Raw genomic sequence first — 230,686 nt, forward strand, 5'->3', positions numbered from 1 at the left:
TTTTCGACGAAGGGTTGGCCGGCGTTGGTCGGCACGACCAGATCGCCGGTCTCGAGCATGTGCTGGACGATGCCGAACGTGTAGGTCTCGTCCTGCTTCCACGGCTCGTGTCCCAAGGTGCCCGGCAAAAGCCATGTGCAGAGGATCGCGAGGGCGGCGAGCCACATCAGCGGACGGACGGCGGCGAGCGCGCGCATGCGCCTGATGCCACGGGTGGAGCGGTCGGCTGGATGTGCCGGATCGGCGGGCGTGACGGCGTTCGCCGGCGCGGACGGGTTTTCTCGCATGGAAGTCTCTGGTCGCCGCACGCGGCGGCATGGGCCGCGTACTTATGTTCTCGCTCCGCGTCGCGTGCGGTTGCAGGCGATTCGCGGAGATTCGCTGCGATTGTAGTCTCCGATCCTTACGACCGATTACAGCAAGACCGAGGGATTGGGCGAAGTGGACGCATCGTGCCGCGTCCCTGCCGGATCAAGGGAAAGGGGCGCGTGGAGAGAAAGGCGGCCGCGTGCGATCGCGTGCCGCGCGAGGAAAAAAAGCGCGCCGCGCTCAGCGTCCGCCGGAGACGTCGAGCAACGCGCCGGTTACGTAGGAGGCGGCGTCGCTCAGCAACCAGACGATGGTCTCGGCCACTTCATCAGCCGTGCCGGGGCGACCCAAGGGTGTCGTGGCGCCGAGCTGCGCGGCGCGCTCGGGCTTGCCGCCGCTCGCGTGAATCTCGGTGTCGATCAGGCCTGGGCGCACCGCGTTCACGCGCACGCCTTGCGGGCCGAGTTCCTTGGCGAGGCCGATCGTCATCGTGTCGACGGCGCCTTTTGAACCGGCGTAATCGACGTATTCGTTCGGCGAGCCCAAACGCGACGCCGCCGACGACACATTGACGATCACGCCGCCCGCGCCGCCGCGATTCTTCGACATGCGCCGCGCGGCTTCGCGCGCGCAAAGATACGCGCCGAGCACGTTGACGTCGAACATGCGCTTCAGGCGCGCGAGGTCCATGTCCGCGAGCGGCATCGAAGGCGCGACGATGCCCGCGTTGTTGACGAGCGCGTCGAGCCGGCCGAACTTCTGCTGGAGCGCGTCGAACATCGCGATCACGTCGGCTTCGTTGGCGACGTCGCCGGCGATCGCCAACGCGCGACCGCCGGCGCGTTCGACTTCGGCGACGGTTTCCCGCGCGGCCGCGAGATTTTGCGCGTAGTTCACGCCAACGGACCAGCCGCGCGCACCCAGCAAGCGCGCGCTCGCGCGGCCAATGCCGCGGCTGCCACCGGTGATCAGGACGGCTTTCGTCATTGCAACCTCATCGTTCTCGGGTCTGCGCGGAAAGCGCGGTGAAGATTCCGTGCGCCCGCGCTCGAAGAGCGCAGCGCGCGCGCCTCAAACCGCGTCGCGGTTGATCGCCCATTTGTCGCTGGCGGGCGGCTGATAGCGTTGCAGCTTGCCGATCAGCGCGGCGGGATCGGCATCCATTTGCAGGATGTCGAAGTAGGTCTGCCGCATGAAGCCCTCGTCGACCGTGTGCTGGAGCAGATTGATCAACGGATCGTAGAAGCCGTCGATATTCAGCAGCGCGACCGGCTTCTGGTGATAGCCGAGCTGCGCCCACGTATAGACCTCGAACAGTTCTTCGAGCGTGCCCGCGCCGCCCGGCATCGCGACGAACGCATCGGACAGGTCGGCCATCATCTTCTTGCGCTGATGCATGTCCGGCACGACATGCAGTTCGGTCAGGCCGTCATGGCCGACTTCCTTGTTGACCAGCAGTTCGGGAATCACGCCGATCGCGCGGCCGCCTTCGGCCATCACCGTGTCGGCGATCACGCCCATCAGGCCGACCTTGCCGCCGCCGTAGACCAGCGCCAGATCGGCCTGCACCAGCGCGCGGCCGAATGCGCGCGCGGCCTGGGCATACAACGGTTTGGCTCCATTGGCGGAGCCGCAATACACACACACCGACTTCATGCTTAAACGTCCTTCGGTTCGTTGCGGGGCGCGGCGCCTTCCTTGGGCGGCAGGTAGTCGTAAAACTCGCGCTTGGGCAGCTTGCCCGACACGAGGTCGTCGAAAATCTGCCGCGAGCGGCCACGCAGGTAAGGCGCCATCAGCGACACGATCTGCACGCTCACCTGATGCAGTTCCGCGCGAATCGTTTCCTGCTCGTTGTATTTGCGCGGGTTCATCACGAACTGGTACGACAGCCAGTACGTGGCGATCACGCCGATGTTCGTGGCGATGACGTGCAGCTCTTGCGGCGTGGCGACCATTTCGCCGTCGGCCACGAGCTGCTCGCAGAACTGGCTCGCAAAGCGCACCTTGTGGCTGATGATCTGCTTGAAGTGCGTTTCGAGCGTGCGGTTGCGCGCCAGCAGGTCGTTCAGATCGCGATACAAAAAGCGGTAGCGCCACGTGAAATCGACCATGTACTGCAAGTACGACCACATCTCGTCGATGGTCGCGCGATGGTCTTCGGGAAAACGCAGACGCTTTTCGATCTCCTGCTCGAACTGGCTGAAGATGCTGTTGATGATGTCGTCTTTGTTGCGGAAGTGGTAGTACAGGTTGCCTGGGCTGATCTCCATTTCCTCGGCGATCGTCGTTGTCGTGACGTTCGGTTCGCCGATTTCGTTGAACAGCTTCAACGACAGTTCGAGAATCCGTTCGCGGGTGCGGCGGGGAGGTTTGGCTTCCATATCGTCCGGCCCTGGTAACGCCGGGCTAGGCGCGCGGCGGCATGTCGCCGCTGCGTGATCCACCCGGACGCGGTTGGTATCGTTGAGCGCCCCGAAACCCGTCGCAGCGCGGCAGGTTCCCCGAAGGGGCAAGAAAACCAGGGAGCGGCCCAGCGTTTTCTTGTGGGACTGTCGGACGATTATAAACCGACCGTTCTTATCTCGAACGGACACTCAGGGTTTTCATTCCCTCGGGCGTTTTCAGCGCGCATTCACGAGGGATGCCGCGGTTTTCACGGCGATGCCGCCAGCCACGCCTTGACCCACGCGACGACGAGCGGCCCGACGATCAGCAGCCAGGTCATCAGACACATGCCGAGCGCGACCATCACCGCGGCGCTGCCGAGATCCTTCGCGCGCCGCGACAGTTCGTGGCGCTCCAGCGAGATGCGGTCGATGGCCGCCTCGACGCTCGAATTCAGCAACTCGACGATCAGCATCAGCAGCACCGAGCCGAGCAGCAGGACGCGCGCCACCGGCTCCACCGGAACCAGCACGCCGCATGGAATCAGGATCGCGGCAAGCGTGAGTTCCTGGCGAAACGCGCTTTCCTCGCGGATGGCGACGCGAAACCCGGCCAGCGAGTTTTTCATCGCGTGCCAGGCGCGGGTGAGTCCGCGATTGCCCTTGTACGGGTTGAACGGTAGCGGCGCGAGCGGATCGTCGGGGCTGAGGGGTTCGTGGCGAGGGTCGCCGTGGTTGTCATTCGACGAGTTCATCCCATTGATGCCATGCGCATGGTTCGCATCGCCCGCATGATGCGGCATCTCGCGCTCGCGCACGTCGTCGAACGGTTCGACGCTGGCGGCGTCGGCCTCGGTGGCGCGAACGGAGCGGGTTGTGCGCGAGGTGCGCGGGGTGCGCGCCGCGCCGTTCGTCGCGTGCGTCACGGTAGCGTTTCTTTCTCGCATGAGCGGCTCGGCGCGCCGCGTCACGCGGCGGCGCTTTCCTCGCGATACGACGCGTGCGGCAGCGGTTTGAGATGCGCCGCGAATTGCTCGGACGCCGCCGCCCACGAGAAGCGCTCGGCCCACGCGCGCGCATGGTTGCGGTCGATCCTCAACGCTTCGAGGCAGGCTTCGCGCAGGTCTTGATGCATCGCGCCTGCGCCGCCGTCGCCGAGCACGTCGATCGGACCGGTCACCGGATAGGCCGCGACCGGCGTGCCGCATGCAAGCGCTTCGAGCAGCACGAGCCCGAAGGTGTCGGTGCGGCTCGGGAACACGAACACGTCGGCGGCCGCGTACACCTTGGCCAGTTCGGCTTGCGTCAGCACGCCCAGATAATTCGCTTGCGGATAGCGCGACTTCAGTTCGGCGAGCGCGGGACCTTCGCCGGCGACCCACTTCGAGCCGGGCAGATCGAGCTTCAGAAACGCCTCGACGTTTTTCTCGACCGCCACGCGTCCCACATACAGAAAGATCGGCCGCGCGGTGTTGAGCACTTTCGAGTCCATCGGGTGGAAGATGTCGAGATCGACGCCGCGCGTCCACAGCACGACATTCGTGAAGCCGAATTTCTCGAGGTCCTGCTTCACGACGGGCGTGGGCGCCATCACGGCGAGCGAGGGCTTGTGAAACCAGTGCAGGAACTTGTAGGTCGCGGCGAGCGGAATGCCGAAGCGCGCCTGCACGTACTCCGGAAAGCGCGTGTGATAAGCGGTCGTGAACGGCAGCTTGTGCTGGATCGCATACGCGCGTGCGGCCATGCCGAGCGGACCTTCGGTGGCGATGTGCAGCGCGTCGGGCGCGAATTCGTCGATACGCTGGCGAACCTTGCGGCGCGGCAGCAGCGAGAGGCGAATCTCAGGATAGGTCGGACACGGAATCGTCCGGAATTCGAGCGGCGTGAGCAGATCGACGCGGTGCCCGAGCGCGCTGAGTTCGCGCGTGGTGTTCTTCAGCGTGCGCACGACGCCATTGACCTGCGGTTCCCATGCGTCGGTGACGATCATGATCTTCATCGGTTTGCGCCCTTGGAAGTTAAGAGGGACTACGCGGTCGCCTGGGCCTTTTGCGCGCGCACTTCCGGCGCGCGCATCACGGTCCAGTAGATCACCTTGAGTTCGCCTTCATACGTCTCGACGAGCGCCGACAGACTTTCGACCCAGTCGCCGTCGTTGCAATACAGCACGCCGTCGATGTCGCGTATCTCGGCCTTGTGAATGTGTCCGCAGACCACGCCGTCGCAGCCGCGGCGGCGTGCTTCGTCGGTCATGACCCGCTCGAACGACGAGATGAAATTCACCGCGTTCTTCACCTGATGCTTCAGGTACTGCGACAGCGACCAGTACGGAAAACCGAGCCGGCTGCGGATCCGGTTGAACCAGCGGTTCAGGATCAGGATCATCGTGTAGAGCGTGTCGCCGAGATACGCGAGCCACTTGGCGTGCTGGATCACGCCGTCGAACAGATCGCCGTGCACGATCCACAGGCGCTTGCCGGCGAGCGTCGTGTGAAACGCCTCGCCGCGCACGTGGATGTCGCCGAACGCGAGGTCGCAGAACTGGCGCGCGGCTTCGTCGTGATTGCCGGGCACGTAGATGACCTGGGTGCCCTTGCGCGCCTTGCGCAGCACCTTCTGCACGACGTCGTTGTGCGCCTGCGGCCAGTACCAGCCTTTCTTCAACTGCCAGCCGTCGATGATGTCGCCGACGAGGTACAGGTACTCCGACTCGTTATGGCGCAGAAAGTCGAGCAGATAGGGCGCCTGGCAGCCGCTCGAGCCGAGGTGGATGTCGGAGAGCCAGATGGTGCGGTAACGATGCGGCTCGGCGTGCTCTTCATCGTGATGGCCGGCATGCGCGTCGTGCGGCAGCGACGCCACGGGCAGCGGCAAGCCGTGACCGGGATTGGGTTCCGGGCGGAACGCGACGGGGTCGACGCTCGGGCCGGTCTGGCGGAACAGGGACGTCGCGGACGTTTTGGGGTCCATGGCTCACGCGTCGAGTTGCGGTGCCCGTATTGCGCCAGTTGCGCGTGACCCTGCCGTGACAGTCACGAGAAGTTCTTATTACCGCGCTGAGAGCGGGGAGGTGGTGTGAGTGGCGGAGCGAGGCGAGGCGCGTGCTCAGCGCACGACGCTGATCACACGCGTGCCGGCGAGGCGGTCGTGCAGGAATTGACGCTGCGCACCGAAGCGGCCGGTGGCGGCCCACAGGACGAACCACACCGCGGCGACCGCCAGCGTTTGCGGCACGCGGAGCCCGAGCAGCGGATGCAGCGCGAGCGGCGGCAGGAACCACAGCCACGCCAGCAGGTAGCGGACGATCGCGCGTGCGGTGGAAAGCGGTGCGCCGTTAGCGGCGACGACGCGCAGGCGCCAGGTTTTCATCGGCAGCGTCTGGCCGCTGTGGGTCCAGAACCAGACGAAGTACAGCCCGACCACGAGGCCGATCCATGCCGCGAGAAGATTGTGGTGGGCCAGGCCGTTGCGCTGCTGCGTCAGCGTGCTGAACAGATAGCCGGCGATGAATACGACGCCGAACAGGAGCATCGCTTCGTAGAGGAGCGCCGCGAGGCGCCGGCGAACGGTGGGAACGGGGCCGGACGACCCGGCGGGCAAGGACGAACTCGCGAGCGGCTGCGACACGGTCGGGCGCGGCTCAGGAGCCGTTGAAGATCGACGGCGCTTCGGCCGGCGAAACCGGCAGCGGCGTGGCGGGCACGAAACTGCCCGCGGCCGGAATCGCCGGCGTGAGGGTGGGACTCGGCAACGACGCGGCGGCCGCGGCGCTCGCTGCCGCCGCGCCGCTCGCGCCGTGCTCGCGGGCGATCACGAGCCGGTCGAGCCCCTTGATCTCGCTCTTGCCCGAAGGCGGCGCGCTGACCACGCTGGGCCGGCGCCTGCGCTCGCTGGCGGCGAGGCGGGCCTTCTGGTCCTCGGACAGTTCCTGATAGGTCTTCCACGCGTTCTGACGAGCTTCGCGCGGCAATTCCTTCGACACCTGGTAATTCTCGCGAGCGACGCGCCGCTGATCGGGCGTCATGCGGACCCATTCGGCCATGCGCTCATGCAGGCGTTTTTGCGCTTCCGGCGACATTTTTGGGTAACGCGACGCGATCTTGAGCCATTTGCGCTTGCGTTCGTCGCTGAAGGAATCCCATTGGGACTCGAACGGCGCCAGTGCGATATGTTCGGCGGAACTGAGGCGCGTCCACGCCATCGGGCTATTGCTGCCCGGCAGGCTGGGCAATTCGACGGCGAGCGTGGGCGCGCGAGTCTTGGCGGTGGCGTTGCCGCCGGCGGCGGCAGGCGCGCTCGCGGTCGACGGGGCCGGGTAAAAGCGCGGATACGTCGCGGCAAACGACACCAGGGCCGCGATCGCGCATCCGAAAACAACGGCCAGGCCGCGCTTGTAACTCACCCGAAAAATCTCCCGCTCAGTGGGCGCGTGAAAGGTACGCGTTGAAGCCGTGGTCGAGATAGGCATTGAGCGGCAGGTCGTCGCTAAGCATGGCGGCATCGATATCGGCGAGCTCGGCGGTGCGCTGCTGGTCTTCCCAGTAGGCGATGCCGATGAGACTCGCCACCAGCGCGGCGAGCGGCCACGCGAGCGCGAAGCGGCGCAGCGGCGAACGGCGGCGCTGCGGGGTGTCGAGCTGCGGCATGCCCGCGCCGGCGAACGCGGGCACGAGCACCGGCGCGCTCACGGTTTCGGGCTTCTTGCGGGCGAGCGCGGCATGGCGCGCCGCGGCGAGTCGATCGACGGTGGCGGACGGAATGCGGGCGGCGTTTTCGTCGAGCGCGCGGCGCACCTGGCGGGCGAACTCGAGTTCTTTGGTTTCGAGGGAGCTCATAGCGTGATTCCTTTGGCCTTGAGCGCTTGCGCCAGCGTGTGGGTGGCCCGCGAGCAGTGCGTTTTCACACTGCCTTCGGAGCAGCCCATCGCGGCGGCAGTCTCGGCGACATCCATATCTTCCCAATAACGCATGAGAAACGCCTCCCGTTGACGTGCCGGTAACTTTTGGATCTCGTCGTCGATCGACTGCAAGACCTGTTCGCGTTCGAGTTTCTGTTCGTTGCTCTCGGCGCCCGCCGAACCTTGCTGGGCCTCGAAGGTTTCGAGCGGGTCGAATTCGTCGTCGTCGGCGTTGCCGAGCGAGGAAAACAGACTAACCCAAGTATTGCGCACTTTGGCACGACGGAAATAGTCGTGCATCGCATTCTGCAGAATACGCTGAAACAGAAGCGGCAATTCGGCGGCCGGGCGGTCGCCGTATTTTTCGGCGAGCTTGATCATCGCGTCTTGCACGATATCGAGCGAGGCGTCGTCGTCCCGCACGGCGTAGACCGTCTGCTTGAATGCGCGCCTTTCGACGCCCGCCAGAAAATCGGCGAGTTCCTTGTCTGATGCCATCCGTTGGGGGTCGGCGCAGCGAGCGTGCGCGTAATCGGTCGAAAAATGTCGTAAAACTCGCGGATGCTAACAAATTTTTGCGCCGGCCGGGGCGAAACGTGATCGACCTTGCATCTCTATAACAGCGCGCCGGTCAATATCGGGACTGGGGACAGGACGCTGCGGCAATATTTGCTTGACCGCGCGGGCGTCAGCAGATATCTTCGCTGGTTCGCAACATAAGTGACTTGTCTCAATTGAGGTGTGGCCCAAGAAGCTCGCCTGTCAACTGGACGCGCCGCTTGAACCCGAGCCACAAGCCCGGCAGAGAGCACCCGATCAATTTTTTGCCGAAAATTCGAAAGGTGAATAAATGAATATGCCCAGCGCGGAATTCTCCACGTCGGATACGACCCCCCATCCCGAAGCCGACTCTATCGGCGCCACCGTGCTCATGAAGGCACTGGCCGACGAAGACGTCGAATTCATCTGGGGCTATCCCGGCGGCTCGGTACTCTACATTTACGACGAGCTCTACAAGCAGGACAAGTTCCAGCATGTTCTCGTGCGTCACGAGCAGGCCGCGGTTCACGCCGCCGACGCTTATGCGCGTTCCACCGGCAAGGTCGGTGTGTGCCTCGTGACCTCCGGCCCCGGCGTCACCAATGCGGTGACCGGCATCGCCACCGCCTACATGGATTCGATCCCGATGGTCGTGATCAGCGGCCAGGTGCCGACTGGGGCGATCGGCCAGGACGCGTTCCAGGAGTGCGATACGGTTGGCATCACGCGTCCCTGCGTGAAGCACAACTTCCTCGTGAAGGACGTGCGCGATCTCGCGGCCACCGTCAAGAAAGCTTTCTTCATTGCCCGTACCGGCCGGCCCGGCCCGGTGCTGATCGACATTCCGAAAGACGTGTCGAAAACGCCTTGCCAGTACGAGCCGCTCAAGAGCGTGTCGCTGCGTTCCTACAATCCGGTCACGAAGGGCCACTCCGGCCAGATCCGCAAGGCGGTCGCCTTGCTGCTGTCGGCGAAGCGCCCGTACATCTACACCGGCGGCGGCATCATCCTCGCGGACGCGTCGCGTGAGCTGAACCAGTTCGCCGATCTGCTCGGCTACCCCGTCACGAACACGCTGATGGGCTTGGGCGGCTACCGTGCGAGCGACAAGAAGTTCCTCGGCATGCTCGGCATGCACGGCACCTACGAAGCCAACATGGCGATGCAGCACTGCGACGTGCTGATCGCGATCGGCGCGCGCTTCGACGACCGCGTGATCGGCGACCCGGCGCACTTCGCGTCGCGTCCGCGCAAGATCATCCATATCGACATCGATCCTTCCTCCATCTCCAAGCGCGTCAAGGTCGACATTCCGATCGTCGGCGACGTGAAGGAAGTGCTGAAGGAGCTGATCGAGCAGTTGCAAACGGCCGAGCACGGCCCCGACACCGCGGCGCTCGCCGACTGGTGGAAGGACATCGAAGCCTGGCGCGCAAAAGACTGCCTGAAGTTCGACCGCAAGAGCGACATCATCAAGCCGCAGTACGTGGTGGAAAAGGCTTGGGAGCTGACCGACGGCAATGCCTTCGTGTGTTCCGACGTCGGCCAGCACCAGATGTGGGCCGCGCAGTTCTATCGCTTCAACAAGCCGCGCCGCTGGATCAATTCCGGTGGTCTCGGCACGATGGGCTTCGGCCTGCCGGCGGCGATGGGCGTGAAGATGGCGCACCCGGACGACGACGTGCTCTGCATCACGGGCGAAGGCTCGATCCAGATGTGCATTCAGGAGCTCTCGACCTGCAAGCAGTACGAGACGCCTGTGAAGATCATTTCGCTGAACAACCGCTATCTGGGCATGGTGCGCCAGTGGCAGCAGATCGAATACAGCAAGCGCTACTCGCATTCGTACATGGATGCGCTGCCGGATTTCGTCAAGCTCGCCGAGGCTTACGGCCACGTCGGCATGCGTGTCGAACGCACGGCGGACGTGGAACCGGCGCTGAAGGAAGCGCTGCGCCTGAAAGATCGCACGGTGTTTCTCGACTTCCAGACCGATCCGACCGAAAACGTCTGGCCGATGGTTCAGGCCGGCAAGGGCATCACCGAGATGCTCATGGGTTCGGAAGATCTATAACGAGCGTTTCCGACGCCGGCTTCGTCATGCTCGCCTTCACGAAAGGCAAACGCGGACGAAGCGGCGCGAACGGCTCGCATACATCGACAAAACATCTGGAAGAAGCGAAACATGAGACACATCATTTCCGTCCTGCTGGAAAACGAACCGGGCGCGTTGTCACGCGTGGTCGGTCTCTTCTCGGCACGCGGCTACAACATTGAAACCTTGACGGTGGCTCCGACTGAAGACCATTCGCTGTCGCGCATGACCATCGTCTCCATTGGCTCGGACGACGTGATCGAACAGATCACGAAGCATCTGAACCGCCTGATCGAGGTGGTGAAAGTGGTCGACCTTACCGAGGGCGCCCACATCGAGCGCGAGCTGATGTTGATCAAGGTGAGGGCGGTCGGCAAGGAGCGTGAGGAGATGAAGCGGATGTCGGATATTTTCCGCGGCCGCATTATCGACGTCACCGAAAAGACCTACACGATCGAACTGACGGGCGCGAGCGACAAGCTCGATGCCTTCATCGAAGGGCTCGACTCCACGGCGATTCTCGAAACGGTCCGCACGGGCAGTTCGGGCATTGGCCGCGGCGAGCGCATTCTGAAGGTATGACGCGCGAGCGTTCATACCGTCTCGATCCACAGGCCGGGCCGTGCCTGCATGAACCCGGCCAAAGCAACACAACATTCGCGGTATTTGAATTTCACTGAATCATCGAATCTAGCCAAGGAACCGACATGAAAGTTTTCTACGACAAGGACGCCGACCTCTCCCTCATCAAGGGCAAGCAAGTCACCATCATCGGCTATGGCTCGCAAGGCCATGCGCACGCGCTGAACCTGAGCGAAAGCGGCGTCAAGGTGACGGTCGGTCTGCGCAAGGGCGGCGCATCGTGGAGCAAGGCGGAGAACGCCGGCCTGCAAGTGAAGGAAGTGGCGGAAGCCGTCAAGGGCGCGGACGTCGTCATGATGCTGCTGCCGGACGAGCAGATCGCCGAAGTCTATGCGAAGGAAGTGCACGCCAACATCAAGCAGGGCGCTGCGCTGGCTTTCGCGCACGGCTTCAACGTGCACTACGGTCAAGTGATTCCGCGTGCCGACCTCGACGTGATCATGATCGCGCCGAAGGCGCCGGGCCACACGGTTCGCGGCACCTACTCGCAAGGCGGCGGCGTGCCCCACCTGATCGCGGTTGCGCAAGACAAGTCGGGCGCGGCACGTGACATCGCATTGTCGTACGCAGCGGCGAACGGCGGCGGCCGTGCCGGCATCATCGAAACGAATTTCCGCGAAGAAACGGAAACCGATCTGTTCGGCGAGCAAGCCGTGCTGTGCGGCGGTACGGTCGACCTGATCAAGGCCGGCTTCGAAACGCTGGTTGAAGCGGGCTATGCGCCGGAAATGGCGTACTTCGAGTGCCTGCACGAACTGAAGCTGATCGTCGACCTGATCTACGAAGGCGGCATCGCCAACATGAACTACTCGATCTCGAACAACGCCGAATATGGCGAATACGTGACGGGTCCGCGTATCGTGACGGCTGAAACGAAGAAGGCGATGAAGGCCGTGCTGACCGACATCCAGACCGGCGAATATGCCAAGAGCTTCATCCTCGAAAACAAGGCCGGCGCGCCGACGCTGCAATCGCGCCGCCGTCTGACGGCCGAGCATCAGATCGAGCAGGTCGGTTCGAAGCTGCGCGCGATGATGCCGTGGATCGCGAAGAACAAGCTGGTCGATCAGTCGAAGAACTAAGCCGGTTGTCGCTTTTGTCCGCTGCGGCGCACCGCCGCAAGCCGGACACATCAAAAAGCCGTCCAAGGGTGCTGAACCCTGGACGGCTTTTGCTATCCTACGGTTTTACAAAAACACAGAAGCCATCCATGAATTACCCTCATCCGATCATCGCGCGAGAAGGCTGGCCGTTCATCGCCATCGCGGCCGTTGTCGCCTTACTGGTTCACGCGTTCGCGGGGTTCGGCATTGCGTGGCTCTTCTGGCTGATTCTGATCTTCGTCGTGCAGTTCTTCCGCGATCCGGCGCGTCCGATCCCCACCCAGGCGAATGCCGTGCTGTGCCCGGCGGACGGCCGCATCGTCGCGGTGGAAACCGCGCACGATCCCTATGCGAACCGCGAAGCGCTGAAGATCAGCGTGTTCATGAACGTTTTCAACGTTCACTCGCAACGCTCGCCGGTGGACGGCGCGATCTCCAAGGTCGAATATTTCCCCGGCGCGTATCTGAATGCCGCGGTAGATAAGGCGTCGGTCGAAAACGAGCGCAATGCGGTGGTGATCGAAATGGCCGGCGGCCAGACGGTTACATCGGTGCAGATCGCCGGGTTGATCGCGCGGCGCATTCTTTGCTACGTACGGGCGGGTGAGCCGCTCACGCGTGGTCAACGGTACGGGTTCATCCGTTTCGGTTCGCGTGTCGACGTGTATCTGCCGGTCGGCAGCCGCCCGCGAGTGTCGATCGGCGAGAAGGTTTCGGCGTCGTCCACGATTCTCGCTGAACTCTAAGCGGCACCCAGGAGGTTTCCGAATGGCCGCATTCAAACCGCGTCGCCCGCGCAGCAGTGGACCGCTGCCGCGCCCGTTTCGCCGCAACAAGCCGATCGTGGCGGAGTCGCCGGTGGTCGAAAGCCGGCGCGCGCAGCGTCAGCAGTTCCTGAGAAAGCGCGGCATTTATCTGCTGCCGAACGCGTTTACCACGGCGGCGCTTTTCTGCGGTTTCTTTGCCGTGGTGCAGGCAATGAACGTGCGCTTCGAAGTCGCGGCCATCGCGATCTTCGTGGCGATGGTGCTCGACGGCATGGACGGGCGCGTTGCCCGCATGACGCATACGCAAAGCGCCTTTGGCGAGCAGTTCGACAGCCTGTCGGACATGGTGTCGTTCGGCGTCGCGCCCGCGCTCGTGATGTACGAGTGGGTGCTGAAGGATCTGGGCCGCTGGGGCTGGCTCGCGGCGTTCGTTTATTGCGCGGGCGCGGCGCTGCGTCTCGCGCGCTTCAACACGAACATCGGCGTGGTCGACAAGCGTTTCTTCCAGGGCATGCCGAGCCCGGCGGCGGCGGCGTTGATCGCCGGTTTCGTGTGGCTCGCCACCGATAACCGCGTGCCGCTCAAGCTCGTGTGGCTGCCGTGGGTGGCGTTCGTGCTCACCATTTATGCCGGCGTGACGATGGTGTCGAACGCGCCGTTCTACAGCGGCAAGGCGCTCGACGTGCGACATCGCGTGCCGTTCGGCGTGATCCTGCTGGTGGTGGTCGCGTTCGTGCTGGTGTCGTCCGACCCGCCGCTGATGCTGTTCGGCCTGTTCGTGCTGTACGGTCTGTCGGGCTATGTGTTTTGGGGCTATCAGGCGCTGCGCGGCAGAGGGAATCCCGCCCGCTCGGTAACGGGGGATTAGGAGAGGTCAGGTCGGCGCGCGCGGTCTTGCGCGTGTCGGCAAGCTGATCGGCAGATGAAACAACGGCGGCCTTCCAGCCGCCGTTTTCGTTGGTTCGAGCGTGCCTCCGAGTCCGCCTCCAGCGCCGTCTGGACGCGGGTATGACGCCAATTGCACGGTGGTTGGAATGCCGCTATAGTCGTTGGATGATGCGTTCACGCTCCCCGCTCGATCGAAACGCGAGTCCTGCAATGCCAACCGCACCGAACGGCGGCGGCGAACCCCGGCGAGGCGTGCTAAAGCCGGTGCGTTTTTCACGCTGATCGTTTTTCGCCTTCCGTCCGCCTCGTCCGCGATACAAGCGTCGCCAGCGGTGGCGCAAACGCCAGATTCCACTCTTCCATTCCCACAATTGAACGACTCCCGAGGAGCCCAGAGATGTCCGACAAACTGATCATATTCGACACGACCTTGCGCGACGGCGAACAATCGCCCGGCGCGTCGATGACGAAGGAAGAAAAAATCCGGATCGCGAAGCAACTGGAACGGATGAAAGTGGACGTGATCGAAGCGGGCTTCGCGGCCAGTTCGAACGGCGACTTCGATTCGATTCACACGATCGCCGGCCTCATCAAGGACAGCACGATCTGTTCGCTCGCACGGGCGAACGACAAGGACATTCAGCGCGCCGCCGACGCGCTCAAGCCCGCGGATCGTTTCCGCATCCACACGTTCATCGCAACGTCGCCTCTGCACATGGAAAAGAAGCTGCGCATGACGCCGGACCAGGTGTTCGAACAGGCGAAGCTGGCGGTGCGTTTCGCCCGCAAGTTCACGGACGACGTCGAGTTCTCGCCGGAAGACGGCAGCCGCTCCGACATGGACTTCCTGTGCCGGGTGCTCGAAGCGGTGATCGCCGAAGGCGCGACCACCATCAACATCGCGGATACAGTCGGTTATGGCGTGCCGGAACTCTACGGCCAGCTCGTCAAGACGCTGCGCGAACGCATTCCGAACTCGCATAAGGCTGTGTTCTCGGTGCATTGCCATAACGACCTCGGCATGGCGGTGGCGAACTCGCTGGCCGGCGTGAAGATCGGCGGCGCGCGTCAGGTGGAATGCACGATCAACGGTCTCGGCGAGCGCGCGGGCAACACGTCGCTCGAGGAAATCGTGATGGCGGTGAAAACGCGCAAGGATTACTTCGGCCTCGAACTCGGTCTCGATACGACGCAGATCGTGCCGGCCTCGAAGCTGGTGTCGCAGATCACGGGTTTCGTCGTGCAGCCGAACAAGGCCGTGGTCGGAGCGAATGCGTTCGCGCATGCATCGGGCATCCATCAGGACGGCGTGCTGAAGGCGCGCGACACGTACGAAATCATGCGTGCCGAAGACGTGGGCTGGAGCGCGAACAAGATCGTGCTCGGCAAGCTGTCGGGCCGCAATGCGTTCAAGCAGCGCTTGCAGGAACTGGGCATCGCGCTCGACAGCGAAGGCGAATTGAACACGGCGTTCGCGCGTTTCAAGGAACTGGCCGACCGCAAGTCGGAAATCTTCGACGAGGACATCATCGCGATCGTGACCGAAGAGTCCGCCGAAGCGCAGGAGAAGGAGCACTACAAGTTCCTGTCGCTGTCGCAGCATTCGGAAACCGGTGAGCAGCCGCACGCGAAGATCGTCTTTTCGGTGGAAGGCAAGGAAGTCACCGGCGAGGCGCGCGGCAACGGTCCGGTGGACGCCACGCTCAATGCGATCGAAACGGAAGTGGGCAGCGGTTCCGAGTTGCTGCTGTACTCGGTGAACGCGATCACCACCGGCACGCAGGCGCAAGGCGAAGTGACCGTGCGCCTGTCGAAGAGCGGACGCATCGTCAACGGCGTGGGTACGGATCCGGATATCGTCGCGGCTTCGGCGAAGGCGTATATCTCGGCGCTCAACAAGCTGTATTCGAACGTGGATAAACTGAATCCGCAACGCTCGGAGTGATCTGAGCGCCGCGTGTGGATCGCGTGGTTTCCGATCCGTATTAGACAAGGTCGGACAAAGCCCCGCGCCGTCAAACAGGCGCGGGGCTTTTTCACTTGAAGGCGGACGTCGCGCGCGCGTTACTCCGTCGCTGCTCGCCGCATCGACCACCCGCGCGCCGCGCGTGCCTGCGTCCGCACCTGATGCCGCACTTCCACGGCGATTCCGCGCGGCGGCGCTTCTTCAGCGAACGTGTCGAGCAACTCGCGCACATCGTGATCGACGAAGTCAGCGCGCGTCGCGTCGACGATCAGGGTTGCGCCATCGGGAATCTGCTGCAGATAGTGCTTGAGCGGCACCTTGGCGAGAAACGACACGTCCTTGCGGAAGGTCAGCAAATAGTGATCGCCGTGCTGCGCGAGCACGATCGGGCTGCGCAGATTCGCATACAGCGCGAGCAGCACGCTGCACAGCACGCCGAGCACGATACCGATCAGCAGATCGGTCATGAGCACGCCGGCCAGCGTCACGATGAACGGCACGAACGGCGCAAAGCCTTGCTTCGCGATGGCGACGAACAGCGACGGCTTGGCGAGCTTCAGTCCCGTGAAAATCAGGATCGCCGCGAGGCAGGCCAGCGGAATCAGGTTGATGACGCTGGTGAGCGCAAACACGCTGACGAGCAGCAACACACCGTGGATGATCGCCGAAAGCCGGCTTTGCGCACCCGCATACACGTTGGCCGAACTGCGCACGATCACCGCGGTGATCGGCAAGCCGCCGATTGCGCCGGCGATCAGATTGCCCACGCCTTGCGCCTTCAGTTCGCGATCCGGCGCGGCCGGCTGTCGCTCGGGATCGATCTGTTCGACGGCTTCGAGGCTCAACAGGGTTTCGAGACTCGCGACGATCGCCAACGTGATGGCGACACGCCAAACATCGGGATTGACGAGTTGCGCGAAATGCGGGCCGAAGTCCGCCCATTCGAGCGCGACCTGCAATGCGGCGAACGATTCCAGCGGCGGCAGCGCGACGCGATGTTCGGCGGGCGGCGCGAGCGACGGCGCCAGCAGGCCGAGCAGCAAGGTCGCGCCGATGCCGAGCAGCACCACCGCGAGCGGCGCGGGCACGAGGCGCACCACGGCGAAGCGGCGCATTGCACGCGTTTCCCAGCCGACCAGAATCGCCAGCGACAGCAACGTGATGAAGCACGCCGCGAGCGAGATCGTGCCGAACGGCGTCATCATCGTGCCGGGGGCCACCGCTGCCGCCGCTGGGGAGCCGGCAGCAGCGGAGGTGCCGAAGAGGCCGAGCGCAAGCGGAAACTGCTTGATGATCAGCAATATGCCGATCGCCGCGAGCATGCCCTTGATGACCGGCGACGGCACATACGCGGCAAACCGGCCGGCCTTGAGCATGCCGAAGCCGAACTGGATCATGCCGGAGAGCAGCACCGCGGCGAGGAAAGCGGGGAAGCTGCCGAGCTGCGCGATGCCGTCGACGACGATCACGACGAGGCCCGCAGCCGGTCCGCTCACGCTCAGGCGCGAGCCGCTCAGTACGGCGACCACCAGCCCGCCGACGATGCCCGATACGAGCCCGGCGAACGGCTCGACGCCCGACGCATTGGCGATGCCGAGGCACAGCGGCAGCGCCACGAAAAATACGACGATGCCCGCAAGCAGGTCGCGCTGAAACGTAGAGAAGAAAGCTCGAAGGTTCATGGTGTCCGTGCGGTAATGGGGTAGAGCCCGGCGCGCCCCTTGGATCGGGGGCGGCACCGGTGCGGAAAAGGCGGTGAACTCCGCGGATTACGCGGCGCTATGCGCGGCTGTCGTGCAGGTCATCGCATCGTCGGCTTCGTAGCCGGATGTGAGCACCTTGATGCGGCCGTCCTCCAGCGCGAAGATCCAGCCGTGCACGAGCGGCGCGGGGTCGGCTTGCTGCACGATCGGGCTCGCGCGCAACTGGCGTACCTGTTCGAGCACGTTCAGTTCCGCGAGGCGGTCGACACGCTCGCGCTCGCTGGGGTGCGCATCCAGTTCCTCGCGATGCGTCCTCGCGAGCGCGCACAGCGGCGCGATGCGCCGGTTCACATGCGGCAGGCTCGGCTCCGGCGGCAGCAGCGAGGCGCGCACGCCGCCGCATCCGTAGTGTCCGCAGACGATCACGTGGCCGACCTTGAGGACGCGCACGGCGTATTCGAGGACGCTTCCGGAGTTGTCGTCGTCGGGATCGAAGAGATTGGCGATGTTGCGGTGGACGAACAGGTCGCCCGGTTCGCAGTGGGTGATGGTTTCGGCGGGCACGCGGCTGTCCGAGCAGCCGATCCACAGCACGTGCGGATTCTGGCCTTGCACCAGATCACGGAAAAACTGAGGGTTGCGCGCGGCGGTTTCATGCGCCCATGCGACGTTGGCGACCAGCAGGCGTTTGGGACGGTTCATCGGTTAGCGGCTCCGTAAGTGGGGCGCATCGATTCGAGGGCGAGTCCGCGGTTGCGCCCGGGCAATGCCGGGACTGGACTGCCACCGATTCAATGCTTACGAAAGCCTTTCTATCAAAAAAATAATCCTCTGTGCGCGAAAAAAATTCGTTGCGATGCGCGGCGAATAAAAAAATGCCGCCTGGGGAGGCGGCATTCGCACAAAGATGCGCAGCGCGTCAAAGTGGCTTGAAACGCAGGTTCAAAAAAGATTGCGGCGATTAGGATCGTGCAACGGATCCGGCGTTTTCTGCGTGAGCCGCACGATGCCCTGGTCGTCGAAATAAAAGCTGTACATCATGTACCAGACATTGTCTTCCAGATAGCGGTAGGTCCAGACCTCGCGCTTCATGAGCGGGAAGTAGGCGGTTTCGACCGGGCGGCCGAAGTTCACCAGCACGTCGCTCTTGGTCCACTTGCCGATTTCCGCGCGATAGAACTCGTTGGGCTGCAGCACCTGGCGCACGCTGACGATCTTGCCCGTGGCGTCGATGTCGGCGGCGGTGGTGGTTTCGCCCATCGGCTGCGTGGGCCACATGAGCCGTTTGCCGCCGTTCGGCAAGTCGTAGCTCTCGCGCGGCGGACCGAGACGGGCGACGATGGTCGATGCGTCCGCTCCTTGCTGAAATTGCTGCCACGGCTGCGCGCAGCCCGCGAGCGCCAGCGCGCTCAGGCAGACGAGCGCCGCGCGGCGCACGCGTGCGGCGGCCGTCGCTCCGATCGAGTCCGCCGTGAAGTGGTGGCGGTTGAACATGGATTCCTCCGATGGCGTGTTAGTGGCGGTTTTTATCATCGAGACGCATTATTTTGACACGCGCCGCGGCGAAAGACCGGCACGTCATTCGCCGCCGGCGGGTAGGCACGATAACGGATTCGCCGGCTTGCTTATTCCATCTTGCCCGCCCTATGATCCGCGCTTCGACGTTTTCGAGCGGGGCAATCACGATGGCGAAGTGGCAACGGGCGGCAGCAACGCTGGCGGCGATGATGGTGGCTGCCGCGGCTTATGCAGCGGGCGAAACCGCGGTCAATCCGGCAGGCAAGCCGGTGGGCAACCCGGCGAGCAAGGCCACGGGGGCGCCGATCCAGTTGGCGCTGATCGAAGGCATGTCCGGCCCGTTCGCGAACGCGGGCGCCGCGGTGGAGCGCAACCTGCGATACGGCGTCGAACAGGTGAACGCGCGTGGCGGCGTGACGCTCGCCGACGGCGCGCATCCGTTCGAACTGGTGGTGTTCGACAGCAAGGGCAGCGCCGAAGAGGCGCTCACGCAACTGCGCGCGGCCGCCGACCGCCGCATCGGCTACGTCATGCAAGGCAACAGTTCGGCTGTCGCCGCCGCGCTGATCGGCGCGATCGACAAGCACAACAGCCGCGAGCCGGGCAACCGCGAACTGTTCCTCAATTATTCCGCCGACGACCCCGCGTTGACCAACGCCAATTGCAGTTTCTGGCACTTTCGCTTCGACGCGCATGCGGGCATGCGCATGGACGCGCTGGCCGACGTGATCCAGCGCGACAAGGCGGTGAAGAAGGTTTATCTGCTGAACCAGGATTACAGCTTCGGTCACGACGTGAGCAGCCTCGCGCGTTCGACGCTGGCGGTGAAGCGTCCGGACATCGCGGTGGTCGGCGACGAATTCCATCCGATCGGACGCGTGAAGGACTTCGCGCCGTACATCGCCAAGATCCGCGCGAGCGGGGCGGACGCGGTCGTCACGGGCAATTGGGGCAACGATCTCACGCTGCTCGTCAAGGCGGCGAGGGAGCAGGGGCTCGATACGAAGTTCTACACGTTCTACGGCAATAGTCTCGGCGCGCCCGCCGCGCTGGGCGACGCCGGGGTCGGGCACGTGATCGCGGTCGCCGACTGGCATCCGAACGCTGGCGGCGCGGCCTCGGACGCCTGGTACGCCGCGTTTCGAACCCGTTTCCCGGCGGCGCAGGACGATTACCCGGTGCTGCGCATGGCGTCGATGATCGAAACCCTGGCCGCCGCCATGAAGCGCGCCGGGAGTGCCGACCCGACGGCCGTCGCTCGCGCGCTCGAAGGGATCAGGTTCGACAACGGCTTCCATCCATCGTGGATGCGCGCGGACGACCATCAACTCATCCAGCCCCTTTACGTGATGGAAATGGACAAGGCCGGCAAGCCGGGGGTGCGTTTCGATAACGAAGGGTCCGGTTATGGCTTCCGCACGGTGCTCGCGTTGTCCTCCGAGCGCACCGTGCCGCCGACCGTTTGCAGGATGAAACGTCCGTGAAACCCCTCGTCGGCAACGGCGAAAAGTTCATGATCCGGCCCGGCACAGCGGGGTTCGCGGCCTGATGGGGCTGTGCTACAATACGCGTCCCGTTGTGATAGCGGCTTCAATGCACACGGGTAACCCACGGCACGGCCTTTCTTCCGTGACCGCCTGTCTAGTTCTCAAGGAAATCGATATGTCCGCAGTTGAAACAAGCAAGAAGTCCGAAGTCGTCGCGCAATTCGCACGCGCAGCTAACGACACCGGCTCCCCCGAAGTTCAGGTCGCGCTGCTCACGACCCGCATCAACGAACTGACCGTTCACTTCAAGGCACACGCGAAAGATCACCACAGCCGCCGCGGTCTGCTGCGCATGGTGAGCCGCCGTCGCAAGCTGCTCGACTACCTGAAAGGTAAGGACGCGGATCGTTACCGCGCACTGATCGAAAAGCTGGGTCTGCGTAAGTAATCGGCCGGTCGTTCAGCAAGATGCCTGTGTCAGTTCCACTGATGCAGGCATTTTGTTTTTGCACGGTGCGCTTCATGTGACGCGCGCCCTCCGTTTTCCGCGGCAGCGTGTTGATTCATGCGGCGGGGAGCGGAAAAAAGTAGTAAAAAAAGCAGCAAAAGAGAAACATGGCCGGGCTTCAGGGCGGAGCTTTGTGTCATTCCAGCGGTTCGCGCGCGTACTCGAAGTAGGGCGTGGTTCTCTGGAATGGCATAACACTACTCTTCCCATGCGGCGCCGGTCCTGGCGTTGCCGCGCCGCTTCTGGTCCGCGCGGCGTAACGATGAGGAAAAGCAATGACTATGTTCAATAAGATCGTCAAAGAGTTTAAGTGGGGACAACATAACGTTCGCCTCGAGACGGGCGAAATCGCTCGCCAGGCGAGCGGTGCGGTGATCGTCGATGTCGAGGACACCGTCGTGCTGGCCACCGTGGTCGGTGCCAAGACCGCCAAGCCGGGCCAGGACTTCTTCCCGCTGACCGTCGACTACCTCGAAAAGACCTACGCCGCCGGCAAGATCCCGGGCGGCTTCTTCCGCCGCGAAGGCCGTCCGTCGGAAGGCGAAACGCTGATTTCGCGCCTGATCGACCGCCCGCTGCGTCCGCTGTTCCCGGAAGGCTTCTACAACGAAGTCCAGGTCGTGATCCACGTCCTGTCGCTGAACCCCGAAATTCCCGCCGACATCCCCGCGCTGATCGGCGCGTCGGCGGCGCTCGCCGTCTCCGGTCTGCCGTTCAACGGCCCGGTCGGCGCGGCACGCGTGGCCTACATCAACAACGAATACGTGTTGAATCCGACGCGTCCGCAAATGAAGGAATCGGCGCTCGACCTGATCGTCGCCGGTACGGAACGCGCGGTGCTGATGGTGGAGTCGGAAGCGCAGCAGCTGACCGAAGAAGTGATGCTCGGCGCCGTGGTGTTCGGCCATGAGCAAATGCAGATCGCGATCGACGCGATTCATGACCTGGTCCGTGAAGGCGGCAAGCCGGAATGGGATTGGCAACCGGCGGCAAAGAACGAACCGCTGATCGCACGCGTGACGGAACTGGCGCAAGCCGATCTGCTCGCCGCTTATCAGATCCGCGACAAACAGGCCCGTTCGGCCAAGCTGAAGGAAATCTACGCGGCGACGTCGGCCCGGCTGGAAGAAGAAGCCTCGGCAAGCGGCATCGTGGTAGCCGACAAGGCGAGCGTCGGCAACGTGCTGTTCGACATCGAAGCGAAGATCGTCCGTACGCAGATCCTGAACGGCGAGCCGCGTATCGACGGCCGCGACACGCGCACGGTGCGCCCGATCGAAATCCGTACCGGCGTGCTGCCGCGTACGCACGGTTCGGCCCTGTTCACGCGCGGCGAAACGCAGGCACTGGTGGTCGCGACGCTCGGCACGAAGGGCGACGAGCAGAACATCGACGCGCTCGAAGGCGAGTACCGCGAACGCTTCATGCTTCACTACAACATGCCTCCGTTCGCGACCGGCGAAACGGGCCGCGTCGGTTCGCCGAAACGCCGCGAAATCGGTCACGGCCGTCTCGCCAAGCGCGCGCTGGCCGCGTGCCTGCCGAGCGCCGACGAATTCGGCTACTCGATTCGCGTGGTGTCGGAAATCACGGAATCGAACGGTTCCTCGTCGATGGCTTCGGTGTGCGGCGGCTGCCTCGCGCTGATGGACGCCGGCGTGCCGATGAAGGCGCACGTCGCGGGCATCGCGATGGGTCTGATCCTCGAAGGCAACAAGTTTGCCGTGCTGACCGACATCCTCGGCGACGAAGACCATCTCGGTGACATGGACTTCAAGGTGGCGGGTACCGAGCAAGGCGTCACCGCGCTGCAGATGGACATCAAGATCCAGGGCATCACCAAGGAAATCATGCAGGTCGCCCTCGCGCAAGCGAAGGAAGGCCGCATGCACATTCTCGGCAAGATGACCTCGGCTGTCTCGGGCGCGAACACGCAACTGTCGGAGTTCGCACCGCGCATGATCACCATCAAGATCAATCCGGAAAAAATCCGCGACGTGATCGGCAAGGGTGGTTCGGTGATCCGCGCGCTGACCGAGGAAACCGGCACGACGATCGACATTTCGGACGACGGCGTCGTCACCATCGCCAGCACGAGCAGCGAAGGCATGGCCGAAGCGAAGAAGCGTATCGAGAACATCACGCTGGAAGTCGAAGTGGGCCAGGTGTACGAAGGCACTGTGCTCAAGCTGCTCGATTTCGGCGCGATCGTGAACATCCTGCCGGGCAAGGACGGTCTGCTGCACATCTCCGAGATCGCCAACGAGCGTATCAAGGACATCAACGACTACCTGAAGGACGGCCAGCAAGTGAAGGTCAAGGTCATCCAGACGGACGAAAAGGGCCGCGTGCGTTTGTCGGCCAAGGCGTTGCTGAACGACCCCGCATCGGGTGCGCCGCAAGGCGAGCCGACACCGCAGTAATGCGGTAGCGGGACGACGGCCGGCGGCGCGAAATGCGCGCCGGCCGTTTTTCATGCAGGGTGCAGGGTGGATCGCGTTGCGCGCTGGTGCGAGCGTATGCGAAGGGGCATAAGCGGGTACTCTGTTTGCTCCGGTCGGTTCGTCGCAGGTCGGACGATTGGTCGGTAGCGCGGGCAGTTGGCACGCAGCGGGTGTGCAACGCAATCCAATCTTGGAGTTGACGCAGATGAAAGCGATCGAAATCACCGAATTCGGTGCGCCGGAAGTCCTGAAGCTGGCAGAGCGGCCGACGCCGCAGCTCAAGGCGGGCGAGGTGCTGATCAAGGTGGCGGCTTCGGGCATCAACCGGCCGGACGTGTTTCAGCGCAAGGGCGGTTATGCGCCGCCGCCGGGCGCCTCGGATCTGCCGGGGCTGGAGGTGGCGGGCGAGATCGTCGGCGGCGTGATCGATGAGAAGAACAACCCGTTCGGTCTGAAAATCGGCGATCGCGTGTGTGCGTTGCTCGCGGGCGGCGGCTATGCGGAATATGCCGCGGCTCCGTTGCCCCAGTGTCTGCCGGTGCCCGCGGGCTTGTCGGATGTCGAGGCGGCGTCGCTGCCGGAGACGTTTTTCACCGTGTGGAGCAATGTTTTCGATCGCGCCCAGCTCGGCAACGGCGAGGGCGGCGCGAACGAAACGCTGCTGGTGCAGGGCGGCTCGAGCGGCATCGGCGTGACGGCGATCCAGATCGCGCATGCGCTCGGTTTTCGCGTGTTCGCCACCGCCGGCTCGGACGAGAAGTGCCGCGCGTGTGAAGCGCTCGGCGCCGAGCGCGCGATCAACTACAAGATCGAGGATTTCGTCGAGGTCATCAAGTCGCTCACGAACGACCGCGGCGTCGACGTGATTCTCGACATGGTGGCGGGCAGTTACGTGTCGCGCGAGCTGACGGCATTGGCCGACGGCGGGCGCATCGTGCTGATCGCATTGCTGGGCGGCGCGAAGGCGGAGTTGAATCTGAACGAGGTGCTGCGCCGCCGTTTGACGGTGACCGGGTCGACACTACGTCCGCGGCCGATCGAATTCAAGGCGCGGATCGCCGCGCAACTCAAGGAGCGCGTGTGGCCGCACCTCGAGGAAGGACGCATCAAGCCCGTGGTGCATCGGGTGTTTCCGGCGGCCCAGGCGGCCGAGGCGCATGCGTTGATGGAGAGCAGCACGCACGTCGGCAAGATCATGCTGACGTGGGGTCAGGACGCTTGACGCGGTCGGTTTGACCCGATCCACCCCACGCAGTAAAATTGCGCGTTTTGCGCACGCCGCATGAAACCGGAAGGCGGACTGTAAGCGCAATATGACGCAAGCAAAGTTCGCCGCCAAGCCAGGACGAGACGATGTCGAAACAACGAGCCAAGCTGGTAGTCGGTAACTGGAAGATGCACGGGCGCCTTGCCGACAACGCAACGCTGTTGCAGGCGGTGGCTCAGGGCGCCGGCGAATTGACGGCTGGCGTGCGTGTTGGCGTTTGCGTGCCGTGTCCGTATCTTTCGCAGACTCAATCGTTGCTGGAAGGCAGCCGGGTCGTGTGGGGCGTGCAGGACGTTTCCGCGTTCACGCACGGCGCCTATACCGGCGAAGTCGCCGCGACAATGGTGACGGATTTCGGCGCGACGCTCGCGATCGTCGGGCACTCGGAGCGCCGTGCCTATCATCAGGAAAGCGCCGAACTCGTTGCGGTGAAAACGCAGCGCGCGCTGGAAGCAGGCTTGACGCCGATCGTCTGCGTCGGTGAAACGCTGGAACAGCGCGAAGCCGGTGCGACCGAGCAGGTGGTCGGCGAGCAGTTGGATCAAGTGCTGGCGAAACTGTCGGAGCAGGAGGCGTCGCGTATTGTCGTCGCCTACGAGCCGGTCTGGGCGATCGGCACCGGCAAGAGCGCCACCTCGGAACAGGCGCAAGCGGTTCATGCGTTCCTGCGCTCGCGTCTCGCGGCCAAGGGCGCGGCGGTGGCGGACGTGCCGCTGTTGTACGGCGGCAGCGTGAAGCCGGAGAACGCGGAGGAATTGTTCCGTCAATCGGATATCGACGGCGGCCTGATCGGCGGCGCGTCGTTGAAAGACGAGGATTTCCTGGCGATCTGCAAGGCGGCGGCTGCAACGAGCACCGCTGATTAAGCAGGGCGCCTCGGCGAGGATGACCCATCCCGCGCGGCATACTTTGTGTGGCGCGGTTAAATAAAGACTCAGGTGAGTGTGATGCTGTATTTGAAAACATTGATTATCGTCGTTCAGCTGTTGTCGGCACTCGGGGTCATCGGCCTCGTCTTGCTGCAGCACGGCAAAGGCGCCGATATGGGCGCTGCTTTTGGTAGCGGCGCGTCAGGCAGCCTGTTCGGCGCGACCGGTTCGGCGAACTTTTTATCGCGTACAACCGCGGTGCTCGCAGCGGTGTTTTTTGTCACCACATTGACGCTCACCTACCTCGGTGCATATCGCGCGAAACCTTCCGCAGGCGTGCTGGGTGCGGCTGTGACCGCGCCGATCGCGGCTTCCGCCGCGTCGGCTCCGGCAGTTGGTTCGGCTACATTGCCGGCCTCGGCTGCGTCCGCTCCGGCCACGGAAGTGCCGAAATAATTTTTTCGTTCGAAGTGCTTTTGTGCGTTGAACAAACTGTTTAGACACGTTACAATTCAAGTCTTGAAGCGATTCGCGGGTTTTATAAGTTGTTTTCCCGGATTGCAGTTAGTGCCGACGTGGTGAAATTGGTAGACACGCTATCTTGAGGGGGTAGTGGCGAAAGCTGTGCGAGTTCGAGTCTCGCCGTCGGCACCAAATGTTATCTAAATGCCAGCCGCTTGCTTCGCTTCGGCTGGCATTTTCACTTCTGGCGCGCAGCTTGTATTGGGCTTACGGTGTGCGCGTTTGAGAAGTGATTTCGCGTCAGGAGTGCTATGCTCCTGACGGCATTCAGAACCAACCGATTGAGGATAGTCTTGAACCTCGCAGCCTATTTCCCCGTCTTGTTGTTCCTCATTGTGGGCACCGGTTTAGGCGTAGCACTGGTCAGTATCGGCAAGATCCTCGGTCCCAACAAGCCCGATACCGAGAAGAACGCACCGTACGAGTGCGGCTTCGAGGCATTCGAAGATGCGCGCATGAAGTTCGACGTGCGCTATTACCTCGTCGCCATTCTCTTCATCATTTTCGATCTTGAAACCGCGTTTCTGTTCCCGTGGGGCGTGGCCCTGCGCGACATCGGCTGGCCGGGCTTCATGGCGATGATGATTTTCCTGCTCGAATTCCTGCTGGGCTTCGCCTATATCTGGAAGAAGGGCGGCCTCGACTGGGAATGATGGATTAATCGCCGGTTTGCGTGGGTGGCCAAGGCTTGCCGCCCCGTCTGGAGTGGAAAGCAAATGAGTATCGAAGGGGTCTTGAAGGAAGGGTTTGTCACCACCACGGCAGACAAACTGATCAACTGGACGCGCACCGGCTCCTTGTGGCCAATGACGTTCGGTCTCGCATGCTGCGCGGTCGAAATGATGCATGCGGGCGCCGCCCGTTATGACCTGGACCGTTTCGGCGTGGTGTTTCGTCCGAGTCCGCGTCAGTCGGACGTAATGATCGTCGCGGGCACGTTGTGCAACAAGATGGCGCCGGCCCTGCGCAAGGTCTATGACCAGATGGCCGAGCCACGCTGGGTGATTTCGATGGGCTCGTGCGCGAACGGTGGCGGCTATTACCACTACTCGTATTCGGTAGTGCGCGGCTGCGACCGGATCGTGCCGGTCGACGTCTATGTGCCGGGTTGCCCGCCAACGGCGGAAGCGCTGGTGTACGGCGTGATCCAGTTGCAAGCCAAGATTCGCCGCACCAATACAATCGCCCGTCAATAAGGCCAACGCCTCCCCACAATATGGCAAGCAAACTCGAGACTCTGAAAGCGAACCTCGAGGCGGCCTTTGGCGGCCTCCTGTTGAGCACCACCGAGGCAATCGGTGAGTTGACGATCGTCGTAAAGGCGAGCGATTACCTCAATGTGGCAACGCGTCTGCGCGACGACCGCTCGCTCGGCTTCGAGCAATTGATCGATCTGTGCGGCGTCGACTATCAGACCTACGCCGATGGCGCTTACGACGGTCCGCGTTTCGCGGCCGTTCTGCATTTGTTGTCGGTGCAGAACAACTGGCGTCTGCGTTTGCGCGTGTTCGCGCCGGACGACGAAGTGCCGATCATCCCTTCGGTCGTCGAAATCTGGAATTCGGCCAACTGGTACGAGCGTGAAGCGTTCGACCTGTACGGCATCGTCTTCGAGGGCCATCCGGACCTGCGCCGCATCCTGACCGATTACGGTTTCATCGGTCACCCGTTCCGTAAGGATTTCCCTGTCTCCGGCTACGTCGAAATGCGTTACGACCCGGAAGAGAAGCGCGTCGTCTATCAGCCTGTGACGATCGAGCCGCGGGAAATCACGCCGCGCGTGATCCGTGAGGATCGCTATGGCGGTCTGAAACATTAAGAGAACGCCATGGCAGAGATCAAGAATTACACGCTCAACTTCGGTCCGCAGCATCCGGCAGCGCACGGTGTGCTGCGTCTCGTGCTCGAGCTCGACGGCGAAGTCATCCAGCGCGCCGATCCGCACATCGGCCTGCTGCATCGCGCGACCGAAAAGCTCGCCGAAACCAAAACGTTCATCCAGTCAGTGCCGTACATGGACCGTCTCGACTATGTGTCGATGATGGTCAACGAGCACGGCTACGTGATGGCGATCGAAAAACTGCTCGGCGTCGAGGTGCCGGTGCGCGCGCAATACATCCGCGTGATGTTCGACGAGATCACGCGCGTGCTGAACCACCTGATGTGGATCGGCGCGCACGCGCTCGACGTCGGCGCGATGGCGGTGTTTCTCTATGCGTTCCGCGAACGCGAAGACCTGATGGACGTGTACGAAGCCGTGTCCGGCGCGCGCATGCACGCGGCGTATTACCGTCCGGGCGGCGTGTATCGCGACCTGCCTGACGCAATGCCGCAATACAAGGCGTCGAAGATTCGCAATGCAAAAGCATTGTCGAAGATGAACGAAAACCGCCAAGGCTCGCTGCTCGACTTTATCGACGATTTCTTCACGCGTTTCCCGCATTGCGTCGACGAGTACGAAACGCTGCTCACCGACAACCGGATCTGGAAGCAGCGCCTCGTCGGTATCGGCGTGGTCAGCCCGGAGCGCGCGCTGCAACTCGGCATGACCGGCGCGATGCTGCGCGGCTCGGGCATCGAGTGGGATTTGCGCAAGAAGCAGCCGTACGAAGTTTATGACAAGCTCGATTTCGACATTCCGGTCGGCGTGAATGGCGATTGTTATGACCGGTATCTGGTTCGCGTCGAAGAAATGCGCCAGTCCACGCGGATCGTGAAACAGTGCATTGAGTGGCTGCGTAAGAATCCGGGCCCGGTGATGATCGACAATCACAAGGTTGCGCCGCCGTCGCGCGTCGGCATGAAGTCGAACATGGAAGAGTTGATTCACCACTTCAAGCTCTTCACGGAAGGCTTCCACGTACCGGAAGGCGAAGCGTACGCCGCCGTCGAGCATCCGAAAGGCGAGTTCGGCATCTATCTGATCTCGGATGGTGCAAACAAGCCGTACCGCCTGAAAATCCGCGCGCCGGGTTACGCGCATCTGTCCGCGCTCGATGAAATGGCGCGCGGTCACATGATCGCCGACGCCGTGACGATCATCGGCACGCAGGACATCGTGTTCGGCGAAGTGGATCGCTAGGACGTATTCATCGGCGCGCGTCTTCCGGTTGCAGCGAAGCGCGCGTCAAGCAAAGGAACGCCGGGTCTGTCGCAGCATGACGTAAGCGACAGGTTTTCGTTCGGTAGGAATTGAAAGAGTCGTGTCTGAAAATGATCTCAGCTGAAGGCCTGAAAGAAATCGATCGTGCGATCGCGAAGTACCCCGCCGATCAGAAACAGTCCGCCGTGATGTCGGCGTTGGCCACTGCTCAGGAAGAGCATGGCTGGCTGTCGCCCGAACTCATGCAGTTCGTCGCGGACTATCTCGGCATGCCGGCAGTCGCCGTGCAGGAGGTCGCTACCTTCTACACGATGTACGAGACCTCGCCGGTCGGCAAATACAAGATCACGCTCTGTACGAACCTGCCGTGCCAGCTCGGCCCGGATGGCGGCTCCGACAGCGCCGCTGAATATCTGAAGCAGAAGCTCGGCATCGACTTCGGCGAAACCACGGCAGACGGCAAATTCACCTTGAAAGAAGGTGAGTGCATGGGGTCGTGCGGCGACGCGCCGGTGATGCTGGTGAACAACCATCGCATGTGCAGCTTCATGAGCCGCGAGAAGATCGACCAGCTGCTCGAGGAACTTTCGAAATGACGTCTTTACACGATCGTCACATCAAACCGCTGATTCTCGCCGGCCTGAACGGCGACAACTGGCATCTCGAAGACTATGTGGCGCGCGGCGGTTACGCCCAGCTGCGCCGCATTCTGGAAGAAAAGATTCCGCCCGAGCAGGTGATCGCCGACGTCAAGGCGTCGGGTCTGCGCGGCCGTGGCGGTGCGGGCTTTCCGACCGGCTTGAAGTGGAGCTTCATGCCGCGCCAGTTTCCCGGCCAGAAGTATCTCGTCTGCAACTCGGACGAAGGCGAACCGGGCACATTCAAGGACCGCGACATCCTGCGTTTCAATCCGCACTCGCTGATCGAAGGCATGGCGATCGGCGCGTACGCGATGGGCATCACGGTCGGCTATAACTATATTCACGGCGAAATCTGGGAAGTCTACAAACGCTTTGAAGAAGCGTTAGAAGAAGCGCGCCGCGCCGGGTTCCTCGGCGAGAACATCATGGGTTCGGGCTTCTCTTTCGAACTGCATGCGCACCACGGTTACGGCGCCTACATCTGCGGCGAGGAAACCGCGCTGCTCGAATCGCTGGAAGGCAAGAAAGGCCAGCCGCGTTTCAAGCCGCCGTTCCCGGCGAGCTTCGGCGTGTACGGCAAGCCGACCACGATCAACAACACCGAGACGTTCGCGGCGGTGCCGTTCCTGCTCGCAATCGGCCCGCAGAATTACCTCGAGATCGGCAAGCCGAACAACGGCGGCACGAAGATTTTCTCGGTGGCAGGCGACGTCGAGCGTCCGGGCAACTATGAGATTCCGCTCGGCACGCCGTTCTCCACGCTGATGGAACTCGCCGGCGGCATGCGCGGCGGCAAGAAGATCAAGGCCGTGATTCCTGGCGGTTCGTCGGCACCGGTAATTCCGGGCGACATCATGATGCAGACCGACATGGACTACGACTCGATCGCCAAGGCCGGTTCGATGCTGGGTTCGGGCGCGGTCATCGTGATGGACGAGACGCGCTGCATGGTGCGCTCGCTGCTGCGTCTGTCGTACTTCTATTACGAAGAGTCGTGCGGTCAGTGCACGCCGTGCCGCGAAGGCACCGGCTGGCTGTACCGCGTCGTGCATCGTATCGAGCACGGGCTCGGCCGTCCGGAAGATCTGGATCTGCTGAACTCGGTCGCTGAAAACATCATGGGCCGCACGATTTGCGCGCTCGGCGATGCGGCGGCCATGCCGGTGCGCGGCATGCTCAAGCACTACTGGGACGAATTCGAATATCACGTCGCTCACAAGCATTGTCTCGTCGGCAGTCATGCCGGCGCGGCATCGGCGTCGGAAACAGTGGCTGCCTGAGTACGCTGAACAACAGGTACGCATCAGAGCACGTCATCCGCGGAATTCATCGCCTGACACGGCGATGAACAGGGCGAACGATTGAGCGGTAACAGGTTAAGGAAGATTGACCATCATGGTTGAACTTGAAATAGACGGCAAGAAAGTAGAGGTGCCTGAAGGCAGCATGGTGATCCAGGCTGCGCATAAGGTCGACACGTACATTCCTCACTTCTGCTATCACAAGAAGCTGTCGATTGCGGCCAACTGCCGGATGTGTCTGGTCGATGTCGAAAAAATGCCGAAGGCCGTGCCCGCATGCGCCACGCCGGTGTCGGCGGGCATGATCGTGCGCACCAAGTCCGAGAAGGCGGTGAAGGGCCAGCAAGCCGTGATGGAATTCCTGCTGATCAATCACCCGCTGGATTGCCCGATCTGCGATCAGGGCGGCGAGTGTCAGTTGCAGGATCTGGCGGTGGGCTACGGCAAGTCGTCGTCGCGTTATAGCGAAGAAAAGCGTGTCGTGTTCCACAAGAACGTCGGCCCGCTGATCTCGATGGAAGAAATGACGCGTTGCATTCACTGCACGCGGTGCGTGCGTTTCGGTCAGGAAGTGGCCGGCGTGATGGAACTCGGCATGCTAGGCCGCGGCGAGCACGCTGAGATCACTTCGTTCGTCGGCAAGACGGTCGACTCCGAACTGTCGGGCAACATGATCGATCTGTGCCCGGTTGGCGCGCTGACCAGCAAGCCGTTCCGCTACAGCGCCCGCACGTGGGAACTGTCGCGCCGCAAGTCGGTGAGCCCGCACGATTCCGTCGGCGCGAACCTCGTGGTGCAAGTGAAGAACAACCGCGTGATGCGTGTTCTGCCGTTCGAAAACGAAGCCATCAACGAATGCTGGATTTCGGACAAGGACCGCTTCTCGTATGAAGGCCTGAATAGCCCGGAACGTCTCACGCAGCCTATGCTCAAGCAGGGCGGCAAGTGGGTCGAGACCGACTGGCAAACCGCGCTCGAGTACGTGGTCAAGGGGCTGAAGGGCATCAAGGGCGACCACGGCGCGGATGCGCTGGCCGCGCTCGGCAGCGCCCACAGCACCGTCGAGGAGCTGTTCCTTCTGAAGCAACTGGCGCAAGCGATCGGCACGCCCAACGTCGACTTCCGTCTGCGTCAGTCTGATTTCTCCGCGCCGCTCAACGGTACGCCGTGGCTCGGCACCGCAATCGCCGATCTGTCCAACGTCGACGCGGCGCTGGTAATCGGCTCCGATCTGCGTCGCGATCACCCGCTGTTTGCAGCGCGTCTGCGTCAGGCCGCGAAGGGCGGCGCGAAGCTCACGCTCGTGCAAGCCACTCGCGACGACGCACTGATTCCGCAAGCGCAACGCGTGGTCGCAGCGCCGTCGGCATGGCTCGACGCGCTGGCCGGTATCGCCGGCGCGGTCTCCGAGGCCAACGGCGCGACCCTGCCGGAAGCCCTCGCCGGCACGCAGCCGACGGACGCCGACAAGCAGGTCGCGAAGTCGCTCGCCTCTGGCGAACGCCGTCTGGTGCTGCTCGGCAACGGCGCGGTCCGTCATCCGGATTTCGCGGCCATTCACGCGGCGGCCCAATGGATCGCGGACGCAACCGGCGCGACGCTGGGCTTCCTCACGGAAGCCGCGAACACGGTCGGCGCGCATCTCGTGAACGCGCTGCCGGGCGAGGGCGGTTTGAACGCTCGTGAAGCGTTCGAGCAACCGCGCAAGGGTTACGTGCTGCTGAACGTCGAGCCGGAATTCGATACGGCCAATCCGGCGCAGGCATTGGCCGCGCTGAAGCAGGCGGAAATGGTCGTCGTGATGTCGCCGTTCCAGACGGGCGCCGAATACGCCGACGTGCTGCTGCCGATCGCTCCGTTCACGGAAACGGCCGGTACGTTCGTCAACGCGGAAGGCACGGTGCAGACGTTCAACGGCGTCGTGCGGCCGCTGGGCGACACGCGTCCCGCATGGAAGGTGTTGCGCGTGCTGGGCAGCCTGCTCGGCGCGTCGGGTTTCGAATTCGATACCGCGGAAGAAGTACGCGCCGCAGCCCTCGGCGACGGCGAATTGAAGTCGCGTCTGTCGAACAAGACGGGTGCTGCGGTTGCACGCGGCAAGTCGGCGAAGGCAGGGGAAGGCAAGTTCGAGCGCATCGCCGACGTGCCGATCTACCACGCCGACGCGCTGGTGCGTCGCGCCGAATCGCTGCATCTGACGGCGGCCGCGCGCACGGCGAACTCGGTCGGTTTGCCGGCCGCGCTGTTCGACAAGCTGGGTTTGAAGGAAGGCGACGCAGTGCGCGTGCGCCAGGGCGAGCAATCGGTGCAGTTGCCGGCCGTGCGCGACGCGAATCTTGCGGAGACGGTCGTCCGCGTATCGGCGGCTACGCCTGCCGGTGCGGCGCTGGGCAGCCTGTTCGGTGAACTGGTGGTGGAGAAGGCGTAAATGAGCTTGTTCGATACGATCAACTCGGGCGGCACCCAGCTTCTCGGTGTGGCATGGCCCACGGTGTGGGCACTGGTGCGCATCCTGGTGGTGGCCGTCGTGATCCTGCTGTGCGTGGCTTACCTGATTCTGTGGGAGCGTAAGCTGATCGGCTGGATGCACGTGCGTCTCGGCCCGAACCGCGTCGGCCCCGCAGGTTTGCTGCAGCCGATCGCCGACGTGCTGAAGCTGCTGCTGAAAGAAGTCATTCAGCCGGCGCAGGCGAGCCGCTGGATCTACCTGATCGCGCCGATCATGGTGGTGGTGCCGGCGTTCGCGGTGTGGGCGGTGATTCCGTTCCAGGCGGGCGCGGTGCTCGGCGACATCAACGCGGGTCTGTTGTACGCGATGGCGATTTCGTCGATCGGCGTGTACGGCGTGATCCTGGCCGGCTGGGCGTCGAACTCGAAGTACGCGTTCCTCGGCGCCATGCGCGCCGCCGCCCAGATGGTCTCGTACGAAATCTCGATGGGCTTCGCGCTCGTGGTCGTGCTGATGACGGCCGGCACGCTGAACCTGTCGGGCATCGTCAATTCGCAGGAGCACGGCTTCTTCGCTTCGCACGGCTTGAACTTCCTGTCGTGGAACTGGCTGCCGCTGCTGCCGATGTTCGTCGTGTATTTCATCTCGGGCATCGCCGAAACGAACCGTCACCCGTTCGACGTGGTGGAAGGTGAGTCGGAAATCGTCGCGGGCCACATGATTGATTACTCGGGCATGGCGTTCGCGCTGTTCTTCCTCGCCGAGTACATCAACATGATCGTGATCTCGGCATTGGCTGCAACACTGTTCCTCGGCGGCTGGAGCGCACCGTTCGGTTTCCTGTCGTTTATCCCGGGCATCGTTTGGCTCGTCGCCAAGGTTTTCTTCCTGTTGTCGGTGTTCATCTGGGCGCGCGCCACGTTTCCGCGCTATCGCTATGACCAGATCATGCGTCTGGGCTGGAAGATTTTCATTCCGGTCTGCGTGGTGTGGCTGGTGGTGGTCGGCTTCTGGATCATGTCGCCGTTGAACATCTGGAAATAAAGGGCGGATGAACCCATGACCGCAATCCAAAACTTTTTCAAGACCTTTTTCCTCACGGAATTGCTCAAAGGCCTCGCGCTGACCGGACGTTATACGTTCCAGCGCAAGGTGACCGTGCAGTTCCCGGAAGAGAAGACCCCGATCTCGCCGCGTTTTCGCGGCCTGCATGCGCTGCGCCGCTATGAAAACGGCGAAGAGCGCTGCATCGCCTGCAAGCTGTGCGAAGCGGTGTGCCCGGCGCTCGCCATCACGATCGAATCGGAAACCCGTGCGGACAACACCCGCCGCACCACGCGCTACGACATCGACCTGACCAAGTGCATCTTCTGCGGTTTCTGTGAAGAGAGCTGCCCGGTCGACTCGATCGTCGAAACGCACATCCTCGAATATCACGGCGAAAAGCGCGGCGATCTGTACTTCACGAAAGACATGCTGCTGGCCGTGGGCGATCGCTACGAAGCGGAGATCGCCGCGAACAAGGCGGCCGACGCACCGTATCGTTGAAGCGGCTTCGCTTGAAGCAGTAAATGCAGCAGTAACACGGCCTGTTGTCGGGCCGAGCGTCGCGGCTTGAACGCCGCGGCACGGCGCACCTGTGCGGCTGTACTGGCGGCTTGTCCGCTTTGCCAGCCCTACGTGCCAAAGAACAATGCCTGACGATGGCCTAACGATGAACCGGTAATCATGGAATTCACGACCGTACTGTTCTACATCTTCGCGCTGCTCCTGGTTGTCTCAGGGCTGAAGGTGATCACTTCGCGCAACCCGGTGTCGTCCGCACTGTTTCTCGTGCTGGCGTTCTTCAACGCAGCCGCGATCTGGATGCTGCTCGAGGCCGAGTTCCTCGCGATCCTGCTGGTGCTGGTCTACGTCGGGGCGGTGATGGTGCTGTTCCTGTTCGTCGTGATGATGCTGGACATCAATATCGACGTGCTGCGGCGCGACTTCAAGCGCTTCGTCCCGATGGCCACGCTGGTGGGCGCGATCATCGTGATCGAAACCGCGCTGATCCTGTGGCACGGCTATGGCGCTACCGCCACGGCGTTGCGCGACACCACCGCTGCCGCCAACGGCATGGCCGACTGGTCGAACACGCGCCTCATCGGCAAGGTCATCTACACCGACTACATCTTCGCGTTCGAAGTCGCCGGCCTCGTGCTGCTGGTGGCGATCATCGCGGCCGTCGCGCTTACCACGAGCCATAAGAAGGACAGCAAGCGCCAGAAGATCAGCGATCAGGTCAAGGTGCGTGCCCAGGATCGCGTGCGCGTCGTGAAAATGCCATCAGAAAAGACCGCGGCGACCGTCGCGGCGGAAGAAGCCGCCGCAGCCGCGGCAGCGGCCGACTCGGCCCCGGCGAAAAACGGCTGAGCGGACAGGAGATAGAAATCATGTTGACCCTTGCCCATTACCTCGTTCTCGGCGCGATCCTGTTTGCGATCAGCGTCGTCGGCATTTTCCTGAACCGTCGCAACGTCATCATCATCCTGATGGCGATCGAATTGATGCTGCTCGCGGTGAACACCAATTTCGTCGCGTTCTCGCACTACCTCGGCGACGTGCATGGCCAGATCTTCGTCTTCTTCGTGCTGACCGTCGCGGCGGCGGAAGCGGCGATCGGCCTCGCGATTCTGGTGACCCTGTTCCGTAGTCTCGACACGATCAATGTCGAGGATCTCGATCAGCTCAAAGGTTAATTTCAGGAAAAGCGGTTATGTCCACGATACTCAATGAAAACCTGCTGCTGGCGATTCCGCTGGCACCGCTGGCCGGTTGCCTGATTGCCGGGCTGTTCGGGAAGGCGGTAGGGCGAGCCGGCGCGCACTCGGTCACGATCCTCGGCGTCGCGATCTCGTTTGTTCTCTCGGCCATCGTCTTCTTCCAGGTCATGGAGGGCGCGAGCTTCAACGCGACCGTTTATGAATGGATGACGATCGGCAAGACGAAGTTCGAAATCGGCTTCCTCGTCGACTCGCTCACGGCGATGATGATGTGCGTGGTGACTTTCGTGTCGCTGATGGTGCACATCTACACGATCGGCTACATGGCCGACGACGACGGCTACCAGCGCTTCTTCTCGTACATCTCGCTGTTCACGTTCTCGATGCTGATGCTCGTCATGAGCAACAACTTCCTGCAACTGTTCTTCGGCTGGGAAGCGGTGGGCCTGGTGTCGTACCTGCTGATCGGCTTCTACTTCACGCGTGAGTCGGCGATCTACGCGAACATGAAGGCGTTCCTCGTGAACCGCGTGGGCGACTTCGGTTTTCTGCTCGGCATTGGCCTGCTGTTCGCGTTCGCCGGTTCGATGAACTACGGCGACGTGTTCGCGAAGCGCACCGAACTGGCGGCGTTGTCGTTCCCCGGCACGGACTGGGGTCTGCTGACGGTTGCCTGCATTTGCCTCTTCATCGGCGCAATGGGTAAGTCGGCGCAATTCCCGCTGCACGTGTGGCTGCCGGATTCGATGGAAGGCCCGACGCCGATTTCCGCACTGATTCACGCGGCAACCATGGTGACGGCCGGTATCTTCATGGTCACGCGCATGTCGCCGCTGTTCGAACTGTCGGATAGCGCGCTGTCGTTCGTGACGGTCATCGGCGCGATTACCGCGCTGTTCATGGGCTTCCTCGGGATCGTCCAGAACGACATCAAGCGCGTGGTGGCGTATTCCACGCTGTCACAGCTCGGCTACATGACGGTCGCGCTCGGTGTGTCGGCCTATCCGGTCGCCGTCTTCCACCTGATGACGCACGCGTTCTTCAAGGCGCTGCTGTTCCTCGGCGCGGGTTCGGTGATCATCGGCATGCACCACGATCAGGACATGCGCAACATGGGCGGCCTGCGCAAGTACATGCCGATCACGTGGATCACGTCGCTGGTCGGTTCGCTGGCGCTGATCGGTACGCCGTTCTTCTCGGGCTTCTACTCGAAAGACTCGATCATCGACGCGGTGAAGCTGTCGCATCTGCCGGGGTCGGGCTTCGCGTACTTCGCGGTAGTGGCGAGCGTGTTCGTTACCGCGCTCTATTCGTTCCGTATGTACTTCATGGTGTTCCACGGCGAGGAGCGCTTCCGCGATCCGAAGCATCCCGATTCGCCGATGGGCGCGGAAGCCGCGGCGCACGGTCATGGCAATGGTCATCACGAACACGAACACGGCCACGCTCACGAGCCGCATGAAACGCCGTGGGTGGTGTGGGTGCCGCTGGTGCTGCTGGCGATTCCGTCGGTGGTGATCGGTGCAATCGCGGTCGGCCCGATGCTGTTCGGCGACTTCTTCCAGCACGGCGTGGCGTTCGAGAAGGTGATCTTCATCGGCGAAAACCATCCGGCGCTGCATGAGATGGCTGAGGAGTTCCACGGCTGGGTGGCGATGGGCTTGCACTCCGTTTCGGGCCTGCCGGTCTGGCTGGCGCTCGCGGGTGTGGTGGTCGCGTGGTTCCTGTATCTGGTCCGCCCCGAACTGCCGGCTTCGATCAAGCGCGCGTTCGGCCCGGTCTACACGTTGCTCGACAACAAGTACTACATGGACAAGATCAACGAAGTCGTGTTCGCGCGGGGCGCCGTGGCAATTGGCCGTGGTCTCTGGAAGGAAGGCGACGTCGTGGTCATCGACGGCATCGTCAACGGCAGCGCACGCTTTATCGGCTGGTTCGCCGGCGTGATCCGCTTCCTCCAATCCGGCTACATCTATCACTACGCGTTCGCCATGATTATCGGCATGCTGGGGCTCCTGACCCTGTTTGTAACGCTCGGCGGCAAATAAGGCGAGGGACACTAATGCACGCTTATCCGATTCTCAGTATTGCGATCTGGTTGCCGATCCTCGTCGGTCTCCTGGTCCTGGCTATCGGTTCCGACCGGAACCCGGCTCCCGCGCGCTGGATTGCGCTGATCGGTTCGATCGTCAGCTTCATCGTGACGATCCCGCTGATCACCGGTTTTGATTCGAGCACCGCCGATCTGCAGTTCGTCGAAAAGGCGAACTGGATCGAGCGCTTCAACATCACCTACCACCTGGGTGTCGACGGCATCTCCATGTGGTTCGTCGTATTGACCGCCTTGATTACGGTGATCGTGGTGATTTCCGCGTGGGAAGTCATCACGAAGAACGTCGCGCAGTATCTCGCCGCATTCCTGATCCTGTCGGGCATCATGGTCGGCGTGTTCAGTTCGGCCGACGGCATGCTGTTCTACGTGTTCTTCGAAGCCACGCTGATTCCGATGTACATCATCATCGGCGTGTGGGGTGGGGCGAACCGCGTGTACGCGGCGTTCAAGTTCTTCCTGTACACGCTGATGGGCTCGCTGCTGATGCTGGTCGCGTTGCTGTATCTGTACATTCAAACCGGCACGTTCGATCTCGCCACGTGGCAGCACGCGCAGATCGCGATGACGCCGCAAGTGTTGCTGTTCATCGCGTTCTTCCTGGCGTTCGCCGTGAAGGTGCCGATGTGGCCGGTGCACACATGGCTGCCCGACGCGCACGTGGAAGCGCCGACCGGCGGCTCGGTCGTGCTGGCCGCGATCATGCTGAAGCTGGGCGCGTACGGTTTCCTGCGCTTCTCGCTGCCGATCACGCCGGACGCGAGCCACTCCTTGGCGCCGGTCGTTATCGCGCTGTCGCTGATCGCCGTGATCTATATCGGTCTGGTCGCGATGGTGCAGACGGACATGAAGAAGCTGGTCGCCTATTCGTCGATCGCGCACATGGGCTTCGTCACGCTCGGCTTCTTTATCTTCAACCAGCTCGGCGTGGAAGGCGCGATCGTGCAGATGATCTCGCACGGTTTTGTCTCCGGCGCGATGTTCCTGAGCATCGGCGTGCTGTACGACCGCATGCACTCGCGTCAGATCGCGGACTACGGCGGTGTCGTCAACGTCATGCCGAAGTTCGCCGCGTTCGTGATGCTGTTCTCGATGGCCAATTGCGGCTTGCCGGGCACCTCGGGTTTCGTCGGCGAATTCATGGTGATTCTGGCGGCGGTCCAGTACAACTTCTGGATCGCGGGTGGTGCGGCGGTCACGCTGATTCTCGGCGCGGCCTACACGCTGTGGATGTACAAGCGCGTGTACTTCGGCGCGATCGCCAACGATCACGTGAAGAGCCTCATCGACATCAACCGTCGCGAGTTTTTCATGCTGGCAGTGCTCGCCGCACTGACGCTGTTCATGGGCCTGTACCCGAAGCCCTTCACCGAAGTGATGCACGTATCCGTGGAAAACCTCCTCTCCCACGTTGCGCAGTCAAAGCTGCCGTTGTCCCAGTAACGCAGAGCGGAGGAATTTAAAGACCATGCAAAACGCCCCTATGACTGCTCTGTTGCCCGACGCGCTGGTGATGCTCGCCGTTGTCGTCGCGTGGCTCAACGACACGTTCGTCGGCCAGGCCGGTCGCCGCACCACGTATTTCATCGCGTTCTTCTCGACGCTGGTCGGCGGGATCTGGTTCGCGGTGAACGCGTTCGACCCGCAAGTGCATTACTTCTTCGGCCACATGTACGTGGTGGACTCGTTCGCCAACGTGATGAAAGCCGTCGTGACGCTCGGCTATGCGGTGTCGATCGTGTATTCGCGCCGCTACCTCGAGGATCGCGGCCTGTTCCGCGGCGAGTTTTTCCTGCTGGGCATGTTCTCCTTGCTCGGCCAACTCGTGATGATCTCCGGCAACAACTTCCTGACGCTGTATCTCGGTCTGGAACTGATGTCGCTGTCGTTGTACGGCGTGATCGCATTGCGTCGCGACGCGGCGCAGTCGAACGAAGCCGCGATGAAGTACTACGTGCTCGGCGCACTGGCGTCCGGTTTCCTGCTGTACGGCATCTCCATGCTGTACGGCGCGACCGGCTCGCTCGACCTGAACGAAGTGTTCAAGGCGATCGGCACGAGCCACTACGATCCTAGCGTGCTGTTGTTCGGCGTGATCTTCATCGTGGCCGGCGTGGCGTTCAAGATGGGTGCGGTGCCGTTCCATATGTGGGTGCCCGACGTGTATCAGGGCGCGCCGACGGCGATGACGTTGCTGGTAGGCGGCGGTCCGAAGGTCGCCGCGTTCGCCTGGGGCTTGCGCTTCCTCGTGATGGGTCTGCTGCCGCTGGCTGTCGAATGGCAGCAAATGCTGGTGATCCTGGCGGCGTTGTCGCTGATCGTCGGCAACATTACCGGTATCGTGCAACGCAACGTCAAGCGGATGCTCGCGTATTCGGCGATCTCGAACATGGGCTTCGTGCTGCTCGGTCTGCTGGCCGGCGTGGTCGATCAAAAGACCACGGGCGCGGCCAACGCGTACGGCTCGGCGATGTACTACAGCATCGTCTACCTGATCACGACGATGGGCACCTTCGGCGTCATCATGCTGCTGGCGCGCCGCGACTTCGAAGCGGATACGCTCGAAGACTTCAAGGGTCTGAATCAGCGCAGTCCGGTGTTCGCGTTCGTGATGATGGTGATGATGTTCTCGCTCGCCGGCATCCCGCCCGCGGTCGGCTTCTACGCCAAGCTTGCGGTGCTGCAGGCAACGATGAACGCCGGTTTGACCTGGCTGACGGTGCTGGCCGTGATCACGTCGCTGTTCGGCGCGTTCTACTACCTGCGTATCGTCAAGCTGATGTATTTCGACGAACCGCAAGACAAGTCGCCGATCGTCGCCGATGCCAGCACGCGCGCGTTGCTCGCGTTCAACGGCGTTGCCGTGCTGGTGCTCGGCATCGTGCCGGATCCGTTGCTGAAGGCCTGCTTGCAGGCGATCCAGCACACGCTGCTGCTCTGATGTCGGCTGCGGGTTGGTTCATCGTGTTGTTGGCGCTGGTCGGCGCCAACCTGCCGTTCCTGAATCAGCGCCTCTTCGCCGCCGTGCCGTTGAAAGCGGCGAGGAAGAGCGCCTGGATCAGGATTGCCGAGTTGATCGTGCTGTACTTCGTGGTCGGCGCGCTCGGTTTCCTGCTTGAGGCACGCGCGGGTAACCGCTTCGAGCAGGGCTGGCAGTTCTACGCCATCACGTTCGCCTTGTTCGTCGTGTTCGCATTCCCCGGCTTTACCTTTCAGTATCTCGTCAAACGCCGCTGACGGCGCCTCGCCGTCGCGCTCCAAGCTGTCCCGAGGTCCGCCATGGCTGAACTTCCTGATCACGACGCCGTGCTCACCGAGACGTGTCTCGAGAGCAAAACGATGCATCAAGGGCCGTTTCTGACGCTCAAGTGCGACACGGTTCGCTTGCCGGATGGCAAGCACGCCACGCGCGAATATGTTCAGCATCCGGGCGCCGTCATGGTCATTCCGTTATTCGACGACGGCCGCGTGTTGCTGGAAAGCCAGTATCGCTATCCGATGGGCAAGGTCATGGTCGAGTATCCGGCCGGCAAGCTCGACCCGAACGAAGGCGCACTCGCTTGTGCGATTCGTGAGTTGCGGGAAGAAACCGGCTACACGGCGCGCGAATATGTTTATCTGACGCGCATTCACCCGATCATTTCCTACTCGACGGAGTTCATCGACATTTACCTCGCTCGCGGCCTGAGCGCCGGCGAGCGTAAGCTCGACGACGGGGAATTCCTCGAACTGTTCACGGCAAGCGTTGCCGATGTGTCCGAGTGGGTACGCACCGGCAAGATTACCGACGTGAAGACGGTGATCGGCACGTTCTGGCTGGAGAAAATTTTGTCGGGCGCCTGGCCGATGGCGGAGCCGCAATAGCGCTATGGGTTCATGAGGCGCGCCAGGCGCGCCGGCTGAAGAATTGCGAGAAGCCCCTGTTGGTCGATGACTAGCAGGGGCTTTTTCATTACGACCACGGTCTCGTGCCTGAGAAACGTGCATTCGTCTTATGCCATTCGACAGTCTCGCTTCACGACCGTTGCCGCTCTAGTATCGAACACTGAGCGCCAGTTGTTATCCCATTTACCTGGTATGACGAAGGGCTCTCGTCGGTTCGGTCATGACTGCGCTGACGTATGGTTGTCGCTTGACAACCATACGTCAGCGCATTAAATTGGAGGGCATGGATGGTTCGTGGAACCCACTCTAAGAAGGAAATCGAGGCCGCATTGGCCTACGCGGAAAGAAACGGTTGGCGCGTTCGGGGCGGTGGCAGAGGTCACGCTTGGGGAAAGATGTACTGTCCGTACAACGCCGCGGAGTGTCGCTGCGGAGAGTTCTGCATATCGAGCGTGTGGAGTACGCCAAAGAACCCTGGCAATCACGCAAGGCATCTGCGGCGTATCGTCGACAACTGCACGGCATCACCGCCAATGCAAGGCGCTCCAAGGATCAAGTTTGACGCTGAATAAAGGCAGGAGGTAATTTATGGAATATGTGTTCACCTTGAAGTACCGCCTCACCACGGAAGATTGCGATCTCGACGCGATCGTCGAGCGTCTCGGGGAAGCAGGATGTGACGACGCCACCATCGGCGTGGGACAACCGGGGCGCATTGCGCTGGTTTTTTCTCGCGAAGGCGCGTCTGCGTTCGAGGCGCTCGTCAGCGCACTGAAAGATGTCAAGCAGGCGGTGCCATCCGCGCGCCTTGTCGAGGCGGGCCCTGATTTCGTTGGTCTCACCGACGTAGCCGAGCTCGCCGGCGTATCACGGCAGAACATGCGCAAGCTGATGTTGAGTCACGCGATTGACTTTCCGCCGCCGGTGCACGAGGGCAGCGCATCGGTGTGGCATCTGTCGGACATTCTTCACTGGCTAACCGCACGCGGCGGGTACGACATCAAGGCAGATGTGCTTGATGTCGCCAAATCGGCCAAGCAGATCAACCTCGCCAAAGAGGCGCGTGAACTCGAGCCACGGCTTAACCGCCAACTCGAATGCCTGGTGGCTTAGAAGCTGGGCATTGGCCAGTGACTAGACATAAATTTCATGCAATCCGCGGAGCCGTCGCGAGCTTCCGATTCGTGTGCCGTTCATGCCGGCTTGGCCGATTTCGGCAGCCCTTTGCGCAAGGCGTTAAAATCGCGCACCGCGTCCAATTAATAGCGACGCCACGCGTAAACGCATCGCCCCGTCATAGTTTGCGAACGACCGTTCACAAAATACCATTTTGCGCTAAACTGGCACTCAAGCCCTGATTCCACATGAAGGTCCTCGATTTACAGTGTCCGCATGGCCATCGGTTCGAAGGCTGGTTTGCTTCGGCTGATGACTTCGAATCGCAGCAAGCCCGCAAACTGATCGAATGTCCGATCTGTGGTGCGAACGAAGTGAGCCGTTTGCCTTCGGCGCCGCGATTGAATCTGTCGGGCGCGACGGAGGCGAAAAACCCTGCGGGCTTGGAGCAAGCGCAAATGCAGGCGCGTGTGATGCGTGCGTTGCGCGAGGTACTGGAAAAGACCGAGAACGTGGGCGACCGCTTCGCCGAGGAAGCACGGCGCATTCACTACAACGAAGCGCCTGCGCGCAATATTCGCGGTGTCACGACACCCGAAGACGCGCGAGCCTTGGTCGACGAAGGCATCCAAGTGATGCCGCTGCCGGTCCCGGCTGCCTTGAAGGAACCGCTGCAATAGTGCAGTGGCTCACTGGCGGCGGGCGGTTGCGGCCAGGAGACACTGCGCATGAATCTGGACTATTCCCCTGCTGACGACGCATTCCGCGCCGACATCCGCGCCTGGCTCGAAGCGAATCTGCCTCGCGAGCTAAGCGACAAAGTACTGAACCATAAACGTCTCTCGCGCGAAGATTTCGCCGGCTGGCACAAGCTGCTCGGCACGCGCGGCTGGTCGGCGGTCGCATGGCCGAAGGAATACGGCGGCCCTGGCTGGGACGCAACGCAGCGGCACATCTGGGACGAAGAGTGCGCGCGCGTCGGCGCGCCGACCGTGCTGCCTTTCGGCGTCTCGATGGTGGCGCCGGTGCTGATGAAGTATGGCAACGAGGCGCAGAAGCGTCGCTATTTGCCGCGCATTCTCGACGGCACGCACTGGTGGTGCCAAGGCTATTCCGAGCCGGGTTCAGGCTCAGATCTGGCTTCGCTGCGCACACGCGCCGAGCGCGTCGGCGACCATTACGTCGTCAACGGTCAGAAAACGTGGACCACCCTCGGTCAGTATGCCGACATGATGTTCTGCCTCGTGCGCACCGACAGCGGCGCGAAAAAGCAGGAGGGCATCTCATTCCTGCTGATCGACATGAAAACGCCCGGCATCACGGTGCGTCCGATCATCACGCTCGACGAAGACCACGAAGTCAACGAAGTGTTTTTCGAAGACGTCGAAGTACCGGCCGCGAATCTGGTCGGTGAGGAGAACCGCGGCTGGACTTACGCGAAGTATCTGCTCGGCCACGAGCGCACCGGCATCGCGCGCGTCGGTCAATCGAAACGCGAACTCGTGTTCCTCAAGCGTCTTGCGCTGAATCAGAAAAAGAACGGCAAGCCGCTGCTGCACGATCCGGTGTTCGCCGCGAAAGTCGCGAGCCTCGAGATCGAACTGATGGCGCTCGAAGTCACCGTGCAACGCGTGGTCGCCAATGAAACCGGCGGGCGCGGGCCGGGCCCGGAAGCGTCGATGCTGAAGATCAAGGGCACGGAGGTGCAGCAGGCGCTGACCGAGTTGATGTTCGAAGCCATCGGGCCGCTCGCCGCACCGTTCGACGTGCCGTTCCTCGAAGGCGAACGCGAACATAGCGTGGCGGGCGACGATGACGCCGCGCCGCTGGCCGCGTACTACTTCAACTTCCGCAAGACGTCGATCTACGGCGGCTCGAACGAAATTCAAAAGAACATCATCGCGCAGATGATTCTCGGACTTTGAGGAGCGGCGCATGGACTTCAACTTCAACGACGAACAGCAGCAATTCGCCGACGCGCTGCGCCGCTATCTGGACAAAAACTACGGCTTCGAGGCGCGTCAGGCGATCGTGCGATCGGAGTGCGGCGTGTCGGAGGCACATTGGGCAGCCTTTACCGAACTGGGCCTGACCGCCTTGCCGGTACCTGAAGCCCAGGGCGGTTTCAACGGCGGCCCGATCGACATGCTGGTGGTCATGCAGGAGCTGGGCCGCGCGTTGGTGGTCGAGCCGTATTGGGCGACGGCGGTCGGCGTCGAGGCGTTGCGCCTCGCGGGCACGGGCGGGGGCGAAGACGCGTCGCTGCTCGCGCGCGTGGCCCAGGGCGAGATCAAGCTGGCAGTCGCCTTTCATGAACCGCACGCACGCTACGATCTGTGCGAGATCGGAACGGTTGCAACGGCCGCAAGCGGGCAAGGCGGGCAAGGCGAGCAATACACGCTGAGCGGCACGAAGTCGGTCGTGCTGCATGGCGCACAAGCCGATTACTGGATCGTGCCGGCGCGCCTGAATGGCGAAATCGCGCTCTTCGTCGTGGCGCGCGAGGCGGCCGGCGTCACGCTGACCGACTACCGCACGATCGACGGCCAACGCGCCGCGACGCTCGAGTTCAACGGCACGCCCGCGCGCCGGCTCGCCGGCAAGCACGCCGGCGCGGCGGCGCTGGAACATATCGCTGACTACGGCACAGTGCTGCTGTGCGCGGAGGCTATCGGCGCGCTCGACGCGCTGAACCTCGCCACCGTCGACTACACGAAAACGCGCCAGCAGTTCGGCCAGCCGATCGCGCGTTTTCAGGCCTTGCAACACCGCATGGTCGAGATGCTGATTCACGCCGAGCAGGCGCGCTCGATCACGTACCTCGCCGCCATGCGTTACACCAGCGAACACGCCGACGAACGCCGCCGCGCCGTCTCCGCGGCAAAGGTGCGGGTCGGCCAGGCCGCGCGTTTCGTCGGCCAGCAGGCGGTTCAGTTGCACGGCGGCATGGGCGTCACGAACGAGGTGGCCGCGGCGCATCTGTTCAAGCGTCTTGCTATCATCGAAACCACATTGGGCGATGTCGATCACCATCTCGCGCGGTTCGCCGCGCTGCCCGGGTTTGTCACCGCCGAAGCCTGATCAGCCGGTCGAATCGGATAAGAAAGAGGTGCGACGATGGGTTTGAGTTTCGAGGACATGGTTGTCGGCACGACCACGGAGATCGGCAAGCACACGTTCACGCGTGAAGAGATCATCGCGTTCGCGGAGAAGTTCGATCCGCAGCCGTTTCACCTGGACGACGCCGCGGCCGCCGAGTCGCCATTCGGCGGATTGGTGGCAAGCGGCTGGCATACCTGCTCGGTCATGATGGGCATGCTGGTGCGCAACGCGATAGCGGGGTCCACGTCGATGGGCTCGCCCGGCATCGACGAGATCCGCTGGTTAAAGCCGGTGCGCGTCGGCGACACCATCACGATGATGAACGCCGTGCTCGACAAGCGCGTCTCGGCGAGCAAGCCGGATCGCGGCATCGTGTCGACGCAGTGGGAAGGGATCAACCAGCATGGCGAAACGGTGATAACCGTGCGCTCGAAGGCGTTGTTCGGGCTGCGCAATCCGGGCGCCGCGTCGTGACGGGCAGCGCGGCGTCCGCCGCGACGTTCGGCACGGCAGCGGCCTTACGCGCGCTGGTAGGCGCCGAGCCGCTCGTGAGCGAATGGTTGACGGTCGATCAGGCGAGCGTCGATCGTTTCGCCGACGCTACCGGCGATCATCAGTGGATTCACGTCGACTCCGAACGGGCGCGGCGCGAGTCGCCATTCGGCGGTCCGGTCGCGCATGGATTCCTGACGCTCTCGCTGATTCCGGTCCTGCTCGAAAAGACGGTGGCGCTCGAGCAGCGCATGGGCGTCAATTGTGGATTGAACCGCGTGCGATTCACGTCGCCGGTGCCGGTCGGCTCGCAGTTGCGCGCTCACTTCGCCGTGGCATCGGTCACGGATATCGACAGCGACGGCGTGCAAGTCGTGTGGAATGTGACGTTGGAACGGCAGGGCAGCGAGCGGCCGGTCTGCGTCGCGGAATTCATCACGCGGCATTACTTCTAGCCGGCGTTCGGCTCGCCGCACAGATTCGCAAAAAAGCGCGAGCGGCACGAATGCCGGCTCGCGCTTTTCACTGACGCTGTCAGCGGACTGACGAGCCGCCAGCACCGCGCACGAAACTAATGTTTCGCGTATTGCGTCGCGCCGAACAGAATCTCTTTGGCCTTGTCGTCCATCAGCGCCTTGCGGGCGGACGCCAGTACTTCGACGCCGCGCACCACTGCCGGACGCGCGGCGATCGCTTCATGCCAGCGCTTCACATTCGGAAAGGCATCCAGTTCGATGCCCTGGTTTTGCCACGAGCGTGTCCACGGAAACGCGGCGATATCCGCGATCGTATAGTCGTTGCCGGCGAGGTACTGCGTCTTGCCGAGTTGCGTATCCATCACGCCGTACAGGCGCCGCGTCTCGTTCGTGTAGCGATTGATCGCGTATTCGATCGGCTCCGGCGCGTAGACGCGGAAGTGGTGCGTTTGTCCGAGCATCGGGCCGAGCCCGCCCATCTGAAACATCAGCCATTGCAGCACCGAATAGCGCGCAGCGGGGTCGGTCGGCAGAAACTTGCCGGTTTTCTCGGCGAGATAAATCAGAATCGCGCCCGATTCGAACAGCGCGAACGGCTTGCCGTCGGCGCCTCTGGGCCCTTCGGAGTCGGTGATCGCCGGGATCTTGTTGTTGGGGCTGATCGCGAGAAACTCGGGATTGAACTGATCGCCCGCGCCGATATTCACGCCGTGCACGGTGTACGCGAGGCCCGTCTCCTCGAGCATGATGTGAACCTTGTGGCCGTTCGGGGTCGCCCAGCTATAGACGTCGATCATCGTGGCTCCTTTCTATCGTGAAAGCGGCGCCGCAAAGGGCGCCGCTGGTGACGAAAATTAGAGCATAGATCACACGATGCTGCTGGCCGCGCCGCGAGCACAGCCTAGCCGCCGATGCGAGACTTCAACCTCAAACGCGCGTGACCGGCGTCTCCACGGCAGCCGTTGCGCCGGCATCCAGGTAGCGCGCCAGTTCGAGCTTGGCGATCGCGTTGCGGTGAACTTCGTCCGGACCATCGGCGAAGCGCAGCGTTCGTGCCGATGCGTACGCATACGCGAGCGGAAAGTCATCGCTGACGCCGCCGCCGCCGTGCGCCTGAATCGCCCAGTCGATCACCTGGCACGCCATGTTCGGCGCGACCACCTTGATCATCGCGATCTCGCCGCGCGCGCCCTTGTTGCCGACGGTGTCCATCATGTACGCGGTCTTCAGCGTCAGGAGGCGCGCCTGTTCGATCATGCAACGTGCCTCGGCGATGCGCTCCTGCGTGACGCCTTGCGCCGCGACCGGCTTGCCGAATGCGACGCGTTGCAGCGAGCGTTTCGACATCAGTTCGAGCGCCCGCTCGGCAAGACCGATCAAACGCATGCAGTGATGGATGCGTCCCGGTCCGAGGCGGCCTTGCGCGATCTCGAAGCCGCGGCCCTCGCCGAGCAGCAGGTTGGTGGCCGGCACGCGCACGTTTTCGAGCGTGATTTCCATGTGGCCGTGCGGCGCGTCGTCGTAGCCGAACACGCTGAGAGGGCGGTGCACGGTGACGCCGGTGGCGTCGGCGGGTACGAGAATCATTGACTGCTGCTGATGGCGCGGCGCCTCGGGGTCGGTTTTTCCCATCACGATGTAGATCTTGCAGCGCGGATCGCCCGCACCGGACGACCACCACTTGTGGCCGTTGATCACGTAGTAATCGCCGTCGCGCACGATGCTCGTCTGGATATTGGTCGCGTCCGACGATGCCACCTCGGGCTCCGTCATCAGGAACGCCGAACGGATCTGGCCTTGCAGCAGCGGTTCGAGCCATTCGCGCTTGTTGTCCTCGCTGCCGTAGCGCTCGATCGTTTCCATGTTGCCGGTGTCGGGCGCGTTGCAGTTGAACACTTCCGGCGCCCAGGGCACGCGGCCCATGATCTCGCATAGCGGCGCGTATTCGAGATTCGTGAGACCGGCGCCGCGCACCGATTCCGGCAGGAACAGGTTCCACAAACCGGCGTCGCGCGCCTTCTGTTTGAGTTGCTCGATCAGTTCGGTCGGCAGCCATGCGTTGCCGTTCTCGCGATTACGCGCGATCTCCGCGTAGAACGCCTGCTCGTTCGGATAAATGTGCTCCTCGAAGAAAGCGAGCAGTTTCTCGCGCAGCGCCTGAACCTTCGGGGTGTAATCGAAATTCATGTATGACCTCGCGGATAACGGATGACAGTGTTCGGCAGCAGATGCAGTGCAACCGGTACGCGGATACGCTTAGCGCACCTTCTGCGCATAGCGCCAGGCGAGTTCGGCCATCGGCTTCGCGCGACGGCCGGCGTCGAGCGCCTGCGCGCTGGCCGCCGTGCCGTCGACGACGCGCTTCATGATCCCCTGCAGGATCGCGGCGATGCGGAACATGTTGTACGCCAGATAGAAATTCCAGTCGCCGTGAATCTCGAAGCCGGTGCGCTGGCAATAGCGCTCGACATACCGTGCTTCGTCGGGAATGCCGAGAGCGGCCCAGTCGAGGCCCGCAATGCCGCGGAATTGCGCCGGATCGACGTGCCACGCCATGCAGTGATAGGCGAAGTCGGCGAGCGGATCGCCGAGCGTCGACAATTCCCAGTCGAGCACGGCGAGCACGCGCGGTTCATGAGGATGGAAGATCAGATTGTCGAGCCGGTAGTCGCCATGCACGATCGACGCGCGCTCGCCGGTTTCGGCCGGCATATGCTGCGGCAGCCATTCGATCAGGCGCTGCATCGCGTCGATGGGCTCGGTTTCCGACGCGACGTACTGCTTGCTCCAGCGGCCGATCTGGCGCGCGAAGTAGTTGCCGGGTTTGCCGTAATCGGCGAGACCCACGGCCGCGACGTCGACGCTGTGCAGCGCGGCGATCACGCGATTCATTTCGTCGTAAATGGCCCCGCGCTCCGCCGGCGTCATGCCGGGCAAGGACTGATCCCACAACACGCGGCCTGCGACGAACTCCATCACGTAGAACGCGCGGCCGATCACGCTTTCGTCCTCGCACAAGGCGAGCATTGCCGCGACCGGCACGTCGCTGCCGGCGAGCGCATGCATCACGCGGTATTCACGCTCGACGGCGTGCGCGGACGGCAACAGCTTCGCAGCGGGGCCGGGCTTCGCACGCATCACGTAGGAACGGGACGGCGTGACCAGCTTGAACGTGGGATTGGACTGGCCGCCGGCGAATTGCTCGACGGTGAGCGGCCCGGCAAAGCCGTCCACATGCTTCGACAGCCACGCTGCGAGCGCGTCGCTGTCGAAGCGTTGCCGCTCATTGACCGGGCGCGTGCCCTCGAAGGCGGAGTAATCCGGTTTGCGCTCTGGTTCGCCGCTCTGTGTGGCTTGCACCATGTGTCTCCTCCGGTTCGGATTCAGCTACGCTTGTATTGAATGAATTGTGCGTAGAGGATTTCCATCGTCGTATTGCGGATGTCGCGATGCAGCGGCGACGGCGGTGAATAGTTGATCGTGCGCAGCACCCAGTCGCGCGGCGCGGCGCCGACGTCGAGCGCGTTGATGCAGCCGGTGGCCTGCGCGAGATGGCCGAAAAACGTCCGGCCGCCCGCAGTGATCGCATGCGACAGGATCGCGCGATTCACGCCGCCATGCAGCACGAGCAGCACGGTATCCCACGACGTGTCCTCGCGCAGCGCGGCCACCGCGGGCAAGACGCGATCGAACAGCGCGCCGATCGTCTCGCCTTCGAGAAAGCGCGTGCTTTCCGGCACGATGCCGTCGAACACGCCGAGAAAAGCCGCTTCGATATCCTGTAATGGAACGCTGCCGAGCTTGCCGCCGCGAATCTCCTGCCATGCGGGCTCGACTTCGAGTTCGATCTGCTGGCCCGTCTCGGCCAATACGCGCTGGGCGGTTTCGATGGTACGCGGCAAACCGCTGACGATCACCCGATCGAACCGGACCTGCTGCTCCGCGAACACGCGGCCCGCGGCGCTCGCCTGCTCGCGGCCGTTCGCATTCAACGGTACGGTTTCAGGATCGATGGTGCGGCCGGAATCGTCGAAGTAGGTGACGTCGCCATGACGCATCAGAAAGATGCGGCGGCGTTTGGGCAGTTGATAGTCAGGCATTGTCTTCGTTCACCCTTGGTTCACACTTCGTTCACTTGTACACGGGCGCGCGCTTTTCCAGGAACGCGGAAATTCCTTCAAGGCCATCCCGGTGATGCAGTGACGCGACAAAACTGTCGCGCTCCGCGACCAGATGTTCGGCGAGCGGCTGCGCGCCGGCCGCGCCGATCAGCCCTTTGATGCGCGCAATCGAATTCGGCGAAATCTTGCCGAGTTCGTCGGCCCATGCGACGGCGGCGTCGCGCACGGCGCCGGTCTTCGCCAGCTTGTTGACCACGCCGAGCTCGTGCAGGCGCGCGGCGCCGATCGGCTTGCCTTCGATCAGCACCTCGGTTGCCAACTGACGCGGCAAGGCTCGGGCGAGAAACCACGAGCCGCCGCCATCGGGTGTGAGGCCGACGCGCGCATACGACATCACGAATTTGGCGTCGTCCGCGGCAACGATCAGGTCGCACGCGAGCGCAAGCGAGAATCCCGCTCCGGCGGCGGCGCCGTCGACCGCGGCGATCACCGGCTTGGACGACAGGCGCAGCGCCGAAATCCATTCGCCCAGAAGATCGATGCTTTGCGCTTGCACGGACGGATCTTTCGCGCGGTTTTCCAGCAAGCGGTTCAGATTGCCGCCCGCGCAAAAAAAGTTGTCGGCGCCGGTAATCACGACGGCGCGAATCGACGGATCGCGCTCCACGGATTCGAGCGCCTCGATGCCCGCCGCGTACATGTCGGGATGCAGCGCGTTGCGCGCGCCGGGATTCGACAGCGTGAGAACGAGCGTCGATTCGCTTTCGGTCGGGCGCGAGGTCAGCAGTTCGGCGCTCATTGTTGCGCCTCCGTTGGGCTGTCGGCGGCGTCGCGTTGTGTCAGCGGCATGCCGAGTTGCGCGCGCCGTGCGAGCCAGGGCGACGGCCGGTAGCGCGGCTCGCCGAGCACGCTGAAGATGTTGCGCAGGATCGTGAGGATGGTTGGTGCGCCGAGTGCGTCGCCGAGAGCGAGCGGTCCGCGCGGATAGCCGAGGCCGAGCATCACGGCGAGGTCGATATCTTCGGGCGTGGCGATCTGTTTTTGCGCGATGTCGCAGCCGATATTGACGATCGTCGCCACCACGCGTTGCGTGACGAAGCCGGTCGAGTCGCGGATCACGGTGACGGGAATGCCGTCGGCGGCGAACAGCGCATGGGCGGTGTCACGCGCGGCGCGGCGGGTGGCGGGCGTGGTCATCAGCGTGCGGCGTTGCGCGCCGACGAGCGGGAAGAGGGCGTCGATCGCGACGACGCGGGTGGCGTCGAGCGCTTCGTCGACCGCGGCGGTGGTTGCGTCGTGACCGAACGGCGTGACGACGATCAGGGAATCCGCCGCCGGCGTGGCGCCGTCGTCGAGCTTCACGCCGGCATGATTCACGAGTTGCGCGACGGCTTCATAAGCTTGCGGATAGCGCTTGCTGATCCACACGCTTTGGGGCAGTTCAGTTGGCGCGGGCGCTTCGGCGGGGACTTGCTGCTTGCCGTCTTCGTAGCGGTAAAAACCTTCGCCGGTCTTGCGGCCGATCAGCCCGCCCGCGAGCCGCGTGCCGGTGATCGGCGACGGCGTGAAGCGCGGCTCTTCATAGAACTGGTGATAGATCGACTCCATCACCGGATGCGACACGTCGAGCGCGGTCAGATCGAGCAGTTCGAACGGTCCGAGGCGAAAGCCCGCCTGTTCGCGCATGATGCGGTCGATGTCGGCAAAGCTCGCCACCCCTTCGCCGGCCACGCGCAGGCCCTCGGTGTTCATGCCGCGGCCCGCATGATTCACGATGAAGCCGGGCATGTCTTTCGCGCGCACCGGCGTGTGGCCCATGCGGCGCGCGAGATCCATCAGCGCGTCGCCTGCCGCCGGGTCGCCGCGCAGACCGTCGATCACTTCGACGACCTTCATCAACGGCACCGGATTGAAGAAGTGATAACCGACCACGCGCGACGGGTCGATGCAGCCCGCCGCAATCGCCGTGATCGACAGCGACGAGGTATTGGACGCGAGCACGCAACGGCCGCTCACCACGGTTTCGAGTTCGCGGAACAAGGCCTGCTTCACGTCGAGCTTTTCAACGATCGCCTCGATCACGAGATCGCAACCGGCCAGATCGCCGACGGCCTGCGCGCCGCTGACCTTCGCCAGCGCGGCGGCCGAGCGTGCCTGATCGAGCTTGCCTTTGGCCGTCAATCTGGCGAAAGTCTCGGCGAGATAATCGCGCGCGGCGCCGGCCGCGACGGGGTTCGCGTCGTAGAGACGCACTGACAGGCCGGCCAGCGCGGCAATCTGCGCAATGCCGCGGCCCATTGCGCCGGTTCCGACAATGCCGATGGTTTCGATGCTGAAATTGCGAGAGGTCATTGTGATGCTCGACTCCATGGTTATTTTAGATTAGCACGCTCGTGCAATTTACCGGATGATTGGTCGACGGTCGCCGCTTTCACTTTGACGAGCGGCTTCAAACCACCCGAAGAACAGGAGACACCCGATGATCAAGCTGTGCGGTTTCGCGCTTTCCAACTACTACAACAAAGTGAAGTTCGTGTTGCTCGAATACGGCATTCCGTTCGAGGAGGTCTTCGTGCTGCCCAGCCAGGAAGAGACCATGCTCGAACATTCGCCGCTCGGCAAGGTGCCTTATCTTCAGACCGAAGACGGCGATCTGTGCGAGTCGCAATGCATCGTCGAATATCTGGCGGCGCGTTTTCCCGACAAGGCGATTTTCTCCGCGGATCCATGGGAAGCGGCCAAGGAACGCGAGTTGATTACGTTCGTCGACGTGCATCTCGAACTTACCGCGCGCAATCTCTACAAGGAAGCGTTCTTCGGCGGCACGGTGACGGAGGCGACCAAAGGGCGCGTGGAAAAACTGCTCGTGCATCACCTCGCGGGCTTCAAGCGGATTGCGAAGTTCGGACCGTATTTGCGCGGCGAGCGGTTCAGTGTCGCCGATGCGGCGGGCTATGTGAGTTTGCCGCTGGTGGGTATGGCGACGCAGACTGTCTACGGCCGCGATTTCCTGCTCGACGCCGGCGTGGACTGGAAAAGCTACGTGAAGGCGATCAACCCGAGGCCGGCCGCGCAGCGTGTGACCGAGGACCGCAAGGCGTACATCGCGGCGTCGCGTCCCGGCTGACGCATGAGCCTGCTGATGTAATGAGCGCCGATCAAACGAGCCACGGCATGCAGCGCACGCCTTGGCCGTTGCGCGCGATGGCGAGGAACGCAGGTTCGTTCGCGGCATCGCGCGGGGCATCCTAGAGCCGCGCCAGCCGGTCGAGCGCGGTGGCGAGGGTGCTCTCCTGCTTGGCAAAGCAGAAGCGCACCACGCCCGATTCATGCGCCTCGTGATAGAACGCCGAGACCGGGATCGCCGCGACGCCGATCTCGCCGGTCAGCCATTGGGCGAATTCGGCTTCGGGCTGATCGCTGATCGCCGAATAATCGACGCACTGAAAGTACGTGCCCGTGCACGGCAGCAGCTTGAAGCGCGAATTCGCGAGACCGCCGCGGAAGAAGTCGCGCTTCTTCTGATAGAACGCGGGTAGCTCCAGATAGGGCGCCGGATCTCTCATGTAATCGGCGAGGCCGATCTGCATCGGCGTGTTGACCGTGAACACGTTGAACTGATGCACCTTGCGGAACTCCGCGGTGAGGGCGGCCGGCGCGGCCACGTAGCCGACCTTCCAGCCCGTCACGTGATACGTCTTGCCGAAACTCGACACCACGAAGCTGCGCTGCGCCAGTTCAGGGTAGCGCGCGACGCTCTCGTGCGGCGCGCCGTCGTAGACCATGTGTTCATACACTTCGTCTGAGAGGATCAGCACGTTGGTGCCGCGCACGATCTCTTCGAGCTTGCGCATGTCCTCGGCGCGCCACACCGTGCCGGTCGGATTGTGCGGCGTGTTGATCAGCAGGAGCCGCGTTTTCGGCGTGATCGCGGCGGCGAGCTTGTCGAACGGAATCGTGTAATCGGGCGCCTCGAGCGTGACGAAAACCGGCTTGCCGCCGGCCAGTTCGATCGACGGCAGATAGCTGTCGTAAGTCGGCTCGATCACGACGACTTCGTCGCCGGGGTGCACCGTGCAGAGAATCGCGGTGAGCAACGCTTGCGTGGCGCCCGCGGTGACGGTGATTTCCGTGGTGGCGTCATAGCGGCGGCCGTACAGGTTCGCGATCTTGTCGGCGATTGCCTGACGCAGCGGCGCGACACCGGCCATCGGCGGGTACTGATTGTGGCCGTCGCGCATTGCGTTCGCGACCGCGTCGACGATGCGCGGATCGCAGCCGAAGTCAGGAAAGCCCTGGCCGAGATTCACCGCGCCCTTTTCGGCGGCGAGCGCGCTCATCACGGTGAAAATCGTCGTGCCGACGTCGGGCAGGCGAGACGGAAACGTGGGACTCGTGGGCGTGTCGTGCGGTGCATTCATGGCGCTGTCCGAAGCGTGGGCGAGTGGGTGGGCGAATCGAGCGAAAGGCGTCGTATGAAGCGGACGAAGCCTGATTGTAGGGAATCGCGGCGCGCTGTGCGCGCCAGGCGATCCATGTTGGCCATTCGGCCAAGGCTCATGCGGGTGCAGCCTCGCCGACGGCGTCCGCTGACACGCAGACCGAGGCCACGAACGGCGCCGGCTGAGCGATCTGAAAGCCGAAGTCGCGCGCGATCCGCCTCGCGAGCCTCAACACCGCGCGATCTTTCGAAACCAGCCAGTCGGCCTGCGCGGCATGCGCGAGTTCGAGGAACTTCTGGTCGTCGCGGTCCTTGCATTTGGGCAAGGGCTTCGCGTTCTCCGCGGGCGCGGCGGGCTCGACCAGTTGCGCGAGCCGCGCCACCACCGCGAGCGCGGCGGCCTTGTCCACATTCCGATGCACGAATTGCGGATAGTCGAGCACGTAGGTGAGTTCGGCGAGGCAGCGCGCATCGATCAGCGCGGCCAGCGCACCGTTTTCGAGCGCGGCGCGAATCGGCCGCGTGTGCGGGTCGTCGAACACGAGAATATCGATCCACACGTTGGAATCGAGGACGACGCGCAAGGCGCCGCGTGAGGCATGGGAACCGGGCATTCGTTACAATCTGGCTTTCGTCTTTGACCGCCAGGCACGGCGTGCCTGCAAGCCTCTATGATAATCGTTCTGTCGCCGGCGAAATCTCTCGACTACGACACCCCGCCGCACGTCAAGAAGCACACCATCCCCGATTTCGTCGACGAGGCAGCCGAATTGATCGGCGGATTGCGCCGTTTGTCGCCGCAGCAGATCGCATCGCTGATGGACATTTCCGATCAGCTCGCGCACCTCAATTTCCAGCGCTACGCGCAATGGTCGCCCACGTTCGGCACGCACAACGCCAAGCAGGCGGTGCTCGCATTCAACGGCGACGTGTATGAGGGCTTCAATGCGAAGACCTTGTCGTCGGCCGATCTGGATTACGCGCAGAAGCACGTGCGCGTGCTGTCCGGCCTGTATGGCTTGCTGCGTCCGCTCGATCTGCTGCAGCCGTACCGGCTCGAAATGGGCACGCGCTTCGCCAACCCGCGCGGTAAGGACCTATACGCGTTCTGGGGCGAACGGATCACGCAGGCTTTGAATGCGCAGCTAAGAAAGAAGGCCGCGGCGTCGCGCGTGCTGGTGAATTGCGCATCGGGCGAGTACTTCAAGTCGGTCAAGCCGAAGCTGCTGGAAGCACCTGTCATCACGCCGGTGTTCGAGGACTGGAAGGGCGGCCGCTACAAGATCATCAGCTTTCACGCGAAGCGCGCGCGCGGTCTGATGGCGCGCTACGCGGTCGAGAATCGCCTGAACACGCCGGAACAGCTGAAGGATTTCGACGCCGAGGGCTACGCATTCGACGCCGAAGCCTCGAACGATTCCACTTATGTATTCCGCCGCCGCGTCGCCGACCAGGCGCGACTAGGCGACTGCCTCGCACACATGCAGGGAAGAACATCATGACGTTATCGATTACGAGCAATTTGGACGCGGGCGCGATCGAAGTGCTGTCCTGCGAAGACGCAGGCAATATACGGCTGCGCGTGCGGCCGGATAGCCACGCGGAGTTTGCGCAGTGGTTTTATTTCCGCTTGTCCGGCGCGGCGGGCGAGCGCTGCGTGATGAGTTTCGAGAATGCCGCCGCGTGCGCCTTTGCCGAAGGCTGGCGCGATTATCAGGCGGTCGCGAGCTATGACCGGGTGAACTGGTTTCGCGTGCCGACCTCGTATGACGGCCGTGTGCTGAGGATCGACCATACGCCGGATTTCGACCGCATCTATTACGCGTATTTCGAGCCGTACAGCGAGGAACGTCATTTGGAGTTTCTCGGCGCGGTGCAGCAGATGCCGCAGGCAACGCTCACGGAGCTGGGCGCGACCGTCGAAGGTCGGCCAATGTCGCTGCTTACGCTCGGCACGCCGCAGACCGGTGATGTGCCCAAGAAGAAAGTCTGGCTGATCGCACGCCAGCACCCAGGCGAGACGATGGCCGAATGGTTTATCGAGGGTCTCGTGAAGCGCCTCGTGGGCTGGGGCGATTGGGCGGGCGACCCGGTCGCGCGCAAGCTTTACGATCATGCTGTGTTCTACATCGTGCCGAACATGAACCCGGACGGCAGTGTGCACGGCAATCTGCGCACCAATGCGGCCGGCGCGAATCTGAATCGCGAGTGGATGGAACCGGACGCCGCGCGCAGCCCCGAAGTGCTGGTGGTGCGCGACGCGATTCACGCAACCGGCTGCGACCTGTTCTTCGATATTCACGGCGACGAGGCGCTGCCCTATGTGTTCGTGGCAGGCTCCGAAATGCTGCCCGGTTTCACCGAGCGGCAGGGACAGGAGCAGAAGGCGTTCATCGAGGCGTTCAAGCAGGCGAGTCCTGATTTCCAGGACAAATATGGCTATGCCGCGAGCAAATATCGCGAGGATGCGCTAAAGCTGGCTTCGAAATATATCGGCAACGAATTCGGTTGCCTGTCGTTGACGCTGGAGATGCCGTTCAAGGACAACGCCAATTTGCCCGACGAACGGGTGGGCTGGAACGGCGCGCGCAGTGCCTCGCTCGGCGCCGCGATGTTGCAGGCGATCCTGCGGCATGTGGAGACGTTCGTTTAAGCCGCGCGTTGCAAGAAAAAGAGGCACGCACTGCAGAGTGTGTGCCTCTTTTTTATTGCGGTGCCTGAACGACCGGTGGAGCGGGGCCGTTGATTCCGTCGCGTTTCTTTGCCTCGTTACTGAGACTTTTTCGCCGGCGTTTTCTTCGCCGTGGATTTGCTGGGCGACTTGTTCGATGTCGTTCGCGATGACTTGCTCGCGTTCGCCTTGGAGGACTTCGAACTCGCTTTCTTCGCAGTCTTGCCGCTTGCCGTGTGCTTGCCCTTCACGCTCTTCTGCTTGCCCGACGAGACCTGGGAGCCCGATGGCCCGGCGCTGCGCGCACGGGCCGGCGGCACAGGATCGTTCCAGCTGAACGCCAGCATCTGCGCGCCCACATAGCCGCAGCGAAACTTCAGATCGGCCGGATCGCCGCCGCCCCCCGAACGGATGCCGAGCCCTTCGACGGTGACGATGTTGTCCACCTTGACACGCTGCTTGCCTTCGTCGAACGAATCGTTCCAGGGCGTCACCGAAGCGTGCGCGCTGTCAAAGGAACTGGGTGAAAATTCGACATGATCGAAGGCAGTGGATGTGCTTGCGACAAAGTTGCCATGAGCGGCGCAGTCCGCGACTAGCGGATCGGCATGCATTTCATTGACAAATCTGTTGACGAGCTCGTTGCGCTGTTCGAGCTGATCGGCGAATGCGGGAGCAATGCATGAGAGCGAGAGACCCGCTGCAAATGTTGCCAACCGGCCGACCACCCGCAGCAACCGGCGCGGTACGTTGGTGCGATCCATCTAGTTCGTTAGGCGCTTATGAGATCAGAGGCACGTAAGATGCTCCGCGCCGGGGATGAGTTCAATCGTGACATAAATATTTTGTTCTATCGTGTCACGCGTTCGCCGGCTTCATGTGTTCGGCTGAGGTATTGCGGCGCGCACGTTCAGGCAGGTTGCCTGTGCCGGACTTGTCAGATGCGTGGCCCACCCAATCGGTATCGGCGTACATCATAAGTAGTAACCCATGCGGGACGGTAAACCGCGATCAGTGCCGTCGACATGCCGGTGAACCAGGCTTCGCCGGTCGCGAGCAAGAGCACGCTGAACGCATAGCCGGCCGGCACCACGAGCATTGAACCATCGGCCAGCACGATGTGAATGCCGAGCGCCGCGGCTGCCGTGAGCGACACCGCGATGGCTGGCGAGACAAAACCCTGACCGAGGATGAACATGAAGAGGTTGCGCGGCAGCCAGGCGATGCTGGCGCGCTGGACCAAGGTCGAAATGCCGACAGGCAACGCGCCGAACACGAGGAAGGTCAGCGCGATGCCTTGCCAGGGCGCGTCGAAGACAACGGCGGCGAGACCAACGACCACGGCCATCGCGATGAGCGCGAGCGCCCAGTCGAACAGCGTGACGACGAGGGTTGCGCCGAGCAGATGCATGACGGTGCCGTCATCGAGCCAGGCGTTACTTGCCCACAGCACGGACACCGCGACGATGATCGCGAGCCAGACATGCTGCAATGTGCCGTCCTGAAGTCGTTTGAAAGGATTTTTCCACAGCGCGAGCGCGACCACTATCGCAGTGGCGATCCAGCCACCGACAGCGACCCAGAACGGAAGCGGTGTGTAGAGGAAACCCATGTCTTCATATTACTCGTTGGATAAGAAAAGGTGTGAGCGGATTCCATGCCAGCCGGCGCAACGCCGCCAGAAATGCGCGTGCCGGTTGAAGGCGCGAGCGCCGGCTGGCGTCATGCCGGGCCCTGGCCCATCGGTTCGAGTTCCGGTGCCGGCGCTCCAGCCGCCGTGTTGCCATACGGCAGGGCCGGTTCGGCCGCCATCGGCAACGAACTGGGCGTGTCGTTAGCGGGCAACGGATAGCGGAAGCGCCGCTGCGTACGGCGCCGTAACGGCACGACACCGGTTTGCCCCATGACCGGACGAGTAGAAGCTTCTCCACAGTTGCGCAGTACTTGCAATTGGGCGGACAGCCAGCCGTTGTACAACGCGACCGCGGCGGCGCGGTTGGGAGCGCCGAGTTGCTGGAAGATGCTCGTCAGATGGATCTTGACCGTGCCCTCGCTGATGCCGAGCGTGCGCGCGATCATCTTATTGGTGCTGCCCATGTGGACACAGCGCATGATTTGTTGCTGACGGGGCGATAGTCCGTTGGAAAGTTTGGTGCGACGGGTGGCGGTTTTTTTTCGTCGAACGGCCGGATCGTGGCGTCCGGCGGCAGCGGCGGATTCAATGCCAGCGCGCCGGGCGGCACATAGTGGCCGCCAAGCAAAACCATTTCAAACGCGCGCACGATCAGGCAAGGGTCGGTTTCGCGGGGCACGACGCCGAGCACGCCTTCGTCCATGAGTTCCCGCACGACGTCCGGTGAGATATGGTCGGTCAGTACTGCAACCCGCAGGTCCGGATAGTGGCTGAGTAGATGGCGGGTGTCCGCGACCGACATCCAGTCCTGCCAGTCGATCACTAGCAAATCGGGCCGCTGACGTTTGAACGCGCGTACGACCTGGCGCCAATCTTGTGCTTCGTGAAAGCGCGCCAGCCGGTCGATTTGCCGCAGTAGCGCTTTGAGCCCATCGCGGCGTTCCGCGTCTGAGTTGAGTATCGAGAATCGCATGCCATGTCTCCAGGTGATTCGGGCGAAGTGGCGCGATGCATGCGCCCGGCCAAGGAGCCGGACGCATGCGATGCGTCGCCGTCCCTATGATGACAAATTCCCTTCAACTTGACGGCCTGTCCAAAAGGCATAAGAGGAATGACGTAAAAAAGCCCCGCGCGCGGCGGGGCTTTCTGACTCGACGGCTGCCCGGTCAGGCGCCGACGCCGATGCTCAATGAAAATGCGGCTGCGCGGGTTCCGCGTCTTCCGGCATTTCGGCGTGGACGATTTCGCCGAGCGGGTCCGCGTAGAGCGGCACACCGCAATCATCGCAATATTCAGGCTCGAAGCGGCCGGCATGGCGGCGCACGTCGGTCACGCCGGTCTCCTTGAGCAGCGCGACGATTTCCTCGAGGGGATCGTCCGATGCGGCGCTTTCTTGCGGCTCTTCGTCAATGCCCGGCTCGCCGTTTTCGCGGCCGTACAGCGGCCATACGACGCCGTAGATCACATCATTGCTGCCGCGGCGCGTGAAGCCGACGCGATATTCGTCGATGCGGCGTTCGCCGAAGCCCGCGACAACCGCGCGCAGGTCCTGCGGCGCGGCGCCGATGGTGTCGAACAGATAGCGCACGGCGGTGCGCACCGTGTGGGGGCGCACGCGCTCGTCGGCGTCGCGGCAGGCCGAATAATAGGCGTCCGGCAGCAGGCATTCGAATTCGCAGCCCGGCAACACCAGCGACAGATTGGCGCCGCCTTGCGTGGCCCATTGCTCGAGACATTGCCCACGCTCGATCCGGCTGCCGTGCTCTTCCTCCTGCCAGCGAAACGTCGGCTCGCCCACAGGTGCCGCAACCACGGCCAGCAGGAAGCGCGGGTCGGCCAGAATCGGCGACGTTTCCGGCAGTTCGCCGAAATTGAGCTTGATGCTGCCGCCGGCCATGGCGGCTTGAGCAAGTTGCTGCGCCATGCGCCAGGTTTCCACGTGATGGCGCGGCAACTGATCGATGCTGTACAGAAACGGCGCCATGGCCACGCGCGTATTGGCCGCGAGCACGTGTGCTTGCAGGTGCGCGCGCAGGGCGTCGGCCGCATCGGTCTTGAGCGGGCCGGATGGAATCATGTAACGGGTCCAGGCGAGCACCGGCGCGGCGATCAGCAGCGCTTCATAAGACACGCCTTCATGTTCGACGATGAACGACTCGCTGTGGGTTTCCGCCATGTCGGCGAGCGCGCCGTACGCATCCGGATGATTTTGCTGCAGATGGTCGAGCGCGGCGTCCAGCGTGGTCTGATTGGCGTTACGGACGATCTTGGTCAGCAACGCATCGAGCTTCGCTTCCCAGAAGCGGTCCTCGGTGCGGCTGCCCGACGCGAAAAGCGCGAGCGAGAGACCGACGAGTTTGTCGGCATCGGGGGGGAGACGTTTGGCGATTCGCGAGCGCATAAATCCAGAAGTTGGGAGGCACAGAACCTTATATTCTATTCTTTTCCATGCCGCCATATTGTTTGACCGGCGATGCCGGGTGGATCAGGGCGTTTTCACATGAAAGAATCGGCCCGTCGGGAGTGTTTCCACATGCGTTGTGCGGCGGCCTGGCCGGATGATATAAGACCGTCCCGAGGGGGGCGACCCGCTTCTATACTGGCACGCTTTAGCGGGCGCCTGACAAGGCGCATGTTCATTCGTCGCCGTGGTCTGGCACAACCGGAGGTGTTCATTGTGAAATCGGACCAACTGATCGAGCGTCTCGCCGCTGTCTTCGCGCTCATCATTCTGGTGGGCGGCTCGCTCCTGGTGCTGGCGCCTTTTACCACCGCGCTGCTGTGGGGCGCCATCCTCAGTTATAGCTCCTGGGGCTTATACCGGCGGCTGACCGTGGCGGTCGGCGGGCGGCGCAGGTGGGCCGCCACGTTGATCGTGCTGATCATTCTGGTCGTTGTGCTGGGGCCGTTCGTTTATGCGGGCTTTGCATTCGGCGCGCATGTTCATGACATCGTCGCGCTGGTGCAACGGCTCTTTGAAGCCGGCTTGCCGGATTTGCCGCCATGGGTGGGCCGAATCCCCGTGGTCGGTTCGAGCCTCGAGACCTTCTGGGAGCGCCTGACAAGTAGCAATTCGGAACTGATCGCGCAATTGCGTACCCTGGCGGCGCCGGCCGGCAAATGGATCCTGGCGGCCGCGATTGCTGTCACGCACGGGTTGGGGCTGTTGGCGCTGAGTATCGTGCTCGCTTTCTTCTTTTATACCGGAGGAGAGGGCGCGGCGGCCTGGCTGAATGCCGGCATGCAGCGTATCGCCGGCGAGCGTGCCGATTATCTGCTGGCGCTCGCTGGCAGCACAGTGAAAGGCGTGGTCTATGGGATTCTCGGCACCGCACTCGTGCAAGGGGTTCTGGCTGGATTCGGTTGCTGGATTGCCGGCGTGCCGGCCCCGGCGCTGCTTGGCCTGGCAACATTTTTCCTGTCGGTGATACCGGGCGGCCCGGTGGTCGTGTGGTTGCCTGCGGCGATCTGGCTGTATCACGGCGGCGCCACGGGGTGGGCGATCTTTCTGGTCGTTTGGGGCGTGCTGGTCGTCGGCATGTCCGACAATGTCATCAAGCCGATCCTGATTGGCAAGAACAGCGATATGCCGCTGATCCTTGTGATGCTCGGCATCCTTGGCGGGGCGTTCGCTTTCGGCTTTCTCGGCGTTTTCATCGGCCCGACCTTGCTGGCGGTCGCATATACCGTCCTGCACGATTGGACGATCGGCGCACAGGTTGCACGGCCTTTGACGTCAGATTTAAAAGCACCGGTTGCAGAGGAGGCGGGCCGCATAGAAAAGGCGCCTTGAAGAAATTCCAGATAACGCTTGCAAGGCCCGTTCGGGGTCGCTAGAATCTCGCTCTTTCGTGCCCCGGACAGCGGGGCGCGGGAAGCGGGAGAGCCAGCAATGGCGGGGGTTTGCGGCAGGTCGGACGGGTTAGAAAGTTGGAAAAACCTGTTGACGGCGTGACGGAAGTTCTCCATAATCTCATTTCTCTGCTGCAGATGCAGCGACGCAGAACGAAGCGGTGCCGGGTGGTTGAAGTGGGCGTCGTGACGGTGGTGAATGCGTAACCGATCTTTAAAAACTAACAGCCGATAAGTGTGGGCGCTTGGTGCGCGGCGCGCGGTGGACTCTTCGGAGTCTGCCGGAAGCGAAAGTATCAAGTCTCACACAGTAATGAAAGGAAGGTTTTCCTGTTGAAAGACAGGATGATCATTCGTCAGTACGTTGAGTGAGCGACCGGTTGGTAAAACAACCGAAAAACAGTAACAGGCATTGAACTGAAGAGTTTGATCCTGGCTCAGATTGAACGCTGGCGGCATGCCTTACACATGCAAGTCGAACGGCAGCACGGGGGCAACCCTGGTGGCGAGTGGCGAACGGGTGAGTAATACATCGGAACGTGTCCTGTAGTGGGGGATAGCCCGGCGAAAGCCGGATTAATACCGCATACGCTCTGCGGAGGAAAGCGGGGGCTCCTTCGGGACCTCGCGCTACAGGGGCGGCCGATGGCAGATTAGCTAGTTGGTGGGGTAAAGGCCTACCAAGGCGACGATCTGTAGCTGGTCTGAGAGGACGACCAGCCACACTGGGACTGAGACACGGCCCAGACTCCTACGGGAGGCAGCAGTGGGGAATTTTGGACAATGGGCGCAAGCCTGATCCAGCAATGCCGCGTGTGTGAAGAAGGCCTTCGGGTTGTAAAGCACTTTTGTCCGGAAAGAAAACCTCTGCCCTAATACGGCGGGGGGATGACGGTACCGGAAGAATAAGCACCGGCTAACTACGTGCCAGCAGCCGCGGTAATACGTAGGGTGCAAGCGTTAATCGGAATTACTGGGCGTAAAGCGTGCGCAGGCGGTCCGCTAAGACAGATGTGAAATCCCCGGGCTTAACCTGGGAACTGCATTTGTGACTGGCGGGCTAGAGTATGGCAGAGGGGGGTAGAATTCCACGTGTAGCAGTGAAATGCGTAGAGATGTGGAGGAATACCGATGGCGAAGGCAGCCCCCTGGGCCAATACTGACGCTCATGCACGAAAGCGTGGGGAGCAAACAGGATTAGATACCCTGGTAGTCCACGCCCTAAACGATGTCAACTAGTTGTCGGGCCTTCATTGGCTTGGTAACGTAGCTAACGCGTGAAGTTGACCGCCTGGGGAGTACGGTCGCAAGATTAAAACTCAAAGGAATTGACGGGGACCCGCACAAGCGGTGGATGATGTGGATTAATTCGATGCAACGCGAAAAACCTTACCTACCCTTGACATGTACGGAATCCTGCTGAGAGGTGGGAGTGCCCGAAAGGGAGCCGTAACACAGGTGCTGCATGGCTGTCGTCAGCTCGTGTCGTGAGATGTTGGGTTAAGTCCCGCAACGAGCGCAACCCTTGTCCCTAGTTGCTACGCAAGAGCACTCCAGGGAGACTGCCGGTGACAAACCGGAGGAAGGTGGGGATGACGTCAAGTCCTCATGGCCCTTATGGGTAGGGCTTCACACGTCATACAATGGTCGGAACAGAGGGTCGCCAAGCCGCGAGGTGGAGCCAATCCCAGAAAACCGATCGTAGTCCGGATCGCACTCTGCAACTCGAGTGCGTGAAGCTGGAATCGCTAGTAATCGCGGATCAGCATGCCGCGGTGAATACGTTCCCGGGTCTTGTACACACCGCCCGTCACACCATGGGAGTGGGTTTTACCAGAAGTGGCTAGTCTAACCGCAAGGAGGACGGTCACCACGGTAGGATTCATGACTGGGGTGAAGTCGTAACAAGGTAGCCGTATCGGAAGGTGCGGCTGGATCACCTCCTTTCTCGAGCTAACGCGTCCAAGTGTTGAGCGCTCACGCTTATCGGCTGTGAAATCAGGCAGACTCAGGGGTCTGTAGCTCAGCTGGTTAGAGCACCGTCTTGATAAGGCGGGGGTCGATGGTTCGAACCCATCCAGACCCACCATTGTCTTGTCTGGTGTGCTGAATGCAACCCCTCTGGCGCATCTGCATGATCCCGGGGGATTAGCTCAGCTGGGAGAGCACCTGCTTTGCAAGCAGGGGGTCGTCGGTTCGATCCCGTCATCCTCCACCAATCCTCAATGCGCAGTGTTCTGTGTACGGCACAGAGCGTTTTGCATTGGCGATTGAGCCAGTCAGAGTGATACGCGGTTATGGCAACTGCGATATCGGCTGTCGTTCTTTAACAATCAGGAAGAAGTAGTAAAGAGATTCACGAAAGGGTACCTCGAGATGGGTGTCCGAGTAGGTGAATCAGGGTTGTGATTGTATCAATGTATGAAAGGGGAATCGGAAGATTGCCCTGGAATACGGCGCAACACGAATACTCAACCTGTAGCGAGCTCAACGGATCCGCAAGGACCGGGAGACACACTCGTTATAGGGTCAAGCGAACAAGTGCATGTGGTGGATGCCTTGGCGATCACAGGCGATGAAGGACGCGGTAGCCTGCGAAAAGCGGTGGGGAGCTGGCAAACGAGCTTTGATCCACCGATATCCGAATGGGGAAACCCACTCCTTATGGAGTATCCGTAGCTGAATACATAGGCTACGTGAAGCGAACGCGGTGAACTGAAACATCTAAGTAACCGCAGGAAAAGAAATCAACCGAGATTCCCAGAGTAGTGGCGAGCGAAATGGGAGCAGCCTGTACTCTTTATCTTCATTGTTAGTCGAACGCTCTGGAAAGTGCGGCCATAGCAGGTGATAGCCCTGTAGACGAAAACAGCGAGGAAGAACTAGGTGTACGACAAGTAGGGCGGGACACGTGAAATCCTGTCTGAAGATGGGGGGACCATCCTCCAAGGCTAAATACTCGTGATCGACCGATAGTGAACCAGTACCGTGAGGGAAAGGCGAAAAGAACCCCGGGAGGGGAGTGAAACAGATCCTGAAACCGCATGCATACAAACAGTCGGAGCCTCGCAAGGGGTGACGGCGTACCTTTTGTATAATGGGTCAGCGACTTACATTCAGTGGCAAGCTTAACCGATTAGGGCAGGCGTAGCGAAAGCGAGTCCGAACAGGGCGATTCAGTCGCTGGGTGTAGACCCGAAACCAGGTGATCTATCCATGGCCAGGATGAAGGTGCGGTAACACGTACTGGAGGTCCGAACCCACTAACGTTGAAAAGTTAGGGGATGAGCTGTGGATAGGGGTGAAAGGCTAAACAAACCTGGAAATAGCTGGTTCTCTCCGAAAACTATTTAGGTAGTGCCTCGTGTATCACCTTCGGGGGTAGAGCACTGTCATGGTTGTGGGGTCCATTGCGGATTACTACGCCATAGCAAACTCCGAATACCGAAGAGTGCAATCACGGGAGACAGACATCGGGTGCTAACGTCCGGTGTCAAGAGGGAAACAACCCAGACCGCCAGCTAAGGTCCCCAAATATTGCTAAGTGGGAAACGAAGTGGGAAGGCTAAAACAGTCAGGAGGTTGGCTTAGAAGCAGCCATCCTTTAAAGAAAGCGTAATAGCTCACTGATCGAGTCGTCCTGCGCGGAAGATGTAACGGGGCTAAGCAATATACCGAAGCTGCGGATGCATATTTATATGCATGGTAGGAGAGCGTTCCGTAAGCCTGCGAAGGTGCACTGGAAAGTGTGCTGGAGGTATCGGAAGTGCGAATGCTGACATGAGTAGCGATAAAGGGGGTGAAAGGCCCCCTCGCCGTAAGCCCAAGGTTTCCTACGCAACGTTCATCGGCGTAGGGTGAGTCGGCCCCTAAGGCGAGGCAGAAATGCGTAGCTGATGGGAAGCAGGTTAATATTCCTGCACCATTGTTGAATGCGATGGGGGGACGGATCGCGGAAGGTTGTCCGGGTGTTGGAAGTCCCGGTCCTTGCATTGGAGAAGGCGCTTTGGCAAATCCGGGCGCGTAATTCAAGGGTGTGAGGCCAGTCACTTCGGTGACGAAGCAATCGGAAGTGGTTCCAGGAAAAGCCTCTAAGCTTCAGTTCAACAAGACCGTACCGCAAACCGACACAGGTGGGCGAGATGAGTATTCTAAGGCGCTTGAGAGAACTCGGGAGAAGGAACTCGGCAAATTGGTACCGTAACTTCGGGATAAGGTACGCCCCTGTAGCTTGATGCGCCTGCGCGCAAAGGGTGAAGGGGTTGCAATAAACTGGTGGCTGCGACTGTTTAATAAAAACACAGCACTCTGCAAACACGAAAGTGGACGTATAGGGTGTGACGCCTGCCCGGTGCCGGAAGATTAAATGATGGGGTGCAAGCTCCTGATTGAAGTCCCGGTAAACGGCGGCCGTAACTATAACGGTCCTAAGGTAGCGAAATTCCTTGTCGGGTAAGTTCCGACCTGCACGAATGGCGTAACGATGGCCACACTGTCTCCTCCCGAGACTCAGCGAAGTTGAAGTGTTTGTGATGATGCAATCTCCCCGCGGCTAGACGGAAAGACCCCATGAACCTTTACTGTAGCTTTGCATTGGACTTTGAACCGGTCTGTGTAGGATAGGTGGGAGGCTTTGAAGCGTGAACGCCAGTTTGCGTGGAGCCATCCTTGAAATACCACCCTGATCTGTTTGAGGTTCTAACCCTGGTCCGTGAATCCGGACCGGGGACAGTGCATGGTAGGCAGTTTGACTGGGGCGGTCTCCTCCCAAAGTGTAACGGAGGAGTACGAAGGTACGCTAGGTACGGTCGGAAATCGTGCTGATAGTGCAATGGCATAAGCGTGCTTGACTGCGAGACCGACAAGTCGAGCAGGTGCGAAAGCAGGTCATAGTGATCCGGTGGTTCTGTATGGAAGGGCCATCGCTCAACGGATAAAAGGTACTCTGGGGATAACAGGCTGATACCGCCCAAGAGTTCATATCGACGGCGGTGTTTGGCACCTCGATGTCGGCTCATCTCATCCTGGGGCTGTAGCCGGTCCCAAGGGTATGGCTGTTCGCCATTTAAAGAGGTACGTGAGCTGGGTTTAAAACGTCGTGAGACAGTTTGGTCCCTATCTGCCGTGGGCGCTGGATATTTGAAGGGGGCTGCTCCTAGTACGAGAGGACCGGAGTGGACGAACCTCTGGTGTACCGGTTGTCACGCCAGTGGCATCGCCGGGTAGCTATGTTCGGAAGAGATAACCGCTGAAAGCATCTAAGCGGGAAACTCGCCTTAAGATGAGATATCCCCGGGGCTTCGAGCCCCTTGAAGGGTCGTTCAAGACCAGGACGTTGATAGGTCAGGTGTGTAAGCGCAGTAATGCGTTGAGCTAACTGATACTAATTGCCCGTAAGGCTTGATCCTATAACCAGTGTGTTTCCGGTGGCGCCTCCCCGCGTCGCCCCGCACGGTTGAGATCCGCGTTGTGCCCGATACACTCACCACCCCATTGCCCCTGGTGCGATGCACCAGACACTACTTCTTCCAGATTGGTCGTGTTGACCCCCGCGTCAACCTGACAACAAGTCATGCCTGATGACCATAGCGAGTCGGTACCACCCCTTCCCATCCCGAACAGGACCGTGAAACGACTCCACGCCGATGATAGTGCGGATTGCCCGTGTGAAAGTAGGTAATCGTCAGGCTCCCATGCAGAAACACAGACCCCACCCCACACCGGTGGGGTTTGTGCGTTTACGCGCCATCGAAAGCAAGCCATCAGAGACTAGTAACCGCACCACCAAGGAACGGTTTGCTACCGCGCGAAATACGTCCATCCTCACAGCCGGTAACTCCCGGAGAAATCGGAAAGCTTTCCCTCGCCGCCTGCGCGATCCAAGTAAGCGTCAATCTGAGGCCGTCTTGACGATCAGAACTTGACCTCTGAGAGCCGCTGATTCGCGAGCACGAGATCGAAGGCGGCGGGATCGAAGCTGCCGCCACACCACTCGAGGAAGTGGTCGTGCTCCTCGTGCGTCGGATCGGTGATCGCTTCGAGGAAGTCGGCATATCCTGGCACTCCACCGACGTCTTCCGGCGGACACGCATTCTGCCCGTCTAGGCATAGCGGCCGGCTCATGTCTGGATCAGGCACCAGCGCCTTCTCGACCTTGATCCGATGCTGCCAGTTGTCACCGTAGTCGTAGATATAGGTGAATGATTTCAGCCCGCCCAGCGCCTTCGCCAGCGTGACCCGTGCTTCATTGAGCATCGGTGGATTGCTCTGGAATCCGAAGTCATCAGGTTCACCATAGTTGGTTTCGCCGAAGACGAACTCGTGCAGGTGCCCGCCTTCCCAGCCCATGGCCAGTTGCAGCACGACATGCAGCTTGTCCAGCCGGATCGAGCCGGGAACGATGATTCGTCGCCAGATCGCCGGCTTAATGTACTTCAGCTCAGCGCGCAGTACGTAATCGGGCACTGGCGCCTTGACCAGGCGCACGGCAGGTTTGCGGGGTTGGACCATCGGCTTGATTGTCAGGCGGCTTGCTGCTCGATGTGTGCAGCCGGCATCAGGTGCCACGGCAGCAACTCGTCGATGCGATTGATGGGATGATTGGCGATGCGCTCAAACACCGTGCGCAGGTACGCAAACGGCTCGATGCCGTTCAGGCGCGCCGTACCGATCAGACTGTAGATCACTGCCGCGCTTTCACCACCGCCGTCGGAGCCTGCGAACAGATAGTTGCGCCTGCCGAGGACCAGCGGCCTGATCGCGCGCTCCGCCGTATTGTTGTCCACCTCGACGCGTCCGTCTTCGCAATAGCGTGTGAGTGCGTGCCAGTGCCCCAGCGAGTATCTGATCGCCTTCGCCAGTCCCGACTTCGCCGAGACCTGGGACAGCGTGTGTTCAAGCCAGGCCTTCAGCTCAGTGAGCAATGGGGCGGATCGTTGTTGACGCGCAGACAGGCGCACTTCCGGCGTCTGGCCGCTGGGCGGCGACAATGACTACGTCCGGTCGTGTTGCCTCACGGGATGATGTTACTCCCGGGTAGTTGTCACGGACCCGTTGTTTTGCGGTGAAGGCTGGCGCTGCGTAGCGGCGCCAGCCTTCACCGCATCCGCATCCGCATCCGCATGACCAAGTATCCTTGTGACCAGTTCTCTCGCACGGTTCGATCGCCATGCCTTCACACGGCGCTGCAGGGTCCGAAGCTGGGCACTGGAATACATCGCCGGAGCCATCGCGACGAGGCGTTCATGCAGCTTCTTCGCCGTAATCCCGGGCTCGCTCTCAAGCCATTGCTGTATGGTCGGCCACGTATGCTCGAACGGATCTTCACGGCTGCGCCAGGTGTGTGCGACGTGCGCCTTTCGGCGATGCGTCGCTCGAACCTCTCCTTCGTGCCATGCTGTTCCAAGACTCGCCAGGAAGTTAGCGAGGGGGATTTGATCGGCCGTTTGTGTTTCCATCGGCGCCGTACCCGATGCGCTGCATCGTGCGACGCGCTGCTGTGCTTCGCGCATGCGGCGCAATAAGTCCAATGGATCTAGCGCCCGAAACCGCGTACGCAACCTGCGCTTGGTTGACTCGGGTATCGACGCCGATCGCAAGACCCGCTCAAGGGGAGTCAGAGGCGCTTCGTAGCGCTTGGTCACCCGTGCACCATGGCGTGTTTTCGATTTCAGCTTGAATGACGGCTGGAAGAAGTTGATGTACAGCCGCGACACCTCATAGAGGGAAGCGAGGGTTTCGGTAGCATCAAGTCCACGCAACTGGCCATACCCCACGAGGCGGCGCACGATTGAGCCATTCTTCTGCTCAACCCAGGCCTGGTCGTTCTTCTTGTAGGGTCGCGAGCGGGTCAGTTCGATACCCGTCGCTTTGCAGAAATCGAATATGGCCTCGTTCATGAAGGCGCTATCGTTATCGCAATCGATACCGCGCAGCGGAAACGGCAAGGCACGGCTAACGCGCTCGATGTGCTCAAGAACGAATGCACCGCTGCGATAGGGCATGGCCAGGCACTCGGTCCATCCGGTCGCGATGTCTGTCATCACGAAGCTGTGCACGAAGTCGCCGTCGATCTTGGTGCCACCGCAATGCTCGACGAAATCCACCTCGAGATAGCCGGGTAGCGGATCTCTCCAGTCGGCGAACGTGCGGATCGGCACCGCGCGGCGAATTGCGTTGCCGACTCCACCAGCGCGCCGGCGCTGACCGGCGAAGGCCTGTTCGCGGACGTCACGCAGCAGCCGGTCAATGGTCGCGGCGCTGATCTGGTCCATGCGTTGGCGCAGTTGCTTCGATAGGGTCAGGTGACCATGCCGGGTCATCGAGTCGATCAGCGTAGGGATGAGCGCCTTCAGGCGCTTGCCGCAGATCCGGTCGGCGGCTTCCCATAGCGTGATCAGGGCATCCCGCACCTCATCGTCATACCGCCGTTGCGGGCCGGGCCTCGCGCTCGGAGGTTGAGGCTCCCGGCACAGAACGCGGATCGCGTGCTTGCGGTGATAGCCGGTTACCTGAACAAACTCGTCCAGTATCTCGCGCTTCTCATTCCGGTCCGAACGGCGGTACCGCTCACCGACTGCCTCGGTCAATTCCCGTCGTGTTGTCATGCTGAGCTGCCTCGCCATAAGTCGCTCCCGCCAGCATTCTGACGGGTAGCAAATTACATGAGGCAACGACCCTGGCTCGGTAACAAAAAACCTGAGTCAATGCGCCGGACGTCCTGCTTGACGCTATCCAGGCCGCGAACCTCGCGTTCAACAACATATAGTGCTCCAATGCGGCGCAGTGCTTCTTCGGCAATCGGTGAGCTGTCCAGCTTGTACAGGTCATAGAACTTGCGCCGCGCATGCGCCCAGCATCCGGCCTCGATGACCGTGCCGTCACGATACAGGGCGTCATACCCGCTGAAGGCATCTGCCTGCAGGACTCCCGCGTAGCCCGCCAGATGTTCCCGAGGTCGCTCGCCTTTGCGGTCGGGGGAGTACCTGTACCAGACTGCTGGTGGCGCACGGCTTCCTGCCGGACGGTCATCGCGCACATAGGTCCACAGGCGCGCCGTGCGTGTCTTGCCACGCCCCGGCTCCAGCACAGGTACGGGCGTGTCGTCGGTATGGATCTTGTCTGCATCGCGCACGTAACGACCAAGTGCATCGGACAGCGGTTGCAGCAGCGCAGCTGCTTCACGCACCCACGAAGCCAGTGTTGCCCGATCCAGTTCGATGCCCGCGCGTCGATAGATGCCGGCCTGCCGGTAGAGCGGCGTATGGTCAGCGTACTTCGCAACGACGACCTGCGCGAGCAGTCCGGCACCGGCCATTGCGCGCGCTATCGGCCGCGAAGGGGCTGGCTCCTGCACCACTGCAGCACAGCGCGGGCAGCTCAGCTTTGGCCGTACGTGACGCAGTACCTTGAAGTAACCGGGAACATAGTCGAGCACCTCCGAGACGTCTTCGCCCAGCGCCCGCATTTGTTGTCCGCACTCCGTGCATCCACACTCCGTCGGTGCATGAACAACTGTTTCGCGAGGAAGATGAGCGGGGAAGTGCCGTGGCTTGCGGCGCAGCGGAACAACGTTCGTTGTGGCCGGCGTATCCGCAGTCACGTCGGCATCGGGCGCCTTCGTCGTTGCGGCCATGGCCGATTCAGGAACGGGAAGCTCACCGAGCGCGAGCTGCAGCTGATCCATCAATTCGGTCATGCGCTCCGATGAACGGCCATACTGCCATCGTTTCAGTCGCGAGATTTCCGCCAGCAACTGCGCGATGGTCTCGTCGCGCGAGGCAACGATGCGCTTGAGGGCGGCGATGTCATCGGGCAGATGGCTGGCTGGCATGCATGCCAGTTTAAATGAAGCCCACGAACTTGTGGGCTCCCGCACCCTGCGTTACGCCGCGTGTGTCGGCTGCCACGTCCGCTCTGGATGCCGCCAGTCAATCCCCTCGAGCAGCATCGACAGTTGGGCGGCAGACAGATGGACTGCTCCCGAGTCCGCCTGCGGCCACACGAAGCGTCCGCGCTCAAGTCGTTTCGCGTACAGGTTCATGCCGTCGCCGCTCCACCATAAAATCTTGATGAGGTCACCGCGACGCCCACGAAACAAAAAGATGTGGCCAGAGAAGGGATCACGTCCGAGTGTCGACTGCACCAGCGCGGCAAGTCCATCCATGCCACGACGCATATCGGTGACGCCCGCTGCCAGCCATACACGAGTACCGGTCGGCGGGGCAATCATGCCGGCATCAGGCAGCGCAGCACGAGGCGCAACTGCACGGGGTCGACCATGCCCGTGACGCGCACACGCGCACCGTTCAGTTCAATCTCGATGCCCGACGCCGCCGGCACGCTCTCGCGATGGGGCTCGACCGGCTGTTGTGCCAGCGACGCCGGTTCAGTCTTCTCGCCTCCCGTTGCATCAGGCAGCGCTACGGGCAGCAACACCGCTGTGCCGTGCGCCACCCCTTCAAACAGGCCCGCCCGCAGTTGCCGACGCCACTTGAACACCATATTGGGATTCAGTCCGTGCGCCTGCGCAAGCTTGGCCACCGAGATATCCGGCTCGCTCGCCGCGACTGCCACTTGCCGTCGGTACTCCGGTGTGTAATTCGGTCGCCCCTTGCGGTTCGATGGTCTCGAATTTCGTGCGTCCAAAGTAGTCCCCACCACTTGAAGTAACGGACATCACTTTGGACACTGGCTTCAGCTCTGTCCATGCGGCCACGAAATGACGCTTACCGATCCAATCCGTCAGGCCCGCTTCCGCACCGGCGTCTGATACGACATACCTGCGGCAAACCGGTCGAGTCGTTCGCTAGCATCGGTGACCGCCCAAAGAGGCGCGCTGTGCAACAGCTTGTCGTAATTCGTTGCGATTGCGGCAAAAAGCGCGAACCCTGCGCTATCCAATCCCCATTCGCCGGTTTCCCTTCCGATATCGAACACCGCCGACACCGCGCGCTCCGCCGCACCGAGTTGCTCGCCGGTCGCCGAGCCGAAGCCCGACTCCGCCAGGAAGTAAGCGCGGCACCAGCAACGTCTTGACTGGAGATCGCGATCTTCAGACTGTGGTGCGGAGCTGAGCGGCAACGACCCACGGTGCAAGTTCGTCGATGCGATTGATCGCATGGTCGGCGATGCGTGCAAGCATGTAGCGCAGATACGCCTGAGGTTCGATGCCGTTGAGTTTTGCGGTCCCAATGAGGCTGTAGATCGCGGCGGCACGTTCTCCACCAGAGTCTGCTCCAGCGAACAGATAGTTGCGGCGACCGATGGCCACCCCGCGCAACGCGCGTTCGACAAGTAGATTGTCGATCTCCAACTGCCCGTCCTCACAATAGCGTGTGAGCGCTTCCCACCGGTTCAGCGCATAGAGGATCGCCCGACTCGTGTCCGATTTGCGCGAGAGCGTTTCCAGCGTCGTTGCGAGCCACGCGTGGAATTGATCGAGTAGCGGCAGCGCATGCGTCTGGCGATGCGCGCGGCGCTCGTCGGGCGGCTTGCCCCTGATCGTCTCCTCGATCCTGTAAAGCGCGCCGATACGCTCGAGCGCTTCGGTGTTCAACGCATTGGGACGCGCTGCGTGCAGCTCATGGAACTGTCGCCGGGCGTGTGCCCAGCAAGCCGCCTCCGTGACGCGCCCGGTTTCATAGATGGCCTGGTAGCCACCGTATGCGTCAGCTTGCAGCGTACCGTTGAACGACGCGAGGTGCTGCTGCGGGTGGATGCCCTTGCGATCGGGCGTATAGGCGAACCACACCGCCGGCGGTGTCATGTCAGCCGATGCACGGTCATCGCGCACGTACACCCACAAGCGACCGGTCTTCGTCTTGCCGTTGCCCGGTGCAAGCACTGGAACCGGTGTGTCGTCGGCGTGCAGTTTCGTCGCCAACATCACGTGTCGACGCAGCGTTTTAACGAGCGGCTGCAGCAGCGTCGCCGCCTGACCGACCCACTTCGCAAGCAGCGAGCGATCCAGCTCGACGCCTTCGCGTGCATACATGACCGACTGCCGGTAAAGCGGCAGGTGGTCTGCAAACTTCGAGACCAGTACGTGTGCCAGTAGCCCCGGGCCGGCGAGACCGCGTTCGATGGGACGACCCGGTGCAGGCGCCTGGGAGATGTGATCGCAACACACGCACGCAAACTTCGGACGTACATGACGGATAACACGGAAGCTTGCCGGCACATACTCAAGCTGTTCGGCGACGTCTTCGCCCAGCGACTTCATCTTGCCACCGCACTGCGTGCACTTCCCGGCGGATTCAGGCAGGTGCATCCGGATCTCGCGCGGCGGATGTTCAGGCAGTGACTTGCGCGGTGTCTGCTCCACAGCCTTGCGTGGCGTCTTCGGGATTTCGATCGGCGCGGCACCCTCGTCGGCCCCCAGCTCTTCGAGGCGCAGCTCGAGTTGTTCGATCTGGTGGTCAAGCTTCTCGGACTTGCGACCGAACTGCATACGGCGCAGCCTGGCAATGAGCAGCTTCAGATGTTCGACTTCGGCTGCGCGCGAAGCCAACGCGGCTTGTTGCGAGTCGATCGTTTCCTGCAGTTTGAGCACTTGCGTATCTCGCTCGCGCAGCGCCTCCTCCTGGCTGAGCAGCATGGCCTTCAGCGTTTCGACATCGTCGGGAAGTGGGTTCGCGCGCGTCATGCGGATAGTTTACGCGCCAGCAACGACGTTTACAACGCTGAGGTCGGTTGTGCCGTTCTCGTCGGGTGCCGCCAGTCGATGCCTTCGAGCAGCATCGATAGTTGTGCCGGGCTCAGGCAAATAACGCCACCGTCGGCTTGAGGCCATACGAAGCGCCCCTTCTCGAGTCGCTTCATCAGCAGGCACATGCCATCGCCGCTCCACCACAGCACTTTGAGCAGGTCGCCGCGTTTGCCGCGGAACACGAAGACGTGCCCGCAGAACGGATCCCGTTCAAGCACGGTCTGCACCTTGGCCGCGAGACTGTTGAATCCGGCCCGCATATCGGTGACTCCCGCGGCCAGCCACACTCGGGATCCGGACGGCAGGCCAACGGCGGACGGCAGCATCAGCAGGCTCATCAGGCAAGGCCCCGCACAATCTTGATCAGGGTCGCGATGGGTGTGTCCGCGCTCAAGCGTAGCCGGACGTCGCCACACTCGAGCTCGTAGATGCTGGTGCTGTCTCGCGATGGGCATGCCGGCACTTCCGGTGAAGGCTCAGCCACTGCCACTGGTAGCCAGTTGAGTGCAGGCGCCTCTGACCGCTGAGCGTCGGGCATGCCGAAATCGCCGGCAAGACAATGACGACGCCATTTGAACAGCAGATTGGCGTTGATGTCGTGCTCGCGAGCGATGAGCGTAGCCGAGGCACCCGGCTTGAGCGTCGCCTCGACGATCTGCCGCTTGAACTCGACCGAGAAATTCGGTCGCCTGGACCGTTTGGATTGGTGAGGGCTGTCCACTGTAGCGTCCACCATTCGTTTGGTGGGCACCAAAGTAGCCAAACTCAACAAGTAAATCTACACGGTAATGAAGACGCGCTTACGTTGATCGGGTGGTCGGCAATGTAGGTGAGGACGAAGCGCAAATACGCTTCGGGGCGATCGCATTGACTTGGGCGGTGCATAGGAGGCTGTAATGTAAACTTGCAGCGGCACGCTCTCCGCCGAGTCGGCTCCCGCAAAACAAGTAATCGCGTCGCATTGGAGGACCCGCAAAAGACGGGCACGCCGTCCATCTTCAGCCAACCATCGTTGCACTAACGCGCAACACCTCCTGCCGGTTAAGGACATACGGGATGCCTCGCTGGTGCCGGAGTCCTCACGACGGGGTCTTCAGACAGCCGTGAGCCGCGAATGGCTACCAAATAATGCACGCCGACAAAGTCCGGCGTCCGGGACTGACGGTGCAGGCGCCCATATCACCGGCATTTTCGGTCCAGCCGGTCGAAAGCAGTCACGTAATTCTCGCTGCCGTTAAGCTTGCACCGTTCCGTCTCGCCCTGGAAACCTGGCCAGCACTTGCCGGATCGCTATATCGAACGGTGTGCGGCGGCCTATGCCGAGCGCGTCGAGCCGGTTCGAGGCCAGGTGGCAGTTGTGCGGACGCGGCGTCGCGTCAGCGGGCGTGCGTTGCGGCGTGAGATGCGCATCGAGTTGCAGTGTTTGAGCAAGGCGCACGGCGATCTCATACTTGGTCATCGGCTCGTCGCCCGACCACTGCACGACGCCGCGGATCGCTTCGCCACGGGCGTGCCGCTCGAGCATCTGCCGGATCACGAACGCGACGTCTGGCGTGAACGTGGGGTAACGGATCGCCCATGCATCCATGACGGCGACCTTGCCGTTCGGCAAGGTCGACGCGGCAATCGCCGGCACGAGACTCGTCACCGCGGATTCCGCCCAACTGACGATCGGTCCATACAGCAGCGGTAAACGCAGCACACAGCCGAGACCGGTGGTTTCGGCCAGCGCGCGCTCGCCTTCGAGCTTGCTCCGCCCGTACGCATTGAGCGGCGCTGGCGTGGAATCATGCTGGTAGGGCGGATGAGTGCCGTCGAAGACGTAATCGGTAGAAATCGACAGGATCCATGCACCTCGCCGGTCCGCTGCCGCAGCCAGGGTGCGCACCGCATCGACATTCAATGCACGGGCAAGCGCCGGATCGTGCTCGCACACATCCGGCCGGCGTTCCGCTGCCGCAATCACGAGCGCGTCCGGCGCTTCGCGCTCGACGAAGTCCGCGACTGCCCGCGCGTCGCGAATGTCGAGCGCGACCGTGTTCGGGCCTGGGCGGCTGAACGCGGTGGCAATGACGTGCCAGCCGGCCTGCGACGCCAGTTCTTCGATGAGAGCGCGGCCTAGCAACCCGGAAGCGCCAATGACGGCAATTTTGAACATGGGCGAACTCGCTTAGTGGGGCGCGCCGCTGGGCACGCCCGTAACCGTATAGCCGACCTCGTCGACCACGGTCTTCAACAGGCTAACGTCAACCGGTTGCGCCGATTCGACCGTCACACGCCCGGATACCAGATCGACCTCTACCTGCGCGCTCGGGAGCTGTGCGCGGATCGCATTCGTGACTGCGACTACGCAATGCTGGCAGCTCATGCCTTCTACCTTAAATTCGATCGTCATGGAAAACCGCCTCGGAAAAATGGGGGACGTTGAATAGTTGAATTATGCCTGCCGACCCGTATCTGAGTAGCGGGCCTTCCCATCATGGGAAGGTGTACGATCGACGCACTCACAGGGGTAACAAATCATGAACATCGGTGAAGCGGCTCGCGCGTCAGGCGTCACGGCGAAAATGATTCGCTACTACGAAAGTGTCGGGCTGCTGGCGGCGAAAGCGAGAACCAGCGCCGGCTATCGCGTTTACGGTCCGCAAGAGGTTCATTCGCTGCGTTTCATCCGCCAGGCGCGCCGGCTCGGCTTTCTGGTCGAGGACATTCGAAGGCTATTGGCGCTGTGGCACGACCGCTCGCGCGCGAGTGCCGAAGTGAAGGCTATTGCGCTGGAACATGTCTCGGAGCTTGATCGCCGTATCGCCGAACTGACCGATATGCGCGACACATTGGCACATCTCGCCAATCATTGCCACGGCGACGAACGCCCCGATTGCCCAATTATCGAGCGACTTGCCGATGCGACTGTGGCCACGGTAGAAGGTTGTCATCTCAGTTAATGCAATTCCACGCATATCGAACGCAAATTGAACCGAACGCAGTGCCACCCGAAGGGTTGCACATAAATAGTGCATAAAATTTGGCGGTTGCGCCGATCGCTCGCCGAAAGTGATCTGGATCCATGGAGAATCAAGGAGTTAGCAGCACCACCGGCGTGCACCATTCCAAAACGGAATGCACATCATGCGAGCATTTCACTAGGCAGGTTGCACCATAAGGCTATAATTCGGGTTAACCCGTTAGCGGGAAATCCCTGATGCTAAATCACCGGGGATTCGATCTGATCCTTGGAGAACATCATGTTTGCATACCTTGTTGAAAAGCTGAGCACGTGGTTTGAAACTGCGGAACGTAGCCGTCGTGAAGCCTACCTGGCGTCATCGTCGGATATCGTTCAGCTCGAGCAGCGCATCCGCTCGCTGGAAACCAACGGCTACTCGCTGTAAGTTTTCACTGCGTCAAGTTTGGCCCGGCAGCGCATATTGCGCAGCCATCGTAGGACAGTGTCGAGCCCCGTACAGACGGGGCTTTGTCACATCTGAATCCAACGTTTCGTGGCGGCGGCGCCGTATGGCTACTCGCGGCGAATATCCTCTAGCCTGATAACCAACGCCGCGGTAAGGTAAAGCGTTTTCCGCATAATCCGGCAACTCAAATCCGCACCGGTCCGCCCATGCATCCTGTCCGCTCGCTGAAATCCCTTCTGGTTGTCGCCGTGGCCGCCGCGCTGGCAACGGCTCTCGCCATGTCGAGCGCTTTGGCCGCGTCGAGCAGCGTACGTAAGCCGGTGATCCTCGACTCGCAAAACGGCATTAGCGACGGTCAGAGCGGAACCATATTGCAGACCGCGCCGCTCTCGCGACAACCGATTGTCGAGGCGCAGCCTATCGCGACGCCTACCGAGTTGACGCCCAATTCGGCGATGCCGTTCGTTATCGCGCCGTACATCCAATTGCCTGTCGGTGGTGGCGTGGCACCGCAGTTGCAACTCCGCCCGGCGCCTCGTTCGCAATAAGCGCCTTTGGCGCGCGACCTCGGCCGTTCGCTTCCATTCCATTGATGTTTCGAGCGGCTCGGCTCGCTCCAGCCGGCTGAGTACCGCTTGCCTTCTTCCGCTCGTGCGCCTGGCATACGGCGCGCGCCATTGGGGTTTGGGCGCATGGCGTGGGCGAAACCGTCCGACGACAATCGTTGCACGGTCCAGCGCCGGGGCATCGGCCATGCATATCAGACGGCGTGAATGAAAAACAGAACAAGGAGACATCAAATGCCTACTCACCGGATGTGGCAGACCATCGGCGCTTTCGCCACGCTGATTGCGCTTGCGGCGCTACCCGGCGTTTCGCTCGCCCGGGACACCCCGGAAAAGCCCACGCTGACGATGGCGGTCGGTGGTTTGCCGGGTCTCTACTATTTACCGGTGCTTGCCGCGCAACAATTGGGTTACTTCAAGGACGAGGGCCTCGACGTTACCCTCGAGGATTTCGCCGGCGGATCGAAAGCGCTGGAAGCGGTGGTGGGCGGCAGCGCCGACGTGGGCGCCGGCGCATTCGAGCACACGCTGTTCATGCAGGCAAAGGGGCAGCGCTACCGGGCGTTCGTTCTGATGGGCCGCGCGCCGCAGATCGTCGTCGCCGTGCTGAAGTCAAGGGCCGATCAGATCAAGACGCTGGCGGACTTCAAAGGAGCGAAAGTCGGGGTGAGCGCGCCGGGTTCATCCACCGATCTCGTGCTCACCGTGGCGCTGCGCAAGGCAGGCGTCCAACGCAACGAGATCTCCGCGATTGGCGTCGGCAGCGGCGCAACGGTACTGGCCGCGGTGAGCGGCGGCCAGATCGACGCGCTTTCCAACGTCGATCCGATGATGACCAAGCTCACGCGCAGCGGCGCTGTCAAGGTTCTGGTCGATACGCGCACGGTGAAAGGCACGCAGGAGGTGTTCGGCGGAACTATGCCCGCCGCGACGCTCTATGCCTCGGAGAATTTCATCCAGAAGTATCCGAAGACGACGCAGGCGCTCGCAAATGCGATCGTGCGCGCGGACCACTGGCTGCAGACCGCGAGCGACGCGGATCTGCTGAAGATGGTGCCCCCGGCGTATCTGCTCAACGACTCGGCGCTCTATGTGGAAGCCTTTCACAACGTGCGCGACGCCTATTCGCCGGACGGCCTGATGCCGGCCGACGGTCCGGCGACTTCATTGCGTGCGTTGGCGTCGTTCGACAATCGGCTCGATCCGAAGAAGATCGATCTGAATACGACGTATACCAACGACTTCGCTCGTAAGGCAGCGGCGCAACTCAAGTAAAGCGGAGCGATGGCATGTAAGCGGGCGGCCGCGCGCGAAATGGGCCGGGACTGCGTGCACGTACGCGCGAGCGTCACATGGCGCGGTCCGCGGCGCTAGGCTTTGTTGCTGAGCGAATGCGATCACGGCCGTCACCCGCTCAAACCACGCGGTCCATTCCCGCGTTCGGCAACTGATCCGCAGCAAACTCAATCGCCGCGATATTCCACCTTGAACTGCGCTGCGTTGTCCTCGCCGAGCGCTTTCACCAGCCAGGGCATCTGGTCTTTGAGCGTTTTCGCGAGCGTATACGGCGGATTCAGGATGAACATGCCGCTACCGAACAATCCAAAGCCGTCTGTCGGCGGATTGCTGACGGTCAGGCTCACATGCAGCCAGTTGCGTTCCTGCAGCTTTTTCAACTGATCGGGAAAGCGCTGCGACTCCTGGCGCCTCACCTGCGGATACCAGACCGCATACGTGCCGGTCGGGAAGCGCTTGAGGCTCTCTTCCAGGCAGCGAAGCGTGCGGGTGTAATCGCGTTTGTCCTCGTACGACGGATCGAGCAGCACCAGCGCGCGGCGCGGCGCTGGCGGCAGCAACGCGAGGATGCCGTCGAAGCCATCGCCCGCATAAAGCATTGCGCGGCGACCCGCGTCGCGGAAGTTATGGCGCAGCACGTCGATTTCGGTGGTGTGCAATTCGAAGAGACGCATGCGGTCCTGCTCGCGTAGCTGCCGCCAGGCGATATACGGCGAGCCCGGATAGAAGCGCAACTGGCCGTCCGGATTGAGCGCGCTCACTTCGTCGACGTAATCGGCGAATAGCGGCGGCAGATCATTACGCCCCCAAAGCTTGGCGATGCCGGTCTGGAACTCGCCGGTTTTGGTCGCGTAGCCTTCCTTCAGCGAGTAGACGCCGGCGCCCGCGTGCGTGTCGATATACCAATAGGCTTTGTCCTTCTGGCCAAGGTAGCGCAATAGTTGCAAGACGACGGCGTGTTTTAGAACATCGGCGTGATTGCCTGCATGAAAGGCGTGGCGATAGCTGAGCATGATGACGAGGCGCTGAAAGAGGGCGGCCGGTCTGAAGCGATCCGGCGATGCGGGTGCAGTGCGGCAGCATGGCTGATGTGCCGCGCGACCGCGTATTGTACGCGACGCCGCATCGCGACTTGCGGCGAGTTCGCGCGGCATGGCCGCGATGGCGCCCGAGCTCACACGTGTCACACGGTTCGGCGCGAGTCTGCTCAGTCGTGGGCGTCGCCGATGATCTCCTCGATACGCTGCTTGATCTCCGGTGTGATTTGCTCGGCCACGTCGGCGGATTTCATGTTCTCGCCGATCTGCTCAACCCGCGACGCGCCCGTGATCACCGTGCTGACATGCGGATTCTTCAGAATCCATGCGATTGCCAACTGGCCGACCGTGCAGCCCAGGTCGTCGGCCACTTCGCCGAGCTTGCCGACCACGTTGTTCTTGCCCGCGTCGGTGACCTGCTTGCGCAGCCAGTCGTAGCCTTGCAATTGCGCGCGGCTGTCGGCGGGCACGCCGTCGCGGTATTTGCCAGTGAGCAGGCCGGACGCAAGCGGGCTCCATGTGGTGAGCCCAAGCCCGATATCTTCGTAAAGCCGCTTATATTCCTGCTCGACGCGCTTGCGATGGAACAGGTTGTACTGCGGCTGCTCCATGACAGGCTTGTGCAAATGGTGCCGCCCCGCAATTTCATAAGCGGCGCGGATTTCATCGGCGCTCCATTCCGACGTACCCCAGTACAGCGCCTTGCCGCGCGTGATCATGTCGCTCATCGCCCAAACGGTTTCCTCGACCGGCGTATTCGGGTCGGGACGATGACAGAACACCAGATCGACATAGTCGAGTTGCAGACGTTTGAGCGACGAGTCGATCGCGTTCAGCAGATATTTGCGGTTCAGCGTGTGGTACTGGTTCGGCGCTTCGGCGAGGCCCCAGAAGAATTTCGTCGACACCACATAGCTCACGCGCGGCCACGCCAGTTCCTTCAGCGCCTGGCCCATGATTTCCTCGGATTTCCCGCCAGCGTACACCTCGGCGTTGTCAAAGAAATTGACTCCCGCGTCACGCGCCGCAGCGAGCGACTCACGCGCCGCGCGATGATCGACCTGGTTGCCGTAGGTGACCCACGAGCCGATGGACAGTTCGCTGACTTGCAGGCCGGAGCGGCCCAGACGTCGATAATTCATGCATGTCTCCTTGATGGTGAGGCAACCGGAATCCCGCGGAAAGCAGCCAGTCTAAAGAGAAAAGTTTGAATGTGCTTTTTACCGCTGGACTTCACACGCTTCATGCACAATAGCAGCGTTGGCCGCGGTGCGGCAGTCAGCCGAACGGCCTATGCCGGTTGGCTGACTTCACGACGCTCGCGGCCCGTGGTCTCATTGCTCATCAACTGCATGGAGGTTCTGCATGTCCTCACCGAACACGAATCTGAATGGCAAGGTCGCGGTGGTTACCGGCGCTGCAAGCGGCATCGGCAAGCAGATCGCGCTGACACTTTCCGCCGCGGGTGCGGCGGTCGCGATCGCCGACCTGAACCAGGACGGGGCGAACGCCGTCGCTGAGGAAATCAGGAAGGGCGGCGGCAAGGCAATCGGCGTGGCAATGGACGTCACGAACGAAGACGCCGTCAACCAGGGCATCGACAAGGTTGCCGCAGAACTCGGCTCGGTCGACATTCTGATTTCCAACGCCGGCATCCAGATCGTCAATCCCATCGAGAACTACTCTTTCTCCGACTGGAAGAAGATGCAGGCGATCCACGTGGACGGCGCGTTCCTCACCACCAAGGCGGCGCTCAAGCACATGTACAAGGACGATCGCGGCGGCATCGTGATCTACATGGGTTCGGTCCATTCGCACGAAGCGTCGCCGCTGAAGTCCGCTTACGTGACGGCCAAGCATGCGCTGCTGGGACTCTCGCGTGTCCTGGCCAAGGAAGGCGCGAAGCATAACGTGCGCTCGCACGTGGTGTGTCCGGGTTTCGTGCGCACGCCGCTCGTCGATAAACAGATTCCCGAGCAGTCCAAGGAACTTGGCATCAGCGAGGAAGAAGTGGTCAAGCGCGTGATGCTCGGTGGCACGGTCGACGGCATCTTCACCACGGTGGAAGACGTCGCGCAGACGGTGTTGTTTCTGTCCACCTTCCCAACGGCCGCACTGACCGGCCAGTCCTTTATTGTGAGCCACGGCTGGTACATGCAATAAGGAGGCGCCCGTGGCGCAACGCAATCTCAAACGGGCGCGCGTTAGCGCGTCCGGCGACGGGAATGGCGAAGGAGCAGGCTCGGCGCCCGCCGCCCAGCCTGCGCAGCCGCTTCAATTGCCCAACTACGAAACCGTCGCGTTGGTGCTGCAAGGCGGCGGCGCATTGGGCGCGTATCAGGCCGGCGTCTATCAGGGGCTTTTCGAAGCCGGCATCGAGCCGAACTGGCTTGCGGGCATTTCGATCGGCGCGTTGAATACCGCGATCATTGCCGGCAATCCGCCGGAAAAACGGGTTGAACGCCTGCTGCAATTCTGGGAGACGATCTGCCAACCGGCTTTCGGACTGCCGTTGCCCGCCTTTGTCGAGCACGCGTTCTTTAATTCGAGCGACGCCATACGCAAGGCTTTCACGGCAACACAGGCAATCGGCGCGATCGTCGAAGGGCAGAAGGGTTTTTTTGTTCCGCGTTTTCCGCCGCCGTTGCCGACGGTCTCCGGACCGCCGCAACTCGCGAGCTACTACGACACCGCGCCGCTAAAAGCGACGCTCGAGGCGCTCTGCGATTTCGACCGGATCAATTCGCGTGAAATGCGGGTGTCGGTAGGGGCGGTCAATTGCGGCACCGGCAATTTCGCGTATTTCGACAACACGCACACCACGCTGAAACCGGAACATTTCATGGCGTCGGGCGCGTTGCCACCGGGCTTCGCGGCGGTGGAAATCGACGGCCAGTACTACTGGGACGGCGGCCTAATGTCGAATACGCCGCTCTACGAGGTGATCCAGTCCACGCCGCGCCGCGACACGCTCGCGTTCCAGGTCGATCTGTGGAGCGCGATAGGTCCGGTGCCGGATAGCATCACCGACGTTCAGGGGCGCATGAAGGACATCCAGTATTCGAGCCGCACGCGTCTCGTGACCGATATGCTGCAACGCTCGCAGCGTTTCCGGCATGTGTTGCGCGAGGTGCTCGATCGGGTGCCGTCCGAGCAGCGTGACGACCCATGGTGCAAGCTGGCCGAAGATCTGTCGTGTTCGAAGCGCTACAACGTGCTGCATCTCATCTACCGGCACAAGGAATACGAAGGGCACTACAAGGACTTCCAGTTCGGTCTGTCGACCATGCGCGAACACTGGCAAAGCGGTCTGGAAGACATTCGTCATTCCCTTTCACAGCCCGATTGGCTCGATATGCCGGATAACGATGCGGGCTTTGTCACGCACGATATTCATCGGGATTCGCGCTGAACGAACGGCAGGTTAATCAAGCAAGCAGCAACTGGCGAGCAAGTAACTCGCCGCCAATAAAAAACGGCGCCTTCGAAAAAGGCGCCGTTTGGTTCCGAGACAGTTCCGGCAAAAACGCGAGCAATGGTCCCTCGCGTTCTGCTTTGAAGCGCCTTACTTTAATACGTGAGCAATCGCGTTAGTCACCACGTCGAGATTGCGCGTGTTCAGCGCAGCCACGCAGATGCGGCCCGTGCTCACGGCATAGATGCCGAACTCTTCGCGCAGACGGTCCACTTGCGGCGCGGTCAGGCCCGAATACGAGAACATGCCGCGTTGCGCGTTCACGAAGCTGAAGTCGCGATCCACGCCGCTTGCCTTCAGGCGTTCGACCAGACCGTTGCGCATGGCGCGGATACGGTCGCGCATTTCGCCCAGTTCCATTTCCCACGTTGCACGCAGTTCGGGCGAGGCCAACACCGCCGCGACCACCGAGCCGCCGTGTGTAGGCGGGTTCGAATAGTTGGTGCGGATCACGCGCTTCAGTTGCGACAGCACGCGGACAGCTTCTTCCTTGCTGGCCGTGATGATCGACAGTGCGCCGACGCGCTCGCCGTACAGCGAGAACGACTTCGAGAACGACGACGACACGAACACGTTCAGTTCCGATGCCGCGAACAGGCGTACCGCCGCGGCGTCCGCTTCGATGTTGTCGCCGAAGCCTTGGTACGCGATGTCGAGGAACGGCACCAGATTGCGCGCCTTGACGACTTCCACGACCTGCTTCCATTGATCCACCGTCAGGTCCACGCCCGTCGGATTGTGGCAGCACGCGTGCAGCACGACGACGGTGCCGGCGGCGTAGCTATTCAATGCGCTGAGCATGCCTTCGAAGTTCACGCCGTGGGTGCGCGCGTCGTAGTACGGGTAGGACACGACCTCGAAGCCGGCGCTTTCGAACAGCGCGCGATGGTTTTCCCAGCTCGGATCGCTGATGGCGACCTTGCCGTTCGGGTTCAGGCGCTTCAGGAAGTCTGCGCCGATTTTCAGCGCGCCCGTGCCGCCCAGTGCTTGCGCCGTCACGACGCGGCCCGCTGCGATCAACGGCGAGTCGTTGCCGAGCAGCAGCTTTTGCACGGCGGCGTCGTAGGCCGCGATGCCTTCGATCGGCAAATACCCGCGCGGCAGCGCGGCTTCGACGCGAGCCTTTTCGGCTTCACGCACGGCGCGCAGCAGCGGAATCTTGCCTTCTTCGTTGAAGTACACGCCGACGCCAAGATTGACCTTGGTGGCGCGCGCATCGGCGTTGAAGGCTTCGTTCAGGCCCAGAATCGGGTCGCGGGGAGCAAGTTCGACGGCGGAGAACAGAGACATGGTGGGTGGGCAGCAGTAGTGAAAAGAGGGCGGCTTCGAGCGCGGGCGGTCCCGGACAGGCAGGGGACGGCAACGAGCGAGCGCAGCTTCGCATTGTAACGAATCCGCGAACGTTTTTTGGGCCGAGAACTCGATCAGAGCGGATTATTTGCTTGAAAAACAGGCATTCCGGCGTCATCTGGTTACAAGAATTCGCGCGAAAGATGCCCGCCGACCGGCGCGCCGCAGACGCGCGTCGCGCTCGATCACACACGACAGGGTGCAAGAAATCAGCCGCCAACTCGAGGCGCGAATCCGCCCCTCAAAGCGCCTCGAAACCTACGCCGACCCGCTCAGCTCACGATCCCGCAACCCGTTAGAATAGTCCTTTGCCTAAGGCACGGTACCGCCCCACATGTCCGAACAACATCTGACCGAAGCCGGGGATACGCTCGACGAATCGAAATTCGTCACGTTCGACGGCTCGCCGTTCCAGCTGTATCAACCCTATCCGCCCGCCGGCGACCAGCCGACCGCGATCGAGACGCTCGTCGAGGGCGTCGAGGACGGCCTCGCGTTCCAGACGCTGCTCGGCGTGACCGGCTCAGGCAAGACTTTCACAATGGCGAACACCATCGCGCGGCTCGGCCGCCCGGCGATGGTGTTCGCGCCGAACAAGACGCTGGCCGCGCAGCTCTACTCGGAGTTTCGCGAGTTCTTTCCGCGCAACGCGGTCGAGTACTTCGTCTCGTACTACGACTACTACCAGCCGGAAGCGTACGTGCCGCAGCGCGACCTGTTCATCGAGAAGGATTCGTCGATCAACGAGCACATCGAGCAGATGCGGCTGTCGGCCACCAAGAGCCTGATGGAGCGGCGCGACGTGGTGATCGTCGGCACGGTGTCGGCCATCTACGGTATCGGCAATCCGTCCGAATATCACAAGATGATCCTGACGCTGCGCACCGGCGACAGGCTCGGCCAGCGCGACATCATCGCGCGGCTGATCGCCATGCAGTACAACCGCAACGAAGCGGACTTCCAGCGCGGTTCGTTCCGGGTGCGCGGCGACACGATCGATATTTTCCCGGCCGAACACGCGGAAATGGCGGTCCGCGTCGAATTGTTCGACGACGAAGTCGAAACGCTGCAGCTATTCGACCCGCTCACCGGCCGCGTGCGCCAGAAGATTCCGCGCTTTACCGTCTATCCGTCGTCGCACTATGTGACGCCGCGCGACACCGTGATCCGCGCCGTCGAAACGATCAAGAACGAACTTCGCGAACGGCTCGAATTCTTCTATAGCCAAGGCAAGCTGGTCGAAGCGCAGCGGCTCGAGCAGCGCACCCGCTTCGATCTGGAAATGCTGCAGGAACTCGGTTTCTGCAAGGGCATCGAGAATTACTCGCGGCACTTCTCGGGCGCGGCGCCCGGCGAGCCGCCGCCCACGCTGGTCGACTACCTGCCGCCGGACGCGATCATGCTGCTCGACGAATCGCACGTGCTGATCGGCCAGCTGAACGGCATGTACAACGGCGACCGCGCGCGCAAGGAGAACCTGGTGGACTACGGCTTCCGCCTGCCGTCCGCGCTCGATAACCGGCCGCTCAAGTTCAACGAGTTCGAGCGCAAGATGCGCCAGGTGGTGTTCGTGTCGGCCACGCCGGCGGACTACGAAAAGAAAACGGCGGGACAGGTCGCCGAGCAGTTGGTGCGTCCTACCGGGCTCGTCGACCCGGAAATCGAGGTGCGGCCGGCGCGTTCCCAGGTCGACGACGTGCTCGCCGAGATCAACGAGCGCGTCAAGGCGGGCGACCGCGTGCTGGTCACGGTGCTGACCAAGCGGATGGCCGAGCAGCTCACGGAGTTTCTGGCCGACCACGGCGTCAAGGTGCGCTATCTGCACAGCGACATCGATACGGTGGAGCGGGTCGAGATCATCCGCGATTTGCGCCTGGGCACCTTCGACGTGCTGGTGGGGATCAACCTGCTGCGTGAAGGGCTGGATATTCCGGAAGTCTCGCTGGTCGCGATTCTCGACGCGGACAAAGAGGGCTTCCTGCGCGCCGAGCGCTCCCTGATCCAGACCATCGGCCGGGCAGCGCGCAACGTGAACGGCAAGGCGATTCTCTACGCGGACAAAGTCACCGACTCGATGCGCCGCGCCATCGACGAAACCGAACGGCGGCGCGCGAAGCAGATCGCGTTCAACCTCGAAAAAGGCATCACGCCGCGCGGGGTGGTGAAGCGCATCCGCGACATTATCGACGGCGTATACAACGTCGATGACGCCCGCGCCGAACTGAAGGAACAGCAAACCCGCGCGAAATTCGAAGACATGTCCGAGAAGCAGCTCGCCAAGGAACTCAAGCGTCTCGAAAAGCAGATGATGGAGCACGCCAGGAATCTCGAGTTCGAAAAGGCCGCGCAGACCCGGGATCAACTGGCCTTGCTGCGCCAACGTGTGTTTGGAGCCAACGTGGGCGATCACGTGTCCGGTGTCGAATAAGCCTCTTCCCGTCTGGGGCGCGGCAACGTGCCGCGTCCCGTCTCGTCCGCCCCGCATCCCGCCATCTCCTTCACACGCGCTTCCTTAAGACGGCCTTAAGACCCTGCTGCCATAAGGCTCTGCGTGCGTTCGTATTTGTTTCCCCTGGCGATCAATGATAAACTCGCCCAATATTGAGAATGGTTCGCATTAACGTTCGTATATGCCATTTGCGTACGGACCATCGCTTCCTTTAAGGACGTGGCCGGTGCATCAGTGCATGCGTAACGCACATTCCAATGGGTTCGGTTCCAGTCAGATAAAAACAAGGAGTTTCAATGCGGATTTCTTCATTTGTGCGCGGCGGCGCCGCAGCGGTGGCTGCGGTAGCGGCTCTCTCGGCAACGGCGGCGGAATACCCGATCGGCAAGCAGCAGATTCGCGACGGCATTGAAATCGCCGCTGTCTACCTGCAGCCGATCACGATGGAACCGGAAGGCATGATGCGCAAGGCGTCGGATTCGGACATCCACCTGGAAGCCGACATTCACGCGGTCAAGCACAATCCGACCGGTTTTGCCGAAGGCGACTGGATGCCGTATCTGCAAGTGCGCTATGAATTGACGAAAGCCGGTTCCAACCAGACGCAGAAGGGCGACCTGATGGCGATGGTCGCCAACGACGGTCCGCACTACGGCGACAACGTCAAGCTGCAAGGCCCGGGCAAGTACCACCTGAAGATGATCGTCGAAGCGCCGATGCAAACCGGCCACATGGCCTTCGGCCGTCACGTCGACAAGGAAACCGGCGTGGGTCCGTGGTTCAAGCCGATCACGCTCGAATACGATTTCACCTTCGCCGGCATCGGCAAGAAGGGCGGTTACTGATCGCAGCGGGTCATCGCGCCTCGTCAAGCGTCGTCGCATGGCGGGGCGTGAGTGAATGAATGCAGCAGGCGGCGGGCGAACGTTGAGTCCTCGCGCGCCGCGTTTCCCGGAAAGGCTAATGAGAATGAACCGAAAGATCGCGATCCTCGCCACCACGGCTTTGCTGGCGGGTGCGGTCCACGCCGCGGATCTGCCGACCTTCAAGCTGGAAATGAACGACGGCAAGCTGACGCCGGCGCGCATCGAGGTGCCGGCGGGGCAGCGTATCAAGATCGAAGTGCGCAACACCGGCAAGGGCGCAGCCGAATTCGAAAGCGTCCAGTTGCGTAAGGAAAAGGTGCTGGCGCCGGGCGCGGAGTCGTTCGTCGTGATCGCGCCGCTCGAGCCGGGCGAATACAAGTTTTTCGACGATTTCCACCAGCAGGCGCAGGGCGTGATCGTCGCGAAGTAACGGATAACGGCCAGGACGCGAGCGCGGGCCTTCCTCGGTTACGCGTTCGCGACAGCAGTAGCGGTAAAGGGTAGACGGGAGGGCTTGATGGGTCAGATTCTATTCATCGTGTGGCGGGAAAGCGTCGAGGCGTTGCTGGTGGTCGGCATCCTGTACGCATGGCTGAAAAATGGCGACGACGACGCGCGCCGCGGTTTGCCGTACCTGTGGGGTGGCGTCGCGGCCGGCTTGATCGCTGCTGTCGCGCTGGGCGCCGCGCTGGTTGGTTTCACGGAAGTGCTCTCCGGAGACGCGCAGGATTATTTCCAGACCGCGATGGTACTGGTCGCGTGCGTGCTGATCGTGCAGATGGTGCTGTGGATGAAGCAGCACGGCCGGTCGCTGAAGCGCGACATGGAACAGTCGCTGCAAAAAAGCCAGCGCGATTCGAACTGGTGGGGCGTCGCGTTGCTGGTCGCCCTCGCGATCGCGCGCGAAGGCAGCGAGACGGTGATCTTCCTGTACGGCCTCGGCTTCGGCCAATCCGGTCACGTGGACGGCGGCCAGATGCTCGCGGTCGTGATCGGCCTCGGTCTCGCCTTCCTCACTTTCTATGTGCTGCAATTGGGCGGCAAGCTCTTCTCGTGGCGGCTCTTTTTCCGCGTCACGGAAATCATGCTGCTGTTCCTCGGCGCTGGTCTTTTCCAGACCGGTGTAGACAAGCTGATCGACAAGGAATTTCTGCCGACGATCGTCGACCAGTTGTGGAATTCGTCTGCGATCCTCGATGATTCGAACACGTTCGGCTCGCTGGTCTCGACGCTCACCGGCTATCGCGCTCACCCGGCGCTAATGAATCTGATTGCCTACGCGGTGTACTGGGCAGTTGTCTATCTGCTGTTGCGTCGTGCAAATCGCAAGCCGGCGCGACAGGCCGCAGGGCGCACGGCATGAGCACGGTCATGACCCGTCCGGGCCGCCTCGCAGCGGCCGGGCAGTGGATGCAGCGCCACGGCGCTGTGATCCGCGGTATTCAGTGGGTCGTGGTGGCGGTGTACGCATTTCTGATCCTGGTGCCCGCGGTCATGCCGCTGCCGGACGACACCTCGCATCTCTGGAACAATCTGACGCTCGCCGCGCAGTTCGTGTTCTGGGGCATTTGGTGGCCGTTCGTGCTGCTCTCGATGGTGATGCTCGGCCGCGTCTGGTGCGGCGTGCTGTGTCCGGAAGGTGCGCTCGCGGAATTCGCCAGCAAATATGGGCGCGGCTGGGCGATTCCACGCTGGATGCGCTGGGGCGGCTGGCCTTTCGTCGCGTTCGGCACCACCACCATCTATGGCCAGATGGTGAGCGTCTACCAGTATCCGAAGGCCGTGCTGCTGGTGCTCGGCGGCTCGACGTTCGCGGCGATCATCATCGGGTTGCTCTACGGACGCGAGAAGCGGGTCTGGTGCAAATATCTCTGCCCCGTCAACGGGGTTTTTTCGCTTCTGGCGCGCCTGGCGCCGTTCCATTACAAAGTCGATGAAGACGCGTGGCGCCGTTCGTACAAGAACGGCGAGCATGGACATCGCGTAATTCCGATCAATTGCGCGCCGTTGGTGCCGTTGCGCAATATGAAGGGTGCGTCGGACTGCCATATGTGCGGTCGCTGCAGCGGGCACCGCGATGCGATTGCGCTGACGTGGCGCGCGCCGTCATCGGAAGTCGTGCAACTCGGCGACAAACAGGCGAACGTGTGGGATACCGTGCTGATCCTGTACGGCCTGCTCGGCATTGCGATCGGCGCGTTTCACTGGACCGCCTCGCGCTGGTTCATCGATCTGAAGATGTTCTTTGCGACCTGGCTGGTCGATCACGACATCACCTGGCCGCTGCAGACCAACGCGCCTTGGTTCCTTTTCACGCATTACCCCGAGCAGAACGACGTATTCTCCTGGCTCGACGGCACGATGGTGATCGGCTACATCCTCGCCACTGCACTGGGGTATGGCACCGCGCTGCTGTTGTTGCTAATGGGCGCGACGCGCATGCTTGGGCGCTTCAATACCGTGCGCCTGCATCATCTGACGCAAGGGCTGATTCCGATCGCGGGCGCCGGCGTCTTTCTTGGGCTCTCGGCAACCACGCTGTCGCTGCTGCGCGCGGAACATGTGTCGTTGTGGTGGGCGTCGGATATGCGTATCGCAATTCTGGCGATTGCCAACGTCTGGAGCGCATGGCTTGTCTGGCGCGTCACGCGTCGCTATAGCGAACAGTTCTTTCCGCGTAGCCTCGCGATGGCGTGGTTCGTCGCGGCGCTGGCTGTTGTCGACAGCGCCTGGTGGCTGATGTTCTGGGGCTGGGCGTCGAAATAAGTCTGAACGTTTCAACGCGCATGCCTTGGGTCTCGGCATTACCTGCGCCTTAGCAAACAAAAAGCCGTGGAGATGACAACATCCCACGGCTTTTCTTTTCTACATGTGCGATACGCGGCGTTTTCGCGTATCCGCATTGGTTGAGAACCAAAAAAGCGGCCTGGCTGGCTGCGACGGCTGGCTTGGTGTCTGCACGAAGGGGTCTAGTTCTCACGTGCAAGCCGTCGTGGCTGGCTACTGCCTAACACCTCTCGAAGAGGTGGTCCCCACAATACCCGGTACTTACTCTATTCTTTCGTTACTTCGTCAGGATCAGCTTGCCGAGACGCGTGGCGCGCAGCTGATAGGTTTCGCCGTTATGCACGATGCTGACGTGACTATGTCCTTGCAGCAAAGCGTCGCTGCGCACGGCTCGTTCCGACTTCTCGCCTGAACCGTTTGCGCGTTCGGCAGCGGGCTTCGCTGCGGTTACCGTCGCCGCTGGTGCTTTCGGACGGCTGGTTAGCGCGGCCGCCGGGCGGCGCAGACTGAGCGTGGAAGAACGGTTGAGATCGGTCATTCGTTTTTGGCTGTTCGTCGATTCGATGGATGAATTCTAAATGATAACTATTCCTATTTACAAGGAAGAGAAATTCATCGGATTCGACTTTCGATAGTTAGACAAACAGAATGAGCGAGAAGAGGATATCGGCCATCGCGATCGTGGCGCGTCGATGCACAGCAGGCACTAGCATGCGGCGACCGCCGAGCGCGACTCAATGAAGGGGGCCGGGCTCCTGCTTCGTCTGCATGTACTGGCGAATCAACCGTACTGTATCGATGTCGTTCTCGCGATACGCCGACTTCACGATTTCCTGCGTCTGCACCGCGTCCTGATCGTCGGACACGGGAAGTGTGGTGGCGTACTCGAACCGCAGGAAGAGTTGCAGTTCGTCCGGCTGCTCAATGGTCATCGTCAGCGACCCGCCCACGTGGTCTGCGGTCGGCAGGATGTCGTAGCGCACGCTCTGGCTGTCCTGCAGCGTGACGCGGTCACGCACGGTGGCCTGGCCGTAGTGCAGTTCACGTTCAAGTACGTTGCCGTCGCGCGAAAGAATCGTGCAGCTGTCGAGTCCGATCACGAATAGTTGCGGCTGCTCGGCGCGCAACACGAGCCCCTCCCACAGCTGCTCGCGGGTCATCGAGTCGACGAAGGGATTCAACGGGTCGTTGATCTGGATGAGGTGTTCGAAATTCAAAGACGGCTTCCTATCAAAGCGTTGCAATACATATGGCTAGTGCGGTGTCACGCGACAGCGAGGCCCGAGCGGATCGTGATCGAATGCGTGAGGATCTTGTGAACCGGGCACGCATTGGCAATTTGCAAAAGCCGTTCCCGCTGCTCGTCGGACAGGTCACCCTCGAGCACGATCTGACGATCGATGGACGTGCCCGCTTCGCCGGTTTCGATGGCGAGCGTCACGCGCACGTCGGCGAGCGGCCAGCCCTTGCGTTGAGCGTACATCTTCAGCGTGATCGACGTGCAGGCGCCGAGGCTCGAGAGCAGCAGCGAAACAGGCGTCGGCCCGCGATCACCACCGCCGAGCGATTCGGGTTCATCGGCAAGCCACGTGTGTTTGCCGTCGTCGAAAAGTACCTGGAAATTCGTCGAACCGATGTGGGCGGTGACGTTGGGTTCGGCCATGCGCGCTCCTGAATAGGGACGGAAATCGCCGCGCGATACGGCACGTTGTGATTAAACGGCGCGGCGCGCGGCATGAATTGCTATTGTGAACGAATTTACCGGCGTTCGCGCCGTGGCTCACGGGCGGGTGGCAGGTTGGCGCCGAGCTGTCAGCCTCTCATCAATGCGTGATCGCGCCCATGCGCCCCGCCTGGTAGTCGACGACGGCCTGGCGGATCTCGTCTTCCGTGTTCATCACGAACGGGCCGTAGCGCACAACCGGTTCCTTCAGTGGCACGCCCCCCAGGAGCAGCACTTCGAGCGGCTCGGCGCCGGCCGTGAGCGTGACGGTCTCGCCGTCGTTCTGAAACACGACCATTTGCCGCGCGCCGATTTCCTGGCGTGCTTCGCCTTCGCCGTAGAGGCCCTTGCCGGACAAGCTGTAGGCGAACACGCGATAGTCGGCCGGCACCGGCTGCCGGATCGTTGCGCCGGGCTGCAGCGAGAAATGCTGATACAGGATCGGCGTGCGCGTTTCGATCGCGGCTTTCACGCCGAGCGCTTCGCCGGCGATCACTTTGACTCGCACCTTGCCGTCCGCCGAAGTCGCAACCGGAATGCTCGACGACGGCATGTCCTGGTAGCGCGGCGCGATCATCTTGTCGCGACGCGGCAGGTTCACCCAGAGTTGCAAGCCGTGCACGCGCCCGCCGGTGCGCACGAACGACGGGTCCGGCATCTCGCTGTGCACGACGCCCGCGCCCGCGGTCATCCATTGCACATCGCCGGCATGGAGCGTGCCCGAATGGCCCGCCGAATCCTTATGGCCGAACTGGCCCTCCAGCACATAAGTGACCGTCTCGAAGCCGCGGTGCGGATGGTCCGGCGCCCCCTTGGCTTCGCCCGGCGCGTAATCGATCGGCCCCATTTCGTCGAGCAGCAGGAACGGATCGAAATCCATCAGCATGCGGGTCGGGAACGGACGGTGGACGATGAAGCCCCCGCCCTCGGTCGTGCGAACGGCCGGATACGTCCGTTCGATCGTGCGTGTCGTGCTCATCAAATGTCACCTCGAAAAATGGGAATAGCGCTATTTTTGAAACATGGAGCTATTATAGGGACCGTTTTTAGGGGTGCCAGCCGCCGTCATGCAATTGATTGTTCTATTAATGGAACGATGAGATGAAGATCGATTCACACAACCTGAATGACCTGATGTACTTCTCCCAGGTCGTCGAACACGGTGGTTTTTCCGCCGCCGAGCGCGTGCTGGGGATCTCCAAGTCACGCCTATCGCGCCGGCTGACCGAACTTGAGGCGTCGTTGGGCGTGCGTCTGTTACAGCGTTCCACACGCAAGCTGGCGCTGACCGAAGCCGGCCAGCTCTTCTATCAGCACTGTCAGGCGATGCTGAGCGAGGCGCAAGCAGCCGTCAACGTCGTGCAGCAATTGCGCTCGTCGCCGCGCGGCACGGTGCGGGTGAGCGTGCCGGTCACGGTTTCGCAGACCATCCTGTCGCAAATCCTGCCCGAATTCATGCACCGCTTTCCGGAAGTACGCGTGGTGATGCGAGTGACGAACCGCGTGATCGACCTGTTCGAGGATTCGATCGATGTCGCGCTGCGCGTGCGTTCCGATCCGCCCGAAAGCGCGAACATCGTGGTGCGGCCGTTGTGGCGTACGCAGCAGATGCTGGTGGGCGCCCCGAGCCTGTTGCAGCAGAATGCGCCGCCGCTGTTGCCGGCCGATCTCAATCGTTTTGAAACCCTCGACGTGCCGACCGGCGACGGACGCCACGTCTACAACCTGATCGCGCCGGACGGCACACGTCATGCGCATGAACACGAGCCGCGTCTCGTGACCGCCGATCTGATGACGATACGTGAGGCGGTGCTGGCCGGCGTCGGCATCGCCGCGCTGCCGGAGATGATGTACGGCGCATCGTTGCGTGCGGGGCAATTGTCGCCCGTGATGCCGGGCTGGACTTTCCCGACGCCGCAGTTGTACGCGGTATTCGTCTCGCGGCAGGGGATGGTGCCGGCCGTGCGTGCTTTTGTCGATTATCTGGTCGAGATGCTCGATCCGGACGACGGCAAGCACGTCACGGGTGAGTGTCCGGTAAGAGAGGAGAAAAACGCCGCGGCACAGCCGGCGCTCGCGGTTACCTCATAGCCCGCTAAGCCTTCGAGCATCGCTTTTAGCATTTAAGCGCGGCTTGTCATGAGTACTTTCAATGGCGCTTTGCTTGAACGCTTGCGGTCACAGGCCTATAGTGAAATCCCTTCGCTAAGGAGTCTCTTATGCGGAAACTCATGGCCGCTATCATAGCGGGCCTGATAGGGCTGACCGCGCTGTCCGTGTTGAACACGGCTGTCGCATGCGATGATTCGAGCTATCGGTCCTCGACTAATGGCAAATGATCCCGCCGCCCGAAGGCGCCGAGTGCGCACAAAAAAAGGCCTTCATCTGACGATGAAGGCCTTTTACTTTTAGCCCCTGTTTTAAGGGATTTTCTGCAAGGTGAGCGCTACTTCCTCGCTTACTTTCCTTTCGGCTGCGTAACGAAACCAATCTTGGTGAGGCCGCCGGCTTGCGCCGCCGACATCACTTCGGCCACTTTCTCATACGGCACTTTACGATCCGCATCCAGATGGAGTTCAGGTTGCGGGTTCGCTTGCGCGGCCTCTGCAATTTTCACGCGCAACGCCGCGTCGTCGACCTTCCTGTCGTTCCACAACACATTGCCGTCCGCGTCGACGGCGACCGTTACCTGTGCGGGCTTGGTGTCTTCCTTCTGACTGCTGGCATGCGGCAGATCGATTTTGACCGCGTGACGGATCACCGGAATCGTCACCATGAACACGATCAGGAGAACCAGCATCACGTCGACGAGCGGCGTCATGTTGATTTCATTCATCAAGCCGTCGTCATCGTCGCCGGCGAAAGGGCTCATTGCCATCGGAATGCCTCGTCGATCAGTTGGCGCGCGTGGCGAGGCGCAGACCGTCGCCACGTCGCGACGACGACAGGCGCGCGCCCGTCACGAAGAATGCGTGCAGGCCGTGTGCGAAGCGGCTCAGCTTGGCGACGATCGCCTTGTTGGCACGCGTCAAGGCGTTGTAGCCGAGCACCGCCGGAATCGCGACGAACAGACCGAATGCGGTCATGATGAGCGCTTCGCCGACCGGCCCCGCCACCTGATCGATCGACGACTGGCCGCTCGCGCCGATCGCCAGCAGCGCGTGATAGATACCCCACACCGTGCCGAACAGGCCGACGAACGGCGCCGTGCTGCCGATGGAAGCGAGAATCGCGAGACCGCTTTGCATGCGCGCGACGCTTTCATCCATCGTGTCTTTCAGGCAGCGCGTGACCCAGTCCGACACGTCCATGCGATCGTGCAGATGCGGCTGCGTTTGATGATGGTGGTCGGCTGCCTCCTGGCCCGACAGCGCCAGCGCGAGGAACGGATTGTCCTGCGGCGTCGACGAACCGGCGCCGAGCTTCTTCACGCCGTCGGCGAGATCGTCCGAGTGCCAGAACGCCTGCTCGGCGTTCTTCGTGAGACGGTTCAGACGCATCACGTTCCAGCCCTTGATGACGATCACGCTCCACGACAGCACCGACATGATCAACAGCGCGAGCGCGATGCCGCGCGTCACGAAATCCCCTTGCGCCCACACGTGCGCCAATCCGTAGTTTTGCATTGCCATTCCTTTTTTGAAATCTGCTTCAATCGTTCAGATTGAAGTCGTAAGGCTGAGTGTACGCAGCGCGAATTGGCTGGCCGTTCTCGAGATAAGGCTTGCAGGCGCTCGCGTGCACGGCGGCGAGCGCGGCGTCGTCGAGACGGCTGAAGCCGCTGCTCTTTTTCAGTTCGATGTTTTCGAGCTTGCCGGTCAGGCCGACCACGAACTTCACATACGCGGTGCCCGTTTCGCCGCGGCGCTTCGAGAGCGACGGATAGTCGGGCTTGGCGATGTTGCAGTCGAGGTGCGAGACGTTCTTCGGCGCGGTGATTTCCATCGTCTGGCGCGAGATTGCCGGCGCGGCCTGAGCGGGCGGCGCGGCGGGTGCCGGGGGCGCGGGCGGCGTCGGATCGGCAGCCGCGACAGGCGTGGGCGATGGCGTGGCGGCCTGCGGCAACGGTGTAGGCGCCGGCTTGGGCGTTGGCGTCGGTTTCGGCTGGACCTTCGGCTTCGTGCGCACGGGCGGCGTGGGCGTGGGCGGCGGCGGGGCCACCGATTGAACCGCGACGGGCGCGGCGACCGGTGCCGGTGGCAGCAATTGCGCGGTCATGACGCGCGATTCGAGTTGCGGCTGCACGACGGGGTCATGGCGCAGCGTCAGCACGACGGCAAGCAGAGCGACGTGAATCGCCGCAACCATGGCGGTCGCGGTCAGGACGCGGGAATTCATTCGGTTGGGTGATGCCGGCGAGGCGCCGGCTGAAACGGTATGCGAGGCCTGCATGTTAGCGTGGCGGCGCGCTGTCGGTACAGCGCCTCAGACAAGACATCGTCATGTTCGGAAGATCAGCAGCGAAATGAACAAGGTAGTCACGAAACCAATCAGCAATTCCATCTCGAACTCCATTTGATGGTGAGCGGGGTAGCTGGCTGGTACGGATACTGGCTTGCTGACGGCAGTGGGTTAAGGGGAAAAGCACCAACGAAACGGGCGAAGCAGCAAGGCGCGGCTCGGGCCGCGCCTCGCAATCTCGACTCAGGCCGCCTTGCGTTCGTAAAACGTCAGCGGGACCGCCTGCGAATGGTGCTCCACGCCGCAGCGGCTTGCGCACACGCCGCTTTGCATCATGACGTCACGGACGGAATCGGCGCATTTGCCACAGCACGAAGCGACGCCTAACTCGAACTGCAGTTCGTCGAATGAATCGACGCCTTCCGCGATCGAAGCACGGATCGTTCGGTCAGAAACAGACTTGCAGACACAGACAATCATGGTGGGCGTCATAGCTAACGTTAATGCGAATTATTATCATTTTGTTCGGCCCATTTGGCAAGCACCCTGCGCGTTTTTTTGTAACAAAACCAGATTGTTAGAAGGGTTTCGCGTCGGAGGGCGCTATGCGGCGTGAATGGTCCAAGGACGGAAAAACGTCCGAATCCGCTCAAAATGCCGAGGTGAGCCGCGTGGCGCGCCTCGGCGCACTAGCGACGTTCAGGCGGCTTGGGAATCTGGCGCTGCCGTACGGGGCGAGGGGATCGACACCTGTTCGACCGTTGTGTCGATATGCAGCAGCGTGGCGGCGAGTTGTTGTTGATGGGTACCGTCGCCGGTCGAATAAAAACGGGGCGGAACCGATCCAGCGCCTTGCGGCGGAGCGCGCAGGCCATGCTGTTCCAGCACGCGTTCCAATTGGCGCGCGATAGCGACGCTCGTGTCGATCAGCATCAGCCGGTCACCGACGATGTCGCGGATCGCCGCATCGAGAAACGGATAGTGGGTGCAGCCGAGCACCAGCGTATCGGCGCCGGCGTCGAGCATGGGCTGCAGGTAGCCGCGCAGGAGCGCGCGCAATTCGTCGGACCCGACATCGCAGCGCTCCACCGCCTGCACGAGCCCGTGGCCCGGCTGGCAGAGAAAACGGCAATCGGAAGCGTAGCGTTCGAGCAGCGCCTGGAAGCGCGCGCTACGCAATGTCACTTGCGTGGCGAGCACGCCGGCGACGCGGGTTTTGGACTGCAGCGCGGCCGGCTTGACGCCCGGTTCGACGCCCACCAGGGGAATCGGCAGCTTTTCGCGCACCAGCGCGATCGACTGCGCGGTCGCCGTATTACAGGCAACCACCAAGGCTTTCGCGCCTTGCTTGACGAGCCATTCGCCGATCGCGAGGGTACGGTCGGCGATGAAATCGTCGTCGCGCTCGCCGTAGGGTGCGTAGAGCGAGTCGGCGGCATACAGAATCGCCTCGTCGGGCAGTTGGGCGCGAACCGCCCGCAACACAGACAAACCACCCAGACCCGAATCGAAAATGCCGACCGGCGCGTGTGAGCCGGCATTGGAAACGCTAGCCGAAGCATTCGGAGACGTTGATTCCGCGGACATAGGCGAAGAGGACACGCGTGGCACGGCGGTCAAGTGAGACTCGAGAGAACGGGGAAGTGCGCAAGTATATCGCCCGCGCGGCGCAGGTTCACTCGCATGAACGGTCTCACGAGCCGACGCGCGCGCTGGTTCAGCTTGGTTCGATCAGGACTCGATCGAACCCATGCCGGTTTGCTGATAGTTTTGAATGCCGACCTTGTCGATCAGATCCAGTTGCGTTTCTAGCCAGTCGATATGTTCTTCCGTGTCGTCGAGAATCTTGGTGAAGATTTCGCGCGAGATGAAATCGCGAACCGATTCGCAATAGGCGATCGCTTCCTTACACGTGGACTGTGAAATCTGCTCGAGCTTCAAATCGCATTCGAGGATTTCCTTGGTCTCCTCGCCGATCAGCAGCTTGTGCAGGTCTTGCAGATTCGGCAGGCCGTCGAGCATGAAAATACGTTCGATGAGCCAGTCGGCGTGTTTCATTTCACCGATGGATTCGTCGTATTCATGCTTGCCGAGCTTATCGAGGCCCCAGTGCTTGTACATCCGCGCATGCAGGAAGTACTGATTGATGGCGGTGAGCTCGTTTTTCAGTTGAGCATTCAGATACTCGATGACTTTCTTGTCGCCTTGCATGGTGATTCCTTATGGGGACTTTGAATTTCCAACAACAATAAACGCCACGCCTGAAAAAGCCAAGGGAACAGAAGCATCTTTTGACATTGTCCCCGGCATCACGCGTCCCGCCTCGCGCGGCAATGAAAAAGCCGGGACTGCGAGCCCCGGCTTTTTCAAAAACATGACAGGCGCTACAGGCGAATCAAACCGTCGCGACCGGAATCTTGCCGATCTTCGCCTGCCATTCCTTCGGGCCGGTCTGGTGCACGGAGGTGCCGTTCGAATCGACGGCGACCGTCACCGGCATGTCCTGCACGTCGAATTCGTAGATCGCTTCCATGCCGAGGTCTTCGAATGCGAGGACCTTGGCGCTGCGAATCGCCTTCGACACGAGATACGCGGCGCCGCCCACGGCCATCAGATACGCGGCCTTGTGCTTCTTGATCGCCTCGATGGCGACCGGGCCGCGCTCCGCCTTGCCGATCATCGAAATCAGGCCGGTTTGCGACAACATCGTCTCGGTGAACTTGTCCATGCGCGTGGCGGTGGTCGGACCCGCCGGGCCGACTGCTTCGTCGCGCACCGGATCGACCGGGCCGACGTAGTAGATCACGCGGTTGGTGAAGTCGACCGGCAGCTTTTCGCCCTTGGCCAGCATGTCGGCGATGCGCTTGTGCGCCGCGTCGCGGCCCGTCAGCATCTTGCCCGACAACAGCAGCGTCTGGCCCGGCTTCCAGCCCGCGACTTCTTCCGGCGTCAGCGTGTTCAGGTCGACCCGCTTGCTGGTTTCCGTATTCGGTTCCCACTGCACTTTCGGCCATGCGTCGAGCGACGGCGCTTCGAGCTTCGCGACGCCCGAGCCGTCGAGCGTGAAGTGCGCGTGACGCGTGGCCGCGCAGTTCGGGATGATCGCGATCGGCTTGGACGCGGCGTGCGTCGGCGCGGCCATGATCTTCACGTCGAGCACAGTGGCGAGACCGCCGAGACCTTGCGCGCCGATGCCGAGCGCGTTGACCTTCTCGTGCAGTTCCACGCGCAGTTCCTCGATCCAGTCTTTCGGGCCGCGTGCGATCACGTCCTGAATGTCGATCGGATCCGTCAGCGATTCCTTCGCCATCACCATCGCCTTTTCGGCGGTGCCGCCGATGCCGATGCCGAGCATGCCCGGCGGGCACCAGCCCGCGCCCATCGTCGGCACGGTCTTGAGGATCCAGTCGACGATCGAGTCCGACGGATTCAGCATCGCGAACTTCGACTTGTTCTCGGAGCCGCCGCCCTTGGCCGCGACCTGCACGTCGACTTTATCGCCCGGCACGATCTCGTAGTGGATCACGGCCGGCGTGTTGTCTTTCGTGTTCTTACGCGCGCCTTCCGGCGGACTGACGATCGACGCGCGCAGCACGTTGTCCGGGTTCAGATAACCGCGGCGCACGCCTTCGTTGATCATGTCGGTGACGCCCATCGTCGCGCCGTCCCAACGCACGTCCATGCCGACCTTCACGAATACCGTGACGATGCCGGTGTCCTGGCAGATCGGGCGCTTGCCTTCCGCGCACATGCGGCTGTTGGTGAGAATCTGCGCGATCGCGTCTTTCGCGGCCGGGCTCTGCTCGAGTTCGTACGCGCGGCCCAAGGCCTGGATGTAGTCGAGCGGATGGTAGTAGCTGATGTACTGAAGCGAATCGGCAATGCTCTGAATCAGATCTTCCTGTTTGATGACGGTCATGGCTAGCTCAGTGGGGGACGGTGCGCTTTTTTCTGTTCGCAGGGCAGTGCGGTCAGTCGTGCGCTTTCATGGGAGTGGAACCGGTCGAACCCACGGCGTGCAGCGCCACGGGTTCCTGAAAATGCTTGGGATGCGTATGCGTGGTCAGGCGGTCGACGAATGCCATGACGAGCGCCGAGACGAGGAACGCGACGTGAATGATCACCTGCCACATGATCGCGTGCGTCGTATTCTGGTCGGGGCTGATGAAGGTCTTCAACAGATGGATCGACGAGATGCTGATCAGCGCCATCGACAGCTTCACCTTCAGCACGCCGGCGTTCACGTGATCGAGCCATTCCGGCTCGTCGGGATGACCCTCGACGCCCAGGCGCGACACGAAGGTTTCATACCCGCCGACGATCACCATGATCAGCAGGTTCGAGATCATCACCACGTCGATGAGGCCGAGCACGACCAGCATGATGTTGGTTTCGTCGAGCGTCAACGACGCCGAGACGAGATGCCAGACTTCCTTCAGAAAGAGCACGACGTAGACGCCCTGGGCCACGATCAGGCCCAGATAGAGCGGCACCTGCAGCCAGCGGCTCATGAAGATGACGGCGGGGAGCGGCGCCATGCGGCGGCGCTGAAAGGCGGAGTCGGGTCGCGAAGCGGACATAGGCAAGAGTCGGATGAAACGCAGGTGACGGAACACGGACCAGGGCGCCGACCCGTCGCGCGAACCACGCGCCCGAATCAGGCAGGCAAACCAGGGATAGACGGCGCGGCGCGGCCCCGGCGGGCCGATGAAGCTCGCGTCAGGCGCGCTATTGTACAGCGTCGGCTGAATTTGCTGCATTGCGGAGGGCGGGGCGCCGCTTGCCATTCAGGCTCGCCAGGCCGATGCCGGCGATACCGCAGACGAGCGGGATGTCATGCGCGAGCGCGGGCTGCTTGCCGGGGAAAACGATGCCGCGGATCGCCGCGGGCATTCGCGGCGCTACTAGCGTGCCGCACGCCGCTCAGCATCGCTAGCGTAAACCCGAGGATAGTGGCCCGCGCCTGCGGAAACAGATCGAGCCATTCATCGCGCTTGACCTGGCGCAGCTTTGCCATGCGCGACAGCGGCCACACTACAGCACACTACGGCCATCGCTATCATGAAGCGCGGCGGCGCGAACAAAGCGACGCGGACAAACTCGACGCGCTATTTGCCGATTCCGAATTGCCGCCGAGGTCATGCGAAGCCAGGAATCGCGATTCAAGCTGGAGTCGGAGCGGTTAGTTCAGTTAGGATTGTGAGAGGCCGCGCGGGCGAGCGTGATGGCGTGCTCGTCCTTGCGGGTTCGAGCGCATGAATGCGGCCCTGACGCGTAGCATGCGTTGCGCATCCGTTGGGCTGCATTGAATGCGCCGTGCGAACCGTCTAAGGGTTTTCGCGGGCAAGCCGGCGCGCCTCGCGTAAGTGGCCGGTAAGTTGCAGCGTTTATGTTTGAGCACGAGAGCGGGACGCGCGTCGCACGCATTCATGTGGTGTTGCCACATGAATGACGATGCCGGCAACGGACCGCGGCGCGGCGATCGTCGATCGGCGCGCGAGGGTTGGAGACAGCGCGCCGCGCATCGGTCCCTGAGCGCGGCGTCGACATGACAGGGCGTGCCAACGGCGCGCCGGCACAGGTTTTACGTTTCATCTTCACCAAGGGGTTGTCGATGTCTGCGATTGAATCGGTTCTTCAGGAACGCCGTGTTTTCCCGCCCTCCGCTGAAGCCGCGGCTGGTGCGGCCGTCTCCGGCATGGACGCGTACCGGGCGCTCGCCGCCGAAGCGGAACGCGATTACGAAGGTTTCTGGGGGCGCCTCGCTCGCGAGACGCTAAGCTGGAACACGCCTTTCACCAAGGTGCTCGACGAGTCGAACGCGCCGTTCTATACATGGTTCGAAGACGGCCAGCTGAATGCGTCGTATAACAGCCTCGACCGTCACGTCGAAGCCGGCAATGGTGAGCGCGTCGCGATCATTTTCGAAGCCGACGACGGCACCGTCACCAACATCACCTATCAGGAACTGCTGCAACGCGTATCGCGCTTTGCGAACGCGTTGAAAAAGCGCGGCGTGAAGAAGGGTGACCGTGTCGTGATCTACATCCCCATGTCGATCGAAGGCATCGTCGTGATGCAGGCTTGCGCGCGCATCGGCGCCACGCACTCGGTCGTGTTCGGCGGCTTCTCGTCGAAGTCGCTGAACGAGCGGCTGGTCGACGTGGGCGCCGTCGCGCTCATCACGTCCGATGAACAGATGCGCGGCGGCAAAGCCTTGCCGCTCAAGAACATCGCCGACGAAGCCCTCGCGATGGGCGGCTGCGAAGCGGTCAAGAGCGTGATCGTGTACAAGCGCACCGGCGGCAAGATCGCATGGAACGAAGGCCGCGATTTGTGGATGCACGAGATCGCGCAAGCCGAATCCGATCAATGCCCGCCCGAGTGGGTCGGCGCCGAGCATCCGCTCTTCATTCTCTACACCTCCGGCTCGACGGGCAAACCCAAGGGCGTGCAGCACAGCACCGGCGGCTATCTGCTGTGGGCCGCGCAGACCATGAAGTGGACCTTCGACTGGAAGTCCACGGACGTGTTCTGGTGCACCGCCGACATCGGCTGGATCACCGGCCATAGCTACATCACGTATGGTCCGTTGACGCTCGGCGGCACCCAGGTCGTGTTCGAAGGCGTGCCCACTTATCCGAACGCCGGCCGCTTCTGGGACATGATCGCCAGGCACAAGGTCTCGCTGTTCTATACCGCGCCCACCGCGATCCGCTCGCTGATCAAGGCCGCCGAAGCCGACGAGAAAGTGCATCCGAAGAGCTATGACCTGTCGTCGCTGCGCATCATCGGCACGGTCGGCGAGCCGATCAATCCCGAGGCGTGGGTGTGGTATCACGAGAACGTCGGCGGCGGGCGCTGCCCGATCGTCGATACGTGGTGGCAGACCGAAACCGGCGGCCACATGATCACGCCGCTGCCGGGCGCCACGCCGCTCGTGCCGGGTTCGTGCACGCTGCCGCTGCCGGGCATCATGGCGGCGGTCGTCGACGAGACCGGCCAGGACGTGCCGAACGGGCAGGGCGGCATTCTGGTGGTGAAGCGTCCGTGGCCGTCGATGCTGCGCAACGTGTGGGGCGATCCGGACCGCTACAAGAAGAGCTACTTCCCCGAGGAACTGGGCGGCACGCTGTATCTCGCCGGCGACGGCGCGGTGCGCGACAAGGAAACCGGCTACTTCACGATCATGGGCCGCATCGACGACGTGCTCAACGTGTCGGGCCACCGTCTCGGCACGATGGAGATCGAATCGGCGCTGGTGTCCAATCCGCTGGTGGCTGAAGCGGCCGTGGTGGGCCGTCCCGATGCGACGACCGGCGAAGCCGTGTGCGCATTCGTCGTGCTCAAGCGCGCACGTCCGGAAGGCGAGGAAGCGGTGAAGCTCGCCAACGAACTGCGCAACTGGGTCGGCAAGGAGATCGGTCCGATCGCCAAGCCCAAGGACATCCGCTTCGGCGAGAATCTGCCGAAGACGCGTTCGGGCAAGATCATGCGCCGCCTGCTGCGCTCGCTTGCGAAAGGCGAGGCCATCACCCAGGATGTGTCCACGCTGGAGAACCCGGCGATTCTCGATCAGCTCGGCGAGTCGCTCTGAGCTTGGGTTTGCCGGGGCTTCGGGCGAGGGCGTACAGGACTAAGCGCCCTTGCTCTTGCCCCAGGCGCCGACCGCTTGAATCAGGCCGTTAAAGCCACCGCGCGGACAATCCCGATTGCCTGCCCGGTGGCTTTTTGATACATAGGCGCATGGCCGCGCCGCACCACTCCTCTCATGTTCCGCTGAATCCCGCGCCCGAACCGCCCACGGTCTCGGCGGTGATGGCGCGCGCGCATCAAAGCTATTGGCGCTTCAATCTCGCGTTGATTGCGACATTGATGACGCTGGGCTTCACGGTGTCGTTCGTGTTGCCGCTGGTTGCGCCGGCGTTGGCGCATCTGCGCGTCGATGGCTTCAGGCTGCCTTTTTACTTCGGCGCGCAAGGGGCGATTCTGATCTACCTGGCGCTCATCGGCGTGTATATCGTGCTGATGCAGCGTGCCGACCGCCGTCTGCAACGCGCATTCGACGCGGATGTTCGTGCCAGCGCCGATGCCGACGTTCGTCCCGGCGCCGACGCCCGGATACCGAGCCGATGAAGCTCGCGAACCGGCTGATCCGCTCCTACGCGTTCTATACGCTCGGCTTCCTGCTATTCATCTATGTGATGTGGCGCATCGAGCGCAGCACCGGCCCCGGCGTGTGGATCGGCTATGTGTTCCTGTTCGTGCCGATCGCGGTGTACGCGGTGATCGGCTTGCTGTCGCGCACGTCCGACCTCGTCGAATACTACGTCGCGGGGCGGCGCGTGCCGTCCGCCTTCAACGGCATGGCGACGGCCGCCGACTGGCTCTCGGCCGCCTCGTTCATCGGTCTCGCCGGTTCGATCTATGCGACCGGCTACGACGGTCTCGCGTATGTGATGGGCTGGACCGGCGGCTATTGCCTCGTCGCGTTCCTGCTCGCGCCGTACGTGCGCAAGCTCGCGCGCTACACGATTCCCGATTTCCTCGGCACGCGCTTTTCGAGCAACGCGGTGCGCGGCCTCGCCGCGTTGGCGGCGATCCTGTGCTCGTTCGTCTATCTGGTCGCGCAGCTCCAGGGCGTCGGATTGATCGCGACGCGCTTTATCGGCGTGGATTTCACAGTCGGCATTTTCTGTGGACTCGCCGGCATTCTGGTGTGCTCGTTTCTCGGCGGCATGCGGGCGGTGACGTGGACCCAGGTCGCACAATACATCATCCTGATCGCGGCGATCCTGATTCCCGTGTCGATGATCGCGCACAAGGAGGGCCTCGGCTGGTTCCCGCAATTCAACTACGGACACTTGATGCAGCGCGTGGAAGGTCTCGAGAAACAGGTGCGCGACGCGCCGCTCGAACAGACCGTACGCGACGATTACCGGCGGCGCGCCGCGCTGATGCAGGTGCGGCTCGATACCTTGCCGCAATCGTTCGTCGACGAGAAGCAGCGTCTCGTGCAGGAAGTCGCGGACTTGCGCCGCCGCAACGGTCCGCTGCGCGAGATCAAGGAGCGCGAAAGGGCGCTCGAACGTTTTCCCCGCGATGCCGCCGCCGCGCAGGTCGTGTGGAGTCAGCGCCGCGACGAAATGCTGATGCGCGCGGCCGCGCCGGTGCCGATGCATGAACCGTTTCCCAGCGCGAGCGCCGACGAGCGGCGCACGCACGAGCGCAATTTTCTTTCGCTGCTGCTGTGCCTGTCGCTCGGCACGGCGAGCTTGCCGCATATCCTCACGCGCTACAACACGACGACCTCGGTGGCGTCCGCGCGACGCTCGGTCGGCTGGACGCTGTTCTTCGTCGCGCTGTTTTATCTGACCGTGCCCGTGCTGGCCGTGCTGATCAAGTACGAGATATTGACCGACCTGGTCGGCCATCACTTTGCCGATCTGCCGCAGTGGGTCACGCAATGGCGCAAGGTCGAGCCGAGCCTGATCAGTCTCGCCGATACGAACGGCGACGGCATCGTGCGCTGGAGCGAGATTCAGATGCAGCCGGATATGGTCGTGCTCGCCGCGCCTGAAATCGCGGGGCTGCCGTATGTGATGTCCGGGCTGATCGCCGCGGGAGCGCTGGCCGCGGCGCTCTCGACCGCGGACGGCTTGCTGCTGACGATCGCCAATGCGCTATCGCACGACGTGTATTACCACATGGTCGATCCTGGCGCATCGAGTCAACGGCGCGTGACGATTTCAAAGATTCTGCTGTTGGGGGTGGCACTGTTCGCGTCGTATGTGGCGTCGCTCAATACGGGGAACATTCTGTTTCTGGTGGGCGCGGCGTTTTCGCTGGCGGCCTCGAGCCTCTTTCCGGTGCTGGTGCTGGGGGTCTTCTGGAAGCGCACCACGCGGCTTGGCGCGGTGGCGGGCATGGTGGCGGGGCTGGTGGTGTGCATCTATTACATCGTCTCGACGTACCCGTTCTTCACGCAGTTGACGGGTTTCGCGGGCGCGCGATGGTTCGGCATCGAGCCGATCAGTTCGGGCGTGTTCGGTGTGCCGGCTGGCTTTCTGGTGGCGATCGGCGTGAGTCTGGTGGATCGGAAACCGGATGCGTATACGCGGGCGCTGGTGGATTACATCCGGCATCCCTGACCGGCTTTCCGGAGAGGAGTGGCGCGGGGCGTGAAGTTTGCTATAATTCGGCTCCCCGCCGGAGAGATGGATGAGCGGTTTAAGTCGCACGCCTGGAAAGCGTGTATAGGTTAATAGCCTATCCGGGGTTCGAATCCCCGTCTCTCCGCCAGGACATCACATCAATGAAAACGGGCCTCCTGGCCCGTTTTTCTTTTCAACGCGCTAACGTGCGGTCGGCAACCGGGAAGATACGGATCATGACGCTTGACCAATTGCTTCGCCGTGGCAATAACAACGCCGACCTGCTTCGATTGATCGCCGCGGCCGCCGTCATCTGGGGCCACGGATACAGGCTGGTTCCCGTCCCGGGCGTCGACGATCCCATTCAAAATCTGCTGGACTTCGATTATTCCGGCTCGCTTGCGGTCAAGTTCTTTTTCTTTCTGAGCGGCATCCTCGTTACCAATAGCTGGCTTTCAAAGCCGAGTGCAATTCGTTTCGCCTCGGCCCGCGTTTTCCGTATTTTCCCGCTGTTGATCGTCGCGTCCGTGGCGACGATCGTCGTGATGGGGCCGGCGCTCACGTCGCTGTCGACTTCGGATTACTTCCATCACCGGGCCGAACTCGTCCATGTGCTCTTGCATCCCTACAACGAATACCTGTTGCCGGGCGTGTTCGATCACGCGTTATATCCGCATGCAAACGGTTCGATCTGGACCATCAAATACGAACTGATGCTTTACGCGCTACTGCTCGGCGCCGGCATGTGCGGACTGTTTCGCTACAAGCCGATAGCTGCCTCAGTGCTTGTGACGGTGATCGCCGTCTGCCTGATCCGGCCGGAAAGCATCACCGCGATAGGTTTGTCCAACGTCAATGCGGGTGGACGCCTCCCGGCATTTTTTGCATTTGGCGCGCTGCTCGCACTCTACAAGGATCGCGTGCGGATAGACGGGCGGCTTTGCATCGGCGTCGCGCTCATCGCGTTCGCGGTGAGACATGGTCCCGCGTTCGAATACGCGTTCTGCCTCGCCTTTCTCATGACAGCCCTATGGGTCATGTCGCTTCGCGTCGTGAAAGCGATTCGGCTGCCTGGTGATTTCTCATACGGCGTCTACGTATTCGGATGGCCGATCCAGAATACTTTCGCCAATCTATTTCCGAAGTCGGGAATACATGGCAATCAGGCGATGACGTTTGCATGTGCGCTTCTTCTTGCGGTTCTATCGTGGTTTTTGCTTGAGAAGCCGTGCATCGCATTGGGTCATAAAATCCCCGCTTTTTTTCAGCGAAAGAACTCGGCGGCTGACGCGGAATCCGGCAAGGCGTTGGTGTAAGAGAACGCATTGCAAGCACGCCGTGGTTCGCTGGCGGCGCTGAGAATTCGCCGCCGCGCAAACCCGTCCCATCAGCGGACGGGAAGATAGGCCGGCACGGCCCATGAATCGTCCCCGGTGCCCTTGCGAGCGCGGTGTCTCCCATTGCGACGTCGGGCCTCGCCTGTTCTTCGTTCGATCGACGACGTCTTCGTTCAGCGTCAGCCGCGGTTCCCGTTTTCGGGTTCCATAGGCGTCCCGATACGAAAACAGGAGAGGTCACGAGATGAGTTGGATACCGCACAAACTGACGAGCATGCTGCCCGCGATGCAATACGTTGACGCAGTCGCGAAGGATGCGAAGAAAAGAGACGGGGATTCCGGCACCGCGGGCGGGCAGGTGACGCCTACCGCGCGAAGCGCATCGCCGCAACTCGACGCACTGCCCGATAACGATTCGGCGAATTCAGGCGCAAAACCCGACGTCAAGCCGGCTAAGGCTGCCCCCTCTTCAGCGCATGCGCCGCGTCCATCCGCGATCACGCCTGTTCCGACGTTACGAGAGCGATTGAGCCGGCTAAAACGCGGATCGAGCTGACACGGCGGATTGGGCGTTGCTCTGAATTCTGGCGACGTTCGCATGCACATCGATGCCTTCGGTCGCAACGCGGTACCGCGCCATCCACTCGATACGCTCGAAGCATCGAGTGTTGCGCGGACCGCGCGAATTCAGGGCAGCCACGACAGCCCCGAGCGCAATGGTGGAGACGGAACCAGGGCAACACGCTGAATCCCGTTCATGCGGCGGGCGACATCCACGCCGTGCGAGCCTGCCGCGCGGCTTCGACAGGCGTCGTCCGCGAACCTTGCGAGGACCGATATGTCGACTGTTCGCGGCCCCGACGCTCAACCGTCCGTTCCCGCCGGCACGGAACCTTTCGCTTCTTCTTCTTCTTCTTCTTCTTTCGATCCGCCCGCTGTGCCCATTCCACGCCCGGCCCGCGCCGCGCACGAGTTTCTCGCGCCGTATTTTTCCGACGCGCGCGCGCAACGTTCCGCGACCGTGCGCTTCCGGCAAAACAGCAACAACAACGACAGCGATGCGCCGCCGCCCCGCGCATCGCGACCGGCGGCTCTCCCGAATGTATTGCCTCATCGCGCGCAAGCCGGCGCGCAAGCGGCGGCTGTCCACCCTGCCGCAACCGCGGAGAGTGCGCGCCTGCCATTACCGGAAGAACGCCCGGACCCGAAGCGGGTGCTGGTCGTCCTCGCGCATCCCGATGACGAGTCGCTGTTTTCCGGCTCGCTCAGACGGCTGCTGGCGCAGGGCATTCACGTCGACGTCGTGTATCTGACGAAGGGCAACGGCGGCACCATGTTCAGCCTGTCGAGCAAGGGCATTCCCGAGCCGAAATACGACGCGACCGGGAAGGAGGAAACCGATCCGCAAGCCTATGGACGCATCCGCGTGAAAGAGACGGTGGGTTTCTGGAAAGAACTGGGCGGCAATAGCACCAACCTGACTGTCACGGTGATGGACAACCCCGATTTCAACCCGTTTCGCGTCGCACGCAACACGGTCGATTACGGAATCAAGGCCTCGTGGGATCGCCGGAAAATCAACGAGCTGCTCGAGGAGAAACTGGCGAACCACGAATATGCGGCGATCCTGACGACCTCGACCGATCCACGCATCCATCCCGCGCACGACAAGGCCAGCCGGATCGCTCACGAGGCCGCGCGCGCATTCGCCGCGACGCATGGCGGCAACGCGCCACCCGTCGTCGAAGCAGTGGAGGAGGGTTGGTACGCGCTCAGAGACATGGTCCCGCTCGATCCGGCGAACACGATCCAGGTGCCGCTCGAAACCGATGAAATCGCCGATGAGTTCGCCCTGCGCCGCGCCGCGCTGCAGACGCATTACGCGAGCCAGCCTCCCGGCCACGACGGGTTCTTTGGCAATGCGCGCAGCCGCGAGTTGCTGCGTCTTCCCGAGGGGCTGTCCGCGGCGCAGGACGCGAGTCTGCGTGAACTGTTCGTGCGCTCGCAGCCCGCCGCTCAGGCGGCCGCCGATGCCGCGCGCAGTGCGAACGCCGGCAGCGAGTCCGCACCGGTCACCGAGATCGCCGTGGCGGGCGGCGAGCGCGGGCTCGTCGAAACCGTCCCTGCGGCGGCCGACCTGACGCGGCCCGAGCCGAGCGGGCCGGCAACGGCCGAGGAACTGGAGGATCTGATGGATCGCGCGCTGCGGCTCGCGCGCGGCGGCACCGGCAGGCGCCCGCATCGGATTACCGAAGTGGAGGAGGCGCAATGGTTTTTCCTGACCCAGGCCGGCCCGCGCTACGTGCCGCCGCGCACGCCGCTGCGTGAGCGCATACGCCTTGTGCGCAGCGACGACGGCGGCTTCTGGAGCGGACCGCGGCGTGACGTGGTCGCGTTCGCTTCGTCGGATGTGCCGCTTCAGCAAAGCCTGGGCCCGCACGGCGCGGGCTTGAGCCTTGCCGGCAACACGCGCATCTGGGCGGATATCACGGGCGCGCGCGGCGAAGCCACCCGGCTTTTCAACGAAGAATTCGCCCGACGCGCCGATGACGGGAACGCGCCCGGCCTGCCCGTGCTATATCGCATCGTCGCGCCTGCCCGCATGCTTCGCGCCGCCATCGGCAACGGCCACATTCCAACGGAGATGCTGTCGGGCGGCGTCCCCGTGATCAATCCTCAGGGCGGCCTGTTTCATGAGACCGCCGTCAATCGCGACGCGCGCTATGACGTGCAGCCCGGCGAAATCCACGGCACCCCGACGCTGACCGGCATGAGCGGCAAAGAGCTCCGGCGCGCGGCGTACAAGAGCGCGGGCGTGATCGTCGCGGGCGCGACCGGCACGTACGCGAGCCTGCGCTGGGGCGTCATGGACGGCGGCTACCTCGCGAGCCAGGCGGTGCTGATCAAGGCGGCGCTCGCGATGTTCGGCTATCGGGCAGCCGTCGGCGGCGCGACGGATATTGCGCAAAGCCGCCTCGCCGTGCGCGTGCAACGCGCGAGCGAAGAGCCCACCGGAGCGGCGCTCGACGTCGTGCAGCGGCAGGTCAGCGGGTGGCGCGGCGTCAGCCGCGGCCTGACGCGAAGCGCGCGCGACGAACTCGCTTTTGCGAGCGAGCTGCTGCGCGTCAATCCCGAGGACGGCGAGGCGTTCCGGCGACTGGAAAGCGCGTCGGACCAGATGCTCGCGCTGACGAGTCCGCTCGGCCGCGCGCTCGAAGTGCTGCGACTCGCCAGTTACGGCATCAACGATGCCGCTGGGCCGCGCGTCTTCGCCAATATCTGGCTCGATCCGCAAGCCGGCCTTCTGAACGTGTCGAACGCGAGCCGGACGTTTTCGAATCTCGCGACCGCGGCTTTCATTCCCGTGCACTGGGGCAACAACGGCAGCGCGCTGGCCGCGCACCTGCTCGGCGCGCGCGGCGCGCGGCTCGATCGCGATCACGAAGTCCAGGCGGAGGGCGCGCGCATGCGCGGCTTCTATCGCGGCAACGCGGACCGTTCCGCGCTCGTGCAGTGGTTGCAGGGCCTCGGCGATCGTGAGGCGGTGATTTATCCATCGACGCTGCCCGACGGCAGCCGGATTCGCAAGCCTTCGCCGGTGATGCGCGTGCAGGAGCAGGCCATGAGGGCGGCGGCGGTGATCGGCGCGGGCCCGTTCATGCTGGCCGACCTTGCCGCCGTTCCGCATGCGTTCGCCTCCGGCCATTACGCGGCCGGCGCGGCGGATCTGTCGAAGGCGGTGGCCGATCTGCTGTTCGCGAGCGGTTACCGCCAGAGCTATATCGATCTGTTTCGCGCCAACCGGGGACTGGGCGCGACGGTCCGCCAGAATCGGCTGATTCCGTGGCTCAACGCGCCGCTTCGGGGCGCCACGACAACGCCCGCGAATATCACGCAGCCGCGTCTCGTCGACCGGGGCGGCGTCGACACGTTCCGGCCACCGGTCGTGGTTGCCGTGGGCATGGGCGCGCGTGTCGTGCTTGGGTTGCTCGCGCCGTGAAATCGCGTGATGGGCGGCGCGCGCGTCGCCATCAGGATTGCGAGCAGGCACGCCGTGGTTCGCCGGCGGCGCTGAAAATTCGCCGCCGCGCAAACCCACCCGATCAGCGGCCCGGAAGATAGACCGGCACGGCTCATGAATCATTATCCGAGGCCGTTTTTCCGGAGTCTCGGCATGCGTATCGGAAACACCCCCGCAAATAAAGCCGCCGCAACGACCAGCGACGAGCGGCCGGACCAGATCGCTTCGTCCGGCAGGGTGCGGCGTGCCGCGCCGGCGCGTACGCCATTGCTCGCCCCACTGCCTGCGCGGCGCGCTCGATCGCTCGCGCAGGGGTCGTCGTCGCAAGCCGGTGGCCGTGCCGCGGCGAGCAGGCCGCCCGATTCGTCGCCGTCGTCCGCTGCGTTGAATGAACCGTCGCCGGGGTGGCAACGCACGGGCAAACGAACGCGAACGGGTGAGGGCGCCGAGGCGGGCCGCGGGGGTGCGAACTGGCGTTGGGCGGATCTGCCGGCCACGCCGTTGCCTCGTGGAACAAGTGAACAAGCCGCTGCATCGTCCCTGGACGTCGCGCTAGCGAGTGCGATGCCGGCGGCAAACCATCAGGACGCCGCTGCCGTCGCCGCACGCGCTGGCCGATCGCGGCAAAGCGCGACCGCGGCAATGGTCTACACGATTCTGTCGGACCGGGCTAGAGGCGCCGCGCTCAAGGACACGCTCGACGCGCATTCATTTCCAAAAGGAACGGTCACGTCCTGGCGGAATCCGAATTTTTGGCAGTACCGGAACTTGCCGGACCGCCTCGCCAAGATGCCGGACTATCCGTTGTTTCGCGACAGGCTCAACGTCCTCGCGCGCTCGCTCGGCTTCACGACGAAGGATCTGCCGCAGCCGTGCGCCGGGCGGCGGGCAATGGACGCGCACGCGCTGAAAGCGATGCTCCAGACGCTGGTCGATCTCGGGGTGAGGCGAGGCGCGACGCGCGGCCAGAACGCCGGCGCGCTCGGCACCGTCGCGCGGAGAACCGGCCATAAGGAAAGCACGATCGCGGGCTGGCTGTCGGTGGTGGACGGCGCGTTGAAAAAGCCGGCTGCCGCGGTGGCGCGCCTTGCCGGCTATGCCGACGTGCAGAACGACTTGCAACAGCTCTTCAGGGATCTGGGCGACGTGCAGACGGCGGACAGCCTGCCTGTCTCCGGCGAGGGCGCCATACAGCAAATGACGGCGGCGCTGCTCGCCGATGCGCTGCGCGCCATTCCCGCGGAGGGCAAGGTGCAGCTATGGAAGATCGGCCCTGCCGTCGGCGTCGGCGCGTCGTGCCTGGCGCTGCATATCGTGCCCGCCGACGGCAGCCTTCGCGATGTCGGCGCGGTTCAGCGCTTACCCGGCTATGGGCAGAACCGCGAAGCGCTCGCCGCCGCGCTCGCCGCGCGCGGTTTGCATACGCAGGCCGGCGCGCTGCCGCTGCCGCTCGTCGACGCCGAGCAGTTCCTGGCAGTCTTGCGCGACGATCTGGACCGCATCGTTGCGGCAATGAACGCGCTGCGAGGCAACCCGACCATGTCGCCCCGGGACGCGGCGATCGAGTCGAACCTGCATCCCGAAACGTTCACGGCGGTGATCGGCGAAGGCGGAATCGTGCGCGAACGCGCGGCGGTCCATGCGTTGCTGACGCACTTCGAGGGATACCTGAGGGCGGGCATCGAGAAACAGCTCGACCGCTTACACGCGGCTTCGCTCGGCGAGCCGGTAAGCGTCGTGGCGGAGTCCGCCATGAAGACGATGACATTGCCGCCCCGGGGAAAGATGCCGGCCAAGGTCTTGATCGTCCGGTCCACGAGCGAGGACTCGGAGGCGAGGCGAGCGAACCGGCTCGAAAAGGTCTTTGCGAATAATCCCGAGCAGATTAGCGAGCCGCGCTCCTACGAAGCGGACAGAGCAAGGCAAATGCTGCGCTGGCAATCGACGCTTCTGAAGGCCAGATTTCCGGACTCGAAAGAGATTCAGTCGTACTACCACGCGCCGGCAAAAACACTCGTGGTCTCCTCCAACCTGAACGTGATGAACACAGAATTGGCGAACCAACTCGGGCGCGGCAATTTGAGCGAAATGGCCGAAGCGTTGGCCCGAAGCGATACGCCGCTTGCCGGCAGGGAGCGGCGGCATGTGGAAAAGTTGCGTGCGGCGCTTCGCATCGGTTCCGCGAACACGCTGCCCGGCACGCCGGGAGAGGTGCTGGACAAGATGATGTCGAACGGCGGGCTCCAGGTGTCCGATCGAAAGTTCACCCATCGCGGCGAGACCGTCGATCTGCACGCGGAGCGCCGGATCAAGCACCACGTGCAGGACAATTTCAGTGCGGCCGTCGATCCCCAACTGCTTGGCGGCACGATGCGGCCGTGCGGCACGTGCGCGGAAGACCTCGGCTTCGACGATACCCGGCACCGCGGGCCGTTCTGGCTTTCACGCGCGGCGCAGGCGCGGATCGACACCCCAGGGGTCATCGAACGCAACGTCGAGCGCGCGATTGGAACTCGGGTGACGAGAACGCGCGAAGGCAAGATCACGATCGATTACGACACCGACAGCGATTCCGACGTCGACGAAGCCGTGCAGCGTTTGAAGAAATCGGCGGTTCCACGTAGCGAGTGACAAGCCTTGCAAAACGGATGTTGGGAGTGAGACTCTTCCCCGAACTCATGATTTGACGCATGTTTCGACCCGCTATGATGGTGCGATCGTCACTCGGGTGTGGTCATCATGCGCATTACCCCTTTACCTCCGCTCCAATGCCTCGTCGCGTTCGAATCTGCGGTACGGCATGCCAGTTTCACCAAAGCCGCCGCCGAACTGCATCTGACGCAAAGCGCGATCAGCCGGCAGATCGCGCAACTGGAAGACTTTCTCGGCCGCTCGCTGTTCGTGCGCGAGCATCGCTCGTTACGTCTGACGATCGCCGGCGAGGGCTATGCGAAGCACGTGCAGTGGTTGCTCGCCACCTGCTCCGAAGCCACGCTCGACGTCATGAAGCGCTACGGCGATCAGGAATTGACGATCGCATGTTCATCCGGGGTCGCCGTGTTGTGGCTCACGCCGCGACTGGGCGCGTTTCGCGCCGCTCATCCGAACGTCAAGATCAGAATGATCGTGCGCGACGGGCTCGCGTCGCTGTCGCCCGCCGAGTTCGATGTGGGCCTGTACTACATTCGCCAGCGCGCCGAACCGCACTTCACCGCACGCCGGATTTTCGACGAAGAGGTGTATCCGGTCTGTTCGCCCGGCTATCTCGCCGGCCGCGTGCTGCAACCCGCCGACCTCGCGCGCGAAACGCTGCTGATGCAGGAGGACGGTCAGCGGCAATGGATGGCGTGGTCCGAATGGTTTCGCCTCAACGACGTGCAGATGCCCGCTTCACCGCGGGCAGTCGTCGTCAACCACTATCCGCAGCTCGTGCAGATGGCGATTCTCGGTCAAGGCGTCGTGCTCGGCTGGCGTCATATGATCGACGCCTGTCTGGATGAAGGACTATTGGTGCGCGCGACGCATGCTTCGGCGAGCCACGGCGGCGCCTACTACGTGGTGTCGCCGAACGACCGCTCGCAGAACCAGGCGGCGCGCCGGTTTACGCGCTGGTTGTTCGAACAGGCCGAGGAGCAGAAGGGCAGGGCCGCGGCCTGAACCCGCTTCGCATGCGCTACACGCATGCATGCATGCGAATCTTTCGTTTCGAAAACAAATCAGGTCTCTCTACGATCGGCGTAATGCATGCGAAAGCGCCGTTCGGTCACGCCGTGGCGCGTTGCCGGCATCACCGCCCGACAGGCAGCCACATGAGGACAGAGACCATGCAAGGAACGCTTTCATCCAACGTCGCATTACCCGTTGACGCGCTCGCGCAGCAGCGGCGCCGCGCCATTATCGCCACCGTGCTCGGCAACGGGCTGGAGTGGTTCGACTTCACGGTGTACAGTTTTTTCGCGGTCATCATCGCCAGGCTGTTCTTCCCGACCGGCAATGAACTGAGCTCGCTGCTGCTTGCCGTCGCCACCTTCGGCGTGGGTTTTTTCATGCGACCGGTGGGCGGTATCGTGCTCGGCGTGTACGCCGATAAAGCCGGAAGAAAGGCCGCGCTCTCGCTCACCATTCTGTTGATGGCGGGCGGCACCGCGCTCATCGGCATCGCGCCGACCTACGAAAAGATCGGCGTGTGGGCGCCGGTCCTCATCGTAATCGCGCGGCTGCTACAGGGCTTCTCGGCGGGCGGCGAAATGGGCAGCGCCACCGCCTTTCTCACCGAGTACGCGCCGGCGCACAAGCGTGCTTTCTATTCGAGCTGGATTCAGTCGAGCATCGGTTTCGCCGTGCTGCTGGGCGCCGCGGTCGGCACCTTCGTGACCTCCAGTCTGAGCGCCGATGCGCTGCACTCGTGGGGCTGGAGAATGCCGTTTTTGATCGGCATTCTGATCGGCCCCGTCGGCTATTTCATTCGCAGCCGCATGGATGAAACGCCGGCATTCAGCGCGGTCGCCGAAGAAGCCAAAAGCGATTCACCGCTCGCGGAAGTATTTCGCCGCTTTCCGCGCGAAACCTTCGCGAGCTTTTCGATGGTGATTCTGTGGACCGTGTGCACCTATGTGCTGCTGTTCTACATGCCGACGTATTCGGTGCGGACGTTGCACCTGCCGCAATCCACCGGTTTTTCCGCCGGCATGTTCGGCGGCCTGATGATCATGTGTTTCTCGCCGGTTGTCGGCAAACTGGCCGACCGCTTCGGCCGCCGCGTTTTTCTCTCGGGCGCCGCCGTATCCATCCTGCTGCTCGCATGGCCGATGTTCGCGTACATCAACAGCGCGCCCGGCCTCGCTTCGCTGCTGGTGTTTCAGGGCGTGTTCGGCTTGCTGATCGCCGCTTACACAGGACCGATTCTCGCGGCGTTCTCCGAACTGTTTCCGACCAAGGTGTTGTCCACGGGGCTCTCCGTCGCCTACAACTTCGCGGTGACGATTTTCGGCGGCTTCGCGCCGTTCTTCATCACGTGGCTGATCGCCTCGACCGGCAGCAACATGGCGCCCGCGATCTACGTGATGATCGCGGCGGCCATCAGCCTGACCGGCACGTTCTTCGTGCGCGGCATGGACGACAAGCGCCACGGCCGCGCCTGAAGCGGCGTGTCCGGCCTGGACTGAAAGAGGCCGGACGGATTCCCTCATCAAGTCAGGAAGATAGCAATGAGCATGACGGTAATCAGCGGCGGCAATGTACTCGATCTGGTCCAGGGCGCATGGCTCGAGCATCATCATGTGGTGATCGAAAGCGGCCACATCGTCGAAGTCACCGATCGCCCTGTCGATCTGCCGAACGCGCGCGTGATCGACGCGCGCGGCAAGACGGTGATGCCAGGATTGATCGATTGTCACGTACACGTATTGGCTTCGCGCGCGAATCTCGGCACGAATGCAACGCAACCGAACATCCTCGCCGCGATTCGCGCGCTGCCGATTCTGAAGGCGATGCTCGCCCGCGGCTTTACGAGCGTGCGCGATGCGGGCGGCGCGGATTGGGGTTTGACGCAAGCGCTGGAAAGCGGCCTGATTCCGGGGCCGCGCATTTTTCCGTCGGGCAAGGCGCTGTCGCAAACCGGCGGCCACGGCGATTTTCGCGCACGCGGCGACATGCTCGAACCCTGCTCATGTTGCTTTCGCGCCGGGGCGATCGCGCGCGTGGTCGACGGTGTGGATGCGGTGCGGCTCGCCGTGCGCGAGGAGATTCAGAAGGGCGCGACGCAGATCAAGATCATGGCATCGGGCGGCGTCGCTTCGCCCACCGATCCGATCGGCAACACCCAGTATTCCGAGGACGAAATCCGCGCGATCGTCGCCGAAGCGCAAGCGGCGAATACTTACGTGATGGCGCATGCGTACACCGGCCGCGCGATTTCGCGGGCGATTCGCTGCGGCGTGCGCACGATCGAACACGGCAACCTGGTCGACGAAGCCGCCGCTCGACTGATGCGCGAGCACGGCGCGTTCGTGGTGCCCACGCTGGTCACGTACGACGCATTGGCCAAACATGGCGCCGACTATGGCTTGCCCGCCGACTCCATCGCCAAGGTCGAAACCGTGCGGCAAGCGGGGCGCGACTCCTTGCAGATCTATGCGAAGGCCGGCGTGCCGATGGGTTTCGGTTCGGACCTGCTCGGCGAGATGCATATGTTCCAAAGCGACGAACTGCGGATTCGCGCGGAGGTGCTCGGCAATCTGGAAGCGTTGCGCTCGGCCACCACGATCGCCGCGGAGATCGTCGATCCGAGCGGCCAGCTCGGTGTCGTGAAAGCCGGCGCGATTGCCGACGTGCTGGTTGTGGACGGCGACCCGCTCAAGGATATCGGCGTGCTCACGGGACAAGGCGAGCGTCTCTCGTATGTCTTGCAGCGCGGCGAGGTGGTGAGCGAACGGGGCAGGGTGACGTCGCGTTGAATAGCGTGCGGGCGCGGCGGCGGCATTCATGGCTTCAATGCTCCAGGCGCGCCGGGGGCGAATACACGGATAGTTTCCGATTAACATGTTTCGCTCCCACCAAATCGAACCCCCAACGGCTCGCCCCGACGAAGCACCGCGACGGCGCGCGCAGCGCCGCCGGAAGAATGACTGCTGTGTCACGAACGCGGAGTGTGCGAGAACACGGATTCCAGATGCACCACTACCTCCTCCAAGCCAGGGGACCCGCTTGAAAGCTAGCGGTGTGAGCCGCTTTCTTTTGCCTACTTTTCTTTGCGGCCGGCAAAGAAAAGTAGGTGCCGCCCCGCACAGCAATGCTCTCAACTTAAGCCTCAAAGAGCTTGTAAACGAGGCATTGCCCCTGTAAACTTCATCGCATAACTCACTGATAAATCAACGATATGAACTCAAATACCAGCGTCCTCGCGGCTTCTGGCTGAGTTCTCCGATTTCCTGCTCGATCCGGCGCTCGCCGATCGCGTGCGTCGTTCTCCCACTGCCTTTACCCGCAATCGCACACTGACCTTGCCGCGCATGGCCGCGCTGATGATGTCCGGCATGTGCGCCAGTGTGCAGGCCGAACTTGACGCGCTATTCGGCGCACTGGGAAGCAGCGGCGGGCGCACCCGCGCTGTCAGCGCACAGGCCTTCAGCAAGGCGCGACGGGGAGTGTCTGCCGAACTGTTCGAGCTGGCCCGCGCCCGCCTGATCTCGCTGGCCCAACCCCATATCGATTCGATGCGCTGGCACGGCCTGAGGCTGGTCGCCGCTGACGGTAGCCGCCTGCGTGTGGGCACGCGTCGCGGCCATGAACTGCGCGCCGATCACTACGCGTTTGCGCTGTTCCTGCCGGGTTCCGAACTGACCCTGCACGCTGCACTTCATCCCGCCGACGGCGGCGAGCGGCAGATGCTGTTCGAAGCCCTCGATGTACTGCAACCGCATACCGACCTGCTGCTGCTCGATCGCGGCTATATCGGCAACGCGATGGTGGCGGCGCTCGCACAGCGCGAAATCCCGTTCTGCATGCGCGTCGATGCGCGTAACTGGAAATGCGTCAGCGCCTTTACCCGCAGCGGTAAAGCCGAGCATGTGGTGACACTGGAAGCGCCCAGCGAACCGGATGCCCGCGCCTATGAACTGGCGCGTACGCCCACGACTGTGCGCCTGATCCGCGACGTCACGCCGGGCGGTCGCGTGCGTGTGCTGATGACCTCGCTGCTCGATGGCGGGCGTTATCCGGCGGCATCGTTCGGCGCGCTCTATCACCAGCGCTGGCGGGTCGAGGAAGCATTCAAACGACTCAAGCACCGGCTGCGGCTGGAAGCCGTCACAGGCCTCGATTACCTGGCGTTACAGCAGGACTTCGGCGCAAAAATCCTCGCCGACAACCTGTGCACACTGCTCAGCGATCTCGATGCGCCGCACGACGACAGACATGCCAGCCGTCCTAACCGGGTGTATGCACTGGGCGCACTCAAGCCCATCCTCGGCGCGTGTCTTCTGCGCATCCAGCGCTGTCTGGACGGCCTCGCCGGTGTGCTGGAAATGATCCACCAGACCCGATGCCGGATACAGCCCTCACGCTCCTATCCAAGACCACCCAGAAAAGCCAAGCCCCACTTCCATCTCGCGTACAAACTCGCTTGATGCAGCGGGGCTTAAGTTGAGAGCATTGCCCCGCACAGGGGCAACGCCAATAGACCACTAACAAATCAAGGAAATCCCAACACCCCAAAAAAAACAGCATCCAAACAACCGCCCAAGCAGGCAACAAAACCAGAACCAATCACCCCTTGCCGGAAAGCCTCAAATGATTCCAGGCCGCCAGCCCGGCAAACCCAACCCCCGCCACACAAACCCCACCCCACCCAAAACCCGCCCAAACCACCGCCCCGACCCCAGACCCAACCGCACCACCAATAAAATAAGCCACCATATAAACGGTATTGACCCGACTACGCGCATCAGGCTTGAGCGCATAGATCCGTGACTGATTCGAAATCTGCGCAGCCTGCACCCCGACATCGAGAACGATCACACCGACCACCAACCCCGCGATACTGGCCGCCGACAACCCAAACACAACGAACGAAACCGCCACGAGCCCAATCGACACGGTGATGATCGCGCGCGGCCCGCGTCGATCGGAAAACTTGCCGGCCAGCGGCGCGGCCATCGCCCCTGCCGCGCCGACGATGCCGAATAGCCCGGCCGCCTGCGGTCCCAGATGAAACGGCGCGCCCGCCAGCAACAACGCCAGCACCGACCAGAAAATGCTGAACGCGGCGAACATCGCCGCACCGGTCAGCGACGCTTCGCGAAGCGCGCGATGCTCGACCACCAGATGCCACATCGAAACCAGAAGCTTGCCGTAGGACAGCGTCGAGGTCGGCTGACTCTTCGGCAGTCTCATGATGATCACGACCGCCAATGCCAGCAACGCGACGACCGACGCGCCGAACACCGCGCGCCAGCCGAGATACTGGGCAATGACCCCGGCGGCGGTCCGTGCCAGCAAAATCCCCAGCAGCAAACCGCTCATCACCGTGCCCACCGCATGACCGCGCTGAGCCGGCGGCGCGAGTTCGGCGGCGAACGGCACCGCCTGCTGCGCGATGGTGGCAAGCACGCCGATCGCGAGGCTCGCGACGATCAGCACGGGCAGCGTCGGTGCCGTAGCGGCCGTCACCAACGCGACGCACATGCCCACGATCTGCAACAGAATCAGGCGGCGCCGGTCGAAGCGGTCGCCGAGCGGCGCGAGCAACAGCATGCCGGCCGCGTAGCCGAGTTGCGTGACGGCCGTCACCGCGCCGACCCATGACGCGCTAGTGGGAAAAGACCCACGGAAGTTGTCGAGCAGCGGCTGGTTGTAATAGATGTTCGCGACCGCCACGCCCGCGATGGTCGCGAGCAGTAGCAGCAAGCCGCGCAACGACCTGTCGGAAGCGGAAGTGGAAGCGTCGGAAGTGGACATGAGAGGGGCGATCGACGGACCGGCCCATGCGCGGTCCTCAAGCGTGCCGATCATACCGGAGCGCGATGGATCGTGCTGACGGTCGCGGCCGTGCGAGCCGTTCATGTTTGAGCGCAGCTCGCACGCGACTCGCGCGAAGTAAGGCAATTGAAAAACGTCCATCGGACAAAAATGAGACGCCGCTGCGGCGGTCGTTCGTAGAATCGGCGCGCGCGATAAATCCCACACGTGACCCGACTTCATGACTACAAGCACAAAAACCGAACCACGACGAATCGGCGGCTGTCTGCTGATTGCCTTGCTCTGCCTCGCTGCATGGGCGCTGTCCACCGCGATCGCGCTGCGCGATCCACTCAAGCTGATGCTCGAATGGGAACTGCTGGCCGTGTTCGCGCGCAGCGAAACGCACGGCTGGTATCGCGCGGTGATGACGATGGTCGGCTGCGACGTGATGATCGGCGCGTTCATCGTTGCGGGCGCGGGTTGGCTGACGCTTCTCGCGTGGCGCAAATCGGCGCGCTTTGCGGTGCAGGTGCAAGCGTGGCTGCTTGCCATCGTCGTCATGCGCACGGGCGCTTATCTGCTCGGCGATTACATGACGCACGTGATCGGCATCGCCATCGCGATTCCATTCGACGGTTTTGTTCAAGCCGTCATCGCCGCCGCGCTCGGGATACCGTATTTCAGGCTGTCCCGGCGCGTTCGTGAGACCTTCGTCAACGCCTGACGGGTTGACCGGTTTGACGATCAATCGATCAACGCGCCTTCGGGCTCGTAGAACGGATACGGGCCATCCGCCTGATCGACATACGCGTGATGCGTGACGATGCCGGTCGCCGGATCGTAGCGATGCAGCGCATACGCGGGCGCTTCCATGACGAATGCCGACGGCGCATCCTCGCGCAGATCGAGCCTGACCTGATGCGCGGGCGCCGGCACGGCCGAGGCTATCGTGCCGCCGAAGCGCACGAACATCGGCCGATGCACATGCCCGCAAATCACGCGCTCCACGTTCGGATGACGCGCGACCAGGGCGGCGAGTCGATCGGCCGCGGCCTGGTCGAGGCGCAGCGCGTCCATGTGTCCGATGCCGCAAGCAAACGGCGGATGATGCAGCGCGACCACCGTCGGCTTGCCTCGGGCCGCATCGAGTTGCGTCGCGAGCCAGGCAAGCCGCGCGTCGCACAGCGTGCCCGCGCTTCGACCCGGCACCAACGAATCGAGCGCGATCACGCGCAGCGGTCCGACATCGACCGCGTAGTGCACGAACTCGCCGCCGCTGTGCAACTCCATGCGCTCAGGAAACGCCGCACGCAATGCGGCACGTTCGTCGTGATTGCCCACGAGCAGGAAGTAGGGAATCTCCAGCGGCGCGAGCAGATGCTTGAGATGCGCGTACTGCTCGGGGTCGCCCTGGTCGACGAGATCGCCGGTCATGATAACGGCGTCGGGACGCGGTTCGAGCGCGTTGAGCGCGGCGACGCAGCGCGCGAGCGCGGCGCCGGTGTCGACACGGCGATAAGCCAGCGCGCCGGGCCGCTTGATATGCAGATCGCTAATTTGAGCCAGCAGCATGGGGATGTCCTTGTGATCGATGCGCGCTGCCACGAGCGCAGCGCGGCTTCATTACGATAGCGCGATCAGCGCGTCCTGCACGATCGAGATGCCGACGGGCGTGCCGCGCGCCAACTCGACGCGGCCCGCGACGTCGATCAGCAAAGCGTCCGGCGCGGCGCCGCCGATCGTCAGGCGGGTGCGTTCGCCGAGAAACGCGGTGCTTTCGACGTTGCCGCGCAACTGCGCATGGGCCGGGTCGGCGAGATACGCATCCTCGGGGCGAAAGAAAATTTCGTGCGCCGAGCTGGCATGCGTCGCGCCCGACGGAAGCGGCACGGCGCCGCCGGTCGTGCTCAGCATGCCGTCGCGCCGTTCGCCCGCCAGCCGGTTGATGGTGCCGACGAACTGCGCGACCGTGCGATTCGCCGGACGATAGTAAATGTCGCGCGGCGAACCGATCTGCTCGATACGCCCGGCGCTCATCACGACGATGCGGTCGCCCAGTTCCATCGCTTCGGCCTGATCGTGCGTCACGTAGACCGTCGTGATGCCCAGTTCGCGCAATAGCGTGTTCATCTCGCCGCGCAACGTGTCGCGCAAACGCGCATCGAGAGCGGTCAGCGGTTCGTCGAGCAGCAGCACGCGCGGTTGCACGGCAAGCGCGCGTGCGAGCGCAACACGCTGACGCTGGCCGCCGGAAAGCTGGTCGATCGGTTTATCCGCGTGCGCGGTGAGGCGCATCATCGCGAGCAATTCGTCGACCCGTTGCCGCGCGGTTTCAGTGGGCACGCGTTTGATCCTGAGACCGTAGCCGATGTTGCCGCGCACGGTCAGGTTCGGAAACAGCGCATAGCTTTGAAACACCATGCCGACCTGGCGCTTTTCGATCGGCAGCGCGGTGACGTCGTCGTCGCCGAACGCGATGCGTCCGCCCGCGTCGGGCGTCTCCAGACCCGCGATCATGCGCAGCGTCGTGGTCTTGCCGCAACCGGAGGGGCCGAGCAACACCAGCGTTTCGCCCGCGCCGATGCGCAGGTCGAGCGGTTCGAGCACGCGTGTGCCGCGAAACGTTTTCGCGCATTGCGTCAGCGCGATGGGAACGGAAGCGAGTTTCATGGCGTGGTCGTTGAAGATGAAGGTAAGACAGCGACGCGTTTCCTCGCCGCGCTGCGCTGGCCGGTTGCATCGACGCCGAGCCATTGCATCGCGACGAGCAGGGGCATCGTCATGATGAAAAACAGAATCGTGTAGGCGCTGCCGATCTCGATGCGCAACGACGCATAGGTATCCGCGAGACCGACCGGCAGCGTCTTCGTGTCGGGCGTGTGCAGCATCCACGTGAGATTGAATTCGCCGATCGAAAGCGTCAGCACCGCGAGCGCGCCGGCGACGATGCCCGGCCGCGCATTCGGCAGCACGATCGTCGTGAAGCGCTGAAAGAAGCTCGCGCCGAGGCTCGCCGCGCCTTCCTCGAGCGTGCGCAGATCGCTGCTCGCGCACACCGCGGCGACCGCGCGCACCATGAAGGGCAGCGTGAACACCACATGCCCCACCACAATGAACGCGACGCTCATGCGGAACATCGCGAAGCCGCCATAGACCACCAGCAAGGCGAGGGCGGACGCGAGCCCCGGCAACGCGATCGGCAGCACCAGAAACTCTTCGATGATGCGCGAGAGCCGCGTCTTGCTGCGCGCGAGCACGTAGCCCGCCGGCACGCCGGTAACGAGCGTGATCAGCAGGGTCGCCGCCGCCACTTCGAGCGAAAGAAAAACCGAGCCGTGATACTGCGTCCACACTTCGCCGAGCCAGCGCAGCGTCAGTCCGCTCGATACGCCCTTGAAGTAGTTGACGGTCAGGCCGGCCACGATCGACATCACGACCGGCACGATCAGGAAGGCGCACAGCAGCAGCGTGACGAGCCATTGGCCGGCCGCGAGCCACGTGCGCGAGCCTGGCCACCTGAGTCTCGAATGCGGCTTCGCGGCGCGTGGCAGAGGAGCGGGGATGGAGTTCATCGAAGTCTTGTCGTCGGGTTTGAGAACGCCGCTCATGCGCTGGCCGCGACCGCCGAGCCGGTCACGCTGCGCGCGAACGCCAGCACGGCCCACGTGACGATGCCGAGCACGATGGAGAGGCCCGCGGCCGTCACCATGTTCGCGTTGAGGGTGAACTCGGTGTAGATGGTCATCGGCAGCACGTCGATGTCGGTGGCGAGCGTGAAGGCCGTGCCGAACGCGCCCATCGCGGTCGCGAAGCACACCGCGCCCGCCGCGATCAATCCCGGCGACAGCGCGGGCAACACGATGTCGCGTGTGATGCGCCACGGCGACGCGCCGAGCGAGCGCGCCGCTTCCTCGAGCGACGCATCGAGCTTGGTCGCCGACGCCATCACCGTGACGATCACGCGCGGAATCGAGAAGTACAGATAGCCGAGAAAGAGGCCGCTCATCGAGTACGCGAACACCCAGCGGTCGCCGGTGAGTTTCAGCGAGAGCGCGCCGATCAGCCCCTGACGTCCCGCCAGCATGATGACCATGAAGCCGACCACGACGCCGGGAAACGCCAGCGGAAAGGTCAGCAGCGCGAGCAGCGTGCGTTTCAAGGGAAACTCACGGCGCGCCAGCAGCAAGCCGGCGATCACCGAGAGCACCAGCGTCGCCGCCGTCACGGCTGCGGAGAGCAGCACCGTCGCGCCCAGGCTCGACATGTAGCGCGAATTCGTCAGCATCGCGCGATAGGTGGCGAACGCGTGGCCGTCGCCGCTCAACTGCGCGAGCGCGACCATCGGCAGCAACCAGAACGCGATGAAAACCGCCAGCGCCGGCGCGATCAACGCAATGCGCCAGCGCAGCGGGAACGTGATGTCGTTCAATGCATCACCTGCAAATAACGCTCGCCGAAGCTCGACTGCTTTTCCGCCATCTTGCCGAAGTCGACCGGTTTCGCGCGCGCATACTCGCTCGCGGGCAGGAATTTCGCGGCGGTTTCCGCGCTCATCGCGTTCGCGCGCACCGGCCGCAGATACGCATCGGCCCACAGCTTCTGGCCTTCGTCGGAGAGCACGAAATCGAGCACCTTTCTGCCGTTCGCTTCGTGCGGCGCGCCCTTCACGAGGCTCATCACATACGGCACCGAGATCGTGCCTTCCTTCGGGATCACGAATTCCACGTTCGCGTGATCCTTGTACTTCGCGCGATAGGCGTCGAAATCGTAGTCGAGCAGGATCGGGATTTCGCCCGACATCACGCGCGCGTAGGCGGTTTGCTTCGGCACGATCGGTGCGTTGGCCTTCAGCTTGCGGAACCAGTCGAGGCCCGGCTCGAAGTTGTCGAGCGTGCCGCCGAGCGCCTGGTTCACCGCGACCGCGCCCGCGTAACCGACGAACGCGCTCGACGGATCGAGGTAGCCGATCATGCCTTTGTATTCGGGCTTGAGCAGGTCGGCCCACGAGCGCGGCACCGGCTTGCCTTCGAGCGCGTCCTTGTTGACGAAAAAGCCCAGCGTGCCCGAGTGGATCGTGAACCAGTAGCCTTGCGGGTCCTTCATGTTGGCGGGAATGTCGTCCCAGTGCGCGGGCTTGTACGTCTGGATCACGCCCTTGTCCTTCGCCTGGAATGCCGACGAGACGCCGAGGTACACCACGTCGGCGACCGGGCTCTTCTGTTCGGCCATCAGTTGGGCGATCGACTGGCCGGAGTTCTTGTTGTCGAACGGCACGCGAATGCCGGTCTTTTGCTGGATCGCCTTGATCTGGCTTGCCCAGTCGGCCCATTCGGGCGGGCAGTTGTAGCAGATCGCGGTTTCGTCGGCGTGGGCCGCTTGTGGGGCGAGCGTGGCGAGCGCGGCGGTGACGACCATGCCCGCCGAGAACGCCGCGGTCGTGGCGCGCGCGACGCGGCGCCAGAGCGGTTTGAGCAACGAAGAGCGTGTGGAAGAGCGGATCACTGCGAGTCTCCTGGAGAGGACGAGAGCGGGTGGTTCAGGGTTGGAAATGGGCGAGACGCCGCTATGCGCGCACGGAAATCCGCGCCGGCGTTGTTTCGTTGCGGTTCGGAATCGCCGCGATGGTGGCGCCTTCGCGCAAGCTGTGCGGCAGCGTCAGCGCGAGCGGCGTCTCGGCGAATGTCTCGTACCCGCCGGTGACGCGGGCCAGCAAGCGCTGCCACGCGGCGCAGCCGATCTCGCGATTCGGCGCGCAGACGCTCGCCAGCGGCGGCGACAGCAGTTCACCCATCGCGAGGCCGTCGAAGCCGAGAATCGACATGTCGTGCGGAATTTGCAGACGCGCGCGGCGCAGGCCGCGCATGACCACCATCGCGAGCAGGTCGTTGCTGCAAAAGAGGGCGGTGGGCCGGTTCGCGCCGCGGGTCAAATGCGCGAGCACCGACGGCGACAGCTCGTCGGCATTGAAATCGACTTCGAGCGCCGGCGCGGGCGCGAGGCCGGCCTGCTGCATCGCTTGTGCGTAGCCGAGGTGACGCTGGCGCGCGCGGTCGGAGGCGGCCAGCGTGCCGGCGAGCATCAGGATGCTGCGGTGACCGTGGGCGATCAGCATGCGCACGCCCTCATAGGCGGCGAGCCGGTTGTCGACCGAGACCGACGGACGCCGCACCGTGTCGTTATGCATCAGCACGTAGAGCAGGCCGGCGCGGTCGAGTTCGTCGAGCAGCGGGTGCGTGTCGGCGTCGGCCACGGTCAGGATCAGGCCTTCCACGCGGTGTTCGCGCAACGTTTCGATCGCGTGACGCTCGCGCTCGGTGTCGTACTGCGTCGTCATCAGCATGAGCCGGTAGCCTTGCGCCGCCGCGAGTTCGTCGATGCCTTGCAGGCATTCGGCGAACACGGGATTGGCGAGCGTCGGCAGGATCACGCCGATCAGGCGCGTGCGCTCGCCGCGCAATTGGCGGCCCAACGCGCTTGGGCGGAAGTCGAGGGCGTCGATGGATCGGCGCACGGTATCCAGCGTGACGGGGTTCACCGTATGCGGCGCATTGATCGCACGCGAGACAGTGGCGATGGAGAAGCCGGCGTGGGCGGCGACATCTTTGATCGTCGGGGTCATGGCTATCCACTCGGATGTAAACGTTTTCGTGAGCGGATTATCGGAAAGGTTTGTGACTCGCGGATGACTGCGATTTTTATCGTCGCCACGCGGCGAGTGAAACGGACGGCGGTCGACTTCCGCCGGTTTGGTGCGCTCGCCCGGCAATGGTAGAATTCGCGTCCACGCGATCGCACCCTGCCGGGGTGATGAAATTGGTAAACATAGCGGACTTAAAATCCGCCGCTTCACGGCTTGCCGGTTCGAGTCCGGTCCCCGGCACCAGGTAGAACTCCGTCCGATTGCTGGAATTTTTTGAACCCTCGATGCAGCGATGCTTCGAGGGTTTTTCGTTTTCGGAGCCTGGTTTCGTTCAGGAAGCCGCGCTGATCGAGGCGATCACACGGTTGCGCAGCACGCCGATGCCCTCGATCTCCACCTCGATCGTGTCGCCGGGCTTGATGGGGCCGACTCCCGCCGGCGTTCCCGTCATGATGTGGTCGCCGGGAAGGAGCGTCATGTACTTGCTGAGGTAGGCGATCAATGCGGGCACGCCATACACGAGATCGGCGGTGTTGCCGTTCTGGCGCACCTCGCCGTTGACGCGGGTGAGCAGACGAAGGTTCGACGGATCGATATCCGTCTCGACCACGGGACCGATGGGCGCGAACGTGTCGTAGCCTTTACCCATGAGCAGACAGCCGTACTCGCTCTCGCGGCGCTGCAACACCCGGTCGCTGACGTCGTTGCCGCATGTGTAGCCGAAGACGTAACGCAGTGCCTCGCTTTCGGAAACATGGCGCGCTTCCTTGCCGATGATGACCGTCAGCTCCCCCTCGAAATGAATGTTCTCGCCGTCGGGCGGATAGACGATGGCTTCGTCCGGGCCGATCACCGTGGTGCTGGGTTTCATGAACAGCACCGGAACCGTGGGCGTGCTTTTGCCGACTTCCTGCGAATGCGCGCGGTAGTTGTAGCCGAGACCGAAAACGCGAGGGCGGTGAAACGGGCTCAACACGCGAACCGATTCGAGCGTGTCGACATGACCGGAAGGATGCAGTCCTTCGAGCGGCGAGCGCTTCAGTCGCTGAATATTTCCGTCGCTGCCGAGGATGCCGTAATGCTCATTGCCATCAATCGAATATCGCGCGATCTTCATGGGTTTTTACCGGGTAGGAAGCGGATCGAAACTTGCGCGAGCCGGTGTGCGACCGCAGGCGCAGTCGCACTTCCGGTCACGCAGTGAAGCTAGTCAGGGAAGGACGACATAGTTGCTGAAGCCGCCGTCGCGATCCTTCAGGCCGGAGATCGCCTCGTTGACGCGTTCGAGCGGGAACCTGCGATGTTCGAGATACGACAGGTCGATTGCGCCGGTGCTCACCATGTCGGCCATTTCCTGACCCTGCGCGGTCGTGAACCAGTTTGATCCGATGATCTGCACCTGCTCGTCCATCAGCCACTTCACGTCGATCGGCAGGTCGTCGGCCACGCCGCCGACATTCACCACCCTGCCGCCGCGCCGAACGCCCTTCATGGAGTCGAGCATGGTGGCCGCGGGCGCCTTGGCGCCGAGCGCACTGATCACGAAGTCCACGCCTTCACCGCCCGTCAGCGACCTGGCCCATTCGCCCGTCGAGCCTTCGCCGAGCTGCGTCACCTCGATGCGCTCCGGCGCGAGCGCCTTCACACGTTTGAGCAGCGCTGCGTCACGGCCCGTGCCGAGAATGCGCGACAAGCCCATGGCGAGGCCCAGCACCGTCGCGGCCACGCCGAGCGTGCCGGTGATGCCGTCTATGAGAGCGACCTGGCCCGGACCCGCGGCGGCGTTTTTCAGCGCACCGTACGAGGTGCCCAGATAGCCGAACCGGCCGGCCTGTTCGAAGCTCATGTTATCGGGGAGGTTGACGATCGCATATTCGGGCGCGGTCATGTATTCGCTGAAGCCGCCATACGGGTAAAGATCGAAAATGCGTTGACCGTCGCGGCTCGTGCTGAAGTAGCCGTTCAACGTGTAGTACCGGCATTCGCTGCGCCGGCCGGCGCGGCATGCCTTGCACGATCCACATGAACGCAACGGGCTCACATAGACGCGATCGCCCGGCTTGACGTTGAGCACCGCTTCGCCGACCTCTTCGACGACCCCGGCAGGGTCCAGGCCGAAGATAGCGGGAAACTTCGGCAGCGGCTGATGCGGAAACCAGCTCGGCCAGTTGTTGATGACGTTGCCCATGTTCGGCACGATTCCGCATGCCTTGACTCGCACGAGAACATCGGTGGGTCTCGGTTTCGGCACCGGGATGGTATCGAGCGTCATCGGAGTGTGAAGAGCATGCAGCCGCGCTGCAACCATCGTTCGTTCCATACGTTCCTCTTTCTCTGTGAAGACTTCCGCGGTATCCGCCATTCCGTGCGTAAGTACCACGCATTGCTTTGAACAGCGGCCGGTTCGGTGCAGCCGGTCTGTTTGTCGATCGGGGCCGGGCTTCTATCAGCGATAGCTCTCCTCGAGTTCGATCGCGAGTGCGCCCATGATGCGCACGCCGGAGTTGTACCAAGCGATGTTCAACGCGAGTTCGACGCGTTGCTGATCGTTCAGGAACGGCACGATCCGGTTCCAGGTCTTGTCGCTGACGTCGACCTTCAGCGTCGACTCTTTCGCGACCGCCATCACCGCACGCTCTTCCTCGGTGAACAGGGGCGAGGTTTCGAAGTCGGGAATCGCGTTCAGTTGCTCCGCACTGATGCCCGCCTTCAGCCCATGCGACTGGTGATGCGCGATTTCGTATTGGGAGCCGGTGCAGTGTCCGACCGTCAGAATCGCGAGTTCGCGCAACTTCGGGCTGATCGACGACGCCCGGATCGCGTTCGCGTAGGAAAGGAACTGATCGAGAATCCGCGGTGCGTGCGCGAGCGCGCGAAAGATGTTCGCCGTGGGTACTTTCCGTTCCTGTTCGAGCCGGTCGAAGAGGGCGTCGTCAACGCCTGCGAGGTCCGAACGCTGGAGGTATTTGACGCGTGCCATAGTGGTTATTCCTTGCGCTATCAGCTTTTTGCAAGCCGGTTCTGAATGTAGGTTTCGAGCGTCGTGGGACGCGGCTTGTTGGCTGTTTCGATCAGTTCGGCTCCTTCGAACCGCGAGGCCTCGAAGTACCAACGGTGCTCCGCCGGCAGACCCCAGCGCACGCTGGTGCTCAGCGAAGCGGCATCCCAGCGGACCGGCTCGATTTCGATGTCGATGGTCTGGTAATGACCGTCGCACAGCTCGACGCGGTGACCATCCGGGTCGCGCAGATAGACGAACAGCATGCCGCCGGGGCCGTGGCGGCCCGGTCCGCGCTCCACTTCATGCGCATGGCCGTAGATGCCCGCGAGGTCGCACGCGGTGAAGATGTCGTGCGATTCGGGCACGATGTACGCGAAGTGATGCATGCAGGGTCCGTCGTTCTCGACGATAGCCAGATCGAGGCACGTGCCTTTGCGATACATGAAGGCGCCGAGCAGCCGCTCGCCGTGCGCGAGATACTCGGAGTTGCGAAAGCCGAGCCTGCTATAGAACGCGCACGATTCGTAGGTGTTCGGCGAGAAGATCTGGAAATGATCGATGCGCTGCGCGTGCGCGCCCTTGAACAGGTTGCGCTCGAGATAGAGACGGGGACGCGTTTCCATCTGCGCGCACAATTCGATCTTCGTGCCGAACGGATCGGAGACATGCAAGGTTCTGCCTTGATGCGCGACTTCGGCCCATTCGGCGGGAAGCCCTTCTTCCTTGAAGAACTGATAGGCAAGATCCAGGTCTTCTTCGAGGAAAACGCGAAAGCCGATCCGCTTGCAGATGGGTGCGTTGCTGTCGGCCTGCACGAGCACCAGACTATGGTGGCAGGCTTCGGACAGGCCGCGCAGATAGCACGTGTCGGCGGTTTGCTCCGTCACGACGAGGCCGACGATGTCGACATAGAAGTCCCGGCTTTTCGCCAGGTCGGCAACGTTCAATACGATATGGCTGGCGCGCGTGATGTTGAACGGCGGCCGATGATTGACAGCAGGCAGCATGATGACCTCTCGATTGTTGATGGCGAGCTTTCGGCGACGGTACGACGATTCACATCGCGCGATGAATGAAGGGCAGCGCGGACCATCCGCTGAATTGCGCCTGTGGTCCCAGCGCTTCCTCGATTCGCAATACCTCGTTCCACTTGGCCATGCGTTCCGAACGCGAGAATGAACCGACCTTGAGTTGACCCGCGTCCCAGCCGACCGCCAAATGCGCGATGGTGACGTCTTCCGTTTCGCCGGATCGCGCCGACACGATCGTGCCGAATCCGGCTGTCTTGCCTGCCTGCAGCGCCTCGTAGGCCTCGGTGACGGTGCCCGCCTGATTCGGCTTGATGAGCACGGCATTGAGCGCGCCGTCCGTTGCGGCTGTTCTGACCCGGTCCGCGTTGGTGACGAGAAAGTCGTCGCCGATGATCTGGCAACGCGAGCCGTGGGCTTTCGTGAAGAGCCGGAAGCCTTCGACGTCGTCTTCGGCGAGCGGATCTTCGATCGACAGGATCGGGTAGGTATCCAGCCAGCGCCCCAGCATGTCGATCATTTGCGCGGTGTCGAGCGTGCGGCCGTCGAGCGCCAGCGTGTACGTTCCGTTGCGGCCGAATTCGGACGCGGCGATATCCAGCGAGATGCCGACCTGCTTGCCGGCTTGCAGGCCCGTGTCGGCGATGGCGCGCACCAGCGTGTCGAGGGCGTCTTCGTTGCAGTCGAAGGCCGGCCAGTAGCCGCCTTCGTCCGCCACGCCCTGAAGCTTGCCCGCCTGCTTCATCAACGAGCCGGCGGCGCGGTACACCTCCGCCGTCCACTCCAGCGCCTCGGTGAAGCTGCGCGCGGCGGGGCACATGATCATGAAGTCCTGCACGTCGACGCGGCGCGCCGCGTGTGCGCCGCCTCCGAATATCTGGATCTCCGGCAACGGCAGGCGCACCGCGCGTTCTCCGGCGAGATAGCGCCATAGCGGCTGCGTGCTGGCGGCAGCCGCGGCGTGCAGGACCGCCATTGAAGTGGCGACGATCGCATTGCCGCCCAAACGGCTGCGATTGGGCGTGCCATCCAGGGCGACCAGGCGGGCGTCGATAGCGGCCTGATCGCGGGCATCGGCGCCTTCTAGCGCGCTCGCGATCTCGCCGTTGACCTTCGACAGCGCGTTGGATACGTCGAGGCCGCCGAAGGCGGCGCCGCCGTCGCGCAAGTCGAGCGCCTCTCCGCTGCCGGTCGAAGCGCCCGCGGGCGCGATCGCGCGACCGCTCATGCCGCCGTGCAAGGCGACTTCGACTTCCACTGTCGGACGGCCGCGCGAGTCCCAGACGCGTCGGCCGTGTACATGGGCGATCGTTGATTCAGTCATAAGGAATGTCTACCTCGTTGGTGGTTGATTTGTATGGTCGATTCATGTCCTTGCAGCGCGCGGAGCGTTCGCAACGTCGAGCCGCGGTCACGTGCTGCCGCGCGCTCCGATCAGGACGAAGGCCAGCGTCGCGGGACGGTCGCTTTCGTTTCGCCATGCATGACGGGTTCCGTTCTGCACGACGACGTCATGCTTGCGCAGCAACTCCGCGCGTCCCTCGTCGAGTTCGAGCCAGATTTCGCCGTCGAGAACGATGCCGTAATCGACGGTCGGGGTCGCGTGCATGCCGTCCTCCTCGAAAAGCTCCGCAAGCCCAGGGCTGATCGCGAGGTTTTCAGCGGCCGCGGCCTGCGGGTCGAAATCGGGTGCAAGGAACACGCTATCCGGAGGAAACGTCACGATGAGAAAGCGCGTGCCCGACGCCGCGGGGACGAAGGTGGCGACAGCGGGGGTCGGGTCCGTGCCGTCGAAAGGAATGGCTTGCGCCGGTTCCGTTGCCCAGACAAGACGGGAGACCATGCCGGGGATGTGCCGGTATGCGTCGGAGCGCGGCGGCGGCGAATCGAGTGCGACTGTCGATGCGCCGCTTGCGTCGTGGCCGGTGACGATGCGGCGAAGCGCTAGCGGCACGTCGCCCATGATCGGGGCATCGAACCGGAGGGGATCGGCGTTGACGTCTTTCACGATGTCTCCTGGTTTTGCTAACGTTCGCACAAATTGTGGCAAACGCTGCGGTGCATTGTCAATAGGCCGTTTAAGGCGGTTTTTCTTGCTAAATGCTCAAACCGGCAAGGCCGGTGTGGCTCTCGATCGTGCGGAGAGAGCAAACGTTAGCAGGGCGGATGCGGCGGCTGCGCGCCGAGTCGCATACGAGTCGCCAACGCAGCGACGCTCTCCGCTACCCTCTCAGGATTGTCGCGACTCGATCTCTTCCAGCCATGCTTGCGCCACTTGATAGAGATATTCAACCGGCTGCAGCAGCAGCCGGGTGGCAACCGCGCGGACGTGGTCGCGTTGCGCGTCATCGGTCAGATACTCGACCGGCGATTTGCCGTCGACGCGGGCGAGGAGCAAGGCGGGCAACAACTCGGCCGTGCGCGCTTCGAGCGCCGCGCGCAGTTCCCAGTCCGCTTCGTCGAAATAGGCTTCGGTCAGCGCCTTGAACGAAGCGATCAGCGCTTCCCGCCGATCGGGGCGAGCAAGGCACTTGAGCAGCAGATGGTTCAGGCAGAACGCCAGGTCGAAGGCCGGGTCGCCGAACCACGCGCATTCGGCGTCGAGCAATACCGGCCCTCTGGGGCCCACGAGAATGTTCTTCGGACTCACGTCGCCGTGCACGAGCGCCGTGCGTATGCTCGCGGTGCGCCCGGCCAGATAGCGCAGCTTCGATTCGAGTTTCGGATGATGCCGCGATGTGGCGATCAGGTAAGGATCGAGACGCAGCGCCTGAAAATTGTCGAGCGTGTCGAACCTGTCGCGCAGCTCCGCATCGTCGGCGCTGACCGCGTGCAGATGCCCGACCAGCCGTCCGACGGCGCGGGCCGTGTCCGCTTCGACCTCTCCGTGCAGTAGTTGCTGCTTCCACACGGGATGCGCCGACGGCGCGAGAAACGACATGGCGAACACGCCGAGCCGGGCGTCGTGCGCGAGCGGAACCGGCACGTTGTCGGGGCGATGCCGCGCGGCAAATTGCATCCAGGCCCATTCGTCGGCGTTGCGCGACACGGGCGCTTGCCAGCTTGCCGATACCTTCAGCGTGGAGAGCGCGCGCTTCACGCACAGTGAGCCCGCGGCAACATCGACACGCCATATGTCGGACGAAACGCCGCCTGTGAGCGGGTGCCAGGTGGCCGCTTCGTCCTTGTGCGCGAGCTCGTGTTCGACGAGAAACGCATCGAGTTGCGGGTCGGGGCTATTGAATTGCGTCATCACGAGTGGTTGAAATGAAACGGTTGAAGCGGTCAGGCCGCTGGCGAATTGCATGGATTGCGCGGCGCTTCGCCGCGCAGTACCCGCACGACTTCTTCGGTAGCTCGTCTGCGAAGTTCCAGCAAGGATGCGTCTGACGAAAACGCGACGTGGGGCGTCAACATCGCGCCGCGTTGGCGCAGCAGTTCGTCCGGAACGCGCGGCTCGGAGTCGAGCACGTCGAGCCCTGCCGCGGACAGTTGCCCGCTTTGCAGCGCTTCGATAACGGCATCCGTATCGACGATGCCGCCGCGGCTCACGTTGATCAGCAGACTGCCGCGGCGCATTTTCGCTATTCGCTCGCGGTTGATGAGGTGGCGCGTGCCGTCGGTGAGCGGCGCATGAACGATCACGATGTCGCTGTTGGCGAGCAGTTCGTCGAGCGCCACGGCTTGCACGCCCGCCACCGGCTCGCGCAGGAAAGGATCATGCGTCAGCAGCCGGCAGCCGAACGCGCCGAGCTTGTGCGCCGTGGCGCGCGCTATGCGGCCGAAGCCGACCAGCCCGCAAGTAAGCGCGCCCAGGCGGCGAAGACGGGCATCGGCGGGAGACCAGCGCCCGGCGTGCACTTCACGATCGAAAATCACCAGCCCGCGGGTCCATGCAAGCGCGAAGCCGACCGCATGATCGGAGACTTCGTCGACGCAATAGTCCGGCACGTTCGTGACGAAAATGCCGCGGGCGGTGGCTGCATCCACGGCGATGTTGTCGAGCCCTACGCCAAGCCTTGCAACGATCTTCAGCCGCGCGGAAGCCGCGATGGTTTCGGCCGACACCGGCGCCCAGCACGTCAGGATCGCGGAAGGCAGATGCTCGCGGGCCAGCGCTTCGATGCCGGACGCGGGCAAGGGAGCGGCCGGTCCGCTGACTAGCCGCATGCCGGCGGATTCGACGATCTCGCGCTCGACGCTATCGTCGGGCCACGCATAGTCGGTGAGGAAGACTGTATCGATCATGGAACTGAGCCTGATGGTGAACGGAATGACCGCGTGGTTGGCGGTGCCCCGCAAACCCTGCCTGATTGCACTAACGTTAGCATAGCAATCACGCAGTGCCAAGCCGTGGTTCGCCTGGGTGGCCTAGCCTTAAGGCACGAAAGTTCAGTAAAAACCCTTGATTCATGGAGTTAAACACCGGATTGACATGCCAGAAAGTGGCAACTAGACTCAATCCGTCGATGCTAACGTTCGCGCTAGAGGGGCACAGATCGCAAGCCGGCTCGATGGCCCGATCGATCTTTCAATGAGCCGACAGCGATCGCTGGTACGACAAAAAGGCGAAGGCGTCGACGTGCGCACCAATAAAAGACCTGTTCAGAATCAGGCGACGCCTGCATGGCGTTCGGTGCCACGCCTTTGAAAAATGCAGCACCCGCAGAAAAACCCAAATATCACGACTGGCAGGAGACAACGAATGAAGAGGCTTCTTGTACCCGCGATTTGCGGCTGCATAGGTGCGGCCGCACATGCGCAAAGTTCGGTCACGCTCTATGGGCTGATCGACAATGGCGTGTCGTACGTCAGCAATCAGCGCACGGCAAGCGGTGCGGGTCACAGCAACGTTTTTGCATCTCAGGGAAACATCGTCGGCGATCGATGGGGGCTGACCGGGAGCGAGGATCTGGGCGGCGGCCTGCAAGCGATCTTCAAACTGGAAAACGGCTTTACCGGAACCAACGGTGGTCTCCAGCAGGGCGGACGCCTGTTTGGCCGACAAGCGTGGGTCGGCATGTCCAGTTCGTATGGCGCGCTCACGCTTGGCCGTCAGTATGATTCGGTGGTGGACTATCTTGCTCCACGTAGTGTCGCGCAGAGCTTCGTGGGCGGGCTCGAATTCATGCACCCGATGGACAACGACAACTTCGGCGATTTCTTCCGGCTCGATAACGCCGTCAAATTTGCGAGTCCGGACATCCACGGTCTGAAATTCGGCGGCCTGTATGCGTTCTCGAACAAGGCGGGCGATTTCGCCGACAATCGTGCGTTCAGTGCCGGCGCGACATACAACCACGGTCCATTCACGGTAAGCGCGGCATACATGCGAATCGACAATCCGGGGGACGGAGCGGCGGGCGCGCTCGACGGTTCGTCCACGTCCGGTGACGCCACGTTCCATGCGGCGCGACAGCAGGTATGGGGCGTCGGCGGCGCTTATGTGATTGGCCCGGCAACGCTGGGGCTGGTGTGGAGTCACTCGCATTACGACAATACGACGGCCGTGTACCGCGGCAGCACGCTGGCGCCCGCCGCCACCAGGTCGCCCACGGATCTTGGCTTCGACAACTTTGAAGCCAATATCCGCTATCTGATCAATCCGGCATGGGTGGTCGCGGCCTCGTACACCTTCACGGACGGTTCGTATTCCAACGCGTCCCTGCATGCGAAGCCGCGCTGGAACCAGTTCAATCTGATGACTTCGTATTCGCTTTCAAAACGCACCGACGTTTACCTGATGGCCGAATATCAGCATGTCACGGGTGCGGCGGGGACGATTTTCAGCGGTGCGTTCATTGGCGGAAGTGGCGGCCCTTCGTCGACGAACCGGCAATTCCTCACGAGTGCGGGACTGCGCGTCAAGTTCTGACCATCGTCGCGAACGGATGGCTGTCGCCGCTCGCGCGACCCATCCGTGCGACAGATACGGGACTCGATCGCCCGAACTTCAGTCGAGCCCCATGGTTTGCCGATATTGCTTCGCCTGGTCGGCAATCCATTCTCCGAACACTACCAGGGCCGAATCGCCGGCTTTGCGCTCGGGGTAGATCAGGTGATAGGAGCGGCCACTCGAGTACTCGTGCTTTGCCACCTGGATCAGAACGCCGCGTTCCAGTTCGTCCTCGATGAGAAGGCGCGGGATCAGCGCGATGCCGATACCATGAATCGCCGCTTCCGCGAGCATGGAAAACAATTCCAGCTTCGGCCCCGACATATCGCCTTCCACCTGCATGCCGCGCGATGCGAACCAGTCGCGCCATGCGTACGGACGCGTGCTCTGCTGTAAAAGCGGGTAACGCCGCCAGTCCGACGCCGTCAAGCGCGTGCGCGGCGCGATCAGCGTTGGGCTGCACACGGCGATCAGACTTTCGCGCATCAGAAAGAGCCCTTCCGATCCCGGCCAGATCGCGGCGCCCGCGTGAATTGCCGCGTCGAATCCGGTGTCGTCGAAGAGAAACGGACGAGTCCGTGTCGTGAGATTGACGGTGATATCCGGTTGCTCCGCGATAAAAAGCGGCAATCGGGGGAGCAGCCACTTTGTCGCGAACGTGGGCACCACGGCGAGTTCGAGCGTGCCGCCGTGGCCGCCCTTGGCCATGAGTTCGAGCGTGTCCTGTTCCACTTCATTCAGACGCGACGCCACTTTTTTGCTGTAGATCTGTCCGGCCTCGGTCAGGCTCACGCCGCGGCGATCGCGGCGAAAGAGCTTCACGCCGAGAAAATCTTCCAGCGAACCAATCTGCCGACAAATCGCGCTTTGCGTGACCGCGAGTTCGTCCGCGGCCTTCGTAAAGCTTTGATGGCGCGCGGCCGTTTCGAATGCGGATAGCGCTGCTGTCGAAGGGATCTTTCTGCGCATGCTCGTGACTCGCCGGTATTGTCGATGACCTGTGCGATTTTCGCACAGGTCAGTGCAAACAAATCGTTTGTCGTGACGCGCATGTGCCGATAAATTCGCGGCATGACAGTTTCTCTAGCGAGTATGAAATGAGTTCAAAGCACAAGCCGTCGTTTCAATGGGATGATCCGTTGCTGCTCGACCAGCAGTTGGCGGAAGAGGAGCGCCTCGTGCGGGAATCGGCGTACGCGTATTGCCAGGAGCGGCTCGCACCGCGCGTGCTCGAAGCTTTTCGTCACGAGTCCACCGACCCGGCCATCTTTCGCGAGATGGGCGAGCTTGGATTGCTCGGCGCGACGATCCCCGAAACATACGGCGGCGCCGGTCTCAACCATGTCTGCTACGGATTGGTCGCGCGGGAAGTGGAGCGCGTCGATTCCGGCTACCGCTCGATGATGAGCGTGCAATCGTCGCTCGTCATGGTGCCGATCAACGAGTTCGGTAATGAAGCGACGCGCCAGAAATATCTGCCGCAACTCGCGAGGGGCGAATGGATCGGCTGCTTCGGCCTGACCGAGCCGAATCACGGCTCCGATCCCGGCAGCATGATGACTCGCGCGAAAAAGGTCGACGGCGGATATTCGCTGACGGGCAGCAAGATGTGGATCACGAACAGCCCGATTGCCGATGTGTTCGTCGTCTGGGCGAAAGACGACGAAGGCGCGATCCGCGGCTTCGTGCTCGAGAAAGGCTGGAAAGGACTGTCGGCGCCGGCTATTCACGGCAAGGTCGGTCTGCGCGCGTCGATCACGGGCGAGATCGTGATGGATGAAGTGTTCTGCCCGGAAGAGAACGCGTTTCCCGAAGTGCGGGGCCTCAAGGGGCCGTTTACTTGCCTGAACAGCGCGCGTTACGGTATTGCATGGGGCGCGTTGGGTGCGGCCGAAGACTGCTGGCATCGTGCGCGTCAGTATGTTCTCGATCGCAAGCAGTTCGGCAGGCCGCTCGCGGCGAACCAGTTGGTGCAGAAAAAGCTCGCCGACATGCAGACGGAAATCACGCTGGGTTTGCAGGGGTGTTTGCGCCTCGGCCGCATGAAGGACGAAGGCACCGCGGCAGTCGAGATCACGTCCATCATGAAGCGCAACTCATGCGGCAAGGCACTCGACATCGCCCGCGTCGCGCGCGACATGCTCGGAGGCAATGGCATCAGCGACGAGTTCGGCATCGCGCGCCATCTCGTCAATCTGGAAGTGGTCAACACCTATGAAGGCACGCACGATATTCATGCGCTGATCCTCGGTCGCGCCATCACCGGCATTGCAGCTTTTTGATCGCTTATGAACGAGACTAATCAACAAGGCGCGCTCGCGGGTCTGCGCGTGCTCGATCTTTCGCGCGTGCTGGCCGGCCCCTGGTCGAGCCAACTGCTGGCCGACCTCGGTGCCGACGTGGTCAAGGTCGAACGGCCGGGCAAGGGTGACGATACGCGCGCGTGGGGACCGCCGTGGCTGAACGATGCCGACGATGAGTCGATGGGCGAGTCCGCTTATTACCTGTGCGCGAATCGCAACAAGCGGTCCATCACGATCGATCTGAGCCAGCCGGAAGGACAGCGTCTCGTGAAGGAACTGGCCGGCAAGGCGGATGTGCTGATCGAGAACTTCAAGGTCGGTGGCCTCGGTCAATACGGTCTGGATTACGCGAGTCTCAAGCAATTGAATCCTCGCTTGATCTACTGCTCGATCACGGGATTCGGCCAGACCGGACCTTATGCCGCGCGCGCCGGTTATGACTTTCTGATTCAGGGCATGGGCGGGCTCATGAGCCTCACCGGGCGCGCGGACGGCACCGAAGGCGAAGGGCCGATGAAGGTCGGCGTCGCGTCGACGGACGTCATGACGGGACTGTATGCGACGGTGGCGATTCTCGCCGCACTCGCCCGGCGCGAGCGCTCCGGCGCGGGACAGCACATCGACCTTGCGCTGCTGGATGTGCAGATCGCCTGTCTCGCGAATCAGGCGGCGAATTACCTCGTCGGCGGCGTGATACCTCGACGTATCGGCAACGCCCATCCGAACATCGTCCCGTACCAGGAGTTTCCGACGGCCGACGGCTACATGATCCTCGCGGTCGGCAACGACAGTCAGTTCGCGAGTCTGTGCGCTGTATTGGGCAAACCGGAATGGAGCAGCGACGAACGTTTCTCCACCAATCCGCAGCGGGTGAAGAGCAGGGATGAACTCGTCGCGATGATCCGCTCCGCCACGTTGCGCCGTCCGACGAAGGAATGGATTGCGGTGATGGAAGCGGCAGGCGTGCCGTGCGGCCCGATCAACGATCTCGAAGCGGTGTTCTCGGACCCTCACGTGCAAGCTCGCAACGTGCGCATTGAAATGCCGCATCCGTTGGCGAAGCAGGTGGCGCTGGTCGCGAATCCCATTCGCCTGTCGGAATCGCCCGTGCAGTACCTGCGATCTCCGCCGACATTGGGGCAGCACACCGGCGACGTGCTTCGCGACTGGCTCGAGATGGGCGAAGCGCAGATCGATGATTTACGCCGCACGAAGCTTCTGTAGTCGCGGGCGCATTCCGCTACCTGTTACAGCAGCGGCGCAACCAGCCTGGAACATTGATAAATGAATCTCCCGGAAATCGGCGGCCCGCGCGAGTCGATGGAATACGACGTCGTGATCGTCGGCGGCGGCCCGGCCGGCCTGTCGGCGGCTATCCGCCTGAAGCAGCTGGCGGCTGCGAAAGGCGTCGAGCTTGGCGTGTGCGTGCTGGAAAAAGGCTCGGAGATCGGGGCGCACATCCTCTCGGGCGCGGTGATGGACCCGCGCGCGATCACCGAACTGATTCCCGACTGGAAGGAACAAGGCGCGCCGCTCACGGTGGACGTGACCGAGGACCGCTTCCTGTTCCTCACCGAAACCGGCTCGAAGAGCGTGCCGGCCTGGGCGCTGCCGGATAACTTCAGGAACCACGGCAACTACGTGATCAGTCTCGCGAACGTCACGCGCTGGCTGGGCACCATGGCGGAGGCGGCGGGCGTCGAGATCTTTCCGGGCTTTCCGGCTGCCGAGATCCTTTACCACGACGACGGCTCGGTCAAGGGCGTCGCGACCGGCAATCTCGGCATCGGCAAGGACGGCCAGCCCACCGAGAACTTCCAGCTCGGCATGGAACTGCATGCGAAATACACGCTCTTCTGCGAAGGCGCGCGCGGGCATCTGGGCCGCCAGCTGGACGAGAAATTCCGGCTGCGCGACGGCGTCGATCCGCAGGTCTACGGCATCGGCATCAAGGAACTGTGGGAAATCGAGCCGTCGAAACACAAGCCGGGTCTCGTGATGCACACCGCCGGCTGGCCGCTGAACACCGATACCTACGGCGGTTCGTTCCTCTATCACATGGATAACAACCAGGTGGTGGTGGGCTTCGTGGTCGGCCTCGGCTATACGAACCCGTATCTGTCGCCGTTCGAGGAATTCCAGCGCTACAAGACGCATCCGGCGATCCGCGGGTTTCTGGAAGGCGGCAAGCGCGTCTCGTATGGCGCGCGGGCGATCACCGCGGGCGGGCTGATGTCGCTGCCGAAGCTGGTGTTCCCCGGCGGCGCGCTCGTCGGTGACGATGCGGGCTTCCTGAACGCGTCGCGCATCAAGGGCAGTCACGCGGCGATCAAGACCGGCATGCTGGCCGCCGAGGCGGCGTTCGATGCGGTGCAGGCCGGACGTCGGAACGATGAACTCACGGCCTACCCGGAGTCGTTCCGCACATCGTGGCTGCACACCGAACTGCATCGCGCGCGCAACTTCAAGCAGTGGATGAGCAAGGGCCTGTACCTCGGCACGCTGATGGTCGGCATCGAGCAGAAGCTGTTCGGCGGCAACGTGCCGTGGACGCTGCATCATCAGCACGCCGATCACGAGATGCTCAAGCCCGCGTCGCAATGCACGCCGATCACGTATCCGAAACCGGACGGCAGGCTGACGTTCGACCGGCTGTCGTCGGTGTTCATCTCGAACACCAATCACGAAGAGAACCAGCCGGCGCATCTGACGCTGAAAGACCCCACCGTGCCGGTGAACGTGAACCTGCAGACCTATGCCGGTCCCGAAGCGCGCTACTGTCCGGCTGCGGTCTATGAATTCGTGAAGACCGACGACGGCGGCGAGCGCCTCGTGATCAACGCGCAGAACTGCGTGCACTGCAAGACCTGCGACATCAAGGACCCGACGCAGAACATCGTGTGGGTCACGCCGGAAGGCGGCGGTGGGCCGAACTATCCGAACATGTGAGTGAAGAGCGACATGCAGACAATTGGAATCGTCGGCGCGGGGCAAATGGGAAGCGGCATTGCGCTGGTCTGTGCGATAGCCGGCCTCGACGTAATCGTCACGGATCTCGATGAACACGCGCTGAAACGCTGCATCGAAGGTATTGCGGCGAATCTCGACAGGATGGTATCGAAGGGGAAAACAGCGCAGGCGGAGGCAGCGGCGGCGCTGGAACGAATCAAGGGAAGTACTTTGTTGACTGACCTTGCCGACCGCGACTTCGTGATCGAAGCAGCGACGGAAAATATTCAGATCAAAGAGGGGATCTTGAAGAAGCTGGATGCGATCGTGCGGCCGAATGCGATCATCGCAACCAATACGTCGTCGGTGTCCGTCACGAAGCTCGGTGCGATGCTCGATGACCCGAGCCGCTTGACGGGAATGCACTTTTTCAATCCCGTTCCATTGATGGCGCTCGTCGAAGTCATTCGCGGGATTCAAACTAGCGATGCCACCTTCGACGCCACCGTCGACCTCGCAAAGCGTATCGGCAAGACCGCGATTTGCGTGAGGAATTCGCCGGGCTTCGTGGTCAATCGCATTTTGATACCGATGATCAATGAAGCGATTTTCGTACTGCACGAGGGGCACGCGAGCGCCGAAGAGATCGACGAGGGTATGAAGCTAGGCGCGAATCATCCGATTGGACCGCTGGCGCTGGCGGATCTCATCGGACTCGATACGACGCTCGCGATCATGAACGTGTTGTACCGCGACTTCAACGATCCGAAGTATCGCCCGGCGCCTTTGCTCAAGGAAATGGTCGACGCCGGCTATCTCGGCCGAAAGAGTGGGCAGGGGTTTTATCCCTATCCTTAACGCCAAGGGGAAAGACATTTTGAAGATCATTGTTGCTGTGAAGAGAGTGGTCGATTACAACGTGAAAGTCCGGGTGAAGTCGGACGGCACGGGCGTCGACATCGCGAACGTGAAAATGTCGATGAATCCGTTCGACGAAATCGCGGTGGAAGAGGCGGTGCGTCTGAAGGAAGCGGGCGTGGCGACCGAGGTGATCGCGGTGTCGTGCGGCGTCACGCAGTCGCAGGAAACGCTGCGCACGGCGCTCGCGATCGGCGCGGACCGCGCCGTGCTGATCGAATCGAACGAGGAACTGCAGCCGCTGGCGGTCGCCAAGCTGCTGAAGGCGCTGGTCGACCGGGAGCAGCCGCAACTGGTCATCCTCGGCAAACAGGCGATCGACGACGATTCGAACCAGACCGGCCAGATGCTCGCCGCGCTCGCCAGCCTGCCGCAAGCGACGTTTGCGTCGAAGGTTGTCGTGGCCGACGGCAGGGCGACCGTGTCGCGTGAGGTGGACGGCGGTGCCGAGACGCTGTCGCTCAAGCTGCCCGCCGTGGTCACGACCGATCTGCGCCTGAACGAGCCGCGCTATGTGACGCTGCCGAACATCATGAAGGCGAAGAAGAAGCCGCTGGAAACGCTCAAGCCCGAGGACCTCGGTGTTGACGTCACGCCGCGCCTGAAAACGCTGAAAGTCGCCGAGCCGCCGAAGCGCTCCGCTGGCGTGAAGGTGGCGGATGTGAAGACGCTGGTCGAGAAGCTGAAGAACGAAGCCAAGGTGCTTTAAGTAAAACGCGGAGACAGGGCAAATGACGAATCTGGTTAATCTTGTATTGGCTGAACACGACAACGCATCGATCAAGCCGGCGACGCTGAACACGATCGCAGCAGCGCAGAAGATCGGCGGCGACATTCACGTGCTGGTGGCGGGCTACAACGCGCAGGCCGCGGCGGACGAGGCCGCGAAGATCGCGGGTGTGTCGAAGGTATTGCTGGCCGACGCGCCGCAACTGGAAGCGGGCCTCGCGGAAAACGTCGAGGCGACGGTGCTCGACATCGCGAAGGACTACACGCACATCCTCGCGCCGGCGACGCCTTACGGCAAGAACATCACGCCGCGTATCGCCGCGAAGCTGGACGTCGCGCAGATCAGCGACATCACCGCGGTGGATTCGGCCGACACGTTCGAGCGCCCGATCTATGCGGGCAATGCGATCGCCACCGTGCAGTCGCAAGACGCAATCAAGGTCATCACCGTGCGCACGACCGGTTTCGATGCGGTCGCGGCCGAAGGCGGCAATGCAGTGGTGGAAAAGATCGACGCTGCGGCGGACCAGGGCATCTCGCAGTTCGTGAGCCGTGAACTGACGAAGCTGGACCGCCCCGAACTGACCTCGGCGAAGATCATCGTCTCGGGCGGCCGCGGTCTGGGCAATGGCGAGAACTACACGAAGGTGCTCGAGCCGCTGGCCGACAGGCTGAACGCGGCGCTGGGCGCCTCGCGCGCGGCGGTCGATGCGGGCTTCGTGCCGAACGACTACCAGGTCGGGCAGACCGGCAAGATCGTCGCGCCGCAGTTGTACATCGCGGTCGGGATTTCGGGTGCGATCCAGCATCTGGCGGGCATGAAGGACAGCAAGGTGATCGTCGCGATCAACAAGGACCCGGAAGCGCCGATTTTCAGCGTCGCCGATTATGGTCTGGTGGGTGATCTGTTTACGCTTGTGCCTGAGTTCGTCGAGCGGATTGCCGACGATCATCGTTAGGCACAACCGTGTTCGCATCCGTCAAGCCGTGGCGCCGCGCGGCGAAGCGCGTACCGATGTCTTGGTCGGCGAGCCCGGTTTGCGCGTGCTGCCCCGCACGATGAGTGTCGCTGGCGAGATCGATGTGTAGGGTGAAGCGGTAGCGGAATTCTGCCGGACGTGATGCACGAACCACAGCCCGCACGCGGTGGCGAGATCGTGTACGGGAAGTCCCACGGTGGTCAATCCCGGTCCCCACCACCGGAAGCCGAGTTCGTCGCCGAAGCCAACGACCGACAGGTCGTCCGGAACTCGCACGCCCTGAGCCAGCAATTCTTCCAGGATGCCTTGGGTCATCTGGACCGAACCGGCCACGATTGCCGTCGGCGGCTTGGACAACGACAGGAGCCGGCGGGTTGCGTTAGCACCGAAGTCGACCTCGCTCGGCGCGCCCAGTTGCACAAGGGCGGGCTCGCCCGCTGCAACGCCGCTCAGTGCCTTGTGATAACCCTTGAGGCGCGCGGAACCCGTAGGCAGATCGTCTGTGCCGCCGATATAGCCGATCCGGCGATGGCCGAGCTGCACGAGGTGACTGGTCGCCTCGAAGATCGCCTCTGTATCGTCAATTCCGAACCACTGATCCCCGATCGCCGCATGCCTGCGCAACAGTTGCACGTGCGGGGACAATTTGATCAAGCGGATCGTTTCGCGATGGGGCTTCGCGGTCGGCACGATGATGATGCCCGCGACATTCGCGCTCGCCAGTTCACGGACGCTCTGCAACTCGACCATTCGGTCGTCGTCCGTTTCCGACAGGGCCAGTTGATAGCCGGCTGCCTGCAGGCATTTCGACAGCGCATGGGCGATGGTCGCGTAGAAACCGTTCCTGATGTCCGGCAGAACCAGGCCCACGAGATTGCTCGAGACGCCTCGCATCATGCGTGCAGCGAGATTGGCCACGTAACCCATTTCATCCGCGACTTGAGTCACTTTCTGTTTGGTGGCTGCGCTGATGCGTGGGTCGTCGGCAAGCGCCCGTCCTACCGTGGATGGGGAGACCTGTAGACGCGCGGCGATGTCTTTGATGGTGACCATTTGAGTTATCCGTTCAAGGTGCTTTTTTTGTAACGATAGCACAACGGTGAAGCTCGCAATGGACCGAGCCGTGCGCCACTGATCGCCGCGTTTACCTCTGAAGTTCGCGGTTGCAAATGCTAACGCGAGCTCATTTGCATAGCCAGATTTATTTGACGCGTGGAAAAACGCCCTTTATCATTGTGCTAACGTTAGCGCACTGGATGAAGCGGGCGGGTCGGGTAACCGCAGTGGTCCGTGCCGAAGTCCATTCGCCATTGGCCGGCTATGCGGGGGCAGGAGGGGAAGCCATGTTTGAAGAGAAATCCTTGCGGTTCCATGTCGAAAAGTGGTTTGGGCGAACAGCCATTTCGTCATTGGAGGTGAGCCGCGTCAGGCCGGCGAAACTGGGACCGAATCGATGTGTCCAGGTCGTGTCGCCGCAGTCGGAGAACCGCGTGACGATATTTTTCTTCCAGCACGGCGACGGTCGATGGAGCGTCTTTCCGCCGCCCACCCGGCGCGCCACGCCGACGTTCGCAAACCGCTAGCAGCACGCAGCATCGAATTCAGCTTCAGTTTCCCGACCTGCGCAGACAGGACCGGCGACTCAATAAACGCAATACAAAGGAGACACCACAATGAACGCCCCTAGGCACGACGTTCGCTATGAACGCGGGACACTTGCGCTTCTCGGCATTGGGTTTGGACTGGTCGGCTTCGATCGCTGGCTGCTCGCTCCGCTGTTTCCGCACATCATGCGCGACCTGGGGCTGAACTACTCGCAACTGGGCAGCCTCGTGGGGATACTCGGCGTCGCGTGGGGCCTTTGGTCGATCGCCATGGGGCCGCTTGCCGACCGCATCGGCCGCAAGAAGATTCTCGTGACGACGATGATCGCCTTCTCGGTACTGTCGAGTCTTTCCGGCTTGGCGAGCGGCTTTATCAGTTTGCTGCTGTTGCGAGCCGCGATGGGCGTCGCCGAGGGCGCATTCACGCCGGCGAGCATCGCCGCGAATAGCGAGGCGTCGCTGCCGGCGCGCCGCGGGCTGAATCAGGGCATACAGATCAGCATGATTCCCTTGATGGGCCTCGGCTTCGCACCTATCGCCGCCACGCAATTGCTCGAAGTCGTCCCGAACTGGCATTGGGTGTTCACGCTGTCGGCCGTGCCCGGCTTTATCGTGGCAGCGCTGATCTGGCGCTGCGTGCGTGATCGCGATGCGCCCACGGTCCATGCGTCGCGGCAACCGGTCGATCGGCCGCGCTGGACTGAACTGTTTGCAAGCCGCAACGTCGCCGTCGCGACCCTCGCCATTCTTTGCGCCATGAGCGGGATATTCGTGATCGGCGCGATGGTGCCGATGTACCTGGTTTCCGTTGTGCATCTCGACATGCGAAGCATGGGATTCGTTGCGTCCGCTGTGGGATTCGGCGGCTTTATCGGGTGTTTCGCGCTCGCCGGGCTCTCGGACTTCATTGGCCGCCGCCCGGCTGCCTTGATCGGGTTCATCTGCGCGGCCGTTCTTCTGTATCTGTTTTCACGCACGGGTCCCAATCCGACGATGTTGTTCATTCTGCTCTTCGGTGTCGCGATGTTCTCGATGGGTCTGTTGAGCCTGCTCAGTGGCCCGATCGCGACGGAGGCCGCGCCGGTCGGGCTCATTGCGTCGACGATCGGCTTCGTGTCGGGCGTGGGCGAGACGTTTGGCGGCGGGGTTGCGCCGGTCATCGCAGGTTTCATCGCCCAGCATTTCGGCCTTGCACGCACGCTCGATTTCGCGCTTTACAGTCTCGCAATCGGAGCCGTGGTTGCGTTCTTCCTCATCGAAACCGCGCCGCGCAAGCGCCGGGACGAAGCGGCACGAACGCAGCCGACCGCGGACGGCATTGGCGGAGTCATCGCGCGCAACGGCGACGCATGAACTCGCGTTCGAAAGACACACGCTCGCCATCACCAACACGATTACCGCCATGCTCCCAGTACTTGTCAACGTTTCATTCGCTGATTGCCCGCCGTTTCCAGCGTTGTCGACCGAAACGCATGCGCTTGCGCTGGCCTATTGGGCGCGGGTGGGTTTGCGCGGGGCGCACTGCATCGAGACATTCCTGCGTGAGTGGGATGCCAACGCGGCTTTGCTAAAGCGGATCTCCGACGATCCCGCGACGGCTGATGCAATCGAAACACGCGGCGCGCCGCTGTCGAGCTTTCGCATGCACGCTCCGGTCGCGCCGCGGCAGGTCTATTGCACGATCGGCAATTACCGCAGCCAACTACTGCAAGCCGCTCTCGATGCGGACGACGGACCGGATGGTCCCGGCGCCGCCGCACGCCGCGCCGCGCTGCTGGATTCCATCGAAACGCGGCGGCGGGAAGGCGCTCCCTACATCTGCCTGAAAGGCCCCGCCTGCGTTGCGGGACCGAACGACTTGCTGCCTGTTTCGCGCAACCTCACGACGCTCGACTGGGAAGTGGAAATTGGCGTCGTGATCGGCAAAAGCGCGGTACACGTCCGCGCCGAAGATGCGCTCGCCTGCGTCGCCGGCTATTGCGTCGTCAATGACATCACGTTGCGTGAGCGGATATTTCGTCGGGACGCACCCGCATTGGGCGCGGACTGGCTGCAGTCGAAGGCGCGGCCGGGCTGGCTTCCCGCCGGACCGTGGATGGTGCCGGCATGGCATATCGCCGATGCGCAACAGCTCGGGTTATGGCTTCGCCTGAACGGATCATCGATGCAGGAGGGCGTAGCCAGCGACATGATCTTCAGTATCGGCGAGCAGATCGCCTATCTTTCCAACTTCACGCGGCTCGAGCCTGGCGACCTGATCTGCACCGGTACGCCAGCCGGCCTGGGCACCCATCATGGGCGCTACTTGCGCCCCGGCGATGTCCTTGAAGCCGGCATCGATGGTCTCGGTGTGCAGCGGGTGACCTGTGTCGAGGTTTAAGTCGTTGCTGGCGTGGAATTTCGCAGTTTGCCCAAACCAACAACATGGATTTCAAAGAGGAGATCATCGTGCATAGATGTTCACGACAATGGGTCGCGGGGTTGCTCATATCGGCGATGCCGCTCGTCGCGCAAGCGCAGGGCGTGGCGGCGAGCGCCCCCATGCCGTCGCAGCCGGACATGACGCCGGCTTCCGCGAGCAAGGCCGACAGCAAGGCACAGAAGCAGGCGCTCAAGGCACAACGCGAGGCACAACGCGAGGCACAACGCGAGGCACAACGCGAGGCACAACGCGAGGCACAACGCGAGGCACAACGCAAGGCCGAGAGAAAACAGGCGCGTCAGGTGAGAAATGCCGAATTGCAGAACCTTCAGCGCAACGGCTATGGGCCGCAGGCAGCGCCCGATCAGTATCCCGAGAACCTTTTGAATGCCGAACGCAAGTCCGCCCCTCAGAAGGCAGCGCCGGCAGTGCCCGCATCGTCGAATTGAGCGATTCGGCTGGACGAACCCATAAAGGAGTTGAAATGGAAAGGAGACAATACACGCCCATCGCAAAGATTCTCCACTGGACGATGGCGGTAGCAATCATCTGCGCATGGATCGCGGGGTACTACTCCAGCACGCTGAGTCTTCCGCAGAAGATTCAGACTGACAGCATCATGCTGCACAAGTCGATTGCGACGATCACGCTGTTTTTGCTGGCGGCCCGGATTCCGTGGCGGCTCATGCACGGCGCGCCTGCGGCGTCATGCGGCGTGCCGTCGCTGGAGCGCGCCGCAGCGCGTGTTGGGCACCTGCTGCTCTACTTATGCATGCTTGCACTGCCATTGTCGGGATGGCTCTGGAGTTCGGCGGCGGGGTTCAAGATTCCGGTGGCCGGCCTGTTCTTCTTGCCGCCCTTGATGGACAAGACGCCCGCGCTTGCACCCGTCTTCAAACAGGTGCACATCTTTCTCGCGTATGCGATCGCCATTCTGGTCTGCGGACACGTATTGATGGCGTTGAAACACTACTTCGTGGATCGCAGCGATTCGCTGGAATCGATGTTGCCGTCCTGGCTTGTCCGCCGGCGCGATGGCGGTCAGCGGAAGGAGCGTTCTCCCGCGGGCTAGATGGCGGCTCTGCCAATACTCTGCCAATAAGCGAGGCGTTTCGTCATTCGCGCGCGAGAGCGCGAACTTTTGCCCGGCATAAGCCGGGCTTTTTTTGCCTGGCGTTGCCGCGAAGCTTGTACCCGTGCGTGCCGCGCGCATCAAGAACCACTGGAAGGGGAAAACTGCCTCTCATATACTCTGGCATAAACACCACTTAGGGGAAGGCTATGCGGCGCGTGATCGTCCGGCGATCTTCGGTTCATGGGAAGGGCGTATTCGCCATGCGGCCGCTTTCGGCGGGCGAGCGGGTGCTCGAATACAAAGGCGAGTTAATCAGCTGGCGCAAAGCCGTGCGCCGGCACCAACGTGAAGGCGTGGCCGGGCACACGTTTCTTTTTGGCTTGTCGGATGGGCGCGTGATCGATGGCAGCCGCGGCGGCAACAGCGCCCGCTGGCTGAACCACGCATGCGCGCCTAACTGCGAGACCGTCGAAGACGCCTGCCGCATCTTCATTCACACGCTTCGTCCGATCGAGGCGGGCGAGGAACTGTTTATCGAATACCTGCTGGAAACCGACGATCCGCCCGACGAAGACATTAGAGCGCAGTATGCGTGCCGATGCGCCACGGCGGACTGTCGGCAGTCAATGTTGGCGAACGCCGTCTGATCGGGCAGGGGAAAGGGAAGAACCGATTACGCGCGAGGCTGGCTATCCATAAGCGAATGGCTATGATCTCCCACGGAATGTCTAATTGTCGTCAAGCTACAGACGGCCCTATGCTTGCTTCTTGCAATGAGAAGAGATGGGCCCGTGAGGCATCAATCTAAATGACGACTACCCTTGTTTTTTCCCATGCAGCGTGTCTGGATCATCGCCCAGGCTCCGGTCATCCGGAGTCGCCGGAACGTCTGAAGGCCGTGCTGCGCGCATTGCGGTCGCCGGAATTCGCGGCGCTGGAATGGCGCGAGGCGCCGCTGGGCACACTCGAGCAGGTGCAATTGATCCACGACCCGGCGTTCGTCGACGAGGTCGAGCAGATTGCCCCGAAGCGAGGTTATGTGCCGCTCGATGCCGGCGACACGGTGATGTCGCCAGGCTCCTGGGAAGCCGTCATGCGCTGCGTTGGCGCGGCGTGTGCCGGCGTCGATGCGGTAATGAACAGGGAGGCGCGCAACGCGTTCTGCGCGACGCGTCCATGTGGTCATCATGCCGAGCCGGCGAGGGCAATGGGCTTTTGTATCTTCAATCAGGCCGCGATCGCCGCGGCCTACGCTTGCGAAGTACACAAGCTGGAGCGCGTCGCGGTCGTCGACTTGGATGTTCATCACGGTAACGGCACGCAAGCGGCTTTTTTCCATCGCCCGGAATTGTTCTATGCCTCCAGCCACCAGTCGCCTTTGTATCCCGGTACGGGCGCCGTATCCGAGACCGGCGTGAATCACAACATCGTGAATATTCCGTTGCCCGGCGGTTGCGATTCGACGCTGTTCCGTGCGCGGATCACATCCGACATGTTGCCCGCGGTACGCCGGTTCAACCCCCAATTCATCATCATTTCCGCGGGCTTCGACGCGCATCGCCTGGATCCGCTCGCCGGCCTGAATCTCGAAGACAGTGATTTCGGCTGGATCACCGACGAACTAATGCATATAGCCGATGCGACATGCGAAGGACGCATCGTTTCGATTCTGGAAGGCGGCTATAGTCTGGAGGGTCTCGCGACCGGCACGATGGCGCATGTCCGTGCGTTGATGAACGTCGACGGCAACGGGCCCGGCTCACAGGTCACGGGCACTGCCGGATGAGCTCGGGTCGCGCGCGGCATGAACGTGGCGGGCGCGGACGGCTGCTCTGCATCACCAGTTCGCCACGGCGCCGTTGAGCGAAGGCCGCAACCTTCCTTCACCCAGCAGTTCTCCCCATTCGTAGTCGATGTTGTCCGGCGTGAAAGGCAAGACGCCCGCGCCGGGGGTAAACGTCAACTCCCCGAAGTACACCGCGTTATCCGGTGCGTACAGATCGACCCGGACGTAATCGAAGTCTTCGGAGAGCCGGACTGCCGCATCCAGTACCGAGTCGAGATGTTGTGGCCGAGGCGCTGGAGCTGGGCTACGTTTGTAGTAGCCGATGGCCACGTCGAGATGATTCCAGTTCTCGTCGTACACGTCCCCTCGCGTGTTTGGCCCGAAGCGGTCGGAAATCACGAGAATGTACATGACAGGTCGCCCTTGGCGACCACCGAAGCAGTGCACCTTGAAATCGGCGGGAATCTGTCCACGCTGATCCAGTAGCAGCCGTTCGAAGAAGATGCGCGGGCTGATCTTTCGGTAATGCCGTTCCCGCGAAACGTTATAAAAATCGATGGACAGCCAACGTGCAGCAATCTGTTCCAGCCGCTCGAACGACGTCTTCGTTTTGTCTCCGACCACCTCGACAAAGCTGCTGCCGTGATTTGCCTTCATCACGAATGAGTTCGGCAGCGCGTCGAAGACCTGACGATTGAAGACATCGGGAACGGCGATCAGGGGAATCAGATGATCCTGGCCGAGCTTGGCCGCCACATAATTGCGCACCGTAAGCTTGTCTGTCAGGTTGACGAAACGCGGATCGGGCTTGAGGCTGCGCTGCAGGATCTTCTCATTGAAAGTGGCGGGGTGAATGAGCTTGGGGTACCGGCCAATGCATTTGCGGTGTAACAGACTCAAAAAAAGTACATCGGGCAATGTGAACTTCGCCCTCTCCTTGATTCGTCTGACTATCGAGTGTTGCTCTTCCGGATCACCGTGATAGCTCGTCAGGAGCGACCGGATCGTCGGTTCACTTTGTCGATGCACTTTCAGATCTCCGCCAGTGGATTCCGGCGATTATGCGTTATCTTGAAGCAGACTGAGTGTAGGTTTTTTCGGTCCGTGCGAGAGAAGCCGCTAGCAGGTCTTCACCACCGCCAGTTCCATCGGCAGCGATTCGGTACTGTATCGACATCCGTTTTCAGTCTCCACGTTCGGCGCGCCGGGATCAAATGGCTGGCGCGCGCGAAAGTGCGTCGGGGACATTCCGTATCGTTCCTTGAACAGTCGTCCGAGACGATTTCCATCGCCCATGCCGCAGCGTCGGGCAATCTTGTCGACGGGCAGATCGCTCGTCCTGAGCAAGGTGATAACGACGTCGAAGCGGACCCGCAACAGGTACTCGAGCGGTGTCGTGCCGAATTCGTCCTTGAAACGACGCTGATAATTGCGCTTGCTCATTGCCGCGGATTCAGCGGCCTGGGCAACCGAAATCGGCTTGCTGTAGTTCTCGTGCATCCATCGAGCGGACGCGCGAATTTTTTCGGCCGTCGTGACAATGCTGACGCCTTCCATTTCGGGTCGTGTATGTTCGGCAAACTTCGCCTGCATGGCGCGAGCCACCTTTTGCGCGGTGTCGGCGCTGAGATCACGCTCGATCTGAGTCAGCGCCATTTCCGTGGGCGTGACGCCATGCGTCGGCGGCGCATCGGGGCCGTCGTCGAAAAGAAAGACCGGTACGGTTGCCTGTAGCGGTGTCTTGCGCACGATGGCGACACTGGCGCCTTGCCGGATACCGCTCGATGCGATGAATCCCTGCTGCGTGATCCACGATAGCAGCCGCTCGTTAGACTCCGCCGTGATCGCGGCGTCGCAACCGGCAACGAAGAGCGCATGGAAATCGGCCAGGCTGTACCGTTCGAGCCGCTGGGTCCAGATTGGAATGCTGGAAGAGGTCACGACAAAGCCGCCCTCGTCCGAGAGAACCGAAAGTCGGTACGGCGGCGGCGCACCTTGCGGCGGTTGCAATGCGTTGGCAAGGCGGAAAACTTCCCCAATCGCCCCAGTGGTCGCAACGGAGCATTCCTGAAAGACCAGCAGTCCGATATGGCGCTCGGCCTTTGAGTCGTCGTTGCTATTTGTAATACGCGGCGTGGGAAAGTTTGTAATACCGATCATATAAATTCTCCGAACGGAATGTACATTCCACCCCTTGAGCATAACGTACCGAATTACTCATGCGGCGACCTGTCCGGTTATCCGGATGTATTGGCGAAATCGTCCGAATTCGAGAAATTGTTGCCGCGCAACACGCTAAAAATCACACGGAAGCGCCAGCAAATAAGGAAGTTTTTGCCGACGCAACGATAGGGGAGTCCCTGCATTCATCTGGCCGATTCAACTGAATTGGCCAATAGCACCCGACTTTATGCCGACGCCGACGCTGGTGCTTATGGCGGACTATGCTTCGATGCAGCATTGGAAGAAATTCTTGTAGTGAGTCACATGTGGATACCGGTCTGCCCGAGCCACGTCGTAGTTCTCTTTCAACCCCACGCGGGTCGATTGCCGTTTCAATTCGCTTTCAAATCTGCATTGCGAAACAAATGCCGATTTGTTTGTCGCATGGAAATTTTACGTGTCGAATTGATTGGATTGCCACGGAGTGGCCGCAGGCGTGGTGCCGTCGAAACGTGCCTCGTTGCTCTCCGGCAGTTCATTACCGCATCACTTATGTTCGACAAATAAACATGTGAGGAATACGCCGGTGGATTACTACCATCAAAATTCGCTCCCTCACGCCGCTGTCACGGAACGCGGTCAGCTCACCGCGCGCGAGATGTTGAATCTGATGCGCGATCACGTTTGGGAGATCGCGGCCACCACCGCGATATTCCTGATGCTGGCGGGACTTTATCTACTCATCGCGCCAAAGATCTACTCAGCCGATGTTCTCGTACGCGTCGACCCGCCCGAGCAAAACGCGCTCGGCATTGCCTTGCAGAACCAGGAGACGCTACCGCCTCCCGCGCCATCGCCCGTGACCGAAATGGCTGTCATGCGCAGCCGTTCGGTATTGGGGCCCGTCATCGAGCGATACCGGTTCGACGTCAGCGTCACACCACACGCCATTCCACTACTGGGCGACATCGCCGCGAGGTTTGCCACACCGGGCAAGCCCGCAGCGCCGTGGCTCGGATTGAAGTCGTTCGCATGGGGCGGAGAAAGCGTTCAGGTCGGCGCATTGAAAGTTCCACGCGATCTCGAAGAGGAGAAGCTCACGCTCGTTGCTCTCGAAGGCGGCGCGTACGAATTGCGCGCTCCGTCAGGCGATCTGCTCGTCGAAGGCAGGGTAGGTGCGGTCGCGAACGCAAACGACGTGTCGGTGCTCATCAAGCAACTGGTCGCGCGGCCCGGAACCCGGTTTACGGTGATTCGCTGGAACGCGCTCGACGCCCTGAAGCGCTTCGACGACCTTGTGAAGGTGACGGACAAGGTCAAGGATTCCGGTCTGCTTGAAATCGAGTACTCGGACAAGAGTGCGGCGAAGTCCGCGGAAGTGGCGAACGCATTGGGACGGCAATATCTGGCTACCGCCATCGCCAGCCGTCAGGCGAACGACACGCAGACGCTCGCATTCATCAACGGCGAACTCCCCAGGTTACTGGCTGATCTGAAGAAGACCGAGGCTGCGCTGAAAAGCTTTCGTTCAAGCTCCCAATCCATGCAGCCCGGTTCCGAAGCCCAAGCCTACTTGCAAGGCGGTCTCGACCTCGATAAGCAGATTGCGGGCTTGCAACTGCAGCGGACCCAACTTCTGGATCGCTATCAACCGGGTAGCCGCTGGGTGCAGAGCATCGATACGCAACTGGAGCAATTGAAGGCCGCAAAGGCGCAATTCGATAACCGCTTTGGCGGAATGCCCGCGTCCGAGCGCGAAAGCGTGGATCTGCTTCGCGCGCAGAAGGTTGCCGAAACGATCTATCTGGGCATGGTGCAGAAAGCCGAGCAATTGCAGGTCCGGCGTGCCAGCACCACGGGTGGCGCGCATATCGTCGACCCGGCGATCGTGCCGTACCGGCCTGTGAAACCCAAGCCCGGCGTCGTACTGCCCGCCGGCCTCGCGCTTGGCGTGGTGTCGGGCATGCTCCTCGTCTTCATGCGTCGCCACGTGATGATCGGCGTGACGGATCCGCAGTACGTCGAACGTCGCCTGAGCGTGCCGGTGTTCGGCGAGATCCTGTTTAGCCAGCAGCAAGCGCTGCTCAATCCGAATTCATCAGGCGCTACCCGCAAGCCATTGCCGGCGGGCGGACGCAGCAGTTTGCCGTTTCAGCGAGGTGGAGCCCGCCTCGAACCGCTCCTTTCCGCAAACCGGGTCGATGCGGCGGATCCGTTCAGTACAGGCAGCAATCGGATTCTCGCGGCGCGCTTTCCGCATGATCCTTCGGTCGAGGCGCTGCGCGCCGTGCGAACCGCGATGGCGCGTGAGCTCGTGCATACGCCCAACAATGTGGTGATGGTCATCGGGCCGACGCCATCGGCGGGCAAGAGCTTCGTGGCGGCCAATCTGGCTGTCCTGCACGCCGAGATCGGCGCCCGCGTCGTTCTGATCGACGCCGACATGCGCCGTGGCCACCTCGCGTCCTTCTTCAAGCAAAGCAATCGTGAGGGTCTCTCCGAAGTACTCGCCGAGCGAATGCCCTTGCGCAATGCAGTGCGGCGCACCTGTATCGACGGCGTGTCTTTTCTCGCCTGCGGCGCTCGCCCGGAGAACCCCGCCGCCCTGCTGATGAAGCCGCATTTCAAGGAGGTGCTGCAGCGGCTCGGCAATCAATTCGACCTGGTCATTATCGACACGCCGCCGTTTCTCGCGGTGACGGACGCCTCGATCATGGCGAGCGAGGCCGGCGCTTCGTTGCTCGTTCTGCGCTCCGGGATGCAGAGCGAGGAGGAGATTGCCGACACGGTGAAGAAGATGGACCGCTCGGACGGGCGCATCGCCGGTGCGGTCTTCAATGGCATTCCGCTACGGCCCAGCACGCGGAACTATGGCTATCCGACTAACTATGCGAGCGACTTCGGCGACGTGGAAACCACGAAATGACATACGTGGGCGAGTAGGGACATTGTCGTCAGAGTTCTTGTGACTGCGTAAAACGGAGAGTGCCATGCCCTTCGCAATCAATGGAAAGTTCACCTCGCAGCCGATCACCGGTGTTCAGCGAGTCGCCTATGAATTAACGAGAGCCATGCAGATGCGCGCACATCCGGGCGATGAAGTGGAGGTGTTCGTGCCGCAGGACATCATCGAACCCGGCGCGTTGCTGAAGCGGCAGCGGCGCCTGCCGTGGCTGCGCGGCACGCTTTGGGAACAGATCACGCTTCCGCTTGCGGCAAGAGGCGTGACGCTTCTGAACTTCTGCAATACCAATCCGGTTCTGAAACGCCGGCAGATCGTCATGGTTCACGATATGGCCGTGTACGACGTGCCTCACGGGTTCTCGCGCAAGTTCCTGCTTTGGTACCGGTTCTGCTTTGCGATGCTGCCGAGAATGGATCCCACGATACTCACCGTGTCGATGTTTTCGAAAGCGCGGATTTGCGAACACCTGAAGATTGCCGAATCACGCGTCTCGGTCGTCACGCCGGGCGCGGATCATCTGGATCGCGTTGTCTCCGACGCGTCGATAACCGAGCGGCTGGGACTCGAGAAGGACGCCTATTGCGTCATCGTGGGCAGCCTCGATGCCCGCAAGAATCTTCAGCGCGTGCTGGATGCCGTTGGCCGGCTCAAGCACCGGCGCGACATCAGGTTCGTGGTGGTCGGCGGAAGGAACCCGCGTATTTTCGGCAACGGCTCCGTCTCGAGTTCAACGAACGCCGAGCAGGTGACCTGGGCCGGATTCGTTTCCGACGGGGAATTGAAAGCACTTTATGGCAACGCGGGCTGCCTCATATTTCCGTCGCTTTACGAAGGGTTCGGCTTGCCGCCGCTCGAAGCCATGTACTGCGGATGCCCGGTGATCGCCTCGACGCGCACCTCGATACCCGAGGCATGTGGAGACGCCGCGATGTACTGCGACGCGACGTCGGTGGATGATATTGCCGAAAAGATTTCCCTGATGATGACGGACGATGCGCTGCGGCAGCGTTACCGCGCCAAGGGCCTGCTTCACGCAAGGGAGTATCGCTGGGATCGTTCGGCGCAGAAGTTGCTGGACATCCTGCAGGGTCGGGCGAGCGACAGCCTCGCCTCGCTTGCACCGAACGTATCGGCGGGTTAATCGATGTTGACGAGGTGGCGACGTTATCAAGTCCGCAATGTGTCGGGAAGGCGCCGGGCGTTGTCGAAGCTGGCAGCGCTTGCGGCTGCGATGCTACCGCTCGCGCGCCCGACGGCGTCGTTTGCGGCCGTTGCCGACTCGCAGTTGCAAGCAAGCCGCGGCAGGCGGATCACAGACATGCTTGGAACCAACGGCTGGGCCGGATCGGCGAGCGACCTCGCCATGTGGCGCGAGATGGGACTGACGTGGGGCCGCGATTCGGTCGGCCCCGGCCAGCTCGATTCGCCGCGCGACCCCATGCGTGTCGACAGGACGGGCGTTCAATACAACAGCGAACTGCCGCCTGTCGTGATCCGCAATAACCGCAATGGCGTGCGCTCGCTGCTGCTGCTCGCCTATACGCCCAAATGGAATGCGTCGGTGCCGGGCGACTCGAAATCGGCTCCCATCGATGTGGACGCGTGGAAGCGGTACGTCGACGCGGTGGTGCGCAAGTACTCCGCGCCACCCTACAATCTGCGCCACTTTCAGATCTGGAACGAGGCGGCGGGCAAATTGTCCGGCGGACAAGTGCAGGCATCGTTCTGGCACGGCCCGCATTTCAATGAGGATCGGAAACTGTCGCGGCCCTACGAGCGCGCCATGCAGGACTACGTCGAGCGAATCCATCTTCCCGCCGCGCGAATCATTCGCAGCTACGGCGCCTACGTCGTTTATGGCGGCTGGCCGGACCAGGGCGGCCTCGACAATTTCCGCCGGTGGCTCGAATACAGAAGTCCGCTCTATGACGAGCGAATGCTCGACCAGGTCGATTACATCGACACCCACTATCTTCCTGTGCACGAGCTCGATCCGCTTTACGAGCAATACGTGAAGCACGGTCCCGCCCGCGGCATCTGGCAGACGGAGATCGGCGATACGTACATGAAGGACCCGCACTACTTGCCGCGCTACTTCTTCGAGTTTGCGGCGTGGGCGCTCGATCGCGAGTGGAACGACCCGAACAAGTACGTATCGATGATTTATCACTGGGATGGTTACGAGCCTTTCCGTCTGACGCATCGCGGTCCGCCCGCGCGCACTTATAACGTATCGGGACAAAGTCTCGTGGTGCTGCGCCGGACCGTCGCGGGATCGCTGCAGCGCTTTCCGGCACCGCTTGCGTTCGGCGGCGATACGTCCGGAACGGCAGTGCTATCCGACAGCGATATCGTGATTCAGGTCAGCGCCGCGACCGGTTGGCGAAGCGTCACCGCGACCGGCGTGAAGCCGCCGGCTGCTAGAACGACAACCGTTGAAATGATCGACGGCCTCACTGGCGCGCGGAGCGACGGCGAGAACATCGCGTTGACGTGGAAGGACGCGACGTTGAATGTCCGTTTCAAGGTGCCGTCCGAGGTGAACGGACCGCTTGCGAAGCCTCCAAGACACCTTGCATATATCGTGGTGCGTCGCGCGGCATAGGCATTTGAATCGGCGAAGCGGAGGCTGGAACCCGCGATTGCCGGCCGGTTAAACCCTTTACAGAGCATTGCGAGATCATGGACAGAATCACAATAGTCATCTGCAACTATAACTACGAGCGCTATCTCGCCACGGCAATCGACTCGGCGCTGCAACAGGACTATGCGGCAACGCATGTGATCGTGATCGACGACGGTTCGACCGACGGCTCGCGCGCAATCATCGAAGGCTATGGCGACCGGATACAGTCGGTGTTCAAGAGCAACGGCGGCCAGGTGTCGGCGTACAACCAGGCGGTCGACATTGTCGATGCGGAGTTCGCCATCTTTCTCGATTCGGATGATCTGCTGTATCCGTCCGCAGCGTCGGAAGTGATGCAGGTGTTCGGCACCGGCGACTGGGCGAAGGTGCAGTTTCGCCTTGACGTGATGGACTCGGCCGGAAACGCGACCGGCGCCTATGTGCCGAACTCCTCCGCTCCGCGAAATTGCGACGCGCTGTTGCGGGGCGGCTGGCTCTATCCCTCGCCGCCTGCTTCGGGCAACGCGTATCGGGTAAGCGCTTTAAAACAGGTGTTTCCTATTCCGGAGGCGATTGCCGACCGCTACGGCGCGGACTTCTATGCGATCTACGGAACGGCCCTGGTGGGTCCGGTCGCGGACATTCCGAAATCGCTGGGCGGTTATCGCGTCCACAACACGAAGAGCTCGAACGTCTCGTTCGCCAACTCGGAGCAGATCAACAAAGCGCCAAAAGCCTTCACCATGCGATGGCAGATCCTGCGAAAGACCGCCGCGGCTCGATTGCAGATCGATCTTCCAGAAGCGTTTTACGACTTCTCGCATGAGAAGGCGCTGTTCTGCTCGGGCGTCTATCACGCACCGATTGCGACGCGATGGCGCTGGATGATGCGCGACTCGCACGACTATCTGCATACGATCGTGGCGAACCCGTTCTGGAGCCTGAAGAAGAAAGTCGGCACCCTCGTTCTGTCGTGCCTCTGTCTCGTACCGTACTCGCCGCTGTCCGACTTCGTGGTTCGCTACATCAACAACCCGCTCGCCCGCCGGCGAGCGGTTGAGCAATAACACCTGGAACAGCGGTTGCATCGGCCTGAAGGAGGCGGGATGGATCGACGAAAACACGTCAATATCATCGCATTCGTGTATGGCGGCTATTTGATGAGGTATGTCTACCTCATCATCGTGGTGCCGTTTTACGGACGCATACTCGGTGTGGCCGAGTACGGTCGCGTTCTGGCGGCGATGTCGCTGATGAACGTCATCTGGATGCTGGCTAGCTACGGCTTTACCTTTGTCGGCATGCGCGAGGTATCGAGAGCGCAGTCCAACGGCGAATGCAACAGCATTTATTCGCTGCATACCAGCGCACGTCTTTGTCTCGGGGTGGTGGGGGGAGGCGTCGGCATTGTCGCCACGATGTGTTCACCGGTTTTGTCCGAACGACCGCTGATCGGTGTGCTCGCCACGCTGCTCGGCGTCGTCTCCGCGCTCAACCTCGGCTGGCTGTTTCAGGGGCGTCAACACTTTCGCACGCCGATCATGATCGAGGTGTTCGGCTTCGCCTTGAGCCTAATGCTGGTTCTGAATCTGGTGAAGGGGCCCGCGGACTCCGAATGGGTGCTGGCAAGTCTGCTGATTGCAGGCGTGGCCTCGATGATCATTTCATATGGGCTGACCACCTGGCAGCTCGGACTGCCGCGTTTAAGGGCCGCCGGCATCGTACCGCTGATCCGCGGTTCGACGATGCTGTTCTGCTATTCGTCGGGTTCGGTCGTGCTCACGGCTTCGTCCACTTATCTGCTTACGTTGTTGTCCACGCCGGCGCAGGTCGGGTACTTCGGCGCGGCGGAGCGCTTCGCGACGATCGGGTTGAGCCTGATGGGGCCCGCGGCGCAGGTGTTCGTGCCCACCATATCCGCGCAACTCGCGCGAGGCGACAAGGATGGCGCGCATGTCACCACGCGGCGCGGCGCGGCGTTGCTCATGGGCTACGGGTTCATTGTTCTGTGCGGCGCGCTGACGTTGTCACCTTTCTTGCTACCCCTGATCCTGGGAGCGGAGTTCGAACCGAGCGCCCGTGTGCTGCAGTGCTTCGCATGGATGTTCCCATTTGCCGCGTTCAATGAATTCGTCGCGTTCTACGTGTTCGTGCCTCGCAAGAAAGACCGCTTGCTGGCGATAGCCGGCGCCGTCTCGGGAGTGGCGAATCTCGCGGCGGCGCTCTATCTCGCACCGCGCTATGGGGCGATTGGTATGGCATGGGCTCGCGTGATCGGAGAAGCGACGCTGTCCGTCATGCTGATGAGCATCATGGTTCGCCTCGAACTGGTCGGACTGGTTCCCGGCGGGCAACGGGCGCTCGGTATGTTCAGACTGGCATGGGGTGCTCGCGTGCCGCCGGGCGCCAAGGATAAGTGAAAGGTTCTTTCCGACGCGTCGTGCCGGGTTGTGCTCTCAACGGAGGTCGAAGTGAAAGTCGCTATTGTTCACGATTGGTTGGTCGTTTCGGGCGGTGCTGAAAAGGTGCTCCAGAACATCATCGAGTGCTTTCCGAAAGCGGACATCTTCGCCATTGTCGACTTCATGGAAGACCGTGACTGCGTGAAGGGCAAGTCCGTCGAGACGTCGTTCATTCAGCGCCTGCCCTTTGCCCGCAAGCGCTACCGCGGCTACTTGCCGCTCATGCCGCTGGCGATCGAACAGTTGGACCTGTCCGGCTACGACCTCGTTATTTCCAGTTCCCATGCGGTGGCCAAGGGCGTGCTTACCGGCCCCAACCAGGTTCATGTGAGCTATGTCCATTCTCCCATTCGCTATGCGTGGGACCTTCAGCATCAGTACCTGAGGGAGTCGCACCTGACACGCGGCATGAAGTCCATGATGGCGCGGGTGCTGCTGCATTACATCCGCGGATGGGATTCCCGCTCGGCGAATGGCGTCGATTACCTGATCGCCAATTCGAGGTTCATCGCTCACCGCATCAGAAAAGCGTATCGACGCGAGGCAACGGTCATTTATCCGCCTGTCGACTTGAAGAACATGACGATGTCCGCCGAGAAGGAGGACTTCTATGTGACGGCCTCGCGCATGGTTCCGTATAAACGTATCGACCTCATCGTGCAGGCGTTTTCGCAGACCCCCGAACGGCGGCTGGTGGTGATCGGGGATGGCCCGGAGATGAAGAAGATCAAGGCCGTCGCCGGAGCGAACGTGACGATCCTCGGACATCAGCCCATCGACGTTCTCGTCGATCATCTGCGGCGAGCGCGGGCGTTCGTATTCGCGGCGGAAGAGGACTTCGGCATTTCGGTGGTGGAAGCGCAGGCGTGCGGAACGCCCGTTATCGCTTTCGGCAGGGGCGGCGCGCTGGAATCCGTCGTGGGTTTGCCCGCGGAGCGGCCGACCGGGGTCTTTTTCCATGAACAGACCACCGAATCGCTGTTGAGTGCCGTGGTGCGATTCGAGCGCAACGCGTGTCTCTTCGATCCGGGCGAGTGCCGGAGAAACGCCGAGCGATTCTCGTCTGAGAATTTCAAGGCGGCGCTGACCGGTTTTATCGAAGCGCGGCTTCCTTATAGCTTCGTCGACCAGTTTGTTCCATCACGTCCCGGCGACCGCTCCGTCGAGCCCGCGCCGGCCGGCAAGCGTCGATTCTCGACCGTGGTCTCGTGAAAGTGGAATGGATGACGGCGCGGGTGGAGATAGGTGGCGAATGCAAGCGTATGCCGATGGATTGCAGGCGAATGCCTTTCGATCAACCGTTGAAGCGGAGTCGTGTGCCCGTACGCCAGCGCTGAAACCAGCAGAATGCTGAGCGTCGACCAGAGCGGCGGGAACCGCTCCACGTCGACATGACGCGCACCGCGTAAAAAGATTAGCGCAACGGCGGCTCCTATTACCCAGCCCGCAAAGACCTCGGGTAGCGAGTGCGAACCGTTCAATACCCGCGACATGCCGGTCAGGAGCCCGACGATCAGGCCCATGACGACTCCGGCTGCGGGCGGCAGACGCCACCACTTGAATTGCAGCGTAAAGACGACGATCCATACGGACGTCGACAGCATGGCGTGTCCGCTGATCACGCGGAAATGAGAAGCCGGGAAAGACAGGCCCCACCCCGCGTGGAGGATCTTCGTGGCGCCTACGATCGACATGCCGACTGCCAAGGCCAGAAGCCAGCGGTATGCCGCGCGCACGTCGAATAGCGCGATCCAGATGCCGCAGGTCAGCGCCACGGGCAACGTGAGCGCGGCGTCCCCCAGATTGGTAAACATTCGCCACATGGCGTCGTCGTTTCCTTCGTTGTTTGCTTTTGTCGCCCCGTCCGGGCTACGGACGGTTATTCGGCACGAGTGGCGCGGCGCCGCGCCGCTGCCGCGTTATCGTTGGGTCGCCTCGTCGTGTTCGATACACCGGCGGTCCGGACGTGGCAGCGGTCAACGGCCGCGATGCGAGCAGTAGCGAAATCACGAGGGAAAGAATCAGGACATTCGACGGCGACACCAACCGGTGTTCCGTTGCCGCCATCACGAGCAGGCAGACCGAGGCAAGCTCGACGAACCGGAATGCCACGAAGTTCTGCACACCGGCCATCAACGCGGCGTTGGCCGCCCCTCTGCGGCTCCATTCAATGAGCTTCCAGAAGAAGTTCAGCATCAGGCCCAGTCCCACCACGCCCATTTCCGCCAGTAAATTCAGGTAAGAGTTGTGCGCATGAGAATCGCTGTGTTCGACGGTCACGTCCGACGGTATTCCCAGGAGATCGAAGTAAGACACGACGTGGCCGATCTGATCGTCATACGAACCGAAGCCGAGCCCGACCACCGGGCTTTGGCGGAAGTACGCCAGCGCGCGCGGCCACAACCATTCGGATCGCGTGTCGAGGTTGGCGACCTTCGCGTCCTGGTTATGGATGTTGAAGCTGTAGCCCATGTAGTTGACGTTCGGCTCGGTATGAATGAACGCTATCGCCACCGAGCCGGCTACTAGGCAGCCCATCAACGTGCCGAGCATCCAGCGCTTACGGCCAAAATACAGATACGGAAGCATCACCAGCGCACCGAGCAACGACCCGCGGCTATAGGTGGAAAAGAGCATCAGTCCGTTCATGGCGAGTAACGCCAGAATCAGCTTGCCGCGTTTTTGCAGGTAGCACGCGGTGCCGAGACAAAACAGCATCGCAAGAAAGCCGCCCGCCGCGTTACGGGCGATAAAGTAGCTGCCGAAGCTGTTGTCCGGATGCGTGAAGATGCTCAGCAGCCCGTTTTGCAGAATGTAGTAGGCGTAGGGCGGCACATTGATCGCCACGGCGAAGATAAAGAACGTTCGCAAGACCTTGTTGAGATCCCAGCGGTGCGCATAGAGGCACCCGGCGAAGATCGGGGCATAAGAGACGAAGAAATTGCCGTCGCGCCGGTAAAACTCGAATTCGATGAGAGAGCGCGGGTCGTAGAGCAGCGTGGAGACGAGAACGAATAACGTAAAGGCAGTCAGAGCCGACATGAAAGCCGGGTAGCTTCTACCGAAGAAACGCCACGAACATAAAACGATCGGTAAGAATCCAGCCGCGCTCACCGGAAGCAGATTGGTCACTGTCAGGAATAGCGCCAACAGGGATATATAAGCCATTGCGACTCCATCGAGAGCATACGGATGGCCGGTAACGAACAGGGCAACTGGCAGCGGGCAGCGGGTGCGCGAGACCGTCGGAATCCTATCTTTGGAAGTTCACCAACCACGCGGTGCGTTGACTCGAAGTTATCACGGCTCGGCATTGATCTCAAACCTGCTTCCACTTTGCGCGCACCTATGACGGCCTGCCAGCTACAACGCGCAAACGGATCGCGTGGACACGGCCAAAGTTTCAACGGTTCGCGCCACGCATGCTGTGGTGCAGCGTAACGTGCCTATCATTGAATCGAGTAACGCCCAACGCGTTTCGTGGCGGCATTCGCGGTTCGGATAGCCAACCAACGGATACAACTTTGCAGGGGCTTTAAATGGGCAATGTCACGCTGGAAGTCAATGCTTCGTCTGTCGAGTTGGCCAATGACACTGCAGCCGCGTGTTCGCGGATGGTTCCGGTGATTCTGGCCGGTGGCTCAGGCACACGATTGTGGCCTGTATCGCGCGAGCAGTTTCCCAAACAACTGATCGATGTGATTGGTGACAAGACGCTGCTTCAAGCCACCGTGTCGCGGATGGACAATTTCAAGGGACGATGGGAAGTCGCGCCGGAGCCCGTCATTGTCTGCGGGGCGGAGCATTACTTCGCCACTTACGAGCAGACTCGTGACAGCGGTGTCAACGCGCGCATCATCGTCGAGCCCGCTCGACGCGATACCGCGCCGGCGTTGACGCTTGCCGCATTGACCGCAACCGCCGAGGGCCACGACGCCATATTGGTCGCGATGCCCGCGGACCACGCGATTGCCGATCTCGACGCGCTGCATCGCTCGATCGCGATCGCCGCCGGCTATGCGGAGGGCGGCGCGATCGTGACATTGGGCGTGCCACCGGCTCGCCCGGACACAGGCTTCGGCTATATCCGGCTTGGCGCGGTGCTACAGGACGGCGCCTATCTGATCGATCGCTTTGTTGAGAAGCCCGCTGCCGAACTCGCGGCCCAGTACGTCGAGGCTGGAAACTTCTGGTGGAACAGCGGCATCTTTGTCGTTCGTGCTTCGCTATGGCTCAAGGTGATCAAGCGCTTCCAGCCCGACATGCACACGGCTTGCGCGCAAGCGCACGAGCATGGAAAAAAGGCGGAGGGTTGCGTCATTCCCGCCGCGGTGGAGTTCTGCCGCTCGCCCTCCGATTCGATCGACTACGCGGTGATGGAGCGCCTGGGCAAGGCGGATTCCCCTTGCCTTGGCGTAGTCGTGCCGCTGGAGGCCGGCTGGTCCGATCTCGGCTCATGGGACGCGGTGTGGCAAGCAATGCAAAAGGACGAATCCGGCAATGCGGGAAGCGGCCGGGTGTTGTTCGAAGGCGCGACGAGCACGTATGCGCGCTCGCAGGGCGGGCGGCTTCTGGCTTGCGTGGGTACGACCGATCTGGTCGTGGTCGAGACGGACGATGCGGTGCTGGTCGCCGATCGCGCGCATGTGCAGGACATCAAGGGTCTCGTGTCGCGGATCAAAAGAGAGAAATCGCCCGAGGCCGAGGCGCACAGAAAAGTGCGCCGCCCGTGGGGCTTCTACGATTCGATCGATCATGGCGATCGCTTCCAGGTCAAGCGCATCGTCGTGAACCCCGGCGCGCGTCTGTCCTTGCAGATGCATCACCATCGCGCGGAACATTGGATCGTGGTGAGCGGAACGGCGCTCGTCACACGAGGCGACGAGCAGCTTCTTCTGAGCGAAAACGAATCGACCTACATCCCCTTGGGTGTGCGCCACCGTCTCGAGAATCCCGGATGTGTCCCGCTGCAGATCATCGAGGTGCAGTCGGGCGCCTACCTCGGTGAAGACGACATCGTGCGATTCGACGATAAATACGGTCGTTGCGGCTAACCGGCCGGTATGAACAATGCGCGTGCTCTGGGAGCGTTGCAATGCGGGCAATCATTGGTTTACTGGCAAGATCGTTCGATGTCGCGGTAATCGTGGGGGGCGCTTTCGTCGCGCTGATATTCCGTTTCGACGACATTTCCCAGCACAGTTTCTACATGGCGTTCGTCGCCTTCGCCGCGGCGTTTTCGCTCGCGGTCTTCCCCGCGCTCGGCGTCTACGAGTCGTGGCGCGGGCGCTCGAAGTGGGTGCTCGCGGGGCAGGTTGCGCTGGCGTGGCTGATCGTTCAGGCGTGCGCGATGGCGTTGATGTTTTCACTGCATCGCATCGACTTCGTGTCCCGTTTATGGTTCGCGTATTGGACGGGCCTGTCAGGCGCCGCGATGATTGCCGGACGCATCTTGACGCATAGCCTGCTCGGCCGTGTTCGACACGCGGGATTGAATTTGCAGCATGTCGCCATCGCGGCATGCGGCGAGCACTGTGAAGAAATCATTCAAAAGATGGAGGCAAAGCAGGCTGCCGGATTCCGCGCCAAGGCGCTTTACAACCTGGGCGTTGGCGGCCGGGTGACATCGTCTGTCGCGGTGTTCGACCAGCACGCGGCGTTCGTCGACTATGTCCGTGAGCAGAAGATTGGTGAAGTTTGGCTGGCTCTGCCATTGAGCGAGGAACGCGCGATTCTCAAGCTGGTCGACGAGTTCAGAAACGATCTGATCAATATCCGTTTCATGCCTGACGTGCGCGCGCTTGCGTTGTTCGAAGGAAGCATTACCGAATTGCTGGGCGTTCCCACCATCAATCTGGCGGCGCCGCCGCTGCCGCCGAACGCCATGCTGATAAAGGAGCTGTTCGACCGGGTGTTTGCTTTCGGCGCGCTTGTCGCGGTGTCGCCGATCCTGCTTGCGTGCGCGATTGCCGTCAAGCTGAGTTCGCGGGGGCCGGTGTTCTTCAGGCAATGCCGTAAAGGCGCCGACGGCAGGGTGTTCACCATCTACAAATTTCGTACGATGCGCCTGCACGAGCAACAACAGGGTGTTCTGAAACAGGCGACTCGCGACGATCCCCGCATCACCCGCGTGGGCTCGTTTCTGCGTCGAACCAGCCTGGACGAATTACCGCAATTCTTCAACGTGCTGCGCGGCGACATGTCGGTGGTGGGTCCCCGGCCACACGCGCTGGAGCACGACGATCTCTATCAGAACATCGTGTCAGGCTACATTCACCGATACAGGATCAAGCCGGGCATTACCGGTTGGGCGCAGATCAACGGCTTTCGCGGCGAAACCGACCACATCGAAAAAATGGAGGGGCGCGTGGCACACGATCTGTACTATCTGCGCAACTGGTCGTTCGGACTGGACGTCAAGATCATTCTTGCGACGATATTCAAAGGTTTCCATCACCGCAACGCTTATTGAGCCGCCTTATCGAAGATCATGTACGCGCCGTTGGCGTTGTTACGGCATTAAAGGATGCGCCTCAAATGGAAGACGATCTGGGCCATTGGGAAAGAGTGGAGCGTGACGACCGACAGGCCGAACCGGATCCGGACGCTGGCGAGCGGTTGTGGTGTATCCACATAGAAGGACCGGACGATTTCATCGCGGCCGCATCTCAAGAAGCGGCCCAGCACGAAGTGTCGGCTATCAACGCGTATCTGGAGAGGTTCGAAAACGGTCATCGCGCATCCGCCGCGCACGCGGTGGTGATGGAATGGCCGTTTACAGCGGAGAGTCACGCACGCTCGCTGGAAGTCGACTGGGACGATCTTCAACGAATGCCGCACAGAGGGCGATCCGCCAGTTCGTCGGCGAATGTATTGACCACGATGGCGCGGCACCTCAGGGAACTCGTAGGGATGGCTCGCCATCGGTGAGGGTCATTTCCGGGCCGCACCGGCTCCTCAAGAGCCTGCCCGCGCAGCGCTTACTTCTTCATGATCATCAACTGGTCGAAATTGACGGTGCATTCAGGTTGCTCTGGCCGATTATCGGTGGCGACAGGGAGATTGTCGTCCCGCAAGTCGAACGCCCAGTTCATCTCGGAGGGTGTCAACCTGATTGGCCGTTGATCGCACATTTCGTGGACCGCGGCCACGGCGCCTTTATAGTGGGCCTGTTTAAGCATGATGTAGCCCGCGACGCTGGCCGCGGATAACAGGGAGTTCATCGCGGCAAAGACGATGATTGCATGGAACTGCTGCCGGCTGGTTGAAAACGCCGCGGTGATCAGCAATGGAACCGCGTAAAGCATCGGCACGTATCGCGCCCACCACGATTGTGGGTGGATCAGGACGATAGCCAGCGTGGCGAGCAGGAAAATCGTCAGGAGATCGGCGCCCTTCCTTTTCCAGAAGAAGGGGATGACACCGATGATGAGCATGACCCCAAAGAAAGGACCGAAGCCGGCAAAGCGCGTATCGGCCGTGTGAAGCGCGATGAACGCCTCGCGTAGATGCTCCGGCGACAGCGAAAAGCTGGGCTGCGCGTTACTGCAGGCATTACAGTTACTCGGCACCGAAAAATACGACAGGAAAAGTCTGTGCAACGGGTTCATGCTAAGAAATTCCGGCGATGCCTGCCGCACGATGATATCCACCTTATCCTTGCCGAGAATAGGGTAGAAGATATGCTTACCCGAGGCGATGTTTTCGATGTAGGGCGAATAGCCGATTACCGCAACGGCGACGAACGACCATACAGCCAGTTGCCCGATCACCACTTTGTGCTTTCCGATAAAGCCTCTTTTTTCTCCGCCGAAAAATGCCGCGGCGAAGAGCACTAAAACGGAGACACCCGCGAAAACCAGTCCTGTCATCTTTGAACCGACCAGAAGCACCAATGCGGTACCCAGTTGCACCGCGGAGTACGGCCGGTTTCTGATGGCGAACAGGAGATTGATGGAGAAGATCGTCCAGCAGTAATAGTGGGCAGCGTCGACGTAGAGCGTTGTCAACTGGCCGATCGCGACCGGATTGTAGACGCAGGCCGCCGCGGCGAGGAACGCGGCTCTCGGGGATTGAATCGTCGTCTGGAACAGCCGCATTAGACAGATCAAAGCGGGAACGCTGAGCAACAACGTGAACGATTTGCCGGTGTTGAAGTGCGTGGTGAGCACCTTGGCCGTGTAGGCGAAAAACTCGAACGCCTTGGGATAGTGCTCGGCCCAGAAGATACCGCCGGGCGCGCGCATGCCGGCAGACCAGGCCGATTCGCGGTCGAGCAGCAGGGCGACCGCGCTGTGGTAATTCAGACCATCGTAACTAAATTCCCTCAAGTGTCCGTAGCCAAACAGTACAGCCGCGATGAACGCTACGGCGAGAAGCGCTGTGCGCCATCCGGTTCGGAAAAAATACCCATATATTCCGATCGCGACAATAAAGGCAAGCCCGACGATTCGTTGCGACGACGAGCTGTAGATTCCGATGTTATAGAGCGTCGCCGCATATAGAGACGACGCGAACACGAAGACAACGACATAGTCGCAAAACCTGGCCCAGTCCACATGTTTGAAGGTGTTTTTCGTCGTCGTCGTAGACATGGATGGGCCTTCTCTCAGGTAAGGGAAAACGTAGAGCGATTGTTGCGGAGGTGATGCTGCTTTTGTTGAACTGTCCGTAGCCGGCATTGCTTCGAAGGAGCGCCGATACGAAACGGGGGCGCGGAAAAGCTGTGAATTTGCCACGACAGGGAACGCGGCGATCGTGGACAGCGACGTCGCTAGCGTGAAGATATCAATGAGGATTATGGGCGCATGTGCGGCGGCGCACAAGGAGCGTGCTTCCCGCTATCGACCCGCTATTGCCTGTGAGTCAGCCGATGATGATTCGCACGTATGAGCCCACATGCGATTGGCCCTCGGCAGCGATATTTCGTCATCTTTTCGGGAGGTCCCGGGAGCCTCTTTATTGGAGCCCCGTGCTAATTTGAGTATCGTGCGACGCAGCGCGTCCCACCTTGGCCGGCCCCGTATGTTCAGACATCGGCGTGCGGCTCAACGCGCAAGTGATGGGAGCCGCCCCGGCGCTTTGCTCAGGCTAACACTTCGATAATCGTTCGAGGCTACCGATGGCTGCTGCAAGCATCCCGCTTTGTGTCGATCTCGACGGCACACTGACCCATAGCGACCTGTTGATCGAGTCGTTCCTTGTTCTGATCAAGAAAAATCCCCTCTATCTGTTCTATTGCGTCGTCTGGCTGCTGCGGGGAAAGGGATATCTGAAGGCCCAGATCGCCTCACGCGTCGCCATCGACGTATCACTGCTGCCCTATAACGCCCGTGTGGTTGATTTCCTCAAACGCGAGCAGTCGAGTGGCCGTGATCTCTATCTATGCACGGCGGGTGACCAGCGATTTGCCGAACAGATCGCCTCGCATTTCGGATTCTTCAAAGGCGTGATGGCAAGCGACGAGTCGCGCAATCTCTCCGGCACGAACAAGGCGGGAGCCTTGCTGGCGCGATTCGGTGTGCAGGGCTTCGACTACTGCGGCAATGCTCGCGCCGATGTGCCGGTCTGGAAGCAGGCGCGCAGGGCGATTGTCGTGGGAAACAGGCATATGCAGGCGGCGGCGCAGAAAGTGAATCAGACAACCGTCTTCTTCGAAAGCAAGCGTTCTTTCTTGCGGCTCGCGCTCAGGGAAATGCGCGTTTATCAATGGGTGAAGAACCTGCTGATCTTCGTGCCACTTCTCGCGTCCCATCGCTTCACAAATATCGACACGCTGATCGCAGAGGGCGTGGCGTTCCTTTCGTTCTGTTTTTGCGCGTCGTCCGTGTATCTGTTAAACGATATGCTCGACCTCGATGCGGACAGGCGTCATAGCCGCAAGTGCAAGCGCCCGTTCGCTTCCGGTGAATTGTCGCTGGTCTCCGGCATCTTTCTGATGTTCATCCTGCTGGCAGGATCGGCAAGCCTTGCAGTCATGCTGCCGCAGTCGTTTCAGTTCGTGCTGGCGTGCTATGTCGTCACAACGCTCGCGTATTCGTTTCGCCTGAAGCGCGTGATGCTGGTGGACGTATTCGTGCTCGCGGCGCTTTATACCACCCGTATCGTGGCTGGCGGCGCGGCCGGCGGCGTTGTGCTGTCCGACTGGTTGATCATGTTCTCGGTGATGATCTTTCTCAGCCTCGCGATGGTCAAGCGCTACACCGAACTCGACAAAACGCAGCGGGACGGCAAGGCTTCGGCGGCAGGCCGGGGGTACTTAACCGACGACATGAGCATCGTGCGCTCATTCGGAACGGCAGCCGGCTACGTCGCGGTGCTGGTGCTGGCGCTCTATATGAACTCGGCCGACGTCAAGGTGCTGTATCAGCATCCGCACAGGCTCTGGGTTCTCTTTTGTCTGCTTCTGTATTGGATCAGCCGCATCTGGATGGTGGCGTTCCGCGGGCAGATGCACGATGACCCGATCGTCTTCGCGATCAAGAACCGCGCGAGCCTGTTCGTCATTGCACTGTGCGTGCTGACTGTGCTGGCCGCGATGTGAAGAAGAGGAAAGGGCGTTCCGGAGCGCCTATTCGCGTCTCCGGGGTCTTCGCGTTGTTCTGGCGTGCCACTATTCCGAGCGGGAAAGTCCCGGCCGCGCGGCTGCGCTGCGATTGATGTGGACGGCGATATCCCTTGCGATTCTTGCATTCGAAAACTGCGGGCGCCAGCCAATAGCAAGCGACTCGTCGATCGAGAGGACGTGCTGGAGTTCGAGCATCAGCAACTGTTCGCGCGCGAGCAGCCTGTAACCGGAAAGAGACGATATCCACTTCACGGGAAGCAATGGAATCGCGATTTTTCGCACATGCCGCACGCCAAGCTCCGCTGAGATCTCGTCGATCCACTGGCGAATCGACAGCGGGTCTGGATCGGCGGCATTGAAAAAACCGGCGGCACGCGTTTCCGCGACGCGATAGATCAGGCTCGCCACGTCGAGGACGTGCACCATGTGGATTTTGTGGTTGCCGTGACCGGGAAATGCAACGAGACCGAACTTCGTCATCATGTTGACGAAGCCTCGGAACAGGCCCTCTCTTCCTTCGCCGCCAATGATGCAGGGAATGATCGTGGCCGCCCCCGGCATGGTGTCGACGAACGCCTGGGCAGCCATCTTCGAGCGGCTGTACACGCCTTCGCCACCCATTCTGCTGTGTATGTCGTACTGGTCCTGTCCGGTTTGGCGGTACATCATGCTCGTGCCGACGTGAATGAAATGCGATCCCTGGAAGCGATAGCGCTCGCAAAGGTTCTTCGCCGCCAGCACGTTGTTCCGTTCAAAGAACGACTTTCTGAAGAGAAGGGGGACGCCCTTGGTAACGTATTGAACCGCCGCGCAATTGACCACCACATCGACGTTCGGCAGCGAAGCGGTGAAGGCGGCATCGGCGAGATCGCCTGGCAAGTCGACTGGGCCGGTCCTGTCGGTGGTGGTCACGTCATGAGCGCGCGCCTTGAATTGCTTGACGCACTCGCTACCGAGAAAGCCCGCTGCGCCGGTGATCAGTACTCGCATGATGCGACTCCCTGTTCGATCCTTACGATTTCACAACCAGATAGACACCGACGATGATGACGGCGATGCCCAACAATTTCTGCGCCGACAGATATTCTCCGAACAGATACCACGCGGCTATCGCGTTCACCACGTATCCGATCGACAGCATCGGATACGCTACGCTCACCGGAACCTTGGACAGCGCCACGATCCAGATCGCAACGCTCAGTACGTAGCATGCCAGCCCCGCCATGATGTGAGGCTCGAATCCCACTCTGAAGAGCGCTGAAACGGCTGTTTGGCGACTGAATCCAAAGGCTCCCAGCGCATTGGTTCCCGCTTTCAGCCAGAGTTGCGCCATTGCATTCAGCAGGACGCCGGTCACGATCAGAACAAAGCTCGCAATGCTCACTTATCCTCCGGGAATGGATGCCAGAAATCGCGAGAGATCTCGCCATCCTGTTCGATCAGAAGAAAGACGGAAACGGCGAGCGTGAAGTGAGACCATGATACGTGGCTAATAACGCGGCGCGCGGCATAAATTCCGCATTCACGGCCAAACGTATCGAATAGCGCGGCGCGTGGTTCGTCAAGGGAGTGCCACTTGTGGAAGATGTCCGCTGAACACGATGTGTTGGCGGATTCGACCGAGGCTCGCCGAGAAACGCATTCAACACTGGCGTCAGTACATTGAATGTAATGACAAACGCAGCCGATAGGTCAGTGAAAAAGAGAACATTCTATTTTCAACTTAGCCATATTGCAAAATGGCCCATTACATATCGCCGATTTCGATCTATTTAAAACAACTCGTTGGAATAGGAATGTCTTGTTGCAACCACGGCTGTCTACTCCGGTCGAGTGAGTACAACTTGCCCGGTTGCGCATCGCGCATGGGGAGGCGACCGCGCGGCGGAAGGGTGGCCTCGCTTCGACGAGTGCGCGCCGCCTACCCGGCGGAAAAATAAAGCCCCGTTCCAATAGGGTCGAAGTGCCAATTGAGCGCATCAGTCCTCTGATGATCATAAGAAAGTAGGAATTTTCGCTGCGTCTCAAATTGTTCGAAAGATTCCTGCTTTCTGGCGGAAAAAAACTATTTCCACTGTAATTCAAACCGCATTCCGGGTACGATTTACTCCGTCGCGCCGCATTTGTGAATAACTTACCGAACAGATCCCACGTCGGTCGTCCTTCCGGTGAAACGTTTGCGCCACGCGCGGCTCGCGGTTTGAGCAGCAGATCAATACCGTGTCAGGTCGTCTCCATCGTTTGCACAAGAGATAGTGGACGTGCGGGTAGGCTCGCCCGGAGGATCGGCGACGCTCGCGCGGCGGATTACTGCGTCTCTTCAAACGTCTTTGTCGACCACTAATCAAGCATCAGATTTGTGCGCGCATGCGCAGGACTTTCTTCGCCCTTAGCGTTCCGAGTTAATGGGCGGCGAGTCTTGACGCATCTACTCAATTCGAAAACTCCAGAAAGTTAATACTTGGATTTTTTATCGGGAATTTTCTCGACAGCGGAAATTATTTGACATGGTGAAACGACGTCAATTCATTGGTTGCCTAACGGCTCTTGGTGGCAGTTATCTTTTGAGCGCCTGTGGCGGCGGTTCGGAAGACGGCAACAGCACGGATCAATCAGCCGTCAATAAAGCAACGGCACACGCGGGCACCCCCTCGGCCAGCGGCACCGCAATTCCCCCTGCAAGTTCCATTACCGACAACTCGGGCGCCGTGTGGACGCTGGCGAATGGCTCGGTGTATCGAAACGGCGCGAAAGCCGGCAACACCTACAACGTCGCATTGGTGCTGTACTACAGCGGCGGTGTGTATCACCAGGGCTCCGGCGGCCAGTTCTATTCATGGACCGGCTCGACATGGGTAACGTGCAACGACCCGCGTATGGGCGGCACTTCAGCGGAGGGTACGACGCTCCCTACGTCGCCGTACATTATCGACAAGACGGCCGCGGTCTGGACCCTCGTGAATGGCGTCATTTACAGGAACGGCGCGACCGTGGGCAACACCTACAATGTGTCGCTGGTGCTCTGGTACGGCGGCAAGATCTGGCATCAGGGTTCAGGCGGCCAGTTCTACGTGAACGTGGACGTGCGCAACGTCAAGGCCCAATGGCTGCCGTGCAGCGACCCACGTATCGCCGTTGCTCCCGCGACAGGTTCCTTCTACGGAATGAACGGGCACTGGGATTACACGTACACGCCTACTCAACTGGTCTCGATGTTGAAAGACATGGGCTGTACGACCTATCGCGTCGGCTGCACGGACGACCCGAACCAGATCAATGCCGTCGTCAAAATCGCGCAAGCCTTCCAGTCAGCCGGACTCAAGCTGCTCGTGCTGATCCAGCAAGGTGTGTACGACTCCAGCGGTGCGGTGTTTTCTGGCGAGTCGGCGGCTTATACCCGCGCTTTCGCTTGTGCCAGGACTGTCGCAAACGCAATGAAACCGTACGGCGTGACCATGTACGAATGCGGAAACGAACTGACCCGGCAGAACGCCACGGTCATGAACTTCTCCTACGCGGGTTCGTTGGCGATGGACTTCAACAATACGAACTGGCCCGCCATGCGCGGCGCCATGCGCGGCATGATCGACGGCGTGAAGTCGGTTCAGTCCACGGCGAAGTGCGGTATCAATTTCTGCGTTGCCGATATTGGCGCGGCCGACGCTTTGTGGGAAGGCATGCAACCCGACGGCACGGGCGGTCATCCGAAGGTGCGTTGGGATATCACCACCTGGCACAATTACGATGCGTATGGGGACATTTTCAGAATCGGCTCCGACGGAAACGGCCCCACCTTCGACCTTCCGACGTATTGCAAGGCCCGATATGGCGTGCCTTTCATGATTACCGAATGGAATACCGGCCCGGACCAAAGCGAGTCCTTCCGCGCGAACTACATCACCACGCAATTGGGCGAGTTTTATCAAGCGAGAAAGACGCACAACATTCAGTCCGTGATGTACTACGTGCTGGATAGCGGGAACACGACCTACGGCATTATGATCAACACGGTTCCAATAACCGAGCCGTACAATGCGTTCAAGACCTTCACGGCGGGCCACCCGGACAACTGATCGACGGGTTGTTCATTCGTGACGAAAGACCGGGTCTCCTGCTTCGCGCGGAGACCCGGTTGCGTCGTTTACAGCGTACTCGAGACGCCACTCAACCAGGCGCTCGACCGCGAGCCGCGGTTGTCGAGTCGCGGCCAATGCGAATACCGTCATTCGCAAACCTGTCGCTGTCTTGTCGCTGTCTTGTCGCTGTGAAGCGTCAAAAGCAAGTGCTAAAGAGACGGTCGGCAGGTTGCGGCTTCCTTGAACGGCCCAGCTATCTGGTCTGCCTTGCATCGTCTCGATGCTGCCCGCTCCCGCGCCAGCCCTTCTCTCTCGGCACTCAAAAGCGCTCTGCACACGGAGCTGTTCCGGTCGTCGAACGCACGGCGTTGACAGCCCATACGTCCACCATGCGTCCACCATTTTCGGCCATGCTGTCCAAAACTGCGGATGTAAATTCCTTACGATTTTTTTCAGTCTCCGTTAGGCTTGCTGTGCAGAGACGAGGATCGCGAAAGGCGGCGCTGCCGCACTTTTGCAAAATTATTAATTGAATCCGATTGGCTTGAGGAAGACCGAGGCCGGAGCAAATCCGGCCACGCCAATTGCCTGAACGCCCGCGTTAGAACACGCGAGCGCCGGCGCCAGCTATTGCCATACTGGCAAGCGATATCTCACGACAGCGCAGACCCGTCGCCAAAGATGTGTCCGCGGGACGACACGCAGCCAATGCAAATGCATTGTTGCCGCCATTAAATGGAGGAGTCATGCCGTACGCTACGATAAAGCGCAGAACTTTTCTCGGCGCCGCCGCCACTGCCATGACATGGGCGTCGTTTCCGTTTTTGGCAAGAGCGTCGACTACGTTAGTGATTCGTATCGAATGGCAGCAATTCAAGACGACGCCTCACTATGCTTCATTTCTTAACGCGGTGCGTATCATGCTGGCCAACCCGAACGCGGCCGATCCGAATTCATGGCAGTACTGGACCAACGTTCATATGAACTACTGTCCGCATCGGCAGCCATATTTCCTTGCCTGGCATCGCGGATACCTGTACTACCTGGAGCGTCAGATCAGACTGATTTCGGGTGACAGCGATTTCACGCTGCCGTACTGGGACTGGTTCACCAACCCGAACGTGCCGGCGGAATTCACCGATACGGCAAGCGGTAATCCGCTTTATTGTCCTCGACTCAATACGAACGTCTATAACGCGCTCGACCTGTCGCCTTTCTCGTCGTCGGTCGTGAACTTCCAGCGCGGCACGGCCAATTCATTTGAAGAGAAGTTCGAGACGGCACCGCACAATCCGGTGCACAACATCATCGGCAATTCGATGGCTACCATGCAATCGCCTCGTGATCCGATTTTTTACCTGCACCATGCGAACGTCGACAGGCTTTGGCACGCGTGGGCGCTGCCGGACGGAAGAACCATGCCGGCGCCGACCGATCCGTATTGGGCCGGGACCTTCACTTACGCTTCCGCCTTGACGATCAACAAGGAGCAAACGTACTCTCCGCGTTCCCGGCTCGGCTATGACTACGCCAACACGGCGAGACCCACCACCTTGCCGCCGCAAACACAGGTGGGCCGAATCATTCGGGTGCAGGCGCAAACGACCGACCTTCGAGCACGCCCGCCCGTCGTCAGCTTCTCCCTAAGCTCGGCGCGTGATATTACCTCTGGGCGGCATTCGATCGGCGGCGTCACCGGCGTTGCGCTGAACGAGGCATCCATCACCGTTCGGATTCTGGGAGAGGCCGCCTCGATTAAACCCGTTCAGGACTTGCTTTCGGCGACCGCTGCGTCTTACGACGCGGCCGCGCAAGGCCTGATTGCCCCTTCGACAACGACCGCCACGACGTCCGGGAAATATCGTTCGGTGAAGGTCGTATTCGACGACATCAAACTGACGGCTCGAGGTGCGGCGGGGGGCTATTTCTACAACGTGTACCTCAACCTTCCCGACAACTTCGGCGATAAGGCGGTGCGCGCTCAGCACTTCATCGGCACGCTGGGTCCCTTTGAAATTTCCGGTGCCGCGCATCATGGAGCGGTGACTTTGGACTATCCCGCTACCGCGGCGCTGTTGAAGGCCGTGGATCAAATCTCCCGAGAGTTCTTCATCTCTCTCGTCCGTGTCAATGGTGCGAACGCGCCGAAAGGAACGGTTATCCAGGTGGGCGAGTTACGGATCGAGTTGACTACCGAGCCGGCGTACATCGTGTCGCCGGTTGCTCCTCCCGGCTCCGGCGTGCCTTATTAGGCCGGTCGACAGCGCCGCGCGGTTTGAGGACCATGTATAGGCCTTCCGTGGCGCGTGCTTGCCAGTCAACGCATTGAATACGTTTCGAGTTGTGATCGTTCGCCTGTCAACGCAATAGTCGACGTCTGTGATAACTCAACGATTAAGGAGGCTTCTGTGTCACGTCCAAGAAGAGTCTTTCAAGCGGAAACCGCGTTTCAGGTAAGCCATGCCCTCAATGCACCATTCGGGAGGGGAGAGAGCATTGGCGGGACACCTGTCGGCCTCGAAAGGCGGATAAAAGAGCATGCCAAGGATTTGCTGCCGGATTTTCTCTTCCTGCTACTTTTGCATCGCAAAGAGGTGGGCCGCTTTCCCAATCTCATCAAGCCGAGAACATTCAATGAACGCATTCTCAGGCGAAACCTGCAGCCCGATCCTCGATTTGCGCCGTTGACGGACAAGCTGGCCGTGCGCGACTACGTGGGCCGGATTCTGGGAGAAGAATTTCTCGTTCCTTTAATTGCCGCGCCCACCAGGTTCACGCGCGCGGACTTCGATTCCCTTCCAGACTCGTTTGTCATGAAGGCGAATCACGGCAGCACGTTCGTCGAGATCGTCCGCGACAAATCACGAGAGAGTTTCGAGCGGCTTCACCAGTTGGCCGTCCGGTGGCTATCGACCGATTTTTACAAGGTGGCGCGCGAGCGCCATTACCGGGACATCGAACCGGGGCTATTCTTCGAGACGCTCCTGCTCGATCGAAACGGTCAGGTTCCCGCCGACTACAAGGTGCATTGCTTTCGTCGAAGTGCGGGGCGACCGGTCATGTACATCGTGAAAATCAGCGACCGGTTTGGACCGCTGCCGCGTGGCGATGTGTATGACGCGGACTGGAACCATCTCGACGTAACGATTGGCGAGTACGCGCGCGGCACCACGCCGAGCGCTCCGCCTGATAACCTGGACGCGATACTCGAGGCCGCCGCGAAGCTATCCAACGGCTTCGATTACGTTCGGGTCGATCTTTATGCACCGGACAATGCGCTGTACTTTGGCGAGCTCACGTTTACGCCTGGCGCGGGCGTCGTACCCATGTTTCCCGACCGCGTCGATTTCGAATGGGGCGAACTGCTTATGGAATGAAAGTACGTTTCTCTTGAAACGCGAGGGAGGGGCGAGGGCTCCTGGTTGCCGTTACAGTTGCCCGAGCCTCGACTTCGCGAAGCAACGCCGAACGGTGAGGCCAATGCGTTTAGAATGCGGATCAGCAAAGAGACGGTGTCGTTTCGAATCCACTACCGACACCGATCGCCGCTGCCCCGAAACGCAAAGACCAGGCAAAATGACCGGACTGTCTCACCTGAAATATCTAACCGGCTACCCTCCGGCGCTGCAGGAAAAAGTCAGGAAGCTGATAGCCGACGCGCAACTGGGCCCGTACCTCGCTGAGCGATACCCGAACACACACGACGTGCAAACAGACCGGGCGCTCTACGCCTATTGCGCGGACCTGAAACGCGAACATCTGCGCAGCGCGGAGCAAATCGACAAAGTCACCTACGACAGCAAGCTCGACGTCGTGCGTCACGCATTGGGCCTGCACACCAGCATCTCGCGCGTGCAAGGCGGCAAGCTGAAGGCGAAAAAGGAAATCCGCATTGCCTCGCTGTTCAAATCCGCTGCGCCGGAATTCCTGAAGATGATCGTCGTGCACGAACTCGCTCATCTGAAAGAGAGCGACCACAACAAAGCCTTTTATCGACTGTGCGAGTTCATGCAGCCGGGCTACCACCAGATCGAATTCGATCTGCGCCTCTATCTCACGCATCGGGAACTGACGAAAAACCCGGCCTGACCACACGTGAAGCGTCAAGCATCAAGCCTGAAGCATCAAGCAGCCAGCGCGTCAGCTTCCGCAGCCTTCAGCAAGACCGGAATCGACTTCGAAGTCGGCGTCCCGGCGCCATCCGCCACTGAGGAAAGCGGCACGAGCGGATTCGTCTCAGGATAGTAAGCGCCGAGACATCCGCGCGGAATGTCGTATTCCACGAGCAGAAACCCCTTTACATGACGTTCGATTCCGTCGGCCCATACGCTCGTGATATCCACGCGCTGCCCGGCGGCGAAGCCCAGCATCGCGAGATCTTCCTTGTTGGCGAACAACACGCGCCGTTGGCCGTATACGCCGCGATAGCGGTCGTCGAGGCCGTAAATGGTGGTGTTGTACTGATCGTGCGAACGCGTCGTCATCAAGGTCATCAGGCGCTCGCCGTGCTCTTCGCGCGCGCGATGTATCGGCGTGTCGAGCGCGATCGCGTGCACGATGAACTGGGCCTTGCCGCTCGGCGTTTTCCAGATCCGCTCGCGTGACGCGACACCCAGGTGGAATCCGCCTGGATGCTTCAACCGCTCGTTGTAATTCTCGAAGCCCTCGATCACCTTCGCGACGCCGTCGCGGATCAGCGAGTAATCGGCCGCGTGCGCGAGCCAGTCCACCTTGTCGCTGCCGAGCGTCGCATGCGCCATGCGCGCGACGATTGCAATCTCCGACAGCAGATTGTCCGAGGCCGGCTTGTTCATGCCGTAAGAGATATGCACCATGCTCATCGAATCCTCGACGCTCACGCCTTGCGGCACGCCATTCTGCAAGTCGATCTCAGTGCGCCCGAGTGTCGGCAGAATCAGCGCGTCACGTCCGTGCACGAGGTGGCTGCGGTTCAGTTTGGTCGTGATGTGCACGGTCAGGTCGCACGAGCGCATGGCTTCCCAGGTACGCGGCGTGTCCGGCGTCGCGATCGAAAAATTGCCGCCGAGACCGATGAACACCTTCACCTTGCCGTCGAGCATCGCCTGAATCGTATTGACGACGTCGAGTCCATGTTCGCGCGGCGGCTCGAAACCGTAGACCTCGCCGAGCCGGTCGAGAAACGCGTCGGTCGGTTTTTCCTCGATGCCGACGGTGCGGTCGCCTTGCACATTCGAATGCCCGCGCACCGGGCACAAACCCGCGCCGCGCCGGCCGATATTGCCGCGCATCATCATCAGGTTCGACAGCAACTGCACGGTCGGCACCGAGTTCTTGTGCTGCGTGAGGCCCATGCCCCAAGTGGAAATCACCGCGCGGCCCTTCACGTAGATGTCGGCGAGCTTCAGCACGTCCTCGAACGGCACGCCGGATTCGGCGACGATGGTGTCCCAGTTCTCCGCCCGCAGGTCGTCAGCGAACGCGTCGAAACCCACCGTGTGTTCGGCGATGAAGCCGACGTCCAGCACCCGCTCGAGGCCTGACGCCAGCGCCTCGTCGTCGAGTTCGATCACGCGCTTGGCGACGCCTTTGAGCAGCGCGAAATCGCCGCCGACTTTCGGCCGGATGAACACGGAGCTGATTTTCGTGCTGCCCATCGTGATCATTTCGACCGGATGCTGCGGACTCGCGAAACGTTCGAGGCCGCGCTCCTTGAGCGGATTGATCGACACGATGGTCGCGCCGCGCTTCGCGCATTCACGCAGTTCGCCGAGCATGCGCGGATGGTTGGTCGCCGGATTCTGGCCGAAGATCAGCAGCGTGTCGGCGTGTTCGAAGTCGTCGAGCGTGACCGTGCCCTTGCCGATGCCGACCGTATGCGGCAAGCCGCGGCTGGTCGCTTCGTGGCACATGTTCGAGCAATCGGGGAAATTGTTGGTGCCGTACATGCGCACGAACAACTGATACAGGAACGCGGCTTCGTTGCTGGCGCGGCCCGAGGTATAGAAGGCGGCGCGGTCGGGATCGTCGAGGCGCTCCAGGTGGCGGGCGATCAGGTCGAAGGCTTCGTCCCAGCCGATCGGCACGTAGCGGTCGCGCAGCGCGTCGTAGACGAGCGGGTCGGTCAGACGGCCATGCTGTTCCAGTTCGAAGTCCGACTGCGCCATCAGTTGCTCGACCGTGTGTGCCTCAAAGAACGCCGGCGTCACGCGCTTGCTGGTCGCCTCGGCGGCCACGGCCTTCACGCCGTTCTCGCAGAATTCGAAGGTGGACGCGTGCTCCCGATCCGGCCACGCGCAGCCGGGGCAGTCGAAGCCGTCGGGCTGATTCTGTTTGAACAGCGTGCGGTAATTGCCGCCCGTGACCTTTTCCTTGATCAGATTGATCGCGACATATTTGAGCGCGCCCCAGCCTGCGGCGGGGTGCGTGTACGGTTCGATGCGAGCTTCGGGTTTCTTCATGATGGTTGCCGCGGATACGCTTTGACGAGGCTTTTAAGCCGATACCTGCAAGCCTACTGTGTTCCAAAAGCAGCGCAGCATACAGAAAAATGGAAAGCCGAGGGATACAGTTGTCTGCGTTTTGTCATAGACTGGCGCCTCAACTCACGCTTTCCGTTTGAGCCAGGTCCTTGAAACTCTACGAAAAACTCGCCGACGACATGACCGAAGCCGTGCGCCGTGGCGTGTTCGCGGCGGGCGAGCGGATTTTGTCGGTGCGGCAGGCGAGCCAGCAGCACGGCGTGAGCATCAAGACCGTGCTGCGCGCGTATGCGTTGCTCGAAAGCCGTGGGGTGGTCGAGAGCCGTCCGCAGTCCGGCTATTTCGTGCGCGACGCCGCGGCGAGAGCGGCCAGGGCGGCGGCGCTCGATGAGCCGCGCCTGAGCGGCAAGCCGGCAGCCGAGACCGCGCCCGTGGCCGCCGAGGTCGACGTCAGCCGGCTGGTGCTGTCGACCCTGCGCAGCATCCGCGCGCACGACGCCGTGCCGCTCGGCTCGCCTTATCCCGACCCGTCGCTGTTCCCGTGGCGGCGCATCAATCAGTATGCGAACGCGATCGCCCGGCGTAGCGCGAGCTGGAATCTGATCGACGATCTGCCGCCCGGCAATCCCGAACTGATCCGGCAGATCGCGCGCCGCTACGCCGAGAACGGCGTGCCGGTCGATCCCGGCGAAATCGTCATCACGCTGGGCGCGACGGAGGCGATCAACCTCAGCTTGCAGGCGGTCGCCAAACCCGGCGATACGGTGGCGGTCGAATCGCCGACCTATTACGCGATGCTGCACGCCATCGAGCGCCTCGGCATGCGCGCGATCGAGGTGGCGACGCATCCCGCACACGGCATCGACATCGAGGCGCTGGCTCAGGTGATCGCGACGCAGACGATCGCCGCCTGCATGGTCATGCCCAACTTTCAGAATCCGCTCGGCTTCCAGATGCCGGACGCGCGCAAGCGGCAACTGGTCGACCTGCTCGCCGCGCACGAGATTCCCGTCATCGAGAACGACGTTTATCAGGAACTCTATTTCGGCGACGCCCGGCCTTCGACGCTGAAGAACTTCGACACAAAGGGACTGGTGTTGCATTGCGCGTCGTTTTCGAAGAGCCTGACCGCGTCGTACCGGATCGGCTGGGCGATGCCGGGGCGCTACCGCGCGCAGGTCGAGAAACTCAAGTTTCTCAATACGCTGACCACGCCCTCGGTGCCGCAAGTCGCGGTGGCCGATTATCTGAAGCAGGGCGGCTACGACCGTCATCTGCGGCACGTGCGCAAGGTTTACCGGCAGCAGGCGAGCATCATGACGGCGATGGTGCGGCGGTTTTTCCCGGTCGGCACGCGCATGTCGGCGCCGCAAGGCGGCTACGTGCTATGGGTGGAGTTGCCCGAACGCGTCGATTCGATGCGGCTTTACCAGGCGGCGCTCGCGCGCGGCATCACGGTCGGGCCGGGCATGATGTTTTCGACGCGCGACGATTTTCGCCATTTCATCCGGCTCAATTACAGCTATCCGTGGACGGCGCAGACCGAGGCGGCATTGAAGACGCTGGGCGAACTGGTGGCGCGCATGGCTTGAAAGCAGAGAACGAGGAGACACGATGGAAGAAAGCGAAAACGATGAACTCGATCCGGTGCTGGTCGCCGTGCTGGCGCAACTGTGGCGCGCGCACCGGGAAACGCCCGGCGGCGCATGGTCGCTCGCCAGATTGTCGAAGCAGGCGGCCGTGCCGATGAGCGGCTTGCGCCGGCAGTTGACCGCCCTGGTCGATGGCGGTCTGGTGGATACCACCTTCAACGAGGAAGGCACGGGCACGGCGCGCTTGAGCGAACTCGGCGCGGGCCTGTGCGCCGAACTGTTCGGCGATGGCGAAGCGCCGGACGAGGATCAGGCCGACCCGGCGCCACGGCTTCACTAAGCGCTCGGGCGGCCTGAGCCGCGCCGCCACCGGCAGGCATCGCATATCGACCCTGCCGGGGCCGCCCGCGCCGTGCGCCGCCTTAAAGCTGACTCATGCCGCCATCGGCGATGATTTCCGTGCCGACGATGAACGCCGATTCCGGCGCCGCCAGATGCAGCACGGTCGAGGCGATTTCCTCCGGCGTGCCGAAGCGGCCGACCGGCACCTGGCTGAGAATCTGCGCGGCGGTGGCTTCGAGCGCGGCGGCGTCGAGACCGAGCTTGCCGTAAAGCGGCGTCTGCACCGGCCCTGGGCTCACCACGTTCACGCGCACGCCTTGCGGCAGCAATTCCGCCGACAGCGTCTTCGCGAGCGAAATCACCGCGGCCTTGCTCGCCGCATACACCGACGATCCCGGCATGCCGATATGCGCATTGATCGAGCCGTTGATGACGATCGAGGCGCCGCGATTGAGCAGGGGCAGCAGCGCCTGAATCTGGAAATAGGCGCCCTTCACGTTGGTGTTGAACATCGCATCCCAGAAGGCTTCCTCGACATCGGGGAAGGACGCGAAGTTCGCGGTGCCCGCGTTCACGAACACCGCGTCGAGCCGGATGCCGGCGGCGCCGATCGCGGCGGCCAGTTCATGGGCCGCGGCAACGGAGCCGGCGTCGTTGCGTACGGCCACGGCGTTCGCGCCGAGCGCGGCTTTCGCGGTGTCGAGCGCATCGGCATCGCGCCCGGTGATGACGACGCGTGCGCCTTCGTCGGCGAAGGCCCTGGCGGCCGCGAAGCCGATGCCGCTGCTGCCGCCGGTGACGAGGATCGATTTACCTTGGAAGCGAGTCATTTGATTTCTCCGAAAGAGTGGAAACGGGTTGATGTACGGATAGTGCGCTTCGGGCGGGCGCTTGCCGTACCACTTTGCCGATGTACCCGTTCGACGGAATCGAACGTGTTTGCCCGCGATCAGCATACGCGCCCGGTTATGGCCGGAATAACGAATAAAAATTTTGCCGCTGAAATTGACCTTCGAATATGGCCCCCTATGCTGGAGCCTTGCGCGAGAAGTCCCGCGCGCGGTGGCAGGCACGTTCAAACATCTTCGGAGAATCCATGAAAACAAAGCTGGCGCGGGTGCTGCATCGTTCATTGCGCATCAAAACCATTCGATCCGTTCTTGCCGCGACCGTCGCCGCGACCGTCGGCGCGACCTTGGTCCTCGGCGCCGCGACGGCGGCCGCCGCGACCGCGCAGCCGCTCGGCATCGCCTTCGTCTATCTCGGCAATCCGGGCGATGCCGGCTGGACCTATGCGCATGAACAGGGCGTGAAGGAAGTCGAGGCGAAGTTCGGCGACAAGATCAAGGTGACGCGCGTGGAGAACGTGCCGGAGTCGGCGGATTCGGAGCGCGTGTTTCGCGATCTGGCGTCCAAGGGCAACAGGATCGTGGTGGGCTCGAGCTTCGGCTTCCAGGACTTCGAGCTGAAGGTCGCGAAGGACTTCCCGGACACGCTGTTCGAACACGCGACCGGCTACAAGAAAGCGGCCAACTTCGCCACCTACGACGTGCGCACCTATCAGAGCGCGTATCTCGCCGGTCTCGTCGCCGGCTATACGACCAGGTCGAACACGCTCGGCTTTGTCGGCTCGGTGCCGGTGCCGGAAGTGGTGCGCAACATCAACGCGTTCACGATGGGCGCACGCTCGGTCAACCCGAAGGCGCGCGTGAAGGTGGTCTGGATCAATAGCTGGTTCGATCCGGGCCTCGAAAAGCAGGCCGCGGAAACGTTGATCGGCCAGGGCGCCGACGTGCTGATCCAGAACACCGATTCCACCGCGACGATGCAGACCGCCGAGCAGAAGAAGGTGCATGCGTTCGGCTGGGACTCCAACATGAAGAAGTTCGGTCCGAACGCGCAACTGGGTGCCTGCGTGAGCAACTGGGGCGTGTACTACAGCTATCTGGTGCAGCAGGTGATGGCGGGCACGTGGAACAACGCGCCGGTGTGGTGGGGGCTGAAGGAGAAAGCGATCGACCTCGCGGACATCAACACCGAGGCGGTTTCGCCGGTCGCGCAAAAGGCGTTGAGCCAGAAGCGCGAGGAGATCATCTCCGGCAAGTTCAATCCGTTCGCCGGGCCGATCGCGGATCAGTCGGGCACGGTGAAGGTCGCCGCCGGCAAGTCGCTGAGCGATGCCGAACTGCTGCGTTTGAACTGGTTCGTGCAGGGCGTGGACGGCTCGCTGCCGAAGTAACCGCTCGATCGGCCAGCCAAACCAACCCTCTTCAACGGAGATCGCCCGTGAGCCTGAGCGTCTCGACCGGGGCCGCCGCAACGGCGGCCGAGTATCCGCCGCAGGGTTTGCCGCCCACGCACGAGCAGATCGTGCGGCATCTGCGGCATGCGAGCCGGGTGGCCGAGCGGGCGACGTTGCTCGGCCACCATCCGTTCGGCGCGGTGCTGATCGGCCCGGACCAGGAAACCGTGTTGATGGAGCAGGGCAATGTCGACACGGTGAATCACGCCGAGTCGGTGCTGGCTCGCGTGGCGGCGTTGAATTTCACGCCGGCGTACCTGTGGAGTTGCACGTTGTACACGTCGGTCGAGCCGTGCTGCATGTGCGCCGGAACGATGTATTGGGCCAACATCGGCCGGGTGGTGTTCGGCATGACCGAGAAGCGGCTGCTCGATGCGACCGGCGATCATGCCGAGAATCCGACCATGAGCGTCGATTGCCGGTATGTCTTCGATCATTGCCAGAAGCGGGTCGAGGTGATCGGGCCGGTGGCCGAGGTGGAAGGCGAAGTGATGGAGGTTCAGCGCCGGTTCTGGAACGGCAGATAGCGGTTCCTCTTCGGCTTCAACCGCGGTTGGGTTAGCCGTGCCTGCCGTGCGGGCATGGTTGCAGGGCAAGCAGGCACCAGCACGCTATCTCGGCTTATTGCGCGGCTCCATCGCGCATCTGCGTTCGCGTTTGCGTTTGCGTTTCTATCGGCGAGAGCATCGCCACGCCGCAAAACCAGTCGCCGCCGTGCGGCTTGTACTGCCACTGGCCGGTCTTCTCCCGGAGCAAGGTCGGGCACGGCTCGTTCACCACGATCCCAGGACTTGCCGCCGTGCATTGAAGCATCGCGGTTTCGGTCGGTTGCGCGGCCGGCATCGGCGGTTTGCGCCGGGTGCCCGGTTCGGCGGGTGCGGCCGGCGTTCCCGTCCGCATGCTTTCGAGCAGCCGCCGCAGTTCCTCGATGCGCGTCGAATACCACGTCCCCAGACAATCCGCATCGCGGCAATTCGCTTCCCGCCACGTCCACTTGCTGTCGCTGTCGGTGCGAAAGGCCCGCCGGTCGACGATTCCGCGCCGCGCTTTCCAGTACAGTTGCCCCAAGGTGTCGTCGAGCTTCGAGAGCGCGGGATCGTTGCATATCATTTTCTCGGTGAGCGAGCGCCCCTTGTTGCAGTCGAAACTGGTGGCGTCGGCGTGCGGATGCGTGAGCGTCAGCACGGCGATAAGAAGCGGGCGGAAGATTTTCATGGCGGTCCCGGTGTTGCATGGTTGTTTCATGCAATGGATGATCGGCCGGGACGCCTCGATGCAGAGGCCCGAAAAACGCATGACTTCGGATGAGTGGTTACCAAATCTTGCGCCGTGGGGGCGGCGCGCCTGGGTCTGTCTCAACGGGAACAGCACCGGGACAGCACCGGGGCACAGAGCGGGCCGCGCGAGCGCGGTCCGCAAAACGGGAGCAAGAATGAAACAACACCTCGTTCGATGTATCTGCATGGCGGCCGGTTTGCTGGCGCTGCCGGCCGCGGTCTGCGCGCAGTCGCAGGCCTATACCAACGGCCCGGTCAACGTGCGCGCCGGCCCCGCGCCGGATTACCCGATCGTGACGCAGTTGCCAGGCGGCGTGCCGGTGAGCGTGATGGGCTGCCTCAGCAACTACGAATGGTGCGACGTCGCCGCGCCGAACCTGCGCGGCTGGGTGTATGCGGCGCGGCTCAGTTATCCGTATCAGGGCAGCAATGTGCCGCTGATCAATTACGGCCTGGTGATCGGCCTGCCGATCGTGACGTTCTCGATCGGCAGCTACTGGGGCAATTATTATCGCGGCCGGCCGTGGTACGGCCAGCAATCGCGCTGGGTGCATCATCCGCCGCCGCCGCCGCCTCGACCGGGCGCCGGACGGCCACCGGGCTGGCGTCCGTCGGGCGGGCCGCCGCCGGGACATTCAGGTGGGCGTCCGCCGGGAGATCGGCCACCGGGGCACGTGGGCGGGCGTCCGTCTGGAGATCGGCCACATGGGAACGTAGGCGGGCGTCCGCCGGGCGGCTCGCCGCAAGGGCATGGGGTCGGGCGTCCATCCGCAGATCGGCCACAGGGGAATGCGGGTGGCCGTCCGCCGAGCGGCCAGCCAAGGGAGCAAGCTGGCGGACGACATCAGGCCGAGCCATCGGGCAACCGGGGCGGCGGGGGCGGGCGTCCACAAGGCGGTCCGCCGCCGGGCGGCGCGAACCGGCCGCCCGGCGGCGGCAACAGCGGGAACGGCCGGCAATAACAGCAACGGCGGGGCCGGCTGGCGCTCCAGAAGCGCGCCAGCCATCCGGGCCGCCTCATGCGTCCCGCTCCGCCGTCGGCCTCCCTCGTCGTATGCATCGGGGATTAAAAGTGCACGCGGCTCGCGTAAACCCGGATGCGCCGCCTACACTGAAATGCCGATGTTCGGTTAGGGGGCGTACATATGAGCTGGAAAGCGACATCAGAGAACGCGATGGGAGCGACGCCCGAAGGCGCCTGCCATCGGCCGGATCTGGCCGAGGAGGTGTTGGCGTCCGAGCGCAGCGTGTTGCGGCTCATCACCCGCAACACGCCGCTGCCGGAATTGCTGGAAGAAGTCTGCCGCCGCGCGGAAGCGCTGCTCGGCGGAGGTGCGTCCTGTTCGATCCTTCTGCTGGACGCGGACGGCCGGCACGCGCGAGTGGGCGGCGCGCCGTCGCTGCCGGCGCAGTTCAACGCGGCGATCGACGGCGTCGAGATCGGCCCGCAAGTGGGCTCGTGCGGCACCGCGATGTTCGAACGGCGTCTGGTGGTCGCCGAAGACATCGAAACCGATCCGCTGTGGGCGAACTACCGGCATCTCGCCTTGCCGCTCGGTTTGCGGGCGTGCTGGTCGGTGCCGTTCGAGAACGACGCCGGCGTCGTGCTGGGCGCATTCGCGGTCTATCACCGCACGCCGCGCCGTCCGAGTGTGGAGGAAGAGGCGGTGCTGCGCGACATCGGCCGCAGCGTCGGCCTCGCCGTCCATCACGACACGATGGCGCGGCGCCTCGCGCACAGCGAGGAACATCACCGGATGGTGGTCGATCATCTGAACGAGGGCATCGTCGTGCAGTCGCGCTCGGGCCTGGTGCTGGCTTGCAATCCGAGCGCGCAGCGCATTCTGCGCACCGGTCCGCAGATCGTCGGGCGCAGTATCCGAACCGCGATGGTGCGCGCCTATCACGAGGACGGCTCGCTGGTGAGCGAGGCCGAGCGCCCGACCGTGCAGGTGCTGGCGACCGGCAAGCCGATGCTCGGCGTCACGATCGGGGTGGAACTGGTCGACGGCGATGTCGTCTGGATCACGGAGAACATCGTGCCGATCGTCAAGCCGGGCGAGAGCGAGCCCGGCTCGGTGCTGATTTCCTTCACCGACATCGGGCCGGTGCGCGAGGCGCAACGGCAGCTCAAGTTTCTCGCCACCCGCGATCCGCTCACCGGGCTATACAACCGCGCCTATCTGACCGAGCGCATGCGCGATCTGTTCGAGCCGGGCGGGTCGGCAGGCACGGGCGAGCTTGCGAGCGTGGCGGTGCTGTTCGTCGATCTCGACGGCTTCAAGAAAGTCAACGATACGGCGGGCCACGAAGCCGGCGACGCGCTGCTATGCAGCGTGGCGCAGCGGCTCTCGGCCTGTATCGGCCGCGACGACACGCTCGCGCGCGTGGGCGGCGACGAGTTCGTGATCGTGATCAGCGCTTATGAGAATAGCGGCCAGCTAATCGGCTTCGCGCACCGCATTCTCGACATGATCGCGGTGCCGTTCGCGGTGGCGGGCAACGAGTACTACCTGGGCGCTTCCATCGGCATCAGCCTGTTTCCCGAGGACGGCCAGGACGTGGCCACGCTGATGCGCAATGCCGATTCGGCGATGTACCACGCGAAGCAGCGCGGCCGCAACAACTTCCAGTTCTTCACCGCGGAGCTGAATCAGCACCTGCAACGCCGCTTCATGATCGAGCAGTCGTTGCGGCGCGCGCTCGCCGCCGACGAACTGAGCCTCGTGTATCAGCCGATCGTCGACAGTCATGACGGCGGCACGATCGGCGCGGAAGCGCTGCTGCGCTGGTACAACAGCGAACTCGGCAACGTCTCGCCGGTGGAATTCATTCCGGTGGCCGAGGACTCGGGTCTGATCGTCGAGATCGGCGACTGGGTGCTGACGCGCGCCTGCGAGCAGGTCGCGCAATGGCGGCGCACGCTGGCGCCGGATCTGATCGTCGCGGTGAATCTGTCGCCGCGGCAGTTCAACGACGGTCTGGTGGCGCGGATCGAGCGCTGCCTCGCGCGCTCCGGGCTCGAACCGGCGGCGCTGGAACTGGAAATCACCGAACGTCTTTTGATGAGCGACACCGATACGGTCCTGCCCATGCTGAACGCGTTGACCGCGCTCGGCGTGCGCATTTCCGTCGACGACTTCGGCACCGGCTATTCGTCGCTGTCGTATCTGAAGCGGTTTCCGCTGCATAACCTGAAGATCGACCGTTCGTTCGTCGCGGGCTTGCCGGATCATCGCGACTCCATTGCGATTACCCAGGCGGTGGTGGCGATGGCGCATTCGCTCGGCATGAACGTGACGGCGGAAGGCGTGGAGACAGCGGAGCAGGCGGCGTTCTTGCGGGCGATCAAGTGCGACAAGCAGCAGGGGTACTTCTATAGCCGGCCGGTCGGCGCGAATGCTTACGCCCGCAGCCTGTGCGACGCGCAGGCGCGGCTGGTCAACGTGTCATGAGCGCGTAGGCGGCTCGCGCCGCTATCCCGCTTGCGCGGGCGCACGTGGGCAGGCGCTGGGCAGGCGCAAGCCGCTTCCCGGCACGGAGCGCCGATTGTTCAGTTTCCCAAACAAGTGCCTTCGCGTTCGCGGTATTTATCCGCGACGTCGTTCTCCCTAGAATCCTCCCATCGAAATGGAAGTTGAGCGCGGCGCCACGGCGGTCCCGTGCGATGGGAGCCGTCATGCCAGCCTTGATCAAAAACCAGCTTTACCGGCCATCGGTGGTCTTGCCGATGGTCGCCCTCATGCAAGTCATGGTGTCGCAAGACTTCAATCTCGGCCAGGTCGGCTGGGTCATGGCGGCGCGCGGCGCGCGGGCCGCGCTGCAACGCTCGCGCGAATTGATCTGCGCCGCGCATTGCCACGCCTGAGCGCGGCGACAGGAGAATCGCGCAGTGCCGGTTCGCGGCGCAAAAACGAAAACGCGGTAAAGTGGTAAAGCGGTGACGCGACTTCAGGCGCTGGGCGTAAGATGCTACGACCTGCATCCAGCCTCTGGAGAGTTGCCATGCCACAGCACTTCGACGCAGTTGTGATCGGCACGGGACAAGGCGGCGCGCCGCTCGCCGTGCGTCTCGGTCAAAGCGGCCGCAAAACCGCGGTCATCGAACGCGCGGCCTTCGGTGGAACGTGCGTGAACGTGGGCTGCACGCCGACCAAATCCTATGTGGCCAGCGCCCGCGCGGCGCACGTGGCGCGCCACGCGTCGGAACTGGGCGTGCAGGTGAGCGGGGCGGTTAGCGTCGATCTGGCGGCGGTGAAAGCGCGCAAGGACCGGATCATCGGACAGTCGCGCGACGGCGTCGAGACATGGCTGCGCGGCGCGCACAACGTGACGGTCTTCAACGGCCACGCGCGTTTCACCGGCGCGCATGCGCTTTCCATCAGCGGGCCGGACGGTGCGCTGCTCCACGAACTCAACGCCGACGAAATCTTCGTCAACACCGGCACGCGCGCGGTCGTGCCGCCGCTCGAAGGCATCGAGCGGATTCGTTACTACACCAACTCCAGTCTGCTTGAGCTGACGGAATTGCCGAGTCATCTGGTGATCGTCGGCGCGAGCTATATCGCGCTCGAATTCGCGCAGATCTTCCGGCGCTTCGGTAGCCGCGTGACGGTGCTGGTGCGCGGCGAGCGCGTGCTCACGCGCGAGGATGCCGATCTCGCCGAATCCGTGCAGAAGGTGCTGGCGCGCGAAGGCGTCGAGTTTCGGTTCGGCGTGCAGCCTTCGCGGGTCGAGCCGCATCCGCATCGCGCGAACGAGGTGTGCATCGGCTTCGAGCAGAACGTTCCCGCGCTCGAGGCGTCGCATCTGCTGTTCGCCACCGGCCGCGAGCCGAATACCGACGACCTCGGCCTCGCCGCCGCCGGCATCGCGACGGATAAGCACGGCACGATTCCCGTCGACGGCCAGTTGCGCACCAGCGTGCCGGGCGTGTGGGCCATCGGCGACGCGAACGGGCGCGGCGCGTTCACGCATACGTCCTACGACGACTATCAGATCGTGGCGGCCAATCTGCTCGACGGCGGCGCGCGCAGCGTCGACACGCGGATCATGGCGTACGCGGTGTTCGTCGATCCGCCGCTCGCGCGCGTCGGGCTCTCGGAGGCCGACGTGCGCAAGTCGGGCCGCGACGCGTTGATCGCCACCCTGCCGATGTCGCGCGTCGGCCGCGCCCGCGAACGCGGCGAGACCGACGGCTTCATGAAGGTGCTGGTCGACGCGCAAAGCAAGCGGATTCTCGGTGCGGCGATTCACGGCATTGAAGGCGACGAAGCGATTCACACCTTCATCGACATCATGACGGCGGGCGCGCCGTATCCGACCTTGCAGTACGCCATGCACATTCATCCGACCATCAGCGAACTGGTGCCGACCTTGCTCGACGGACTGAAGCCGATGAAGTGAGCGGCGAGTGTGATCGACGAGCACCATCGACCAACAACACCAGCAGCGAGTCCATGCGATGAAACGCGCAATCCGCAGCGGCAATCTGTTCGACCACGGTGAGCCGGCAAGCTCGGACGAACGAGTCGACGCGCTCGTCGAGCGCGGCGGGGTGACCGTCGAGCGGATCGTATCGACCGGGCAGGCCAGCCCGCCGGGCTTCTGGTACGACAGCCCGCGCGCCGAATGGGTCGTGCTGCTGAGCGGCGCGGCCGCGCTCGAATTCGAGGGCGAACCGCGGCCGCATCCGATGAAGCCCGGCGACCACGTGCTGATCGAAGCGCATTGCCGGCATCGGGTCGCATGGACGAGCGAGACGGAGCCGAGCGTGTGGCTTGCGGTGTATTACCCGGACGGCGCCGCGGATTGAGCGTTGTTGCTTGCGCCGTAGATATGCGTTGTCGGTCGAGAGTCGGCGCGCATGTGTGCAAGCGGTTTGAACCCGCATCGACAAAGCGGCGCGGCATCGCCGATAATCGGCGGCGGCGCGAGCCGTCCGCGGGACGCGGGCGACGCTGTGCGCCCAACCGCATTCATCATCAGGAAACCGACCGATGGGCAAGGGACGCATCGAAGCCTTCAGCGATGGTGTGATCGCCATCATCATCACGATCATGGTGCTCGAACTGAAGGTGCCGGAAGGCCACGATCTCGCCGCGCTGCGCCCCATGCTGCCGGTGTTCTGCGCATACGTGCTGAGCTTCATCTACGTGGGCATCTACTGGAACAATCATCACCACATGTTCCATGCGGTGCAGCGGGTCAATGGCGCGGTGTTGTGGGCCAATCTCCATCTGCTGTTCTGGTTGTCGCTGATGCCGGCCGTCACGCATTGGATCGGCGAGAGCCATCTGGCCTCGTGGCCGACCGCGATGTACGGCGTCGTGCTGTGCATGTCGGCGATCGCCTATTTCATTCTCACGCGCGTGCTGATCCGCGAGCATGGCGGGGACTCGACGCTTGCCAAGGCGGTCGGCAGCGATTTCAAGGGCAAGGTCTCGGTGGCCATCAATCTGGTGGGCATCGCGCTCGCATTCGTCGTGCCGTGGGTCTCGGCGGCGCTCTATACGTTGGTCGCGGCGTGGTGGCTGGTGCCCGACCGGCGTATCGAGCACGTGCTGGAAGCGTAAGCGTGTTGCTGGCGCTCAAGCTCGCACTGGTGCCGGCAGTTTCCAACTGCGAAGCCGTAGCGAACACAACAGAGCCACGTAACTGATACTTGCGTCATGACTGCCCGCACAAAAAACGCTTCCTCCACCCGCGTCGGCCTCATCTCCGACACGCACAACCTCGTGCGTCCCGAAGCGCTGCGCTATCTCGCCGGCTGCGACGCGATCATCCACGCGGGCGACATCTGCAATCCGGCAGTGCTCGAGGCGCTCGTGAAGATCGCGCCGGTCACGGCCGTGCGCGGCAACAACGACATCGGCGAGTGGGCCGCATCGCTGCCGACGCACGCCAGGCTCGCCGTCCAGCAAGTGACCATTCTCGTCGCGCACGACATCACCGATGTGCTTGCCGATCCGCACAGCGAGGGCATCGGCGTGGTGGTCACCGGTCACTCGCACAAGCCGTCGGTCAGCGAACGCGACGGTGTGCTGTTCGTCAATCCCGGCAGCGCCGGCCCACGGCGCTTCAAGCTGCCGGTTTCGGCCGGCATGTTGATCGTCGATGGCGCGCACGCGACGGCGCGATTCGATTCCCTGCTGACATAAAAAAACGGGCCGGCAAACTTGCCGACCCGTTCTGACACATCAGTTCTCAACTACCGCGCTAGCGCGCAACCCGGCATCACGCGCGCGCCGTCGCCGCCGCTGCATAACTTTCGTCCATCTCCGCGGCTTCACGCTCGCCGCGCAGCACCGCATGCGCTTCCGCATGCGTGGCCACGCACGGGCCCGAGCCGAGGAGGGGCTTGCGCGCCGTTTCGCGCAGCGCGATCACCGAGACGATGCCGATCAGCGACGCGCCCATCAGGTAGTACGCGGGCATCATCAGATTGCCGGTGCTGTCGACCAGCCAAGCGGCGACGAGCGGCGTCGTGCCGCCGAACAGCGACACCGAAATGTTGAAGCCGATCGCGAGCGCGCCGTAGCGGATTTTGGTCGGGAACAGCGCCGGCAGCGCCGACGGCATCACGCCGGTAAAGCACGACAGCAGCACGCCGAGAATCATCAGGCCGCCGAACACCGGCAGCACCGTGCCCATGCGGATCAACAGCAGCGCGGGAATCGACAGCGCGAACAGCCCCACGCAACCGAACAGCATGACCGGCTTGCGGCCGATCGCGTCGGACAGACGGCCGGCGGCGAGCGTCATCGGCATCATCAGCACCATCGCGAGCAGCACGAGGAAGAGACCGTGCGTTTCGTTGAAGTGCAGCGTGGCCGACAGATAGCTCGGCAGATACGACAGCGCCATGTAATCGGTCACGTTGAAGATCAGCACGAGGCCCACGCACAGCAGAAGCGGCTTCCATTGCTGCGCGAGCAGCTCGCGAAACGATTGCTTCGGCAGCGACTTGTCCTCGGCTTCGCGTTGCTCCGCCTGCTTTTTGAACGCGGGCGTTTCCTCCAGCTTCATCCGGATGTACAGACCCACCAGACCCAGCGGACCCGCGATCAGGAACGGCACGCGCCAGCCCCACGACAGCAGCGCTTCGTTCGACAGCGCCGCGGTCAGCACGGCAACCGTCCCCGCGCCGAGCACGTAGCCGATCAGCGTGCCGAACTCCAGGAAGCTGCCCATGAAGCCGCGCCGCTTGTCCGTCGAGAATTCGGCGATGAAGGTGGCTGCGCCGCCGTATTCGCCGCCGGTCGAGAAGCCCTGCACGAGGCGCGCGACCAGCAACAGCACCGGCGCGAAAATGCCGATCGTCGCGTAGCTCGGAATCAGGCCGATCGCGAAGGTGCCGAGCGCCATCATGATCATGGTCATCGCCAGCACGCGCTGACGGCCGATGCGGTCGCCCAGCGGCCCGAACACCATGCCGCCGACCGGCCGCACGAGAAACGCCGCGGCGAACGTGCCGAAGGTGGCGATCAACTGCGCGGACGAACTCGACGACGGGAAGAACACCTTGCCGAGCGTGACGGCGATGTAGCTGTACACGCCGAAATCGAACCATTCCATCGCGTTGCCGAGCGCCGTTGCGCCGACGGCCCGCTTGAGGAGTGATTTGTCGACGACGGTGATGTCGTCCAGAGAGAGGCGTTGTTCTTCTTTGTGGTGTCGCCAGAAGCCGTTGCTGGAAGCGGTCAAGGTTAAAACTCCGATGACTGCGACGAAACTCATGATGCGCATGAACGTTCCGCCACGGTTGCTGGAAAAGTGCGTTTCACGAAACCCGCGATGGCGTATGCCTCGTCGCAAGGAACGAAGAAGCGGGGCGCAAAAACACAACGCCCGTGCCTCGCGGATGATTCGCGAAAAACACTCGTCTGGATCGTGCTGACTGTTGCACCTGCGTGGCCGTGGAAGGGGGGCAGGTGCATGAGGACGCTGGGTTGGCCGAAAGCTGGCCCAGGCGCCGCTGGAAGGCTTGAAACGAAAAAGGCCGGTGCTTTATTCGCCGCTGGGGAAACGCGAGGGAACCTCAGGCAGGAAAACGACCGACAAGCCTTCTTGTATAAAAACTGTTCGATTTCAACATGGCACACGCACTGCGCGCCACAATGAAAAGAAACGTTAATGAGGTGAAATGCTGTTGGAACGATGAACATGATAGCACGATGACAGAGGATCGCGCAAACCTTGGGCTCGCGGGGCGTCGAGCGAGGGCGTTCGGGAAGCCGGCGGCGCGGACCGCTGGTTGGTTCCGTAGTGAGATGGAGTGGGGGAAAACTGCGACAGGGTAAAGCTAAAAATGACTGCTGTCCTTGCCGACTACAATGGATGGGTCACAGTCGGCGGTGGGACGACACCGCGAAAAGGATTGCGCCATGACCGCCTATCTGATTGCCGATGTCGATGTCACCAACCCCGCCGTTTTCGAAGAGTACAAACGAGAAGTGCCCGCTACCGAGGCGCGCTATGGCGGCAAATATCTGGGCCGTGGCGGACTGACGAAAATTCTCGAAGGCGATTGGCAGCCGCATCGTCTCGTCATCATCGAGTTTCCGGATATGGCTTCGTTGATGGCTTGGTATGAGTCGCCCGAGTACGCCCCTCTCAAGGCGATCCGCGAAACATGCGCGAGGACGCGGATCATCGCGCTGGAAGGGACTGCGGCCGTCCCGTCGTAGCAACGTCGCCGCCGGCACAAAAAAATCCGCGCACGCGGCGCGGATTTTTCAGCGGCGCAAAAACGCCGGCAAAACGCGAAAACTCACTCCGCCGAGGGCGGCACATAACCCTGCGCCGTATCCGCGCCTTCTCCGAAAAAGAACTTTTCGGTCTGCTTCATCAGATACTGGCGCGCGCGCGGATCGGCCATGTTCAGCCGGTTTTCATTGATCAGCATGGTTTGCTGCTTCAACCACGCCTGCCAGGCTTCCTTCGAGATGCTTTCGTAGATCCGCTTGCCGAGTTCGCCCGGCAGCGGCGGGAAATCGAGACCTTCGGCTTCCTTGCCGAGCTTCGCGCATTGAACCATACGAGTCATGCTGTGCTTCTCCTGTAATCGAATGTGGGGCGGGCAGGCGCTGTATATGGGGCCGTTCAGAGCTGTTTCATCAGCACGAGCGATTTGCGCTGCCAGTTATAGAGTCTGCGGCGGTCTTCGGGCAGGTCGTCGACGGTCACCTTGACGAAGCCGCGCTTGAGGAACCAGTGCTCGGTGCGCGTGGTGAGCACGAAAATGCGCGTGAGGCCGCGCGCCCGCGCGCGTTGCTCGATGCGCTTCAGGAGCCGCTCGCCGTCGCCGGTGCCTTGTGCCTCGGGCGCAACCGTCAGGCACGCCATTTCGCCGATGCGCTCCTGCGTGTACGGATACAGCGCCGCGCAGCCGAACAGCACGCCATCGTGCTCGATCACCGAGAAATGGTCGATGTCGCGTTCGATCTGGTGACGTCCGCGCCGCACCAGCGTGCCGTCCGATTCCAGCGGCTCGATCAGCGCGAGAATGCCGCCGACGTCGTCCGGCGTGGCTTCGCGCAGGCTTTCGAGGTTCTCGTACGAGATCATCGTGCCCACGCCGTCGTGCAGGAACAGTTCGAGCAGCAGGCTGCCGTCGAGCGCGTACGGGATGATGTGCGCGCGCGCCACGCCGCCGCGGCAGGCGCGAATCGAATGCTTCAGATAAAAGCCCGCGTCGCCGGTGACTTCGCCGCTTTCATGCAGCTTGTAGGCGTCGTCGAGCGACAGTTCGCGGATCAGTTCGGCGCCTTCCTCGCCGGCTTGCATCAGGCCCGGCGTTTCGGTCAGGAACACGATCTTGTCGGCGCGCAGCGCGATCGCGGCGGCCGACGCGACGTCTTCCATCGCCAGGTTGAAGGCCTCGCCGGTAGGCGAGAAGCCGAGCGGCGAGAGCAGCACCAGCTTGCGGCTCGCGAGCGAATGGCGGATCGAATCCGCGTCGATCTTGCGCACCACGCCGGTGTGGGCGAAATCGACGCCGTCCAGAATGCCGACCGGCCGCGCCGTCACGAAGTTGCCCGACACCACGCTGATGTGCGCGTGCGCCATCGGCGTGTTCGGCAAGCCCTGGCTGATCGCGGCCTCGATGTCCAGACGTACTTCGCCGGCCGCTTCTTTCGCCGATTCGAGCGCGCGCGCGTCGGTGATGCGCATGCCGTGCGAAAATTCAGACTCCACTCCGTGCAAACTCATCTGCTCTTCGACCTGCGGTCGCGAGCCGTGCACCAGAACGATCTGGATGCCCATGGCCTGCAGCAGCGCGATGTCGGACACGAGCGCATTCAGGAGCCCCTGATGCACCACCTCGCCACCGAAACCGACGACGAACGTCTTGTTTCGGAACGCGTGGATATACGGGGCGACGGAGCGCATCCAGTCGACGAATTGCGCATGCTGTGCGAGGTTTTCCGTTGCTCCGGCGGGGGCCGGAGCGCTCGCGGGCGCGGGGACGAGGTCGGTTTGGGAATTCATGCCGGGGATTATAATGCGCCCCCATGTCGAATGTACCCAAAAGTCCCGCTGCGGCGAACGAGAATGCGGCGCCGGCCGCCGATCAGATGAATGCCGGCGACGCGAAGCGTAGCGATGCGCCGCCCACGCCAAAACCGGCGCGCGAGCCGCGGCGTGCGACGGAAGGCGCGCCGGTGTCGGCGCAGAAAAGCAAGCCGCCGCGCGAGCCACGTGCGCCGCGCGCTCAGCGTATCGTCGAACCCAACCCGATTCCGCCGATCACCTTCCCCGAGGCGCTGCCGGTCTCCGCCCGCCGCGACGAGATCGCCAAGGCCATCGCGCGGAATCAGGTGGTGATCGTCTCCGGCGAGACCGGCTCCGGCAAAACCACCCAGTTGCCGAAGATCTGCCTCGCGTTGGGGCGCGGTCTGGGCGCGGGCGGCGCCGGTCTGATCGGCCACACGCAGCCGCGCCGGATCGCCGCGTCGGCGACGGGCCGCCGCATTGCCGAGGAACTCGGCACGCCGTTCGGCGAAGTGGTCGGCTACAAGGTGCGCTTCACGGACAACCTGTCGCCGGGCGCGTCGGTCAAGCTGATGACCGACGGCATTCTGCTCGCCGAAACGCAAACCGACCCGCTGCTCAAGGCGTATGACACGCTGATCATCGACGAAGCGCACGAGCGCAGCCTGAACATCGATTTTCTGCTCGGCTATCTGAAGGAAATCCTCGTCAGGCGCCCGGATCTGAAGCTGATCGTGACCTCGGCCACCATCGACGCGGACCGCTTCGCGCGCCACTTCGGCAGCGAGGAGAAGCTCGCGCCGGTGATCGAAGTGAGCGGGCGTCTGTATCCGGTCGAGGTGCGCTATCGGCCGGTGGCGGAAGACAGCCCGGCGGTGAAGGCGGCGGAAGGCACGTCCCCGGCGCCGTCGTCGCGCGAATCGCGTGACAGGCCGAAAACTCAACGGGAATTTGGCAAGGACCGCGATCGCGATCTGATGGAAGCGATCGTCGACGCCGTCGACGAACTCTGCCGCGAAGGCCCCGGCGACGTGCTGGTGTTCCTGCCCGGCGAGCGCGAAATCCGCGACGCCGCCGAGGCGCTGCGCAAGCACCATCCGCCGCACACCGAAATCCTGCCGCTGTTCGCGCGGCTTTCCGCCGCCGAACAGGAGCGCGTGTTCCGCACCTCGAACGCGCGCCGCATCGTGCTCGCCACCAACGTCGCCGAAACCTCGCTGACGGTGCCGGGCATTCGCTATGTGGTCGACTCCGGCCTCGCGCGCGTGAAGCGCTACTCGTATCGCAACAAGGTCGAGCAGTTGCAGGTCGAGTCGATTTCGCAGGCCGCCGCCAATCAGCGGGCCGGGCGCTGCGGCCGCGTTGCGGACGGCATCTGCATTCGGCTGTACGAGGAAAGCGATTATCAGGGCCGCGTGCGCTTCACCGATCCGGAGATTTTGCGTTCGTCGCTGGCCTCGGTGATTCTGCGGATGAAGTCGCTGCATCTCACGGCGATCGAAACCTTCCCGTTCATCGAACCGCCGCCGGGCCGCGCGATCGCCGACGGTTATCAACTGCTCAATGAACTGGGCGCGGTCGATGACGATAACGACCTCACGCCGCTCGGCCGCGAACTCGCGCGCTTGCCGCTCGATCCGCGCGTGGGCCGGATGATTCTGGCCGCGCGCGATCAGCAGGCGTTGAAGGAAGTGCTGATCATCGCGAGCGCGCTGTCCGTGCAGGACCCGCGCGACCGGCCCATCGAGGCGCAGGAGCAAGCCGACCAGGCGCATCGCCGGTTCGCCGACGAACGCTCCGAATTCCTGCAGTGGCTGAAAATCTGGAACTGGTTCGAGGAAGCGATCGCGCACAAGAAGTCGAACCGGCAGTTGCAGGACGAGTGCCGCAAGAACTTCCTGTCGCAACTGCGGCTGCGCGAATGGCGCGACGTGCATTCGCAACTATTGACGGTGGTGCGCGAGCACGGCTGGCGTCTGAACGAAGCGGAGGCGACCTTCGAGCAGATCCACCTTGCGCTGCTGACCGGCCTGCTCGGCAACATCGGCCTGAAAGCCGACGACGAACCGTATTACCTCGGCGCGCGCGGCATCAAGTTTTACTTGTGGCCGGGCTCGGCGCTGGTGAAGAAGGCGGGCAAGTGGGCGATGGCCGCCGAACTGGTCGAGACGAGCCGTTTGTACGCGCGCTGCATCGCGAAGATCGAGCCCGAATGGATCGAGAAGATCGGCGCGCATCTGCTGAAGAAATCGCTCTCCGAGCCGCATTGGGAGAAGCGCGCGGCGCAGGTGTCGGCGTTCGAGCGGGCGGTGCTGTACGGGCTGCCGATCTATCACCGGCGGCGCGTGAGCTTCGGCAAGCAGGACCCGGCGCGCGCGCGGGAGCTGTTCATTCGCGGCGCGCTGGTCGAAGGCGAGTTCGATACGAAGCTCGCGTTCTTCGCGCACAACCGCAAGCTGCTCGCCGACATCGAGCAACTGGAGCACAAGTCGCGCCGTCAGGACGTGCTGGTCGACGACGAACTGATTTTCGCCTTCTACGATCAGGCGTTGCCGAAGGGCATTTACACCGGCGCGTCGTTCGAGCGCTGGTATCGCGACGAGGTGAAAAAGAGCGGCCAGCCTGAAGAGAAGCTGCGCCTGCTGTATCTGTCGCGCGACGATCTGATGCGGCATGAAGCCGCCGGCGTGACGACCGATCTGTTCCCGAAGCGCATGACGATGGCGGGCGTCGAGATGACGCTCACCTATCACTTCGAGCCGGGTTCGCCGCGCGACGGCGTGACGCTCGCGGTGCCGCTCTACGCGCTGAACCAGGTCGACGCACGGCGCTGCGAGTGGCTCGTGCCGGGCATGCTGAAGGAGAAGACGCAACTGCTGCTGAAGTCCTTGCCGCAGAAGCTGCGCCGTCATTGCGTGCCGGTGCCGGAGTACGCGGCGGGTTTCGTCGAACGGCACGGCGGGCCGCGCTTCGGCGCGGGCGGTTTGCTCGAATCGCTGATCGCGGATATTCGCGAGCAGACCCAGGTCGCGATGAAGCAGTCGGACTTCAAACTGGAAACGCTGCCGCCGCATCTGTTCATGAACTTCAAGGTTATCGACGAACATGGGCGGCAGCTCGCGATGGGACGCAATCTGTCGCAACTGCGCGCCGAACTCGGCGGGCAGGCGCAGCAGCATTTTCAGAAGATCGCGTCGAGCGCGGCCGGGGCGGCGTTGGCGGGGGCGGGCGGTGGCGGTGTCGCGAGCGCTTCGCCGGTAGCCGCTTCCGCAGGCGCCGCCGGTTCGCCGGGCGGCGGCGCACAGCGAGGCAAGGGCGCGGCGGTGAGCGGTCCCCAAACCGCGCAGCCTGGCGGCGCGCAAGGCACCGCGCTCTACGAAAAACTGACGACGTGGAATTTCGGCAAGCTCCCCGAGTTGCTCGAGATTCGCCGTGGCGGGCAGACCCTGTTCGGCTATCCCGCGCTGGTGGATCGCGGCGCGCACTGCGACGTCGAGGTGTTCGATTCGCCGGACGAAGCCGCGCGGATTCATCGCGCGGGTTTGCGGCGTCTGTTCGCGTTGCAGTTGAAGGAGCCGATCAAGTATCTGGAAAAGAATCTGCCTGGCTTGCGTGAGATGGCGATGCTGTTCATGCCGCGCGGCACCCAGGAGGAGTTGCGCGATCAGCTGATCGACACCGCGCTCGACCGCGCCTGTCTGCAAGAGCCGCTGCCTGACGACGACGTGAGTTTTCATACGCGCCGCGACGAGGGCCGCAGCCGGCTCACCTTATTGGCGCAGGAAATTTCGCGGCTAGTGGGGCAGATCCTTGGTGAATATGCGGGCGTGACCAAGAAACTGGTGCAGGCGAAGTCGTTCACGGCCGCGCACGCCGACATGCTGAATCAGCTCGATGGACTGATCGGCAAGCGCTTCGTGGTCGATACGCCGTATCCGCAGTTGGCGCATTTTCCGCGCTATCTGAAGGGGATCGCGCTGCGCGTCGACAAACTGAAGGCCGATCCCGCGCGCGAGGCCCGGCAGTTCGCCGAGTTTCAGCCGTTGTGGCAGAACTATCAGCGCGCGGTCGCGCAACGCGGCGGCGTGCTGGACCCGCGCTTGTCGGAGTTCCGCTGGCTGTTGGAGGAGCTGCGCGTTTCCCTGTTCGCGCAGGAGTTGCGCACGCCGATGCCGGTTTCGGTGAAGCGTCTGTACAAAGTGTGGGAGTCGATGCAGCGCTGATGGGGCGGCTCGCAGTCGCTCGATGCGGGCGGCTTGCGAGTATGCCGCCAGGCTTTGGCTTAAAAAACGCGCGATGGCGCTCCTTTTGAGAACGACATCGCGCGAAGGGCGCGAGGCTTGTTGTTGCGCGCCCGGGACGACAACGCTTAAACCGTCGCGATGACCGGCTCGATGCGAGCCGGCCCCGCGAATTCAGGCTTACCAGTGCATGCCGGCGCCGATCGCCGCGCCGAACTGGCCGCGCGAGTCGGTCGTGCCTTGCACCTTGTAGACCCACTTGCCCGTTTCCGACAGTTGCGAGACGCCGAGGGCCAACGCCGACTGGCCGGCATACGTGCCGCCCGCCATCGCGACCATGCCGCGACCCGGCAAGACCGCCTGCGGCAAGCCGGCCATCGCCATGGCGGACGCCGTGCCGCCGTACGAATCACGGCGGGCGGAGCGGATCTGGTCGTCGGTATAGCGGTTCGCCTGGCTGAGGGCGCCGCCGACGCTCTGCTGCAACTGATTGACGTTGACCGCGTCGGTGCCTTGCACGCCGGCTGCGACGTTGGTGATCTGACGCTCCTGCCCGGCCGCGCCGACCGATACCGTATTTGCCCGGTCCGCGACCGAACCCTGGCCTAACGCGACCGAGTTCTCGGCGCTGGCGTTGGCGCCCGCGCCGACAGCAGTGGCGTTAGTGGCGCTGGCGTTGGCGGTCGCGCCCAAGGCGGTGGCGTTGGTCGCGCTCGCGACGGCGTTTGCGCCGATCGCGACCGCGTTCGCGGCGGTGGCCTGCGCGCTCGCGCCCGACGCCAGTGAATGCGCGCCCGACGACACGGCGCCTTCGGCATCGCGATCGCCTTCCGCGCTGAAGAACGGATTGGCCGCGTTGATCACGACGTGGTTGACGATGTCGCTGACAGCGCCGCTGATGGCCGTATTCAACTGGCTGACGTTGACCGCGTCGGTGGCGTCCACGCCGTTCGCGACGTTGTGGATGACGGTGCCGCCGGCCGACGCATCGCCGAGCGTGATGCTGCTGTTGTCGACGCTGCCGTCCTCGTTCGTGTCGTACATGACGGCGCCGTCGAGCTTCGCCGTGGTGGCGGCGCCCTGATCGCTGACCGCTTTCAACTGGGCGACGTTGACCGCGTCGGTGTCGGCCGTGCCGGCCGCGACGTTGGCGATCTGGCGTTCGTTGCCGGCGGAACCGACGGAGACGGTGTTGGCGCGGTCGGCGACGGAGCCCTGGCCCAGTGCGACGGCGTTGACGGCGTTGGCGCTCGCCTGATTGCCGAATGCGGCGGCATTCTCAGCCGTGGCGCTCGCCTGGTAGCCGAACGCGGCTGTGTTGGTTGCCGCAGCGCTCGCCTGATAGCCGAATGCCGTCGAGCCTTCCTCCTGAGCCGTAGCGAGGCCGCCGACCGCCGTGCTGAAATCGCCGCTTGCCGCTGAGCCCGTGCCCGCGGCCAAGCTGGCTTGACCCGACGCCAGCGCGCCGCTGCCCATGGCGACCGCCTGCTCGCCGCTAGCGGAGGCGTCGTCGGTGCCGTCATTGGCGCCATTCGCCTTGAAATAGCGAGACGCGTTCTCGCTCGCCGCCTGCAACTGGCTGACGTTGACCGCATCGGTGGCATCCACGCCTGCCGCCACGTTGCGGATGACGGTGCCGCCGCTTGACGGATCGCCGAGCGTGATGCTGTTCCTGTTGATGCTGGTTCCGTCGGTGTCGTACATGACGGCGCCCTCGAGCTTCGCGGCGGTGGCGGCGCCTTCGTCGCTGACCGCTTTCAACTGGGCGACGTTGACCGCGTCGGTGTCGGCCGTGCCGGCCGCGACGTTGGCGATCTGGCGTTCGTTGCCGGCGCTGCCCACGGAGACCGTATTGACCCGGTCGGCGATGGAGCCCTGGCCGATGGCGACGGAGTTGTCGGCGCTGGCGCTCGCCATGTAGCCCAGTGCGACGCCGCCGGCGCCGATAACGCTCGAATACGCGCCGAGCGCGGTCGCGCCGTTGCTGTCGGCGAAGGACGACGCGCCGATCGACGTGGAGCCCGCGGTATTGGCGACGGCGCTTGCGCCGAGCGCGGTCGAACCCACGCCGCCAGCAGTGGCGCTCATGCCGACTGCGACCGCGTTCTCAGCCGTCGCAGCCGCGCTGACGCCTGCCGCGACCGCATTCGTGCCGTTCGCGACGGCGTCGTCAGAACCGGTGGCCGTGCCGTCTGCCTTGAAATAGTGCAGCGTGCCATTTTGCGCGACGGCCTCGACTTTGCCGTCGACCGCCTTCAACTGGCTGACGTTGACGGCATCGGTCCCCGCCGTGCCCGCCGCGACGTTCGTTAAGCGGCGCTCGTTCGCCGCCGAACCGATGGACACCTCGGCGATCGCCTTGGGGGCCTCGATGTCCGTCGCGCCGTTGCCGGTCGGTTGGTAACCGGGCAGAGCGGGGTCCGCCGTCGTGGTGGACCTGGCGCCCAATGCGACACTATCGATGGAGGTGGCCGTGGCCATGTAGCCGATCGCGACGGCTGAGTTCGCGATGGCCGCGGCCGCGGCGCCAAAAGCGCTCGCATAGCCGCCACGCGCTAGCGCGCCCGCACCCAATGCCATTGAGCCCGCACTGCCGACGTCCACGCTGGCCTCATACCCGATCGCGACGGCAAAGTTGGATGCGGCGTTCGCCGATCTGCCGCCGGCGAACGCGGCGGAGCCCGTGGTATGCGCTCCAAAGCCGAGTGCCGTGGACATATCGCCCATTGCCTCCGACGTGGCGCCCACGGCGACGGAACCCTTGCCCGTCGCTCTGGCGTGCGTACCCGTTGCGATTGAATTTTCTTGCACGGTAAGTGCCTGGAAGCCAGTCGCAATCGAGCCGCTGCCCCCGGCGATAGCCTCCGCGCCTATTGCAATCGTGGCGTCGTCGAGCGCTTGCGCAGTGAGACCTGCCGCCAGTGAGCGGGTGCCGTCTGCGCTCGCCCCGATACCTGCCGCCAGCGCGCCGGTTTTGGTCGCGCTCGCGTCCGTATCGGTGGCCGGATCGTTCGGGCTGGCCGTGAAGTAGATCGTCGCATGCGCCGCCGATGCCGCGCCCGCCAACGCTGCCGCGACCAGCACCGCTTGCGCGATGCGCTTCCTGCGCATGGCCGCGGTTCGCTTTTCGCCCGATATCGCAGGTTCCGGCGCCGCCAGCCGCGTGTGGGGTGCTTCACAGCAAACCAATGGGTTCTTCCTGTTCATCTTTTACGAGTCTCCGGGTATTGCTTGCGTGGACGGCGCATGGGCGCGTGTTAATGGAGAAGACTTCATCACCTGAATAAATCGTGCAAAAAATAACCCGCGGACCTTGGCTTTCATGAGTCAGCGTCTTCGGCGTTTTTTGCGTGCACGAAACACCCGCGTCACGCTCATTCGTCCACAGGGATTGGCTGTGTGGGCGATGTAGCGGCGGGATTGTCCAATCTGGCGCTGCGCAAGCGATGTCAGGTAAATCTGAAATTGGCCCGGAAAAATCGCTTTATATTGATGCCTCTTAACTTGAAAAATCTAAAATAGAGGAAATAAGGAATTGAAGAAATTATTCTTATAAATGGATTATTTTATTTGGATATTTCTTGAGTTGTATGAGCAAATCAAGACTCGACGTTTCAGCCGCGGATCCATTTTCCGCGCGTCGCAAGGAGCACGAACCCGCTGCGCCAGGCCGTTCGAGGCGCGATCATCGGAGTCAATCGCGCCCCTGTTTTTTCGCGCGCTGGATACCCGATCCACGTCAACCGCTGGCCGCGGCAAACGTTCTACAATGACAGCCGTTCTCCGAAGTGAGTTTTCATGCGCAAATTTTTCCTTCCCGGCTTGACTGCCACGTTCGCCGCGGGCGCGGCGCTGGTTGCCGCCGCAGGCCTGTTTTCCCCGGCGGCTCACGCCAACAACGTGATCGTGCTCAATTCCGGCGAAGCCACGCTGAGCCTCATCGACGAGACCAGCCGCCAGGTCGTCGGCACGGTGCCCACCGGCAAGGAACCGCATCACCTGATGGTCACGCCGGACAGTTCATCGCTGATCGTCGCCAATTCGGTATCGAACAATCTGATGTTCGTCGATCCGAAGTCGGGCCAGGTGCAGCGCTGGGTCGAAAACATCGAGGATCCTTATCAGATCGGTTTTTCGCCCGACCGCAAATGGCTCGTCACCACCGGGCTGCGTCTGGACAGGCTCGACATCTATCACTACGACAACCAGAACAAACAGATGACGCTGGCGTCGCGCCTGCCGCTCGCGGTCATGCCGAGCCACATGGCGTTCACCAACGACAGCAAGACCGTGTTCGTCACGCTGCAGGTCTCGGGCGAACTGGCCGCGATCGATCTGGCCACGCAAACCGTCAAATGGAAGATGAAGGTCGGCAAGGTGCCGGCCGGGCTATGGATGACGCCGGGCGAGAAGTACCTGCTGATCGGCATGACCGGCGCGGATTACGTCGCGGTGGTGGACTGGCGCAACCAGAAGATCGTCAAGACCATCCAGACGGGCAAGGGCGCGCACAACTTCCGGTCGCTGGCCGACGGCAAGCACGTCGCGGTGTCGAACCGGGTTGCGAGCACGATCAGCATTCTCGACGAGGACACGCTCACGAACGTCGGCGACATTGGCGGTTTGCTGCCTGGACCGGACGACATGGAGCTTTCCGCCGACAAACGCTATCTGTGGGTGACGTTCCGCTTCGCGAAGCACGTCGGCGTGATCGACCTGACCACGCGCAAGCTGGTCCAGACGATTGCCGTCGGCCGTTCGCCGCACGGCATCTATTTCTTCAATCGCGCGCCGGTCACGGCGCCGAACGGCGCCTGAACAGCCGCTAGAATGAAGTAACCGGCCAGCACCATGTTCCATCTCATCTTCTCTTCGCTCGACAGCTTCGTCTCCGCCGTGCAGACGCTGCTGTACGTCGACGTGGTGCAGCCGCTGCTGTTCCGCTTCGATCTGATGGATTACGACGAAGACACTTACGACAGCCTGTACTGGCTGATCGTGGGCGTGTTCGAGGTGCTGGCCATGTACGCGGTGCTGCGGCCGCTCGAGGCGCTGCGGCCGGTGGAGCAGTGGCAAAACCGCAAGGCGGTGCGCGTCGACGTGATCTATACGTGGATCGCCAAGCTCGGCATTCTCAACCTGTTCTTTTTCTTCGCGCTGCAGCCGCTTTTCGACAACGTGCAGGCCTGGTTGCGGCTGCACAACATCGCGAATATCGAATTCGACAATCTGTGGCCCGGCGTCACCACGCAGCCGCTCGTCACGTTCGTCATGTACCTGCTCGCGCTCGACTTCGCGGGTTACTGGTATCACCGCTGGCAGCACCGGGTCGGCGTGTGGTGGGAACTGCACGCGGTGCATCACAGCCAGCAGCAGATGTCGCTGTGGGCCGACGACCGCAATCATCTGCTCGACGATCTGCTGCAGGCGTCGTTCTTTGCGATGATCGCGCTGGTGATCGGCGTGCCGCCGTCGCAATTCGTCGTGCTGGTCGCCATCACGAATCTCGCGCAGAGCGTGCAGCACGCGAATATCCGCCTGTATTTCGGCTGGCTCGGCGAGCGCCTGCTGGTGAGTCCGACTTTCCATCGCCGTCACCATGCGATGGGTTATGGCCATGAAGGGCTGAAATACGGTTGCAACTTCGGGGTGCTGTTCCCCTGGTGGGACATGCTGTTTCGCAGCGCCTCGTGGAGCCGCGACATGGAGCCGACCGGCATCGCCGATCAACTCGACGGCCGCCGCTATGGCGACGGATTCTGGGCGCAGCACTGGCTCGCGTTCGTGCGAATCGCCAGGCGTCTTTCGTCGAAACGCGGCACCGAAGGCGGTGACGCCGCCGCCGTTTGAGCCCCACGCGATTCGAGCCCGATTCGAGCCCGATCTTCGCCCGATTCCCGCCTGATTACTCCTGCGTCACTCCTTCATCACCCGCCGCCGGTTTCCCCGGCGGCGCATCACGTGGTTTATCCTGTCCACGTTTGCGCGCGCTGCAACGCTGTTCTGACCGGCTCGTCGCGCGCTTCCTTTTATCCCATCGTTTGGTTTACCGGCACTGGCACGCATGAATGATCTGTTGCGCTCGTTCGGACGCGCGCTTACAAGCGCGCTCCACCCGCGCATGCTCTGGCTGACCTTCATGCCGTTTTTCGCGGCCACGGTCGGCTGGGGCGTGATCCTGTGGTTTTCCTGGCAGACGCTGATCGGCGCGACCCGCACCTGGCTCGCGAGCTGGTCGTTCACGGCCACGCTCTATCAACTGTTCGACTGGCTCGGCTTTGCGTCGCTGCATGCGGCGATCGCGCCGTTCATCGTGATCGCGATGGCGATTCCGCTGATCGTCGTCACCGTGCTGCTGCTGATCGCCACGCTGTCGATGCCGGCGGTCATCCGTTTCCTGTCGACGCGGCAATTCACCGGCCTCGAAATGCGCCGCGGCGGAACGTGGTACGGTAGCCTCGGCCATGCGTTGTGGACCACCCTGGTCTGTCTGGTGCTGCTGATCGTCACGTTGCCGCTCTGGCTGGTGCCGCCGTTCTTCGCGCTGATTCCGCCGCTGCTGTGGGGCTGGCTGACCTATCGCGTGATGACTTACGACGCGCTTGCGCTGCACGCCACGCGCGACGAGCGTCGCGCACTGGTGCGGCGCTTCCGCCTGCCGCTGCTGCTGATCGGCATCGCCAGCGGTCTGATGGGCTCGCTGCCCACGCTGCTGTGGGTGTCGTCGGTATGGCTGATCGTGCTGTTCCCGGTAATCACCGCGGTGACGATCTGGATCTACGCGTTCATCCTCGTGTTCTCGGCGTTGTGGTTCGGCTACTACTGTCTGCGCGCGCTGCAACGCATGCGCGCGGAAGAGCACGGCGGCGCGCGGCAGACGGCGCCGGTTCCTTATTGATGAATTACTGACTAAGCGAAAGAGGCGGCAATGGCATTTGGCGTCATCATCATCGGCGATGAAATCCTGTCGGGCAGGCGCGTCGACAAGCATCTGCCGAAGGTCATCGAATTGCTGGGCGCGCGCGGACTGTCGCTCGGCTGGGCGGAATATATCGGCGACGATCCCGAGCGCATCACGGCGACGCTGCGGCGCACGTTCGCGTCGGGCGACGTCGTGTTCTCCACGGGCGGCATCGGCGCCACCCCGGACGATCACACTCGCCAGTGCGCGGCGGCCGCGCTCGGCGTGCCGCTTCAATTGCATCCGGAAGCGGCGCGGCTGATCCAGGAGCGCATCCGCGATATGTATCCGGCGACCGCGGCAACGCCGCTCGATCTGGAAACGCCGGAAAACCTGCATCGCCTGAACATGGGCACCTATCCGCAGGGCGCTTCGATCATTCCGAACGGCTACAACAAGATTCCGGGTTTTTCGATCGGCCAGCATCACTTCGTGCCGGGTTTCCCGGTGATGGCGTGGCCGATGATCGAGTGGGTGCTGGATACGCAGTACGCGCATTTGCATCACGCCATGCCGCACGCGGAAAAATCACTGCTGGTGTTCGAGTTGCCGGAATCGCGTGTGACGCCGTTGATGGAGAAGATCGAACGGGATTTTCCGGGCGTGCGGGTGTTCAGCCTGCCGAGCGTGGGCGACGCCGAACGCGGCGGCGTGTATGCGCGGCATCACATCGATCTGGGTGTGAAGGGCGAGCCGGAAGCCGTCGCGGCGGCGTTCGTCAAACTGCGCGAAGGGGTGCATCTGCTGGGCGGCGACATCGTCGAATTGGACGCGGCCGCGGCCAAACCGCGCGATTGATTCGCGGGCTACGCGAGCGAGTTTTTTTCGGCGCTCGTGAGGCCGTGCGGGCACTCTCTCGCCGGCTGTGCTTCATTGTGTAGTCGCCGCATCATCGGCCTGTCACACTCAGCGCCGACGATGCGTTTCAGGCAGGCGTGCGCGCATGCCAATGGCAACCGGCAACCGGCAACGGTCGGCCAACGGGTCAGCCAACCGCGCCAACCGCGCCGTCCGCGATCATGCGCCGATCCACGGCAAGCCGCGAAAACACCAGCCCGACACCGTCTTCCGATGCCCCTGGCCGTCCTTGTCGCCTTCGAAGCCTTCGAGCAGGTCGTACGCCTGGGTGAAGCCGGCCTGGGCCGCGGCGATCGCGGCGAGCTTCGAGCGCGCGGCGCTGCGGCACAGGAAGAGCACCGGCGTATCCGGCGAGGCGACCTGTTTCAACTGATCGAGGAATTCCTGGTTCGGCACCGCGCCCGGATAGCGCGTCCATTCCACGTGCGCGTATTGCCCGTCGCCGACAACCGGCCGACCGACCCAATCGAGTTCGGCGCGCGTGCGCACATCGACGAGACGCGCGCGCGGATCGAGTTGCAGCAGTTCGAACGCCTCGGCCGGCGAGATCGCGCCCGCGTAGGGCAACTGGTTTTCGCCGCGACGCTTTTCCGCCTGGGCGTATAGCTGTTCAAGCGTGCTCATGAGCGTGTCTCTCTCTTGGACCAAATAACCATTCTAGCGCGCAGCGCGAAGCGGAGAGGATCGGCGGGCGCCAGAAACCTTGGGAGTCGCCGCGCAAGTGTAATGTTCTCTAATGGTGCAAAATCTAGAAAATGCACCAAAATAGGTATAACGGCAAGGTCGCAGTTAGGTCATGCACGTTTTCGGTGCCATGCCCGAATCGCCGATTTCGGGGCTGCATGCCATTCGGTGCGCGCATTCCCCGCAAACGCGCGCGCACAATGGGTCTGCGCCGGCTTGGCGCATGCATGGCACAGAAGCTGCTTCATTGCTTCCGATCGACTTGTCCCACAGGCTCGAATGTCCGCCTCGACGAAACCAGGGGTGGACGCGCCGGGACGGGTCAGCTAGATTGGGCGGCGGCTGAACCCGCCGAATTCGTTAATCAGGAGATAGGTTATGAGTAAATCCGTGGCCGACGTCGTGCAACTCGTCAAAGACGAAGACGTCAAGTTTGTCGACTTTCGTTTCACCGACACGCGCGGCAAGGAGCAACACGTTTCGGTGCCGGTGTCGGCATTCGATGAAGACAAGTTCGAAAGCGGCCATGCGTTTGACGGTTCGTCGATTGCCGGTTGGAAGGGCATCGAAGCATCGGATATGTTGCTGGTCCCGGACGCGAACACGGCCTTCATCGACCCGTTCTATGAAGAATCCACCCTCGTGCTGACCTGCGACGTCGTCGAACCGGCGGACGGCAAGGGCTACGAGCGCGACCCGCGCTCGCTCGCCAAGCGCGCTGAAGCCTATCTGAAGAGCACGGGCCTGGGCGACACGGCATTCTTCGGTCCGGAACCGGAATTCTTCATTTTCGACTCGGTCCAGTGGAACACGGATCAGTCGGGCTGCTTCATCAAGATCGGTTCGGAAGAAGCACCGTGGTCGTCGGCGAAGGAATTCGAAGGCGGCAACACCGGCCACCGTCCGGGCACGAAGGGCGGCTATTTCCCGGTCGCTCCGGTCGACACGTTCCAGGACATCCGTTCGGAAATGTGCCTGCTGCTCGAACAGATCGGCATTCCGGTCGAAGTGCATCACCACGAAGTCGCGGGCCAGGGCCAGAATGAAATCGGCACCAAGTTCTCGACGCTGGTGCAACGCGCCGACTGGCTGCAGCAGATGAAGTACATCATCCACAACGTCGCGCACACGTACGGCAAGACGGCTACGTTCATGCCGAAGCCGGTGGTCGGCGATAACGGTTCGGGCATGCACGTTCACCAGTCGATCTGGAAGGACGGCACGAACCTGTTCGCGGGCAACGGTTACGCGGGTCTGTCGGAATTCGCGCTGTTCTACATCGGCGGCATCATCAAGCATGCTCGCGCGCTGAACGCGATCACGAACCCGTCGACGAACTCGTACAAGCGCCTCGTGCCGCACTTCGAGGCGCCGGTGAAGCTGGCTTACTCGGCTCGCAACCGTTCGGCGTCGATCCGCATTCCGCACGTGTCGAATCCGAAGGGCCGCCGTATCGAAACGCGCTTCCCGGATCCGATGGCGAATCCGTACCTGTGCTTCTCCGCGCTGATGATGGCGGGTCTGGACGGCGTGCAGAACAAGATTCATCCGGGCGAAGCTGCCGACAAGAACCTGTACGACCTGCCGCCGGAAGAGGATGCAAAGATCCCGACCGTGTGTGCCGGCCTCGACCAGGCGCTGGACGCACTCGACGCGGACCGCGAATTCCTGACGCGCGGCGGCGTGTTCACGGATTCGATGCTCGACGCGTACATCGAACTGAAGACGGGCGAGCTGCAACGCTATCGTCAGTCGGTGCACCCGATCGAATTCGAAATGTACTACTCGCTGTAAGCGGCAATGGCGCTTCGCCCTTCAAACGGCGAAGCGCTTTGCCCGACGCTCGCGATCGGTCACGAAGGGACGGCGGCGCCGTCCCTTTTTCGTTGGATCGAGCGCAACGTTTGCGATCCGCGTAGGCGACGTTCGCGACATGCGCGTAGGCGACATGCGCGTAGGCGACATGCGCGAGCCGCGGGCACCGGGCGACACAAAACGCGCTACACCTGATTTATCACCATCTCCTATCGGCCGGACTGCAAAGATGGTTCTCAAGAATCTGATCAAGGCAAGGAAAGGGCAGGAGCAAACGCTGTCGGACGACGCTCTCCTCGTGAGTTCCGGTTTGCTGCCCGGCTTCGAGGCGTTGCCGACAGTCGTGCTGGTGCTCGAAAAGCGCACGCTGCGTGTCGTGTTCGCGAACCCGTCGGCCGAATCGATGCTGGAGCTTTCGCGCCGGCAACTCACGCAGATGGCGTGGCCGGACATCTTCTCGAATGCGGACGAACTGCTCGCGACCATCTCCGCGATCGCCGCCCACCGTTTTCACGCGACGCATCTCGACGCCGTGCTCGAGCGTCCCGGTCACGAGCCGCTGCACGTGCATGCGATCGTCGGCTTTCTGGAAACGGCGCAGGACTACGTGCTGCTCGAACTGTTCGAGAACGAGCGGCATCTGCGCACCGACCGCGAGGAGCGCATCAACGACCTCACGGCGGTCAACAAGCAACTGATCCGCAATCTCGCGCACGAGATCAAGAATCCGCTCGGCGGGATTCGCGGCGCGGCGCAACTGCTCGAGTTCGAACTCGGCGAGCGTCAGCGCGACGAGTTGCGCGAGTACACGCAGGTCATCATCAAGGAATCGGACCGCTTGCAGACGCTGGTCGACCGCCTGCTCGAACCGCACCGTCATCCGCATATCGTCGGCGACGTGAATATTCACGAGGTGTGCGAGCGCGTGCGCCAGGTGATTCTCGCGGAGTTTCCGCGCGGCCTCACGATCGAACGCGATTACGACGTGAGCGTGCCCGATTTGCGCGGCGACAAGGAGCAATTGATTCAGGCGCTGCTGAACATCGTGCGCAATGCGGCCGAGGCGCTGCGTGAGCGCATCTCGCAAGGCGACGCGCGCATCGAATTGCGCACCCGCATTGCGCGCAAGATCACGGTGTCGAAACGTTTATGTAAGCTGGCACTGGACTTGCATATCATCGACAACGGCCCAGGCATTCCCGAGGAGATCCGTGACCGCATCTTTTATCCGCTCGTGTCGGGGCGCGAGGACGGCAGCGGTCTCGGTCTGACGCTCGCGCAGACCTTCGTGCAACAACACGACGGACTGATCGAAGTGGAAAGCCGCCCGGGCCACACCGAGTTTCAGATTGTGCTGCCGCTCGACTGCTAAACCAAACGCATCTCAAGAATTCTGACCGACCCATATGAAGCCGATCTGGATAGTAGACGACGATCAATCGATTCGCTGGGTGCTCGAAAAAGCGCTCGCCCGCGAAAACTTCGCGACACGCAGCTTCGCGAACGTGCGTGAGGCGTCGGCCGCGCTCGATCACGACAGCCCGCAAGTGCTGGTGTCCGACATCAGGATGCCAGGCGGCTCCGGCCTCGAATTGCTGCAAACCGTGCGTGACAAGGTGCCGGGCTTGCCCGTCATCATCATGACGGCGTTCTCGGATCTGGATAGCGCGGTCGCCGCATTTCAGGGCGGCGCGTTCGAGTACCTCGCCAAACCGTTCGACGTCGACAAGGCCGTCGAACTGATCCGCCGCGCCGTCGACGAAAGCATGCGCGGCGAACAGACGTGGGACGACCGCGTCGCCGATGCACCGGAAATGCTCGGCCAGGCGCCGGCGATGCAGGATATGTTCCGCGCGATCGGCCGCTTGTCGCATTCCGCCGCCACCGTGCTCATTACCGGCGAATCAGGCACCGGGAAGGAACTGGTCGCGCGTGCGTTGCACCGACATAGCCCACGCTCGAACGGTCCCTTCATTGCCTTGAACACCGCCGCGATTCCGAAGGACTTGCTGGAATCCGAACTGTTCGGCCATGAGCGCGGCGCGTTCACCGGCGCGCAGGCCATGCGCCAGGGGCGCTTCGAGCAGGCCGAGAACGGCACGCTGTTTCTCGATGAAATCGGCGACATGCCGTTCGATCTGCAAACGCGCCTGTTGCGCGTACTGTCGGACGGGCAGTTCTATCGCGTCGGCGGCCACAATCCGTTGCGGGCCAACGTGCGCGTGATCGCGGCGACGCACCAGAATCTCGAATCGCGCGTGCGCCAGGGCCTGTTCCGCGAGGACTTGTATCACCGGCTCAATGTGATCCGCTTGCGTTTGCCTGCGCTGCGCGAGCGCAGCGAGGACATTCCGCTGCTCACGCGTCACTTCCTGCAAAAGAGTGCGCGCGATCTGGGCGTCGAGCCCAAGCGCGTGTCCGAAGACGCGCTGGCGTATCTCGCGTCGCTGCCGTTTCCGGGCAACGTGCGTCAGTTGGAGAACCTCGCCAACTGGCTGACGGTGATGGCGCCCGCGCAGACCATCGAGATCAAGGACTTGCCGCCCGACCTCGGTCCCGCGCAAGCCGGCGTGAGCGATCTCGCGGGCGGCGGCGGAGTGCTCGGTAATGGCGAAGCCGGCCTCGCGGCGACGGCGCCGATCAACGGCGCGAGCGCTTCGGCGCAACCGGCCGCGGCCGGCGGCTTGCCGGTCGCGACGCCTGTGAGCGCCTGGGAAGGCGGTCTGCGTACCGAAGTCGCGCGCCTGTTGCGCGAGAACTCGGCCGACGTCATGGACGAACTCGCGCGCCGTTTCGAAGCGGCGGTGATTCGCGAGGCGCTGGATTTCACGCGTGGCCGCAAGGTGGAAGCGGCCGAGCGTCTGGGCATCGGCCGCAATACGATTACGCGCAAGATTCAGGAGCTCAATCTCGAGCCTTGAGGTTCGTGCTGAGGTTCGTGCTTGAAGTTGGCGTGATGTGACGCGGAGCGGTTCGGGTATCGCTCCGTCGTTCGCGGCTTCATCCATGTCGGCGCTGGCGAGCATCGTCAAAGGCGCTTCGCTTCTCGCAGGGCATAATCAACGCTGTTTTCATTCGACAGCCGACGATGCCCGCTTCTCCCGCTACTCGCGGCCCCTTTCTCTGGCCGCTTTCTCCCGATTCCTTTCTGTCGCTCGAAGCGCTCGACGATCCCGCCGCGCTCGCGTGGGTCGACGCGCAGAATGTCCGCACGCGCGCCGCGTGGTGCAGCGGTGCGCAATTCGAGTCGCTCAGGCAACAGCTCGCCGACGCTTATCTGCCGCGCGAGCGTCCGGTCATTCCCGATCGCTGGAAGGATTGGGCCTACGATCTCTGGCAGGACGAGCGCAATCCGAAGGGCATCTGGCGGCGCACCACATGGGCCGCATGGCGCAGCGGCGCGCCCGTGTGGCAGACCCTGCTCGACTTCGACGCGCTCGGCGCGGCGGAAGGCACGCCGTGGGTATGCGTGGAACTCGACATTCTTTACCCGGATGGCGATCGCGCGCTGGTGACGCTGTCGCCGGGCGGCTCGGACGCATTGGTGGTGCGCGAATTCGATATCGACGCCCAACGTTTCGTCGACGACGGCTTCGTGATCGCGAAGGCCGGCAAGCACACCGCGTCGTGGATCGACCGCGATACGTTGTACGTCGGTTGGGACAATGGCCGCAAGACGCTCACGCGCTCAGGCTACCCGCGTGAAGTGCGCCGCTGGACGCGAGGCACGGCGCTGGCCGACGCGCCGGTGGTGTTCAAAGGCGCGTTCGGCGACATCGGCGTCGAAGCGCACTACGATCCGGTCGAACAGCGGCATACGGTGGTGAGCAGCGTCGACTTCTTCGATTCGCACACGTATTACCTCGAGAGCGCCGCGGCTGCCGCCGATGCCTGGCGCCGTTACGACGTGCCCTCGCATGTCGCGGTGAGCGGTTGGCAGGGCTGGCTGCTGCTGGAGCCGCGCCTCGATTGGCATTGCAACGGCGCGCATTACGCGGGCGGCGCGTTGCTGGCGATTCGCGAAGCGGCGTTCCTGCGCGGCGAGCGCGACGTCACGCCGCTTTTCATGCCGACACCGCGAACCTCGGTGTGCGAGTGGACGCATACGCGCAACCATCTGATCGTGTCGTATCTCGAGGATGTGCGAAACCAGACCTTGCTGTGGACGCCCGCGCGAGATGCCGATCAAGAAGGTTGGCATTGGCGGCGGCGCGTCTTTCCGTCGCGCGACGACGCGCAAGCCGAAGTCTCGCCGGTCGAGCCGACGTTGAACGACGAAGTGTTCGTCGATACCGACGACTATCTGCAACCGCCGGCGTACTGGCTCACCGACCTCGCCCGCGACGATCTGACCGGTTGGGAATTGCTCGATCGCTGGCCGACGCAATTCGACGCAACGCCGTTCGCAGTGACGCGCGCGCATGCGGTGTCCGCTGACGGCACGCGCGTGCCGTACACCGTGATCGGGCCGCGCGTCATGCAAGAAGCGTCGCAAGAGGCCACGTCAGAGCGCGCACGGCAACACGCGCGGCCATGCCTGCTCAACGGCTACGGCGGCTTCGCGATTCCCTTGCTGCCGAGCTATCTGACGGGACAGGGCATCGGCTGGCTCGCGCGCGGCGGCGTCTACGTGGTCGCGCATATCCGCGGCGGCGGCGAATTCGGCACGGAGTGGCACACGGCGGCGCAGGGCGAGCATCGGCAGCGTTCGTTCGACGATTTCATCGCGGTGGCCGAGGCGCTCATCAGCACCGGCGTGACGAGTGCCGCGCAACTCGGCATTCAGGGCGGCAGCAACGGCGGTTTGCTGGTGGCCGCGTGCATGGTGCAGCGCCCCGAGCTGTTCGGCGCGGTGGTATGCGAGGTGCCCTTGCTCGACATGAGCCGCTATCACCTGCTGCATGCGGGTGCCTCGTGGATCGACGAATACGGCGATCCCGATGACCCCGACGAAGCGCGCGTGCTGGCCGCTTACTCACCGTATCACCGGGTGAGCGCGGGCGTCGGGTATCCACCTGTATTGTTGACCACCTCGACCGCCGACGACCGTGTGCATCCGGCACACGCGCGCAAGATGGCCGCGCGCATGCAGGCGCTGGGCGCGGACAAGGTCTGGTATCGGGAGAACACGGAAGGCGGGCACGGCGGTTCCGATGAACTGGAGCAGGCCGAGCACGATGCGATGGTGTTCGAGTTTTTGTGGCGCTGTTTAGGCGCTCCCGCTTGAGCGCGACGCGGGTCTGAAAGAGGCCGTTCCAGGGTCTCGCATCGGGCGGCGAGATCAGCCGATTTGCGCGACGACCGGCGCGTGGTCCGACGGCTGATCCCATTTGCGCGGCACCTTGTCGACGTCGCACGACGAGCATGCCTCGGCCAGCGCTTTCGACAGCAGAATATGGTCGATGCGCAGCCCCGCGTTGCGGCGAAACGCGAGCATCCGGTAGTCCCACCACGAGTAGATCTTCTCCGGCTGTTCGAACTGGCGGAACGCGTCGACGAGGCCGAGGCTGATCAGCCGAACGAACTCCGCGCGTTCTTCGGGCGACACCAGATTCTGGCCTTCCCACGCTTTTGGATCGTGCACGTCGCGATCTTCAGGTGCGATGTTGTAGTCGCCGAGCAGCGCGAGTTTCGGATGCAGTGCCATTTCGCTCGCGATCCAGTCGTGCAGCGCGGCGAGCCAGCGCAGCTTGTACGCGAACTTCTCGGTGCCCGGCGCCTGGCCGTTCGGGAAGTACGCGGAGACGACGCGCACGCCTTCGATGGTCGCGGCGATCACGCGTTGCTGCGGATCCTCGAAACCGGGAATGTTCCGCACGATGCTGTCTTCGTCGACGTTCAGCCCCTCGCGCACCAGGATGCCGACGCCGTTATACGTTTTCTGGCCGGCGAACCAGCTCCGATAGCCTTTTTCCGCGAGCTCGGCGCGCGGAAATTTTTCGTCGGGCAGCTTCAGTTCCTGGAGGCACAGCACGTCGGTGTGACTCGTTTCGAGCCAGTCGATGACGTGTTGCTGGCGGACTTTGAGGGAGTTGACGTTCCAGGTGGCGATTTTCATGAAATTCTCACGTTCTTGCTGGGCCATTCGGGTTATTCCGGTAGCCCGCATCTTATCGTGCGCGATGGGCGTCCGTGAAAATTGCCGTCGCCGCTGTCGAGCCTAACGGCGGAAAATAAAAGCGTGGAGCGGGCAGGGCGCAGCGTATAGTGGGATCACAATTCGCGCTCACGCATCGGGAGACATCATGGCCGAACTCTATCCAGCCCTCTATAAGAATTTCGAAGTGCATCCGCTGGTGTTTTCGCGGGCGTTCGACAAATTCGACGGCCACAAGCGTCACGCCGAAGGTTACGACGTCGCGGTGCGCGTCTGCCGGCCGGGCGCGATCAGCGGCTCGAAAGCGAGCCGCGTATTTCGTCTCGTGCTGCCGGCCACGTTCTCCGATTTCGGTGTCGCCAAACGCAGTGCGAGCCAGTACGGTGCCGACATTATCGACGGCAAGGTGGAAGGCGCCACGGTGCAGGATCTTTGAACGGCTTCGTGCATGCACGCGTCGTTTGAAATAAGTCCGGTGATTGTTTGACGTCTTGCGAGCATCTCTATACAATCCGTTTTCTCTGACGCGGGGTGGAGCAGTCTGGCAGCTCGTCGGGCTCATAACCCGAAGGTCGTAGGTTCAAATCCTACCCCCGCAACCAAGCATTGTTGAAAGCCCGTTGGCGCAAGCCAAGCGGGCTTTTTAACTGGTGGCGTCGGTTCTTCATGCAGTGGCATGCCGATTCCTACATGCCGCCATTCACTTCACCTCGACCGCCCATTCAACCGCCGCTTGCGCATGCAACGCGGTCGTATCGAACACCGGCAGCACGGAATCTTCCGGCTTGATCAGCAACGTGATTTCGGTGCAGCCGAGAATCACCGCTTGCGCTCCGCGCGCGGCGAGGTCTTCGATCACACGCTGATACACCTCACGCGAATCGTCAGTGATCTTGCCGTGACACAGCTCGTCATAAATGATGCGGTGCACGTATGCGCGTCCGGCTTCGTCGGGAACCAGCGTGTCGAGTCCATGACGCTCGCGCAAGCGGCCGGTGTAAAACGTCTGCTCCATCGTATAGCGTGTGCCGAGCAAACCCACTCGCTCGATGCCCGCGGCGCGCAGTGCCTCGCCGGTCGGATCGGCAATGTGGAGAAACGGCACCTCGATCGCCTGCTCGATCGATTCATACACGCGATGCATTGTGTTTGTCGCCAGCATCACGAGATCGGCGCCGCCTCGTTCGAGCCGGCGCGCGGCATCGGCCATCTGCTCGCCGAGCGCGCTCCAGTCGCCGGCGCGCTGGAGCGCTTCGACCGGCGCGAAGTCGACAGTGAGCATCAGGCTGCGAGCGTTGTGGTGGCCGCCGAGGCGCGCCTTCGCGTGGCGGTTGAGCGGCTTGTAGTATTCGGCGGACGATTCCCAGCTCATCCCGCCGATCACACCGATCGTTTTCATCTGCGTGCTCCGTGATTGGATGCATCACGTATGCGTGGACGCGATGCATCGGCCGTTCGAAAAGCGGAGTATAGGCGGGCACCGGGCGCGCAGCCGGTACGGATTCGCCGCCGCGCGCCGGTACGGCGGTCTCGCTAAAACGCGCGCAAACGGTTTCTGACGCCGATAGAATCGCTATCAGTCAACGAGCGGTCAACAGGGAGCGATACATGGATCTGATCATCCGCCGCGCGATGCTGCCGCGAGGCGCCGCGCCGCAACACACGCAACCGGTCGACATCGGCATCGACGCGGGCCGCATCGTTGCCGTCGAACCGAATCTGGTCGCGAGCGCGCGCGAGGAAATCGACGCCGCCGGCTCCCTCGTCACGCCGCCGTTCGTCGATCCGCATTTCCACATGGATGCGACGCTGTCATACGGCTTGCCGCGCGTGAACGCATCGGGCACCTTGCTGGAAGGCATCGCGGTGTGGGGCGAGCTGAAGCCGGACCTGACGCAAGAGGCGTTGATCGAACGCGCGCTGCAGTACTGCGACTGGGCCGTCGCGCGCGGGCTGCTGGCGATCCGCAGTCACGTGGACGTGTGCGATCCGCGTCTGCTCGCGGTCGAGGCGCTCGTCGAAGTGAAACGCCGTGTCGCGTCGTATCTCGACCTGCAACTGGTGGCCTTTCCGCAAGACGGCGTCTTGCGCAGTGCCGGCGCGTTCGAGAACCTCAAGCGCTCGATTGCGATGGGCGTGGACGTGGTCGGCGGGATTCCGCATTTCGAGCGCACGATGGCCGACGGCGCGCAGTCCGTGCGCATGCTGTGCGAATACGCGGCGGAGCAGGGCTTGCGCGTCGACATGCATTGCGACGAATCGGACGACCCGCTGTCGCGTCACATCGAAACGCTCGCGGCCGAAACGCATCGGCTCGGCTTGCAAGGGCGCGTCACCGGTTCGCATCTCACCTCGATGCATTCAATGGACAACTACTACGTGAGCAAGCTGTTGCCGCTGATCCGCGAAGCGGGTGTCCATGCGATCGCGAACCCGCTGATCAACATCACGTTGCAGGGCCGCAGCGACACCTATCCGAAACGGCGCGGCATGACCCGTGTGCCGGAGATGATGGCGGCGGGCATCAACGTGGCGTTCGGCCACGACTGCGTGATGGATCCGTGGTACAGCCTCGGCTCGGGGGACATGCTCGAAGTCGCGCACATGGGCCTGCACGTCGCGCAGATGACGGGCGTCGACGGCATGCAGGCGTGTTTCGATGCGGTCACGGTGAACGCCGCGCGGATTCTCGGGCTGGAAGGCTATGGCGTAGCGCCGGGCTGCGCGGCCAATCTCGTGCTGCTCGACGCGCGCGATCCGGTCGAAGCGATCCGTCTGCGGGCGGCACGCCTTGCCGTGGTGAGCCGCGGCAAGGTGGTGAGCCGGGCGCCCGCCGCGCGCGCCGCGTTGTCACTGGCGGGGCGTCCTTCGGAAGTGGACTTCAAGCTGCATCGGGGTTAGCCCCGCCGCACAACGCAACGCAGGCGCTGCCGGCGCGCACGAAAAAGCCGGTGCTTGCTCACGCAAGTCACCGGCTTTCTTATCGGTGCAACGCCAACGCGCCGACGGATACTTCAACGCAAGATCAATGCGCCGCAGCGGGCGTCATGCCGTTGTGCCGCAACAAGGCGTCGATGCTCGGCTCGCGACCGCGGAACGCCTTGAACGATTCCATCGCCGGACGGCTGCCGCCCACTTCGAGAATCTCCTTGCGATAGCGCATGCCCGTTGCCTGATCGAGCACGCTGCCGCTCGTGGCTTGCGCCGCTTCCTCGAACGCGGCGTAGGCATCGGCGGACAACACTTCGGCCCACTTGTAGCTGTAGTAGCCCGCTGCATAACCGCCCGCGAAAATGTGGCTGAACGTATTCGGCCAACGCGAGAACGGCGCTTGCGGCACGACATGAAAACGCTCGTTGATCTCGCTCGCGAGTTCGGTGGCGTTCTTCGTGCCGGCCGCGTCGAAACCGGTATGCAGTTGCATGTCGAACATCGAGAACACGATCTGCCGCAGCGTGCCGAGACCGCTCTGGAAATTCTTCGCGGCGAGCATCTTGTCGAATAGCTCGCGCGGCAGCGGCCTGGCCGTCTCGACGTGCGAAGTCATGTCGCTCAGCACGTCCCACTCCCAGCAGAAGTTCTCCATGAATTGCGACGGCAGTTCGACCGCGTCCCACTCGACGCCGTTGATGCCCGACACGCCCAGTTCATCGACACGCGTGAGCATGTGATGCAGACCGTGGCCGAATTCGTGGAACAGCGTGATGACTTCGTCGTGCGTGAAGCAGGCGGGCTTGCCGCCGACCGGCGCCGAGAAGTTGCAGGTCAGATACGCCACCGGCGTTTGCACGCCGCCGTGCGCGTGCTTGTGACGCCCGCGCGCGTCGTCCATCCATGCGCCGCCGCGTTTGCCTTCGCGTGCGTACAGGTCGAGGTAGAACTGCGCGACGAGGCCGCCGTCCTGATTCTCGACGCGGAAAAAGCGCACGTCGGGATGCCATACGGCCGCTTCGTCGCGACGGATGCGCACGCCGAACAGCGTTTCCGTGACCTTGAAAAGACCCTTGAACACGGTGTCTTCGGGGAAGTACTGTTTGACTTCGTTTTCCGAAAACGAATAGCGCTTCTGACGCAGGCGTTCAGCCGCAAACGTCATGTCCCACGGTTGCAGTTCGGTCATGCCGAGTTCGTTGGCGGCGAATTCGCGCAACTCTTTCCAGTCCTGTTCGGCATGCGGGCGAGCGCGCACGGCGAGGTCTTCGAGGAAGGCCATCACCTGCGCGGGCGATTCGGCCATTTTCGGTGCGAGCGAGACCTCGGCGAAGTTGTTGTAGCCGAGCATGCGCGCTTCTTCCGCGCGCAGCTGTAGCTGTTCGGCGAGCACGGCGGTGTTGTCCCACTCGGGCTTGCCGTTGCCGTATTGCGAACCGAGTTCGGAGGCGCGCGTCACGTAGGCGCGATACACCGCCTCGCGCATCGCGCGATTTTCCGAGTACTGCATCACCGGAAAATACGAGGGGAAGTGCAGCGTGAATTTGTAGCCGGTCTTGCCTTCGCGTTCGGCGGCTTCCTTCGCGGCTTCGATCACGTCTTCCGGCAGACCGGCCAGTTGCGCTTCATCGCCAGCCTCGACGACGTAGGCATACGCGTTGGTCGCATCGAGCACATGATCGGAAAACGCCTTCGAGAGCGCCGCCTGGCGCTCCTGCAATTCGGCGAAGCGCGGCTTCTGATCTTCCGGCAATTCCGCGCCGGACAAACGGAAATCGCGCAGCGCATTGCCGAGGATTTTCTTGCGCTCGCCGGTGAGCGAGACGAAATCGCTGCTAGCGTGCAACGCCTTGTACTTCTCGTACAGCGCGAGATTCTGTCCGACGCTCGACCAGAATTCCGTGACGCGTGGCAGGTTTTCTCCGTACACCGCGCGCAGTTCCGGCGTATCGGCGACGGCGTTCAAATGGCCCACCACGCTCCATGCGCGCGACAGCGGTTCGGTGGCGCGTTCGACCGGCTCGACCACGTCGGCCCACGAGGCGGGGGTGATCGGTTGGGCGGCGCGCTCGACGGCGGCGGCCGCGTCGGCGAGCAGCACATCGAGGGCGGGCGTCACGTGTTCGGGGCGGATTTCGCCAAAGCGCGGCAGATCGGAGAAATCGAGGAGCGGATTGTCGTGATTCGAGGCGGTAGTGGACATGAGGCTTCCTGTCTGACGCGGGTGAACGGGGTAATCGGGGCGCTTCGACGGGCGCGCGACGACGCTCCGATAAGCGCCCCGATAAGACCGGATAAAGACATTATTGGGGCAGGACACGCCGAT

198 protein-coding genes, 6 tRNA genes, 3 rRNA genes and 4 pseudogenes (1 of these 211 cut by a window edge) are annotated in these 230,686 nt (G+C 62.4%); 122 read left to right on the forward strand and 89 right to left on the reverse strand.

Translation table 11 applies throughout. The features are described from left to right. The 11 genes from CUJ90_RS05080 to CUJ90_RS05130 all read right to left on the reverse strand — a co-directional run. On the reverse strand, window positions 1-287 hold the 5' end (the start) of the coding sequence (locus CUJ90_RS05080; protein ID WP_114162131.1) for an ArnT family glycosyltransferase. The gene continues 1,561 nt to the left of window position 1, outside the view; 287 of the gene's 1,848 nt are visible here — the first part of the coding sequence; it begins with the start codon at window positions 285-287; its stop codon lies beyond the left edge, outside the window. A 262-nt stretch (window positions 288-549) separates the two neighbouring features. Further along, window positions 550-1,296 (reverse strand): SDR family oxidoreductase, encoded by a 747-nt coding sequence (locus tag CUJ90_RS05085; RefSeq protein WP_114162132.1) that lies wholly within the window; start codon window positions 1,294-1,296, stop codon window positions 550-552. Window positions 1,297-1,380: 84 nt separating this feature from the next. Further along, window positions 1,381-1,965: an LOG family protein gene (locus CUJ90_RS05090; protein WP_073429554.1), complete on the reverse strand. Its 585-nt coding sequence runs from the start codon at window positions 1,963-1,965 to the stop codon at window positions 1,381-1,383. A gap of 2 nt (window positions 1,966-1,967) precedes the next feature. Further along, the gene (locus tag CUJ90_RS05095; RefSeq protein WP_073429555.1) at window positions 1,968-2,693 is read right to left on the reverse strand and encodes a TetR/AcrR family transcriptional regulator; all 726 of its coding nucleotides are present in this window, start codon (window positions 2,691-2,693) and stop codon (window positions 1,968-1,970) included. A 272-nt stretch (window positions 2,694-2,965) separates the two neighbouring features. Next, on the reverse strand, window positions 2,966-3,643 hold the full coding sequence (locus tag CUJ90_RS05100; RefSeq protein ID WP_114163444.1) for a diacylglycerol kinase: 678 nt from the start codon (window positions 3,641-3,643) through the stop codon (window positions 2,966-2,968). A 20-nt stretch (window positions 3,644-3,663) separates the two neighbouring features. Further along, window positions 3,664-4,695, reverse strand: a complete 1,032-nt coding sequence (locus CUJ90_RS05105; RefSeq protein WP_114162133.1) for a glycosyltransferase family 4 protein — start codon at window positions 4,693-4,695, stop codon at window positions 3,664-3,666. A gap of 29 nt (window positions 4,696-4,724) precedes the next feature. Then, window positions 4,725-5,666: a UDP-2,3-diacylglucosamine diphosphatase gene (locus CUJ90_RS05110; RefSeq protein WP_083085187.1), complete on the reverse strand. Its 942-nt coding sequence runs from the start codon at window positions 5,664-5,666 to the stop codon at window positions 4,725-4,727. 135 nt (window positions 5,667-5,801) lie between these two features. Next, window positions 5,802-6,323 (reverse strand): RDD family protein, encoded by a 522-nt coding sequence (locus CUJ90_RS05115; protein WP_114162134.1) that lies wholly within the window; start codon window positions 6,321-6,323, stop codon window positions 5,802-5,804. 13 nt (window positions 6,324-6,336) lie between these two features. Then, on the reverse strand, window positions 6,337-7,098 hold the full coding sequence (locus CUJ90_RS05120) for a DUF3106 domain-containing protein (RefSeq protein ID WP_073429559.1): 762 nt from the start codon (window positions 7,096-7,098) through the stop codon (window positions 6,337-6,339). Between the two features lie 16 nt (window positions 7,099-7,114). Continuing rightward, window positions 7,115-7,531 (reverse strand): DUF3619 family protein, encoded by a 417-nt coding sequence (locus tag CUJ90_RS05125; RefSeq protein WP_073429560.1) that lies wholly within the window; start codon window positions 7,529-7,531, stop codon window positions 7,115-7,117. Next, window positions 7,528-8,091, reverse strand: a complete 564-nt coding sequence (locus tag CUJ90_RS05130) for an RNA polymerase sigma factor (protein ID WP_073429561.1) — start codon at window positions 8,089-8,091, stop codon at window positions 7,528-7,530. The genes CUJ90_RS05125 and CUJ90_RS05130 overlap by 4 nt, the downstream gene beginning before the upstream one ends. Before the next feature lie 352 nt (window positions 8,092-8,443). Between CUJ90_RS05130 and CUJ90_RS05135 the strand changes: the two genes are divergently transcribed. The 6 genes from CUJ90_RS05135 (at window position 8,444) to CUJ90_RS05160 (ending at window position 15,573) form a co-directional block, all read left to right on the forward strand. Then, complete coding sequence (locus CUJ90_RS05135) at window positions 8,444-10,207, forward strand: acetolactate synthase 3 catalytic subunit (protein WP_114162135.1); 1,764 nt, start codon at window positions 8,444-8,446, stop codon at window positions 10,205-10,207. A gap of 111 nt (window positions 10,208-10,318) precedes the next feature. After that, window positions 10,319-10,810 carry an acetolactate synthase small subunit gene (gene ilvN, locus CUJ90_RS05140; RefSeq protein ID WP_073429563.1) on the forward strand — a complete coding sequence of 164 codons (492 nt, stop codon included), beginning with the start codon at window positions 10,319-10,321 and terminating at the stop codon, window positions 10,808-10,810. A gap of 125 nt (window positions 10,811-10,935) precedes the next feature. Next, entirely contained in the window at window positions 10,936-11,952 is a 1,017-nt protein-coding gene (gene ilvC, locus CUJ90_RS05145) for a ketol-acid reductoisomerase (protein WP_073429564.1), read from the forward strand. Between the two features lie 128 nt (window positions 11,953-12,080). Further along, window positions 12,081-12,719 carry a phosphatidylserine decarboxylase gene (locus CUJ90_RS05150; RefSeq protein WP_073429565.1) on the forward strand — a complete coding sequence of 213 codons (639 nt, stop codon included), beginning with the start codon at window positions 12,081-12,083 and terminating at the stop codon, window positions 12,717-12,719. A gap of 22 nt (window positions 12,720-12,741) precedes the next feature. Continuing rightward, the gene (gene pssA / locus CUJ90_RS05155) at window positions 12,742-13,608 is read left to right on the forward strand and encodes a CDP-diacylglycerol--serine O-phosphatidyltransferase (RefSeq protein ID WP_073429566.1); all 867 of its coding nucleotides are present in this window, start codon (window positions 12,742-12,744) and stop codon (window positions 13,606-13,608) included. 417 nt (window positions 13,609-14,025) lie between these two features. Then, window positions 14,026-15,573, forward strand: coding sequence for a 2-isopropylmalate synthase (locus tag CUJ90_RS05160; RefSeq protein ID WP_083085180.1), 1,548 nt, complete (start codon window positions 14,026-14,028; stop codon window positions 15,571-15,573). Between the two features lie 119 nt (window positions 15,574-15,692). On the opposite strand, the gene CUJ90_RS05165 is transcribed toward CUJ90_RS05160, so the two are convergent. The 3 genes from CUJ90_RS05165 to CUJ90_RS05175 form a co-directional block, all read right to left on the reverse strand. Further along, window positions 15,693-17,276 (reverse strand): SulP family inorganic anion transporter, encoded by a 1,584-nt coding sequence (locus CUJ90_RS05165; RefSeq protein WP_073429568.1) that lies wholly within the window; start codon window positions 17,274-17,276, stop codon window positions 15,693-15,695. A gap of 87 nt (window positions 17,277-17,363) precedes the next feature. Beyond that, window positions 17,364-17,999, reverse strand: a complete 636-nt coding sequence (locus CUJ90_RS05170) for a carbonic anhydrase (RefSeq protein ID WP_073429569.1) — start codon at window positions 17,997-17,999, stop codon at window positions 17,364-17,366. Window positions 18,000-18,239: 240 nt separating this feature from the next. Next, window positions 18,240-18,791 carry a hypothetical protein gene (locus CUJ90_RS05175; RefSeq protein WP_073429570.1) on the reverse strand — a complete coding sequence of 184 codons (552 nt, stop codon included), beginning with the start codon at window positions 18,789-18,791 and terminating at the stop codon, window positions 18,240-18,242. Window positions 18,792-18,982: 191 nt separating this feature from the next. Here CUJ90_RS05175 and CUJ90_RS05180 point away from each other — a divergent pair, with 191 nt between their 5' ends. From CUJ90_RS05180 to CUJ90_RS05325, 30 genes are all read left to right on the forward strand, one after another. Further along, window positions 18,983-20,299 (forward strand): branched-chain amino acid ABC transporter substrate-binding protein, encoded by a 1,317-nt coding sequence (locus tag CUJ90_RS05180; RefSeq protein WP_073429595.1) that lies wholly within the window; start codon window positions 18,983-18,985, stop codon window positions 20,297-20,299. 178 nt (window positions 20,300-20,477) lie between these two features. After that, a complete protein-coding gene (rpsO, locus tag CUJ90_RS05185; RefSeq protein ID WP_073429571.1) occupies window positions 20,478-20,750 on the forward strand; it encodes a 30S ribosomal protein S15 in 273 nt (90 codons plus the stop codon). A gap of 335 nt (window positions 20,751-21,085) precedes the next feature. Continuing rightward, on the forward strand, window positions 21,086-23,233 hold the full coding sequence (gene pnp, locus CUJ90_RS05190; RefSeq protein ID WP_176035767.1) for a polyribonucleotide nucleotidyltransferase: 2,148 nt from the start codon (window positions 21,086-21,088) through the stop codon (window positions 23,231-23,233). 226 nt (window positions 23,234-23,459) lie between these two features. Next, window positions 23,460-24,476, forward strand: a complete 1,017-nt coding sequence (locus CUJ90_RS05195; protein ID WP_073429573.1) for an NAD(P)H-quinone oxidoreductase — start codon at window positions 23,460-23,462, stop codon at window positions 24,474-24,476. Between the two features lie 131 nt (window positions 24,477-24,607). Next, entirely contained in the window at window positions 24,608-25,387 is a 780-nt protein-coding gene (tpiA, locus tag CUJ90_RS05200; RefSeq protein ID WP_073429574.1) for a triose-phosphate isomerase, read from the forward strand. Between the two features lie 81 nt (window positions 25,388-25,468). Then, window positions 25,469-25,846: a preprotein translocase subunit SecG gene (gene secG / locus CUJ90_RS05205; RefSeq protein WP_073429575.1), complete on the forward strand. Its 378-nt coding sequence runs from the start codon at window positions 25,469-25,471 to the stop codon at window positions 25,844-25,846. Between the two features lie 113 nt (window positions 25,847-25,959). After that, a tRNA-Leu gene (locus tag CUJ90_RS05210) sits at window positions 25,960-26,044 on the forward strand. 161 nt (window positions 26,045-26,205) lie between these two features. Continuing rightward, window positions 26,206-26,565, forward strand: coding sequence for an NADH-quinone oxidoreductase subunit A (locus CUJ90_RS05215; protein ID WP_007175615.1), 360 nt, complete (start codon window positions 26,206-26,208; stop codon window positions 26,563-26,565). A 63-nt stretch (window positions 26,566-26,628) separates the two neighbouring features. Beyond that, on the forward strand, window positions 26,629-27,108 hold the full coding sequence (locus CUJ90_RS05220) for a NuoB/complex I 20 kDa subunit family protein (RefSeq protein ID WP_006052903.1): 480 nt from the start codon (window positions 26,629-26,631) through the stop codon (window positions 27,106-27,108). A 20-nt stretch (window positions 27,109-27,128) separates the two neighbouring features. Continuing rightward, complete coding sequence (locus tag CUJ90_RS05225) at window positions 27,129-27,731, forward strand: NADH-quinone oxidoreductase subunit C (protein ID WP_073429576.1); 603 nt, start codon at window positions 27,129-27,131, stop codon at window positions 27,729-27,731. 9 nt (window positions 27,732-27,740) lie between these two features. After that, window positions 27,741-28,994, forward strand: coding sequence for an NADH-quinone oxidoreductase subunit D (locus CUJ90_RS05230; protein ID WP_114162136.1), 1,254 nt, complete (start codon window positions 27,741-27,743; stop codon window positions 28,992-28,994). 131 nt (window positions 28,995-29,125) lie between these two features. Next, window positions 29,126-29,611, forward strand: a complete 486-nt coding sequence (gene nuoE, locus CUJ90_RS05235) for an NADH-quinone oxidoreductase subunit NuoE (protein WP_013587776.1) — start codon at window positions 29,126-29,128, stop codon at window positions 29,609-29,611. Further along, window positions 29,608-30,936 carry an NADH-quinone oxidoreductase subunit NuoF gene (nuoF, locus tag CUJ90_RS05240; protein ID WP_083085172.1) on the forward strand — a complete coding sequence of 443 codons (1,329 nt, stop codon included), beginning with the start codon at window positions 29,608-29,610 and terminating at the stop codon, window positions 30,934-30,936. Before nuoE ends, nuoF begins: the two co-directional genes overlap by 4 nt. A 115-nt stretch (window positions 30,937-31,051) precedes the next feature. Further along, window positions 31,052-33,385, forward strand: coding sequence for an NADH-quinone oxidoreductase subunit NuoG (gene nuoG, locus CUJ90_RS05245; RefSeq protein WP_114162137.1), 2,334 nt, complete (start codon window positions 31,052-31,054; stop codon window positions 33,383-33,385). Further along, window positions 33,386-34,450: an NADH-quinone oxidoreductase subunit NuoH gene (gene nuoH / locus CUJ90_RS05250; protein ID WP_073432443.1), complete on the forward strand. Its 1,065-nt coding sequence runs from the start codon at window positions 33,386-33,388 to the stop codon at window positions 34,448-34,450. It abuts the gene before it with no gap. 15 nt (window positions 34,451-34,465) lie between these two features. Then, window positions 34,466-34,954 carry an NADH-quinone oxidoreductase subunit NuoI gene (nuoI, locus tag CUJ90_RS05255; RefSeq protein ID WP_012432383.1) on the forward strand — a complete coding sequence of 163 codons (489 nt, stop codon included), beginning with the start codon at window positions 34,466-34,468 and terminating at the stop codon, window positions 34,952-34,954. A 180-nt stretch (window positions 34,955-35,134) separates the two neighbouring features. After that, the gene (locus CUJ90_RS05260) at window positions 35,135-35,821 is read left to right on the forward strand and encodes an NADH-quinone oxidoreductase subunit J (protein WP_073432442.1); all 687 of its coding nucleotides are present in this window, start codon (window positions 35,135-35,137) and stop codon (window positions 35,819-35,821) included. Between the two features lie 20 nt (window positions 35,822-35,841). Further along, window positions 35,842-36,147, forward strand: coding sequence for an NADH-quinone oxidoreductase subunit NuoK (gene nuoK / locus CUJ90_RS05265; RefSeq protein WP_013339863.1), 306 nt, complete (start codon window positions 35,842-35,844; stop codon window positions 36,145-36,147). A gap of 17 nt (window positions 36,148-36,164) precedes the next feature. Continuing rightward, complete coding sequence (nuoL, locus tag CUJ90_RS05270) at window positions 36,165-38,219, forward strand: NADH-quinone oxidoreductase subunit L (protein WP_073432441.1); 2,055 nt, start codon at window positions 36,165-36,167, stop codon at window positions 38,217-38,219. Between the two features lie 14 nt (window positions 38,220-38,233). Further along, window positions 38,234-39,724, forward strand: coding sequence for an NADH-quinone oxidoreductase subunit M (locus CUJ90_RS05275; protein ID WP_073432440.1), 1,491 nt, complete (start codon window positions 38,234-38,236; stop codon window positions 39,722-39,724). A gap of 25 nt (window positions 39,725-39,749) precedes the next feature. Then, window positions 39,750-41,222 (forward strand): NADH-quinone oxidoreductase subunit NuoN, encoded by a 1,473-nt coding sequence (gene nuoN, locus CUJ90_RS05280; protein WP_073432439.1) that lies wholly within the window; start codon window positions 39,750-39,752, stop codon window positions 41,220-41,222. After that, window positions 41,222-41,518 carry a DUF2818 family protein gene (locus CUJ90_RS05285; RefSeq protein ID WP_073432438.1) on the forward strand — a complete coding sequence of 99 codons (297 nt, stop codon included), beginning with the start codon at window positions 41,222-41,224 and terminating at the stop codon, window positions 41,516-41,518. Before nuoN ends, CUJ90_RS05285 begins: the two co-directional genes overlap by 1 nt. Window positions 41,519-41,560: 42 nt before the next feature. Next, entirely contained in the window at window positions 41,561-42,145 is a 585-nt protein-coding gene (locus tag CUJ90_RS05290) for an NUDIX domain-containing protein (RefSeq protein ID WP_073432437.1), read from the forward strand. Window positions 42,146-42,453: 308 nt separating this feature from the next. Continuing rightward, window positions 42,454-42,738 carry a hypothetical protein gene (locus tag CUJ90_RS33155; protein WP_073432436.1) on the forward strand — a complete coding sequence of 95 codons (285 nt, stop codon included), beginning with the start codon at window positions 42,454-42,456 and terminating at the stop codon, window positions 42,736-42,738. 16 nt (window positions 42,739-42,754) lie between these two features. Further along, window positions 42,755-43,279, forward strand: coding sequence for a helix-turn-helix transcriptional regulator (locus CUJ90_RS05300; RefSeq protein WP_073432435.1), 525 nt, complete (start codon window positions 42,755-42,757; stop codon window positions 43,277-43,279). Window positions 43,280-43,530: 251 nt separating this feature from the next. Then, window positions 43,531-43,962 carry a DUF1178 family protein gene (locus tag CUJ90_RS05305; RefSeq protein ID WP_073432434.1) on the forward strand — a complete coding sequence of 144 codons (432 nt, stop codon included), beginning with the start codon at window positions 43,531-43,533 and terminating at the stop codon, window positions 43,960-43,962. A 48-nt stretch (window positions 43,963-44,010) separates the two neighbouring features. Beyond that, complete coding sequence (locus CUJ90_RS05310) at window positions 44,011-45,207, forward strand: acyl-CoA dehydrogenase family protein (RefSeq protein WP_073432433.1); 1,197 nt, start codon at window positions 44,011-44,013, stop codon at window positions 45,205-45,207. Window positions 45,208-45,217: 10 nt separating this feature from the next. Next, window positions 45,218-46,363 carry an acyl-CoA dehydrogenase family protein gene (locus CUJ90_RS05315; RefSeq protein WP_073432432.1) on the forward strand — a complete coding sequence of 382 codons (1,146 nt, stop codon included), beginning with the start codon at window positions 45,218-45,220 and terminating at the stop codon, window positions 46,361-46,363. 36 nt (window positions 46,364-46,399) lie between these two features. After that, the gene (locus CUJ90_RS05320; RefSeq protein ID WP_073432431.1) at window positions 46,400-46,858 is read left to right on the forward strand and encodes a MaoC family dehydratase; all 459 of its coding nucleotides are present in this window, start codon (window positions 46,400-46,402) and stop codon (window positions 46,856-46,858) included. Continuing rightward, on the forward strand, window positions 46,855-47,331 hold the full coding sequence (locus CUJ90_RS05325; protein ID WP_073432430.1) for a MaoC family dehydratase: 477 nt from the start codon (window positions 46,855-46,857) through the stop codon (window positions 47,329-47,331). The genes CUJ90_RS05320 and CUJ90_RS05325 overlap by 4 nt, the downstream gene beginning before the upstream one ends. Before the next feature lie 116 nt (window positions 47,332-47,447). Here the strand turns inward: CUJ90_RS05325 and CUJ90_RS05330 are convergent, their stop codons facing one another. From CUJ90_RS05330 to CUJ90_RS05355, 6 genes are all read right to left on the reverse strand, one after another. Beyond that, window positions 47,448-48,149 carry a glutathione binding-like protein gene (locus CUJ90_RS05330; RefSeq protein ID WP_073432429.1) on the reverse strand — a complete coding sequence of 234 codons (702 nt, stop codon included), beginning with the start codon at window positions 48,147-48,149 and terminating at the stop codon, window positions 47,448-47,450. Between the two features lie 130 nt (window positions 48,150-48,279). Continuing rightward, window positions 48,280-49,539, reverse strand: a complete 1,260-nt coding sequence (locus tag CUJ90_RS05335) for an acyl-CoA dehydrogenase family protein (protein WP_073432428.1) — start codon at window positions 49,537-49,539, stop codon at window positions 48,280-48,282. 69 nt (window positions 49,540-49,608) lie between these two features. Continuing rightward, window positions 49,609-50,715 carry a phosphotransferase gene (locus CUJ90_RS05340; protein WP_073432427.1) on the reverse strand — a complete coding sequence of 369 codons (1,107 nt, stop codon included), beginning with the start codon at window positions 50,713-50,715 and terminating at the stop codon, window positions 49,609-49,611. Between the two features lie 20 nt (window positions 50,716-50,735). Then, entirely contained in the window at window positions 50,736-51,452 is a 717-nt protein-coding gene (locus CUJ90_RS05345) for a histidine phosphatase family protein (protein WP_073432426.1), read from the reverse strand. Window positions 51,453-51,483: 31 nt separating this feature from the next. Then, window positions 51,484-52,272, reverse strand: a complete 789-nt coding sequence (locus CUJ90_RS05350) for an oxepin-CoA hydrolase, alternative type (RefSeq protein WP_073432425.1) — start codon at window positions 52,270-52,272, stop codon at window positions 51,484-51,486. Beyond that, window positions 52,269-53,825 (reverse strand): 3-hydroxyacyl-CoA dehydrogenase, encoded by a 1,557-nt coding sequence (locus tag CUJ90_RS05355; RefSeq protein WP_073432446.1) that lies wholly within the window; start codon window positions 53,823-53,825, stop codon window positions 52,269-52,271. Before CUJ90_RS05355 ends, CUJ90_RS05350 begins: the two co-directional genes overlap by 4 nt. Window positions 53,826-53,952: 127 nt before the next feature. Between CUJ90_RS05355 and CUJ90_RS05360 the strand changes: the two genes are divergently transcribed. Continuing rightward, window positions 53,953-54,600: a glutathione S-transferase family protein gene (locus CUJ90_RS05360; RefSeq protein ID WP_073432424.1), complete on the forward strand. Its 648-nt coding sequence runs from the start codon at window positions 53,953-53,955 to the stop codon at window positions 54,598-54,600. A 121-nt stretch (window positions 54,601-54,721) separates the two neighbouring features. On the opposite strand, the gene CUJ90_RS05365 is transcribed toward CUJ90_RS05360, so the two are convergent. Continuing rightward, window positions 54,722-55,894 (reverse strand): pyridoxal phosphate-dependent aminotransferase, encoded by a 1,173-nt coding sequence (locus tag CUJ90_RS05365; protein WP_073432423.1) that lies wholly within the window; start codon window positions 55,892-55,894, stop codon window positions 54,722-54,724. A gap of 136 nt (window positions 55,895-56,030) precedes the next feature. Next, entirely contained in the window at window positions 56,031-56,528 is a 498-nt protein-coding gene (locus CUJ90_RS05370; protein WP_073432422.1) for a putative toxin-antitoxin system toxin component, PIN family, read from the reverse strand. A 57-nt stretch (window positions 56,529-56,585) separates the two neighbouring features. Between CUJ90_RS05370 and yaaA the strand changes: the two genes are divergently transcribed. Together yaaA and CUJ90_RS05380 are read left to right on the forward strand one after the other, a co-directional pair. Then, a complete protein-coding gene (gene yaaA / locus CUJ90_RS05375) occupies window positions 56,586-57,416 on the forward strand; it encodes a peroxide stress protein YaaA (RefSeq protein WP_114162138.1) in 831 nt (276 codons plus the stop codon). Then, window positions 57,413-58,567 (forward strand): M14 family metallopeptidase, encoded by a 1,155-nt coding sequence (locus CUJ90_RS05380; RefSeq protein WP_114162139.1) that lies wholly within the window; start codon window positions 57,413-57,415, stop codon window positions 58,565-58,567. Before yaaA ends, CUJ90_RS05380 begins: the two co-directional genes overlap by 4 nt. 116 nt (window positions 58,568-58,683) lie before the next feature. On the opposite strand, the gene CUJ90_RS05385 is transcribed toward CUJ90_RS05380, so the two are convergent. The 4 genes and pseudogenes from CUJ90_RS05385 to CUJ90_RS05400 all read right to left on the reverse strand — a co-directional run bounded on the left by CUJ90_RS05385 (window position 58,684) and on the right by CUJ90_RS05400 (window position 62,619). Beyond that, window positions 58,684-59,349: a BspC domain-containing protein gene (locus CUJ90_RS05385; protein ID WP_114162140.1), complete on the reverse strand. Its 666-nt coding sequence runs from the start codon at window positions 59,347-59,349 to the stop codon at window positions 58,684-58,686. Between the two features lie 173 nt (window positions 59,350-59,522). Continuing rightward, entirely contained in the window at window positions 59,523-60,197 is a 675-nt protein-coding gene (locus tag CUJ90_RS05390; RefSeq protein WP_073432418.1) for an energy-coupling factor ABC transporter permease, read from the reverse strand. A gap of 110 nt (window positions 60,198-60,307) precedes the next feature. Continuing rightward, a pseudogene (locus tag CUJ90_RS05395) lies at window positions 60,308-61,191 on the reverse strand (response regulator transcription factor). Between the two features lie 213 nt (window positions 61,192-61,404). Next, window positions 61,405-62,619 (reverse strand): DUF2863 family protein, encoded by a 1,215-nt coding sequence (locus CUJ90_RS05400; RefSeq protein ID WP_114162141.1) that lies wholly within the window; start codon window positions 62,617-62,619, stop codon window positions 61,405-61,407. 276 nt (window positions 62,620-62,895) lie between these two features. Between CUJ90_RS05400 and CUJ90_RS05405 the strand changes: the two genes are divergently transcribed. From CUJ90_RS05405 to rrf, 6 genes are all read left to right on the forward strand, one after another. Continuing rightward, a complete protein-coding gene (locus tag CUJ90_RS05405) occupies window positions 62,896-64,011 on the forward strand; it encodes an AI-2E family transporter (RefSeq protein WP_114163445.1) in 1,116 nt (371 codons plus the stop codon). A 473-nt stretch (window positions 64,012-64,484) separates the two neighbouring features. Then, window positions 64,485-66,017 (forward strand): 16S ribosomal RNA (locus tag CUJ90_RS05410). A gap of 65 nt (window positions 66,018-66,082) precedes the next feature. Continuing rightward, window positions 66,083-66,159 (forward strand) — tRNA-Ile (locus CUJ90_RS05415). 53 nt (window positions 66,160-66,212) lie between these two features. Continuing rightward, window positions 66,213-66,288 (forward strand) — tRNA-Ala (locus CUJ90_RS05420). A 309-nt stretch (window positions 66,289-66,597) separates the two neighbouring features. Continuing rightward, window positions 66,598-69,478 (forward strand): 23S ribosomal RNA (locus tag CUJ90_RS05425). A gap of 167 nt (window positions 69,479-69,645) precedes the next feature. Continuing rightward, window positions 69,646-69,759 (forward strand): 5S ribosomal RNA (rrf, locus tag CUJ90_RS05430). The 16S, 23S and 5S rRNA genes sit together here with 2 tRNA genes alongside, the layout of an rRNA operon. A gap of 224 nt (window positions 69,760-69,983) precedes the next feature. On the opposite strand, the gene CUJ90_RS05435 is transcribed toward rrf, so the two are convergent. The 12 genes and pseudogenes from CUJ90_RS05435 to CUJ90_RS05490 form a co-directional block, all read right to left on the reverse strand. Continuing rightward, the gene (locus CUJ90_RS05435; protein ID WP_073430804.1) at window positions 69,984-70,580 is read right to left on the reverse strand and encodes a plasmid pRiA4b ORF-3 family protein; all 597 of its coding nucleotides are present in this window, start codon (window positions 70,578-70,580) and stop codon (window positions 69,984-69,986) included. A gap of 11 nt (window positions 70,581-70,591) precedes the next feature. After that, window positions 70,592-71,044, reverse strand: a pseudogene (locus tag CUJ90_RS05440) (IS66 family transposase); the annotation flags it as partial. A gap of 51 nt (window positions 71,045-71,095) precedes the next feature. Beyond that, complete coding sequence (locus CUJ90_RS05445) at window positions 71,096-72,694, reverse strand: integrase catalytic domain-containing protein (RefSeq protein WP_114162142.1); 1,599 nt, start codon at window positions 72,692-72,694, stop codon at window positions 71,096-71,098. Window positions 72,695-72,807: 113 nt separating this feature from the next. Beyond that, window positions 72,808-73,902 (reverse strand): annotated as a pseudogene (tnpC, locus tag CUJ90_RS05450) (IS66 family transposase); the annotation flags it as partial. A gap of 51 nt (window positions 73,903-73,953) precedes the next feature. Then, a complete protein-coding gene (gene tnpB, locus CUJ90_RS05455; RefSeq protein WP_114162143.1) occupies window positions 73,954-74,301 on the reverse strand; it encodes an IS66 family insertion sequence element accessory protein TnpB in 348 nt (115 codons plus the stop codon). After that, the gene (locus CUJ90_RS05460; RefSeq protein ID WP_244110221.1) at window positions 74,298-74,645 is read right to left on the reverse strand and encodes a transposase; all 348 of its coding nucleotides are present in this window, start codon (window positions 74,643-74,645) and stop codon (window positions 74,298-74,300) included. Before CUJ90_RS05460 ends, tnpB (CUJ90_RS05455) begins: the two co-directional genes overlap by 4 nt. Window positions 74,646-74,813: 168 nt before the next feature. Beyond that, window positions 74,814-75,080 (reverse strand): annotated as a pseudogene (locus CUJ90_RS05465) (hypothetical protein); the annotation flags it as partial. 43 nt (window positions 75,081-75,123) lie between these two features. After that, a complete protein-coding gene (gene tnpC / locus CUJ90_RS05470) occupies window positions 75,124-76,716 on the reverse strand; it encodes an IS66 family transposase (RefSeq protein ID WP_114162145.1) in 1,593 nt (530 codons plus the stop codon). Between the two features lie 29 nt (window positions 76,717-76,745). After that, window positions 76,746-77,117 (reverse strand): IS66 family insertion sequence element accessory protein TnpB, encoded by a 372-nt coding sequence (gene tnpB, locus CUJ90_RS05475; protein ID WP_347143172.1) that lies wholly within the window; start codon window positions 77,115-77,117, stop codon window positions 76,746-76,748. After that, window positions 77,117-77,500: an IS66-like element accessory protein TnpA gene (gene tnpA / locus CUJ90_RS05480; protein WP_244219977.1), complete on the reverse strand. Its 384-nt coding sequence runs from the start codon at window positions 77,498-77,500 to the stop codon at window positions 77,117-77,119. The genes tnpB (CUJ90_RS05475) and tnpA overlap by 1 nt, the downstream gene beginning before the upstream one ends. Before the next feature lie 513 nt (window positions 77,501-78,013). Beyond that, window positions 78,014-78,937, reverse strand: a complete 924-nt coding sequence (locus tag CUJ90_RS05485; protein WP_114162147.1) for a dTDP-4-dehydrorhamnose reductase family protein — start codon at window positions 78,935-78,937, stop codon at window positions 78,014-78,016. 12 nt (window positions 78,938-78,949) lie between these two features. Continuing rightward, complete coding sequence (locus CUJ90_RS05490; protein ID WP_114162148.1) at window positions 78,950-79,174, reverse strand: heavy-metal-associated domain-containing protein; 225 nt, start codon at window positions 79,172-79,174, stop codon at window positions 78,950-78,952. 127 nt (window positions 79,175-79,301) lie between these two features. Here CUJ90_RS05490 and cueR point away from each other — a divergent pair, with 127 nt between their 5' ends. From cueR to CUJ90_RS05505, 4 genes are all read left to right on the forward strand, one after another. Further along, a complete protein-coding gene (gene cueR / locus CUJ90_RS05495) occupies window positions 79,302-79,724 on the forward strand; it encodes a Cu(I)-responsive transcriptional regulator (protein WP_114162149.1) in 423 nt (140 codons plus the stop codon). 300 nt (window positions 79,725-80,024) lie between these two features. Then, window positions 80,025-80,171: a DUF3563 family protein gene (locus CUJ90_RS05500; RefSeq protein ID WP_083085136.1), complete on the forward strand. Its 147-nt coding sequence runs from the start codon at window positions 80,025-80,027 to the stop codon at window positions 80,169-80,171. Window positions 80,172-80,398: 227 nt separating this feature from the next. Then, on the forward strand, window positions 80,399-80,740 hold the full coding sequence (locus CUJ90_RS32610; RefSeq protein WP_084561481.1) for a hypothetical protein: 342 nt from the start codon (window positions 80,399-80,401) through the stop codon (window positions 80,738-80,740). A 252-nt stretch (window positions 80,741-80,992) separates the two neighbouring features. Next, complete coding sequence (locus tag CUJ90_RS05505) at window positions 80,993-82,033, forward strand: ABC transporter substrate-binding protein (protein WP_073431417.1); 1,041 nt, start codon at window positions 80,993-80,995, stop codon at window positions 82,031-82,033. Window positions 82,034-82,221: 188 nt separating this feature from the next. On the opposite strand, the gene CUJ90_RS05510 is transcribed toward CUJ90_RS05505, so the two are convergent. Continuing rightward, complete coding sequence (locus CUJ90_RS05510) at window positions 82,222-83,067, reverse strand: 23S rRNA (adenine(2030)-N(6))-methyltransferase RlmJ (protein ID WP_083085537.1); 846 nt, start codon at window positions 83,065-83,067, stop codon at window positions 82,222-82,224. A gap of 194 nt (window positions 83,068-83,261) precedes the next feature. After that, a complete protein-coding gene (locus CUJ90_RS05515; protein ID WP_114162150.1) occupies window positions 83,262-84,233 on the reverse strand; it encodes a potassium channel beta subunit family protein in 972 nt (323 codons plus the stop codon). A 223-nt stretch (window positions 84,234-84,456) separates the two neighbouring features. Here CUJ90_RS05515 and CUJ90_RS05520 point away from each other — a divergent pair, with 223 nt between their 5' ends. Beyond that, on the forward strand, window positions 84,457-85,254 hold the full coding sequence (locus CUJ90_RS05520; RefSeq protein WP_073431419.1) for a 3-hydroxybutyrate dehydrogenase: 798 nt from the start codon (window positions 84,457-84,459) through the stop codon (window positions 85,252-85,254). A 10-nt stretch (window positions 85,255-85,264) separates the two neighbouring features. Next, window positions 85,265-86,503, forward strand: coding sequence for a DUF3734 domain-containing protein (locus CUJ90_RS05525; protein ID WP_114162151.1), 1,239 nt, complete (start codon window positions 85,265-85,267; stop codon window positions 86,501-86,503). 153 nt (window positions 86,504-86,656) lie between these two features. Here the strand turns inward: CUJ90_RS05525 and CUJ90_RS05530 are convergent, their stop codons facing one another. After that, window positions 86,657-87,856, reverse strand: a complete 1,200-nt coding sequence (locus CUJ90_RS05530) for an amino acid aminotransferase (RefSeq protein ID WP_114162152.1) — start codon at window positions 87,854-87,856, stop codon at window positions 86,657-86,659. Window positions 87,857-88,250: 394 nt separating this feature from the next. Here CUJ90_RS05530 and uvrB point away from each other — a divergent pair, with 394 nt between their 5' ends. The 5 genes from uvrB (at window position 88,251) to CUJ90_RS05555 (ending at window position 93,997) form a co-directional block, all read left to right on the forward strand. Continuing rightward, the gene (gene uvrB / locus CUJ90_RS05535; protein ID WP_114162153.1) at window positions 88,251-90,344 is read left to right on the forward strand and encodes an excinuclease ABC subunit UvrB; all 2,094 of its coding nucleotides are present in this window, start codon (window positions 88,251-88,253) and stop codon (window positions 90,342-90,344) included. A gap of 317 nt (window positions 90,345-90,661) precedes the next feature. Further along, entirely contained in the window at window positions 90,662-91,210 is a 549-nt protein-coding gene (locus tag CUJ90_RS05540; protein ID WP_073431423.1) for an iron transporter, read from the forward strand. A gap of 118 nt (window positions 91,211-91,328) precedes the next feature. Then, on the forward strand, window positions 91,329-91,661 hold the full coding sequence (locus CUJ90_RS05545) for a cupredoxin domain-containing protein (protein WP_073431424.1): 333 nt from the start codon (window positions 91,329-91,331) through the stop codon (window positions 91,659-91,661). 87 nt (window positions 91,662-91,748) lie between these two features. Continuing rightward, window positions 91,749-92,594, forward strand: coding sequence for an FTR1 family iron permease (locus CUJ90_RS05550; RefSeq protein WP_073431425.1), 846 nt, complete (start codon window positions 91,749-91,751; stop codon window positions 92,592-92,594). Continuing rightward, the gene (locus CUJ90_RS05555; RefSeq protein ID WP_114162154.1) at window positions 92,591-93,997 is read left to right on the forward strand and encodes a 4Fe-4S binding protein; all 1,407 of its coding nucleotides are present in this window, start codon (window positions 92,591-92,593) and stop codon (window positions 93,995-93,997) included. The genes CUJ90_RS05550 and CUJ90_RS05555 overlap by 4 nt, the downstream gene beginning before the upstream one ends. A 298-nt stretch (window positions 93,998-94,295) precedes the next feature. Here the strand turns inward: CUJ90_RS05555 and hemP are convergent, their stop codons facing one another. The 4 genes from hemP to CUJ90_RS05575 form a co-directional block, all read right to left on the reverse strand. Then, window positions 94,296-94,556, reverse strand: a complete 261-nt coding sequence (hemP, locus tag CUJ90_RS05560) for a hemin uptake protein HemP (protein WP_073431427.1) — start codon at window positions 94,554-94,556, stop codon at window positions 94,296-94,298. 196 nt (window positions 94,557-94,752) lie between these two features. Further along, window positions 94,753-95,235 (reverse strand): SRPBCC family protein, encoded by a 483-nt coding sequence (locus tag CUJ90_RS05565; RefSeq protein ID WP_073431428.1) that lies wholly within the window; start codon window positions 95,233-95,235, stop codon window positions 94,753-94,755. Between the two features lie 47 nt (window positions 95,236-95,282). Beyond that, window positions 95,283-95,681: an OsmC family protein gene (locus CUJ90_RS05570; RefSeq protein WP_073431429.1), complete on the reverse strand. Its 399-nt coding sequence runs from the start codon at window positions 95,679-95,681 to the stop codon at window positions 95,283-95,285. Window positions 95,682-95,841: 160 nt separating this feature from the next. Next, window positions 95,842-96,720: a pirin family protein gene (locus tag CUJ90_RS05575; RefSeq protein ID WP_073431430.1), complete on the reverse strand. Its 879-nt coding sequence runs from the start codon at window positions 96,718-96,720 to the stop codon at window positions 95,842-95,844. A gap of 122 nt (window positions 96,721-96,842) precedes the next feature. Here CUJ90_RS05575 and CUJ90_RS05580 point away from each other — a divergent pair, with 122 nt between their 5' ends. Further along, window positions 96,843-97,832 (forward strand): LysR family transcriptional regulator, encoded by a 990-nt coding sequence (locus CUJ90_RS05580; RefSeq protein ID WP_073431431.1) that lies wholly within the window; start codon window positions 96,843-96,845, stop codon window positions 97,830-97,832. Window positions 97,833-98,199: 367 nt separating this feature from the next. Here the strand turns inward: CUJ90_RS05580 and CUJ90_RS05585 are convergent, their stop codons facing one another. The 9 genes from CUJ90_RS05585 to CUJ90_RS32615 all read right to left on the reverse strand — a co-directional run bounded on the left by CUJ90_RS05585 (window position 98,200) and on the right by CUJ90_RS32615 (window position 105,035). Beyond that, window positions 98,200-98,619, reverse strand: coding sequence for an ExbD/TolR family protein (locus tag CUJ90_RS05585; RefSeq protein WP_073431432.1), 420 nt, complete (start codon window positions 98,617-98,619; stop codon window positions 98,200-98,202). Between the two features lie 16 nt (window positions 98,620-98,635). Then, window positions 98,636-99,367 (reverse strand): MotA/TolQ/ExbB proton channel family protein, encoded by a 732-nt coding sequence (locus CUJ90_RS05590; RefSeq protein WP_073431433.1) that lies wholly within the window; start codon window positions 99,365-99,367, stop codon window positions 98,636-98,638. A 25-nt stretch (window positions 99,368-99,392) separates the two neighbouring features. Next, window positions 99,393-100,133, reverse strand: a complete 741-nt coding sequence (locus CUJ90_RS05595; RefSeq protein ID WP_073431434.1) for an energy transducer TonB — start codon at window positions 100,131-100,133, stop codon at window positions 99,393-99,395. Between the two features lie 252 nt (window positions 100,134-100,385). Beyond that, window positions 100,386-100,622, reverse strand: a complete 237-nt coding sequence (locus CUJ90_RS05600; RefSeq protein WP_073431460.1) for a (2Fe-2S)-binding protein — start codon at window positions 100,620-100,622, stop codon at window positions 100,386-100,388. 219 nt (window positions 100,623-100,841) lie between these two features. Next, complete coding sequence (gene murI / locus CUJ90_RS05605) at window positions 100,842-101,729, reverse strand: glutamate racemase (RefSeq protein ID WP_073431435.1); 888 nt, start codon at window positions 101,727-101,729, stop codon at window positions 100,842-100,844. Window positions 101,730-101,873: 144 nt separating this feature from the next. Then, window positions 101,874-102,353, reverse strand: coding sequence for a bacterioferritin (gene bfr, locus CUJ90_RS05610; protein WP_073431436.1), 480 nt, complete (start codon window positions 102,351-102,353; stop codon window positions 101,874-101,876). Between the two features lie 184 nt (window positions 102,354-102,537). Further along, entirely contained in the window at window positions 102,538-104,061 is a 1,524-nt protein-coding gene (locus tag CUJ90_RS05615) for a fumarate hydratase (protein WP_073431437.1), read from the reverse strand. 52 nt (window positions 104,062-104,113) lie between these two features. Further along, window positions 104,114-104,722, reverse strand: a complete 609-nt coding sequence (locus CUJ90_RS05620) for a TIGR00645 family protein (protein WP_073431461.1) — start codon at window positions 104,720-104,722, stop codon at window positions 104,114-104,116. Window positions 104,723-104,870: 148 nt separating this feature from the next. Further along, window positions 104,871-105,035: a hypothetical protein gene (locus CUJ90_RS32615; protein ID WP_159442595.1), complete on the reverse strand. Its 165-nt coding sequence runs from the start codon at window positions 105,033-105,035 to the stop codon at window positions 104,871-104,873. 721 nt (window positions 105,036-105,756) lie between these two features. On the opposite strand from CUJ90_RS32615, the gene acs reads away from it, so the two are divergent. The 11 genes from acs (at window position 105,757) to CUJ90_RS05680 (ending at window position 123,780) form a co-directional block, all read left to right on the forward strand. Further along, window positions 105,757-107,739: an acetate--CoA ligase gene (gene acs, locus CUJ90_RS05625; protein ID WP_114163447.1), complete on the forward strand. Its 1,983-nt coding sequence runs from the start codon at window positions 105,757-105,759 to the stop codon at window positions 107,737-107,739. Window positions 107,740-107,888: 149 nt separating this feature from the next. Further along, window positions 107,889-108,278, forward strand: coding sequence for a DUF4212 domain-containing protein (locus CUJ90_RS05630; protein ID WP_073431438.1), 390 nt, complete (start codon window positions 107,889-107,891; stop codon window positions 108,276-108,278). Then, window positions 108,275-110,293: a sodium:solute symporter family protein gene (locus CUJ90_RS05635; protein ID WP_114162155.1), complete on the forward strand. Its 2,019-nt coding sequence runs from the start codon at window positions 108,275-108,277 to the stop codon at window positions 110,291-110,293. Before CUJ90_RS05630 ends, CUJ90_RS05635 begins: the two co-directional genes overlap by 4 nt. Window positions 110,294-110,353: 60 nt before the next feature. Continuing rightward, window positions 110,354-110,444: transfer RNA gene (locus CUJ90_RS05640), tRNA-Ser, on the forward strand. A 13-nt stretch (window positions 110,445-110,457) separates the two neighbouring features. Beyond that, window positions 110,458-111,612: an acyltransferase family protein gene (locus CUJ90_RS05645; protein ID WP_114162156.1), complete on the forward strand. Its 1,155-nt coding sequence runs from the start codon at window positions 110,458-110,460 to the stop codon at window positions 111,610-111,612. Between the two features lie 859 nt (window positions 111,613-112,471). Beyond that, entirely contained in the window at window positions 112,472-115,633 is a 3,162-nt protein-coding gene (locus CUJ90_RS05650) for a PIG-L family deacetylase (RefSeq protein ID WP_161553683.1), read from the forward strand. Between the two features lie 663 nt (window positions 115,634-116,296). Beyond that, window positions 116,297-118,285, forward strand: coding sequence for a hypothetical protein (locus tag CUJ90_RS05660; RefSeq protein ID WP_152035332.1), 1,989 nt, complete (start codon window positions 116,297-116,299; stop codon window positions 118,283-118,285). A gap of 108 nt (window positions 118,286-118,393) precedes the next feature. Further along, window positions 118,394-119,311, forward strand: coding sequence for a LysR substrate-binding domain-containing protein (locus CUJ90_RS05665; protein ID WP_083085100.1), 918 nt, complete (start codon window positions 118,394-118,396; stop codon window positions 119,309-119,311). 167 nt (window positions 119,312-119,478) lie between these two features. After that, window positions 119,479-120,795, forward strand: a complete 1,317-nt coding sequence (locus tag CUJ90_RS05670; protein WP_114162160.1) for an MFS transporter — start codon at window positions 119,479-119,481, stop codon at window positions 120,793-120,795. A gap of 66 nt (window positions 120,796-120,861) precedes the next feature. Continuing rightward, window positions 120,862-122,109, forward strand: coding sequence for a metal-dependent hydrolase family protein (locus tag CUJ90_RS05675; protein WP_114162161.1), 1,248 nt, complete (start codon window positions 120,862-120,864; stop codon window positions 122,107-122,109). 474 nt (window positions 122,110-122,583) lie between these two features. Further along, a complete protein-coding gene (locus CUJ90_RS05680; protein WP_114161999.1) occupies window positions 122,584-123,780 on the forward strand; it encodes an IS4 family transposase in 1,197 nt (398 codons plus the stop codon). A gap of 139 nt (window positions 123,781-123,919) precedes the next feature. On the opposite strand, the gene CUJ90_RS05685 is transcribed toward CUJ90_RS05680, so the two are convergent. Beyond that, the gene (locus CUJ90_RS05685) at window positions 123,920-125,110 is read right to left on the reverse strand and encodes an MFS transporter (protein ID WP_114163448.1); all 1,191 of its coding nucleotides are present in this window, start codon (window positions 125,108-125,110) and stop codon (window positions 123,920-123,922) included. Between the two features lie 241 nt (window positions 125,111-125,351). On the opposite strand from CUJ90_RS05685, the gene CUJ90_RS05690 reads away from it, so the two are divergent. Next, entirely contained in the window at window positions 125,352-125,837 is a 486-nt protein-coding gene (locus CUJ90_RS05690) for a DUF2569 domain-containing protein (protein ID WP_114162162.1), read from the forward strand. Window positions 125,838-125,857: 20 nt separating this feature from the next. Here CUJ90_RS05690 and CUJ90_RS05695 read toward each other — a convergent pair whose 3' ends face one another. The 6 genes from CUJ90_RS05695 to CUJ90_RS05720 form a co-directional block, all read right to left on the reverse strand. Beyond that, window positions 125,858-126,685, reverse strand: coding sequence for a phosphodiesterase (locus tag CUJ90_RS05695; protein ID WP_114163449.1), 828 nt, complete (start codon window positions 126,683-126,685; stop codon window positions 125,858-125,860). Window positions 126,686-126,736: 51 nt separating this feature from the next. Continuing rightward, entirely contained in the window at window positions 126,737-127,783 is a 1,047-nt protein-coding gene (locus tag CUJ90_RS05700; protein WP_114162163.1) for an ABC transporter ATP-binding protein, read from the reverse strand. Next, window positions 127,780-128,685 carry an ABC transporter permease gene (locus CUJ90_RS05705; RefSeq protein ID WP_114163450.1) on the reverse strand — a complete coding sequence of 302 codons (906 nt, stop codon included), beginning with the start codon at window positions 128,683-128,685 and terminating at the stop codon, window positions 127,780-127,782. The genes CUJ90_RS05700 and CUJ90_RS05705 overlap by 4 nt, the downstream gene beginning before the upstream one ends. Window positions 128,686-128,717: 32 nt before the next feature. Next, a complete protein-coding gene (locus tag CUJ90_RS05710) occupies window positions 128,718-129,542 on the reverse strand; it encodes an ABC transporter permease (protein WP_114162164.1) in 825 nt (274 codons plus the stop codon). Then, window positions 129,539-130,615, reverse strand: a complete 1,077-nt coding sequence (locus CUJ90_RS05715) for an ABC transporter substrate-binding protein (RefSeq protein WP_073431448.1) — start codon at window positions 130,613-130,615, stop codon at window positions 129,539-129,541. Before CUJ90_RS05715 ends, CUJ90_RS05710 begins: the two co-directional genes overlap by 4 nt. 61 nt (window positions 130,616-130,676) lie before the next feature. Beyond that, a complete protein-coding gene (locus tag CUJ90_RS05720; protein WP_114162165.1) occupies window positions 130,677-131,732 on the reverse strand; it encodes a substrate-binding domain-containing protein in 1,056 nt (351 codons plus the stop codon). 179 nt (window positions 131,733-131,911) lie between these two features. Here CUJ90_RS05720 and CUJ90_RS05725 point away from each other — a divergent pair. Continuing rightward, a tRNA-Leu gene (locus tag CUJ90_RS05725) sits at window positions 131,912-131,996 on the forward strand. A gap of 88 nt (window positions 131,997-132,084) precedes the next feature. Here the strand turns inward: CUJ90_RS05725 and CUJ90_RS05730 are convergent. The 8 genes from CUJ90_RS05730 to CUJ90_RS05765 all read right to left on the reverse strand — a co-directional run bounded on the left by CUJ90_RS05730 (window position 132,085) and on the right by CUJ90_RS05765 (window position 140,030). Continuing rightward, window positions 132,085-132,870, reverse strand: a complete 786-nt coding sequence (locus CUJ90_RS05730; RefSeq protein ID WP_073431450.1) for a fumarylacetoacetate hydrolase family protein — start codon at window positions 132,868-132,870, stop codon at window positions 132,085-132,087. 93 nt (window positions 132,871-132,963) lie between these two features. Beyond that, the gene (locus CUJ90_RS05735) at window positions 132,964-133,974 is read right to left on the reverse strand and encodes an alcohol dehydrogenase catalytic domain-containing protein (protein ID WP_422879696.1); all 1,011 of its coding nucleotides are present in this window, start codon (window positions 133,972-133,974) and stop codon (window positions 132,964-132,966) included. 225 nt (window positions 133,975-134,199) lie between these two features. Next, entirely contained in the window at window positions 134,200-134,733 is a 534-nt protein-coding gene (locus CUJ90_RS05740) for a carboxymuconolactone decarboxylase family protein (RefSeq protein ID WP_114162166.1), read from the reverse strand. 20 nt (window positions 134,734-134,753) lie between these two features. Then, window positions 134,754-135,761 (reverse strand): VOC family protein, encoded by a 1,008-nt coding sequence (locus CUJ90_RS05745; RefSeq protein ID WP_073431452.1) that lies wholly within the window; start codon window positions 135,759-135,761, stop codon window positions 134,754-134,756. Window positions 135,762-135,810: 49 nt separating this feature from the next. Beyond that, window positions 135,811-137,106 carry a phosphopyruvate hydratase gene (gene eno, locus CUJ90_RS05750; protein WP_114162167.1) on the reverse strand — a complete coding sequence of 432 codons (1,296 nt, stop codon included), beginning with the start codon at window positions 137,104-137,106 and terminating at the stop codon, window positions 135,811-135,813. 87 nt (window positions 137,107-137,193) lie between these two features. Beyond that, window positions 137,194-137,745 (reverse strand): cupin domain-containing protein, encoded by a 552-nt coding sequence (locus CUJ90_RS05755; protein ID WP_114163452.1) that lies wholly within the window; start codon window positions 137,743-137,745, stop codon window positions 137,194-137,196. A 267-nt stretch (window positions 137,746-138,012) separates the two neighbouring features. Beyond that, window positions 138,013-139,089, reverse strand: coding sequence for a phosphotransferase family protein (locus CUJ90_RS05760; protein WP_244219979.1), 1,077 nt, complete (start codon window positions 139,087-139,089; stop codon window positions 138,013-138,015). Then, window positions 139,068-140,030, reverse strand: coding sequence for a C-terminal binding protein (locus CUJ90_RS05765; protein WP_114163454.1), 963 nt, complete (start codon window positions 140,028-140,030; stop codon window positions 139,068-139,070). The genes CUJ90_RS05760 and CUJ90_RS05765 overlap by 22 nt, the downstream gene beginning before the upstream one ends. A 457-nt stretch (window positions 140,031-140,487) precedes the next feature. Here CUJ90_RS05765 and CUJ90_RS05770 point away from each other — a divergent pair, with 457 nt between their 5' ends. Continuing rightward, window positions 140,488-141,657: a porin gene (locus CUJ90_RS05770; RefSeq protein WP_114162168.1), complete on the forward strand. Its 1,170-nt coding sequence runs from the start codon at window positions 140,488-140,490 to the stop codon at window positions 141,655-141,657. Between the two features lie 78 nt (window positions 141,658-141,735). On the opposite strand, the gene CUJ90_RS05775 is transcribed toward CUJ90_RS05770, so the two are convergent. Then, window positions 141,736-142,647, reverse strand: a complete 912-nt coding sequence (locus tag CUJ90_RS05775) for a LysR family transcriptional regulator (protein ID WP_114162169.1) — start codon at window positions 142,645-142,647, stop codon at window positions 141,736-141,738. A gap of 128 nt (window positions 142,648-142,775) precedes the next feature. On the opposite strand from CUJ90_RS05775, the gene CUJ90_RS05780 reads away from it, so the two are divergent. From CUJ90_RS05780 to CUJ90_RS05805, 6 genes are read left to right on the forward strand one after another with little or no spacing between them, the layout of a single operon-like run. After that, entirely contained in the window at window positions 142,776-143,960 is a 1,185-nt protein-coding gene (locus tag CUJ90_RS05780; RefSeq protein WP_114162170.1) for an acyl-CoA dehydrogenase, read from the forward strand. A gap of 6 nt (window positions 143,961-143,966) precedes the next feature. Next, complete coding sequence (locus CUJ90_RS05785; protein ID WP_114162171.1) at window positions 143,967-145,205, forward strand: CaiB/BaiF CoA transferase family protein; 1,239 nt, start codon at window positions 143,967-143,969, stop codon at window positions 145,203-145,205. A 60-nt stretch (window positions 145,206-145,265) separates the two neighbouring features. Beyond that, entirely contained in the window at window positions 145,266-146,930 is a 1,665-nt protein-coding gene (locus tag CUJ90_RS05790; protein ID WP_114162172.1) for an electron transfer flavoprotein-ubiquinone oxidoreductase, read from the forward strand. Between the two features lie 12 nt (window positions 146,931-146,942). Next, window positions 146,943-147,788 (forward strand): 3-hydroxybutyryl-CoA dehydrogenase, encoded by an 846-nt coding sequence (locus CUJ90_RS05795; protein WP_114163455.1) that lies wholly within the window; start codon window positions 146,943-146,945, stop codon window positions 147,786-147,788. A 19-nt stretch (window positions 147,789-147,807) separates the two neighbouring features. Further along, on the forward strand, window positions 147,808-148,557 hold the full coding sequence (locus CUJ90_RS05800) for an electron transfer flavoprotein subunit beta/FixA family protein (protein WP_114162173.1): 750 nt from the start codon (window positions 147,808-147,810) through the stop codon (window positions 148,555-148,557). Between the two features lie 31 nt (window positions 148,558-148,588). Further along, a complete protein-coding gene (locus CUJ90_RS05805; RefSeq protein WP_114163456.1) occupies window positions 148,589-149,536 on the forward strand; it encodes an electron transfer flavoprotein subunit alpha/FixB family protein in 948 nt (315 codons plus the stop codon). Window positions 149,537-149,557: 21 nt separating this feature from the next. Here the strand turns inward: CUJ90_RS05805 and CUJ90_RS05810 are convergent, their stop codons facing one another. Continuing rightward, window positions 149,558-150,610, reverse strand: coding sequence for a LacI family DNA-binding transcriptional regulator (locus CUJ90_RS05810; protein ID WP_073427490.1), 1,053 nt, complete (start codon window positions 150,608-150,610; stop codon window positions 149,558-149,560). A 620-nt stretch (window positions 150,611-151,230) separates the two neighbouring features. Between CUJ90_RS05810 and CUJ90_RS05815 the strand changes: the two genes are divergently transcribed. The 6 genes from CUJ90_RS05815 (at window position 151,231) to CUJ90_RS05840 (ending at window position 156,444) form a co-directional block, all read left to right on the forward strand. Beyond that, window positions 151,231-152,514: an MFS transporter gene (locus CUJ90_RS05815; RefSeq protein ID WP_114162174.1), complete on the forward strand. Its 1,284-nt coding sequence runs from the start codon at window positions 151,231-151,233 to the stop codon at window positions 152,512-152,514. 49 nt (window positions 152,515-152,563) lie between these two features. Beyond that, window positions 152,564-153,541 (forward strand): fumarylacetoacetate hydrolase family protein, encoded by a 978-nt coding sequence (locus CUJ90_RS05820; protein ID WP_114163457.1) that lies wholly within the window; start codon window positions 152,564-152,566, stop codon window positions 153,539-153,541. A 44-nt stretch (window positions 153,542-153,585) separates the two neighbouring features. Next, on the forward strand, window positions 153,586-154,032 hold the full coding sequence (locus tag CUJ90_RS05825) for a DUF1682 domain-containing protein (RefSeq protein ID WP_167449646.1): 447 nt from the start codon (window positions 153,586-153,588) through the stop codon (window positions 154,030-154,032). Window positions 154,033-154,067: 35 nt separating this feature from the next. Further along, window positions 154,068-154,655 (forward strand): cytochrome b, encoded by a 588-nt coding sequence (locus tag CUJ90_RS05830; protein WP_073427493.1) that lies wholly within the window; start codon window positions 154,068-154,070, stop codon window positions 154,653-154,655. 209 nt (window positions 154,656-154,864) lie between these two features. Beyond that, window positions 154,865-155,305, forward strand: a complete 441-nt coding sequence (locus CUJ90_RS05835; protein WP_073427494.1) for an SET domain-containing protein — start codon at window positions 154,865-154,867, stop codon at window positions 155,303-155,305. 161 nt (window positions 155,306-155,466) lie between these two features. Then, on the forward strand, window positions 155,467-156,444 hold the full coding sequence (locus CUJ90_RS05840) for a histone deacetylase family protein (RefSeq protein WP_114162175.1): 978 nt from the start codon (window positions 155,467-155,469) through the stop codon (window positions 156,442-156,444). A gap of 51 nt (window positions 156,445-156,495) precedes the next feature. On the opposite strand, the gene CUJ90_RS05845 is transcribed toward CUJ90_RS05840, so the two are convergent. Then, window positions 156,496-157,449, reverse strand: coding sequence for an ATP-grasp fold amidoligase family protein (locus CUJ90_RS05845; protein ID WP_244220008.1), 954 nt, complete (start codon window positions 157,447-157,449; stop codon window positions 156,496-156,498). Window positions 157,450-157,563: 114 nt separating this feature from the next. Next, window positions 157,564-158,601 carry a GlxA family transcriptional regulator gene (locus CUJ90_RS05850; protein WP_416448086.1) on the reverse strand — a complete coding sequence of 346 codons (1,038 nt, stop codon included), beginning with the start codon at window positions 158,599-158,601 and terminating at the stop codon, window positions 157,564-157,566. Window positions 158,602-159,193: 592 nt separating this feature from the next. On the opposite strand from CUJ90_RS05850, the gene CUJ90_RS05855 reads away from it, so the two are divergent. The 6 genes from CUJ90_RS05855 (at window position 159,194) to CUJ90_RS05880 (ending at window position 167,872) form a co-directional block, all read left to right on the forward strand. Next, window positions 159,194-161,533, forward strand: a complete 2,340-nt coding sequence (locus CUJ90_RS05855; RefSeq protein ID WP_244219980.1) for a polysaccharide biosynthesis tyrosine autokinase — start codon at window positions 159,194-159,196, stop codon at window positions 161,531-161,533. Window positions 161,534-161,597: 64 nt separating this feature from the next. Then, complete coding sequence (locus CUJ90_RS05860) at window positions 161,598-162,713, forward strand: glycosyltransferase family 4 protein (RefSeq protein ID WP_114162178.1); 1,116 nt, start codon at window positions 161,598-161,600, stop codon at window positions 162,711-162,713. Between the two features lie 3 nt (window positions 162,714-162,716). Then, entirely contained in the window at window positions 162,717-164,177 is a 1,461-nt protein-coding gene (locus tag CUJ90_RS05865; protein ID WP_114162179.1) for a hypothetical protein, read from the forward strand. Window positions 164,178-164,254: 77 nt separating this feature from the next. Next, window positions 164,255-165,265: a glycosyltransferase family 2 protein gene (locus tag CUJ90_RS05870; protein WP_114162180.1), complete on the forward strand. Its 1,011-nt coding sequence runs from the start codon at window positions 164,255-164,257 to the stop codon at window positions 165,263-165,265. A 39-nt stretch (window positions 165,266-165,304) separates the two neighbouring features. After that, window positions 165,305-166,618: a lipopolysaccharide biosynthesis protein gene (locus CUJ90_RS05875; RefSeq protein ID WP_114162181.1), complete on the forward strand. Its 1,314-nt coding sequence runs from the start codon at window positions 165,305-165,307 to the stop codon at window positions 166,616-166,618. A 51-nt stretch (window positions 166,619-166,669) separates the two neighbouring features. Beyond that, window positions 166,670-167,872: a glycosyltransferase family 4 protein gene (locus CUJ90_RS05880; RefSeq protein ID WP_073427501.1), complete on the forward strand. Its 1,203-nt coding sequence runs from the start codon at window positions 166,670-166,672 to the stop codon at window positions 167,870-167,872. Here CUJ90_RS05880 and CUJ90_RS05885 read toward each other — a convergent pair. Both CUJ90_RS05885 and CUJ90_RS05890 read right to left on the reverse strand, forming a co-directional pair. Continuing rightward, on the reverse strand, window positions 167,773-168,483 hold the full coding sequence (locus tag CUJ90_RS05885; protein WP_114162182.1) for a phosphatase PAP2 family protein: 711 nt from the start codon (window positions 168,481-168,483) through the stop codon (window positions 167,773-167,775). The genes CUJ90_RS05880 and CUJ90_RS05885 overlap by 100 nt on opposite strands. Before the next feature lie 46 nt (window positions 168,484-168,529). Continuing rightward, window positions 168,530-169,828: an O-antigen ligase family protein gene (locus CUJ90_RS05890; protein ID WP_114162183.1), complete on the reverse strand. Its 1,299-nt coding sequence runs from the start codon at window positions 169,826-169,828 to the stop codon at window positions 168,530-168,532. A 371-nt stretch (window positions 169,829-170,199) separates the two neighbouring features. Here CUJ90_RS05890 and CUJ90_RS05895 point away from each other — a divergent pair, with 371 nt between their 5' ends. From CUJ90_RS05895 to CUJ90_RS05905, 3 genes are all read left to right on the forward strand, one after another. Further along, the gene (locus CUJ90_RS05895; RefSeq protein WP_073427504.1) at window positions 170,200-171,714 is read left to right on the forward strand and encodes a mannose-1-phosphate guanylyltransferase/mannose-6-phosphate isomerase; all 1,515 of its coding nucleotides are present in this window, start codon (window positions 170,200-170,202) and stop codon (window positions 171,712-171,714) included. Window positions 171,715-171,755: 41 nt separating this feature from the next. After that, on the forward strand, window positions 171,756-173,132 hold the full coding sequence (locus tag CUJ90_RS05900; RefSeq protein ID WP_073427505.1) for an undecaprenyl-phosphate glucose phosphotransferase: 1,377 nt from the start codon (window positions 171,756-171,758) through the stop codon (window positions 173,130-173,132). A gap of 65 nt (window positions 173,133-173,197) precedes the next feature. Then, complete coding sequence (locus CUJ90_RS05905; protein WP_235004805.1) at window positions 173,198-173,590, forward strand: hypothetical protein; 393 nt, start codon at window positions 173,198-173,200, stop codon at window positions 173,588-173,590. A 50-nt stretch (window positions 173,591-173,640) separates the two neighbouring features. On the opposite strand, the gene CUJ90_RS05910 is transcribed toward CUJ90_RS05905, so the two are convergent. Beyond that, on the reverse strand, window positions 173,641-175,254 hold the full coding sequence (locus CUJ90_RS05910; RefSeq protein ID WP_114162184.1) for a hypothetical protein: 1,614 nt from the start codon (window positions 175,252-175,254) through the stop codon (window positions 173,641-173,643). A gap of 527 nt (window positions 175,255-175,781) precedes the next feature. On the opposite strand from CUJ90_RS05910, the gene CUJ90_RS05915 reads away from it, so the two are divergent. After that, complete coding sequence (locus tag CUJ90_RS05915) at window positions 175,782-177,203, forward strand: UbiA family prenyltransferase (protein WP_073427507.1); 1,422 nt, start codon at window positions 175,782-175,784, stop codon at window positions 177,201-177,203. Window positions 177,204-177,272: 69 nt separating this feature from the next. Here the strand turns inward: CUJ90_RS05915 and CUJ90_RS05920 are convergent, their stop codons facing one another. After that, on the reverse strand, window positions 177,273-178,217 hold the full coding sequence (locus CUJ90_RS05920; protein WP_114162185.1) for an NAD-dependent epimerase/dehydratase family protein: 945 nt from the start codon (window positions 178,215-178,217) through the stop codon (window positions 177,273-177,275). Window positions 178,218-178,239: 22 nt separating this feature from the next. Then, window positions 178,240-178,611, reverse strand: a complete 372-nt coding sequence (locus CUJ90_RS05925; RefSeq protein ID WP_167449647.1) for an SMR family transporter — start codon at window positions 178,609-178,611, stop codon at window positions 178,240-178,242. Window positions 178,612-179,734: 1,123 nt separating this feature from the next. On the opposite strand from CUJ90_RS05925, the gene CUJ90_RS05930 reads away from it, so the two are divergent. From CUJ90_RS05930 to CUJ90_RS05945, 4 genes are all read left to right on the forward strand, one after another. Further along, a complete protein-coding gene (locus CUJ90_RS05930; RefSeq protein WP_114162186.1) occupies window positions 179,735-181,300 on the forward strand; it encodes a hypothetical protein in 1,566 nt (521 codons plus the stop codon). A 749-nt stretch (window positions 181,301-182,049) separates the two neighbouring features. After that, window positions 182,050-183,555, forward strand: coding sequence for a tyrosinase family protein (locus tag CUJ90_RS05935; RefSeq protein ID WP_208645238.1), 1,506 nt, complete (start codon window positions 182,050-182,052; stop codon window positions 183,553-183,555). Window positions 183,556-183,798: 243 nt separating this feature from the next. Then, window positions 183,799-184,680, forward strand: a complete 882-nt coding sequence (locus CUJ90_RS05940; protein WP_073427691.1) for an ATP-grasp fold amidoligase family protein — start codon at window positions 183,799-183,801, stop codon at window positions 184,678-184,680. 208 nt (window positions 184,681-184,888) lie between these two features. Next, on the forward strand, window positions 184,889-185,392 hold the full coding sequence (locus CUJ90_RS05945; protein ID WP_083084216.1) for a M48 metallopeptidase family protein: 504 nt from the start codon (window positions 184,889-184,891) through the stop codon (window positions 185,390-185,392). 35 nt (window positions 185,393-185,427) lie between these two features. Here the strand turns inward: CUJ90_RS05945 and CUJ90_RS05950 are convergent, their stop codons facing one another. Beyond that, window positions 185,428-187,743 carry an FdhF/YdeP family oxidoreductase gene (locus tag CUJ90_RS05950; protein WP_114162187.1) on the reverse strand — a complete coding sequence of 772 codons (2,316 nt, stop codon included), beginning with the start codon at window positions 187,741-187,743 and terminating at the stop codon, window positions 185,428-185,430. A gap of 170 nt (window positions 187,744-187,913) precedes the next feature. On the opposite strand from CUJ90_RS05950, the gene CUJ90_RS05955 reads away from it, so the two are divergent. Together CUJ90_RS05955 and CUJ90_RS05960 are read left to right on the forward strand one after the other, a co-directional pair. Next, window positions 187,914-189,356, forward strand: a complete 1,443-nt coding sequence (locus CUJ90_RS05955; protein ID WP_073427513.1) for an aminotransferase-like domain-containing protein — start codon at window positions 187,914-187,916, stop codon at window positions 189,354-189,356. Between the two features lie 22 nt (window positions 189,357-189,378). Beyond that, complete coding sequence (locus CUJ90_RS05960) at window positions 189,379-189,696, forward strand: helix-turn-helix domain-containing protein (protein ID WP_083083328.1); 318 nt, start codon at window positions 189,379-189,381, stop codon at window positions 189,694-189,696. Window positions 189,697-189,778: 82 nt separating this feature from the next. Here CUJ90_RS05960 and CUJ90_RS05965 read toward each other — a convergent pair whose 3' ends face one another. Then, window positions 189,779-190,528 (reverse strand): SDR family oxidoreductase, encoded by a 750-nt coding sequence (locus CUJ90_RS05965; RefSeq protein WP_114162188.1) that lies wholly within the window; start codon window positions 190,526-190,528, stop codon window positions 189,779-189,781. Between the two features lie 266 nt (window positions 190,529-190,794). On the opposite strand from CUJ90_RS05965, the gene CUJ90_RS05970 reads away from it, so the two are divergent. Together CUJ90_RS05970 and CUJ90_RS05975 are read left to right on the forward strand one after the other, a co-directional pair. Then, window positions 190,795-191,937 carry a BMP family ABC transporter substrate-binding protein gene (locus CUJ90_RS05970; RefSeq protein WP_114162189.1) on the forward strand — a complete coding sequence of 381 codons (1,143 nt, stop codon included), beginning with the start codon at window positions 190,795-190,797 and terminating at the stop codon, window positions 191,935-191,937. Window positions 191,938-191,984: 47 nt separating this feature from the next. Beyond that, window positions 191,985-192,527 carry a nucleoside deaminase gene (locus CUJ90_RS05975; RefSeq protein WP_208645239.1) on the forward strand — a complete coding sequence of 181 codons (543 nt, stop codon included), beginning with the start codon at window positions 191,985-191,987 and terminating at the stop codon, window positions 192,525-192,527. 94 nt (window positions 192,528-192,621) lie between these two features. On the opposite strand, the gene CUJ90_RS05980 is transcribed toward CUJ90_RS05975, so the two are convergent. Next, entirely contained in the window at window positions 192,622-193,215 is a 594-nt protein-coding gene (locus CUJ90_RS05980; protein ID WP_114163463.1) for a lysozyme inhibitor LprI family protein, read from the reverse strand. Window positions 193,216-193,432: 217 nt separating this feature from the next. Here CUJ90_RS05980 and CUJ90_RS05985 point away from each other — a divergent pair, with 217 nt between their 5' ends. The 7 genes from CUJ90_RS05985 to CUJ90_RS06015 all read left to right on the forward strand — a co-directional run bounded on the left by CUJ90_RS05985 (window position 193,433) and on the right by CUJ90_RS06015 (window position 200,437). Continuing rightward, a complete protein-coding gene (locus CUJ90_RS05985; RefSeq protein WP_114162190.1) occupies window positions 193,433-194,239 on the forward strand; it encodes an SH3 domain-containing protein in 807 nt (268 codons plus the stop codon). A 183-nt stretch (window positions 194,240-194,422) separates the two neighbouring features. Continuing rightward, the gene (locus CUJ90_RS05990) at window positions 194,423-196,732 is read left to right on the forward strand and encodes a putative bifunctional diguanylate cyclase/phosphodiesterase (protein WP_114162191.1); all 2,310 of its coding nucleotides are present in this window, start codon (window positions 194,423-194,425) and stop codon (window positions 196,730-196,732) included. A gap of 224 nt (window positions 196,733-196,956) precedes the next feature. Beyond that, the gene (locus tag CUJ90_RS05995; protein ID WP_073427696.1) at window positions 196,957-197,145 is read left to right on the forward strand and encodes a hypothetical protein; all 189 of its coding nucleotides are present in this window, start codon (window positions 196,957-196,959) and stop codon (window positions 197,143-197,145) included. A 137-nt stretch (window positions 197,146-197,282) separates the two neighbouring features. Further along, window positions 197,283-198,683, forward strand: a complete 1,401-nt coding sequence (locus CUJ90_RS06000) for an FAD-containing oxidoreductase (protein ID WP_114162192.1) — start codon at window positions 197,283-197,285, stop codon at window positions 198,681-198,683. A gap of 58 nt (window positions 198,684-198,741) precedes the next feature. After that, complete coding sequence (locus CUJ90_RS06005) at window positions 198,742-199,092, forward strand: cupin domain-containing protein (protein WP_114162193.1); 351 nt, start codon at window positions 198,742-198,744, stop codon at window positions 199,090-199,092. A gap of 184 nt (window positions 199,093-199,276) precedes the next feature. Beyond that, a complete protein-coding gene (locus CUJ90_RS06010) occupies window positions 199,277-199,852 on the forward strand; it encodes a TMEM175 family protein (protein ID WP_114162194.1) in 576 nt (191 codons plus the stop codon). Window positions 199,853-199,948: 96 nt separating this feature from the next. Next, window positions 199,949-200,437, forward strand: a complete 489-nt coding sequence (locus tag CUJ90_RS06015; RefSeq protein WP_114162195.1) for a metallophosphoesterase family protein — start codon at window positions 199,949-199,951, stop codon at window positions 200,435-200,437. A gap of 76 nt (window positions 200,438-200,513) precedes the next feature. On the opposite strand, the gene proP is transcribed toward CUJ90_RS06015, so the two are convergent. Continuing rightward, window positions 200,514-202,016 (reverse strand): glycine betaine/L-proline transporter ProP, encoded by a 1,503-nt coding sequence (gene proP, locus CUJ90_RS06020; protein WP_244220009.1) that lies wholly within the window; start codon window positions 202,014-202,016, stop codon window positions 200,514-200,516. 647 nt (window positions 202,017-202,663) lie between these two features. Here proP and CUJ90_RS06025 point away from each other — a divergent pair. Beyond that, the gene (locus CUJ90_RS06025; protein ID WP_083083335.1) at window positions 202,664-202,966 is read left to right on the forward strand and encodes a DUF1330 domain-containing protein; all 303 of its coding nucleotides are present in this window, start codon (window positions 202,664-202,666) and stop codon (window positions 202,964-202,966) included. A gap of 83 nt (window positions 202,967-203,049) precedes the next feature. On the opposite strand, the gene CUJ90_RS06030 is transcribed toward CUJ90_RS06025, so the two are convergent. Next, a complete protein-coding gene (locus tag CUJ90_RS06030) occupies window positions 203,050-203,325 on the reverse strand; it encodes an oxidative damage protection protein (RefSeq protein ID WP_073427523.1) in 276 nt (91 codons plus the stop codon). Between the two features lie 56 nt (window positions 203,326-203,381). Further along, window positions 203,382-204,770, reverse strand: coding sequence for an amino-acid N-acetyltransferase (gene argA / locus CUJ90_RS06035; RefSeq protein ID WP_073427524.1), 1,389 nt, complete (start codon window positions 204,768-204,770; stop codon window positions 203,382-203,384). 23 nt (window positions 204,771-204,793) lie between these two features. On the opposite strand from argA, the gene hrpA reads away from it, so the two are divergent. Further along, the gene (gene hrpA / locus CUJ90_RS06040) at window positions 204,794-208,996 is read left to right on the forward strand and encodes an ATP-dependent RNA helicase HrpA (protein ID WP_114162196.1); all 4,203 of its coding nucleotides are present in this window, start codon (window positions 204,794-204,796) and stop codon (window positions 208,994-208,996) included. A gap of 198 nt (window positions 208,997-209,194) precedes the next feature. Here the strand turns inward: hrpA and CUJ90_RS06045 are convergent, their stop codons facing one another. Further along, window positions 209,195-212,125: a YadA family autotransporter adhesin gene (locus CUJ90_RS06045; protein ID WP_244219981.1), complete on the reverse strand. Its 2,931-nt coding sequence runs from the start codon at window positions 212,123-212,125 to the stop codon at window positions 209,195-209,197. On the opposite strand from CUJ90_RS06045, the gene CUJ90_RS33165 reads away from it, so the two are divergent. The 5 genes from CUJ90_RS33165 (at window position 212,109) to CUJ90_RS06065 (ending at window position 216,773) form a co-directional block, all read left to right on the forward strand. After that, window positions 212,109-212,297, forward strand: a complete 189-nt coding sequence (locus tag CUJ90_RS33165; protein ID WP_244219982.1) for a hypothetical protein — start codon at window positions 212,109-212,111, stop codon at window positions 212,295-212,297. The two genes, CUJ90_RS06045 and CUJ90_RS33165, sit on opposite strands and share 17 nt — an antisense overlap. A gap of 515 nt (window positions 212,298-212,812) precedes the next feature. Next, on the forward strand, window positions 212,813-213,832 hold the full coding sequence (locus CUJ90_RS06050) for a YVTN family beta-propeller repeat protein (protein ID WP_073427527.1): 1,020 nt from the start codon (window positions 212,813-212,815) through the stop codon (window positions 213,830-213,832). Window positions 213,833-213,865: 33 nt separating this feature from the next. Next, complete coding sequence (locus CUJ90_RS06055; RefSeq protein WP_114162198.1) at window positions 213,866-214,864, forward strand: sterol desaturase family protein; 999 nt, start codon at window positions 213,866-213,868, stop codon at window positions 214,862-214,864. A gap of 214 nt (window positions 214,865-215,078) precedes the next feature. Further along, complete coding sequence (locus CUJ90_RS06060) at window positions 215,079-215,912, forward strand: EI24 domain-containing protein (RefSeq protein WP_073427529.1); 834 nt, start codon at window positions 215,079-215,081, stop codon at window positions 215,910-215,912. A 30-nt stretch (window positions 215,913-215,942) separates the two neighbouring features. Then, window positions 215,943-216,773: a competence/damage-inducible protein A gene (locus CUJ90_RS06065; RefSeq protein ID WP_073427530.1), complete on the forward strand. Its 831-nt coding sequence runs from the start codon at window positions 215,943-215,945 to the stop codon at window positions 216,771-216,773. Between the two features lie 219 nt (window positions 216,774-216,992). On the opposite strand, the gene CUJ90_RS06070 is transcribed toward CUJ90_RS06065, so the two are convergent. Continuing rightward, window positions 216,993-217,457 carry a rhodanese-like domain-containing protein gene (locus CUJ90_RS06070; RefSeq protein WP_073427531.1) on the reverse strand — a complete coding sequence of 155 codons (465 nt, stop codon included), beginning with the start codon at window positions 217,455-217,457 and terminating at the stop codon, window positions 216,993-216,995. 438 nt (window positions 217,458-217,895) lie between these two features. Here CUJ90_RS06070 and glnA point away from each other — a divergent pair, with 438 nt between their 5' ends. The 4 genes from glnA to CUJ90_RS06090 all read left to right on the forward strand — a co-directional run bounded on the left by glnA (window position 217,896) and on the right by CUJ90_RS06090 (window position 224,559). Continuing rightward, complete coding sequence (gene glnA, locus CUJ90_RS06075; RefSeq protein WP_073427532.1) at window positions 217,896-219,311, forward strand: type I glutamate--ammonia ligase; 1,416 nt, start codon at window positions 217,896-217,898, stop codon at window positions 219,309-219,311. Between the two features lie 250 nt (window positions 219,312-219,561). After that, window positions 219,562-220,704 carry a nitrogen regulation protein NR(II) gene (gene glnL / locus CUJ90_RS06080; RefSeq protein ID WP_073427533.1) on the forward strand — a complete coding sequence of 381 codons (1,143 nt, stop codon included), beginning with the start codon at window positions 219,562-219,564 and terminating at the stop codon, window positions 220,702-220,704. A 34-nt stretch (window positions 220,705-220,738) separates the two neighbouring features. Further along, window positions 220,739-222,253, forward strand: coding sequence for a nitrogen regulation protein NR(I) (gene ntrC, locus CUJ90_RS06085; RefSeq protein WP_073427534.1), 1,515 nt, complete (start codon window positions 220,739-220,741; stop codon window positions 222,251-222,253). A 167-nt stretch (window positions 222,254-222,420) separates the two neighbouring features. Continuing rightward, on the forward strand, window positions 222,421-224,559 hold the full coding sequence (locus CUJ90_RS06090) for a prolyl oligopeptidase family serine peptidase (protein ID WP_073427535.1): 2,139 nt from the start codon (window positions 222,421-222,423) through the stop codon (window positions 224,557-224,559). Window positions 224,560-224,613: 54 nt separating this feature from the next. Here CUJ90_RS06090 and xth read toward each other — a convergent pair whose 3' ends face one another. Beyond that, window positions 224,614-225,390, reverse strand: coding sequence for an exodeoxyribonuclease III (gene xth / locus CUJ90_RS06095; RefSeq protein ID WP_073427699.1), 777 nt, complete (start codon window positions 225,388-225,390; stop codon window positions 224,614-224,616). Between the two features lie 187 nt (window positions 225,391-225,577). Between xth and CUJ90_RS06100 the strand changes: the two genes are divergently transcribed. Together CUJ90_RS06100 and CUJ90_RS06105 are read left to right on the forward strand one after the other, a co-directional pair. Next, on the forward strand, window positions 225,578-225,865 hold the full coding sequence (locus CUJ90_RS06100) for a hypothetical protein (RefSeq protein WP_073427536.1): 288 nt from the start codon (window positions 225,578-225,580) through the stop codon (window positions 225,863-225,865). A gap of 89 nt (window positions 225,866-225,954) precedes the next feature. Next, a tRNA-Met gene (locus tag CUJ90_RS06105) sits at window positions 225,955-226,031 on the forward strand. 98 nt (window positions 226,032-226,129) lie between these two features. On the opposite strand, the gene CUJ90_RS06110 is transcribed toward CUJ90_RS06105, so the two are convergent. Further along, window positions 226,130-226,828, reverse strand: a complete 699-nt coding sequence (locus tag CUJ90_RS06110; protein WP_114162199.1) for an aspartate/glutamate racemase family protein — start codon at window positions 226,826-226,828, stop codon at window positions 226,130-226,132. Between the two features lie 209 nt (window positions 226,829-227,037). Here CUJ90_RS06110 and CUJ90_RS06115 point away from each other — a divergent pair, with 209 nt between their 5' ends. Further along, on the forward strand, window positions 227,038-228,330 hold the full coding sequence (locus tag CUJ90_RS06115) for an amidohydrolase family protein (RefSeq protein ID WP_073427538.1): 1,293 nt from the start codon (window positions 227,038-227,040) through the stop codon (window positions 228,328-228,330). 124 nt (window positions 228,331-228,454) lie between these two features. Here the strand turns inward: CUJ90_RS06115 and CUJ90_RS06120 are convergent, their stop codons facing one another. Beyond that, window positions 228,455-230,563: a M3 family metallopeptidase gene (locus CUJ90_RS06120; protein WP_114162200.1), complete on the reverse strand. Its 2,109-nt coding sequence runs from the start codon at window positions 230,561-230,563 to the stop codon at window positions 228,455-228,457. Between the last annotated feature and the right edge of the window lie 123 nt (window positions 230,564-230,686).

This window comes from Paraburkholderia terricola (genome assembly GCF_003330825.1).
Taxonomy (GTDB): domain Bacteria; phylum Pseudomonadota; class Gammaproteobacteria; order Burkholderiales; family Burkholderiaceae; genus Paraburkholderia; species Paraburkholderia terricola.

What these genes read in the sequence shown, in the direction of transcription:
- ilvC (WP_073429564.1), top strand. Translation starts at nt 10,936, where the DNA reads ATGAAAGTTTTCTACGACAAGGACGCCGACCTCTCCCTCATCAAGGGC.
- CUJ90_RS05690 (WP_114162162.1), top strand. Translation starts at nt 125,352, where the DNA reads ATGACTACAAGCACAAAAACCGAACCACGACGAATCGGCGGCTGTCTG.
- acs (WP_114163447.1), top strand. Translation starts at nt 105,757, where the DNA reads ATGTCTGCGATTGAATCGGTTCTTCAGGAACGCCGTGTTTTCCCGCCC.
- CUJ90_RS05660 (WP_152035332.1), top strand. Translation starts at nt 116,297, where the DNA reads ATGGTCTACACGATTCTGTCGGACCGGGCTAGAGGCGCCGCGCTCAAG.
- CUJ90_RS05825 (WP_167449646.1), top strand. Translation starts at nt 153,586, where the DNA reads ATGGATTTCAAAGAGGAGATCATCGTGCATAGATGTTCACGACAATGG.
- CUJ90_RS05380 (WP_114162139.1), top strand. Translation starts at nt 57,413, where the DNA reads ATGACGTTATCGATTACGAGCAATTTGGACGCGGGCGCGATCGAAGTG.
- CUJ90_RS05645 (WP_114162156.1), top strand. Translation starts at nt 110,458, where the DNA reads ATGAAAACGGGCCTCCTGGCCCGTTTTTCTTTTCAACGCGCTAACGTG.
- eno (WP_114162167.1), bottom strand. Translation starts at nt 137,106, where the DNA reads ATGACTGAATCAACGATCGCCCATGTACACGGCCGACGCGTCTGGGAC.
- CUJ90_RS06115 (WP_073427538.1), top strand. Translation starts at nt 227,038, where the DNA reads ATGGATCTGATCATCCGCCGCGCGATGCTGCCGCGAGGCGCCGCGCCG.
- CUJ90_RS06070 (WP_073427531.1), bottom strand. Translation starts at nt 217,457, where the DNA reads ATGAGCACGCTTGAACAGCTATACGCCCAGGCGGAAAAGCGTCGCGGC.
- CUJ90_RS05620 (WP_073431461.1), bottom strand. Translation starts at nt 104,722, where the DNA reads ATGTCCGCTTCGCGACCCGACTCCGCCTTTCAGCGCCGCCGCATGGCG.
- CUJ90_RS05585 (WP_073431432.1), bottom strand. Translation starts at nt 98,619, where the DNA reads ATGGCAATGAGCCCTTTCGCCGGCGACGATGACGACGGCTTGATGAAT.
- CUJ90_RS05180 (WP_073429595.1), top strand. Translation starts at nt 18,983, where the DNA reads ATGGCGAAGTGGCAACGGGCGGCAGCAACGCTGGCGGCGATGATGGTG.
- CUJ90_RS05160 (WP_083085180.1), top strand. Translation starts at nt 14,026, where the DNA reads ATGTCCGACAAACTGATCATATTCGACACGACCTTGCGCGACGGCGAA.
- pssA (WP_073429566.1), top strand. Translation starts at nt 12,742, where the DNA reads ATGGCCGCATTCAAACCGCGTCGCCCGCGCAGCAGTGGACCGCTGCCG.
- CUJ90_RS05810 (WP_073427490.1), bottom strand. Translation starts at nt 150,610, where the DNA reads ATGGTCACCATCAAAGACATCGCCGCGCGTCTACAGGTCTCCCCATCC.
- CUJ90_RS05700 (WP_114162163.1), bottom strand. Translation starts at nt 127,783, where the DNA reads ATGAAACTCGCTTCCGTTCCCATCGCGCTGACGCAATGCGCGAAAACG.
- xth (WP_073427699.1), bottom strand. Translation starts at nt 225,390, where the DNA reads ATGAAAATCGCCACCTGGAACGTCAACTCCCTCAAAGTCCGCCAGCAA.
- CUJ90_RS05830 (WP_073427493.1), top strand. Translation starts at nt 154,068, where the DNA reads ATGGAAAGGAGACAATACACGCCCATCGCAAAGATTCTCCACTGGACG.
- glnL (WP_073427533.1), top strand. Translation starts at nt 219,562, where the DNA reads ATGGTTCTCAAGAATCTGATCAAGGCAAGGAAAGGGCAGGAGCAAACG.
- CUJ90_RS05545 (WP_073431424.1), top strand. Translation starts at nt 91,329, where the DNA reads ATGAGAATGAACCGAAAGATCGCGATCCTCGCCACCACGGCTTTGCTG.
- CUJ90_RS05765 (WP_114163454.1), bottom strand. Translation starts at nt 140,030, where the DNA reads ATGATCGATACAGTCTTCCTCACCGACTATGCGTGGCCCGACGATAGC.
- CUJ90_RS05685 (WP_114163448.1), bottom strand. Translation starts at nt 125,110, where the DNA reads ATGTCCACTTCCGACGCTTCCACTTCCGCTTCCGACAGGTCGTTGCGC.
- nuoI (WP_012432383.1), top strand. Translation starts at nt 34,466, where the DNA reads ATGACCGCAATCCAAAACTTTTTCAAGACCTTTTTCCTCACGGAATTG.
- CUJ90_RS05485 (WP_114162147.1), bottom strand. Translation starts at nt 78,937, where the DNA reads ATGTTCAAAATTGCCGTCATTGGCGCTTCCGGGTTGCTAGGCCGCGCT.
- CUJ90_RS06005 (WP_114162193.1), top strand. Translation starts at nt 198,742, where the DNA reads ATGAAACGCGCAATCCGCAGCGGCAATCTGTTCGACCACGGTGAGCCG.
- CUJ90_RS05930 (WP_114162186.1), top strand. Translation starts at nt 179,735, where the DNA reads ATGGTGAAACGACGTCAATTCATTGGTTGCCTAACGGCTCTTGGTGGC.
- CUJ90_RS05090 (WP_073429554.1), bottom strand. Translation starts at nt 1,965, where the DNA reads ATGAAGTCGGTGTGTGTGTATTGCGGCTCCGCCAATGGAGCCAAACCG.
- CUJ90_RS33155 (WP_073432436.1), top strand. Translation starts at nt 42,454, where the DNA reads ATGGTTCGTGGAACCCACTCTAAGAAGGAAATCGAGGCCGCATTGGCC.
- CUJ90_RS05650 (WP_161553683.1), top strand. Translation starts at nt 112,472, where the DNA reads ATGTCGACTGTTCGCGGCCCCGACGCTCAACCGTCCGTTCCCGCCGGC.
- CUJ90_RS05920 (WP_114162185.1), bottom strand. Translation starts at nt 178,217, where the DNA reads ATGCGAGTACTGATCACCGGCGCAGCGGGCTTTCTCGGTAGCGAGTGC.
- CUJ90_RS05500 (WP_083085136.1), top strand. Translation starts at nt 80,025, where the DNA reads ATGTTTGCATACCTTGTTGAAAAGCTGAGCACGTGGTTTGAAACTGCG.
- proP (WP_244220009.1), bottom strand. Translation starts at nt 202,016, where the DNA reads ATGAGTTTCGTCGCAGTCATCGGAGTTTTAACCTTGACCGCTTCCAGC.
- CUJ90_RS05885 (WP_114162182.1), bottom strand. Translation starts at nt 168,483, where the DNA reads ATGTGGCGAATGTTTACCAATCTGGGGGACGCCGCGCTCACGTTGCCC.
- tnpB (WP_347143172.1), bottom strand. Translation starts at nt 77,117, where the DNA reads ATGAGCCTGCTGATGCTGCCGTCCGCCGTTGGCCTGCCGTCCGGATCC.
- CUJ90_RS06065 (WP_073427530.1), top strand. Translation starts at nt 215,943, where the DNA reads ATGGCATTTGGCGTCATCATCATCGGCGATGAAATCCTGTCGGGCAGG.
- CUJ90_RS05550 (WP_073431425.1), top strand. Translation starts at nt 91,749, where the DNA reads ATGGGTCAGATTCTATTCATCGTGTGGCGGGAAAGCGTCGAGGCGTTG.
- CUJ90_RS05310 (WP_073432433.1), top strand. Translation starts at nt 44,011, where the DNA reads ATGAATCTGGACTATTCCCCTGCTGACGACGCATTCCGCGCCGACATC.
- CUJ90_RS05695 (WP_114163449.1), bottom strand. Translation starts at nt 126,685, where the DNA reads ATGCTGCTGGCTCAAATTAGCGATCTGCATATCAAGCGGCCCGGCGCG.
- CUJ90_RS05795 (WP_114163455.1), top strand. Translation starts at nt 146,943, where the DNA reads ATGCAGACAATTGGAATCGTCGGCGCGGGGCAAATGGGAAGCGGCATT.
- CUJ90_RS05740 (WP_114162166.1), bottom strand. Translation starts at nt 134,733, where the DNA reads ATGGCACGCGTCAAATACCTCCAGCGTTCGGACCTCGCAGGCGTTGAC.
- CUJ90_RS05515 (WP_114162150.1), bottom strand. Translation starts at nt 84,233, where the DNA reads ATGAATTATCGACGTCTGGGCCGCTCCGGCCTGCAAGTCAGCGAACTG.
- CUJ90_RS06045 (WP_244219981.1), bottom strand. Translation starts at nt 212,125, where the DNA reads ATGCGCAGGAAGCGCATCGCGCAAGCGGTGCTGGTCGCGGCAGCGTTG.
- CUJ90_RS05820 (WP_114163457.1), top strand. Translation starts at nt 152,564, where the DNA reads ATGCTCCCAGTACTTGTCAACGTTTCATTCGCTGATTGCCCGCCGTTT.
- CUJ90_RS05905 (WP_235004805.1), top strand. Translation starts at nt 173,198, where the DNA reads ATGGAAGACGATCTGGGCCATTGGGAAAGAGTGGAGCGTGACGACCGA.
- nuoF (WP_083085172.1), top strand. Translation starts at nt 29,608, where the DNA reads ATGACGTCTTTACACGATCGTCACATCAAACCGCTGATTCTCGCCGGC.
- CUJ90_RS05300 (WP_073432435.1), top strand. Translation starts at nt 42,755, where the DNA reads ATGGAATATGTGTTCACCTTGAAGTACCGCCTCACCACGGAAGATTGC.
- tpiA (WP_073429574.1), top strand. Translation starts at nt 24,608, where the DNA reads ATGTCGAAACAACGAGCCAAGCTGGTAGTCGGTAACTGGAAGATGCAC.
- bfr (WP_073431436.1), bottom strand. Translation starts at nt 102,353, where the DNA reads ATGCAAGGCGACAAGAAAGTCATCGAGTATCTGAATGCTCAACTGAAA.
- CUJ90_RS05835 (WP_073427494.1), top strand. Translation starts at nt 154,865, where the DNA reads ATGCGGCGCGTGATCGTCCGGCGATCTTCGGTTCATGGGAAGGGCGTA.
- CUJ90_RS05360 (WP_073432424.1), top strand. Translation starts at nt 53,953, where the DNA reads ATGATCAAGCTGTGCGGTTTCGCGCTTTCCAACTACTACAACAAAGTG.
- CUJ90_RS06055 (WP_114162198.1), top strand. Translation starts at nt 213,866, where the DNA reads ATGTTCCATCTCATCTTCTCTTCGCTCGACAGCTTCGTCTCCGCCGTG.
- CUJ90_RS05995 (WP_073427696.1), top strand. Translation starts at nt 196,957, where the DNA reads ATGCCAGCCTTGATCAAAAACCAGCTTTACCGGCCATCGGTGGTCTTG.
- tnpC (WP_114162145.1), bottom strand. Translation starts at nt 76,716, where the DNA reads ATGACGCGCGCGAACCCACTTCCCGACGATGTCGAAACGCTGAAGGCC.
- CUJ90_RS05365 (WP_073432423.1), bottom strand. Translation starts at nt 55,894, where the DNA reads ATGAATGCACCGCACGACACGCCCACGAGTCCCACGTTTCCGTCTCGC.
- yaaA (WP_114162138.1), top strand. Translation starts at nt 56,586, where the DNA reads ATGATAATCGTTCTGTCGCCGGCGAAATCTCTCGACTACGACACCCCG.
- ntrC (WP_073427534.1), top strand. Translation starts at nt 220,739, where the DNA reads ATGAAGCCGATCTGGATAGTAGACGACGATCAATCGATTCGCTGGGTG.
- hrpA (WP_114162196.1), top strand. Translation starts at nt 204,794, where the DNA reads ATGTCGAATGTACCCAAAAGTCCCGCTGCGGCGAACGAGAATGCGGCG.
- CUJ90_RS05130 (WP_073429561.1), bottom strand. Translation starts at nt 8,091, where the DNA reads ATGGCATCAGACAAGGAACTCGCCGATTTTCTGGCGGGCGTCGAAAGG.
- CUJ90_RS05780 (WP_114162170.1), top strand. Translation starts at nt 142,776, where the DNA reads ATGAGTTCAAAGCACAAGCCGTCGTTTCAATGGGATGATCCGTTGCTG.
- CUJ90_RS05335 (WP_073432428.1), bottom strand. Translation starts at nt 49,539, where the DNA reads ATGAATTTCGATTACACCCCGAAGGTTCAGGCGCTGCGCGAGAAACTG.
- nuoG (WP_114162137.1), top strand. Translation starts at nt 31,052, where the DNA reads ATGGTTGAACTTGAAATAGACGGCAAGAAAGTAGAGGTGCCTGAAGGC.
- CUJ90_RS05150 (WP_073429565.1), top strand. Translation starts at nt 12,081, where the DNA reads ATGAATTACCCTCATCCGATCATCGCGCGAGAAGGCTGGCCGTTCATC.
- CUJ90_RS05980 (WP_114163463.1), bottom strand. Translation starts at nt 193,215, where the DNA reads ATGAAAATCTTCCGCCCGCTTCTTATCGCCGTGCTGACGCTCACGCAT.
- CUJ90_RS05290 (WP_073432437.1), top strand. Translation starts at nt 41,561, where the DNA reads ATGGCTGAACTTCCTGATCACGACGCCGTGCTCACCGAGACGTGTCTC.
- CUJ90_RS05635 (WP_114162155.1), top strand. Translation starts at nt 108,275, where the DNA reads ATGAAGCTCGCGAACCGGCTGATCCGCTCCTACGCGTTCTATACGCTC.
- CUJ90_RS05670 (WP_114162160.1), top strand. Translation starts at nt 119,479, where the DNA reads ATGCAAGGAACGCTTTCATCCAACGTCGCATTACCCGTTGACGCGCTC.
- uvrB (WP_114162153.1), top strand. Translation starts at nt 88,251, where the DNA reads ATGTCCGAACAACATCTGACCGAAGCCGGGGATACGCTCGACGAATCG.
- CUJ90_RS33165 (WP_244219982.1), top strand. Translation starts at nt 212,109, where the DNA reads ATGCGCTTCCTGCGCATGGCCGCGGTTCGCTTTTCGCCCGATATCGCA.
- CUJ90_RS05275 (WP_073432440.1), top strand. Translation starts at nt 38,234, where the DNA reads ATGCACGCTTATCCGATTCTCAGTATTGCGATCTGGTTGCCGATCCTC.
- CUJ90_RS05990 (WP_114162191.1), top strand. Translation starts at nt 194,423, where the DNA reads ATGAGCTGGAAAGCGACATCAGAGAACGCGATGGGAGCGACGCCCGAA.
- CUJ90_RS05775 (WP_114162169.1), bottom strand. Translation starts at nt 142,647, where the DNA reads ATGCGCAGAAAGATCCCTTCGACAGCAGCGCTATCCGCATTCGAAACG.
- argA (WP_073427524.1), bottom strand. Translation starts at nt 204,770, where the DNA reads ATGAATTCCCAAACCGACCTCGTCCCCGCGCCCGCGAGCGCTCCGGCC.
- CUJ90_RS05935 (WP_208645238.1), top strand. Translation starts at nt 182,050, where the DNA reads ATGCCGTACGCTACGATAAAGCGCAGAACTTTTCTCGGCGCCGCCGCC.
- CUJ90_RS05865 (WP_114162179.1), top strand. Translation starts at nt 162,717, where the DNA reads ATGTTGACGAGGTGGCGACGTTATCAAGTCCGCAATGTGTCGGGAAGG.
- glnA (WP_073427532.1), top strand. Translation starts at nt 217,896, where the DNA reads ATGAGTAAATCCGTGGCCGACGTCGTGCAACTCGTCAAAGACGAAGAC.
- nuoK (WP_013339863.1), top strand. Translation starts at nt 35,842, where the DNA reads ATGTTGACCCTTGCCCATTACCTCGTTCTCGGCGCGATCCTGTTTGCG.
- cueR (WP_114162149.1), top strand. Translation starts at nt 79,302, where the DNA reads ATGAACATCGGTGAAGCGGCTCGCGCGTCAGGCGTCACGGCGAAAATG.
- CUJ90_RS05675 (WP_114162161.1), top strand. Translation starts at nt 120,862, where the DNA reads ATGAGCATGACGGTAATCAGCGGCGGCAATGTACTCGATCTGGTCCAG.
- CUJ90_RS05320 (WP_073432431.1), top strand. Translation starts at nt 46,400, where the DNA reads ATGGGTTTGAGTTTCGAGGACATGGTTGTCGGCACGACCACGGAGATC.
- CUJ90_RS05875 (WP_114162181.1), top strand. Translation starts at nt 165,305, where the DNA reads ATGGATCGACGAAAACACGTCAATATCATCGCATTCGTGTATGGCGGC.
- CUJ90_RS05230 (WP_114162136.1), top strand. Translation starts at nt 27,741, where the DNA reads ATGGCAGAGATCAAGAATTACACGCTCAACTTCGGTCCGCAGCATCCG.
- tnpB (WP_114162143.1), bottom strand. Translation starts at nt 74,301, where the DNA reads ATGATTGCCCCGCCGACCGGTACTCGTGTATGGCTGGCAGCGGGCGTC.
- CUJ90_RS05305 (WP_073432434.1), top strand. Translation starts at nt 43,531, where the DNA reads ATGAAGGTCCTCGATTTACAGTGTCCGCATGGCCATCGGTTCGAAGGC.
- CUJ90_RS05100 (WP_114163444.1), bottom strand. Translation starts at nt 3,643, where the DNA reads ATGCGAGAAAGAAACGCTACCGTGACGCACGCGACGAACGGCGCGGCG.
- CUJ90_RS32615 (WP_159442595.1), bottom strand. Translation starts at nt 105,035, where the DNA reads ATGCCCGCGGCGATCCGCGGCATCGTTTTCCCCGGCAAGCAGCCCGCG.
- CUJ90_RS05615 (WP_073431437.1), bottom strand. Translation starts at nt 104,061, where the DNA reads ATGACCGTCATCAAACAGGAAGATCTGATTCAGAGCATTGCCGATTCG.
- CUJ90_RS05340 (WP_073432427.1), bottom strand. Translation starts at nt 50,715, where the DNA reads ATGGTGCAAGCCACACAGAGCGGCGAACCAGAGCGCAAACCGGATTAC.
- CUJ90_RS05970 (WP_114162189.1), top strand. Translation starts at nt 190,795, where the DNA reads ATGAAAACAAAGCTGGCGCGGGTGCTGCATCGTTCATTGCGCATCAAA.
- CUJ90_RS05175 (WP_073429570.1), bottom strand. Translation starts at nt 18,791, where the DNA reads ATGTTCAACCGCCACCACTTCACGGCGGACTCGATCGGAGCGACGGCC.
- CUJ90_RS05965 (WP_114162188.1), bottom strand. Translation starts at nt 190,528, where the DNA reads ATGACTCGCTTCCAAGGTAAATCGATCCTCGTCACCGGCGGCAGCAGC.
- CUJ90_RS06015 (WP_114162195.1), top strand. Translation starts at nt 199,949, where the DNA reads ATGACTGCCCGCACAAAAAACGCTTCCTCCACCCGCGTCGGCCTCATC.
- CUJ90_RS05915 (WP_073427507.1), top strand. Translation starts at nt 175,782, where the DNA reads ATGGCTGCTGCAAGCATCCCGCTTTGTGTCGATCTCGACGGCACACTG.
- CUJ90_RS05600 (WP_073431460.1), bottom strand. Translation starts at nt 100,622, where the DNA reads ATGATTGTCTGTGTCTGCAAGTCTGTTTCTGACCGAACGATCCGTGCT.
- CUJ90_RS05575 (WP_073431430.1), bottom strand. Translation starts at nt 96,720, where the DNA reads ATGAGCACGACACGCACGATCGAACGGACGTATCCGGCCGTTCGCACG.
- CUJ90_RS05555 (WP_114162154.1), top strand. Translation starts at nt 92,591, where the DNA reads ATGAGCACGGTCATGACCCGTCCGGGCCGCCTCGCAGCGGCCGGGCAG.
- CUJ90_RS06060 (WP_073427529.1), top strand. Translation starts at nt 215,079, where the DNA reads ATGAATGATCTGTTGCGCTCGTTCGGACGCGCGCTTACAAGCGCGCTC.
- nuoL (WP_073432441.1), top strand. Translation starts at nt 36,165, where the DNA reads ATGTCCACGATACTCAATGAAAACCTGCTGCTGGCGATTCCGCTGGCA.
- CUJ90_RS06030 (WP_073427523.1), bottom strand. Translation starts at nt 203,325, where the DNA reads ATGACTCGTATGGTTCAATGCGCGAAGCTCGGCAAGGAAGCCGAAGGT.
- pnp (WP_176035767.1), top strand. Translation starts at nt 21,086, where the DNA reads ATGACTATGTTCAATAAGATCGTCAAAGAGTTTAAGTGGGGACAACAT.
- CUJ90_RS05785 (WP_114162171.1), top strand. Translation starts at nt 143,967, where the DNA reads ATGAACGAGACTAATCAACAAGGCGCGCTCGCGGGTCTGCGCGTGCTC.
- CUJ90_RS05530 (WP_114162152.1), bottom strand. Translation starts at nt 87,856, where the DNA reads ATGTCTCTGTTCTCCGCCGTCGAACTTGCTCCCCGCGACCCGATTCTG.
- CUJ90_RS05345 (WP_073432426.1), bottom strand. Translation starts at nt 51,452, where the DNA reads ATGCCTGACTATCAACTGCCCAAACGCCGCCGCATCTTTCTGATGCGT.
- CUJ90_RS05705 (WP_114163450.1), bottom strand. Translation starts at nt 128,685, where the DNA reads ATGAACTCCATCCCCGCTCCTCTGCCACGCGCCGCGAAGCCGCATTCG.
- CUJ90_RS32610 (WP_084561481.1), top strand. Translation starts at nt 80,399, where the DNA reads ATGCATCCTGTCCGCTCGCTGAAATCCCTTCTGGTTGTCGCCGTGGCC.
- CUJ90_RS05195 (WP_073429573.1), top strand. Translation starts at nt 23,460, where the DNA reads ATGAAAGCGATCGAAATCACCGAATTCGGTGCGCCGGAAGTCCTGAAG.
- CUJ90_RS06010 (WP_114162194.1), top strand. Translation starts at nt 199,277, where the DNA reads ATGGGCAAGGGACGCATCGAAGCCTTCAGCGATGGTGTGATCGCCATC.
- CUJ90_RS05840 (WP_114162175.1), top strand. Translation starts at nt 155,467, where the DNA reads ATGACGACTACCCTTGTTTTTTCCCATGCAGCGTGTCTGGATCATCGC.
- CUJ90_RS05260 (WP_073432442.1), top strand. Translation starts at nt 35,135, where the DNA reads ATGGAATTCACGACCGTACTGTTCTACATCTTCGCGCTGCTCCTGGTT.
- CUJ90_RS05285 (WP_073432438.1), top strand. Translation starts at nt 41,222, where the DNA reads ATGTCGGCTGCGGGTTGGTTCATCGTGTTGTTGGCGCTGGTCGGCGCC.
- CUJ90_RS05870 (WP_114162180.1), top strand. Translation starts at nt 164,255, where the DNA reads ATGGACAGAATCACAATAGTCATCTGCAACTATAACTACGAGCGCTAT.
- CUJ90_RS05720 (WP_114162165.1), bottom strand. Translation starts at nt 131,732, where the DNA reads ATGACCCCGACGATCAAAGATGTCGCCGCCCACGCCGGCTTCTCCATC.
- CUJ90_RS05595 (WP_073431434.1), bottom strand. Translation starts at nt 100,133, where the DNA reads ATGCAGGCCTCGCATACCGTTTCAGCCGGCGCCTCGCCGGCATCACCC.
- CUJ90_RS05520 (WP_073431419.1), top strand. Translation starts at nt 84,457, where the DNA reads ATGTCCTCACCGAACACGAATCTGAATGGCAAGGTCGCGGTGGTTACC.
- CUJ90_RS05505 (WP_073431417.1), top strand. Translation starts at nt 80,993, where the DNA reads ATGCCTACTCACCGGATGTGGCAGACCATCGGCGCTTTCGCCACGCTG.
- nuoH (WP_073432443.1), top strand. Translation starts at nt 33,386, where the DNA reads ATGAGCTTGTTCGATACGATCAACTCGGGCGGCACCCAGCTTCTCGGT.
- CUJ90_RS05790 (WP_114162172.1), top strand. Translation starts at nt 145,266, where the DNA reads ATGAATCTCCCGGAAATCGGCGGCCCGCGCGAGTCGATGGAATACGAC.
- secG (WP_073429575.1), top strand. Translation starts at nt 25,469, where the DNA reads ATGCTGTATTTGAAAACATTGATTATCGTCGTTCAGCTGTTGTCGGCA.
- CUJ90_RS05170 (WP_073429569.1), bottom strand. Translation starts at nt 17,999, where the DNA reads ATGAACCGTCCCAAACGCCTGCTGGTCGCCAACGTCGCATGGGCGCAT.
- CUJ90_RS05390 (WP_073432418.1), bottom strand. Translation starts at nt 60,197, where the DNA reads ATGGGTTTCCTCTACACACCGCTTCCGTTCTGGGTCGCTGTCGGTGGC.
- CUJ90_RS05510 (WP_083085537.1), bottom strand. Translation starts at nt 83,067, where the DNA reads ATGCTCAGCTATCGCCACGCCTTTCATGCAGGCAATCACGCCGATGTT.
- nuoE (WP_013587776.1), top strand. Translation starts at nt 29,126, where the DNA reads ATGATCTCAGCTGAAGGCCTGAAAGAAATCGATCGTGCGATCGCGAAG.
- CUJ90_RS05315 (WP_073432432.1), top strand. Translation starts at nt 45,218, where the DNA reads ATGGACTTCAACTTCAACGACGAACAGCAGCAATTCGCCGACGCGCTG.
- murI (WP_073431435.1), bottom strand. Translation starts at nt 101,729, where the DNA reads ATGTCCGCGGAATCAACGTCTCCGAATGCTTCGGCTAGCGTTTCCAAT.
- CUJ90_RS05350 (WP_073432425.1), bottom strand. Translation starts at nt 52,272, where the DNA reads ATGAGCGCCGAACTGCTGACCTCGCGCCCGACCGAAAGCGAATCGACG.
- CUJ90_RS05570 (WP_073431429.1), bottom strand. Translation starts at nt 95,681, where the DNA reads ATGGCCGAACCCAACGTCACCGCCCACATCGGTTCGACGAATTTCCAG.
- CUJ90_RS05985 (WP_114162190.1), top strand. Translation starts at nt 193,433, where the DNA reads ATGAAACAACACCTCGTTCGATGTATCTGCATGGCGGCCGGTTTGCTG.
- CUJ90_RS05860 (WP_114162178.1), top strand. Translation starts at nt 161,598, where the DNA reads ATGCCCTTCGCAATCAATGGAAAGTTCACCTCGCAGCCGATCACCGGT.
- CUJ90_RS05110 (WP_083085187.1), bottom strand. Translation starts at nt 5,666, where the DNA reads ATGGACCCCAAAACGTCCGCGACGTCCCTGTTCCGCCAGACCGGCCCG.
- CUJ90_RS05490 (WP_114162148.1), bottom strand. Translation starts at nt 79,174, where the DNA reads ATGACGATCGAATTTAAGGTAGAAGGCATGAGCTGCCAGCATTGCGTA.
- CUJ90_RS05770 (WP_114162168.1), top strand. Translation starts at nt 140,488, where the DNA reads ATGAAGAGGCTTCTTGTACCCGCGATTTGCGGCTGCATAGGTGCGGCC.
- CUJ90_RS05085 (WP_114162132.1), bottom strand. Translation starts at nt 1,296, where the DNA reads ATGACGAAAGCCGTCCTGATCACCGGTGGCAGCCGCGGCATTGGCCGC.
- CUJ90_RS05540 (WP_073431423.1), top strand. Translation starts at nt 90,662, where the DNA reads ATGCGGATTTCTTCATTTGTGCGCGGCGGCGCCGCAGCGGTGGCTGCG.
- CUJ90_RS05900 (WP_073427505.1), top strand. Translation starts at nt 171,756, where the DNA reads ATGCGGGCAATCATTGGTTTACTGGCAAGATCGTTCGATGTCGCGGTA.
- CUJ90_RS05330 (WP_073432429.1), bottom strand. Translation starts at nt 48,149, where the DNA reads ATGATCGACGTCTATAGCTGGGCGACCCCGAACGGCCACAAGGTTCAC.
- hemP (WP_073431427.1), bottom strand. Translation starts at nt 94,556, where the DNA reads ATGACCGATCTCAACCGTTCTTCCACGCTCAGTCTGCGCCGCCCGGCG.
- CUJ90_RS05630 (WP_073431438.1), top strand. Translation starts at nt 107,889, where the DNA reads ATGGCCGCGCCGCACCACTCCTCTCATGTTCCGCTGAATCCCGCGCCC.
- CUJ90_RS06110 (WP_114162199.1), bottom strand. Translation starts at nt 226,828, where the DNA reads ATGAAAACGATCGGTGTGATCGGCGGGATGAGCTGGGAATCGTCCGCC.
- CUJ90_RS05745 (WP_073431452.1), bottom strand. Translation starts at nt 135,761, where the DNA reads ATGCTGCCTGCTGTCAATCATCGGCCGCCGTTCAACATCACGCGCGCC.
- CUJ90_RS05760 (WP_244219979.1), bottom strand. Translation starts at nt 139,089, where the DNA reads ATGCAATTCGCCAGCGGCCTGACCGCTTCAACCGTTTCATTTCAACCA.
- CUJ90_RS05135 (WP_114162135.1), top strand. Translation starts at nt 8,444, where the DNA reads ATGAATATGCCCAGCGCGGAATTCTCCACGTCGGATACGACCCCCCAT.
- CUJ90_RS06120 (WP_114162200.1), bottom strand. Translation starts at nt 230,563, where the DNA reads ATGTCCACTACCGCCTCGAATCACGACAATCCGCTCCTCGATTTCTCC.
- CUJ90_RS06090 (WP_073427535.1), top strand. Translation starts at nt 222,421, where the DNA reads ATGCCCGCTTCTCCCGCTACTCGCGGCCCCTTTCTCTGGCCGCTTTCT.
- CUJ90_RS05815 (WP_114162174.1), top strand. Translation starts at nt 151,231, where the DNA reads ATGAACGCCCCTAGGCACGACGTTCGCTATGAACGCGGGACACTTGCG.
- CUJ90_RS05355 (WP_073432446.1), bottom strand. Translation starts at nt 53,825, where the DNA reads ATGACCTCTCGCAATTTCAGCATCGAAACCATCGGCATTGTCGGAACC.
- CUJ90_RS05435 (WP_073430804.1), bottom strand. Translation starts at nt 70,580, where the DNA reads ATGGTCCAACCCCGCAAACCTGCCGTGCGCCTGGTCAAGGCGCCAGTG.
- CUJ90_RS05950 (WP_114162187.1), bottom strand. Translation starts at nt 187,743, where the DNA reads ATGAAGAAACCCGAAGCTCGCATCGAACCGTACACGCACCCCGCCGCA.
- CUJ90_RS05400 (WP_114162141.1), bottom strand. Translation starts at nt 62,619, where the DNA reads ATGCGCTCGCGAATCGCCAAACGTCTCCCCCCCGATGCCGACAAACTC.
- CUJ90_RS05225 (WP_073429576.1), top strand. Translation starts at nt 27,129, where the DNA reads ATGGCAAGCAAACTCGAGACTCTGAAAGCGAACCTCGAGGCGGCCTTT.
- rpsO (WP_073429571.1), top strand. Translation starts at nt 20,478, where the DNA reads ATGTCCGCAGTTGAAACAAGCAAGAAGTCCGAAGTCGTCGCGCAATTC.
- CUJ90_RS05730 (WP_073431450.1), bottom strand. Translation starts at nt 132,870, where the DNA reads ATGAAGATCGCGCGATATTCGATTGATGGCAATGAGCATTACGGCATC.
- CUJ90_RS05370 (WP_073432422.1), bottom strand. Translation starts at nt 56,528, where the DNA reads ATGCCCGGTTCCCATGCCTCACGCGGCGCCTTGCGCGTCGTCCTCGAT.
- CUJ90_RS05890 (WP_114162183.1), bottom strand. Translation starts at nt 169,828, where the DNA reads ATGGCTTATATATCCCTGTTGGCGCTATTCCTGACAGTGACCAATCTG.
- CUJ90_RS06050 (WP_073427527.1), top strand. Translation starts at nt 212,813, where the DNA reads ATGCGCAAATTTTTCCTTCCCGGCTTGACTGCCACGTTCGCCGCGGGC.
- CUJ90_RS05105 (WP_114162133.1), bottom strand. Translation starts at nt 4,695, where the DNA reads ATGAAGATCATGATCGTCACCGACGCATGGGAACCGCAGGTCAATGGC.
- CUJ90_RS06000 (WP_114162192.1), top strand. Translation starts at nt 197,283, where the DNA reads ATGCCACAGCACTTCGACGCAGTTGTGATCGGCACGGGACAAGGCGGC.
- CUJ90_RS05910 (WP_114162184.1), bottom strand. Translation starts at nt 175,254, where the DNA reads ATGTCTACGACGACGACGAAAAACACCTTCAAACATGTGGACTGGGCC.
- CUJ90_RS05095 (WP_073429555.1), bottom strand. Translation starts at nt 2,693, where the DNA reads ATGGAAGCCAAACCTCCCCGCCGCACCCGCGAACGGATTCTCGAACTG.
- CUJ90_RS05960 (WP_083083328.1), top strand. Translation starts at nt 189,379, where the DNA reads ATGGAAGAAAGCGAAAACGATGAACTCGATCCGGTGCTGGTCGCCGTG.
- CUJ90_RS05755 (WP_114163452.1), bottom strand. Translation starts at nt 137,745, where the DNA reads ATGGGCGACGTGCCGCTAGCGCTTCGCCGCATCGTCACCGGCCACGAC.
- CUJ90_RS05165 (WP_073429568.1), bottom strand. Translation starts at nt 17,276, where the DNA reads ATGAACCTTCGAGCTTTCTTCTCTACGTTTCAGCGCGACCTGCTTGCG.
- CUJ90_RS06025 (WP_083083335.1), top strand. Translation starts at nt 202,664, where the DNA reads ATGACCGCCTATCTGATTGCCGATGTCGATGTCACCAACCCCGCCGTT.
- CUJ90_RS05445 (WP_114162142.1), bottom strand. Translation starts at nt 72,694, where the DNA reads ATGGCGAGGCAGCTCAGCATGACAACACGACGGGAATTGACCGAGGCA.
- ilvN (WP_073429563.1), top strand. Translation starts at nt 10,319, where the DNA reads ATGAGACACATCATTTCCGTCCTGCTGGAAAACGAACCGGGCGCGTTG.
- nuoN (WP_073432439.1), top strand. Translation starts at nt 39,750, where the DNA reads ATGCAAAACGCCCCTATGACTGCTCTGTTGCCCGACGCGCTGGTGATG.
- CUJ90_RS05385 (WP_114162140.1), bottom strand. Translation starts at nt 59,349, where the DNA reads ATGGATCGCACCAACGTACCGCGCCGGTTGCTGCGGGTGGTCGGCCGG.
- CUJ90_RS05665 (WP_083085100.1), top strand. Translation starts at nt 118,394, where the DNA reads ATGCGCATTACCCCTTTACCTCCGCTCCAATGCCTCGTCGCGTTCGAA.
- CUJ90_RS05220 (WP_006052903.1), top strand. Translation starts at nt 26,629, where the DNA reads ATGAGTATCGAAGGGGTCTTGAAGGAAGGGTTTGTCACCACCACGGCA.
- CUJ90_RS05895 (WP_073427504.1), top strand. Translation starts at nt 170,200, where the DNA reads ATGGGCAATGTCACGCTGGAAGTCAATGCTTCGTCTGTCGAGTTGGCC.
- CUJ90_RS05580 (WP_073431431.1), top strand. Translation starts at nt 96,843, where the DNA reads ATGAAGATCGATTCACACAACCTGAATGACCTGATGTACTTCTCCCAG.
- CUJ90_RS05590 (WP_073431433.1), bottom strand. Translation starts at nt 99,367, where the DNA reads ATGCAAAACTACGGATTGGCGCACGTGTGGGCGCAAGGGGATTTCGTG.
- CUJ90_RS06100 (WP_073427536.1), top strand. Translation starts at nt 225,578, where the DNA reads ATGGCCGAACTCTATCCAGCCCTCTATAAGAATTTCGAAGTGCATCCG.
- CUJ90_RS05125 (WP_073429560.1), bottom strand. Translation starts at nt 7,531, where the DNA reads ATGAGCTCCCTCGAAACCAAAGAACTCGAGTTCGCCCGCCAGGTGCGC.